General features: G+C 59.0%; 154 protein-coding genes, 10 tRNA genes and 1 pseudogene. 117 read left to right on the top strand and 48 right to left on the bottom strand.

The genetic code is table 11. From position 1 onward, the window contains the following. The first annotated feature begins 187 nt into the window (after positions 1–187). From IEQ42_RS13855 to IEQ42_RS13870, 4 genes are all read left to right on the top strand, one after another. Entirely contained in the window at positions 188–3,589 is a 3,402-nt protein-coding gene (locus tag IEQ42_RS13855; protein ID WP_210703885.1) for a non-ribosomal peptide synthetase, read from the top strand. Continuing rightward, positions 3,586–11,412: a non-ribosomal peptide synthetase gene (locus IEQ42_RS13860; RefSeq protein WP_210703886.1), complete on the top strand. Its 7,827-nt coding sequence runs from the start codon at positions 3,586–3,588 to the stop codon at positions 11,410–11,412. Before IEQ42_RS13855 ends, IEQ42_RS13860 begins: the two co-directional genes overlap by 4 nt. 13 nt (positions 11,413–11,425) lie before the next feature. Next, positions 11,426–25,084 carry a non-ribosomal peptide synthase/polyketide synthase gene (locus IEQ42_RS13865; protein WP_210703887.1) on the top strand — a complete coding sequence of 4,553 codons (13,659 nt, stop codon included), beginning with the start codon at positions 11,426–11,428 and terminating at the stop codon, positions 25,082–25,084. A gap of 74 nt (positions 25,085–25,158) precedes the next feature. After that, on the top strand, positions 25,159–26,115 hold the full coding sequence (locus tag IEQ42_RS13870; RefSeq protein WP_210703888.1) for an alpha/beta hydrolase: 957 nt from the start codon (positions 25,159–25,161) through the stop codon (positions 26,113–26,115). A 100-nt stretch (positions 26,116–26,215) separates the two neighbouring features. On the opposite strand, the gene IEQ42_RS13875 is transcribed toward IEQ42_RS13870, so the two are convergent. The 5 genes from IEQ42_RS13875 to pvdM all read right to left on the bottom strand — a co-directional run bounded on the left by IEQ42_RS13875 (position 26,216) and on the right by pvdM (position 34,148). Beyond that, a complete protein-coding gene (locus IEQ42_RS13875; protein ID WP_210703889.1) occupies positions 26,216–28,696 on the bottom strand; it encodes a TonB-dependent siderophore receptor in 2,481 nt (826 codons plus the stop codon). 115 nt (positions 28,697–28,811) lie between these two features. Next, a complete protein-coding gene (locus IEQ42_RS13880) occupies positions 28,812–30,461 on the bottom strand; it encodes a cyclic peptide export ABC transporter (RefSeq protein WP_210703890.1) in 1,650 nt (549 codons plus the stop codon). 108 nt (positions 30,462–30,569) lie between these two features. Continuing rightward, entirely contained in the window at positions 30,570–31,457 is an 888-nt protein-coding gene (gene pvdO, locus IEQ42_RS13885) for a dihydropyoverdine dehydrogenase (RefSeq protein WP_210703891.1), read from the bottom strand. A gap of 37 nt (positions 31,458–31,494) precedes the next feature. Continuing rightward, entirely contained in the window at positions 31,495–32,781 is a 1,287-nt protein-coding gene (gene pvdN, locus IEQ42_RS13890) for a pyoverdine-tailoring periplasmic protein PvdN (RefSeq protein WP_210703892.1), read from the bottom strand. Beyond that, positions 32,778–34,148, bottom strand: coding sequence for a dipeptidase (gene pvdM, locus IEQ42_RS13895; RefSeq protein WP_210703893.1), 1,371 nt, complete (start codon positions 34,146–34,148; stop codon positions 32,778–32,780). The genes pvdN and pvdM overlap by 4 nt, the downstream gene beginning before the upstream one ends. Positions 34,149–34,356: 208 nt before the next feature. On the opposite strand from pvdM, the gene pvdP reads away from it, so the two are divergent. Further along, positions 34,357–35,982, top strand: a complete 1,626-nt coding sequence (gene pvdP, locus IEQ42_RS13900) for a pyoverdine maturation tyrosinase PvdP (RefSeq protein WP_210703894.1) — start codon at positions 34,357–34,359, stop codon at positions 35,980–35,982. Positions 35,983–36,171: 189 nt separating this feature from the next. Here the strand turns inward: pvdP and IEQ42_RS13905 are convergent, their stop codons facing one another. Genes IEQ42_RS13905 through IEQ42_RS13915 form a run of 3 tightly spaced genes read right to left on the bottom strand, consistent with a single transcriptional unit; the run spans position 36,172 to position 40,711 of the window. Then, the gene (locus tag IEQ42_RS13905; protein WP_210703895.1) at positions 36,172–37,566 is read right to left on the bottom strand and encodes an efflux transporter outer membrane subunit; all 1,395 of its coding nucleotides are present in this window, start codon (positions 37,564–37,566) and stop codon (positions 36,172–36,174) included. 7 nt (positions 37,567–37,573) lie between these two features. Then, positions 37,574–39,547, bottom strand: coding sequence for a MacB family efflux pump subunit (locus IEQ42_RS13910; protein ID WP_150601406.1), 1,974 nt, complete (start codon positions 39,545–39,547; stop codon positions 37,574–37,576). After that, the gene (locus tag IEQ42_RS13915) at positions 39,548–40,711 is read right to left on the bottom strand and encodes an efflux RND transporter periplasmic adaptor subunit (RefSeq protein WP_210703896.1); all 1,164 of its coding nucleotides are present in this window, start codon (positions 40,709–40,711) and stop codon (positions 39,548–39,550) included. A 322-nt stretch (positions 40,712–41,033) separates the two neighbouring features. On the opposite strand from IEQ42_RS13915, the gene IEQ42_RS13920 reads away from it, so the two are divergent. From IEQ42_RS13920 to IEQ42_RS13960, 9 genes are all read left to right on the top strand, one after another. Further along, positions 41,034–41,516, top strand: coding sequence for a sigma-70 family RNA polymerase sigma factor (locus tag IEQ42_RS13920; protein ID WP_150601408.1), 483 nt, complete (start codon positions 41,034–41,036; stop codon positions 41,514–41,516). A 132-nt stretch (positions 41,517–41,648) separates the two neighbouring features. Beyond that, on the top strand, positions 41,649–42,983 hold the full coding sequence (locus IEQ42_RS13925; RefSeq protein ID WP_210703897.1) for a lysine N(6)-hydroxylase/L-ornithine N(5)-oxygenase family protein: 1,335 nt from the start codon (positions 41,649–41,651) through the stop codon (positions 42,981–42,983). A gap of 589 nt (positions 42,984–43,572) precedes the next feature. Further along, complete coding sequence (mgtA, locus tag IEQ42_RS13930) at positions 43,573–46,272, top strand: magnesium-translocating P-type ATPase (protein WP_210703898.1); 2,700 nt, start codon at positions 43,573–43,575, stop codon at positions 46,270–46,272. A 142-nt stretch (positions 46,273–46,414) separates the two neighbouring features. Further along, on the top strand, positions 46,415–47,131 hold the full coding sequence (locus IEQ42_RS13935; RefSeq protein ID WP_210703899.1) for an MgtC/SapB family protein: 717 nt from the start codon (positions 46,415–46,417) through the stop codon (positions 47,129–47,131). 189 nt (positions 47,132–47,320) lie between these two features. Then, positions 47,321–47,710 (top strand): hypothetical protein, encoded by a 390-nt coding sequence (locus IEQ42_RS13940; protein ID WP_210703900.1) that lies wholly within the window; start codon positions 47,321–47,323, stop codon positions 47,708–47,710. A 10-nt stretch (positions 47,711–47,720) separates the two neighbouring features. Further along, a complete protein-coding gene (locus IEQ42_RS13945) occupies positions 47,721–48,206 on the top strand; it encodes a response regulator (RefSeq protein WP_228731988.1) in 486 nt (161 codons plus the stop codon). An 86-nt stretch (positions 48,207–48,292) separates the two neighbouring features. Beyond that, positions 48,293–48,715: a chemotaxis protein CheY gene (locus tag IEQ42_RS13950; protein WP_210703901.1), complete on the top strand. Its 423-nt coding sequence runs from the start codon at positions 48,293–48,295 to the stop codon at positions 48,713–48,715. Between the two features lie 135 nt (positions 48,716–48,850). Continuing rightward, complete coding sequence (locus IEQ42_RS13955; protein WP_210703902.1) at positions 48,851–49,477, top strand: response regulator transcription factor; 627 nt, start codon at positions 48,851–48,853, stop codon at positions 49,475–49,477. 10 nt (positions 49,478–49,487) lie between these two features. After that, positions 49,488–52,706: a transporter substrate-binding domain-containing protein gene (locus IEQ42_RS13960; protein ID WP_210703903.1), complete on the top strand. Its 3,219-nt coding sequence runs from the start codon at positions 49,488–49,490 to the stop codon at positions 52,704–52,706. 17 nt (positions 52,707–52,723) lie between these two features. Here the strand turns inward: IEQ42_RS13960 and dkgB are convergent, their stop codons facing one another. Beyond that, on the bottom strand, positions 52,724–53,527 hold the full coding sequence (gene dkgB, locus IEQ42_RS13965; RefSeq protein WP_210703904.1) for a 2,5-didehydrogluconate reductase DkgB: 804 nt from the start codon (positions 53,525–53,527) through the stop codon (positions 52,724–52,726). Positions 53,528–53,894: 367 nt separating this feature from the next. Between dkgB and IEQ42_RS13970 the strand changes: the two genes are divergently transcribed. From IEQ42_RS13970 to IEQ42_RS13980, 3 genes are all read left to right on the top strand, one after another. Continuing rightward, on the top strand, positions 53,895–54,761 hold the full coding sequence (locus IEQ42_RS13970; protein ID WP_047300438.1) for a pirin family protein: 867 nt from the start codon (positions 53,895–53,897) through the stop codon (positions 54,759–54,761). A gap of 126 nt (positions 54,762–54,887) precedes the next feature. After that, positions 54,888–55,682 carry an exodeoxyribonuclease III gene (gene xth, locus IEQ42_RS13975; protein ID WP_210703905.1) on the top strand — a complete coding sequence of 265 codons (795 nt, stop codon included), beginning with the start codon at positions 54,888–54,890 and terminating at the stop codon, positions 55,680–55,682. A 100-nt stretch (positions 55,683–55,782) separates the two neighbouring features. Next, positions 55,783–56,610 carry an arylamine N-acetyltransferase family protein gene (locus IEQ42_RS13980; protein WP_210703906.1) on the top strand — a complete coding sequence of 276 codons (828 nt, stop codon included), beginning with the start codon at positions 55,783–55,785 and terminating at the stop codon, positions 56,608–56,610. A 3-nt stretch (positions 56,611–56,613) separates the two neighbouring features. Here IEQ42_RS13980 and IEQ42_RS13985 read toward each other — a convergent pair whose 3' ends face one another. Together IEQ42_RS13985 and IEQ42_RS13990 are read right to left on the bottom strand one after the other, a co-directional pair. Further along, entirely contained in the window at positions 56,614–56,949 is a 336-nt protein-coding gene (locus IEQ42_RS13985; RefSeq protein ID WP_042558586.1) for a BrnA antitoxin family protein, read from the bottom strand. A gap of 3 nt (positions 56,950–56,952) precedes the next feature. Next, complete coding sequence (locus tag IEQ42_RS13990) at positions 56,953–57,237, bottom strand: BrnT family toxin (RefSeq protein WP_210703907.1); 285 nt, start codon at positions 57,235–57,237, stop codon at positions 56,953–56,955. 255 nt (positions 57,238–57,492) lie between these two features. Here IEQ42_RS13990 and IEQ42_RS13995 point away from each other — a divergent pair, with 255 nt between their 5' ends. Next, complete coding sequence (locus IEQ42_RS13995) at positions 57,493–59,019, top strand: nucleobase:cation symporter-2 family protein (protein WP_210703908.1); 1,527 nt, start codon at positions 57,493–57,495, stop codon at positions 59,017–59,019. A 192-nt stretch (positions 59,020–59,211) separates the two neighbouring features. On the opposite strand, the gene IEQ42_RS14000 is transcribed toward IEQ42_RS13995, so the two are convergent. Continuing rightward, positions 59,212–59,287: transfer RNA gene (locus IEQ42_RS14000), tRNA-Asn, on the bottom strand. A gap of 219 nt (positions 59,288–59,506) precedes the next feature. Between IEQ42_RS14000 and IEQ42_RS14005 the strand changes: the two genes are divergently transcribed. Then, positions 59,507–59,737: a hypothetical protein gene (locus tag IEQ42_RS14005; RefSeq protein ID WP_042558588.1), complete on the top strand. Its 231-nt coding sequence runs from the start codon at positions 59,507–59,509 to the stop codon at positions 59,735–59,737. On the opposite strand, the gene IEQ42_RS14010 is transcribed toward IEQ42_RS14005, so the two are convergent. Together IEQ42_RS14010 and IEQ42_RS14015 are read right to left on the bottom strand one after the other, a co-directional pair. Then, positions 59,734–59,934, bottom strand: coding sequence for a hypothetical protein (locus IEQ42_RS14010; protein ID WP_210703909.1), 201 nt, complete (start codon positions 59,932–59,934; stop codon positions 59,734–59,736). The two genes, IEQ42_RS14005 and IEQ42_RS14010, sit on opposite strands and share 4 nt — an antisense overlap. 223 nt (positions 59,935–60,157) lie before the next feature. Further along, entirely contained in the window at positions 60,158–61,354 is a 1,197-nt protein-coding gene (locus tag IEQ42_RS14015; RefSeq protein WP_210703910.1) for an amino acid aminotransferase, read from the bottom strand. A gap of 336 nt (positions 61,355–61,690) precedes the next feature. Here IEQ42_RS14015 and uvrB point away from each other — a divergent pair, with 336 nt between their 5' ends. The 13 genes from uvrB (at position 61,691) to IEQ42_RS14080 (ending at position 73,385) form a co-directional block, all read left to right on the top strand. Next, entirely contained in the window at positions 61,691–63,706 is a 2,016-nt protein-coding gene (gene uvrB / locus IEQ42_RS14020; RefSeq protein ID WP_115147583.1) for an excinuclease ABC subunit UvrB, read from the top strand. 152 nt (positions 63,707–63,858) lie between these two features. Further along, positions 63,859–65,340, top strand: a complete 1,482-nt coding sequence (gene gltX / locus IEQ42_RS14025; RefSeq protein WP_210703911.1) for a glutamate--tRNA ligase — start codon at positions 63,859–63,861, stop codon at positions 65,338–65,340. Positions 65,341–65,588: 248 nt separating this feature from the next. Further along, positions 65,589–65,664 (top strand) — tRNA-Ala (locus IEQ42_RS14030). A gap of 79 nt (positions 65,665–65,743) precedes the next feature. Next, positions 65,744–65,819 (top strand) — tRNA-Glu (locus IEQ42_RS14035). 53 nt (positions 65,820–65,872) lie between these two features. Then, positions 65,873–65,948 (top strand) — tRNA-Ala (locus IEQ42_RS14040). 81 nt (positions 65,949–66,029) lie between these two features. Then, positions 66,030–66,105: transfer RNA gene (locus IEQ42_RS14045), tRNA-Glu, on the top strand. A gap of 181 nt (positions 66,106–66,286) precedes the next feature. Next, the gene (locus IEQ42_RS14050) at positions 66,287–66,826 is read left to right on the top strand and encodes a TetR/AcrR family transcriptional regulator (RefSeq protein WP_150594676.1); all 540 of its coding nucleotides are present in this window, start codon (positions 66,287–66,289) and stop codon (positions 66,824–66,826) included. Between the two features lie 30 nt (positions 66,827–66,856). After that, on the top strand, positions 66,857–67,690 hold the full coding sequence (locus IEQ42_RS14055; protein WP_210703912.1) for an alpha/beta fold hydrolase: 834 nt from the start codon (positions 66,857–66,859) through the stop codon (positions 67,688–67,690). Between the two features lie 47 nt (positions 67,691–67,737). Further along, a complete protein-coding gene (locus IEQ42_RS14060) occupies positions 67,738–68,181 on the top strand; it encodes an acyl-CoA thioesterase (RefSeq protein ID WP_210703913.1) in 444 nt (147 codons plus the stop codon). A 91-nt stretch (positions 68,182–68,272) separates the two neighbouring features. Further along, positions 68,273–69,232 carry a tRNA dihydrouridine synthase gene (locus IEQ42_RS14065; RefSeq protein WP_210703914.1) on the top strand — a complete coding sequence of 320 codons (960 nt, stop codon included), beginning with the start codon at positions 68,273–68,275 and terminating at the stop codon, positions 69,230–69,232. Between the two features lie 121 nt (positions 69,233–69,353). Next, positions 69,354–69,800 (top strand): Hsp20 family protein, encoded by a 447-nt coding sequence (locus IEQ42_RS14070; protein ID WP_210703915.1) that lies wholly within the window; start codon positions 69,354–69,356, stop codon positions 69,798–69,800. Between the two features lie 184 nt (positions 69,801–69,984). Beyond that, entirely contained in the window at positions 69,985–70,683 is a 699-nt protein-coding gene (locus tag IEQ42_RS14075; RefSeq protein WP_210703916.1) for a DUF1266 domain-containing protein, read from the top strand. Next, a complete protein-coding gene (locus IEQ42_RS14080) occupies positions 70,680–73,385 on the top strand; it encodes a J domain-containing protein (RefSeq protein ID WP_210703917.1) in 2,706 nt (901 codons plus the stop codon). Before IEQ42_RS14075 ends, IEQ42_RS14080 begins: the two co-directional genes overlap by 4 nt. Here the strand turns inward: IEQ42_RS14080 and IEQ42_RS14085 are convergent. From IEQ42_RS14085 to IEQ42_RS14095, 3 genes are all read right to left on the bottom strand, one after another. After that, on the bottom strand, positions 73,382–75,073 hold the full coding sequence (locus IEQ42_RS14085) for a molecular chaperone HscC (RefSeq protein ID WP_210703918.1): 1,692 nt from the start codon (positions 75,071–75,073) through the stop codon (positions 73,382–73,384). The two genes, IEQ42_RS14080 and IEQ42_RS14085, sit on opposite strands and share 4 nt — an antisense overlap. A gap of 86 nt (positions 75,074–75,159) precedes the next feature. Next, entirely contained in the window at positions 75,160–78,438 is a 3,279-nt protein-coding gene (locus IEQ42_RS14090; protein WP_210703919.1) for a sensor domain-containing protein, read from the bottom strand. A gap of 69 nt (positions 78,439–78,507) precedes the next feature. Beyond that, positions 78,508–79,398: a LysR family transcriptional regulator gene (locus IEQ42_RS14095; protein WP_047300450.1), complete on the bottom strand. Its 891-nt coding sequence runs from the start codon at positions 79,396–79,398 to the stop codon at positions 78,508–78,510. Positions 79,399–79,546: 148 nt separating this feature from the next. Here IEQ42_RS14095 and leuC point away from each other — a divergent pair, with 148 nt between their 5' ends. The 23 genes from leuC (at position 79,547) to IEQ42_RS14210 (ending at position 104,723) form a co-directional block, all read left to right on the top strand. Further along, positions 79,547–80,977: a 3-isopropylmalate dehydratase large subunit gene (gene leuC, locus IEQ42_RS14100; RefSeq protein WP_210703920.1), complete on the top strand. Its 1,431-nt coding sequence runs from the start codon at positions 79,547–79,549 to the stop codon at positions 80,975–80,977. Positions 80,978–80,979: 2 nt separating this feature from the next. Next, complete coding sequence (gene leuD / locus IEQ42_RS14105) at positions 80,980–81,624, top strand: 3-isopropylmalate dehydratase small subunit (protein WP_042558604.1); 645 nt, start codon at positions 80,980–80,982, stop codon at positions 81,622–81,624. A gap of 94 nt (positions 81,625–81,718) precedes the next feature. Beyond that, positions 81,719–82,492 (top strand): class I SAM-dependent methyltransferase, encoded by a 774-nt coding sequence (locus IEQ42_RS14110; RefSeq protein ID WP_210622429.1) that lies wholly within the window; start codon positions 81,719–81,721, stop codon positions 82,490–82,492. A 63-nt stretch (positions 82,493–82,555) separates the two neighbouring features. Further along, positions 82,556–83,638, top strand: a complete 1,083-nt coding sequence (leuB, locus tag IEQ42_RS14115) for a 3-isopropylmalate dehydrogenase (RefSeq protein WP_210703921.1) — start codon at positions 82,556–82,558, stop codon at positions 83,636–83,638. Between the two features lie 66 nt (positions 83,639–83,704). After that, a complete protein-coding gene (asd, locus tag IEQ42_RS14120; RefSeq protein WP_042558607.1) occupies positions 83,705–84,817 on the top strand; it encodes an aspartate-semialdehyde dehydrogenase in 1,113 nt (370 codons plus the stop codon). Positions 84,818–85,090: 273 nt separating this feature from the next. Beyond that, positions 85,091–86,101 (top strand): aspartate-semialdehyde dehydrogenase, encoded by a 1,011-nt coding sequence (locus IEQ42_RS14125; protein ID WP_210703922.1) that lies wholly within the window; start codon positions 85,091–85,093, stop codon positions 86,099–86,101. 209 nt (positions 86,102–86,310) lie between these two features. Further along, positions 86,311–88,968, top strand: coding sequence for a motility hub landmark protein FimV (locus tag IEQ42_RS14130; RefSeq protein ID WP_210703923.1), 2,658 nt, complete (start codon positions 86,311–86,313; stop codon positions 88,966–88,968). 275 nt (positions 88,969–89,243) lie between these two features. Next, entirely contained in the window at positions 89,244–90,068 is an 825-nt protein-coding gene (gene truA / locus IEQ42_RS14135; protein WP_042558610.1) for a tRNA pseudouridine(38-40) synthase TruA, read from the top strand. 65 nt (positions 90,069–90,133) lie between these two features. Continuing rightward, entirely contained in the window at positions 90,134–90,754 is a 621-nt protein-coding gene (locus tag IEQ42_RS14140) for a phosphoribosylanthranilate isomerase (RefSeq protein ID WP_210703924.1), read from the top strand. A 200-nt stretch (positions 90,755–90,954) separates the two neighbouring features. Then, positions 90,955–91,875: an acetyl-CoA carboxylase, carboxyltransferase subunit beta gene (accD, locus tag IEQ42_RS14145; protein ID WP_042558612.1), complete on the top strand. Its 921-nt coding sequence runs from the start codon at positions 90,955–90,957 to the stop codon at positions 91,873–91,875. Then, complete coding sequence (gene folC, locus IEQ42_RS14150) at positions 91,872–93,179, top strand: bifunctional tetrahydrofolate synthase/dihydrofolate synthase (protein WP_210703925.1); 1,308 nt, start codon at positions 91,872–91,874, stop codon at positions 93,177–93,179. Before accD ends, folC begins: the two co-directional genes overlap by 4 nt. Beyond that, positions 93,163–93,813, top strand: coding sequence for an SPOR domain-containing protein (locus tag IEQ42_RS14155; protein WP_210703926.1), 651 nt, complete (start codon positions 93,163–93,165; stop codon positions 93,811–93,813). Before folC ends, IEQ42_RS14155 begins: the two co-directional genes overlap by 17 nt. Before the next feature lie 98 nt (positions 93,814–93,911). Then, positions 93,912–94,472: a CvpA family protein gene (locus tag IEQ42_RS14160; RefSeq protein ID WP_042558615.1), complete on the top strand. Its 561-nt coding sequence runs from the start codon at positions 93,912–93,914 to the stop codon at positions 94,470–94,472. A 41-nt stretch (positions 94,473–94,513) separates the two neighbouring features. Continuing rightward, positions 94,514–96,019, top strand: a complete 1,506-nt coding sequence (gene purF, locus IEQ42_RS14165; RefSeq protein WP_042558616.1) for an amidophosphoribosyltransferase — start codon at positions 94,514–94,516, stop codon at positions 96,017–96,019. Between the two features lie 80 nt (positions 96,020–96,099). Next, a complete protein-coding gene (locus tag IEQ42_RS14170; protein WP_210703927.1) occupies positions 96,100–97,311 on the top strand; it encodes an O-succinylhomoserine sulfhydrylase in 1,212 nt (403 codons plus the stop codon). After that, positions 97,308–98,084, top strand: a complete 777-nt coding sequence (locus IEQ42_RS14175; protein ID WP_210703928.1) for an SDR family oxidoreductase — start codon at positions 97,308–97,310, stop codon at positions 98,082–98,084. The genes IEQ42_RS14170 and IEQ42_RS14175 overlap by 4 nt, the downstream gene beginning before the upstream one ends. Positions 98,085–98,267: 183 nt before the next feature. Continuing rightward, a tRNA-Val gene (locus IEQ42_RS14180) sits at positions 98,268–98,343 on the top strand. 55 nt (positions 98,344–98,398) lie between these two features. Beyond that, positions 98,399–98,475 (top strand) — tRNA-Asp (locus IEQ42_RS14185). A gap of 94 nt (positions 98,476–98,569) precedes the next feature. Further along, positions 98,570–98,646: transfer RNA gene (locus IEQ42_RS14190), tRNA-Asp, on the top strand. Positions 98,647–99,148: 502 nt separating this feature from the next. Then, positions 99,149–101,980 carry a xanthine dehydrogenase family protein molybdopterin-binding subunit gene (locus tag IEQ42_RS14195; protein ID WP_210703929.1) on the top strand — a complete coding sequence of 944 codons (2,832 nt, stop codon included), beginning with the start codon at positions 99,149–99,151 and terminating at the stop codon, positions 101,978–101,980. Further along, the gene (locus IEQ42_RS14200; RefSeq protein WP_042558620.1) at positions 101,973–102,512 is read left to right on the top strand and encodes a (2Fe-2S)-binding protein; all 540 of its coding nucleotides are present in this window, start codon (positions 101,973–101,975) and stop codon (positions 102,510–102,512) included. The genes IEQ42_RS14195 and IEQ42_RS14200 overlap by 8 nt, the downstream gene beginning before the upstream one ends. A gap of 2 nt (positions 102,513–102,514) precedes the next feature. Further along, positions 102,515–103,750 carry a c-type cytochrome gene (locus IEQ42_RS14205; protein ID WP_115147572.1) on the top strand — a complete coding sequence of 412 codons (1,236 nt, stop codon included), beginning with the start codon at positions 102,515–102,517 and terminating at the stop codon, positions 103,748–103,750. A 1-nt stretch (position 103,751) separates the two neighbouring features. Then, on the top strand, positions 103,752–104,723 hold the full coding sequence (locus IEQ42_RS14210) for an XdhC family protein (protein ID WP_210703930.1): 972 nt from the start codon (positions 103,752–103,754) through the stop codon (positions 104,721–104,723). A gap of 82 nt (positions 104,724–104,805) precedes the next feature. On the opposite strand, the gene IEQ42_RS14215 is transcribed toward IEQ42_RS14210, so the two are convergent. Beyond that, positions 104,806–106,089: an NAD(P)/FAD-dependent oxidoreductase gene (locus IEQ42_RS14215; protein WP_210703931.1), complete on the bottom strand. Its 1,284-nt coding sequence runs from the start codon at positions 106,087–106,089 to the stop codon at positions 104,806–104,808. A 182-nt stretch (positions 106,090–106,271) separates the two neighbouring features. Here IEQ42_RS14215 and IEQ42_RS14220 point away from each other — a divergent pair. Beyond that, a tRNA-Val gene (locus tag IEQ42_RS14220) sits at positions 106,272–106,348 on the top strand. A gap of 568 nt (positions 106,349–106,916) precedes the next feature. Here IEQ42_RS14220 and IEQ42_RS14225 read toward each other — a convergent pair. Next, positions 106,917–107,402 carry a hypothetical protein gene (locus IEQ42_RS14225; protein ID WP_210703932.1) on the bottom strand — a complete coding sequence of 162 codons (486 nt, stop codon included), beginning with the start codon at positions 107,400–107,402 and terminating at the stop codon, positions 106,917–106,919. Between the two features lie 341 nt (positions 107,403–107,743). Between IEQ42_RS14225 and IEQ42_RS14230 the strand changes: the two genes are divergently transcribed. Further along, positions 107,744–109,159 (top strand): P-loop ATPase, Sll1717 family, encoded by a 1,416-nt coding sequence (locus tag IEQ42_RS14230; RefSeq protein WP_210703933.1) that lies wholly within the window; start codon positions 107,744–107,746, stop codon positions 109,157–109,159. Positions 109,160–109,393: 234 nt separating this feature from the next. On the opposite strand, the gene IEQ42_RS14235 is transcribed toward IEQ42_RS14230, so the two are convergent. The 3 genes and pseudogenes from IEQ42_RS14235 to IEQ42_RS14245 all read right to left on the bottom strand — a co-directional run. Next, on the bottom strand, positions 109,394–110,713 hold the full coding sequence (locus IEQ42_RS14235) for an RES family NAD+ phosphorylase (RefSeq protein WP_210703934.1): 1,320 nt from the start codon (positions 110,711–110,713) through the stop codon (positions 109,394–109,396). Between the two features lie 470 nt (positions 110,714–111,183). After that, entirely contained in the window at positions 111,184–111,366 is a 183-nt protein-coding gene (locus IEQ42_RS14240; RefSeq protein ID WP_228731989.1) for a site-specific integrase, read from the bottom strand. A gap of 273 nt (positions 111,367–111,639) precedes the next feature. After that, positions 111,640–112,245 (bottom strand): annotated as a pseudogene (locus IEQ42_RS14245) (tyrosine-type recombinase/integrase); the annotation flags it as partial. A 657-nt stretch (positions 112,246–112,902) separates the two neighbouring features. Here IEQ42_RS14245 and IEQ42_RS14250 point away from each other — a divergent pair. Further along, positions 112,903–113,358 (top strand): DUF2214 family protein, encoded by a 456-nt coding sequence (locus IEQ42_RS14250; RefSeq protein WP_210703935.1) that lies wholly within the window; start codon positions 112,903–112,905, stop codon positions 113,356–113,358. A gap of 222 nt (positions 113,359–113,580) precedes the next feature. Here the strand turns inward: IEQ42_RS14250 and csrA are convergent, their stop codons facing one another. After that, entirely contained in the window at positions 113,581–113,775 is a 195-nt protein-coding gene (gene csrA / locus IEQ42_RS14255) for a carbon storage regulator CsrA (RefSeq protein WP_003179932.1), read from the bottom strand. A 250-nt stretch (positions 113,776–114,025) separates the two neighbouring features. Between csrA and IEQ42_RS14260 the strand changes: the two genes are divergently transcribed. Together IEQ42_RS14260 and IEQ42_RS14265 are read left to right on the top strand one after the other, a co-directional pair. After that, entirely contained in the window at positions 114,026–114,394 is a 369-nt protein-coding gene (locus IEQ42_RS14260; RefSeq protein WP_210703936.1) for an SPOR domain-containing protein, read from the top strand. Between the two features lie 85 nt (positions 114,395–114,479). After that, a complete protein-coding gene (locus IEQ42_RS14265; protein WP_210703937.1) occupies positions 114,480–115,391 on the top strand; it encodes a siderophore-interacting protein in 912 nt (303 codons plus the stop codon). 51 nt (positions 115,392–115,442) lie between these two features. Here the strand turns inward: IEQ42_RS14265 and IEQ42_RS14270 are convergent, their stop codons facing one another. From IEQ42_RS14270 to IEQ42_RS14280, 3 genes are all read right to left on the bottom strand, one after another. Then, complete coding sequence (locus IEQ42_RS14270) at positions 115,443–116,132, bottom strand: endonuclease (RefSeq protein WP_210703938.1); 690 nt, start codon at positions 116,130–116,132, stop codon at positions 115,443–115,445. Between the two features lie 4 nt (positions 116,133–116,136). Next, the gene (locus IEQ42_RS14275) at positions 116,137–116,406 is read right to left on the bottom strand and encodes a DUF1654 domain-containing protein (RefSeq protein WP_371857356.1); all 270 of its coding nucleotides are present in this window, start codon (positions 116,404–116,406) and stop codon (positions 116,137–116,139) included. Positions 116,407–116,612: 206 nt separating this feature from the next. Then, complete coding sequence (locus tag IEQ42_RS14280) at positions 116,613–117,701, bottom strand: asparaginase (RefSeq protein WP_047300467.1); 1,089 nt, start codon at positions 117,699–117,701, stop codon at positions 116,613–116,615. Positions 117,702–118,049: 348 nt separating this feature from the next. Between IEQ42_RS14280 and IEQ42_RS14285 the strand changes: the two genes are divergently transcribed. The 8 genes from IEQ42_RS14285 to IEQ42_RS14320 all read left to right on the top strand — a co-directional run bounded on the left by IEQ42_RS14285 (position 118,050) and on the right by IEQ42_RS14320 (position 125,663). Further along, on the top strand, positions 118,050–118,496 hold the full coding sequence (locus IEQ42_RS14285; RefSeq protein WP_210703940.1) for a hypothetical protein: 447 nt from the start codon (positions 118,050–118,052) through the stop codon (positions 118,494–118,496). 201 nt (positions 118,497–118,697) lie between these two features. Continuing rightward, a complete protein-coding gene (locus tag IEQ42_RS14290; RefSeq protein ID WP_042558682.1) occupies positions 118,698–119,654 on the top strand; it encodes a sugar ABC transporter substrate-binding protein in 957 nt (318 codons plus the stop codon). Positions 119,655–119,709: 55 nt separating this feature from the next. After that, on the top strand, positions 119,710–121,263 hold the full coding sequence (locus IEQ42_RS14295) for a sugar ABC transporter ATP-binding protein (protein ID WP_210703941.1): 1,554 nt from the start codon (positions 119,710–119,712) through the stop codon (positions 121,261–121,263). Then, positions 121,260–122,237 (top strand): ABC transporter permease, encoded by a 978-nt coding sequence (locus IEQ42_RS14300; RefSeq protein ID WP_042558684.1) that lies wholly within the window; start codon positions 121,260–121,262, stop codon positions 122,235–122,237. Before IEQ42_RS14295 ends, IEQ42_RS14300 begins: the two co-directional genes overlap by 4 nt. 3 nt (positions 122,238–122,240) lie before the next feature. Then, entirely contained in the window at positions 122,241–123,260 is a 1,020-nt protein-coding gene (locus IEQ42_RS14305) for a LacI family DNA-binding transcriptional regulator (RefSeq protein WP_210703942.1), read from the top strand. Positions 123,261–123,284: 24 nt separating this feature from the next. Continuing rightward, the gene (gene rbsK / locus IEQ42_RS14310) at positions 123,285–124,202 is read left to right on the top strand and encodes a ribokinase (protein ID WP_210703943.1); all 918 of its coding nucleotides are present in this window, start codon (positions 123,285–123,287) and stop codon (positions 124,200–124,202) included. After that, positions 124,199–124,603, top strand: a complete 405-nt coding sequence (rbsD, locus tag IEQ42_RS14315; RefSeq protein ID WP_210703944.1) for a D-ribose pyranase — start codon at positions 124,199–124,201, stop codon at positions 124,601–124,603. Before rbsK ends, rbsD begins: the two co-directional genes overlap by 4 nt. 31 nt (positions 124,604–124,634) lie before the next feature. Next, positions 124,635–125,663 (top strand): nucleoside hydrolase, encoded by a 1,029-nt coding sequence (locus tag IEQ42_RS14320; protein WP_150594720.1) that lies wholly within the window; start codon positions 124,635–124,637, stop codon positions 125,661–125,663. 30 nt (positions 125,664–125,693) lie between these two features. On the opposite strand, the gene IEQ42_RS14325 is transcribed toward IEQ42_RS14320, so the two are convergent. Next, positions 125,694–125,900 (bottom strand): hypothetical protein, encoded by a 207-nt coding sequence (locus tag IEQ42_RS14325; protein ID WP_210703945.1) that lies wholly within the window; start codon positions 125,898–125,900, stop codon positions 125,694–125,696. A 132-nt stretch (positions 125,901–126,032) separates the two neighbouring features. Between IEQ42_RS14325 and IEQ42_RS14330 the strand changes: the two genes are divergently transcribed. Then, entirely contained in the window at positions 126,033–126,338 is a 306-nt protein-coding gene (locus IEQ42_RS14330) for a hypothetical protein (RefSeq protein WP_042562020.1), read from the top strand. A gap of 165 nt (positions 126,339–126,503) precedes the next feature. Then, positions 126,504–126,821, top strand: coding sequence for an I78 family peptidase inhibitor (locus IEQ42_RS14335; protein ID WP_210703946.1), 318 nt, complete (start codon positions 126,504–126,506; stop codon positions 126,819–126,821). 72 nt (positions 126,822–126,893) lie between these two features. Here the strand turns inward: IEQ42_RS14335 and IEQ42_RS14340 are convergent, their stop codons facing one another. Continuing rightward, positions 126,894–127,106 carry a cold-shock protein gene (locus IEQ42_RS14340; RefSeq protein WP_003179963.1) on the bottom strand — a complete coding sequence of 71 codons (213 nt, stop codon included), beginning with the start codon at positions 127,104–127,106 and terminating at the stop codon, positions 126,894–126,896. 287 nt (positions 127,107–127,393) lie between these two features. Beyond that, positions 127,394–127,696, bottom strand: a complete 303-nt coding sequence (locus IEQ42_RS14345) for a hypothetical protein (protein WP_210703947.1) — start codon at positions 127,694–127,696, stop codon at positions 127,394–127,396. Positions 127,697–128,066: 370 nt separating this feature from the next. Here IEQ42_RS14345 and thrS point away from each other — a divergent pair, with 370 nt between their 5' ends. The 9 genes from thrS (at position 128,067) to IEQ42_RS14390 (ending at position 135,519) form a co-directional block, all read left to right on the top strand. Next, positions 128,067–129,989 (top strand): threonine--tRNA ligase, encoded by a 1,923-nt coding sequence (thrS, locus tag IEQ42_RS14350; protein WP_210703948.1) that lies wholly within the window; start codon positions 128,067–128,069, stop codon positions 129,987–129,989. Then, entirely contained in the window at positions 129,989–130,540 is a 552-nt protein-coding gene (gene infC, locus IEQ42_RS14355) for a translation initiation factor IF-3 (RefSeq protein ID WP_176469887.1), read from the top strand. Before thrS ends, infC begins: the two co-directional genes overlap by 1 nt. 59 nt (positions 130,541–130,599) lie before the next feature. Beyond that, positions 130,600–130,794 carry a 50S ribosomal protein L35 gene (gene rpmI / locus IEQ42_RS14360; protein WP_002553160.1) on the top strand — a complete coding sequence of 65 codons (195 nt, stop codon included), beginning with the start codon at positions 130,600–130,602 and terminating at the stop codon, positions 130,792–130,794. Positions 130,795–130,822: 28 nt separating this feature from the next. Next, positions 130,823–131,179, top strand: a complete 357-nt coding sequence (gene rplT / locus IEQ42_RS14365; RefSeq protein ID WP_042558693.1) for a 50S ribosomal protein L20 — start codon at positions 130,823–130,825, stop codon at positions 131,177–131,179. A gap of 109 nt (positions 131,180–131,288) precedes the next feature. Then, complete coding sequence (pheS, locus tag IEQ42_RS14370; RefSeq protein ID WP_003226365.1) at positions 131,289–132,305, top strand: phenylalanine--tRNA ligase subunit alpha; 1,017 nt, start codon at positions 131,289–131,291, stop codon at positions 132,303–132,305. Positions 132,306–132,331: 26 nt separating this feature from the next. Then, on the top strand, positions 132,332–134,710 hold the full coding sequence (gene pheT / locus IEQ42_RS14375) for a phenylalanine--tRNA ligase subunit beta (protein ID WP_210703949.1): 2,379 nt from the start codon (positions 132,332–132,334) through the stop codon (positions 134,708–134,710). A 3-nt stretch (positions 134,711–134,713) separates the two neighbouring features. Further along, on the top strand, positions 134,714–135,016 hold the full coding sequence (ihfA, locus tag IEQ42_RS14380; RefSeq protein WP_002553164.1) for an integration host factor subunit alpha: 303 nt from the start codon (positions 134,714–134,716) through the stop codon (positions 135,014–135,016). After that, on the top strand, positions 134,997–135,353 hold the full coding sequence (locus IEQ42_RS14385; RefSeq protein ID WP_003179985.1) for a MerR family transcriptional regulator: 357 nt from the start codon (positions 134,997–134,999) through the stop codon (positions 135,351–135,353). The genes ihfA and IEQ42_RS14385 overlap by 20 nt, the downstream gene beginning before the upstream one ends. Before the next feature lie 89 nt (positions 135,354–135,442). Then, positions 135,443–135,519: transfer RNA gene (locus IEQ42_RS14390), tRNA-Pro, on the top strand. A 69-nt stretch (positions 135,520–135,588) separates the two neighbouring features. Here the strand turns inward: IEQ42_RS14390 and IEQ42_RS14395 are convergent. From IEQ42_RS14395 to IEQ42_RS14400, 3 genes are read right to left on the bottom strand one after another with little or no spacing between them, the layout of a single operon-like run. Beyond that, positions 135,589–136,752 (bottom strand): tyrosine-type recombinase/integrase, encoded by a 1,164-nt coding sequence (locus tag IEQ42_RS14395; RefSeq protein ID WP_338109810.1) that lies wholly within the window; start codon positions 136,750–136,752, stop codon positions 135,589–135,591. Then, positions 136,638–137,051: a hypothetical protein gene (locus tag IEQ42_RS27555; protein WP_338109804.1), complete on the bottom strand. Its 414-nt coding sequence runs from the start codon at positions 137,049–137,051 to the stop codon at positions 136,638–136,640. The genes IEQ42_RS14395 and IEQ42_RS27555 overlap by 115 nt, the downstream gene beginning before the upstream one ends. A 44-nt stretch (positions 137,052–137,095) precedes the next feature. Beyond that, a complete protein-coding gene (locus IEQ42_RS14400) occupies positions 137,096–137,614 on the bottom strand; it encodes an HNH endonuclease (RefSeq protein WP_052743410.1) in 519 nt (172 codons plus the stop codon). A 135-nt stretch (positions 137,615–137,749) separates the two neighbouring features. Between IEQ42_RS14400 and IEQ42_RS14405 the strand changes: the two genes are divergently transcribed. Then, the gene (locus IEQ42_RS14405; protein WP_210703951.1) at positions 137,750–137,992 is read left to right on the top strand and encodes a hypothetical protein; all 243 of its coding nucleotides are present in this window, start codon (positions 137,750–137,752) and stop codon (positions 137,990–137,992) included. Positions 137,993–138,027: 35 nt separating this feature from the next. On the opposite strand, the gene IEQ42_RS14410 is transcribed toward IEQ42_RS14405, so the two are convergent. The 3 genes from IEQ42_RS14410 to IEQ42_RS14420 form a co-directional block, all read right to left on the bottom strand. Further along, positions 138,028–138,309, bottom strand: a complete 282-nt coding sequence (locus IEQ42_RS14410) for a hypothetical protein (protein WP_210703952.1) — start codon at positions 138,307–138,309, stop codon at positions 138,028–138,030. A 76-nt stretch (positions 138,310–138,385) separates the two neighbouring features. Continuing rightward, complete coding sequence (locus IEQ42_RS14415; RefSeq protein WP_210703997.1) at positions 138,386–138,967, bottom strand: hypothetical protein; 582 nt, start codon at positions 138,965–138,967, stop codon at positions 138,386–138,388. Positions 138,968–139,018: 51 nt separating this feature from the next. Next, positions 139,019–139,408 (bottom strand): hypothetical protein, encoded by a 390-nt coding sequence (locus tag IEQ42_RS14420; RefSeq protein ID WP_210703953.1) that lies wholly within the window; start codon positions 139,406–139,408, stop codon positions 139,019–139,021. Between the two features lie 101 nt (positions 139,409–139,509). On the opposite strand from IEQ42_RS14420, the gene IEQ42_RS14425 reads away from it, so the two are divergent. Continuing rightward, positions 139,510–139,707, top strand: a complete 198-nt coding sequence (locus IEQ42_RS14425; protein ID WP_210703954.1) for a hypothetical protein — start codon at positions 139,510–139,512, stop codon at positions 139,705–139,707. Here IEQ42_RS14425 and IEQ42_RS14430 read toward each other — a convergent pair. The 12 genes from IEQ42_RS14430 to IEQ42_RS14485 all read right to left on the bottom strand — a co-directional run bounded on the left by IEQ42_RS14430 (position 139,702) and on the right by IEQ42_RS14485 (position 145,088). Continuing rightward, positions 139,702–140,010: a hypothetical protein gene (locus IEQ42_RS14430; protein ID WP_210703955.1), complete on the bottom strand. Its 309-nt coding sequence runs from the start codon at positions 140,008–140,010 to the stop codon at positions 139,702–139,704. The genes IEQ42_RS14425 and IEQ42_RS14430 overlap by 6 nt on opposite strands. Positions 140,011–140,079: 69 nt before the next feature. Continuing rightward, positions 140,080–140,673 carry a hypothetical protein gene (locus tag IEQ42_RS14435; RefSeq protein ID WP_210703956.1) on the bottom strand — a complete coding sequence of 198 codons (594 nt, stop codon included), beginning with the start codon at positions 140,671–140,673 and terminating at the stop codon, positions 140,080–140,082. Positions 140,674–140,682: 9 nt separating this feature from the next. Next, positions 140,683–141,354 carry a 3'-5' exonuclease gene (locus IEQ42_RS14440; RefSeq protein ID WP_210703957.1) on the bottom strand — a complete coding sequence of 224 codons (672 nt, stop codon included), beginning with the start codon at positions 141,352–141,354 and terminating at the stop codon, positions 140,683–140,685. Positions 141,355–141,356: 2 nt separating this feature from the next. Then, positions 141,357–142,217 (bottom strand): ATP-binding protein, encoded by an 861-nt coding sequence (locus tag IEQ42_RS14445; protein ID WP_210703958.1) that lies wholly within the window; start codon positions 142,215–142,217, stop codon positions 141,357–141,359. Between the two features lie 10 nt (positions 142,218–142,227). Beyond that, positions 142,228–142,368, bottom strand: a complete 141-nt coding sequence (locus IEQ42_RS14450) for a hypothetical protein (protein ID WP_210555670.1) — start codon at positions 142,366–142,368, stop codon at positions 142,228–142,230. Further along, the gene (locus IEQ42_RS14455; protein WP_210703959.1) at positions 142,365–142,859 is read right to left on the bottom strand and encodes a hypothetical protein; all 495 of its coding nucleotides are present in this window, start codon (positions 142,857–142,859) and stop codon (positions 142,365–142,367) included. The genes IEQ42_RS14450 and IEQ42_RS14455 overlap by 4 nt, the downstream gene beginning before the upstream one ends. Before the next feature lie 157 nt (positions 142,860–143,016). Further along, positions 143,017–143,169 carry a hypothetical protein gene (locus IEQ42_RS14460; protein WP_210555625.1) on the bottom strand — a complete coding sequence of 51 codons (153 nt, stop codon included), beginning with the start codon at positions 143,167–143,169 and terminating at the stop codon, positions 143,017–143,019. Beyond that, positions 143,166–143,423: a hypothetical protein gene (locus IEQ42_RS14465; protein ID WP_210555626.1), complete on the bottom strand. Its 258-nt coding sequence runs from the start codon at positions 143,421–143,423 to the stop codon at positions 143,166–143,168. The genes IEQ42_RS14460 and IEQ42_RS14465 overlap by 4 nt, the downstream gene beginning before the upstream one ends. Before the next feature lie 21 nt (positions 143,424–143,444). After that, positions 143,445–143,777, bottom strand: a complete 333-nt coding sequence (locus IEQ42_RS14470) for a hypothetical protein (protein ID WP_228731991.1) — start codon at positions 143,775–143,777, stop codon at positions 143,445–143,447. 481 nt (positions 143,778–144,258) lie between these two features. Next, the gene (locus IEQ42_RS14475) at positions 144,259–144,588 is read right to left on the bottom strand and encodes a hypothetical protein (RefSeq protein ID WP_210703960.1); all 330 of its coding nucleotides are present in this window, start codon (positions 144,586–144,588) and stop codon (positions 144,259–144,261) included. A 30-nt stretch (positions 144,589–144,618) separates the two neighbouring features. Further along, positions 144,619–144,834, bottom strand: coding sequence for a hypothetical protein (locus IEQ42_RS14480; protein ID WP_210703961.1), 216 nt, complete (start codon positions 144,832–144,834; stop codon positions 144,619–144,621). A 62-nt stretch (positions 144,835–144,896) separates the two neighbouring features. After that, positions 144,897–145,088 (bottom strand): hypothetical protein, encoded by a 192-nt coding sequence (locus IEQ42_RS14485; RefSeq protein WP_210703962.1) that lies wholly within the window; start codon positions 145,086–145,088, stop codon positions 144,897–144,899. A gap of 130 nt (positions 145,089–145,218) precedes the next feature. On the opposite strand from IEQ42_RS14485, the gene IEQ42_RS27760 reads away from it, so the two are divergent. Further along, positions 145,219–145,413, top strand: coding sequence for an ECs_2282 family putative zinc-binding protein (locus IEQ42_RS27760; RefSeq protein ID WP_024013555.1), 195 nt, complete (start codon positions 145,219–145,221; stop codon positions 145,411–145,413). A 1,026-nt stretch (positions 145,414–146,439) separates the two neighbouring features. On the opposite strand, the gene IEQ42_RS14495 is transcribed toward IEQ42_RS27760, so the two are convergent. After that, positions 146,440–147,225 (bottom strand): LexA family transcriptional regulator, encoded by a 786-nt coding sequence (locus IEQ42_RS14495; protein WP_210703963.1) that lies wholly within the window; start codon positions 147,223–147,225, stop codon positions 146,440–146,442. A 108-nt stretch (positions 147,226–147,333) separates the two neighbouring features. On the opposite strand from IEQ42_RS14495, the gene IEQ42_RS14500 reads away from it, so the two are divergent. The 35 genes from IEQ42_RS14500 to IEQ42_RS14670 all read left to right on the top strand — a co-directional run. Next, entirely contained in the window at positions 147,334–147,528 is a 195-nt protein-coding gene (locus IEQ42_RS14500; protein ID WP_210703964.1) for a Cro/CI family transcriptional regulator, read from the top strand. A 29-nt stretch (positions 147,529–147,557) separates the two neighbouring features. After that, on the top strand, positions 147,558–147,749 hold the full coding sequence (locus IEQ42_RS14505) for a hypothetical protein (protein ID WP_058410615.1): 192 nt from the start codon (positions 147,558–147,560) through the stop codon (positions 147,747–147,749). Between the two features lie 334 nt (positions 147,750–148,083). Continuing rightward, positions 148,084–148,914, top strand: coding sequence for a phage antirepressor protein (locus IEQ42_RS14510; RefSeq protein WP_210703965.1), 831 nt, complete (start codon positions 148,084–148,086; stop codon positions 148,912–148,914). Continuing rightward, the gene (locus IEQ42_RS14515) at positions 148,911–149,231 is read left to right on the top strand and encodes a hypothetical protein (protein ID WP_210703966.1); all 321 of its coding nucleotides are present in this window, start codon (positions 148,911–148,913) and stop codon (positions 149,229–149,231) included. Before IEQ42_RS14510 ends, IEQ42_RS14515 begins: the two co-directional genes overlap by 4 nt. Continuing rightward, the gene (locus tag IEQ42_RS14520; RefSeq protein WP_210703992.1) at positions 149,231–150,007 is read left to right on the top strand and encodes a YdaU family protein; all 777 of its coding nucleotides are present in this window, start codon (positions 149,231–149,233) and stop codon (positions 150,005–150,007) included. The genes IEQ42_RS14515 and IEQ42_RS14520 overlap by 1 nt, the downstream gene beginning before the upstream one ends. Continuing rightward, positions 149,997–150,815, top strand: coding sequence for an ATP-binding protein (locus tag IEQ42_RS14525; protein ID WP_210703967.1), 819 nt, complete (start codon positions 149,997–149,999; stop codon positions 150,813–150,815). Before IEQ42_RS14520 ends, IEQ42_RS14525 begins: the two co-directional genes overlap by 11 nt. After that, the gene (locus IEQ42_RS14530; protein ID WP_210703968.1) at positions 150,815–151,054 is read left to right on the top strand and encodes a hypothetical protein; all 240 of its coding nucleotides are present in this window, start codon (positions 150,815–150,817) and stop codon (positions 151,052–151,054) included. Before IEQ42_RS14525 ends, IEQ42_RS14530 begins: the two co-directional genes overlap by 1 nt. Beyond that, positions 151,051–151,239, top strand: a complete 189-nt coding sequence (locus IEQ42_RS14535; protein WP_210703969.1) for a DUF1382 family protein — start codon at positions 151,051–151,053, stop codon at positions 151,237–151,239. The genes IEQ42_RS14530 and IEQ42_RS14535 overlap by 4 nt, the downstream gene beginning before the upstream one ends. A gap of 88 nt (positions 151,240–151,327) precedes the next feature. After that, positions 151,328–151,807, top strand: coding sequence for a hypothetical protein (locus IEQ42_RS14540; RefSeq protein WP_210703970.1), 480 nt, complete (start codon positions 151,328–151,330; stop codon positions 151,805–151,807). Further along, positions 151,804–151,971 (top strand): hypothetical protein, encoded by a 168-nt coding sequence (locus IEQ42_RS14545; RefSeq protein WP_210703971.1) that lies wholly within the window; start codon positions 151,804–151,806, stop codon positions 151,969–151,971. The genes IEQ42_RS14540 and IEQ42_RS14545 overlap by 4 nt, the downstream gene beginning before the upstream one ends. Further along, a complete protein-coding gene (locus IEQ42_RS14550) occupies positions 151,964–152,380 on the top strand; it encodes a recombination protein NinB (RefSeq protein WP_210703972.1) in 417 nt (138 codons plus the stop codon). Before IEQ42_RS14545 ends, IEQ42_RS14550 begins: the two co-directional genes overlap by 8 nt. A 106-nt stretch (positions 152,381–152,486) precedes the next feature. Then, on the top strand, positions 152,487–152,663 hold the full coding sequence (locus tag IEQ42_RS14555; protein WP_154232302.1) for a hypothetical protein: 177 nt from the start codon (positions 152,487–152,489) through the stop codon (positions 152,661–152,663). Next, on the top strand, positions 152,660–152,860 hold the full coding sequence (locus IEQ42_RS14560; RefSeq protein WP_210703973.1) for a hypothetical protein: 201 nt from the start codon (positions 152,660–152,662) through the stop codon (positions 152,858–152,860). The genes IEQ42_RS14555 and IEQ42_RS14560 overlap by 4 nt, the downstream gene beginning before the upstream one ends. Beyond that, the gene (locus tag IEQ42_RS14565) at positions 152,845–153,429 is read left to right on the top strand and encodes a recombination protein NinG (RefSeq protein ID WP_210703974.1); all 585 of its coding nucleotides are present in this window, start codon (positions 152,845–152,847) and stop codon (positions 153,427–153,429) included. The genes IEQ42_RS14560 and IEQ42_RS14565 overlap by 16 nt, the downstream gene beginning before the upstream one ends. Further along, positions 153,426–153,959: a Lar family restriction alleviation protein gene (locus tag IEQ42_RS27330; RefSeq protein WP_228731992.1), complete on the top strand. Its 534-nt coding sequence runs from the start codon at positions 153,426–153,428 to the stop codon at positions 153,957–153,959. Before IEQ42_RS14565 ends, IEQ42_RS27330 begins: the two co-directional genes overlap by 4 nt. After that, a complete protein-coding gene (locus IEQ42_RS14575; RefSeq protein WP_210703975.1) occupies positions 153,956–154,537 on the top strand; it encodes a hypothetical protein in 582 nt (193 codons plus the stop codon). Before IEQ42_RS27330 ends, IEQ42_RS14575 begins: the two co-directional genes overlap by 4 nt. Before the next feature lie 222 nt (positions 154,538–154,759). After that, entirely contained in the window at positions 154,760–155,089 is a 330-nt protein-coding gene (locus IEQ42_RS14580; protein ID WP_210703976.1) for an MFS transporter, read from the top strand. Then, positions 155,086–155,430: a hypothetical protein gene (locus IEQ42_RS14585; protein WP_210703977.1), complete on the top strand. Its 345-nt coding sequence runs from the start codon at positions 155,086–155,088 to the stop codon at positions 155,428–155,430. The genes IEQ42_RS14580 and IEQ42_RS14585 overlap by 4 nt, the downstream gene beginning before the upstream one ends. Positions 155,431–155,578: 148 nt before the next feature. Then, a complete protein-coding gene (locus IEQ42_RS14590; RefSeq protein WP_210703994.1) occupies positions 155,579–155,779 on the top strand; it encodes a hypothetical protein in 201 nt (66 codons plus the stop codon). Positions 155,780–155,843: 64 nt separating this feature from the next. Next, complete coding sequence (locus tag IEQ42_RS14595; protein ID WP_200582986.1) at positions 155,844–156,374, top strand: HGGxSTG domain-containing protein; 531 nt, start codon at positions 155,844–155,846, stop codon at positions 156,372–156,374. Continuing rightward, a complete protein-coding gene (locus IEQ42_RS14600; RefSeq protein ID WP_210703978.1) occupies positions 156,361–157,659 on the top strand; it encodes a terminase large subunit domain-containing protein in 1,299 nt (432 codons plus the stop codon). Before IEQ42_RS14595 ends, IEQ42_RS14600 begins: the two co-directional genes overlap by 14 nt. A 7-nt stretch (positions 157,660–157,666) precedes the next feature. Then, positions 157,667–159,136 (top strand): DUF4055 domain-containing protein, encoded by a 1,470-nt coding sequence (locus tag IEQ42_RS14605; RefSeq protein ID WP_210703979.1) that lies wholly within the window; start codon positions 157,667–157,669, stop codon positions 159,134–159,136. After that, positions 159,129–160,172: a minor capsid protein gene (locus IEQ42_RS14610; protein ID WP_210703980.1), complete on the top strand. Its 1,044-nt coding sequence runs from the start codon at positions 159,129–159,131 to the stop codon at positions 160,170–160,172. The genes IEQ42_RS14605 and IEQ42_RS14610 overlap by 8 nt, the downstream gene beginning before the upstream one ends. 82 nt (positions 160,173–160,254) lie before the next feature. Continuing rightward, positions 160,255–160,950 carry a hypothetical protein gene (locus IEQ42_RS14615; protein WP_210703981.1) on the top strand — a complete coding sequence of 232 codons (696 nt, stop codon included), beginning with the start codon at positions 160,255–160,257 and terminating at the stop codon, positions 160,948–160,950. Between the two features lie 14 nt (positions 160,951–160,964). After that, positions 160,965–161,987, top strand: a complete 1,023-nt coding sequence (locus IEQ42_RS14620; protein WP_210703982.1) for a coat protein — start codon at positions 160,965–160,967, stop codon at positions 161,985–161,987. Positions 161,988–162,034: 47 nt separating this feature from the next. Further along, entirely contained in the window at positions 162,035–162,241 is a 207-nt protein-coding gene (locus IEQ42_RS14625; protein ID WP_024013531.1) for a hypothetical protein, read from the top strand. 40 nt (positions 162,242–162,281) lie between these two features. Continuing rightward, entirely contained in the window at positions 162,282–162,671 is a 390-nt protein-coding gene (locus IEQ42_RS14630; RefSeq protein ID WP_210703983.1) for a protein singed, read from the top strand. A 3-nt stretch (positions 162,672–162,674) separates the two neighbouring features. Then, positions 162,675–163,031 (top strand): hypothetical protein, encoded by a 357-nt coding sequence (locus tag IEQ42_RS14635; RefSeq protein ID WP_210703984.1) that lies wholly within the window; start codon positions 162,675–162,677, stop codon positions 163,029–163,031. Continuing rightward, entirely contained in the window at positions 163,031–163,456 is a 426-nt protein-coding gene (locus IEQ42_RS14640; RefSeq protein WP_210703985.1) for an HK97 gp10 family phage protein, read from the top strand. Before IEQ42_RS14635 ends, IEQ42_RS14640 begins: the two co-directional genes overlap by 1 nt. Further along, entirely contained in the window at positions 163,453–163,848 is a 396-nt protein-coding gene (locus IEQ42_RS14645) for a phage tail terminator-like protein (protein ID WP_210703986.1), read from the top strand. The genes IEQ42_RS14640 and IEQ42_RS14645 overlap by 4 nt, the downstream gene beginning before the upstream one ends. A 64-nt stretch (positions 163,849–163,912) precedes the next feature. Beyond that, positions 163,913–165,073 carry a phage tail tube protein gene (locus IEQ42_RS14650; protein WP_210703987.1) on the top strand — a complete coding sequence of 387 codons (1,161 nt, stop codon included), beginning with the start codon at positions 163,913–163,915 and terminating at the stop codon, positions 165,071–165,073. A gap of 78 nt (positions 165,074–165,151) precedes the next feature. Then, a complete protein-coding gene (locus tag IEQ42_RS14655) occupies positions 165,152–165,637 on the top strand; it encodes a hypothetical protein (protein ID WP_210703988.1) in 486 nt (161 codons plus the stop codon). Positions 165,638–165,639: 2 nt separating this feature from the next. Continuing rightward, complete coding sequence (locus tag IEQ42_RS14660; protein ID WP_210703995.1) at positions 165,640–165,879, top strand: hypothetical protein; 240 nt, start codon at positions 165,640–165,642, stop codon at positions 165,877–165,879. A 49-nt stretch (positions 165,880–165,928) separates the two neighbouring features. Beyond that, positions 165,929–166,279, top strand: coding sequence for a hypothetical protein (locus IEQ42_RS14665; RefSeq protein WP_024013524.1), 351 nt, complete (start codon positions 165,929–165,931; stop codon positions 166,277–166,279). A gap of 84 nt (positions 166,280–166,363) precedes the next feature. After that, positions 166,364–170,168 (top strand): phage tail tape measure protein (locus IEQ42_RS14670; protein WP_210703989.1); only part of this gene is annotated, 3,805 nt, incomplete at its 3' end.

Below are 170,168 nucleotides of genomic sequence, written 5' to 3' on the forward strand. Positions count from 1 at the left end.
CGATCCGGTGGTTTGCTTGAATAAATGCCGAAGCCGTTCCTGTAGCGACTTCGGCATTTGTGCGTCTGGCGCAGGTTGCTGCCGGGCCAGTATTGCGCCGGGTTGCTAAATCATTGCGTTTGTCATTCGTTCTTGTTGATACGACCGGGCCTCCTGGTCACGCCGCCGATCAGCAAGGACCCCATGCATGAATGCCGCAGACGCACAGAAACTAGCCCGCCGTTTTATCGAATTACCGCAGGACAAACGACGTTTGTTTCTCGCCGGTATGGCTCGCGAAGGCATTGATTTTGCGCAGCTGCCCATGACGGCCTGTGAGGGAGTCGCCGAGCGCGAAGGGCTGTCTTACGCGCAGCAGCGGATGTGGTTTCTCTGGCAGCTGGACCCGCAAAGTGCCGCTTATAACCTGCCGATGGCGGTACGCCTGAACGGCGCGTTGCAGGTGCAGGCCCTGGAGCAGGCGTTCAGCCTGCTGGTGGCGCGGCACGAATGCCTGCGCACCACCTTCGGTCAGGCCGGCGAACGTGCCTTCCAGCGAGTGGCCGAGCCGCAGGCATTGCAACTATCGCTCACCGATTTGTGCCGCGTGCCCGAGGAGCAGCGCTGGCCGCTGGTGCAACAGCACATGATGGCCGAGGCCACGCAAGCGTTCGACCTGGAACACGGCCCGCTGTTGAGCCTGCGGCTGTTGCGTCTGGCCGAGCAGGAACACGTGCTGCTGCTGACCTTGCACCACATCATTGCCGACGGCTGGTCGATGAACATTCTCATCGATGAGTTCATGCGCACCTACGACGCCCTCGTTGCGGGGCGTGAGCCGTCGTTGCCGGCGCTGATTGTGCATTACCGCGATTACGCGCTGTGGCAGCGCAGCTGGCTGGAGGCGGGTGAGCGCGAGCGGCAACTGGATTACTGGCGCACACAGCTGGGCGACGAGCATCCCGTATTGGAATTGCCGACCGACCGCGCCTATCCGGCACAATCGAGTCATCAGGGCGCGCGTCTGGAAACGGTGATTGATGCCGCGCTGCGCCAAGAACTGAAAAGCCTTGCCCAGCGTCAGGGCGTGACCCTGTTCGTGGTACTGCTGGCCGCGTTCAAGACCTTGCTGCATCGCTACAGTGGCCAGACCGACATTCGCGTCGGCGGTCTGATTGCCAACCGCACCCGCAGCGAGACCGAGGGCCTGATCGGCTTCTTCGTCAACACGCAGATTCTGCGCAGCGAAGTCACCCCGCAAACCCGCTTCGCCGAGCTATTGCAGCGCCTGCGCGAGGCTGCGCTCGGCGCCCAGGTCCATCAGGAGCTACCGTTCGACGCCCTGATCGAAGCCCTGCAACCGGCGCGCAGTCAGAGCCATAATCCGCTGTTCCAGGTGATGTTCAACCACCAGCCGCTGGTGACTGACTTGCAGCACGTGCAGCTTGAGTCCGGTTTGCAGGTGGACTATCTGAGCGAAGCGCAATTGGCCGGCAGCGGTCGGCAACACGCGGCCACCAGCGACCTGATGCTCGACACCCGCGAGGAGGGCGAGCAACTGTTCGCCGCCTTCACCTACGCCACCGATATCTTCGATGCCGCGACCATCGCCGCAATGGCGGGGCATTGGCGCAACATTCTTGTGTCCGTCTGCCACGACCCGCAGCAATTCGTCGGCGACGTCGCGCTGCTGGCAGATACCGAGCGTAAACAGCTGATTCAGACCACTGCGTCGGAACCTGATTTCGCCAGCGTGCAAACCCTGTTTGAAGCGCAAGTGGTGCGCACGCCGCAGGCTGCGGCGGTGATTCTGGCGAGCGAACCGTCGCCGTCACTCACCTATGCCGAGTTGAACACCCGCAGCAACCGTATGGCGCATCAGTTGCGTGCGCGGGGTGTCGGCCCTGACGTGCTGGTCGGCGTCGCGTTAGGGCGCTCGCTGGAACTGGCGGTGGCGTTGCTGGCGGTACTCAAATCCGGCGGCGCCTATGTGCCGCTGGATCCGCAAACCCCGGCCGAACGCCTGCGCCATGTGCTGGATGACAGCGGCCTGAAACTGCTGCTGACCGACAGCTTCAGCCTCGCCAGCCTGCCGCCCCTCGACGGTGTCGATTGCCTGTGCCTGGAGCAACTGGCCGACAGTGACCACGTCGACAATCTGTCGGTGACGGTCGAAGCGCAAAACCTCGCCTACGTGATCTACACCTCCGGTTCCACCGGGCGGCCGAAAGGTGTCGCGGTCAGCCACGGTGCGCTGAGTGAGTTCATCGCCCGCGCCATCAGTTACAGCGACCTGCGCGAAGGTGACCGCGTCCTGCAATTCGCCACCAGCAGTTTCGATGGCTTCGTCGAGCAGTTTTTTCCACCACTGTGCCATGGCGCTGGCGTGGTGCTACGCGATGCACAGCTGTGGGACAGCGCGACGTTGCATCGAGTGATAGTCGACCAGGGCATCACCTTGGCCGATTTGCCGGCCGCGTACTGGTATTGGCTGGTGCAGGAATACGCCGCTAATCCACCCGCCGATTTCGGTGCGTTGCGCCAGATTCACGTCGGTGGCGAGGCCATGGCGGTGGACGGTTTGCGTCTGTGGCAACAGGCCGGTTTGGGCCATGTGCGTTTGCTCAATACCTACGGCCCGACCGAAGCCACGGTGGTCTCGACGATTCATGACTGCACGGCACTGACGGCGGACGCTGTGTCGTGGCGGGGCATTCCCATCGGCCAAGGTCTGGATGACCGTCGCCTGTACGTGCTCGATGATCATTTGAACCTGCTGCCGCAAGGCGCGGTGGGCGAGTTATACATCGGCGGCCCGGGCCTCGCCCGTGGTTATCACCGTCAGCCGATGCTCAGTGCCGAGCGCTTTATCGCCGACCCGTTCGCCGCTGGACAACGCCTGTATCGCACCGGTGACCGTGCGCGACTGCGCGCCGATGGTGCGCTGGAGTACGTCGGCCGGGTAGATCATCAAGTGAAGATTCGCGGTTTCCGCATCGAACTGGGCGAAATCGAATCGCGCCTGCAGCAGTGCTCAGGGGTTCGCGAAGCGGTGGTGCTGGCAGTGCCGCTCAGCGGTGGCCAGCAACTGGTGGCGTACGTGGTCTGCGATCAGGCCGTGCTGGAAAGCGCCGCCACTCAGTCGGCGTTCCGCCAGCAAATACGCGCCGCGCTGCAAGCCCATCTGCCGGACTACATGGTGCCGGGGCACTTGCTGTTGTTGCCGAATCTGCCGCTGACGCCAAGCGGCAAGCTCGACCGCAAGGCGTTGCCGGCGCCGGATCCGAGCCAACTGCAAGGCGACTATCGCGCACCGCAAACGGACACCGAACAGCAACTGGCGCAGATCTGGGCAGAGGTCCTGCAAGTGTCGCGGGTCGGTCTGGATGATCACTTCTTTGAGCTGGGCGGCCACTCGCTGCTGGCCGCACAAGTGATTGCGCGTATCAAAAGTCAATCGGGCGTGGTGTTGCCGCTACGCAGCCTGTTCGAAAAACCGTTGCTGGCTGATCTGGCGGCGGTGCTGGCGCACTTGTCTGACAGTGCAACGGACGACGACTGGTCCGACATGGATCAGTTCATGAATGCTTTGGAAGGAGAAGAAGTATGAGCGGCACTATGGCGGAGCGCATCGCGAAAAGGTTCGTCGGCTTGCCGCTGGAGCAGCGTCGTCTGTTTCTGGCCAAACTGCGCGAGGACGGCAAGGATTTCAGCCTGTTGCCACTGCCAGTCAGCCGTCACGAAGTCACGCCGATTCCGTTGTCGTTCGCGCAGCAGCGTTTGTTGTTTCTCTGGCAGCTGGAACCACAAAGCGCCGCGTACAACATGGCGGCCGGCCTGCGTCTGAACGGGCGTCTGGACGAAGCGGCGCTGCAACGCTCCTTCGATTTTCTGGTGGCGCGCCATGAAGTGCTGCGCACGGTGTTCCAGACCGACGGCGATCAACCGCATCAGGTAATTCTGGATCAACAACCGATTGCGCTGGAACGCATCGACCTCACGGCGCTGCCTGCTTCTGAGCGCGAGCCGGCCTTGGCGCAACAGGTGCAAACTGTCACGGCGCGGCCGTTCGATTTGCGCCACGGGCCGTTGCTTCGAGCCAGTCTGTTTGCCTTGGCTGCCGATGAGTTCGTGCTCGTGGTGAGCATGCATCACATCGTCTCCGACGGTTGGTCGATGGACGTGATGGTCAAGGAATTCGTGCAGTGCTATCAGGCGTTCAGCCTGGAGCGCGAGCCGCAATTGCCGGCACTGGCGTTGCAATACGCCGACTATGCGATCTGGCAGCGGCGCTGGCTGGAAGCCGGCGAAGGCGAGCGCCAACTCGATTACTGGCGCCAGCAGCTGGGCGAGGAGCATCCGCTACTGGAAGTGGCGCCGGACTTCGCCCGGCCACTGACACAGAGCTTCGAAGGCCAGACTCTGAGCTTTGACTTTGGTGCGGACCTGTCGCGGCAACTCAACGCGTTTGCCCGCAGTCAGGGCATCAGTCTGTTCATGCTGGTGCTGGCGGGTTTTTCGCTGTTTGTGTCGCGACACGCCGGGCAGCGCGACATTCGTGTCGGTGTGCCGAATGCCAACCGTGGACGTGCCGAAGTCGAAGGGCTGATCGGCTTCTTCGTCAACACTCAGGTGCTGCGTTGTGAGGTGGATGAGCGCGGCAGTTTCACGGATCTACTGGCGCGGGTGCGTGAAGCATCGTTCGGCGCCCAGGCGCATCAGGAGCTGCCGTTTGAGCAACTGGTGGACGAGTTGGTCGCAGAGCGAACCCTGGGCCATAACCCGCTGTTTCAGGTCAAGTTCAACCAGAACGTCGGCATGCAGAAGCAGCGTGCGATGGCCCTGCCCGGATTGAGCGTGGCGGAATATCCGCTGGACAAGGATGGCACCCACTTCGATCTGGCGCTGGACATCACCGACGACGGCACGCTGATTCACGGTCAGATGACTTATGCCAGCGACCTCTATCGCGCGCAGACTGTTGCCGGTTTCGTACCGGCCTTGCTCGGTCTGTTCAGTGAATTGCTGAAAGCGCCGCAAGCGCCGCTGCACAGCGTCGCGCTGATCTCACCTGTGGCACTACCAGCAGTTGCCGAGCCGGCACTGTCGGTGTTGCAGCACTGGGATCGTGAAGTCGCCCGCCAGCCTGAAGGGGCGGCTGCCCGCGATTTGAATCAAGTCTTGAGTTATCGGACACTGGATCAGGCGGCCAATCGCCTGGCCCATCATTTACGCGCCCAAGGCGTGCGCGACGGCCAACCGGTGGCAGTGCTGATGGAGCGTTCGCTGGATTGGCTAACCTGCGTGCTGGCGATCTTCAAGGCTGGCGCGGTGTACATGCCGCTGGACGTCAAGGCGCCGGACGCACGCTTGCAGCAGATGCTCGGCGCTGCCAACGCGCGAGTACTGTTATGCGCCGAAGGCGATGCACGTGTTTGCGGGCTGGCGGTTGACGGCTGTCAGGGCATCGCGTTTACACCGCAGCAGTGGCAGTCAATGGCGGGCACCTGTCCAGCCGTGACGTTGTGCGCTCAATCGCCGGCGTACGTCATCCACACCTCCGGTTCGACCGGACAACCCAAAGGTGTGCTGGTCAGCCACGGTGCGCTGGCCAGCTATGTGCGCGGTGTGCTGGAGCGTCTGGCGCCGGCACCGGACGCCAGCATGGCGCTCGTCTCCACCATCGCGGCGGACCTCGGTTTTACCGTGCTGTTCGGGGCGCTGTGCTCCGGGCGGCTGCTGCATGTATTGCCGGAGGAACTGGGCTTCGATCCGGATCGCTTTGCCGAGTACATGGCCGCGCATCAAGTGGGCATGCTGAAAATCGTCCCGGGCCATCTGACCGCTTTGTTGCAGGCCTCACGGGCTGCCGACGTACTGCCGGAACACGCGCTGATCGTCGGCGGTGAGGCGTGTGCGCCGGCACTGGTGGAGCGCGTGCGTCAGCTTAAACCGGGCTGCCGCGTCATCAACCACTATGGACCGAGCGAAACCACGGTGGGCGTGTTGGCCCATGAAGTCGGTGATCTGACACTGACGCGCGGCGTACCGGTCGGTAGCGCATTGGCCGGAGCTCACGTTTATGTGCTCGACGACGTACTGAACAACGTTGCCGATCAGGTAGCCGGCGAGCTGTACATCGGTGGTGACAGCGTGGCGCTGGGTTATCTGAACCAGCCGGGGCTGACCGCAGAGCGTTTCCTCCCGGATCCGTTCGGCGCGCCGGGTGCAAGGATTTACCGCAGCGGTGACCGCGTACGTCGCAATCGTCAGCAATCGATGGAATTCATCGGACGCGCCGACGATCAGGTCAAGGTGCGCGGTTATCGCGTGGAGCCGGCGGAGGTCGCGCGGGTGCTGCTCGGGCTCGAGGGTGTCGGTGAGGCGGCGGTGCTGGCGCTGCCACTGGATGACGATCCGGCACGGCTGCAACTGGTGGCGTGGTGCGTGCCGGCGGCGAGTCTGACATTGCAGGCGCAGGCGCTGCGCGAGCAACTGCAAGCGTGTTTGCCCGATTACATGGTGCCGGCGCAGATCGTCCTGCTGGAGCAACTGCCGCTGACGGCCAACGGCAAACTCGACAAACGTGCCTTACCGGTGCCGGGGGTGGTCACTCAGCATTTCGTCGCGCCGGTGGGTGAGATCGAAGAGAAGCTGGCGGCGATCTGGGCTGATGTGCTGAAGCTTGAGCGCGTCGGCAGCACCGATAACTTTTTCGAGCTGGGCGGTGATTCCATCCTCAGTCTGCAAATCATTGCTCGGGCCAAGCGCCAGGGCATCAAGTTGAGCCCCAAGCAACTGTTCGAAAAACAGACGGTCGGCCAGTTGGCTGCTGTGGCCAAACTGATCGAAGCGAAACCGGCTGCTGCCACGGCGCAAGCGGGTCGCGGGCCGCTGCCATTGCTGCCGATTCAGGCGCGCTTCTTCGAGACCGAGATTGCCCGGCGTCAGCACTGGAACCAGTCAGTGATGTTGCAGCCGACTACCACTCTTGACGCCAATCACCTGCGCACCGCGCTGACGGCGCTGGTTGAACAGCATGACGCGCTGGCGCTGAATTTCCAGGCGTCGGGCGATACGTGGCAGGTACTGCCGCAGACCCAGCGTGACCCGGAGTTGTTGTGGGTGCGCGAACTGGACAGTCTGGCGTCGTTTCCGGCCCTTGCCGATGAGGCCCAGCGGAGTCTGGATCTGCAACAGGGGCGTTTGCTGCGCGCCGTGCTGGTGAACCTGCCGGACGCCGAGCAACGTTTGTTGCTGGTCATCCATCACCTTGTGGTGGATGGCGTGTCGTGGCGCATTCTGCTGGAAGATCTGCAGCACGCTTATACCGCGCTCGCCACCGGTACCGCGATGGTCTTGCCGGGCAAAAGCACTTCGCTGCACAGCTGGGCTGAACACCTGCAGCGTTATGCGCAGTGCGAGGCGCTGGTTGCTGAGAGCGAATACTGGCGCACAACCCTGGAGGCGGGTGACGCGCAACTGCCGCAGGATTTCCCGCAAGAGCGTCAGACCCGTGGGCAAGCGGCCCGGGCCAGTTCGCGCCTGAGCCAGGCGCTGACTCACAAGCTGCTCAAAGTCGCCCCTGCTGCCTATCGCACACAAGTCAACGACCTGCTGCTGGCCGCGCTGGCGCGGGTGTTGTGCGACTGGAGTGAACAGCCTTCGGTATTGGTGCAACTTGAAGGGCACGGTCGCGAAGACTTGTTCGATGAAGTCGATCTGAGTCGCACGGTCGGTTGGTTCAGCAGCCTGTTCCCGGTACGCCTGACCCCCCAAGCGCAGCCGGGCGCATCTCTTTGCGCGATCAAGGAGCAATTGCGTGCGGTGCCGGGCAAAGGCATCGGTTACGGCGTGCTGCGCTATTTGACCCGATCCGCCGAGTTGCAGGGGCTGGCTCAGCCACGGGTGACGTTCAACTATCTGGGCCAGTTCGACGGCGCGTTCAATGCCGACGCAGGCGCCTTGTTTATTCCGTCAGGTGAAAGCACCGGGGCCAATCAGGACGCCGCGGCGCCGCTGGGCAACTGGCTGAGCATCGACGGTCAGGTCTATGGCGGTGAGCTGGAACTGACCTGGACCTTCGGTACGGGCATGTACCGTGCCGAAACCATCGAAGCCCTGGCCGAGGCCTATCGTCGTGAGCTGGAGCGTTTGATCGAGCATTGCTGCGACAGTGGTGAGGCCGGTGCAACACCGTCGGACTTCAGTCTGGCGAGCCTGACCCAGGCACAGCTGTCGGCACTGCCGATCCCGGCCCGCGACATCGTCGACCTCTACCCGTTGTCGCCGATGCAGCAGGGCATTCTGTTCCACAGCGTCAACGATCCGGACAGCCCGGCCTACACCAACCAACTGCGTGTAGATGTACGGAATCTGGACACCGAGCGTTTCCGTCAGGCCTGGCAGCAAACCGTCGACGCCCACGAAATCCTGCGCACGGCTTTCGTCTGGCCGCAAGATGCCGCCGCTGCGGTGCAAGTGGTTCGCCAGAGTGCGCAGATGCCATGGCGCTTGCAGGATTGGCGTGGTCGCGATGACCTCGGTACGGCGCTGGATCAACTGGCCAGCGACGATCTGGCCAGTGGTTTCGACCTGACCGCCGCGCCGCTGTTGCGGGTGACGCTGGTGCGCACGGACGACTCGACGCATCACTTGATCTACACCTGCCACCACATTCTCATGGACGGTTGGAGTACCTCGCAGTTGTTCGGTGAAGTGCTGCAGCGTTATGCCGGCATGACCCCGGCGGTCGGGCAGGGACGCTATCGCGACTACATTGAATGGCTCAGCCAGCGCGATCAGCAGGCCAGCCGCGAATTCTGGACGACGGCCCTGGCTGACCTTGAAGAGCCGACGCGTCTGGCCAATGCCGTGTCTGGCGGGCAGCGCAGTGCCAGTGGTTACGCCGATCACGAGCATGTGTTCAGTGAGCAACTGACGGTTGATCTGAACCGTTTCGCCCGCGAGCAGAAAGTCACCCTCAACACTCTGGTGCAAGCGGCGTGGCTGGTGCTGTTGCAGCGCTATACCGGTCAGGTCAACGTTGCGTTCGGCGCGACCGTGGCCGGGCGTCCGACCGACTTGCCGGGCGTCGAGCAGCAGATCGGTCTGTTCATCAATACCCTGCCGGTGGTGGCAGCGCCGTCCGCCGACATCGTCGTCAGCCAGTGGCTGCAACAGGTGCAGAGCCTCAATCTGGCGCTGCGCGAGCACGAACACACGCCGCTCTACGATATCCAGCGTTGGGCGGGAGCGGGTAATGGGGCGTTGTTCGACAGCATTCTGGTGTTCGAGAACTACCCGATGGCCGAAGCCCTGCAACAAGGTCCGGCCACCGGCCTGACGTTCTCGGCGATTCGCCGTCAGGAGCAGACCAACTACCCGTTGACGCTGGTAGCGGTCACCGGTCGCGAGCTGAGTCTGGGGGTCAGTTACGATCAGGCCAGTTTCGCTGCGACGACAGTCGTTGCATTGAGTGCACAGCTTGAGAGTCTGTTGGCGCAGTTCCTGGCTGATGCCACGCAACCGTTGGGAACCCTGCAATTGCTCGCAGAGCCCGAGCGTCAATACGCGATCGATTGGGGGCGGGCCGATGTCAAGGCGCTGGATTCACGCAGCGTGCTGCAACACATCGCCGCGCAAGTGCAGCGGCAACCGCAGGCGGACGCCATTGTGTTCGCCGAGCAACGGATCGATTACCAAGGACTCGATGTCCGGGCCAATCGTTTGGCGCACAAGCTGCAAACGCTGGGGGTCGGGCCAGAGGTGCGCGTGGGTGTGTGCATGCGACGCACACCGGACATGCTCGTGGCCCTGTTGGCAATTCTCAAGGCCGGTGGCGCTTATGTGCCGCTAGACCCGGATTATCCACAGGAACGTTTGCTGCACATGCTCGATGACAGCCGCGCCGCGGTGCTGCTCACCGAGCCGGTGGCGCAGGCGATGTTGCCCGCAGCGCTTAGCGCACAGGTGCTGCTGGTGGAAGAGGGCGCGCTGAGCGAATTCCCGTCCACGGCTCCGCTGGCGAAAGTGTCGGCGCAGAATCTGGCGTACGTCATCTACACCTCCGGTTCCACCGGCAAACCGAAAGGCGTGGCCATCACCCATGGCAACCTCTCGGCGCTGATTCAGTGGTCGGCCGGGGTCTATTGCGAGGAGCAGCTGCGCGGCGTGCTGGCCTCGACGTCGATCTGCTTTGACCTGTCGGTCTGGGAGATCTTCGTCACCCTCGCTTGCGGTGGTTGCCTGGTGCTGGCGGACAACGCGCTCGCGCTGGCCGATTTGCCGGCCCGCGAGCAGGTCACGTTGATCAACACAGTGCCTTCGGCAATTGCCGCATTGCAACGCGCCGGGCAGATTCCAGATTCGGTCACCACGATCAATCTGGCTGGCGAACCGCTCAAGCAAACTCTGGTGGACAGTTTGTACGCAAGCACATCGGTCAAGCAGGTCTACGACCTCTACGGGCCGTCAGAGGACACCACTTACTCGACCTTCACCCTGCGTACCGCGCAAGGGCAGGCCAACATCGGTCGGCCGCTGGAAAACACCGTGGCTTATCTGCTCGACAGCCAGTTGCAGGTGCTGCCGAACGGCGTGGCCGCCGAGCTGTATCTGGGCGGTGCCGGGATGACCCGTGGTTATCTGATGCGCGCGGCACTGACCGCCGAACGCTTTGTGCCGAACCCGTACGCCAGCAACGGCGAACGGCTGTACCGCACCGGCGACCTGGTGCGCCAGGGCAGTGATGACAACATCGAGTACATCGGCCGGGCCGACCATCAGGTGAAGATTCGCGGCTTCCGTATCGAACTCAGCGAAATCGAAGCGCGGCTGTTGGAGCAGGACGAAATCCGCGAAGCGGTGGTGCTCGCTCAGGACGGTGCCGCCGGCAAACACCTGCATGCCTACGTCGTGGCGGCGCAGGCTGTGCCGGATCAGCACGCATTGACGGAACGCTTGCGCAACGCGCTGGCCAGCCGCTTGCCGGCGCACATGGTGCCGGGACACTTGCACCTGATCGAAGCCATCCCGCTGACCCCGAACGGCAAGCTGGATCGCAAGGCCTTGATGGCGTTGGGCGACAGCCCGACACAGCAGCACTATCAGGCGCCGCAGACCGATTTGCAGTGGGAGGTGGCGACGGTCTGGCAAGAGGTGCTGGAGGTCGATCAGGTGGGCCTGGCCGACAACTTCTTCCAGCTCGGCGGGCACTCGTTGCTGGCCACGCTGGTGGTGACCCGGATCAAGGAACGTCTGGGCGACAAGGTGCCGCTCAAAGAGCTGTTCGAAACCGACACCCTCAAGGCGTTCTGTGCGCGGATCGAGGCCTTGCGCGTCGAAATGTCGCCCGTTCAGGATGAATTGGCTAAATCCCTGGAGGCCCTCAAACGTCTATCCCTCGATGATCTGGAAAAACTGATTTCTTGAGAGGGAAAAACGCGTGCAAGAGTTAATCGAGTCGGTAGGACAACTTTCGGCTAAGCAAAGAAAGGCTCTGGCGGTTCTGCTCAAGCAGAAAGGCGTCAACCTCTTTGACATTGCTCCGGTTTTCAAGCGCACGGCTGAAGAGCCGCTGTTGCTGTCCTACGCTCAGCAGCGCCAGTGGTTTCTCTGGCAGTGGGCGCCGCACAGCGCGGCCTACAACATTCCGACGGCCCTGCGTTTGCAGGGGCCGCTGGATGTGACTGCGCTGGAGCGCAGCGTCCAGGCGCTGATCGAACGACACGAAACCTTGCGCACGGTGTTCACTCAGGAAACCGGGCAACCCTTGCAAGTGGTCCTGCCCGCAGGACCCTTTGCACTGGAGATCCATCAACTGAGCGCTGCGCTGGCGAACGACCCTGAGGCTTCAATTCAGGCGTTCGTGCAGACCCAGAGCCAGAAAACTTTCGACCTGGAGCACGGCCCGCTGTTGCGCGCGGCCTTGCTGCAAGTCACCCCGCATGATCATGTACTGGTGCTGACCCTGCACCACATCGTGTCCGATGGCTGGTCGCTGCAAGTGATGATCGAAGAGCTGGTGCAGCTTTACGCTGGCTTCAATCTCGGTCACGACGCCGGTCTGCCGGCCTTGCCGATTCAATACGCCGACTACGCTTTGTGGCAGCGGCAGTGGATGGAGGCCGGTGAGCAGGAGCGGCAACTGGCGTACTGGCAGGAGAAGCTGGGCGGCGAGCAACCGGTGCTGGAACTGCCGATGGATCGTCCGCGCTCCATCGAGCAAAGCTTCGCCGGCGCCAGCCATAACCTGATTCTCGACCCGACGCTGAGCAACGCGCTCAAGGCCTTTGCGCGCAAGGAAAACGTCACGCTGTTCGTCTTGCTGCTGGCCTCGTTCCAGGCTTTGTTGCACCGTTACAGCGGGCAGCCCGACATTCGTGTCGGTGTGCCGGTGGCCAACCGTGGGCGCGTGGAAATCGAGCGTCTGATCGGCTTCTTCGTCAACACTCAGGTGCTCAAGGCCGACATCGACGGGCAACTGCCGTTTGTCGATCTGCTGCGTCAGGTCAAGCAAACCGCGCAGCAAGCGCAAGCCCATCAGGACTTGCCGTTCGAGCAACTGGTCGAAGCGCTGGAGCCGGGCCGCAGCTTGAGCCACAGTCCTTTGTTCCAGGTGATGTTCAACCACCAGGCCGAACGCCGCGCGAGCGTCGAGACGCGTCTGAACGGCCTGAGCATCGAGCCACTGGAATGGCAGAGTCAGACCGCGCAATTCGACCTGACCCTCAACACCACCGAACAGGCGCATGGCATCGAAGCCGTGCTCAAGTACGCCACCGATCTGTTCGACGCGGCAACCATCGAGCGTCTGGCGCAACACTGGACCGCACTGTTGCAGGCCATCGTCGCCGACCCGACGCAGCGCATCGGCCAGTTGTCGATGCTCGATGGCAGCCAGCAGCAACAATTGCTCGCACAGTGGAACCCGGCGTTGGTCGAGCAAACGGTCGAGCAATGCATTCACCAAACCATCGAAGCCCAGGCCGAGCGTCATCCCGATGCGGTGGCCGTAACCTGCGACGGGCAACGCCTGACCTACGCAGAACTCAATCGCCGCGCCAACCAGTGGGCGCATGTGCTGATCGAGCGTGGCGTCGGCCCGGACGTGCGCGTCGGTGTCGCCGTTGAGCGTTCGCTGGACATGATCGTCGCCATCCTCGCGGTGCTCAAGGCCGGAGGCGCCTATGTGCCGCTGGACCCGGGTTATCCGGATGATCGCCTGAGCCACATGATCGAAGACAGCGGCATCGAGCTGCTGCTGACCCAAGAGCATCTGCTGGCGCAACTGCCGGTTCCGCAGGGGCTGGCGTGCCTCGATCTGAATCAAACGCCAGAACATGGCAACGACACCAACCCGGTGTGCCTGACTACGCCGGATAATCTGGCCTACGTCATTTACACCTCAGGCTCCACCGGCAAACCGAAGGGCGCGCTGCTGCCGCACAGCAACGTCATGCGCCTGTTCAGCGCCACCGAACACTGGTTCGATTTCGGTCCACAGGACAGCTGGACACTGTTCCATTCCTACGCCTTCGATTTCTCGGTGTGGGAGATCTTCGGTGCGCTGCTCTATGGCGGCAAACTGGTGGTGGTGCCCCATGACGTCAGCCGCTCCCCGGAGGATTTCTACACCCTGCTGTGCGACGAAAATGTCACCGTCCTGAACCAGACGCCGTCGGCGTTCAAGCCGTTGATGCAGGTGGCCAGCGAGTCGACACGCGATAACGCGCTGCGTTATGTGGTGTTCGGTGGCGAGGCGCTGGAAGTGCAGAGCCTGCGTCCGTGGTTCGAGCGTTTCGGCGACTGTGCCCCCTCGCTGATCAACATGTACGGCATCACCGAAACCACCGTGCACGTGACTTACCGGCCGTTGTCGCTGGCCGACTTGCAGCATAGCCACAGCAGCCCGATCGGCGAACCGATTGTCGACCTGTCGTGGTACTTGCTCGACAACTCGCTGAACCTGGTGCCGCAAGGCTGCATCGGCGAGTTGTACATTGCCGGCGCCGGTCTGGCCCGTGGTTACCTGAATCAGGCGGGAATGACTGCTACGCGGTTCGTGCCGGATCCGTTCAATCCGCAGGCGGGAGAGCGTCTGTATCGCACCGGTGACCTCGCGCGGTTGCGCGGCGACGGTGTGATCGAATACATCGGCCGTATCGACCATCAGGTGAAGATCCGCGGCTTTCGTATCGAACTCGGGGAAATCGAAGCGCAACTGCTCAAGCACCCCGAAGTGCGCGAGGCGGTGGTGCTGGCGGTCGATGGCCTCAGCGGTCAGCAACTGGCGACCTGGATTGTCGCCAATGAGACGCTGGACGCCGAAGGGCAGGGCGCGCTGCGCGAATCGATCAAGGTTCACCTGCGCCAATCCCTGCCGGATTACATGGTTCCGGTCAGTTGGGCGTTCCTTGAACGTCTGCCGCTGACGGCCAATGGCAAACTCGATCGCAAGCAACTGCCACAGCCCGACGTCGCCCAGGTGCAGGAAGCGTACGCGGCACCGCGCAACGAACTGGAACAGCGTCTGGCCGAGATCTGGCAGGACGTGTTGAAGGTCGAGCGGGTCGGCCTCAACGACAACTTCTTTGAGCTGGGCGGCGACTCGATCATTTCGATTCAGGTGGTCAGCCGCGCCCGTCAGGCGGGCATTCGCTTCACCCCCAAGGACATCTTCCAGCACCAGACCGTTCAGCGTCTGGCCACCGTCGCGCAACAAAGCGATACGGTGCAGACCCAGCAGGGCGATGTGCTCGGCGACGCGCTGCTGACACCGATCCAGCATTACTTCTTCAACAGCGACATCCCGGCGCGGCATCACTGGAACCAGTCGATCCTGCTGACCCCGGCCACCGCGCTGCAAGCGGCACCGCTTGCGCAGGCGTTGCAGCATCTGCATCGGCACCATGACGCCCTGCGCCTGCGTTATCGCCAATCCAGCGATGGCTGGCAACAGAGCCATGCGCCTGCGGAGCAAGCGCAAGCGTTGCTGCGCACCTTTACGCTGGACGACAGCGCGGCATTGCCGGCCTTGTGCCTGGACTTGCAACGCAGCCTCGATTTGCTCGATGGCCCGCTGATTCGCGCGGCACTGGTCGATTTGCCGGACGCCAGCCAGCGCTTGCTGCTGGTGATCCATCACCTGGTGGTCGATGGTGTGTCGTGGCGGATCCTGCTGGAAGATCTGCAAACCGCGTATCAACAACTGAGCACCGAGCAAGCCGTGCGTCTGCCGGCCAAGACCAGCGCGTTCAAGGAGTGGGGCAAGCGTCTGCAGGAGCATGCCCGCAGCGCTGAACTGGAAAGCGAACTGGATTACTGGTGCGGGCAGCTGCGCGATGTGTCGGTCGAACTGCCGCTGGACAACCCGCAGGGCCAGTTGAGCAACCGTTTCGAACGCAGTGTCGATACGCGTCTGGACGCCGAACGCACCCGTCAGTTGCTGCAACAGGCGCCAGCGGTTTATCGCACCCAGGTCAACGACTTGTTGCTGACCGCGTTCGCCCGGGTCTTGTGCCAGTGGACCCACACCGACAGCGCACTGGTGCAGCTTGAGGGTCACGGTCGTGAAGACCTGTTCGACGACGTCGACCTGAGCCGCACGGTGGGTTGGTTCACCAGCATGTTCCCGGTGCGCCTGAGCCCCGAGGTCAATCTCGAAGCGTCGATCAAGGGCATCAAGGAGCAACTGCGCGCGATCCCCAATAAAGGCATCGGCTATGGCTTGCTCCGTCACTTGGGCAGCCCCGAGGCGCAAGCTTCCCTGAACCCATTGGCGCAACCGAAGGTGACGTTCAACTACCTCGGCCAGTTCGACAACAACTTCGACGCGGACGCCCTGTGGGTGCCGGCCACCGAAGACAAGGGCGCCGGCCAGGACGAAAACGCGCCGATGGCCAACTGGCTGACCATCGACGGCCGGGTCTATCAGGGTCAACTGAGCCTGACCTGGACCTACAGCAGCGATGTTTTTGAAGAGGCAACCATCAACGCGCTGGCCCGCGCGTATGAAGTGGCGCTGGGCGAGTTGATCGACCATTGCCTGAGCCACCCGAGCGGTGGTTTGACGCCGTCCGACGTGCCACTGGCGGGGTTGTCCCAAGCGCATCTGGACAGCCTGCCGATCGCTGCCCAGCGCATCGAGGATATTTATCCGCTGGCGCCAATGCAGCAGGGCATTCTGTTCCACAGCCTGTACGACGCCGATGCCAGCGCCTATGTCTATCAGATGCTGCTGGACATCGACGGCCTCGACGTGGCGCGCTTCCAGCAAGCCTGGCAGCGCGTGGTGGATCGCCATGAAGTGTTGCGCGCCGGTTTCATCTGGGGGCGCGACGGCCTCGATGCGCCGCTGCAAGTGATCAACCGGCAGTTGACCCTGGAAATGCCGGAAGTCGATGTGCGCGGTGTGACGGATCTGCCGGCCGTGCTCGAAGCGCGGGCGCAGGCCGACCGTGAGCGCGGTTTCGATCTGCAGAACCCGCCTCTGTTGCGCCTGTGCCTGCTACGTACTGCCGATGATCGTCATCGTCTGATTTTCACTTGCCACCACATCCTCATGGATGGCTGGAGCAACTCGCGGATGTTCGGCGAGGTATTGCAGGATTACGCCGGTCACCCGGTGCCGAGTGCACAGGGTCGTTACCGCGACTTCCTGGTCTGGCTGCAAGGTCAGGACAAGGCCGGCGCAGAGGATTTCTGGCGCGGGCAACTGGCTGAACTGGACGAGCCGACCCGTTTGGCCTCGGCCTGCCATGGGCGTACCGTGCCGGGGCCGGGCAAGCAAATGCATCGTCTGCATTTCGACGAAGTCTTTACTCAGCGCCTGAACAGTTTCTCCCGTCAGCAGCAAGTGACCCTCAACAGCCTGGTGCAAGCGGCGTGGTTGCTGGTGCTGCAACGCTACACCGGCCAGGCCACCGTAGCGTTTGGCGCAACGGTGTCCGGGCGCCCGGTGGATCTGCCGGGCATCGAGCAGCAACTGGGTCTTTTCATCAACACCTTGCCAGTGATCGCCAGCCCGCAGGCCACGGTCAGCGTCGGCGACTGGGTGCGCAGCGTGCAGGACAAGAACCTGTTGCTGCGTGACTTCGAGCAGACGCCGTTGCAGGACATCCAGCGTCTGGCGCAACTGAGCGGCGAAGCGCTGTTCGACACCTTGCTGGTGTTTGAAAACTATCCGGTGTCCGAAGCGCTGGAAGCCAACCCCGGTGGCCTGCGTTTCGCAGGTTTAGAGCACCGCGAGCAAACCAACTACGGTCTGACCCTGATCGCCGGGGCCAGCGACGTGTTGAATCTGGACTTCAATTACCTCACCGAACACTTTGCCGAGCGCAGCGTGCAGGGGCTGGCGGCGCATATGCAAGAAGTGCTGCGTCAGTTCCTTGAGGCGCCGCAACGGCTGTTGGGCGAGATCGGCCTGCTGTCGGTCGCTGAACGCCAGACACTGGCGCAGTGGAACGACAATCACGCCACCTATCCGGCTGAACGTCTGATCCCGCAAAGCTTCGAAGCCCGCGTGCAAATGCATCCGCACGCACAGGCCCTGAGTCACGCCGGCGTGGCCCTGAGCTACGCCGAACTCAACCAGCGCGCTAACCAGTTGGCCCGTCATCTGCAGGTGCTCGGGGTCGGCCCCGAACTCCGCGTGGGCGTGGCGATGCCGCGTTCGGCGGAGCTGGTAATCGCCTTGATGGCGGTGCTCAAGGCCGGTGGCACCTATGTGCCGCTGGACCCGGATTATCCGGCTGATCGCGTGGCCTACATGCTCGACGACAGTCAGGCGAAGGTCTTGCTGACGCAGCAGTCGCTGCTGGCGCAACTGCCGCAGACCGATGCGCAGGTGGTGCTGGTCGAGGCGGGTGGTCAGGCGTTTGCCGAGTTGTCTTCGGACAATCTGCCAGCGCAGGGCGACTCCGCCAATCTGGCGTACGTGATCTACACCTCCGGTTCCACCGGCAAACCGAAAGGCGTTGCCATCGCTCATCGCAATGTGCAGGCGCTGATTCACTGGTCCGCCGATGTCTACAGCGAAGACGATCTGCAAGGTGTACTGGCCTCGACGTCGGTGTGTTTCGACCTGTCGGTGTGGGAGATTTTCGTCACCCTCGCGCGTGGCGGTTCGATTGTCATGGCGCGTAATGCGCTAGAGCTACCGGACTTGCCGGAGCGCGATCAGGTGCGCCTGATCAACACCGTGCCGTCGGCCATTGCCGCGTTGCAACGCACCGGGCAAATTCCGCTGGGTGTGCGCATCATCAACCTGGCAGGTGAGCCGCTCAAGCAGACGCTGGTTGATACGCTCTACCGCGAGACGGCGGTAGAGCATGTCTACGATCTGTACGGCCCTTCGGAAGACACCACCTATTCGACCTGGACCCGCCGCGAAGCCGGTGGCGAGGCGAATATTGGCCGGCCGTTGGTCAACACCACGGCCTATCTGCTCGATGGGCAATTGCACGAGGCCCCGGTCGGTGTCGCCGCGGAACTGTATCTGGCCGGTGACGGCATTACTCGCGGCTATCTGTTCCGTCCGGGTCTGACCGCCGAACGCTTTGTACCCAATCCATTGTCGACCACCGGCGAGCGCATGTACCGCACTGGCGACCTGACCCGTTTCGCTGAAGATGGCCGCATCGAGTACGTCGGGCGCATCGACCATCAGGTCAAAGTGCGCGGGTTCCGTATCGAACTGGGCGAAATAGAAGCGCGGTTACTTGCCCATAACAGCGTGCGTGACGGTGTGGTGTTGGCGGTGGATGGCCACAGTGGTCAGCAACTGGTGGCGTATGTGGTGCCAAGTGATAGCGGCCTCAGTCTCAAAGAACAGGACGACTTGAGTGGAGCGCTACAGACCGCCCTCAAGGCGCATCTGCCGGACTACATGGTGCCTGCGCAGTGGTTGTTCCTTGAACAACTGCCGTTGACGCCGAATGGCAAACTCGATCGAAACGCGCTGCCGGCACCCGATGCCAGTCAGTCGCAGCGCGATTATGTGGCCCCGCGCACCGCGCTGGAACAGCAGATTGCCGGGATCTGGCAGAACATTCTGAAACTCGAACGGGTCGGCTTGACCGACAACTTCTTCACCCTGGGCGGCGATTCGATTATCTCCATTCAGGTGGTGAGCCGGGCGCGTCAGCAGGGAATCAGCTTTACACCCAAGGATCTGTTCCAGCAGCAGACCGTCCAGGGGCTGGCCACTGTCGCGCAGCTCGGCAAAGCCCTGACGCCAATCGATCAAGGCCCGGTGACAGGTGAGACACCATTGCTGCCAATTCAGCAATGGTTCTTCGAACAGCCCTTGCCGCAACGCCATCACTGGAATCAGTCGGTGCTGCTCAAACCGTTAAACCCTCTGGTGGCCGAGACGCTTGAACAGGCCTTGCACGCGCTGATCGATCATCACGACGGCCTGCGCCTGGGCTTTACACAAACGCCATGCAGCTGGTCGGCGAGCTATCGAAACGTGGAACAACAGCGCCTGTCACCGTTGTGGCAGGAAACGGTCAGCGATGCCGCCCACCTGGAACGCGTCGCCGAACAAGCCCAGCGCAGTCTGGATCTGCAACAAGGCCCGTTGTTGCGCGCGGTGTTGTTCGATTTGCCTGAGGGCGAACAGCGCTTGTTGTTGATCGTTCATCACTTGGTGGTCGACGGTGTGTCTTGGCGGATTCTGCTGGAGGACTTGCAGGGCAGCTACCGTCAGTTACTGGCCGGCGAATCGTTGGCATTGGCGGCCAAGACCACGTCCTTCAAGCATTGGGCGGAGCAATTAGAACGTCACGCCCGCAGTGAATCGCTGCTTGGGCAACTGCCTTACTGGCAGGCGCAGCGCTCGGACGGCGCGCCGCTACCGCAAGATAACCCTCAGGGCAGCCTGCAAAGCCGCCATGCCTTGACGCTTTACAGTCGCCTGAACGCAACCTTGACCCGACGACTGCTGCAACAAACCCCGGCGGCTTACCGCACACAGGTCAACGATCTGTTGCTGACGGCGCTGGCACGGGTGATCGCCCGCTGGAGCGAACAGTCGTCGGTGCTGATTCAGCTCGAAGGCCATGGTCGTGAAGATTTGTTCGACGGACTCGATCTGACCCGCACAGTCGGCTGGTTCACCAGCCTGTTCCCGGTCAAATTGACCCCGACTCAGGAGCTCGCCGGCTCGATCAAGCAAATCAAGGAGCAACTGCGCGCGATTCCGGATCGTGGCATTGGTTACGGTGTGCTGCGTTATCTGGGTGACGAGGCTTGCCAGGCATCGCTGCGGACCCTGCCGACACCGCGTATCACCTTCAACTACCTGGGGCAGTTTGACGGTAGCTTCGATAGCCAGAGCGGTGCCTTGTTTGTGCCGGTCGATGAGGTCAAGGGCGCAGAACACAGTAACGATGCGCTGCTGGGGAATTGGCTGACGCTCAATGGCCAAGTGTACGGCGGCGAGTTGAGTGTCGGCTGGTCATTCAGCACGCAGATGTTCAACGTCTCGACCATCGGACACCTGGCCGAGGAGTACGCCCGGGAGCTGGAGCTGCTGATCGAGCATTGCTGCCAATCGGACAGTCACGGCGTCACGCCTTCGGACTTCCCGCTGGCGCAGCTGGATCAGGCCCGACTGGACGCCTTGCCGATAGCCCCGTCCCGGATCGAAGACATTTATCCGCTGTCGCCGATGCAAGAGGGCATGCTGTTCCATACCTTGTCGGACAATGGTTCGAGCCTGTACGTCAATCAGATCAGTTTGCCGGTGGGCGGTCTGGATGTTGAGCGTTTTCGCAAGGCCTGGGAGGCGGTCATCGAGCGTCAGGCCATCCTGCGCACCAGCTTCCATTGGCACGATGGCTTGGCCAAACCGCTGCAAGTTGTCCAGCGTCAGGCGGCGCTCGATTTGCAGGTGCTCGACTGGCGCGATCGTGACGCCAGCGAGGCGGACATTGCCGCGCGGGCCGCCGAGGACCGTGCGCGAGGCTTCGAGCTGACCCATGCGCCACTGCAGCGAGTGTTGTTGATTCGCAGCACAGAAGATCAGTATCAGATGGTCTGGACCAGTCACCATATCCTGATGGACGGCTGGAGCAGCTCGCGGCTGTTTGGTGAGGTGATCCAGCACTACGCCAAGGGTGAAATCAGCGCTGAGAATGGTCGCTACCGCGACTTTATCGCCTGGTTGCAAGCCCAGGACCAAGCCGCCCGGGAGCTGTTCTGGAAAGCCCGGCTGGCCCCGGTTAACGAGGCGACGGCGTTGAGCCAGGCCATCCATCCACGGCATGTGTCCGATGAACCCGGCCACAACGCCATTTACTCGCGTTGGGACATGCAACAGACCGGTCGTCTGCTTCAGTTCTGTCGCGATCTGCGGATTACGCCGAACACGCTGATCCAGGGCGCATGGTTGCTGCTGTTGCAGCGCTACACCGGGAAAAACACCGTGACCTTTGGTGCCACGGTGTCCGGGCGTCCCGAGAGTTTGCCCAATGTCGGCAACATGCTGGGTCTGTTCATCAACACCTTGCCGATCATTCAGACGCTGGAACCGGATCAGCCTCTGGCAGACTGGCTGAACCGGATCCAGGCCTACAACCTGGATATACGCGACCATTCCCAGGTTCCGCTGGCAGACGTGCAACGCTGGTCCGGCCTGGGCGGGCAGGCGCTGTTCGACAGCATCATCGTGTTCGAGAACTACCCGATCGATGATCGCCTGCAAGAAGACAACGATACCGGCCTGAGCTTCGGCAAATCCATCGGACATGACGTGACGAACGTGCCGATGGACCTGGCGGTGATGCTCGGCGACGAACTGTCGATTGAATACCTGTACCTGCGCAGCCACTTCAGTGCCGAGGCGGTGGAAGGCATTCGCCTGACCCTGGAAAACACCCTTGAGGCGATGATGCGCGCGCCTTACGAACGCCTGGGTAACCTGCAGCGTCTGTCGCTTGAACAATGGCAGGCGATGCAAACCTGGAGCGCCGAACCGGCGGCGGAGCACCAATCGCAGCTGTTGCCGGAGCTGATCAGCCGACACGCACTGAGTCAGCCCGAGGCCATTGCGGTGCAATGCGCCGGGCTGAGCCTGAGCTACGGCGAGCTGGAACGACGGGCCAACCGTCTGGCCCATTGCTTGATCGAGCATGGCGCGGGGCCGGAAGTAGTGATCGGCGTGGCACTGCCGCGCTCACTGGAAATGGTCGTCAGCTTCCTCGCCGTGCTCAAAAGCGGCGCAGCGTATGTGCCGCTCGACATCGATTACCCGCCAGAGCGTCTGGCATACATGATCGAAGATTCCGGTATGGCGTTGCTGCTGACCCAGAGCAGCCTGCGGGCGACGTTGCCGGCGCCCGAGGGCCTGTTGCGCCTTGAGCTGGATCACCTCGACGAATCCCGCTATGGCGATGATGCGCCGGTGCGTCGCGTGCTGGAGCAAGGGCTGGCCTATCTGGTTTACACCTCGGGTTCCACCGGACGACCAAAAGGCGTGGCGGTTACTCAGGGACCACTGAGCATGCACTGTCAGGCCATCGCCAAACTGTATGAAATGGACAGCCGCAGTTGCGAGCTGCACTTCATGTCGTTCGCCTTCGACGGTGCTCATGAGCGCTGGTTGAGTACGCTGTACAGCGGCGGCCGGTTGGTGGTACGCGACGGTTGCCTGTGGACTCCGGAGCAGACCTATCAGGCGTTGCACGAGTACGGCGTGACCATCGCCTGCTTCCCGCCGGCTTACCTCAAGCAACTGGCCGAGTACGCCGCCGCCAGCGCAATTGCACCGCCACCGGTGCGCATCTATTGCTTCGGCGGCGATGCGGTGCCGGACCAGACTTTCGAACAGGTCAAGGCGGCGCTGCGTCCCGAGTACTTCACCAACGGCTACGGGCCGACGGAAACCGTGGTCACGCCGATGCTGTGGAAAGTGCCGGTGAGCCAACAGTGTGAAGCAGCCTATGCGCCGATCGGCCGGGCAGTGGGTGCGCGTTCGCTGTATGTGCTGGATGAAGAACTGAATCCGCTGCCGCCAGGTTTTGCCGGCGAGTTGTACATCGGTGGCTACGGGGTTGCCCGTGGTTATCATGGCCGGCCAGACCTGACCTGCGAACGCTTCGTGCCCAATCCGTTTGCCAGCGGCGAGCGGCTGTACCGCACCGGCGATCTGGTGCGTTTGCGCCAGGACGGCGTGGTCGATTACGTCGGTCGTATCGACCATCAGGTCAAAGTGCGCGGGTTCCGTATCGAGCTCGGTGAAGTCGAGGCCAGCCTGCGGCAACTGGCGCAGGTCAACGACGCGTTGGTGATCGCCCGGGACAGTGTCTCTGGCAAGCAACTGATCGGTTATGTGGTCACCGACGCCGGCCAGCAACTGGGTGAAGAACTCAAGGCCGGTCTGCGCAGCACCTTGCCGGAATACATGGTGCCGGCGCAGATCGTTTGCCTCAGTGCCTTCCCGATCACCCCCAATGGCAAGCTCGACCGCAAGGCATTGCCCGAGCCGGAATTCAAAAGCGAGGAATACGTCGCCCCGCGCAATCAGCAGGAAGAATTACTGGCGCAGATCTGGTCGCAGGTGTTGCAGGTGGAGCCGGTCGGTATCAGCGACAACTTCTTCGAACTGGGCGGCGACTCGATCCTGAGTCTGCAAGTGATTTCCCGGGTCAGGAACCACCCGACCCTGCAGATGGACCTCAAGCTGCGCGATCTGATGCGTTATCAGACCATTGCTGGCATCGTCGAGCAGGACGTGGTGAAAGCCGCCACCGCGCAACCGTCGGTGGACCTCACCCATGTGGCCAGTGAAGGGTTGTTCAATCTGCTGCCGATTCAGGAGTGGTTCTTTGCCGAACGCATGGCCGAGTCTCATCACTACAACCAGTCGTTTTTGCTGAGTGCGCGTCAGACTCTGGATCTGGATGCCCTGGAACAGGCGCTGGGCTGGATCGAAAACCATCACGACACCTTGCGCCTGCGCTTCTGTCAGGAAGGCGGGCGCTGGTTGCAGCGCTATGCCGCACCAACCGAGCGCCGCGAGACGTTGCTGTGGCGCCGTGAAGTCGAGAGCAGCGAGCAGGTCGAGGCCTTGGCGAACCTGACTCAGCGCAGCCTCAAACTCGATGATGGACCGGCTTGGCGTGTGGTGCACATCGCTTTGCCGGACGGCCAGGCGCGGCTGTTGATGGTTATCCACCATCTGGTGGTCGACACCGTGTCGTGGCGGATTTTGCTCGACGACTTGAAGGTCGCCTACGAGGCTTGCGTGATCGGCATCGAACCGCAATTGCCGATCCGTACCAGCAGCTATCGCGCATTTGCCGAAGCCCTGCAGGCGCAGGCGCCGATCATTGCCGAGCAGGAATTGGGTTACTGGCTGGAGCAATTGGATCAGCCGGGTATCGACCTGCCATGCGACAACCGTCGCGGCAAGAATCAGGTGCGTCACCAGGCTCAGGCGCGATTCAAGTTGTCCCGCGAGCACACCGGGCAATTGCTCAAACAGGCGCCGGCGGTCTATCGCACGCAGATCAACGATCTGCTGCTGTCGGCCCTGAGTCGGGCATTGTGTCGCTGGAGCGAACAGCCATCGGCGCTGATTCTGCTGGAAGGGCACGGCCGCGAGGACCTGTTCGAGAATATCGATCTGAGCCGCAGTTTGGGCTGGTTCACCAGCATGTTCCCGGTCCGGCTCACTCCCGACAGCGCGGACATCGGTGCGTCGATCATCAACGTGCAGGCGCAGTTGGCGGCCATCCCGCAGAAGGGCATCGGCTACGGCGTGTTGCGTCACTTGGCCGGCCCGCAACTGGCCCGCCAATTGGCCGACCTGCCGCAGGCACGGGTGACGTTCAACTATCTGGGGCAGTTCGACCAGAGCTTCGACGAGCAAGCCTTGCTGGTGCCGGCGCTGGAAGAAACCGGCGACAACTATAGTCTGCAGGCCAATCTGGGCAACTGGCTGGAGGTTGTCGGCCAGGTGTACGACGGTCAGTTGGCGCTGCGTTGCATCTACAGCACCCAGCGTTATCGGGCCAGCACCATGGAGTCGTTCATGCAGGATTATCAGCGCGAGCTTGAGGCGTTGATCGAGCATTGCATGGCGCGGGTGGGCTGAGAACCGGGGTTTTAATCATTGCTGGGGGCGTTGCTCAGGCGCGTCCCTTTTTTACAGACATAAGGATTTTTTCGATGTCGTTACACCCTGATCTGGAAGCGTTCCTCGACCTGGCGCAAGACGGCCAGGACGCAGGCCAGCCGGCGTTGCATCAACTGACCCCGGCAGAGGCCCGGGCGATCTTCGAACAAACCACGGCGCAATTGCGCTGGAATGCTCCTCAGGATATTGACGTGCTGGAGGTCAACACCACGGCGCGGGACGGTGCGCCGCTGGCGTTGCGTTTATATCGCCCGAGCGCAGCGACGGCACTGATGCCGGTAATGGTGTATTTCCATGGCGGTGGTTTTGTCGTGGGCAGCCTGGATTCCCATGACGGAGTCTGCCGCGAATTCTGCCGGCGTACGCCGTGCGCGGTGTTGTCGGTAGGCTATCGACTGGCGCCGGAGCACCGCTTCCCGACAGCGCTGGAGGACGGTGAAGACGCTTTGTCCTGGCTGGCGGAGCAGGCGCTGGCCTTGGGACTGGATGCCGGTCGAGTCGCGTTCGGTGGTGATAGCGCCGGCGGCACATTGGCGACGGTGCTGGCCTTGCAAGCGGTGGTTCAGCCACGGACTGTGGCCATCGTCCCCAAGGTGCAACTGCTGTGTTATCCGGTCACTGATGCCTCGCGCACTCACGATTCGCGCTTGTTGTTCAGTGAAGGGTATTTGCTGGAGAACGATACGCTGGACTGGTTTTACCAGCACTACGCCCGCAGCCCCGAAGACCTGCTGGACTGGCGCTTCTCACCGTTGCTGGCCGAAGACCTGCGCGGTGTGGCGCCGGCGATTGTGCTGCTGGCCGGGTTTGATCCGTTGCTCGATGAAGGCCAGGCCTATGTCGATAAATTGCGCGCGCAGGGGGGGAGTGTCGAACTCGAACATTGTTCGGGCCTGACCCATGACTTGCTCAGGCTGGTCTCGGTCATGCCGGAGGTGCTGAGCGTGTATGAAAGCCTGAGTCGGGCGTTGAGTCGCCATTTGGGTTGAACATTGATCGTTCCCGCGCTCTTCGTGGGAATGCAGCTTCTTACCTTGTACGCAAAAAAACGCCCCGCAATTGCGGGGCGTTTTCATTGGCGCTGCAGAATCAGAAGTCAGCCTTGACCGACATCACGAAGTTGCGCGGTTCACCGTAGAAGTTACCCCAGCCTTCGGTACCGACCGTAGCGTAATAGCGCTTGTCGAACAGGTTGTTGCCGTTCAGTGCCACGGACCAGGTGTCGTCGATGCGGTAGCCGACACGACCGTTCCAGACCGCATAGCCCGCCTGGCTGATATCGTTGCCGCTGCTCGGCGAGACACGGTAGTTGCTGCTTTGGGCGTTGACGCCTGCACCGACGGTAACGCGCTCCAGCGGACCGCTGAGGGCGTAGTCGCCCCATACGCGCAGCAGGTGGCGCGGCACGTACGAGTTGTACACCACACCGTCCAGACTGGCGTCCGCGTCTTCCAGCACCTTGGTCTGGGTGTAGGTGTAGCCGGCCAGCAATTGCAGGCGGTCAATGACTTCACCGCTGACTTCTGCTTCGAAGCCTTGGGCGCGCACTTTGCCGGAGTTCAGTGAGCAGGTGCTGTCCGGGCAGGCCGGGTCATCCTGGGCTGCGTCTTTCTGAACGGTGCGGAACAGGTTGAAGGAGCTGTTCAGGCGACCGTCGAACCATTCACCCTTGATCCCCAGTTCATAGCTCTGACCGATCAATGGCTTGAGGGTCGAACCGTTAATGGTCTTGTAGTTGCCTTGCGGGGTGAAGATATCCGCGTAGCTGGTGTAAACGGTCAGGTTGTCGTTGATGTCGAACAACAGCGCGGCGAACGGAGTGACTTGCCCGGTTTCCTTGGCCTGGGAACTGGTCGGTGTGCCTTCGCCGCGCCAGTACGAGACGGAGTCGGTTTCGGACTTGTACCAGCTGACGCGGCTGCCCAGGACGAAGGTCAGCGGATCGGCCAGTTTCAGGCGTGCCGTGGAGTAGGCGCCGTATTGCTTGATTCGCATGTCCACCGGACCTCCCCGGGTGGCGTTGGCCAGGTAGTAACTTTGATCTGGCTGGGGCAGGTGGTGGTTGGGGTTCAGCACATCCTGAGTTTGAGGCAGGAGTGCCACGGCGTAGAAATCATCCTTGTGGGAGCGGCTGGCGTTGGCGCCGACGACCAGCTCGTGCTCTTGGCCGAATGCGTCGAACTTGCCGTCCACATAAGCATCGAGGCCGTAGTCGACCTGATCGTAGTCAAAGGTGCTGCCGATCATCAGGGTATTGGTGCTGGTGGCGCCAACCGGTACCGAACCGCTCGGGAAGGCGTATTCCATGTCCTGAGTGTTTTTCGAGTAGACACCCGCAACCTTCAGCGCCCAGTTGTCGTTGAATTCGTGCTTCAGGTCGCCAAAGTAAGTGGCCCGCTTGCTCCGCTGGTTGTTCCAGGCGGTGTTCAGGCATGTGGAGCGAGAGAGCTTCAGGTCACTGCCATCGGCGTAACGCGGCAAGCCGCCCCAGCACGGCGTGGCATCGACGTCTTCATAGGCCATGCCCAGACCCAGGGTGGTGTAGTCGCTCAGGTCAAAGTCCAGCGCGCCGTAGTAGATCTGGTCCCTTCGTTCGCCCACGTCGTAGAAATACTGACGGGTCTGTTGAGTGACCACGGCGCGACCACGGATGGTGCCGGCGTCGTTCAGCGGGCCGCCAGTATCGACCTGGCCGCGATAGTTGTCCCAGGTGCCGGCAGATAACGACAGTTGCGTGTGCGGGGTGTCCTGGCCGCGTTTACGCACGAAGTTCACTCCACCTGCGGTGCCCCCGGCGCCCTTCATCATCCCGGCTGCGCCGCGCAGCACTTCGACCCGATCATAGATCGCCATATCGCTACTGAAGGCATCGGCCTGCACGTAGCTGCTGCCGATGTCCAGCGGCACGCCGTCGTACTGGTACTGGCCAGTCATGCGGAAACCGCGGGAGTAGAAATACTTGCCGCCCATTGGCGAGTCGTAAACGGTGATGCCCGGTGTCTTTTCCATCACTTGTTCGATGGTGTTGAGGTTCTGGTCATCGAGCATCTTGCGGGTCATCACCGTGACCGACTGCGGTGTTTCCTTCAGCGAATGCACACCCTTGCCGATGGTCACGCCACCCGTGGTGTAGGAGTTGCTGCCTTCGGTGGTGGCGGTCAGGTGCTGGGCGTTGACGTTGGTCGGTGCCAGCTCCATTGCATCGCCTGTGGCCGGGCCCAATACCGTGACGGTATTGCCGTCGCGCTGATAGCTGATGCCAGTGCCCTTGAGGATGGCCTTGAGCGAGTCGTCATCCTGATACCGGCCGCTGAGCGCGCTGGAACGCAGACCTTGCAGACTTTCCGGGCTGTAGATGATTTGCAGGCTGGTCTGCTGACCCAATGCCTGAAGCGCCTGAGCCAATGGCTGGGCCGGAATGTTCAGGGTCCATTCCTGGGCCTGGACATAAGGGGCGGCAGCGACAGTCAGTGCCAGACCCAGACCGGTGCTGGCCAGTCGGGAGCGTGTCGCGCCGTGCATCAGCAGGGCTCGAGTCAGAGGGCGAAGCATGAAACGGGATGCGGACATGAGGTTAAGACCTTGGCAGGTATAGTTGTTAATGGTTCTTATTCATCTCATTAAGACGAGGAAGCCGCGGCAAACCGGAAAATTATTTTTTCCAGTCTGGCCACGGCCTCTTCAATCAAGCACTTTGCAGTTCGCTTTTGACCTTGCCGGCCTCCATGCGCACTAGCTGATCGGCAACGTCGAAGTAACGGTCATCATGGGAAATCACGATGATGGTTTTGCCCAGACGTTTCAGGTCGGGTAACAGTTCGGTGTAGAAAATGCGCCGGAACGTCGGATCCTGATCCGCCGCCCATTCATCGAACACCAACACCGGACGCTCTTCGAGCCAGGCGTTGACCAGCGCCAGTCGCTTGCGTTGGCCGGTGGACAAATCGGTGGTGCTGAAGGCGCCGTCGCGCACGCTGACCTTGTGCGCAATCTCCAGACGCTCCAGGTAGCGCGTGGCGTCCTGCGGGACTTCGCGGTCGCCCTGAATCAGATCATCGAACAGGTAATAGTCGGCAAAGATGGTGGTGAAGTTCTGCCGGTAATCATCGCGGTTGAGCGCGGTGATCGGTTGATCGTTGACGCGGATTTCGCCCTCGGTCGGTGCATAGAGACCCAGCAACAGTTTGATCAACGTGGTTTTGCCACAACCGTTTTCGCCGACAATGAACACGATGTCACCCTGTTCGATGCGCAGGTTGACTGGCCCCAGACGGAACGGTTCGCTGCCTTCCACTGCAGGGAAGGCGTAGCGCACATTGTTCAGTTCCAGACTGTTGACGACGCCGGGTTTCTTGCCCTGATCCTCCAGCAACAGATGCGGTTCGGGCGAGGAAAACTGCTCGCTCAGCTCGGCGATGCGGCGGAAGGCAATTTGTGCGCGGCTGATGATCGGCAAGGTGCTGACCAGATGTTCCAGCGGCCCCTTCATGTACAGCAGCACCAGGACAAAACCGCTCATCACCGCTTTATCGCCGCTAGGCCAGAAGGATTGCAGGGCCAGCGCCATGCCGATCACCACGAAGAACAGCATCGAACCGAACGACTTGGCGATGACGAAGGTGTTGATCGATTTGATCTGGGTGTCGCAGATTTTTTCTGCGGTTTTCTGAATTCCGGCGACAAACATGCGCTGACGCCGTGGACGATGAATGCGCAGTTCCTTGGCACCCTCGGCAATCGCGTTGTAGTGCTTTTGCAGTTCATCTTCGCAATCACGGGCGGCGTAGAAACCGCGCATGCCCTTGGCCCGGGCAATCGCCTGAATGGTCGTGCCGATGGCGATGGCCACCAGCATCATCAGGAACATCGGCCACGACAGCATCGCCAGATAACCGAGGCAGCCGAGGGTGACTGTCATCGAAATCGCCAACGGCGCAAAGGCGAAGGCAAAGTCACTGATGGTGTCGACGTCGTGAGTCAATACCGGGATCAGGCGATGGCTGCGATAGCGTTCGATCTGGTCGATCGGCGCCGACAGCACTTTTTCCCCCAGTTCCTTGCGCAGCTTGGCAATGATGTGTTGGCCGACATAGTTGGTGCCGATGTCGGACAGAATCGTCGTCAGCAGCGCCAGTGCACACAGACCGGCGAAGATCATGACTACGGTGCGGGTCAGGCCGTCGTCGGAGTGCAGGGCATTGTTGATGGTCGCCAGCAGCACAGTGACACTCAGGCCGCCGATCATGCCAAGCACGATGGACGCAGAGACGATCAGGCGGAAGGGCTTGAGCAGGGCGAACAATTCGTTGATCGCCCCACGCGTAGGCTTGGTCATGGAGGATTCCTGCTTCGATGCGGAGGGAGTGCCGGTACTTAAGGAAAACGAATGGTCACGGACTTTCTTTAAACGACCGCAGGTGGGCTGCGGTCGCGTGAGGCGGGATCAGAGGTCGCGCACTACTCGAAACCCGAGCCAGTCGCCCTTGCTGGTTGGCCAGCTGCTGTTGCGGTTGCCGGAACGGGAGAAAACCGGCGCTTCGCCCCAGTCGTTACCGCGCATGACCTGGCGCTCGCAATTTTCCTGCGTCCATGGGCTACCGTCGCTCGGTACGTCGGAATAATCCTTGTGATAACAGTCGGCGGTCCATTCGTAGACGTTGCCGTGGGCGTCATAAACGCCAAACGCGTTGGCCGCGAAGGTGCCGGCCGGTGAGGTGAAGTTGTAGCCGTCGGCGGCGCCATAGGTGTTGGCGTGTTTGGAGATCTGGTAGTTGTTGCCTTCATCGAACGGGAACGGGAAGGGCCCGGTGCTGCCACCACGTGCGGCGTATTCGCGGATCGATTCGCTCTGCAGGCGATAAGCGTTGCCGGTCTTCTTCGACAGCCAGTCGATGTAGGCTTGGGCTTCAGCGACGTTCATGCACACGGCCGGATCGCGCGCCGTCTGTTTGAATTCGGGTTTGCCGGCCGTGCAGCGACGACCCGGACGATCATCGAAGTCATAAGGCTTGTTGCCGGTTTCGCGCACATACGCGTCCCATTCGCCCACCAGCACCTGGAAGCGGCTGATGGCGAACGGTTTGCTGAAGGTCACTTCGTGGCGTGGGCCTTCGTCCGGTTCGCGACCGACTTCGTCGTCCGGGGTGCCCATGATGTAACTGCCGGTCGGCAACACCACCATTTCCGGGCAGTCCTTGCAGTCTTTGAACACTTTTCCGGGTGCCGGCGGGGTGGCAGCTTGAGCGGCGCCGGGCAACAGGCCGGCGCACAGCGCAGTCAGAGCCAGGGCGGGGAGCGCCTTGAAAGTGAAGCGGGTGTGAGGCTTTTTCATGAGTCGTCTCTGTGAAGGGAAAACTGGAGTCGAGGAATCAGGCGCGCAGTTTTTTACCAAGGATGTCCATGAACCGGTCGACTTCGGTTTCGTTGTTCAGCAGCCCTGGTGACGTACGAATCACCGGACCGACATCGCGGCTGACGGCATCGCAGATCACCCGGTTGTTCATCAGGTAAGCGGCCACTTCATCACTGTCCTGGCCCTTGACCCGGAAGAAACTGAAACCGGCGGAAAACCTCGGATCGAGCGGGGTTACCAGTTCGATGTTCGACTGTTCGCGCAGGCGCTGTTTCAGGTAGCTGTTGAGCTGATGGATGCGGGCCTGCACGTCGGCCTTGCCCAGTTGCAGATGCAACTTGAAGGCTTCGTCCAGCGCCCAGCGATGTTCGAAGGCGTGGTAACCGCCCGGGGTCATTGTGGTGCCAAACGTCGTGGCTTCGGAGAACGTCGGCACGCTGGGGCTGACGTATTTCACCTCTTCGCTGCGGCTGCAGACGATGCCGGTGCCGCGTGGGCCGAACATCCATTTGTGGGTGCCGGCAATGAAAAAGTCGCAGTTCATCTGCGCGAAGCTCAGGTCATCGACACCGAATCCGTGCACACCATCGACCACGTAAATCAGCCGATCCTTGTCGTCGCGTCCGCGATTGTGCTCATCGACCAGGCGCGAGATGTCGGCGATCGGCAACTTCACTCCGCTGCCCGAATGCACCCATGTCATACCCAGCACACGAGTTTGCGGGCGGATGTTGCGGTTGATGGTGTCGAGTATCTGATCCAGCGAAATGCTTTGCGCAGTGTCGAACAGCTTGAGTTTGCGAACTTGTGTGCCGTCGCGCCGGCTACGGAATTCGAGAATGTTGCGGGTTGAGTAATGCTCGTGAACTGTGGTCAGGATCTCCTGATCCGGGCGAACATGTACGCCGCCATAAATCATCGCCAGGCCTTCGGTGGTGCTGCCGGTGAGAGCGATCTGGCTCGGTTTGGCTTGCAGGTACTTGCCGGCCCAGACCCGCACGTTTTCTTCGCGCTGCTCGGTGACGCCCAGGTCCCAGTCCATCGCCAGTCCCGGATTCAGATCCAGCGCTGCGCGATGGCGTTCGATGGCCTCGCGCACGGGGCGGGGATGTGAAGTGACCAGAAAGTTGGCGAAGTGGATAGCCTGCGGATCCTGATCGAACAACTGGCGCAATTGCGCCCATTTGTTGCCCGGCAGCGCAGGGTGAGGGGTGGCGGCGGTCGCGCAGGCAAGGCTGGAACCCAGGGGCAGGGCAGCGGCGAGTACGCCGACCTGTTTCAGGAATGTACGACGGTCAGTCATGGCTTGGCCGCATCCTGACGGGAAATCAGCGTGGGTTTTGCAGCCTTTTGCACTTGATCCCAAACGCGCAGGAAGTTGCCGCCCCACAGCTTGGCGATGTCCGCTTCGGAATAGCCACGCTGGATCAGCTCGGCGGTGACGTTGCGGATTTCGCCGACGTTTTCCCAGCCCTTGATGCCGCCGCCATCGTTGAAGTCCGAAGCGATGCCGACGTGGTCGATGCCGATCTTGCGCACGGTGTAATCGATGGCGTCGCCGAGATCCTTGAGGGTCGCTTTCGGCTCCTCTTCAAGAATGCCGTAGAGGCCGCTGGCGTACTGGCCGAGTTTCTGTTCGGACCAGGCGGTGATGATCGGATCGCCCGGCATCAGGGCCATGGCCAGGTTCGGCAGTGGCGGCAGGTCGAAGCGTGCGCGCAGGGCGTTGAGTTTGTCCTGGGTGCCTTGGGTCAGCGGTTTGAGGTACTGCGAAAAGCCGACCACCTGCACTACGCCGCCATTGTTTTTGATCAGTTGCAGCTCTTTGTCGCTGAGGTTGCGTGGAATATCCACCGCCGCTCGCGGTGCCGAGTGCGAGGCGACAATCGGCGTACGACTCAACTGCACGACTTGCTCCAGACCTTTGGTCGACATCTGCGAGACGTCGATGATCACCCCCAGATCGTTCAAGCGATGCACGGCTTGTTTGCCGATGTCCGAGAGACCGTCGAGCGCGTCGGGAGAGTCATTGAAAAAGGGCAGCGGGCGCGAAGAGTCGGCCCAGCTGTTGTTACCGATATAGCTGAAGCCGAACATGCGCATGCCGCGTCCGGCCCACAAGTCCAGTTTGCTCAGGTCGTTGCCCAGTGGATAGGCGTTGAGCATGCTGATGAAAATCGCAAATTTGCCTTCACCGTGCAGACGGCGGAAATCATCCGGGGTATAGGCGATGCCGACCTGATTGGGGAAGTCGCGCACTATCCCGGAAATGATCTTGTAGCGCACTTCCTGCTGATTGCGCGCTTCCTCGACAAAACCTTCGGTCGGGCGGTGCGGTGCATTCGGGCCGTTCCACATTTCCGGCCAGCCAAATACGGTCAGTGCCGCGCCGGACAGCCGTCCACGGTTGGCCTTGATCAGGTCGAACTGCCCCGAGCCATCCTTGTCGGCTTCGTTGCCGTGAGTGCCGAAGCTCAACGGCACGGTGATGTGGCTGTCGAAAGAGAGGATGCGATCCTGCAGTTCGGTCGCCTGCTTCATCACTTTGACCGGATAGCCGGGGTTGTCCCGAAACCAGTAATCCCAAGCCAGAAACCCTGCGCCGGCGCTGATCGCCAAGGCCAGCGGCAGGCCGATAAATAGAGCCTTTTTCGAACGCGGTTTTGTCATTGCCATCTCATTCAGGTTCGCCGTCGAGGTTCAGGCGCAGGGGCCTTTGCTATCTGGGAGGAACGAGCGGCGGAGCGGGTAATTTAGGGGCGGAAGGCGAAAAGGCGACGGCGAATGCCGGGCTCTTTCGCCGCGGCCATAAATTTCCTCGGCGAGCAAACGTTCTAGCTTGGATAAAGCCTGCTCCATGGCTGACACAGGTAGGGCAATGACGATCTCTCGACGCTGGTTCATGGCGGGCATGGCACTCACGGGCGCCGCGCTGCCTGCCGCTTTTTATGCACATCGTGAACTGACCCGTGAGGAGTTTCCGATCACCCCGGGAGAGGCCACGGTCGACCTGGCGGACACGGCCGGTCAGCAGTTGGCGGACAGTTTGCGCGGCGTGTGGGACATTCGTTTCACTGGTGCTGCCGCTGGACTGGATGGCTTGCCCAATGAAGGTCTGGAGCTGTTTCTCGACATTGCCCACCGTGGCCGCGGTTTGCGCGGTTATCTCGACACGGGGGCTAACCTGCGTTCCGAGGCGCCAGTGCGTTATCAAGTCATCGGCGATCTGGCGCCGGGTAATGGCGCCGAGATGTTCTGGCGTCTGATGCGCAGCGATGCGCCGCAAGCGCCGGTGGTGTACGAATTCAAAGTAAAACTGGACGAAGTCTGGGCCGCGTTCGGCAACGCTGGCAGCGGCACGTTTACCGGGCAAGTGCTGCGACTGGATCGCGCGCTGGGTCTACCAGAACTCGACAATCACTTCATCGCGATCAAGCGACGGTTTCCCGAAGCCCGAGAAAGAGTCGGATTGAATCCGGCGTTTCTGGCGTGGCTGGTAGCGCCCGAACATCGGCTGTTCCATCAGCTCTGGCACGCGTCGCGGGACAAGTGGCACAAACTCTCCGAAAAAAAACGTGATGCGTTACGTGGTATCGGCTGGCAACCTGGCCCACGGGACAAGGAGCGTGATGCCCGTGGGCCGCGTAAGGATCGCAACGGCTCGGGCATCGATTTTTTCTTCATGCATCGACACATGCTGGGCAAAGCCCGTTCGATGCAAGACTTGCCGTCATGGCAGGCATTCCCCATGCCGCAGCCGGAGCTGGAGCGTGACCGTCAGGGCTTCGCTCGTTACTTCGACAATCACGACGGCAACGCATTGCCGCCAACGTGGCTGACCGAAGGCGACGACGAGTACACCAAGTGGGTCAGCGACATCAAAGCGGCCGAAACCTATCACAGTAATTTTCAGGTGTGGGAGTCGCAGTACCGCGATCCGCGCTACTTGTCGAAACTCTCCCTCGGCCAGTTCGGCTCGGAAGTCGAACTGGGCCTGCACGACTGGTTGCATATGCGCTGGGCATCGGTGGCCCGCGACCCGTCCAACAACATTCCAGTGCCGATGGCGCGGGATCAGGCGGATTTCGCCGCGCGTTGGTATGCCCCGGAAAACGACTTTCTCGGCGATCCGTTTTCCTCCCATGTGAACCCGGTGTTCTGGCGTTTTCATGGCTGGATCGATGATCGGCTTGAAGACTGGTTCCGCGCCCACGAGCGTTTTCACCCGGGGGAAGTCAGTCGCCTCGAGGTCAACGGCGTGCCGTGGTTTGCGCCGGGGCGTTGGGTGGAAGTCGATGACCCCTGGCTGGGCCCCGACACCCATGGCTGCAGCAGCGTGCCCGGCCTGCAAGTCGGGCGTTCGGTGGAGATGGATCCGGAGACCATGAAACTGGCGCTGCGCATCACTTTCGGCGACGAAGACAACATGGCCGATCTGTTTCGCAAGGTGCCGCAGCGACCGTGGTACGCCAGGCATTTGAAGGTGAAAGGCCGGCAACTTTAAGCGAAAAAAAATCGCAGCCCGAAGCTGCGATTCTTTTTGCCCGTCACCCATCCGACACAACGCAATACCCCCTGTAGGAGCTGCGGCACGCTGCGATCTTTTGACTTGTTTTTCTAGATCAAAAGATCGCAGCGTGCCGCAGCTCCTACAGGTTTTTGGTTCGGTAAAAGAGAGTGTGAGTGTTCGCTGTCAGATAACTTGCCAGCCACCGCCCAACGCTTTGTACAAGGCAATGCTCGCCTGCAGTCGCGACAGGCGCAGTTGCACGTTCATGTCCTGCGCCGCATACAAGGTGCGCTGGGTTTGCAGCACCGTGAGCAAGTCTTCGGCACCCGCCTGATAACGGCTTTGCGCGATGTCGAACGCGGTTTGCGCCTGACCCAATTCTTCGCTTTGCCACTGCCGTTGCTCATCGAGGCCACGGATGGTGCTCAGGGCTTTTTCGACATCGGCGAAGCCATTGATGATCGCCCCGCGATAGGTCTCCAGCAATTCATCCTGACGGGCCTTGGCCTTGTCGCGTTCGGCGCTCAAGCGCCCGTTGTTGAAGATCGGCGCCGTCAATCCGGATGACAGGTTGTAGAACGTTGTGCGCAGCAGATCCGCCGCCAGATCGGCACCGGTGCCGAGGCTGGCGGTGAGGGTGATTTTTGGCAGCATGGCCGCGCGGGCTACGGTGACGTCAGCCTGGGCCGCCGCCAGTTTGGCTTCTGCGCTGGCGATGTCCGGACGTCGACTCAGCAGATCGCTGGGCACGCCACTGGCGATGTTTGGCCACTGCAATTGCGCGAATGCCTGCTGAGGCGAGGACAGCGCCTGCACTGGTTGACCGAGCAGGGCGGCGAGGGTGATCAGCGCTTCGCGGGCCTGTTGCTGCACCAGCGGCAATTTGCGCTGTTGCTCGGCCACCAGACTTTTTTGCTGAGCCAGTTCCAGCGCGGTGGCGCTGCCTGCGTCGAAGCGGGTTTGCACCAGGTGCAGCACGTTTTGCGCGTTGGCCAGATTGAGTTCGGCAATGCGCGCCTGCTCACGCAAGGCGAGCGCCTGGGTGTAGCTGTTGGCGACGCCGCTTTGCAAGGTCAGCTCGACCGTGGCGCGATCAAACTCACTGGCCTGCACACCGAACACGGCGCTGTCACGGGCGGCTCGTTTACCCCCCCAGAAATCGATTTCGTAACTGGCGCTCAGCTCGGCGTCGTAGTAATCCAGCGAGCGATTGTCCGGGTTGACATCCAGTTGGCTGTAGCCTTTGCCGTGCAGAAGCTTCTGCCGATTGGCATTGATTCCGGCCTTGAGTTCGGGCAGCAGCGGGGCCCCGGCAACCGTCGCGCTGGCCTGCGCCTGTCTGACGCGGGCAACGGCCGCGCCGAGGTCATGGCTGCCCAGTCGTGCCTGTTCGACCAGTTGATCGAGTTCGCGACTGCCGAACTGCGTCCACCATTGGCGATTGCTTTGCACCGCGCCGGGATGGTCTGGCGATTGCCAGGCGGGCGGTGATTGCACGCCGCTGTCAGGGCGTGGCGCAGGGCTGCTGCAGGCCGCCAGTAACAGGCTGGCGGCAAGGAATGTCAGTTGCGCTTTCATAGGTTGATCATTCACTGGTAAGGGCTGTGACCGGGTCGAGCCGGGCGGCCTTGCGGGCAGGCATGAAGCCGAAGATGACACCGGTGACCAGGGCGCAGGCGAAGGCGCCGATTACGGCCATCCATTGAAATGCGATTGCTACGCCGCTGAACGACAGAACGCCGCCGACCAGCATCGCCAGGCTGATGCCGGCAATGCCACCGACAACGGAGAGCATCACCGCTTCGGTCAAGAACTGGCGCAGGATGTCGCGCTGACGGGCGCCGGTGGCCATGCGAATGCCGATCTCGCGGGTGCGTTCACGCACGGTCATGAGCATGATGTTCATCACGCCGATGCCGCCGACCAGCAAGGAAATGGCGGCGATGGCGCCGAGCATCAGTGACAGCGTGCCCTGGGTGCGAGCCTCGGCCTGGATCATGGCGGCGTTGTTGGTCAGCTCGAAATCCTTTTTGCCGTTGTGCCGGCGCAGCATCGATTGCTCGATGGCCTGTTCGGCGTCTTTGACCTTGCGTGCGTCCCTGGCGGCGATCACCACATATTCCGGGTTGCGACTGCCGAACAGGCGCGTACTGGCCGCCGAGTACGGCACGGCGATCCGGTTGTCGCTGTCCGAGTCGCCGGAGCTTGAGCCTTTTTCCGCCAGCACGCCGAGCACCTGGAACGGAACGTTTTCAATCAGGATGTATTGACCGATCGGGTCAGCCACGTCCTTGAGCAATTTGTCGCGAACCTTGGTGCCGATCACCGCGACTGCGGCGGCGCTGTCTTCATCGGCCTGAGTGAAGTAGCTGCCCTGTACCACCGGCCAATTGAAGATGATCGGAAAATTGGTGTCGTTGCCGCCGACGTAGCTTGAGTGGTCGGCGTTGCCGAAGCGCACGCCGGCGGTCGAGCCGTTGACCGGCATGATTCGTTCCACCTGGGGCAGGGTTGCAAGTTCGGCAACGTCATCGAGGGTGATGATGCCCGGTGGCGTGCGCGGGTTGGGTGCCGCGCCGCTGAGGTAAATGATGTTGGAGCCGAACGCCCCCATTTGCGCCATCACCTGGCGTTTACTGCCTTCGCCGACCGCCAGCATCACCACCACTGACGCGACACCGATGACAATCCCCAGCAGCGTCAGCGCGGTGCGGAAACGGTTGATCCACATCACCCGCCAGGCCGCTTGCACGGCATCCAGCAGTTCGCCCCTCCAGGCGCCGGTCTCGGTGCTGCCGGCGCTCAGGCGCTGGCGCAGATCCACTGCCTGCAAGGCGCCGGAGTTGGCGGTACGGGCAGGGGCACCCGGTTGCTCGGCGGTATCGCTGATGATCAGGCCGTCACGAATTTCGATAATGCGCTTGGCACGTTGCGCCACTTCGCGATCGTGAGTGATGAGAATCACCACATGGCCCTGGCTGGCGAGCTCGTCGAGCAGGGCCATGACTTCTTTGCCGCTGTGGCTGTCGAGGGCGCCGGTAGGTTCGTCGGCGAGAATGATGTGGCCGCCGTTCATCAGTGCTCGGGCAATTGATACGCGTTGTTGTTGACCGCCGGAGAGCTGGTGCGGGCGATTGCCGGTGCGGCTGCCCAGCCCCAGGCGTTCCAGCAATGCGCTGGCCCGGGCGTGTCGTTCGGCCGCAGGCGTGCCAGCGTAGATGGCCGGCATCTCGACGTTTTCCTGTGCGGAGCCGGACGGGATCAGGTGATAACCCTGAAACACAAAGCCGAATGCCTCGCGACGCAGCCACGCCAGTTCGTCGGTGTCCAGTTGCGCAACGTCTTCACCGGCAAAGCGGTATTCGCCGCTGGTCGGGCGATCGAGGCAACCGAGGATGTTCATCAACGTCGACTTGCCGGAGCCGGAGGCGCCGACGATGGCCACGAATTCGCCGGCGTGAATCGACAGATCGATGCCGCGCAATACCTCCACCAGCGGGCTGTCGTTGCCGCCGTAGGCTTTGCGGATCTGGCGCAAGTCAATCAGGGGCGTTTGCATTCAGCCTCCGTTGCCTACAGCGGGAGCGCTGAGAATGTGATCGCCTTCGGCCAGGCCCTCGAGGACTTGTGTACGTAACCGGTCGCTGATGCCGGTGCGGACTTCGCGCGACTGGATTTCCCCGTTGGCAGCGACGATCTGCGCCAGTTGCCATTGCGGGCGCGAGCCCGGTTGCAAGGCAGTGCTCGGCACTGTCAGGGTGTTCTGCGCGTTTTGTGCGACGAAGAACACCTGAGCGGTCATGTCGGTCATGAGGGCGTTGTCTGTGTTGTCGACGTCGAGCAGTACGGTGTAGAGCACCACTCGCTCACTGCCACTGCGACCGCCGGTGGGGCTGCCGCCCTGGTTTTGCTCAAGGGGGCGCGGGGGCACCGGCAGAATCTGCCGCACCGTGCTGCTCCAGCGCCGGCTGCCACCGCTGAGGGTGGTGAAGTAGGCGGTCATACCGGGTTTGACGTGGCCGATGTCCGCTTCGGAAACTTCGGCCCACACCGTCATTGGCGACAACCGCGCGATGCGCAGGATCAGTGGCGTCTGTTGTTGCGCGTTGAGTGTCTGGCCTTCGCGCGCGCCCACAGCGACGACGGTGCCGCTCATTGGTGCAAAGATGCGCGTGTAGCCGAGTTCCGCTTCGTCGCTGCGCAGACTTGCCTGGGCCTGACGGATCTGTGCCTGAAACATGTCAATGCGTGCCTGGGTGGCGCGGACTTCGGCACGGGCGGTCTGCACGTCCTCCTCGCGGGTGGCGCCGCCGGCGGCGAGTTTCTGTTGGCGCTGGTATTTCTGCTGCGCCAGGTCGTGCTGAGCGCGCTGTTCCTGTAATTGGGCCTTGAGGTTTTCGATGGAGAAACGACCTGCGTCGAGTTTGGCTTTTTGCGTCGACGGATCGATTTCCACCAGCAGTTGGCCTTCCTTGACCGCATCACCTGCCTCGACGTGGATCTTCTGGATTTGCCCCGAGGCCTGTGCGCCGACGTCTACATAGCGTCGCGGCTGCAAAGTGCCCAGTGCTGTCACGCTGTTTTCGATATTGCTGCGGGTCACTTGTACGGTCGCCAGGGTGTCGCGTCCCGGCGGCAGGACTTGCCATGCGGCGACGGCGATCACGGGAATCAGACAGAGGGCGGCGAACAAGGCGCGTCGGGCGGGGCGGGGACGTTTCATGCAGGGTTCCGGCCAGTGGGTTCGGCCCGACGTTCAGCAGGTGCACGGAATGTTCGGGCACTTGAACGCTGTCGCAAGGCACGACAGAAACGGGGAGCTGTCATGTAAACGATGAATGTACGAGGGAATTTAAGCGCTAACACATCAGGTAACAGGTGCCCGTCCGACACTATTCGGCTGGTATGTGGAAACAAGACTTTAAATCTATATGAGAATTACTATAAATTACGCACTTAAGTTGCCACTATCTTGCTACTGCCTGTTAGTGCAGGGCGGATGGGTGAGCCCAAGGACAAAAACCGCGTCGTTGCGGCCAGGAGTCATGTTGGAAAACTACTATCGCGAGCTGGTGTGTTTCCTCAACGCCAAGCTGGGCAACCGCCAGGTTGCCGAGGATGTGGTGCATGACGCCTATCTGCGGGTGCTGGAACGCTCCAGTGACACGCCGATCGAACAACCCAGGGCGTTTCTTTATCGCACCGCGCTGAATCTGGTCATCGACGATCATCGACGCAATGCCTTGCGGCAGGTCGAATCCCTTGAAGTGCTCGACAATGAAGAGCGTTATTTCACCCCGTCTCCCCACGGCACCCTCGATCACGGTCAACGCCTGGAGATGCTCCAGCGAGCGCTGGCGGAATTGTCACCGCTGTGTCGTGACAGTTTTCTACTGCGCAAGATCGAAGGTCTGTCCCACAACGAAATTGCCGAGAGCCTCGGTATTTCCAAAGCGCTGGTGGAAAAACACATCGTCAACGCCATGAAACATTGCCGGGTGCGGATCCAACAATGGGACGCCCATTGATCCTTCCCCGTTAAATTTTTTTTCACCGTCCTCGTTCCTACTCAACAGACGACCTGCTGTCCTGCTTCGGGCCGGTCAGGTCACCCAGGCTTTAGCCCCACGGTTGAGGGGTTCATCCAGAGGACACTGGAAATGACACAGGCAATTGCATCGCCCATCGTTCACGACCTGATCGGCGTCGGTTTCGGCCCTTCGAACCTGGCATTGGCCATCGCGCTGCAAGAGCGCGGGCCGACCCAGGGTGAACTGGATGTGCTGTTCCTCGACAAACAGGCCAACTACAGCTGGCACGGCAACACTCTGTCGACCCAGAGCGAGTTGCAGATTTCCTTCCTCAAGGATCTGGTGACCCTGCGCAATCCGACCAGCCCGTACTCGTTCGTCAATTACCTCAAGTACCACGGTCGTCTGGTCGACTTCATCAACCTCGGCACCTTTTATCCGTGCCGCATGGAGTACAACGATTACCTGCGCTGGGTCGCCGGGCAGTTCACCGAGCAGAGCCGTTATGGCGAAGAAGTGCTGACCATCGAGCCGGTGCTGCATAACCACCAGGTTGAAGCGCTGCGCGTTATTTCCCGCGATAGCCAGGGGCAACAACATGTGCGGACCACCCGTTCGGTTGTGGTCAGTGCCGGTGGCACGCCGCGTATTCCCGAGGCGTTCAAGGCGCTGAAGGGCGACAACCGTGTGTTCCATCATTCGCAATACCTGTCGCAGATGGCCAGGCAGCCGTGCGTCAACAATCAGCCGATGAGCATTGCGATCATCGGTGGCGGGCAGAGCGCGGCGGAAGCGTTCATCGATCTGAACGATTCGTTCCCTTCGGTGCAGGTCGACATGATCTTGCGCGGCTCGGCCCTTAAACCTGCGGACGATAGCCCGTTCGTCAACGAAGTGTTCTCGCCGGAGTTCACTGACTTGGTGTTCCAGCAGAACAGTGCCGAGCGTGAGCGTCTGGTCAACGAGTACCACAACACCAACTACTCGGTGGTCGACATTGACCTGATCGAGCGCATCTACGGCATCTTCTATCGCCAGAAGGTTTCCGGAATTGCCCGTCATGCGTTCCGCACCCTGACCACCGTCGAGAGTGCTACCGCCACCGAACACGGCATCGAGTTGGCGGTACGCAACAACGCCACTGGCGAAGTCAGCGTGCGCCTGTACGACGCCGTGGTACTGGCCACCGGCTACGAGCGGCAGATGCACCGTAAATTGCTGGCGCCGCTGGAAGAATACCTGGGCGAGTTCGAGGTTGATCGCAACTACAAACTGATCACCGATGAGCGCTGCAAGGCTGGCATTTACATGCAGGGCTTCTGCCAGGCCAGTCATGGTTTGAGCGACACATTGTTATCGGTGCTGCCGATTCGTGCCGATGAGATTGCGGGCTCGTTGTATGAACATGGCAAGCATCGTGAGCACCGTTCGATGGCGGATTTGCTGTTGGCGACTGCCAGCTAAAATCTGCGCCGCCTGATCTGCCTTCGCGAGCAGGCTCGCTCCCACATTTGGATCTTCGATGAATACAAAAACCGTGTTCGCTGGAGATTCCCTGTGGGAGCGAGCCTGCTCGCGAAGGGGCCCTCAAGGACAGCCAAAAAGCCCTTCCTGAACCCTTCCTGAAGATCAAGCACATTCCCCGCCACACTGCCTTTCACGGGTTTACTCTCCAGACATCGAGGCGTAAGCTTCGCGCGTTTTCATCAATAGCGGAGACCCACAGTGGGTACTTGTTCGAGTGACAGTTGTCGGCCGGTCTCGGTAACCGGCAGATTCTCGGCAAGATAACGCGCATTTTTTTTGCCGTTGTCTCGCCGTAAAAGCGAGCAGCGGCATTCCGTGCATGGCCAGTCCTTGGTCATGTCTCGACGTCCTTCTCATCGACGCTGAACAGAGCGTGATGTCGACTTTAAAGTCGCCATCGCAGCCCTATCGACACGCCTGTCTTTTCTGACCGGCGCGCCATGCCTTGCCGTGCCGGTTTTTCCGGCGGACGAGGCGCGGTCGTACCTGCTTGACGGTTTCCCGGCTGACCATAGGGGCAACAGCCATGAAATTCACGCTCAAGGAATTTTTCGCAGGTTTTCTGCGTACCCGCCACATCGCCCGGCACTTCCGCCGCCTGGCGTTGCTGGAAACCATCAACGACACCACGGTCAGCCGTGAAGTCCCGCCTACTCTGGCCAACACCCTGGTCGATGCCGCGCACAGCGACAGCTCAGCATTGCTCTCTTCACTGGGCACGCACTCCGATGGGCTTACCGATTTCGAAGTCGATGCACTGCGTGCGCAATACGGCTTCAATGAAGTCGAACACGAGCAGCCTCTGCCGTGGTGGACCCACCTTTGGCACTGCTACAAAAACCCGTTCAACCTGCTGCTGACGCTGCTTGCGGTGATCTCGTGGCTGACCGAAGACCTGAAAGCGGCCGTGGTAATTTTCTCCATGGTGGTGCTGTCGACGCTGCTGCGCTTCTGGCAGGAAAGCAAATCCAACCAGGCTGCCGACGCGCTTAAAGCGATGGTCAGCAACACCGCCACAGTGATGCGACGTGATGCGCCGCGCAGCGAGTTGCCGATCAAACAATTGGTGCCGGGCGATCTGATCGTGTTGTCGGCCGGCGACATGATTCCCGCCGATTGCCGGGTGCTCAGTGCCAAAGACCTGTTTGTCAGCCAAGCGGCGATGACCGGTGAATCGATGCCGGTGGAGAAATTCCCGCGTCAGGCTGATCGCGATACACGCAATCCGCTGGAGCTGGACAACATTCTGTTCATGGGTACCAACGTCGTGTCTGGCACGGCGGTGGCGGTGATTCTCACCACAGGCAACAGCACCTATTTCGGTGCGCTGGCGCAGCGTGTCGGCGCTACCGATCGTGCGGTCACTTCGTTCCAGCAAGGGGTCAATAAAGTCAGCTGGTTGCTGATCCGCTTCATGTTCGTGATGGCGCCGCTGGTGCTGTTCCTCAATGGTTTCACCAAGGGCGACTGGTCCGAAGCACTGCTGTTTGCGCTGTCGGTTGCCGTCGGGCTGACGCCGGAAATGCTGCCGATGATCGTCACCTCGACGCTGGCCAAAGGCGCGGTATTTCTGTCACGCAAAAAAGTCATCGTCAAACGTCTCGACGCGATCCAGAACTTCGGCGCCATGGACGTGCTGTGCACCGACAAGACCGGCACGCTGACCCAGGACAAAATCTTCCTCGCACGCAACGTTGATGTCTGGGGCGAAGACTCTGACGACGTATTGGAAATGGCTTACCTGAACAGCTACTACCAGACCGGCCTGAAGAACCTGCTGGACGTGGCCGTACTGGAACATGTGGAAGTCCACTGTGAGCTGAAGGTCGGCACAGCGTTTCGCAAGGTCGATGAGATCCCGTTCGACTTCAATCGCCGGCGCATGTCGGTGGTGGTAGAAGGGCGCGGCCAGGCACATCAACTGATTTGCAAAGGCGCGGTGGAAGAAGTGCTGGCGGTGTGCAGCCGCGTGCGTCACGGCGACGTCGATGAAGCCTTGAGCGATGAATTGCTGACCCGGATTCGTCAGGTCACCGCAGCATTCAACGCTGAAGGCTTACGCGTGGTGGCAGTAGCGGCCCGCTCGATGCCTGAGGGGCGCGACACCTACAGCCTGGCTGATGAGCAGGAACTGACGCTGATCGGTTACGTCGCGTTTCTCGATCCACCGAAGGAAAGCACCGCGCCGGCGCTCAAGGCTTTGGCCGAACATGGCGTGGCGGTGAAAGTGCTGACCGGTGACAACGAGCTGGTCACCGCGAAGATCTGCCGCGAAGTCGGCCTCGCTCAGCAAGGCCTGCTGATGGGCAACGACATCGAGCGCATGAGCGACGCCGAACTGGCCGTGGCGGTGGAAAACACCAACGTTTTTGCCAGGCTGACGCCGTCGCACAAGGAGCGCATCGTGCGCATCCTCAAAGGTAACGGCCATGTAGTCGGCTTCATGGGTGATGGCATCAACGACGCACCGGCGTTGCGCACCGCCGACATCGGTATTTCCGTCGACAGCGCGGTGGACATCGCCAAGGAAGCGGCAGACATCATCCTGCTGGAAAAGAGCCTGATGGTGCTGGAGGAGGGCGTACTCGAAGGGCGTCGCACCTTCGCCAACATGCTCAAGTACATCAAGATGACCGCCAGTTCCAACTTCGGCAACGTGTTCTCGGTGCTGGTTGCCAGTGCGTTTATTCCGTTTCTGCCGATGCTGCCGATGCACCTGCTGGTGCAAAACCTGCTCTACGACATTTCGCAGATCGCCATTCCGTTCGACAACGTCGATGAGCAGATGCTGAAGAAACCGCAACGCTGGCAGCCGGGCGATGTCGGGCGCTTCATGCTGTTTTTCGGGCCGATCAGTTCGATCTTCGACATCACAACCTTCGCCTTGATGTGGTACGTGTTTGATGCCAACACCCCGGACCACCAGACGCTGTTCCAGTCCGGCTGGTTCGTGGTGGGCCTGCTGACCCAGACGCTGATCGTGCACATGATCCGTACGCCGAAGATTCCGTTCGTGCAAAGCCGTGCAGCGCTGCCGCTGCTGGTGATGACCGGGATCATCATGGCGGTCGGCATTTTCCTGTCGATGGGGCCGCTGGCGCACTACTTCAAATTGCAGGCGTTGCCGTCGATGTACTTCGTGTTCCTGCCGGTGATTCTGCTGGCGTACATGGCGCTGACTCAGGCGGTCAAAGGTTTCTACATCCGCCGGTTTGGCTGGCAGTAACAGCAGTACAACGCTGTTCCCCGTGTGGGAGCGAGCCTGCTCGCGAAGGCGTCGTGTCAGTTGCATTTATGTTGGCTGACATACCGCTTTCGCGAGCAGGCTCGCTCCCCCAGGGGATTGGTATGTTTTCAAGGACAAGACTATGCAAGCCATCAACAACCTCAACCTCACCTCGCTGCTCGACACCCTGATCAGCCTCAGCGCCGCGTTCCTTCTGGGCGGCCTGATCGGCTTCGAGCGACAGTATCGGCAACGCACCGCCGGCCTGCGGACCAATGTGCTGGTGGCGGTCGGCGCGGCGATTTTTGTCGACATGGCCAACCGTCTCGCCGGGGCCGAGGGCGCGGTGCGCGTGGTGGCCTACGTTGTCTCCGGCATCGGTTTTCTCGGTGCCGGGGTGATCATGCGCGAAGAAGGCAACGTGCGCGGCCTCAACACCGCTGCCACCCTGTGGACCTCCGCTGCGGTGGGTGCCTGCGCCGGTGCCGACCTGCTGGCTGAAGCCGTGCTGGGCACGCTGTTCATCCTCGCCGCCAATACGTTGCTGCGGCCGATCGTCAACAATATCAACCGCCAGCCACTGGACGTGGTCTCGGCCGAAGTCACCAATATCGTCTACGTGATCGCCCGACGTTCACAGCAAAAAGCTGTGCTCGCCTTACTCGAAGCCGAGCTGGAACGCAGCAACTATCCGGCCAGCGACGTCGATGTGCACGCCTTTGGCGCCGAAGAAATCGAGATCGAAGCGACGCTGGCGACCACTTCGGTGGACGGCGATGAGCTGGATGCACTGATCGCGCGGATCTCGACGTCGGCGCTGGTGGTGCAGGCATTCTGGAGTCCGAGTACGACTGAATGACGTTATTAAAGACATCCACTGCCTTTGATCAATCAAGTAAGCCACGCCGGTGATTGCGGTGTGGCTTTCTTCTTGGTTTGCCTCCAGAAAATCCCGCTCGTTTATCAGACTTGTCTTACATGTTTTGCGGCGTCCATTGATTAGAGTGTTCCGCTGATTGGAAACATTTCCTACGGCCGTCGAAAATCAATGTCCTACAAACACTGGCGAATTCTCGTTGCTGAAGAGCAACTCATCGAGCACAACCGAATCTGCAAGTCCCTCAACGAACTGGGATATCGCACGCTCATATCGGTGCGTTCGTTTCGTGAACTGCTGGGCGTGACCCATTACTCGTCCGAACCGTTCGAGCACTTTGATCTGCTGATCATCAACGTTGAGCTGATCACTGCCGCCGGGATTGATCCGGTGCGGTTTTTCCAGAGCAACTCGCAGATTCGTCACGGTGTGATTTATGACGCACGCCGTGGCCAGGCACAGGCAGAAACGATTTATGCCAACCAGCGACGCCAGTTGACGCTGATCCGTACGCCGGATCGGCAAACCCTGGCTGCACTCCTTGAACACCTCGATATTTAGGAAAAGTCCTATGAGATTTGGGATTTTTCCTAACCAGTACTACGCAGAAACGCCGGACACTTGTGCCAATTCCACCATCCTCGAGGCAACGATCATGTCCCTTCAGCCGCTTCGAATTCTGGTGCTCGAAGATCACGCGTTCCAACGCTCGGTTGCGGTCAGCATCTTGCAAAGTCTGGGGTGCCGGCAGATTTACGAAGCCAGTGACGGCGCGCAGGCACTGGCCCTGTTGAAGGACATCGGCTGCGTAGACATTGCCCTGTGCGACTTGCAAATGGAGGGTATGGACGGCCTGCAGTTCTTGCAACGCGTAGGTGCGTCCGGGCAGGTAAAGTCGGTCATCATCAGCAGCTCGTTGTCGGCCGATCTGCGCCGCGAGCTGCTGGCACTGGGGTGCACGCAAGGGCAGGGGTATTGGTACGCAAGACCGATGGCCGGAACCGATTTGCTGAACTGGCTGCAACGGCGCAGTTATCGGCAGATCTCGGGCGAATGATTTTTTTAGGAAATGTCCTACAGAACCTGCCGTTGAGGTTGCGTAGTCTTGCCGCACCCAGAAACCTGATCACCGGGAGATTGACCATGATCAATAAAGCCCTGCGTATCCTTATCGCCGATCCGCAGCATTTTCACCGGATGAAAGTCGAGCGTCTGTTTAACGGCCTCAACTACTACCGCGTTGCCCCGGTGCAGAGTATCGCCGAGCTGTTGACGCTGGTGGACTACGGCTGCGAACCGTTCGACGTGGTGGTTATCAACGCTGAACTGGCGATGGGGTCGCTGGATCTGCTGGAGTTTTTCCTCGACAACCCCCAGGTGCGTCATGCGCTGATCTACAACGAACCTTCGGCGCCGTTGCAGGTGAAATCAGGTTTCGCGCAGGAGAATGTGCAGATCAGTCATGCGGCGCTGCCCAATGAACAGGCAATCAGGCACTTGATGGCGTTGGCCGACGCACCCCAATGGAAACAAGCCGTGGTTGAGCAGCGTCGGGCATATGCATAAACATACCCTCACCGCAACTGTCAGATCTGACAGGTGATTTCCATTCCATTGCGTGCAACAGTCGCTGCGCAGCCATTGAGTCTGGATCAGCCGATCCCGGTGATCTTATTGCCAGATTTTGTAGTGGGAGTGGAAATGAAGTCAGCGCTGATCGTCGACGACCACCCAGTGGTGCGCGCCGCCATCCGAATCGTGCTGCAATCCGAGGGTTTCAAGGAGATTCACGAGGCATCCAGTGGCAACGAGGTGGTGCAAATGATCCGCGAGCACCAGCCCCGGTTGGTCGTGCTTGACTTGGGTCTGCCAGCACTCGACGGGCTGGACGTCATGGCCCGAATCAAAGCCAACGACCTTAAGTGCAAAATTCTGGTGTTCAGTACTCACGAGGCCTTGTTTTACCAGGAGCGCTGTCTGCGCGCTGGGGCGATGGCTTACGTCACCAAGACCAATCAACTGCAACAGTTGCACAAAGCCATTCAGGCAGTGATGGCGGGCTACACCTATTTTTCCGCGATGCCGGACAACGTCAGCGTGTTGAATGCTGTGCAAACCACGGAAAAACAGATGATTGATCAGCTCTCCGATCGAGAGTTGAGCATTTTCGTGCAACTGGCGCAGGGCAAGCCCAACAAGACAATTGCCGAAGACATGCACCTCAGCCATAAAACGGTCAGTACATATAAAACCCGACTGATGAAGAAGCTCGGGATGGGTACAGCGGTGCACTTGCGCGATTTCGCCAAGCGCAATCATTTGATCTGAGTAGCCGGACATGAGCCAGGGAGGGCGTGTCTGTTGGCTGTGGCTTGGCCTTGTTACCTCTTGCTGGGCGAGTGAAGCGCCGCAGGTTCTCGAGGTGTTGACTCGCTCCGGGCTCGATAATGTCCAGATCCGTCTGGACGAACAAGACCGCCAATGGTTGCGTCAGCATCCGGTGTTGCGGATGGGCATTTCAGGTCGCGATTACCCACCGTTCGAGATCACCCGCAATCAGCATGAACTGGAAGGGCTCACAGCCGATTACGCCGACCTGCTGGCGCAACTGCTGGGCCTCAGAATCGAAGTCCGGCGTTTTGCCAACCGGGAAGCGTTGATGGCGGCACTCAAAAGTGGCGATCTCGATGTACTGGGGACATCCAACAGTTTTGAGATCGCCGACCCTGCGATCGTTCTGTCCCGACCCTATGCCGAAGATCAGCCAATGCTGGTTACCCGGCTCGAAGAGTCCATGCCGATGAATCTCTCGGGCAAGCGTGTCGCCATGGCCGAGGATTACATGCGGCTGGCGACGGTGCAGGCGTTCTATCCTGAAGCGAGCGTGCAACTTTACGCCTCGGCAATGGATGCACTGGGAGCCGTGGCGTTCGGTATAAATGATGTTTATCTGGGCGATTTCATCAGTGCCAGTTACTTGATCAACACCAATTATCGAAATGACCTGCAATTGGCAGGGCCCGCGGGACTTGATGCCAACCCGTTCGGCTTTGCGCTGATGCGCAGCGATGTGCGCCTCAAACGTCTCGTCGACAAGGCGTTGGCGGCGATTCCCATGGAGCATCGGCAACGTATCGAACAACGCTGGAGCGTCGGTCTTGCCGAGATGGCTGAACAAACACGGGTGCAGCTCAGTGCCGCAGAACAGCAGTGGCTGGATCAACATCCGGTGGTGCGGGTCGGCGGTATCGAAGATTTTGCCCCGCTGAGTTTTTTTGACGCGGATGGCCGTTTCAGTGGGCTTGCGGCGCAACTGTTGAGCCTGATCAGTCAGCGCAGCGGGCTGAATTTCGAGGTCGTGCGCGGGGAGTCGCTGGATCGCCAGATCGAGCAACTTCAGGCCGGTGAGCTTGACGTGCTACCTGTGGTGACGCCCAGCAGTGAGCGTGAAAACGAACTGCGATTCACTCGGGCCTACATGAACAATCCGTTTGTGCTGGTCAGTGGGACAACCGAGGAAAGCCCACGCAATCTCGATGATTTGGTGGGTAAACGGCTGGCGATTTATCGCGGCCACCCGTTGCGCGGCTATTTGCAGGAACGGGTCGCGGCATTGCGTTTTGTCGAAGTCAAAAGCCCCGCCGAAGGCATAGCGTTGATTGCCAAGGGGCAGGTAGACGTCACCGTCAGTTCGTTGCTGGTGGCGCGATTTGTGATTGCCCGTCAGCATCGCGAGCGTCTGTGTATTGCCAGCACTATTGGCGATCAACCGGCCCGTATTGCCCTGGCCACCGCGCCACAATCTTCGATGCTTCATTCGATCCTGAACAAGGCATTGCTGAGCATCGCTCCGCAACAGATGGACGAACTGGTTGCACGATGGAGTCATGATGTGGTGCTGGAAGAGAGCTATTGGCTACGACATCGCCGCGAAATTCTGCTGGGTTTTGCAGGGGCGGCGAGCCTGCTGTTGGCGGCGCTGATCTGGATCGGTTTGCAGCGCAGACAGATCCGTCAGCGTCAGCAGTGGTTACAACAATTGCAGCAAGCCAAGGACGCCGCGGACGACGCCAATCGGGCCAAAACCACGTTTCTGGCGACTATGAGCCATGAAATTCGTACGCCAATGAATGCATTGATCGGGATGCTCGAGCTGGCGCTCAAACGCGCCGATGAGGGTGTGACCGATCGCCTGGCCATTCAGGTGGCCTCCAATGCCGGGCAACAGTTGCTGGCACTGATCGGCGACATTCTCGACATCGCGCGCATTGAAACCGGGCATTTGTCCCTGGCTCCCGAGCGGGCCAACCTGCGGGAACTGGTGGTGTCGGTGTGCCGGGTGTTTGAAGGGCTGGCGCGACAGAAGTGCCTGTTGTGGCACGTCGAGTTAGGTGAGCACAGTGACGTCGATGTATTGATTGACCCGACGCGCTTCAAACAAGTGTTGTCGAACTTGCTCAGCAACGCGATCAAGTTCACTGAAGACGGCGAGGTGAGCCTCTGGCTGAAAGTGACAGCGGTGTCGGCGCAGCGACTGGCCGTGAAAGTGGTCATCAAAGACAGCGGGATTGGCATCAGTGCGCAGGATCGGCAACGGTTGTTCAGCCCTTTCGTACAGGCGAGCAATAACGCTCAATCGGCGCGCGGTGGTTCCGGATTGGGCTTGGTGATCAGTCGCAGCCTCTGCGAAATGATGGGCGGCTGGTTGCACCTCGACAGCGAGCCGGGTCGCGGTACGCAAGTGCAAGTCAACCTCGAACTGCCGCTGCTGGCCGGCATCGCGCATGCCCCGGCAACACCGCTGACGCAGGATATGCCTGTGTGCCCACTGAGCGTTCTGGTGGTGGATGATCATCCGGTGAACCGTTTGTTGCTGTGCTGGCAGTTGAGTGAGCTGGGCCATCGGACGATTGCCGCCGAAGATGGCCATGAAGGACTGGAACGTTGGCGGACACAGCCCTTCGACGTGGTCATCACCGACTGCAACATGCCGCGGCGCAACGGCTATGAACTGGCGCGGGCCATCCGTGACGAAGAAGCCGCGAGCGGCCGCGCGCCTTGTCTGTTGATCGGGTTCACCGCCAATGCTCAAGTCGAGGAGACGGTTCGTTGCCTTGATGCCGGCATGGACGAATGCCTGTTCAAACCGATTCGCTTGCACGATTTGCAGCAGGCGTTGACGGGTGCCAGCCATAACGACAGTGGTGTCGAACCGGTCGAAGACATGGCCCTGACAGAAATCGACCTGAGCGCGCTGGAGCAGATGGCCGGCGATGATCACTCGATGATCGATCGCCTGCGTGAAGAAGTTTTGCGCAGCCTGCACCACGATCTGCAACGCCTCGACGAGTTGAACCACGAGCATGACAGCGACGGGTTGCGCGAACTGGCCCATCACATCAAGGGCGGCGCGCAGATGGTGGGGGCCGCGCGCGTGGTGGCGGCTTGCGCGGGTGTTGAACAGGCGTGTATCGAGGCCGACGCCGATACCGTGGTCATGGCGATCCATACGCTGCGCGAGGCCATGAATGGTCTCGCGCAGCGTCTTCAGGGCTGAGCATTCAATCGCGCTGATTAATCCCAGGCAGGCGCAATGCCTTTCGGGCTGGTAAGGCGATGGCCGCGATCCAGCGTGGCGATTTGCGCCATGTCGGCATCGCTCAGCGTCAGGGCAGTGGCGCCGAGATTGCTTTGCAGGTTGGCGCGTTTGGTCGATGACGGAATCACCGCATAACCCGACTGCATGGCCCAGGCCAGAGTGACTTGCGCCGGGGTGGCGTGCAGGCGTTCGGCGATCTGATGGATCAGGGGGTCTTTCAGCACTTCGCCATAGGCGAGGGTCATGTATGAGGTGATGTGGATGCCCTGACTCTGGGCGAACCCGGCTACTTTGCGGTTTTGCAGGTACGGATGCAGCTCGATCTGATGGGTCGCGATGTTGTCGGCACCGACGGCAGCAATCGCCTGTTTCATCAGGTCGATGGTGAAGTTGGAAATACCGATCTGCCGGGTCAGGCCCAAACGCTTGGCTTCCAGCAGGGCGGTCATGAACTCTTCGACGGGCACTTGATCGTCCGGTGATGGCCAGTGGATCAACGTCAGGTCGAGGTAGTCGGTCTGCAGTTTTTGCAGGCTCTCTTTGAGGCTTTCAATCAGGCGCTCTTTGGCGAAGTTGGCAATCCAGATCTTGCTGGTGATAAACAGCTCTTCACGTGGGATGCCGCTAGCGGCGATGGCCTGGCCGACGTCGGCTTCGTTCTCGTAGATCTGTGCGGTGTCGATGACCCGATAGCCGAGTTCGAGGGCAGTGCTCACTGAATCGATGACCACCTGGCCTTGCAGGCGGAACGTACCAAGGCCGAAAGCGGGAACAGACATGAAGACTCCAGGGGTTGCAGTGGGAATGGGGGGAGTATCTGCGTTTGCTTTCGTGGGAAAAACCGTTGGTAGCGCAAAGCATTGTTGATCAGAAATCATGAATCAATTCCCAGACTTGTGATGTCTGGGCTGGCCTCTTCGCGGGCAAGCTCGCTCCCACAGGGAATTGTGTTGGTGCTGAATTGTATTTACATCCCGAAAACCTTTGGGAGCTGGCTTGCCAGCGATCGCCGCGACTCGGTCTTGAGGCTGCCGAAGTACACTGTCCTCCAGATAGAACGATGAAGCTGGTTTTTGCCGTCTAGTGCAATAATCGTCATGCAATTAAGCTGAATCCATTGCATCAGCTACCCATTTGGAGCCAGCCATGAAAAACATCATCGGTATTTACACCAGCCCTCGCGGCCATTGGGTCGGCGATGGTTTTCCGGTTCGCACACTGTTTTCCTACGACAACCTTGGCCAACACATCAGCCCGTTCTTGTTGCTTGATCACGCGGGGCCTGCCGAATTCACGCCGACCACCGAGCAGCGCGGCGTGGGTCAGCATCCGCACCGTGGTTTTGAAACCGTGACGATTGTTTACGACGGTGAAGTGCAGCACCGCGACTCCACGGGCAGCGGTGGCACCATCGGCCCGGGCGACGTGCAATGGATGACCGCCGCCTCCGGAATACTCCACGAAGAGTTCCACTCGGAAAACTTCGCCAAAACCGGTGGCAAGCTGGAAATGGTTCAGCTGTGGGTCAATCTGCCCGCCAAGGACAAGATGGCCGCGCCGGGTTACCAGACAATTCTCGACCGTGACATCCCGCGCATTGCGCTCAAGGACAATGCCGGCAGCCTGCGTTTGATCGCCGGTGAGTTCGACGGCCATACAGGCCCGTCGCGCACCTTCACGCCAATTGATGTCTGGGATCTGCGCCTGAACGCTGGCAAGTTGCTGGCGCTGGATCTTCACGAAGGACGCAATACTGCGCTGGTGGTGTTGAAAGGTTCGGTGCAGATCAATGAACAAGAATCGGCGGAGCAGGGGCAACTGGTGTTGTTCGAGCGCGACGGCCGTCAACTGGCTCTCAAAGCTGCAACCGACGCCGTGGTGTTGCTGCTGAGCGGCGAGCCGATCGACGAACCGATCGTCGGCCACGGCCCGTTCGTGATGAACACCGAGCAGGAAATCCATCAGGCCTTCGCCGATTTCCAGTCCGGGCGTTTTGGCCGAATGCACGGTTAATTCCGGCCATAACATAAAACCTTGCAGGCGTGAGCCTGCCCGCGATAGTGGCGGAACGATTCAATGCAACCAGTGCGGGGGCGATCAGGTCAGATTTTTCACAACCTCTGACACGAGCCCCGGACGATGAAAAACCTGCGGATCGCCACCTTCAACGTCAACGGCCTGCGCGCGCGGCTGCCCAATCTGCTGGAGTGGCTCAAGCGCGAGCAGCCGGACATCGTTTGTCTGCAAGAACTCAAATCGCTCGACAGCGCGTTCCCCGCAACCGAACTGGAAGCGGCCGGTTACGGCGCGATCTGGCATGGTCAGGCGGCATGGAACGGTGTGGCGATCCTCGCCCGCGATGCGCAACCACTGGAGAGTCGGCGCGGCTTGCCCGGTGATCCCGAGGACAAGCACAGCCGCTATCTGGAAGCGGCGGTGCACGGCGTGTTGGTCGGTTGTCTGTACCTGCCCAACGGCAACCCGCAGCCAGGGCCGAAATTCGATTACAAACTGGCATGGTTCGAACGGCTGATCACCTATGCGAAAGACCTGCAAAGCAGTGATCACCCCGTGGTGCTGGCCGGCGACTACAACGTCGTGCCCACCGACATGGACATCTACAACACCCGCTCATGGCTGAAGGATGCGTTGCTGCAACCCGAAAGCCGCGAGTGTTATCAGCGATTGCTGGATCAGGGCTGGACCGATTCGCTGCGGCATCTGTATCCCGAAGATCGCCTCTATACTTTCTGGGATTACTTCCGCCAGCACTGGCAAAGCAACTCCGGCCTGCGCATCGATCATCTGTTACTCAATCCGGCGCTGAGCCCTTACCTGCATGAGGCCGGCGTAGATGCCTGGGTACGCAATGAACCGCACGCCAGCGACCATGCACCGACATGGATTCGCATAGGCTCACGGAAAAAACGCTAGGGGCGATTGGTGAAATCAATTGTCGAATTCAGTGCCCCATACCGTATACATGGCGACCATCAACGCAGTGACTTGCGGCCCCATGCATAAGGACTGAGCAATGAGTGAGCCACGTCTGACGAATCTGAAACGGTATCTGCAACGCCTGGGTTTCGAGGCGCCACCGCCGCCGACCCTGGAAACCCTGCGCGAGTTGCAATGGCGCCATACCGGCGCTTTCACCTTTGAAAATCTCGCAACGGTCACCGGCGCCCCGGTATTGATCGATCTTGCCTCGATTGAGCAGAAAGTCTTGCACGGTGGGCGCGGCGGTTACTGTTACGAACTCAATCATCTGTTTTTTGCCCTGTTGCTTGAATTGGGCTTCGACGTTCGTGCCATCAGCGGGCGAGTGGTCATGAATCAGCCCGAAGGCGCCTGGACCGCGCGCACCCATCGCTTGAGTCTGGTAACCCTCGACGGCGTGCGCTACGTCACCGATGTCGGCTTCGGCGGCATGGTGCCGACCGCACCGCTGATGCTGGATACCGAGGCCGAGCAAGCCACACCGCACGAACCGTATCGCATCGAAAAACAACCCGATGGCTACATGCTGCGCGCCAATGTCGGGGGCGAATGGCGGCCGATGTACCTGTTCGATCTGCAACGCCAGGAAGACATCGATTTCACCATCGGCAACTGGTACGTCTCGACGCATCCGCAATCACCGTTTGCCCATCGCCTGATGGTTGCGCGTACTGGCGATGGCTGGCGGCGCACATTGAACAATGGCAGTTTCGCGATCCACCGCATCGGCGCCGAGAGCGAGCGGCGTGATGTCATCGACGTTGATGAACTGATTGAGTTGCTGCTGCAGGAGTTCGATCTACATTTGCCTGAGCGGCCGCATGTGCGCGACACCTTGGCGCGGTTGATTGTCCCGGCCTGAGGTCTATGGCTTCGCATCCGGCTCCAATACCCGGCGAATTTCCCCTACCGCTGCCGACAGTTTCTTCTCAAGGCTCTTGAGGTCGGCGGCCGTGATGCCTTTCTTGAACTGCCCGGAATGGGCCGAGTCATCGGCTTGGCCCTTATCGCCAGCGCTATCGAGCAGCGCATGGCGCAGGGTGTTGTTGATCACCGTCTGATAACCAAACCCCTCGTTTTCCGCCACCGTGCGCGCGGCGTCTATAACGGCATCGTCGAGCATGATGGTGATGCGGGTTTTGCCCTTGGTGGACACCGCTGCGCCACGTTTGCCCTGAGAGAAGTCATATTCATCTTTCATCGGTCAAGCCTCCAGAAAATACTCGCAACGTTCGCTCGGGGTGGCGAAACGTGCAGAAATAACGCGTACGACATTCGCTTCGCGGTAACTGTACGCAACGACCAATAAACGTCCCCTGGCATCGAGGCCGAGGGTGATCCAGCGTTGTTCGTCATGGTCGTTGTCCTCAATGGTTAGTGCGCGTTCATCGTGAAAAACCGCTTCAGTCTCTGCAAGGCTGACACCCCTGTGCTTGAGTTTATTGGCTGCGTTCTTGCTTTTGTCGTACTGAATGTCGAATGGCTTCATTATGCATACTTTATATGTATAAAAAAGGGCGCGACCGCACCGTCGGTCGCCATGGACACTTCAGCCTAGTGGTAGATAGAGCAGGGGCAGGAGGGGATGTGTTGCCGGATTTGTGGGGGATGGAAGCTGCGGGATAGAAGCTTGGGTGGCTACCTATCCATTATCTGACTGATAAGTTGTATACAACTCTATGGACATTTGTCACGAGTATTGAATACAGTGTGCGCATAACAAAAACCAGGGAACCCCCCCACCATGAAAACGCCCCATGTTTCACACCAACGGCCCGAGGACGAAAACCTCGGGGTCGGCGCGAATATGGCTTACGGCCTGCAACATGTTCTGACCATGTATGGCGGTATCGTCGCGGTGCCACTGATCATCGGTCAGGCGGCCGGGCTGTCGCCCGCAGACATTGGTTTGTTGATTGCTGCTTCATTGTTTGCGGGGGGGCTGGCGACACTGCTGCAAACCCTGGGTCTACCGTTTTTTGGCTGTCAGTTGCCGCTGGTTCAGGGTGTGTCGTTTTCGGGCGTTGCGACCATGGTCGCGATCGTCAGCAGCGGCGGGGAGGGTGGCTTCCAGTCGGTGCTTGGCGCGGTGATTGCCGCGTCGCTGATCGGCTTGTTGATTACCCCGGTGTTCTCGCGCATCACCAAGTTCTTCCCGCCGCTGGTGACCGGCATTGTGATCACCACCATCGGCCTCACGCTGATGCCGGTGGCCGCGCGCTGGGCCATGGGCGGCAATAGCCAGGCGCCGGACTTCGGCAGCATGCAGAACATTGGTCTGGCGGCGGTCACGCTGGTGCTGGTGTTACTGCTGAGCAAGGTCGGCAGCTCGACCATCTCGCGCTTGTCGATCCTGTTGGCGATGGTGATCGGTACGGTGCTGGCCGTGTTCCTTGGGATGGCCGACTTCTCTGGCGTCACCACCGGCCCGATGTTCGGCTTCCCGACACCGTTCCATTTCGGCATGCCGACTTTCCACTTCGCAGCGATTCTGTCGATGTGCATCGTGGTCATGGTGACGCTTGTGGAAACCTCGGCGGACATTCTCGCGGTGGGTGAAATCATCGGCACCAAGGTCGATTCCAAACGTCTGGGCAATGGACTGCGCGCGGACATGCTGTCGAGCATGTTTGCGCCGATCTTCGGCTCGTTCACCCAGAGCGCCTTCGCCCAGAACGTTGGCCTGGTGGCGGTGACCGGGATCAAGAGTCGTTTTGTGGTCGCCACCGGTGGTCTGTTTCTGGTAGTCCTTGGCCTGCTGCCATTCATGGGCCGAGTGATCGCGGCAGTGCCGACTTCGGTACTCGGCGGCGCAGGTATTGTGTTGTTTGGCACCGTGGCCGCGAGTGGTATCCGTACGTTGTCGAAGGTTGACTACCGTAACAACGTCAATCTGATCATTGTCGCGACCTCGATTGGTTTCGGCATGATCCCGATTGCTGCGCCGAGCTTCTACGATCAATTCCCGAGCTGGTTTGCGACCATTTTCCACTCGGGTATCAGCTCGTCGGCGATCATGGCGATCCTGCTTAACCTGGCGTTCAACCACTTCACTACCGGCAACTCTGACCAGCAGTCGGTGTTTGCGGTGGCGGAGGAGCGAACTCTGCGTTATCGCGATCTGGCGGCGCTGCGTGAGGGTGATTACTTCTGCGACGGCAAACTGCATGATTGCGATGGCAAGGAAGTGCCGGTGATCGAAGTGGACGCGGATCACGACCATGGTCACGGTGCACCGAAGGTGCAGGTGAAGAGCAGCGAGCATGTTTGATCGCTGATCGAATAAAAAGGCCGATCTGTTGGAAGACAGATCGGCCTTTTCGTTTTCGTGGAGATCAAAAGATCGCAGCCTGCGGGGGAATGCATTTCAAACTGTAGGAGCTGCCGCAGGCTGCGATCTTTTGATCTTTCCGAGCGCCCACAAAAAAGCCCCTGAACCTTTCGATTCAGGGGCTTTGCTATTTGGCTCCACAACCTGGACTCGAACCAGGGACCCAGTGATTAACAGTCACTTGCTCTACCAACTGAGCTATTGCGGAATTGGTGCGTATGTTACTGATTCAAAAAGAGAAGTCAAGCGTCTGTTGTTGAATTTTGCAATTCGTCAGGACGGACGGTGGTTTACCGGCAATTGGCGGTTACCAGAATTGCCTCAGGGGTCTACCATGGCCGCCCGGAAGTGGTCACACGCGCTGCCGGCCATTCGCCGAAAAGGTACGCGCCATGAATCACACATCACTGTACATCGAGGTGCTCGCATGACCACCGCTCAAATCAGCCTGCCAAAAGGCGTCGGCCCGCACGCCGAAAAACTCTTTGATGCAATCACTCAGGCCAGCACCGCTGAAGAATTGAACCGCGCTGGCGGCAAGGCCGAGGGTTTTGTCCTCGGCCTGGAAACTGCCAAGGCCATCAAAAGCCAGATTGCCGAATCGCTGTACGTTGTCTATGACGATGCCGCCAGCCAGCGTGCGAGCGAACTGGCTTAACTGCCGAAAGTGATGGTGCCCATCATCAACCTGGCGTAAGCCGCGGTGGTCGCCAGTTGCACCAGCCACAAGACCAGGCCGCCGAGAAACACCCCGGTCGCCACTTGCAGCACCAGGCTTTTTTCGCGTTTGGCCGGGGCGCGCGGGATGAAATCATCCATTTCGTCACGGTCGGCGCGCAGGTTGTCGTTTTTCATGTTGGCTCTCGCAGAATTCTCGGGTTGACTCATATCCTGTGGGAGCGAGCCTGCTCGCGAAGGCTTTGTGTCAGTCGACAATATGTTGAATGACACAGCGCTTTCGCGAGCAAGCTCGCTCCCGCAGTTAAATCTGTGTGCAGTTTAGAGGGTGTGGACTGTTTACCGGGACAAATAAAAACGGGAAGCCAGAAGGCTTCCCGTTTTTCATCGCAATGCGAAATCAGATGACCTGAACAATCGCATCGGTTACAGCCTTGATGTTGCTCTGGTTCAGAGCCGCCACGCAGATGCGGCCGGTATCCAGGGCGTAGATGCCGAACTCGTTGCGCAGGCGATGAACCTGTTCAGTGGTCAGGCCGGAGTAGGAGAACATGCCACGCTGACGGCCGACGAAGCTGAAGTCGCGCTGCGGTGCTTTTTCTGCCAGCAGGCTGACCATTTGCTTGCGCATGCCGCGAATACGCAGACGCATTTCCGCCAGTTCGGCTTCCCACTGCGCGCGCAGTTCCGGGCTGTTCAACACGGCGGCGACGATGCTTGCACCGTGGGTCGGCGGGTTGGAGTAGTTGGTGCGGATCACGCGTTTGACTTGCGACAGCACGCGCGCGCTTTCTTCTTTCGACTCGCTGATGATCGACAGTGCACCCACGCGCTCGCCATACAGCGAGAACGACTTGGAGAACGAGCTCGAAACGAAGAAGGTCAGGCCCGATTCTGCGAACAGGCGCACAGCCGCGGCGTCTTCGTCGATGCCGTCACCGAAGCCCTGATAAGCCATGTCGAGGAACGGCACGTGACCTTTGGCCTTGACCACTTCCAGCACGTTGTTCCAGTCCGCCGGGGTCAGGTCGACACCGGTCGGGTTGTGGCAGCAGGCGTGCAGGATAACGATCGAGCCGTTTGGCAGGGCGTTGAGGTCTTCGAGCATGCCGGCACGGTTCACGTCGTGGGTGGCGGCATCGTAGTAACGGTAGTTCTGCACCGGGAAACCCGCGGTTTCGAACAGCGCGCGGTGGTTTTCCCAGCTCGGGTCGCTGATCGCCACAACAGCGTTCGGCAGCAGTTGCTTGAGGAAGTCGGCACCGATTTTCAGTGCGCCGGTCCCGCCGACGGCCTGAGTGGTGATGACGCGACCGGCGCTGATCAGCGGCGAATCATTACCGAACAGCAGCTTTTGCACGGCCTGGTCGTAGGCAGCGATGCCATCGATCGGCAGGTAACCGCGCGAAGCGTGTTGAGCGACGCGGATCGTTTCGGCTTCGATAACGGCGCGCAGAAGTGGAATTCGCCCCTCTTCGTTGCAGTAAACACCTACGCCCAGGTTGACCTTCGTGGTCCGGGTATCGGCGTTGAATGCTTCGTTGAGGCCCAGGATTGGATCGCGGGGTGCCATTTCGACAGCGGAGAACAGGCTCATTTTTGCGGCGGCTCTGAATGGAGAGTGGAGGGACGTGTCGCGCTCCAGCCGGATGCACTAGAGCGGTGCACAAACGGGGAGCTAGTATAGAGGCCATCACCGAGCAATGGCGACAGGCGATTCGGCTTTTAGGGTAAGTTTTTCCGATTATTTCTTGACCGTTAGTCGATTGAACGTGTCAGAGTTTTTACCGGATGTAGGACGTTTGCCTTGAAAGCCAAGGCAATCGCCACCACATTCAGCACAATCCAGATTTTTCTTGCGCGACATCGGTCGTTTGCGGTCGTCCCCGTGGTGTTCCGCTTTACTCGGAACCCCGCGATCCCAGAGGTGTGTATGTCCGAATTCCAGCTAGTCACCCGCTTTGAGCCTGCCGGCGATCAGCCGGAAGCCATCCGCCAGTTGGTTGAGGGCATCGAGGCTGGGTTGGCGCACCAGACGCTGCTCGGTGTGACCGGCTCGGGCAAGACCTTCAGCATCGCCAATGTCATCGCGCAAATTCAGCGCCCGACTCTGGTGCTGGCGCCGAACAAGACCTTGGCCGCGCAGCTGTACGGCGAGTTCAAGGCGTTTTTCCCGAACAACTCGGTCGAGTACTTTGTTTCCTACTACGACTACTACCAGCCCGAAGCGTATGTGCCGTCGTCCGACACCTTCATCGAGAAGGATGCGTCGATCAACGACCACATTGAACAGATGCGCCTTTCCGCGACCAAAGCGCTGCTGGAACGCAAGGACTCGATCATCGTTACCACGGTGTCGTGCATCTATGGTCTGGGTAGTCCGGAAACCTATTTGAAGATGGTGTTGCACGTCGATCGCGGCGACAAACTCGATCAGCGTGCGCTGCTGCGGCGTCTGGCCGATCTGCAATACACCCGCAATGACATGGATTTTGCCCGCGCGACCTTTCGCGTACGCGGCGATGTGATCGACATATACCCGGCGGAATCGGATCTGGAAGCCATCCGCATCGAACTGTTCGATGACGAGGTCGAGAGTATTTCCGCGTTCGATCCGCTGACCGGCGAAGTCATCCGCAAGATGCCGCGCTTCACGTTTTACCCGAAAAGCCACTACGTGACGCCGCGCGAAACCCTGCTTGGCGCCATCGAGGGCATCAAGGTCGAGTTGCAGGAACGTCTCGAATACCTGCGCAGCAACAACAAGCTGGTGGAAGCCCAGCGTCTGGAGCAGCGCACTCGTTTCGATCTGGAGATGATTCTTGAGCTGGGCTACTGCAACGGCATCGAAAACTACTCGCGTTACCTCTCGGGTCGCGACTCCGGTCAGGCGCCGCCGACCTTGTTCGACTACCTGCCAGCCGACGCCTTGCTGGTGATCGACGAATCCCACGTCAGCGTGCCGCAGGTCGGCGCGATGTATAAAGGTGACCGCTCGCGTAAAGAAACGCTGGTGGAGTACGGTTTTCGTTTGCCATCGGCGCTGGACAACCGGCCTATGCGTTTCGACGAATTCGAAGGCATCAGCCCGCAAACGATTTTCGTCTCGGCCACGCCGGGCAATTACGAGGCGGAGCACGCCGGTCGCGTTGTCGAGCAACTGGTGCGTCCGACCGGTCTTGTGGACCCGCAAATCGAAATCCGTCCGGCGTTGACTCAGGTTGATGATCTGCTTTCGGAAATCACCAAGCGCGTGGCGCTGGAAGAGCGCGTGTTGGTCACCACGCTGACCAAGCGCATGTCGGAGGATTTGACCGATTACCTCGCCGACCACGGCGTGCGTGTGCGTTATCTGCACTCGGATATCGACACCGTCGAGCGGGTTGAAATCATCCGTGACCTGCGCCTCGGCACTTTTGATGTACTGGTCGGGATCAACCTGTTGCGTGAAGGCCTGGACATGCCGGAGGTGTCGCTGGTAGCGATCCTCGATGCTGACAAGGAAGGCTTCCTGCGTTCCGAGCGCTCGCTGATCCAGACCATCGGCCGTGCGGCGCGTAATCTCAATGGCCGGGCGATTCTCTACGCCGATCGCATTACCGGTTCGATGGAACGCGCGATTGGCGAAACCGAACGTCGTCGCGACAAGCAGATCGCTTTCAACCTGGCCAATGGCATCACGCCTAAGGGTGTCTTCAAGGACGTTGCCGACATCATGGAAGGCGCCACGGTGCCCGGCTCGCGCAGCAAGAAGCGCAAGGGCATGGCCAAGGCCGCCGAAGAAAACGCCAAGTACGAGGCCGAATTGCGCTCGCCAAGCGAGATCACCAAGCGGATTCGGGCGCTGGAAGAGAAGATGTATCAGCTTGCTCGGGACCTGGAGTTTGAAGCGGCGGCGCAGATGCGTGATGAAATTGCCAAGCTGCGCGAGCGTCTTTTGGCTGTTTGATTGTGCGGTGAGCTATCCGGCCTCATCGCGGCCAACGGGCCTGACAGACACAAACCTGGCTTAAATACCCTGCCCGCTGGAGCGGGGCGGGTGTCGCCTGTTACCATTCGCCGCTTATTGATCTTTGCTTTTCATTCTTTTCGAGACATGCCATGACCACCGTCCGCACTCGCATCGCGCCATCGCCTACCGGGGATCCCCATGTAGGTACCGCTTACATCGCATTGTTCAACTACTGCTTTGCCAAGCAGCATGGCGGTGAGTTCATCCTGCGGATCGAAGACACCGATCAGTTGCGTTCGACCCGCGAGTCCGAACAGCAGATCTTCGACGCCCTGCGCTGGCTCGGCATCGAGTGGAGCGAAGGCCCGGACGTCGGCGGCCCGCACGGCCCGTATCGCCAGAGCGAGCGCGGCGATATCTACCAGAAATATTGCCAGCAACTGGTTGAGCTGGGTCACGCTTTCCCGTGCTTCTGCACAGCAGAAGAGCTGGACCAGATGCGCGCCGAGCAACAGGCGCGTGGCGAAACTCCACGTTACGACGGCCGCGCGCTGCTGCTGTCCAAGGAAGAAGTTGCTGCACGTCTGGCCGCTGGCGAACCCCACGTGATCCGCATGAAAGTGCCGAACGAAGGCGTCTGCGTAGTGCCGGACATGCTCCGTGGTGATGTCGAGATCCCGTGGGACCGCATGGACATGCAAGTGCTGATGAAGACCGACGGCCTGCCGACGTACTTCCTCGCCAACGTGGTCGACGACCACTTGATGGGCATCACCCACGTACTGCGCGGCGAAGAATGGCTGCCGTCGGCGCCAAAACTGATCCTGCTTTACGAGTACTTCGGCTGGGAACAACCAGAGCTGTGCTACATGCCGCTGCTGCGTAACCCGGACAAGAGCAAGCTGTCCAAGCGCAAGAACCCGACGTCGGTGACCTTCTACGAGCGCATGGGCTTCATGCCGGAAGCGATGCTCAACTACCTGGGCCGCATGGGCTGGTCGATGCCAGACGAGCGCGAGAAGTTCTCGCTGCAGGAAATGGTCGACAACTTCGACCTCAAGCGCGTGTCCCTCGGCGGTCCGATCTTCGACATCGAGAAACTGTCGTGGCTCAACGGCCAGTGGCTGCGTGATCTGCCGGTCGAAGAGTTCGCCAGCCGTTTGCAGACTTGGGCGCTGAACCCGGAATACATGATGAAGATCGCGCCGCATGTGCAGGGCCGTGTTGAAACCTTCAGCCAGGTCGCACCGTTGGCCGGGTTCTTCTTCGCCGGCGGCGTTAATCCGGATGCCAAGCTGTTTGAATCGAAAAAGCTCTCGGGCGATCAGGTTCGGCAGTTGATGCAGTTGATTCTGTGGAAGCTGGAAAGCCTGCGTCAGTGGGAGAAGGACAGCATCACGGCGACGATTCAGGCGGTGGTTGAGTCGCTGGAGCTGAAACTGCGTGATGCGATGCCGTTGATGTTCGCGGCAATCACCGGGCAGGCGAGTTCGGTGTCGGTGCTCGATGCGATGGAAATCCTCGGGCCGGACCTGACCCGCTTCCGTCTGCGTCAGGCGATCGACCTGCTGGGCGGCGTGTCGAAGAAAGAAAACAAAGAGTGGGAAAAACTGCTGGGCGCCATCGCCTGATCCCCTGTTGGAGCGGCCGCACGCTGCGATCTTTTGACGTTGGTTTTTTAAAACAGGATCAAAAGATCGCAGCCTTCGGCAGCTTCTGCCGTTCTGCGCAGGTTGCAAACCTCCCGAATTTACGGGGGGAGGGCGGTAAGTGATTGTTATGTCGGCAAAAAACTTTGAATTATTTTAAAAATAAGTTTGACAGCCCTCGGAAGCGCCATTAAGATTCGCCCCGTCCTCAGCGATGACATCAACGATGAGGGGCTATAGCTCAGCTGGGAGAGCGCCTGCATGGCATGCAGGAGGTCAGCGGTTCGATCCCGCTTAGCTCCACCAATTTACACTTCAAGGTCTGGCCACACCGGCCTTGAAGCGATCAACACTCAGCGTTGATCAGTTGTATAGAAGGGTTTGCGTCCCCTTCGTCTAGTGGCCTAGGACACCGCCCTTTCACGGCGGTAACAGGGGTTCGAGTCCCCTAGGGGACGCCAGTTTTACAGAAGTGATGTTGCAAGATGTCACTCCGCCGCGAGGCGAAAAATCCGGGGCTTTAGCTCAGCTGGGAGAGCGCCTGCATGGCATGCAGGAGGTCAGCGGTTCGATCCCGCTAAGCTCCACCAATTTTACAAGTTCAAGGTCTGGCCACACCGGCCTTGAATCGATCAGCTCTCAGCACTGATCAGTTGTATAGAAGGGTTTGTGTCCCCTTCGTCTAGTGGCCTAGGACACCGCCCTTTCACGGCGGTAACAGGGGTTCGAGTCCCCTAGGGGACGCCACGATTACCCGCTCTGCGGGATTTATAAGGGTCATTCAATTATTGAATGGCCCTTTTGTTTGTCTGGCGTTTGGCCAAATCTCCTTTTTCCTTACACTGTGCTTCAGACCAGCGGTCATATCCTTGACTTGCAGAATATTATTATGAGAATAATATTCTAGTCGTAATATTCGGAGGCGACGATGAACGATAAAAAAGCTCAAACCCGCGAACGCATCCTCAAGGCTGCCAGCGCCGCACTGATCCAGCGCGGCCCGGCAGACCCAAGCGTGGGCGAAGTGATGGGCGCAGCCGGCCTGACCGTCGGTGGTTTCTATGCGCACTTCGAAAGCAAGGACGCGATGATGCTCGAAGCGTTCAAGCAGTTGCTGGGCCGGCGTCGCGACCTGATTGCCGACATGGACACCGAATTGACTGGCGAAGAGCGCCGCGCGCTGGTCGCTGCGTTCTACCTGTCGCGCAAACACCGCGATTCCAGCGAATCGGCCTGTCCGATTCCTGCCTCCATTGGCGAGCTGGGTCGTTTGCCGGAGTCGTTCCGCATCGCGCTGAACGAGCACCTGGAATTGATGATTGCGCAGTTGGCGTCCAGCCCTGAGGACACCGACAAAGCCCTGGCCGATGTGGCCCTGATGGTGGGTGGTCTGGCACTCGCAAGAGCGCTCGGCCCGGGAGACTTATCCGATCGATTGCTGCGCGCCGCCAAGTCGGCGGTGCGTTGACCTGAAGGCAGCATGCCTGAGGAGAGAGCGATGAACACGTTGAAGTGGGTTCGTGGCGTAAATGGCACCTTGGGCTGGATTGCACCGCAACGGGTGGCGAGCAAAATGCGCCTGGCGTTCATGACGCCGCGCGCGTTGCCACTGCGCGATTGGGAGTTGCCGCTGCTGGCCAGCTCAGAACGGATCACTTTGCGCTTCGGCCTCTCCGCACTGCGTTGGGGGCACGGTCCGACGGTGCTGCTGATGCACGGTTGGGAAGGGCGACCCACTCAATTTGCTGCACTGATTACCGCTCTGGTCGACGCCGGTTACACGGTGGTTGCACTCGACGGCCCGGCCCATGGTCGGTCGCCGGGGCGTGAGGCCAACGTTGTGTTGTTTGCCCGCGCCATGCTTGAAGCTGCTGCCGAGCTGCCGCCCTTGCAAGCTGTTATCGGTCACTCCATGGGCGGCGCCAGTGCGATGCTCGCCGTGCAATTGGGCCTGCGCACCGAAACCCTCGTCAGCATTGCTGCCCCCGCCCGCATTCTTGGCGTGCTGCGCGGATTTGCCCGCTACGTGGGGATGCCGCCCCGAGCGCGCTCCGCATTCATTCGTCAGGTCGAGCAAGATGTCGGCATGCGCGCCGCCACCCTCGACGTCGCGCACTATCAACTGGATATGCCCGGGCTGATCGTGCATGCCGAGGACGACAATTTTGTCTCGGTCAAGGAATCGCAATTGATCCACGAATCCTGGTTCGACAGCCGCTTGTTGCGCCTCGAAAGCGGTGGTCATCAACGCGTGCTGGCCGACCCTCGGGTGATTGATGGCGTGTTATCACTGCTGACCGGTCGAAGCCTTCAGGCGCGCCAATCGGCGTGAGCATCCGTTACACTGCCCCGGTTGAATAATCTGACCGGGAGTGGGGCATGAGCTGGGATCGGGCGACGCCGTTTACCATTGATCTGCAAGTAGGCGCCGAGGACATCGACGGGCTGGGGCACGCCAACAACGCGGTGTACGTGACCTGGCTTGAACGTTGCGCCTGGCGCCATTCGCAGCGTCTGGGGCTGGATCTGGTCGAGTACCGGCGGCTGGATCGCGCAATGGCCGTGGTGCGCCACGAGATCGATTACCTGGCGGCGGCCTATGAGGGCGACGAGCTGCAATTGGCGACCTGGATCGTCGATTGGGATCAACGTCTGAAAATGACCCGGCATTTCCAGCTGATCCGCCCAAGCGACCACGCCACGCTGTTGCGCGCCCAGACCACGTTCGTCTGCATCGAACTGTCCACCGGCAAGCCCAAGCGCATGCCGGCGGAGTTCATCGAAGGCTACGGCCCGGCGGTCCAAACCCCAGAATCAGCGTAAATCCCTTCGGCAGCTCCTACAGGTGGTCGTGGGTTTAACCTGCGCAATCCAGTAAACTGCCGCACGTTTTTCCACAAGTAGTGTTTTCCCCATGCAAATTGCTCTGGCGCCCATGGAGGGGTTGGTCGACGACATCCTTCGCGACGTGCTGACCCGCGTTGGCGGCATCGACTGGTGCGTGACCGAATTTATTCGCGTCAATGACCAGTTGCTCACCCCAGCCTACTTCCACAAGTTCGGCCCGGAACTGCTCAACGGTGCCCGCACCGCGTCCGGCGTGCCGTTGCGTGTGCAGCTGTTGGGTTCTGACCCGGTGTGTCTGGCGGAAAACGCGGCGTTGGCCTGCGAACTTGGCTCCGAAGTGATCGACCTCAACTTCGGCTGCCCGGCCAAAACAGTCAATAAATCCCGTGGCGGTGCGGTGCTGCTTAAAGAGCCCGAGTTGCTCAATCAGATCGTCGAACACGTGCGTCGCGCCGTGCCTGCGCACATTCCCGTCACGGCCAAGATGCGTCTGGGCTTCGACAGCCCGGATGGCTCGCTCGTCTGTGCCACGGCACTGGCCGAAGGCGGCGCCGAGCACATCGTGGTGCACGCCCGGACCAAAATGGACGGTTACAAACCGCCCGCGCACTGGGAATGGATCCCGCGCGTGCAGGAAGTGGTCAAGGTGCCGGTGTTCGCCAACGGTGATATCTGGAGCGTCGAGGACTGGCGTCGTTGCCGCGAAATCAGTGGCGTGGAAGACATCATGCTCGGCCGTGGTCTGGTTTCGCGGCCGGATCTGGCCAGGCAAATCGCCGCTGCGCGCGCCGGTGAGGAAGTGGTCGAGATGACCTGGGCCGAGCTGCTGCCACTGATCCAGGATTTCTGGCTGCAAGCCAAAGCGCAGATGACCGTACGTCAATCGCCTGGCCGTTTGAAGCAGTGGCTGGCCATGTTGACCCGCAATTACCCTGAAGCCACCGAGCTGTTTACCGTGCTGCGCCGTGAGACGGAACCGGATCACGTCTCGCGTTTACTCGGTCTGCCGGTCGCCGAAGTGGCCTGAAAAAAATCTGCAAATACTCTCTTGAAATCAAATCAGCGGTCCCTATCTAAGGGTTACGCGATGCCGAATTCGGGTCGCGGAGATAAAAAACCTTGCTGATTGTTTTCAGGAGATTTGAACCATGAGTACTGCATTTTCCCTCGCGCCACTGTTCCGTTCCTCGGTAGGTTTCGACCGCTTCAACGACCTGTTCGAAACGGCCCTGCGCAACGAACCAGGCAGCAGCTATCCACCCTACAACGTGGAGAAACACGGTGACGATCAATACCGCATCGTCGTAGCCGCTGCCGGTTTCCAGGAAGAAGACCTGGAGCTGCAAGTCGAGAAGGGCGTGTTGACCATCAGTGGCGGCAAGCGTGACGTGAACGAGGACGTGACCTTCCTGCACCAGGGCATCGCCCAGCGTGCTTTCAAGCTGTCCTTTCGTCTGGCCGATCACATCGAGATCAAGGCTGCCGATCTGAGCAACGGTCTGCTGAGCATCGACCTGTTGCGAGTGATCCCGGAAGAGGCGAAGGCCAAACGCATCCCGATCAACGGGACGCAAAAACCGGTTCTGCAGCACTGATTCACGCGAAGACACACAATCGTCTGAACAGGCGATGAGCCGCTGAACGAAGGCCCCGATACGTCGGGGCCTTTTTTGTGCGCGCTGCAAAAGTGTTCGCAGCGTTTGCCGCTTTTGGCACGGCTCTTTACAATCCGCGCAGTTTTGCCGACCCCTTTCTCGCCGGTCGGCCTGGAGCCTTTTCATGGATGAGATTCAACAGCGTTGGCTGTGCGCCCTGTCTGCACCGATGGTGGCGCTTAATCCCCGCGCCGAATACGACGAGCCGGCGTTTTACTCCGCACCGGAATTTATCGATTTGCAATGCAGCTGGGGTATCAATGACCGGCCGCAATTGTTGAGCATGTTCCAGCGCATGACCGACACCGGTCATGCCAGACACCTCAAAGGCGCCTATCACGCGTGGCAGCGCTGTCTGCCCGGCGAATGGCGGGCGCTGCTGGAAACCCTTGAACCGCGTGAGCGCATTCTGCACGAGTTCGCCAGTCGCACTTTTGGCGAGTGCGGGCCGGGCGGCATTCTGTCCTGGGACTATGGCCGCATGGGTTTCCTGCTGCGTTGCGCGGTGCGCAACCAATGGATTGATTTGCCCGAAAGCACCTGGCTGCACGGGCGGTTGGCGGTCAGGGCGCAGTATCACTACAGCAGCTGGAAATCCTATTTCAACGGGTTTTTGGTGGGGCGCGGATTCTGGGGGAGTGAGAACGAGGGCGACGACACCTTTGCCTGCGAGCTGGATCGACAGGGCGAGAACCCCAAAAGCGTGCAAATCGCTCGTGGCCTCCAACAGAACATGCCGGTTTTTCTGGAAAACCTGCCTTGGCATCTGGACCTCGACTTGCCGCAACGTCCCGAATCGCTCAAGGAGTTCGACTGGTCATGAGTTGCTGGATCCGCTTGGGCATCGAACCCACCACCGACGAAACCCTCATTCGCAACGCCTACCGCACGCGCCTGCCGGAACATCACCCGGAGACCGATCCCGAAGGTTTTCAGGCGCTGCGCATGGCCTACGAAAAAGCGCTGCGTCTGGCACGCGAAGGCGATGAAGAAGAACCAGAAGAATTCGAGGAATACGAAGAGCCGGAACAGACAATCATCGAGGTGCCGCAGGCCTTCGTGGATTTCTGCGAGTTGCTTGACGATCCTCTACGGCGCTTCGACTTTGCAGCCTGGCAGTCGTTTATCCGAGGGCTGGATCAACTGCCTCTCGAGTCTCTCGATGACCTCAGTTGGGGCTTGTACCATCGGCTGGCTGACGCCGGGCCGCTGTCCTATCGTTGCGCGAACCTGTTGGCCGAGCGCATGGCCTGGGACCAGCAGTTGCTGGAGCTCTCGTTTGACGACGCAGAGCGTGTTGAAGCATTTCTGCAACGGATCAAGGCGGGTGATCCGTTCGATACGGATCTGATGAGCGCCTGGTCAGAAGCCGCGCAGACCGAATCCCTGTGGTACGCGCGCAGTCTCGATTTTATCTTCGCCCAGCGTCCGCTCCATGAGTTCGCCGACTTTGCCAGTCGGCACACCTGCCTGCCGTTGCCGAACGATGAAGCGTACATCAAGCGGCTTGTGACGCAGTTCACTCAGGCGGGCATGGGAGGGGCAGGGCTGCTGCAGTGTTGCGAAGAGCAGCTGGGCAAAAACCCTGAGGATGACGATTGGCTCTACCTGCTCGCCTGTCAAAGCACTCTACTGGGCCTGGACGATCAGGCGTGGCCGTGCTGGATCCGGCTCTGGCAGGAGCATCGTCATCCGACGGCCGAAAGCCACTTGATGGCAATGTGCGCAGAACGTCAGCCGGATTTTCTGCCGCTGCTGATTCAGGCATTTGATCGAGCGCAGGTTTTCAGTGACTGGTCCCGCGAGCTCGACCATGTCAGCCAGCAATATGGCAGCCCTTCACAAAGGCCGGAAACCCTGGCGCGATGGGTGGGCATTGGCAGCCTCGAACTTCAGGGTCTGGCCAAGGCCTTCGTCGACTGGCGCATGAGCGACGATGAGCTGCCGTTGCTGGCACTGTTGCTTGGCAATCATGACGACCCAAGGTTGCAGCGACTCTATCGACATGCCTGGGCACTGCATCGCGGTGACGTGCCGCTGTTACAGCAAATGCTCGACGAACCGTTGTCGATGGATGCCCTTGAGGCGTTGGTGCTGAGCGGATTCAAGCAACAGGCTGAGCAGCATGTGCGTTGGTTGACGCAAGCACCGATCCCGTTGGCGATGAGCGCCTACACCGATGCGAACGCGGTTTCGCCCCAACTGCCCGAAGCCCTGAAGGAAGGTTTTGCTCACAGCCTCTGCCGACTCTGGTTACGCAGATTGCTTCCTTACAGTCGCACCGCGCTCGAGCGCATTGCCGAAGATTTCAAACTGAACGAGGCGCACGCCACCCTCGATTTGTCAGAGCTGGCGCTGCTGCTGCAACTGAGCCAGGGCGATGTGCAGTTGCCGCCGCCGGGGGCGGCAGAGGCGCTGTGGCAATGGCACGCTCAAACGCTGTTTCTGTTGGCGTTGCTGGGGCAAACCGAGCGTTGGTTGCCATTGATCGATGCGCGATGGCTGGAGCAACTGCCCTACAACCCGGCCCATCCGCTCAGTCGGTTGCAGCCGTTGTTGCAACGCTTACTGCGTGAGCAGGGTAACTGCGAGGGCTTGCTCGGCCTGCTGCAAACGGCGGACCCGGTGCATGCGCTGCTGGCCCGGCAAATGTGCGGTGTGCAGGAAGCGCTTGCCAGCCTGCGACTGTTGAGCAACGACCGCCTGTTCGAATGCATGCGCAGCGAACTGAGTGCATTTGACGATGATCTGCTGGGACGAATGCTCCTGACGGCAGTGCTCTATCACTGCGGACTGTTTGACGCCAGACAGCGGCGCTTTCTGCTCGACAGAATTACCGAAATCGTCAATCCCCAGGATTGGTTCGATGGTTTCCGCCACAGTCTGATCAAAGGCGAGCCGGCGCGCCCACCACGCGAGGCTCTGGAAAACGAAGGCGTTAACGACATCGATGCGTTTTACCTGGCGCTCGACGTGCTCAAGGACCTGGTGCTTTACGGCAATGCCGGCGTGCCACGCCAGAAAACCCTGATGCGCCTGCAACGCGCCAAGGACGATACGCAGAACGGGCTCGGTTTACGGTTTGCCTTCAGCGCATTGCTGTCGTGGTCCGAACGCTTGTTGTTGGCCAAGGCCGACACACGTCCGGTCGCCGCCACGGCGTTCTGGCGCCTGGGCACACGGTTGGGGCGTGAGGCATTTGTCGGGCAAGTGATCGGAATCGTATTGCTGACGCCGCTGCTGGCATTGTTCAGTGGCTCAATGACTTCGGCCTTCGTTGTGTTGGCCGTAGCGCTGCTGCTGTTGCTCAGCGCCATGCTGCGGCGCCTGCACGACATGGGCCGAGGCGTCGCGACCTTTCTGGTGCTCGCGGGGCTGACGCCGGTTTTGCCTTTTCTGCCGCTGGTGCTGTTCGGTTTTCCTGGCGAGAAGCTGCCCAATCGCTACGGCGTGCCACCGGAGAGTTTCCGTGAGGATCCATTGTCCGGTGGATTGCAGGCAGCGTTGCGTCGGCTCATTGGCTAGAGGCGCAACTCATCGAGCGCGCTGTTGAGCTGTGCGCGGTGGCTGGCGATCTCTGACGATTGCTGGCCGCCGAGCACGGTGGTGAAACTGTGCAGCCATTCGGCAATGCGCTCGCGCTCCGTCCCCAGGCTCTGCATCCATGCGCGCTCCAGACGTGCCAGCAGCGTGCGGTTGGGTAGTGCATCGCGCGGGTGAACCTTGAGTGCGGCGAGCCGGTCATGACTGTTTTGTCGAGCCTGTTCATCGAGTCCGGTGGGGCTGCGGTCGATGCTGTGACTGTACCGTGCACCTGTTTCCAGCAACGTGACGTCAACTTCGAGCAAGCCATTGATGTCGTAGCTGAAACGCACATCCAGTTGCTGGATCTGCTCGGTGGGCATCAGCGTGACATCGAAAGCGTCGATAAGAATGTTGTCGCGTACCCATGGACGTTCGCCCTGATACACCGCAATGCGGATTTTTTCCTGCCGCGGATGCGTTGTGTAATAGCGCTCCACCCGAGACGTTGGAATGATGGTGTTGCGTTCGATGATGGGCGAGAAGGCGCCTTCGATACCCTTGCCGCGCATAGTCTCGATGCCCAGTGTGTAAGGGCAGACGTCCGTCAGGATCAGCTCTTCCACCGCACCGTCGCGCGCCTTGCACGCCGCTTGCGTCGCCGCGCCGAGCGCGACAAGGGTATCGGGATCCAGATGACGATAAGGCAGGCGCCCGAACAGCGTGGCGACCATTTGCTGCACCGCCGGCATTCGCGTGGCACCCCCCACCAATACCAGGCTGTCGAGATCGCGGGGCTTGAGCCGGGCATCGCGCAGGGCTTGTTCGATCGGTGCGCGCAAGCGGCCGAGCAGTGGCTCCCAGATCTTCACCGCAGCGGCTTCATCCAGCGACCATTCAAATGTCTTGTCTGCATGACGCCAACTCAAATGCTGCGTACCTTCACCGAGTTTGCACTTGAGCTGTTCCAGCGCATCACCCAGGCTGGCCATGCCCTGTGCATCGACCATTGACGGGGTCAATTGCCAGGCCTTGAGGCAGGCCTGCAACAGCGCGGCGGTGAAATCTTCGCCGCCGAGGAAGTTGTCGCCGGTGGACGCATGCACTTCGATCAGCGGCAGCGCATATTCCAGCACCGTGACATCGAAGGTGCCGCCGCCCAGATCGAAAATCAGTGTGCGTTCGAATTTCTGCTCGTGCAGCCCATAGGCCATGGCAGCAGCGGTCGGCTCGTTGATCAGGCGCGTCACGGACAAACCAGCCAGTTCGGCGGCAAACAGCGTGCGTTTGCGTTGCTCGTCACTGAAATACGCCGGTACGGAAATCACTGCTTCGGATACCGGGTGGCCGAGAAAGGCTTCGGCGTCCTGCTTGAGTGAGCCGAGCACCAGTGCCGACAATTCTTCGGGGCTGAACTGACGACTACCCAGTTCAATCTGCTTGTCGCTGCCCATGAAGCGCTTGAATGCCGCGGCGCTGCGTTCCGGATGCGAGGTCAGTCGGGCGCGCGCAGCTTTGCCGACCAGAATCGTGTCGTCCTCATCGAGGCTGATCACCGATGGGGTCAGCACGTCGCCGAGGGCGTTGGGAATCAACCGTGCCTGACCGTCCTGCCAGACGGCGATAAGACTGTTGGTGGTGCCAAGGTCGATGCCCAGCAGGGCCGGGCGTGGGAGGGTTGCATCCTGCATGATTGATCTCGAAACGGCGCAAAAAACGCGACCCTACAGGTTGCCGCCAACACTGGCAATTGTTGGCCGGGTCCAAGCTGAGCGCGTTATGTCAGCAGCTTTTTCAAGTCCTCCAGCGGTAATGGCCGACTGTGCAGATACCCTTGGTACAAATGGCAACCCAGGCCCTGCAAAAACTCAAGCTGCTCCGGGGTTTCCACGCCTTCGGCGATCACTTCGAGTTTCAGGCTGCGGGCCATGGCGACGATGGCGCGGATGATCTCCGCGTCGTTCGGGTCAGTGGTCGCATCGCGGATAAACGACTGATCGATTTTCAACGTGTCCACCGGCAAGCGCTTGAGGTAAGTCAGCGATGAATAACCGGTGCCAAAGTCGTCCATGGCGAAACTCACACCGAGCTTTTTCAGGCGGCGCATCTTGCTGATGGTGTCCTCCAGGTTCTGAATGACGATGCCTTCGGTGATCTCCAGTTTCAGCAGCGAGCACGGCAGGCCGTGGCTGACCATGCTTTGTTCGATACGCTCGACGAAGTCGTTCTGGCGGAACTGGCGCGGGCTGATGTTGACGCACAAGCTGAAATTGAGCGGGTCGACCAGTTGCAGGGCGATCAGTTGTTTGAACGCCGAGCAGGCTTCATCGAGTATCCATGTGCCGACTTCCAGAATCAGACCGCTGTCTTCCAGAACCTTGATGAACTCGGTCGGTGACTGTGCGCCGAGTTTCGGGTGGTTCCAGCGCACCAGGGCTTCGGCGCCGATGATGCGATTGTCCTGCGCGTCGATTTGCGGCTGGAAATGCACCCTGAATTCGCCGCGCGACAGCGCCAGGCGCAAGTCGGTCTCCATGCGCAGACGTTCGCTGGCCGCTTTCTGCATGGTGTTGTGATACATCTGCGTGGTGTTGCGCCCGGAATCCTTGGCTCGGTACAAGGCAATGTCCGCACGTTTGAGCAGGTCGGTCGGGGTAGAGCCGTGATCTGGGATCAGCGCCACGCCGATGCTTGGTGTGACTTGCAGGCGCTGGCCGTCGAGGAACATCGGTTCCGAGAGCAGTTCACGAAGGGTGTCGGCCAGTTCGCGTACCTGCAAGGTGACTTCATTGCGCGTGCCCTCCAGGCCACTGAGCAACACCACGAACTCATCGCCGCCCAGGCGCGCCACCGTATCCTCCATGCGCACACTGGCTTCGAGCCGCGCCGTGATGATCTTCAGCACCGTGTCACCGACCGGATGGCCGAGTGAGTCATTGATGTGCTTGAAGTGATCGAGATCGAGAAACAGCAGGGCACCGCGCAGGTTGTGGCGTTTGAGCAGGGCGATCTGCTGGCTCAGCCGATCCATCAACAACGCACGGTTGGGCAGGTTGGTCAGCGGATCGTGGTAAGCCAGATGGCGGATTTGTGCTTCAGCGTTTTTCAACAGGCTGACGTCTCGGGCCGTCAGCAGCAGGCAAGCCGTTTCATTCAGGGTGATAGGCTCCACCGAGACTTCCACCGTGAGGATTTCCCCGCGCTTGTTGCGCCCGAGCATTTCCTGGTGGTGCACGCGACCCTTGATCTGCAATTCGGCGAGCAGGGCCGAACGCTGTTTCTCCTCGGCCCAGATCCCGACCTGATACACGGTTTTACCCACCACTTCATCGGCGCGATATCCGGTGAGGCGACAGAAACCGTCGTTGACCTCCAGATAGCGCCCGGTGTCGCGCTCGGTGATGGTGATGGCGTCGGGGCTGGAGTGAAACGCCTTGGCGAACTTCTCTTCGCTGGCTTTCAGAGCCGCTTCCGAGCGTTGCTGCTGGGTGATATCGCGCAATGTGGTGACGATGCACGGTTGATCGCCAACGCTGATCTGCCGACTGGAAATCACACAGGTCAACGACTGGCCGTCCTTGTGCTGGACGATGATCGCGACATTGCTCAGGCCCTGTTCGCGGATCACCCGTTCGATGCGCTGCAGACTTTTCGCCGATGCGTCCCACAGGCCGATGTCTTCGGCGGTGCGGCCGATTACGTCGGCGGCGCTCCAGCCAAAGGTCTGAGTGAAACTGTTGTTGATTTCGATGAACTCGCCGCTGTCCTGACGGGTGACGCAGATCGGGTCGGGGCTGACCTGGAACAGCGTGGCGAACTTCTCTTCCGAGGCCACCAGGCGTTGTTCGCGTTCGACCTGATCGGTGATGTCGAGCAAAGTGCCGGCCATGCGCAACGGCGCGCCATTGTCGTCGCGATAGAGGCGGGCGCGGCTTTCCAGATAACGTGAGCTGCCGTCCGCCAATTGCACGCGATACGTCAGTTGGTAATTGCCCGCCGGGCCTTCGCGCAGGCTGCGATAGGCGTCGCGCATGCTGTCGCGCTCCTCGCCGGGCACACCTTCGAAAAACTCGTCGAACGATTCATGGAACGGTTTCGGGTCCAGTCCGTGCAATTGCGCCGCGCGCGCCGAGCCATAGAGCATGCCGCTGGGAATGTGCCAGTCCCACGTGCCGAGCTGCGCCGAGTCGAGCGCCAGGTCGAGGCGTTCCTGGCTGTCTTTCAAGGCGTGTTCCGCCGCTTTGCGCTCGGTGGTGTCGAGGAACGTGCTCAGCAGATAAGGCTGGCCTTCGAGTTCGACCTTTTGCGCACTGAGAATGCCGTCATGGATCTGCCCGTTGCTGGCGCGAAACTGCACTTCCATGCTGATCAGTTCGCCCTTGGCCTTGGTTTTTTTGACCAGTTCGCCGCGCTGCTCAGGGTGCACCCACAGGCCCAGTTCCAGGGTGGTGCGGCCAATCGCGCTTTGCACCGGCCAGCCGAACAGGCTTTCGAAATACTGGTTGGCTTCGCTGATCAAACCGTCTTCCTGGCGGGTCAGCAGCACCATGTTCGGGCACAGATGAAACAGCGTGGCGAAACGTTTCTCCGAACTGCTCAGGGCTTGTTCGCGTTGCCGCTGGTGCGTGATTTCGCGAATCACCCCAATCATTCGGGGGCGGCCGTTTTTGTCTGGCAGCAGGCTGCCGTTGATCTCCAGCCAGTGCAGGCTGCCGTCGGGCCAGCGGATGCGGTGATGCATCGCCTGTTCCAGCGGGGCGCCGGCGATTACCGCGTGGAAGGCGCGCACGGTTTTTGCCCGGTCTTCGGGTGGCAGCAAATCCAGGTATTCGAGATCTTCCGGCAGCGGCTGGCGCGGATCGAAGCCGAACAATGCCTGCGTGCCCCGTGACCAACTGATCTGACCGCGCTCGATGTCCCAATACCAGGCACCGAGCCGTGCGCCGTTCAGCGCTGCCAACAATTGCGGCGCGCTCTCCCAGCTCTGCTCGGAATGTCGCGGGTCAATCGCTTGAATGCGCGGCATCGGCGGAATTCGGTCAACAGATTTCGGCATTATCGACAGGCCTTGAGCGGGTGGTGGCATTTAGGCACAGGGGCAGCGGCTCTATAGGATTAGCACAAGTTAGCCCTGAGTCCCTGGCAGATCGATTTGTGCATCCAGCAAGGCCATAAACGCTCTTGCTGCATTCGATAGCGTCCGTTCGGTGTGCACGATATAGCCTAGCTGGCGACTGAGCTGTATGCCCGGCAATGCGATGCTTGCCACCTGTTCATCGAGCATGGTGCGCGGCAGCACGCTCCATGCCAGGCCAATGGAGACCATCATTTTGATGGTTTCCAGGTAGTTGGTGCTCATCGCGATATTCGGTGTCAGCCCTTGGGCCTCGAACAAACGTTGGACAATATGGTGTGTAAATGTGTTGCCGCCGGGGAAAACCGCCGGATGGCCGGCAATGTCCGCCAGACTGACGGCGCCATTACTGATCAATGAATGCTCCGGGGCGACCACAAAATCCAGCGGGTCATCCCACACCGGTGTGGCTTTGACCAGCGTGTGCGGCTCGGGGGCAAGGGTGATGACCGCCAGTTCCGCGCGGCCGTGGAGTATTTCTTCGTAGGCCACTTCCGAATCGAGAAACTGAATATCCAGCGCGACCTGTGGGTAGCAGCGGGTGAACTCCCTTAATAGCGGCGGCAGGCGGTGCAGGCCAATGTGATGACTGGTGGCCAATGTGAGGCGGCCGCTGACTTCGCCGGTCAGGTTGGTCAATGCGCGACGGGTGTCGTCCAGCACATTGAGAATCTGATAAGCCCGCGGCAGCAGGGCGCGGCCAGCCTCGGTCAGGCCGACTTCGCGACCCAGTCGATCGAACAGACGCACCTTGAGTTGCTGCTCCAGACCGGCAATACGCTTGCTGATGGCCGGTTGCGTCAGGTGCAGCCGTTCACCGGCGCCGGAGAAACTGCCGGTCTCGGCGATGGCGATAAAAGCGTTGAGGTTGGCCAGATCCATGGTGGTATTCCAGTTGGTTATCCAAAGCATAAAAAATATGAATTTGAGTTATTTAATCTAACCCCATAGGATCGACCTCACAAGCCAAAGGGTTATTGAATCTCTCAAATACCCAGGGCATAGAAACAAGCTGATGAGGAACCGTCTGATGGCCGGCAAAACGCTCTACGACAAGCTCTGGGATTCGCATTTGGTCAAGCAGCGCGACGATGGCTCTGCGTTGATCTACATCGATCGTCACATCATTCACGAAGTGACTTCGCCGCAAGCCTTTGAAGGTCTGCGTCTGGCCGGGCGCAAGCCTTGGCGCATCGATGCCAACATCGCGACCCCGGACCACAACGTACCGACGACCCCGGAGCGCAAGGGTGGCATCGAAGCCATCGCCGACCAGGTCTCGCGTTTGCAGGTTCAGACCCTCGATGACAACTGTGATGAATACGGCATCGTCGAGTTCAAGATGAACGACGTCCGCCAAGGCATCGTCCACGTGATCAGCCCGGAGCAGGGCGCGACCTTGCCGGGCATGACCGTGGTCTGCGGCGACTCGCACACCTCGACCCACGGCGCGTTCGGCGCTCTGGCTCACGGTATCGGCACTTCCGAGGTCGAGCACGTGCTCGCCACTCAGTGCCTGGTCGCCAAGAAAATGAAAAACATGCTGGTGTCCGTCGAAGGCCAATTGCCGTTCGGCGTGACCGCCAAGGACATCGTCCTCGCGGTGATCGGCAAGATCGGCACCGCCGGCGGTAACGGCCATGCCATCGAATTCGCCGGCAGCGCGATTCGCGATTTGTCCGTCGAAGGCCGCATGACCATCTGCAACATGTCCATCGAAGCCGGCGCCCGCGTGGGTCTGGTCGCGGCGGATCAAAAAACTGTCGATTACGTCAAGGGCCGTCCGTTCGCACCGAAAGGCGCCGAGTGGGAGATGGCCGTCGAGTCCTGGAAAGACCTGGTATCCGACGCCGATGCCAAATTCGATACCGTGGTCGAACTCGACGCCGCGCAGATCAAGCCGCAAGTCAGCTGGGGCACTTCGCCGGAAATGGTCTTGGCCGTTGATCAGAACGTGCCGGACCCGGACAAGGAAATGGATCTGGTCAAACGCGACTCGATCGTCCGCGCCCTGAAATACATGGGTTTGACCGCCAATCAGGCGATCACCGACATTCAACTCGATCGCGTATTCATCGGTTCCTGCACCAACTCGCGGATCGAAGATTTGCGCGCCGCCGCTGTCATTGCCAAGGGCCGCAAGGTGGCTTCGACCATCAAGCAAGCCATCGTCGTGCCGGGCTCGGGTCTGGTGAAGGCGCAGGCCGAGTCTGAAGGTCTGGACAAGATTTTCCTCGAAGCCGGTTTTGAATGGCGTGAACCCGGTTGCTCAATGTGTCTGGCGATGAACCCGGACCGTTTGGAGTCCGGCGAGCATTGCGCCTCGACGTCCAACCGTAACTTCGAAGGCCGTCAGGGCGCCGGTGGCCGCACCCACCTCGTCAGCCCGGCGATGGCGGCGGCTGCGGCGGTGAACGGTCGCTTTATCGACGTTCGTGAATTGATTCAAGGAGCACAGTAACGATGAAGGCATTTACCCAGCACACTGGCCTTGTCGCGCCTTTGGATCGTGCCAATGTCGACACCGACCAGATCATTCCCAAGCAGTTCTTGAAGTCGATCAAGCGCACCGGTTTCGGCCCGAACCTGTTCGATGAATGGCGTTACCTCGATGTCGGGCAACCGTATCAGGACAACTCCAAGCGCCCGTTGAACAAGGACTTCGTGCTCAACGCCGAGCGTTACCAAGGCGCCAGCGTATTGCTGGCCCGAGAGAACTTCGGTTGCGGCTCCAGTCGTGAACACGCGCCATGGGCGCTGGAAGAGTACGGTTTTCGCAGCATCATCGCGCCGAGCTACGCCGACATCTTCTTCAACAACAGCTTCAAGAACGGCTTGCTGCCGATCATCTTGAGCGACGCTGAAGTCGATGAGCTGTTCAAGCAGGTTGAAGCTGAGCCGGGCTATCAATTGCAGGTCGACCTGCAAGCACAAACCGTGACGCGTCCGGATGGCAAGGTTTACCGCTTTGAGATCGATGCGTTTCGCAAGCATTGCCTGCTCAACGGTCTGGACGATATCGGCCTGACCTTGCAAGACCACGAAGCGATTGCGACGTTTGAAGCGAAGCATCGCGTGAGCCAGCCGTGGTTGTTCCGCGACGCGTGATTGATTCGAGATTGATGTAGTCAGGGCCGGCCCCATCGCTGGCTTGCCAGCGATGAGGCCGGAACAAGCACCACAAGATTCAAGGAAAGTCCCCATGACCAGCACCGCCCAGCACAGTCAGGTTGTACAAAAGCAATTCGGTGAACAGGCCGCCGCCTACCTGAGCAGCGCCGTTCACGCGCAAGGTACCGAATTCGCACTGCTACAAGCTGAACTGGCAGGGCAGGGCGACGCCCGGTTGCTGGACCTGGGGTGTGGCGCCGGCCATGTGAGTTTTCACGTGGCGCCGCTGGTCAGGGAAGTGGTCGCCTATGACCTGTCGCAGCAGATGCTCGACGTCGTGGCGGCTGCTGCCGTCGATCGTGGCATGAGCAATATCGCCACGGTCAACGGGGCCGCCGAGCGTCTGCCGTTTGCCGATGGCGAATTCGATTTCGTGTTCAGCCGTTATTCGGCGCATCACTGGAGCGATCTCGGTGTGGCCCTGCGAGAAGTACGCCGGGTGCTGAAGCCGGGTGGTGTGGCGGCGTTCGTCGATGTGTTGTCGCCGGGCAGCCCGTTGTTCGACACTTACCTGCAAAGCGTCGAAGTGCTGCGCGACACCAGCCATGTGCGCGATTATTCTGCCGGCGAGTGGTTGCGGCAGGTCAGCGAGGCGGGTTTGCATACGCGTAGCACTGCGCGGCAACGTCTGCGTCTGGAGTACAGCAGTTGGGTCGAGCGCATGCGCACACCTGAAGTGATGCGCGCCGCGATCCGCCAGTTGCAGCAGTCGATGGGCAACGAAGTGCGCGAATATTTCGAGATCGAAGCCGATGGCTCGTTCAGTACAGATGTGATCGTACTCTGGGCTGAAAAACAGTTTTAGAACGACAAGAATTTTTCCGGGCGCGTCCGTTGATGGCGCACCGACTGAAGACACGAGGAAAGCATGAGCAAGCAGATTCTGATTCTCCCAGGCGACGGTATTGGTCCGGAAATCATGGCCGAAGCGGTCAAGGTGCTGGAATTGGCCAACGACAAGTACAGCCTGGGTTTCGAGCTGAGCCATGACGTGATCGGTGGCGCGGCCATCGACAAGCACGGCGTGCCACTGGCCGACGAAACCCTCGACCGTGCCCGCGCTGCCGATGCAGTGCTGCTTGGCGCTGTCGGTGGCCCGAAATGGGACACCATCGAGCGTGACATCCGCCCTGAGCGCGGTCTGCTGAAAATCCGTGCGCAACTGGGCCTGTTCGGCAATCTGCGTCCGGCGATCCTGTACCCGCAACTGGCCGATGCTTCGAGCCTGAAGCCGGAAATCGTTGCCGGCCTGGACATCCTGATCGTCCGCGAGCTGACCGGCGGTATCTACTTCGGCGCGCCGCGCGGCACTCGTACGCTGGAAAACGGCGAGCGTCAGGCCTATGACACCCTGCCATACAGCGAAAGCGAGATCCGCCGCATCGCCCGCGTCGGTTTCGACATGGCCATGGTGCGTGGCAAGAAGCTGTGCTCGGTGGACAAGGCCAACGTGCTGGCTTCCAGCCAACTGTGGCGTGAAGTGGTCGAGCAGGTTGCTAAAGATTATCCAGAAGTCGAACTGAGCCATATGTACGTCGACAACGCCGCCATGCAACTGGTGCGCGCACCGAAGCAGTTCGACGTGATCGTCACCGACAACCTGTTCGGCGACATCCTCTCCGACGAAGCTTCGATGCTTACCGGTTCCATCGGCATGCTGCCGTCGGCCTCGCTCGACTCCAACAACAAGGGCATGTACGAGCCTTGCCACGGTTCGGCGCCGGACATTGCCGGCAAGGGCATTGCCAACCCGTTGGCGACCATTTTGTCGGTGTCGATGATGCTGCGTTATAGCTTCAATCTGCATGACGCGGCCGATGCCATCGAGAAAGCTGTCAGCGTGGTTCTGGATCAGGGCCTGCGCACCGGTGATATCCATTCGGCCGGTTGCACCAAAGTCGGTACGCAGGAAATGGGCGACGCAGTAGTCGCCGCGCTGCGGAATCTGTAATCTCTCGGGCCCGCTGCGAAATTCAATACAAAGCAGCGGCCCACTTTTCAAGAAGGTGTAGTTGCGATGAAACGTGTAGGTCTGATCGGTTGGCGCGGTATGGTCGGTTCCGTGCTCATGCAGCGGATGCTGGAAGAGCAGGATTTCGATCTTATCGAGCCGGTGTTTTTCACCACTTCCAATGTCGGTGGCCAAGGCCCGTCCGTGGGCAAGGACATTGCTCCGCTCAAGGACGCTTACAGCATTGAAGAGCTGAAGACCCTCGACGTGATCCTGACCTGCCAGGGCGGCGACTACACCAGCGAAGTGTTCCCCAAGCTGCGCGAAGCCGGCTGGCAGGGTTACTGGATCGACGCGGCTTCCAGCCTGCGCATGAACGATGACGCGGTCATCATTCTTGATCCGGTCAACCGCAAGGTCATCGACCAGCAACTGGATGCGGGCACCAAGAACTACATCGGCGGCAACTGCACCGTCAGCCTGATGCTGATGGGCCTCGGTGGTCTGTTCGAGGCCGGGCTGGTCGAGTGGATGAGCGCCATGACGTATCAGGCGGCCTCCGGTGCCGGCGCGCAGAACATGCGTGAGCTGATCAAGCAAATGGGCGCGACCCACGCCGCTGTTGCCGAGCAACTGGCCGATCCTGCCAGCGCGATCCTCGACATCGACCGTCGTGTAGCCGATGCCATGCGCAGCGAAGCCTACCCGACCGAAAACTTCGGCGTACCGTTGGCCGGCAGCCTGATCCCATGGATCGACAAGGAACTGCCGAACGGCCAGAGCCGCGAAGAGTGGAAAGCCCAGGCCGAGACCAACAAGATTCTCGGTCGCTTCAAGAGCCCGATCCCGGTCGACGGCATCTGCGTGCGCATCGGCGCCATGCGTTGCCACAGCCAGGCGCTGACCATCAAGCTGAACAAAGACGTCCCGATCGCCGACATCGAAGGGCTGATCAGCCAGCACAACCCTTGGGTCAAACTGGTACCAAATCAGCGCGAGATCAGCATGCAGGAGCTGAGCCCGACCAAGGTCACCGGCACCCTGAATGTTCCGGTCGGTCGTCTGCGCAAGCTGAACATGGGCACCCAGTATCTGGGCGCCTTCACCGTCGGCGACCAGCTGCTGTGGGGCGCGGCCGAACCGCTGCGTCGCATGCTGCGGATTTTGCTTGAGCGTTGATCGTTTGAAGCAATGAACAACCCGCGCCTTGCGAGAGGCGCGGGTTTTTTATGCCTGAAATTTCTTGAGTGTCAGGTCTGGCCTCATCGCTGGCAAGCCAGCTCCCACAGGTTTCAGGTATGTACAAAACATCTGTGTCCCACACAGCCCCCTGTGGGAGCTGGCTTGCCAGCGATGAGGCCAGAACAGACACTGCAAATCCCCGGCAGAAATTGCCTGTGCGCCAGTCACCCGGTAAAGTGCCGCTCCCCCCGTTTCGCCAGAGGCCGCACCATGACCCAGACCCTTGATATTGCCGTGATCGGCGCCACCGGTACTGTCGGCGAAACCCTCGTACAGATTCTTGAAGAGCGTAATTTCCCGATCGGCAACCTGCACCTGCTGGCCAGCAGCGAATCCGCCGGCAGCTCGGTGCTGTTCCGTAACAAGAACGTGCGCGTGCGTGAGGTCGACGAATTCGATTTCAGCAAGGTCAAACTGGTGTTCTTCGCCGCCGGTCCAGCCATCACCCTGAGCTACGCCGCCCGCGCCCACGCCGCCGGTTGCTCGCTGATCGACCTGTCCGGCGCCTTGCCGGCCGATCAGGCGCCGCAAGTGGTGCCGGAAGCCAATGCTGATGTGCTCGCCGGTTTGAAAGCGCCATTCCAGGTCAGCAGTCCGAGCCCGTCGGCGACTGCGCTTGCCGTGGTGCTCGCGCCGTTGCTCGATCTGATCGATCTGCAATACGTCAACGTCACCGCCAATCTGGCCGTTTCCGCCCAGGGGCGTGAAGCCGTCGCCGAGCTGGCACGTCAGACCGCCGAGCTGCTGAACATGCGCCCGTTGGAGCCCAAGTTTTTTGATCGGCAGATGGCGTTCAACCTGCTGGCCCAGGTCGGCACGCCTGACGCGCAGGGCCATACGCTGCTGGAAAAACGCCTGGTGCGTGAGTTGCGTCAGGTGCTGGCACAGCCTTTATTGAAGATTTCCGCAAGTTGCGTTCAAGCCCCGGTATTTTTTGGCGATAGCCTTAGCGTGACTTTGCAGTCAGCGCAGGCCGTCGACCTGAAAAAGGTCAATGCTGCGCTGGAAGCTGCGTCGGGCATTGAACTGGTCGATGCGGGTGATTACCCGACGGCAGTCGGAGACGCGGTGGGTCAGGACGTGGTCTATGTCGGTCGTGTTCGCAGTGGTGTCGATGACCCGGCGGAACTTAATCTGTGGCTGACGTCAGATAACGTGCGCAAAGGCGCAGCACTCAATGCTGTGCAGGTTGCCGAGTTGTTGATAAAAGACCTGCTGTAAAAGATACTTGGCAACAATTTGTCGACTGATTCTAGCTGGGCGCTATGCTTGGCCGAAGCAGTTGATAACGTGTCACCCTCCGGGACTTTCCGGGGCATCAAAGAAATGATCGCGCGCGGCAGTCTGTCGTCGTCGCGCGCAATGCCTTACGGCAGCGGTATTCAACATCTTCTCGCTGGCCGAGGAACGTTCAAACAAAGGATGAGGCTATGGTTCAAGTTCGCAAACTGGTGTTAGCAATAGCGGCCGCCTCGGCGCTGTCCTCCGGTATGGCGCATGCCCTCGGGCTCGGGGAGCTGACCCTGAAGTCGACCCTGAACCAGCCGCTGGTGGCTGAAATCGAGCTGCTCGACGTCAAGGATCTCACCGCTGCCGAAGTGGTGCCGAGCCTGGCTTCGCCGGAAGACTTCGCCAAGGCCGGCGTCGACCGCCAGGCCTTCCTCAATGATCTGACGTTCACCCCCGTACTCAACGCCGGCGGCAAAAGCGTGCTGCGCGTGACCTCGAGCAAGCCACTGTCGGAACCGATGGTGAAATTCCTCGTCCAGGTGATGTGGCCAAATGGCCGCTTGTTGCGCGATTACAGCGTACTGCTGGATCCGTCGAAGTTTTCGCCGCAGACCGCTGACGCCGCCGCGCAACCGGCGCCGTCGCAAACCATCACTGCACCGACCACCGGCGCCACTCACCCGACGCAATACACCACCACCCCGCGCGACACCCTGTGGGAAATCGCGGCGAAGGCCCGTAACGGCGGTTCGGTGCAGCAGACCATGCTGGCCATTCAGGCGTTGAACCCGGATGCGTTTATCGGCGGCAACATCAACCGCCTGAAAGTCGGCCAGGTCCTGCGTCTTCCGGATTCGGTGCAAAGCACTGCGCTGCCACAGTCGGCGGCCATCGCTGAAGTCGCAGCACAAAACGAAGCCTGGCGTCAGGGTCGTCGTTATGTGGCCAAACCTGGCACCGGTCAGCAGCAACTCGATGCGACCAACCGTGGTCGCGGCAATGCGGGCGCTGCGCCTGACGCGCAAGACAACCTGAGCCTGGTTTCTGCTGAAAGCGCCAAGGCGCGCGGCAAAGGCCCTGCGGGCGACGCCAAGGCCCTGAGCGACAAGCTCGCGGTCACTCAGGAAAACCTCGACACGACCCTTCGTGACAACGAGGAACTGAAAAGCCGCATGACCGATCTGCAAAGTCAGTTGGACAAGCTGCAACGTCTGATCGAGTTGAAGAACAATCAATTGGCGAAGATGCAGGCCGAAGGGGCGGGCGCTGCTCCAGACGCTAATCCGGCGGTGCCTGCGATCACTGCCGAGTTGGCCGCCACACCGCCAGCGACACCGGCAGAAGCAGCTCCGACACCAGAGTCCGCCATTGCACCGCCGGCCGAGACGCCAGTTGAGCCAGTGGTCGAGCCGGTGGTCGAAACTACACCTGTCGCTGATGACGAAAAAACCTTCAACGAACTGCTGACCAATCCGATCTTGCTGGGTCTGGTCGGTGGCGGTGCCGTGGTCTTGCTGTTGTTGCTGTTGCTGCTGGCCCGTCGCCGCAAAGCCCAGCAGGAAGCCGAGAAGCATGTGCGCATGGCTCGCGCCCTGGCTGAGGAGCAAGAGTTCTCCGCCGAGCACGATCTGCCCGAAAGCAGCTTCGAAGGTCTGGAAACCCCGGCCGCGAGCGTCAAACTCAACACTCCGGCTCCTGCTCCGGCACCAACGCCTGCGCCAGTAGTCGCCCCGATTGTGGCGCCAATCGTCATGGCCGAGCCAATCGCTGCGCCGCTGGTTGCCCCGGCAGGCGAGCGCTCCGATGACGTCCTCGACAAGGCTCAATCGCACATCAACGCCGGTCGTCTGAATCAGGCTGCTGCGTTGCTGGAAGAGGGCATCAGCCTTGAGCCGCAGCGCAGTGATCTGCGTCTGAAGCTGATGGAAGTCTATGGTCAGCAGGGTGATCGCGATGCTTTCGTAGGCCAGGAGCGTCAGTTGGTGGCCAATGGCGACAACTTCGCCAAGGTCGAAGAGCTGAAAAGCCGTTTCCCGGCCATGGCAGTAGCGGTTGCCGGTGGTTTGGCCGCCGCCGCCATTGCAGCCGAGCTGGACGCCCAGTACGTCAAGGAATTGCTGCTGGATGAGCCCGAAACGCCTGAGCCGTCGCCAGCAACGGACGATCTGGACAGCGCGTTCGACCTGAGTCTGGACGATCTCGACAACATCACTCCGGTGGAGCCAGCGCCAGTCGTTGAGCCCGAAGCGCCTGTCGAACTGGACGAGTTCCCGTCGGACGACGATCTGAGCTTTGAATCGGTGCTGCAACAGCAGACCGACATCAAAGAGAATCTGGATGATCTGTCGGATTTCGACCTGGATCTGGACCTTGGCGCTGAGCCGGCTCCTGTTCCCGCACCGTTGGCCGATGATGACTTCCTGCTGGATCTGGATGACGGCGTGAAGGACTTGCCGCCGGTAGAGCCACCGGTCGTCGCCGATGTGCCGCAGGATGATCTGGAGCTGCCGGCCGATTTCGACCTGTCGTTGTCTGACGAGATGGACACCAACCCGGCGGGCGAGCCTGATGCATTTGCCGCCGAGCTGGATGACGTCAACGCCGAGCTGGATCGCCTGTCGCAGAGCATCGCCGAGCCGACGTTCACCGAGGCCGATGCGGCGCTGGGTGATGATTTGGGTGAAGACGATTTCGACTTCCTCGCGGGCACCGACGAAGCAGCCACCAAACTTGATCTGGCCCAGGCCTACATCGACATGGGTGACAGCGACGGCGCGCGCGACATCCTCAATGAAGTGTTGACCGAGGGTGACGAGAAGCAGCGCGGCGAAGCCAAGGACATGCTCTCGAGCCTTTAATAAATCTGCGGTAAACAAAACGGCAGCCCGGTGAGGCTGCCGTTTTTGTTTGGGGCGCAGTGTGTGTTGTTTTGGCTATTGTCATCGCTGGCAAGCCAGCTCCCACAGGTATTGTGTGCGCCGCAGAAACTGTGGGAGCTGGCTTGCCAGCGATGAGGCCCGATCAGGCGACAGAGATCTCTCTGGCATCCCCGGTCCACAGCCTTATAATGCCGGCCTTTGCAAAAACAGCAGGCTGTCCCACCTTGGCAAACATAGATAACCCGATCGCCGAAATGGCCCCCGACGGCTTTTACCGCGTTGCGCTGGGCGTTGAATACAAAGGCTCGCGCTACAGTGGCTGGCAGCGTCAGTTAACCGGAGTGGCGACGGTGCAGGAAGCGCTTGAAAAAGCCTTGTCGAAAGTCGCCAACGCGCCCGTTTCCTTGCAGTGCGCCGGGCGTACCGATGCGGGTGTGCATGCCTGCGGACAAGTGGTGCATTTCGACACGCAGGTCGACCGCTCGCTGAAGGCCTGGGTAATGGGCGCCAACATCAACCTGCCTCACGACATCAGTGTCAGTTGGGCGCGGGTGATGCCGGCGCATTTCCATGCGCGGTTCAAGGCCATCGCCCGGCGCTATCGTTATGTGATCTACAACGATCAGATTCGCCCGGCCCATCTCAATGAAGAAATCACCTGGAATCACCGCCCGCTGGACGCAGAGCGCATGGCCGAAGCCGCGCAGTATCTGATTGGCACCCACGATTTCAGTGCGTTCCGTGCCGGCCAGTGCCAGGCGAAATCGCCGATCAAGAAGATGCATCACCTGCGCGTGACCCGTCACGGCAAGATGATCGTGCTCGACATCCGCGCCAACGCATTCCTGCACCACATGGTGCGCAACATCGCCGGCGTCCTGATGACCATCGGTGCTGGCGAGCGGCCGGTCGAGTGGATGAAGGAAGTGCTGGAAAGTCGCGAGCGCCGGTCTGGCGGCGTGACAGCGCATCCTTACGGCTTGTATCTGGTGCAAGTCGAGTACCACGACGAATTTCCGCTGCCCGAGCGTTTTATCGGTCCTCATTTCCTTACGGGTTTCTCCGAACTTGACGGCTGACGCCCTCGAGCGCTTTTGTTACCATCCGGGACTTTCCCGGATTCTGCCTCGGAGTTTTTCTCGATATGTCAGCCGTTCGCAGCAAGATCTGCGGCATTACCCGCATAGAAGATGCGCTGGCCGCCGTCGAAGCCGGGGCTGATGCGATCGGATTCGTGTTTTACGCCAAAAGTCCGCGCGCAGTATCGGTGCAGCAAGCGCGGGAAATCATCAGGGCCTTGCCGCCGTTTGTGACCACCGTGGGCCTGTTCGTCAATGCCAGCCGTTGCGAGTTGGGGGAAATCCTCGATGCCGTGCCGCTGGATCTGTTGCAGTTCCATGGCGACGAAACCGCCGAAGAGTGCGAAGGCTGGCATCGTCCTTATATCAAGGCGCTGCGGGTCAAGGCCGGCGATGACATTGCCGCGGCTGTCGATGCTTACCCAAGTGCCAGTGGCGTACTGCTCGATACCTACGTCGAAGGCGTGCCCGGCGGAACCGGCGAGGCGTTCGACTGGTCATTGATTCCGCAAGGTTTGAGCAAGCCGCTGATTCTGGCGGGTGGTTTGACCCCGGAAAACGTCGCAGGCGCCGTGGCTCGGGTAAAACCCTACGCAGTCGACGTCAGTGGTGGGGTCGAGGCAAGCAAAGGCATCAAGGATCACGCAAAAGTTCAGGCGTTCATCGGCGCCGTCAGGGGCATTTAGGCCTGTGCATGATGTGACGGCTGGCACACTGCCGCCGTCCACAGCTTGGTAGAAAAGAGGCTGAGGGTTTTTGGGTTGTACGAAGGTCAGTTTTTCTGACCCGGCCATCCTTGATCATCGCCACACATGAATTTAGCTCAAGGGCATACACGGGGCTGCGAACCAGAGCGTTCGGGCCGCCGGTACTGGAGAAAGAAAGCATGAGCAACTGGTTAGTAGACAAACTGATCCCTTCGATCATGCGCTCGGAGGTCAAGAAGAGCTCGGTGCCTGAAGGTCTGTGGCACAAATGCCCATCCTGTGAGGCCGTGCTGTACCGTCCGGAGCTGGAAAAGACCTTGGACGTTTGCCCGAAGTGCAACCACCACATGCGCATCGGTGCACGTGCGCGCATCGACATCTTCCTTGATGCCGAAGGTCGCAACGAACTGGGCGCCGATCTGGAGCCGGTTGACCGTCTGAAATTCCGTGACGGCAAGAAGTACAAGGATCGCCTGACCGCTGCGCAGAAGCAGACCGGCGAAAAAGACGCGTTGATTTCCGTCAGCGGCACCCTGCTGGGCATGCCGGTAGTGGTTTCGGCGTTTGAATTCAGCTTCATGGGCGGTTCCATGGGTGCCATCGTCGGCGAGCGTTTCGTACGCGCTGCCAACTACGCGCTGGAAAACCGCTGCCCGATGATCTGCTTCGCCGCTTCCGGTGGTGCGCGCATGCAGGAAGCCCTGATCTCGCTGATGCAGATGGCCAAGACCTCGGCCGTGCTGGCGCGTCTGCGCGAAGAAGGCATTCCGTTCATCTCGGTGCTGACCGATCCGGTTTACGGTGGTGTTTCCGCCAGTCTGGCAATGCTCGGCGACGTGATTGTTGGCGAACCTAAAGCCCTGATCGGCTTCGCCGGTCCGCGCGTTATCGAACAAACCGTGCGCGAGAAACTGCCGGAAGGCTTCCAGCGCAGCGAGTTCCTGCTGGAGCACGGTGCGATCGACATGATCATCCACCGTCAGGAACTGCGTCCGCGCCTGGGCAACCTGCTGGCACAAATGACGGGTAAGCCAACGCCGACATTCGTTGCTGCGCCAATCGAGCCGATCGTCGTTCCACCGGTGCCTGCCAACATATGACCGAGCGCACCCTTGGCGAGTGGCTCGCCTACCTTGAGCAGTTGCATCCGTCGGCCATCGACATGGGTCTGGAGCGTTCGCAACAGGTAGCGTCCCGCATGGGGCTGGGCCAGCCGGCGCCTCGGGTGATCACGGTCACCGGCACCAACGGCAAGGGTTCGACCTGCGCTTTCGTGGCTTCGTTGCTGCGGGCGCAGGGCCTGAGCGTTGGTGTCTACAATTCTCCGCACCTGCTGCGTTACAACGAGCGGGTGCAGCTCAATGGCGTCGAAGCCACTGACGCACAGCTGTGCGAAGCCTTCGCTGCGGTCGAGGCCGGGCGCGGCGAAACTTCCCTGACTTACTTCGAAATGGGCACACTGGCGGCGTTCTGGCTGTTTCAGCAGGCCGGGCTCGATGCTGTGGTGCTGGAAGTCGGTCTGGGCGGGCGTCTGGATACGGTCAACGTGGTGGACGCCGATATCGCGCTGGTTACCAGCATTGGTGTCGATCATGCCGATTATCTGGGTGATACCCGCGAATCCGTAGCCTTCGAGAAGGCCGGGATCTTCCGTCAGGGCAAGCCTGCGCTGTGCGGCGACCTCAATCCTCCGCAACCGTTGCTCGACAAGGCGCGCGAACTGGCGTGCCCGTTCTCCTTGCGTGGACGCGATTTCGATCTCGGCATCACTGACCATAACTGGCAGTGGCGCGGTACCGATGCGCAGGGCCGGGTTGTCGAGCTGCATGATTTGCCGCTGCTCGATCTGCCGATGGAAAACGCCGCACTGGTGTTGCAGGCGTATCTGCTGCTCGGTTTGCCGTGGAGTGCACAGCAGATTGTGGCGGCCTTGCAGGCGACGCGTGTTGTCGGGCGTCTGGATCGCCGTTCCTTCGAGTGGAATGGCAAGCGCCTGAATCTGTTGCTGGATGTTGGCCATAACCCGCACGCGGCGGAGTATCTGGCTCGCCGTCTGGCCTCGCGGCCACCGGTCGGCAAGCGTCTGGCGGTGTTTGGTTTGTTGGCGGACAAGGATCTGGATGGTGTTGTCAGCGAGTTGAATGCTAGTGTCGAACACTGGGCAGTAGCGCCGCTGGATTCACCGCGTGCGCGCCCTGTTGCGCAATTGCAGGTGGCATTGCAGAACCTTGGCGCGTCGGTCACGTCTTACGACAGTGTTGCCGCCGCACTTGAAGGGCAGTGCGCCGTCGCAACCAGCGACGATGAGATTCTGTTGTTCGGATCATTTTATTGTGTCGCCGAGGCCCTTGAATGGTTGGCCCGGCACTCCACGGAGGAAGCGGCAAATGGCTTTGCTGGATAAAGCGTACAAACAGCGCATGGTAGGTGCTCTGGTGCTGGTGGCGCTGGCGGTGATTTTCCTGCCGATGCTGTTTTCCCGTCAGGACGAACAGCGCCAGGTGACCGTCGAGGCCCCGGCTGCCCCGCCTGCGCCTGCCATGCCGCAGGTGGAGTTGGAGCCGGTCGCCGTTCCCGAGCCGCAAACCTTGCCGCAAGAGCCCGTGCCAAGCGATGACGAAATCGCCGAGCAAGTCGCGCCTTCTGCGCCGATCGCCCCGGCACCTGTTGTGCCGGCCCAGATCGCCACGCCTGCCGCGCCGCCGCCGGTGTCCAAGCCGATTCCTGCGCCTGCCCAGCCGATCGCTTCAGCGACGACCAAGCCTGATACCACTCAGAGCCGCGTCGACGCCAATGGTCTGTCGGTGAGCTGGTCGGTGCAACTGGCCAGCCTGTCGAGCCGCGCCAGCGCCGAGAGTCTGCAGAAAACTCTGCGCAGCCAGGGCTACAACGCTTACATCCGTTCCGCCGATGGCAAGAATCGGGTGTTCGTCGGCCCGCTGATCGAGCGCGCCGAAGCCGATCGTCTGCGTGATCTTTTGAGCCGTCAGCAGAAGCTCAAGGGCTTTGTCGTGCGCTTCCAGCCCGAGCGTGGCTAGGATCTATCGATTCGATTGAAATGCACTGAAAATCGCAGCTTACCGACAGCCATGCGCTCTGCTAAAATGCGCCGCCTCATCCGTCTGTAGGCTGCACTGTGCCATTTACCTGGGTTGACTGGGCGATCGTTGCAATCATCGCCATCTCCGCATTGATCAGTTTGAGCCGCGGCTTCGTCAAAGAAGCATTATCGCTGGTGACCTGGATCATCGCAGGAGTCGTCGCCTGGATGTTCGGTGGTTCATTGTCCGAGTACCTCGCCGGATACATCGAAACCCCATCGGCTCGCGTGATCGCGGGCTGTGCCATCATGTTTGTCGCCACGCTGATCGTGGGCGCAATGATCAATTATCTTATCGGCGAGTTGGTTCGCGTCACCGGGTTGTCCGGGACCGACCGCTTTCTGGGAATGGCCTTCGGCGCGGCGCGTGGCGTGTTGCTGGTGGTCGTCGCAGTCGGGCTGTTGAGCCTGGGGCCGGTACAGCAGGACGGGTGGTGGAAAGAGTCACAGCTCGTGCCAAAATTTCTATTGGTCGCCGACTGGTCCAAGAACCTGATTCTTGGGTGGAGCAGTCAGTGGCTTGCCAGCGGAATCAGCGTACCCGCTGAAATTCCGTTCAAGGAACAGCTCTTGCCGTCGGCCAAAACGCCACAGTGAGTGTTGTTCAGTTCAGATCCATTAAGTAGGGGTTGCGTCGCATGTGTGGCATCGTCGGTATCGTCGGTAAGTCGAACGTCAATCAGGCGCTGTATGACGCGCTAACCGTGCTCCAGCACCGCGGCCAGGACGCTGCCGGTATCGTGACCAGCCATGATGGCCGGTTGTTCTTGCGCAAGGACAATGGCCTGGTGCGTGACGTGTTCCATCAGCGTCACATGCAACGCCTGGTCGGCCATATGGGTATCGGCCACGTCCGTTATCCAACCGCGGGCAGCTCGACTTCGGCCGAAGCCCAGCCGTTTTATGTCAACTCGCCTTACGGCATTACGCTGGCGCATAACGGTAACCTGACCAACGTTGAACAGTTGGCCAAAGAAATCTACGAATCCGATCTGCGTCACGTCAACACCAGTTCCGACTCGGAAGTGCTGCTCAACGTGTTCGCCCACGAGCTGGCCCAGCGCGGCAAGCTGCAACCGACCGAAGAAGACGTGTTTGCTGCCGTGACCGACGTGCACAACCGTTGCGTCGGCGGTTACGCGGTAGTGGCCATGGTGACCGGTTACGGCATCGTCGGTTTTCGTGACCCGCACGGCATCCGCCCGATCGTGTTCGGCCAGCGTCACACTGACGAAGGCGTCGAGTACATGATCGCCTCGGAAAGTGTTTCCCTGGACGTGCTCGGTTTCACCCTGATTCGCGACCTGGCGCCGGGCGAAGCGGTCTACATCACTGAAGAGGGCAAGCTGCACACCCGTCAGTGCGCGACCAGCCCGTCCCTGACCCCGTGCATCTTCGAACACGTCTATCTGGCGCGTCCGGACTCGATCATCGACGGCGTGTCGGTCTACAAGGCGCGCCTGCGCATGGGTGAGAAACTCGCCGAGAAGATCCTGCGTGAGCGTCCTGAGCACGACATCGACGTGGTCATCCCGATTCCGGACACCAGTCGCACTGCTGCGCTGGAACTGGCTAATCACTTGGGCGTGAAATTCCGCGAAGGTTTCGTCAAGAATCGTTACATCGGCCGCACCTTCATCATGCCGGGCCAGGCTGCCCGCAAGAAATCGGTACGCCAGAAGCTCAACGCCATCGAGCTGGAATTCCGCGGCAAGAACGTGATGCTGGTCGATGACTCGATCGTTCGCGGTACCACCTGCAAGCAGATCATCCAGATGGCCCGCGAAGCCGGTGCGAAAAACGTCTACTTCTGCTCGGCCGCTCCTGCGGTGCGTTTCCCGAACGTTTACGGCATCGACATGCCAAGCGCCCATGAACTGATCGCCCACAACCGTTCGACTCAGGACGTGGCTGATCTGATCGGTGCTGACTGGCTGATCTATCAGGACTTGCCTGACTTGATCGAAGCGGTCGGCGGCGGCAAGATCAAGATCGAAAACTTCGATTGCGCAGTGTTCGACGGCAAGTACGTGACCGGCGACGTCGACGAGGCTTATCTGGACAAGATCGAACAGGCACGCAACGATGCCTCGAAGGTCAAGACCCAGGCGGTCAGTGCGATCATCGATCTGTATAACAACTGAGTTTCTACCGGCCCTGAGGGGCCGGTTTTGTATCTGGCAAAAGACTTTTTATTTATCGAGAACAGGCAAGGAGTGACAGCATGAGTCAGGAATGGGATGCCGGTCGTCTGGATAGCGACCTCGAAGGCGTAGCGTTCGATACCCTGGCCGTACGTGCCGGTCAGCACCGTACGCCGGAAGGCGAACACGGTGATCCGATGTTCTTCACCTCAAGCTACGTGTTCCGCACTGCCGCCGACGCAGCAGCACGGTTTGCCGGCGAAGTGCCAGGCAACGTTTACTCGCGTTACACCAATCCGACCGTGCGCGCGTTCGAAGAGCGTATTGCTGCGCTGGAAAGCGCCGAGCAAGCTGTTGCGACGGCCACCGGCATGGCTGCGATCATGGCGGTGGTGATGAGCCTGTGCAGTGCCGGCGATCACGTGCTGGTGTCGCGCAGCGTGTTCGGTTCGACCATCAGCCTGTTCGAAAAGTACTTCAAGCGTTTCGGCATCGAAGTCGACTATGTGCCGCTGGCAGAGCTGCCGGCGTGGGATGCGGCGATCAAGCCGAACACCAAACTGCTCTTCGTCGAGTCGCCATCCAATCCGCTGGCTGAGCTGGTGGACATCGCCGTCCTGGCGCAAATTGCTCACGCCAAAGGCGCGATGCTGGTGGTCGACAACTGCTTCTGCACGCCTGCGTTGCAGCAGCCGCTGAAGCTCGGTGCGGACATCGTCGTGCACTCGGCGACCAAGTTCATCGATGGTCAGGGCCGTTGCATGGGCGGCGTGGTCGCCGGTCGCAGCGAGCAGATGAAGGAAGTCGTCGGTTTCCTGCGTACCGCCGGGCCAACGTTGAGCCCGTTCAACGCGTGGATCTTCCTCAAAGGTCTGGAAACCCTGAACCTGCGGATGAAGGCGCACTGTGCCAACGCCCAGCAACTGGCCGAATGGCTGGAGCAGCAGGACGGTATCGAGAAGGTCCATTACGCCGGTCTCAAGAGTCATCCACAGCATGAGCTTGCTCAGCGTCAGCAGAAGGGCTTTGGTGCGGTGGTGAGTTTTGAGGTCAAGGGCGGTAAAGAGGGCGCGTGGCGCTTTATCGATGCCACCCGGTTGATTTCGATCACCGCCAACCTCGGTGATAGCAAAACCACCATCACCCACCCGAGCACCACTTCCCACGGCCGTCTGGCGCCGCAGGAGCGTGAAGCAGCGGGTATTCGTGACAGCCTGATCCGCGTCGCCGTCGGTCTGGAAGACGTGGCCGACCTGCAAGCCGACCTGGCGCGCGGTCTGGCGGCGCTGTGATCGAATTGTCCACTGCGAAAGCCGGCGCCCATGGCCGCGTTGCGCTGGTCACGGGCGCCGCGCGCGGCATTGGTCTGGGCATTGCCGCGTGGCTGATCAGCGAAGGCTGGCAAGTGGTGCTGACCGATCTCGATCGTGCGCGCGGTTCGAAAGTGGCGAAGGTGCTGGGCGAGCACGCCTGGTTCATCGCCATGGACGTTGCGGATGAAGGTCAGGTGGCGCTTGGTGTGGCCGAGGTGTTGGGGCAGTTTGGTCGGCTCGATGCGCTGGTGTGCAACGCGGCGGTGGCTGATCCCCACAACATCACGCTGGAAAGCCTTGATCTGGCCTACTGGAATCGGGTGCTGGCAGTGAATCTCAGCGGGCCGATGCTACTGGCCAAGCATTGCGCGCCATATCTGCGGGCGCACAATGGCTCGATCGTCAATCTGGCGTCGACCCGTGCCGGACAATCCGAACCTGATACCGAGGCATATGCGGCGAGCAAGGGTGGGTTGTTGGCGCTCACTCACGCGTTGGCCATCAGCCTCGGGCCGGAGATTCGGGTCAACGCCGTCAGCCCGGGCTGGATTGATGCGCGGGACCCGTTTGCACGTCGTGCCGAGCCGTTGGCCGATTCCGATCACGCTCAGCATCCGGCGGGCAGGGTGGGCACGGTTGAGGATGTCGCGGCGATGGTTGCGTGGCTGCTGTCGAGGAATGCCGGGTTTGTCACCGGGCAGGAATTCGTCGTTGACGGCGGCATGACCAAGAAGATGATTTACAAGCAGTGAAGGGCAGCTTCGAGCTTCTAGCTGCCAGTCAAAGCACAACAGTGAAGTGACTGCTGTATGTGTTCTTGCTTTTGCTTGCTGCTCGACACTTGTCGCTAAAAGCGGTTTTTGAAAAAAACTTCAATCCTGCTATTGACTTAGGTTCGCTACCTGCGTAAATTTCGCGGCCTCGGAGATGCAAACGGGTGATTAGCTCAGCTGGGAGAGCGTCTGCCTTACAAGCAGAATGTCGGCGGTTCGATCCCGTCATCACCCACCACTTCCGAGTAACTTGCGAAAGCAAGAGGGTAGGCTGAAAGTGCCTGCACCGACGCGCAGCGGTAGTTCAGTCGGTTAGAATACCGGCCTGTCACGCCGGGGGTCGCGGGTTCGAGTCCCGTCCGCTGCGCCATATTTAACGAGTCAGACGTTGTCTGGTTCGCGATTGAAAAGCACCGAAGCTTTCAATCAAAACGAGTTACTTGAGCGCAAGCTCAAAGCGATACGCAGCGGTAGTTCAGTCGGTTAGAATACCGGCCTGTCACGCCGGGGGTCGCGGGTTCGAGTCCCGTCCGCTGCGCCATATCTGCTTCAAGGCCCACTGAACGCCTTGAAGCACCGAAAGAAGCCATTGGCTGATTCGGAATCGATAGCAAAGACCCTGGTCGAAAGACCGGGGTTTTTTGTGTCTGAAATTTGACCCTCCGCTTTTCTTCCTGCCTTCCACCATCCTGTGCCCGAAACAAATCCCTGTGGGAGCGAGCCTGCTCGCGAAGGCGTCAGCACATTCAAAATTTATATCCGCCGCAAGAACACTTTCGCGAGCAGGCTCGCGCCCACCTGGACATGCACAGTTATCTCTACGGGTTTGCTGCGCTGCCACGTCGCATTGATTTTTTGATTCTTTAGTCAGAATTATGTAACTGGTTGTTTGCTGCGAGCCAAGAAACCTTTAAAGTTAACCTTTCGGTCAGCTTTGCACTGTCAACACAGCTCTTTGCTCCGCCAGAAAGAGCTTCTGCAAGACTCGAGATTCCCAGTAGATAACCAGAAGGGCGGACATATAACCGCCCAGAGGATGATCCATGTCCAACCGTGAAATATCCCGGCGCTCATTCCTTCAGGGCGGGCTGGTAGCGGGCGTGAGCGTCACGCTCACGCCGCTCAGCAGTCAGGCGCTGGCTGCCTTGATGGAAAACAGCGTCACCGTGCCGTCCGAGAAGTGGCTCGGCAACAACGGTAAGGCGCGTCAGCGTAACGATGCACTGTCCAAGGTCTGCGGCAGCAAAGTGTTTGCCCGCGATATCCGATCCAGGGACATGCCGGGTTGGCCTGAGCAGCAGGGCCACGCCATGCTGCTGAAAACCATCAAGGCTGATCGCATCTATGCCGGCTACGACCTGTCGTGGCTTGGCGCAGACTTGCAACCGGATCGCATCGTTACCGCGGCTGACCTGGACAAGGACGGCATCGTCTTTCCGGAAGAGCACGCTCCGGATCCGCTGCTGCCGGAAGGCAAAGTGCCGATGTTCATCGGGCACCCGGTGGCAATCCTGATCTGGAACGATTTCGAGCGTTTCCGTCAGGCCAAGAACCAGCTCAAATTCAATGACAAGGCGATTCGTTACGGTGCTCAAGTGCCGTTCTACGAACGCGACCCCTACGGCAGCTTCCGCTATGTGCGTGTCGGTGGCCCGACCTCGGCCGATGAAGACGAATTCGCCAGCCTCAAGGATTCGATACTGTTCCCGATGCTGAAAAACCGTCGTCCGGTGTGGGATGCATCGCCCAATCTGCATGGCAACCTGACCGAGCGCGGGCTGTTCTACGCCGATCGCATGAAGAAAGAGATCGATACGCCGCCGGACAACTGGCTGGTGTTCGATGAGCGCTACAAGACTCCGTCGATCGAGCCGGCCGCCATGGAGCCGGACAACGGCAATGGCTGGTATGACCCGAAGACCAAAACCCTGCACTTCGTCGTGGCGACCCAGTGCCCGCTGGAAACGGCGACCGATACCGCGAAAATGATTGCACCTTCGCGCTTTGGCCTGGCCAACCTGAACATGCACCCGGGTTATACCGTGGGTTACGGCTCCAAAGACCACAACATCTTCGTTTACTACGCGGCCCTCGCTGCGCTGTACGGCGCCGGTGTGCCTGTGCGTCTGGCCAACGATCGTTACGAGCAGTTCCAGAGCGGTATCAAGCGTCACCCGTTCGACATCCGTTACCAATTGGCGGTGGACAAGAACGATTACAGCTTCAAGATTTTCCGCGCCGAAATGAGCGTCGACGGTGGTGGCCGGATCAACTACAGCCCGTCGGTAGCCGCAGTGGGTGCCACGGCAGCGCAGTCGATCTACTACATGCCGCAGAATGACCTGCAAGTTACCGCCTATCACTCGCGCGGTGTTGAGGCGGGTTCGATGCGCGGCTACGGCACCCTGCAAAGCATGGCGGCGACCGAAATGATGGTCGACGAAATCGCCAATCGCCTGGGTGTCGACGCGATCGACCTGCGTCGCAAAAATGCTCTGCGTTCCGGCATGAAAAATACCCAGGGTGCGATTCCGGCCGGCGCGCTGCGACTGCACGAGATTCTCGACAAGGCCTCAGTACACGAGGTCTGGAAAAACCGCGACGCGATCAAGAAACAGCGTGAAGCGGCAGACCCGGATAACTGGTATGGCGTTGGTTTTGCCATTTGCCAGAAAGACTTCGGCACCGGTTCCGAAGCACCGATGGCCAGCATCGAATTCACTGCCGACGGTCGTATTACCTTGCGACACATTGGCATTGAAATCGGCACCGGCATGTCCACATCGCAAGCTTTGGTCGTCGCCGATTTCCTCGGCAGCCCGGCACACGAAGTGAAGACTGGCGAAACCGAGTGGAAGGAAATGCAGCTGATCACCAGCGGCAACCCTTACACCATGAGCCAGGCCGAGCAGGACAACCTGCTGCGCAACCCGCGCTGGGTGGGCAAATTGGCCTCGGCGTCGTCCGCGACCAACTCCGCTTACTACTTCAGTCATGCCACCCGTGAAGCGGCGCGCGTGTTGTTCAATCACGGTCTGTGGCCGGCGGCGCTGGAGATCTGGCGTCAGGGTCCTTATGGCGGCCAGGCCAACCCTTACGTGGTGCGACGTGAAGACGCGCATTGGGTCGATGGCAAACTGACCGCCAACGGCATGCAGCCGCTGAGCTTCGAAGAGTTGGCCAAACGCGCTCACGAGCGTGGCTTGGTCACTGCGGCGACAGTTCACGGTTTCAACCGCTGGAGCTGGGCCGAGGCTGAGTACAGCATCGACGGCGTAAAAGAGCGTCTGCCACTCGATGGTCTGGCCGTGAAGTACGGCGACGGCGCACCGAAGGCCAAGCAAGCGTTGATGAGCACTGCCGGTTTCCACCTGCTGGATCGCCAGAACATCAACTACCCGGTTACCCAGCTGAACAACGCTGCCGTGACGTACTACAGCCCGGTCGCGACGCTGGTCGAGTTGAAGGTCAACAAAGGCTCGGCGGAAGTCGAAGTGCTCAATCACCATTCGTGGGTCGAGTGCGGACGTGTGCTGGTCGAAGAACTGGTCAAGGGGCAACTTGAGGGCGGTATCGCCATGGGCATCGGCCACGCATTGATGGAAGAAATGCCGCTGTACGAAGGTGGGCCGGGGGAGGGTGACTGGAACTTCAACCGTTACCGCTTGCCAATGGCGCGTCATGTTGCGGTGTGGAAACAGACGGCGGAAATTCTGCCGCCGCTGTCGCCAAGCGATCCGTCCAAAGGCATCGCCGAAGTGGTGATGATCCCGGTAGTCGGTGCCATCGGTAACGCCGTGGCGCACGCCATCGGAAAACGTGTTCGCAATCTGCCAATCACTGCTGCGCGCATCAAGGAGGCCCTCAATGGCTAACCGTCCGCTTCAACTGACCCTCAATGGTCAATCCGTCGGCCCGGTGGACATCCCTGATGACCTGCCGATGATCGACTACCTGCACGAATACAAGAATCTCACCGGCTCGCGCCTGGGCTGTGGTCAGGGTATCTGTCACGCCTGCGTCGTGATCGTCGACAACCCGGACGGCACCAGCGAAGAAGTGCGCACCTGCATCACCGGCGCGCATTACTTCGAAGGCAAGAAAGTCCGCACCATCGAAAGCCACGCCAAGCGTGACGAGGACGGTCAGGTCACTGAGCTGAACCCGATCCAGCAACGTTTCGTCGACGAATTCGCCTTCCAGTGCAGCTACTGCGCCCCTGGCTTCGTCAATGCCGCGACGGTGCTGGTGGAAAAGCTGCAACGCCAGCCGATCGTCAAAAGCCAACTGGAACAAGTCATCGAGGACAGCCTCGGTCATCACATCTGTCGTTGCACCGGGTACGTGCGTTACTACAACGCTACCCGCAACGTGCTGACCGATCTCGGCCTGGTCAAGGAGGGTTAAGCATGAAGCTTTTATTGACCCGCCTGACCCTGGCGGTCGGGCTGACTGCGCCGCTGTTGTTGGCGCACGCTGATGATCAGGTCAAGCGCGGCGAGTATCTTGCCCGCGCTGCCGACTGCGTGGCCTGCCACACAGCACCGGGTGGTGCGCCGTATGCGGGTGGCCTGCCGATCGTCTCGCCGTTCGGCACGATCTACGGCACCAACATCACGCCGAGTAAAGAGCACGGCATCGGTTTGTACAGCGATGAGGAGTTCTTCGCCGCGCTCACCGAAGGCAAGCGCCGCGACGGTGCGAATCTGTATCCGGCGATGCCGTACACCTCCTATCACCTGGTGCCGCGGGAAGATTCCGACGCGATTCATGCGTATCTGAAAACCGTCGAGCCCATCGAGCGTGCTGCACCGGTCACCAGCCTGAGCTTTCCGTTCAACGTCCGTCTGGGCCTGATGGGCTGGAACATGATGTACGGCAAAGATGTAAAGCTGGATTCGGGCGAAGGCAAAAGCCAAGCGTGGAAGCGCGGCCAATACATGGTCGACGTTCTCGGCCACTGCGGCGAATGCCATACGCCGCGCGGCCTGCCGGGCGCGATGCAGATGGACAAACGCATGACCGGCGGCATCCTCAACGGTTATCTGGCGCCGAGTCTACTGGCGACCGATCTGGCTGCTCGCGGCTGGAATCATCAGGACCTGAGCACGTTCCTCAAGCATGGTATGAGTGCGCAGGGCACGATGTTCAACGAGATGTTCCCGGTGTTCCACAACAGCACTCAGGGCCTGACCGATACCGATCTGGCTGCGATGGCCACGTTCCTGCTCGGTGATCAGCCGCCGGCAGCCAAAGCGCTGGTCGAAGTGCCAGTGGACAAACTGAGCGCGAGCGCCCAGCGTGGCCGTCAGGACTACTTGAACGTCTGCGCCGGATGTCACGCAGTCGGTGGCGAAGGCAAACCGCATATCGCGGTGGCCATGCGCGGCAACACCACGCTGCGTCTGGAAGATCCACGCAACTTGCTGCGCGTGATCGAGGATGGTATCGGCGAACAGAAGTTTTCCGGGTTCGAGCACATGCAGCCGATGCCGGGATTCGCCGACAAGCTCAGTCCTGAGCAGTTGACCGATCTTCTGAACTACCTGCGCCAAGGCTGGGGTGGTCAATCCGCTGAACTGGCAGTGAGCGAAGTGCAGAAGCTGCAAGCCGACGCTCCGACCATCGAGCACAAGGCGCACTGATATGCAGCATCTCGATCTGCAAGTGGTGCGCCGCGCGCTGGAGTGGTCGGTGGCGGGGCAGCGCATCTGGCTCTGCACCGTGCTGACTACCTACGGCTCGGCACCGCGTGCGCCGGGTTCGCTGCTGGCGGTGAATGAAGGTGGGCAGTGGATCGGGTCGCTGTCCGGCGGTTGCGTCGAGGAAGATTTTCTCGAGCGCGTCGCCGAAGGTGCGTTTCTCGATGCGGTCAATGTCGTGCGTTACGGTGAAGGCGACGATCCGCGCTCGCGGGTCAGCCTGCCCTGTGGTGGCATTCTCGATGTGCTGGTAGAGAAATTTGACGCCGACTGCGACGTCCAGGCGCATCTGCGCGAATTGGAGTCGGCGCTGCTCGGTCAGCGTCGATTGATTCGCGAGGTCGATCTGGCCAGCGGTGCGCGCAACCTGTTCGCTGATCGTGAGCAGGGTGCGCGTATCGAGCGGGAGATTGATCGGGTGCGGATCCGCATCGGTGCGGCGCAGCGTTTGTTGCTCGCCGGGTATTCCAGCGTGGCGCAGGCGTGCGCCGAGTTTGCGGTCGGCCTCGGTTTCGAAGTGATCCTCTGCGATCCGCGCGATGAAGTGCTCGAAGGCGTGGTGCTCAGTGGCGTGGAAATTCGTCGGCAACTGCCGTCGGTGTTCATTGCCGATGGCGGTTGCCATCGAGATACCGCGGTCGTGGCGCTGACCCATGACCCGCGCATCGACGATCTGGCGATGATGGAAGCGGTACGTACCGAAGCGTTCTACATCGGCGTGATGGGCTCGCTGCAGACTTCGCAGAAACGCTTCGAGCGTTTGCGTCGGATTGGCGGGCTGGGGGAGGGCGAGTTGGCACGGATACATGCACCGATCGGTCTTAACCTTGGCAGCAAGACGCCGGCGGAAATTGCGTTGGCGGTGCTGGCGGATATCTTGCGCATACGCAGTGGAATTGCTCGGGATCAGCTCTGATATTGAGTGGCAGATGTCATTGTGGCGAGAGAGCGTGCTCCCTCGCCACAGTTGCTTCTGAAGAATGACGCGGGGCGTTTGATCAGAAACCGTATTTGTCGCGCAACCCGTAATACCAGGCCCCCAGCGCTGCAAACGGCGTGCGCAGCAGTTGCCCTCCCGGGAACGGATAGTGCGGCAGATCAGCAAACGCATCGAAACGCTCCGCCTGACCACGCAATGCCTCGGCCAACACTTTGCCGGCCAGATGCGTGTACGTCACACCATGACCACTGCAACCCTGCGAGTAATAGATGTTGTCGCCCAGGCGTCCAACCTGCGGCAAGCGCGACAGGGTCAGCAGGAAGTTTCCGGTCCAGGCGTAATCAATCTTCACGTCCTTGAGCTGCGGGAACGCCTTGAGCATTTTCGGGCGGATGATCGCTTCGATGTTTGCCGGATCCCGTGCGCCATACACCACGCCGCCGCCGAAGATCAGGCGCTTGTCGCCCGTCAGGCGGTAGTAGTCGAGAAGGTAATTGCAGTCTTCGACACAGTAATCCTGTGGCAGCAGGGTTTTCGCCAGTTCATCGCCCAACGGTTCAGTAGTGATCACCTGAGTGCCGCACGGCATCGATTTGGCCGCCAGTTCCGGCACCAGATTGCCGAGGTAGGCGTTACCGGCGACGATGATGAACTTGGCCCTGACCTTGCCCTGGGGAGTATGAACCACTGGATTGGCACCGCGCTCGATACGCACGGCGGGCGATTGCTCATAGATAGCGCCGCCAAGCGATTCGACTGCTGCGGCTTCGCCTAGCGCAAGGTTTAGCGGGTGAATGTGGCCGCCACTCATGTCGAGCATGCCGCCGACGTATTGATCGCAGGCCACGACCTCACGAATACGACGTTGATCAAGCAATTCAAGCTGCGTATGGCCGAAGCGTTCCCACAGACGCTTTTGCGACTCCAGGTGGCCCATCTGCTTGGCTGACAGCGCCGCGAACACGCCGCCGTCCTTCAGATCGCACTGTATGTTGTACTTGGCGACGCGCTCGCGAATGATCCGGCTGCCTTCGAAGGCCATGTGGCCGAGCAGTTGCGCTTGCTTCGGGCCGACGGTGCGTTCGATCACATCGATGTCGCGGCTATAGCTGTTAACAATCTGACCGCCGTTGCGTCCCGATGCGCCGAAACCGACCTTGGCTGCTTCCAGCACGGTCACGCGAAAACCGCTCTCCAGCAGAAACAGGGCGGAGGACAACCCGGTATACCCGGCACCAATCACGCAGACATCCGTCTCCACATCATCCTGCAAGGCCGGACGAGCCGGTACGGCATTGGCCGACGCAGCGTAATAAGACTCTGGGTAAAGGGTGTTCGCCATCCTGCAGCCTCTGTTTAATATATTTTACGAGTGCGCCGATCCTACTCGAGTTGAAAAACCTCCGCCAGCCACTGAAAATCTCCGTTGCTGAGCGGAAATTAAATATTTTGCATATTCATAGGGTTAGGTGAAAAAAAGGTGTTGACACCCCTCCGGAATTCCGTAGAATGCCGCCTCACAGCAGGCACGTAGCTCAGTTGGTTAGAGCACCACCTTGACATGGTGGGGGTCGTTGGTTCGAGTCCAATCGCGCCTACCAAACAAAATCCGCTCTGCTGGGCGGTCTAGAAGGGCTCACCGAAAGGTGGGCCCTTTTTTGTTGTCTTGGATTTCTTCAGAACGTTCACAAAATATAGGGTTCATTCACACTGGGCAATGTGAACGCCTAAAAACCCTTTTCTGGGCTGCGATTCTTATGCATGTCGTGGGGGGGGCATTGTGTTCGATGTGGTTTGGTGAACGTGTGATGTGATAGCGGCCAGCCACAGCGGGAATACTGTGTGCCGGGGTGTGGCTGCTGGGGTCGCCTCCTATCTTTAAGTCCTTGATTATTCAAGGATTTATCAGCTTAAAAACTCGAAGTGTGACAGCGTGTAGGTACACATAGGTGGTGCACTGCGCTGGCAATCATGCCTTAACCGTTTTTAATCGCCAATCCAATACTTTACATAGGTGCGTTCGGATACTTGTGGCGCCTTGTGAAAAGCACGCAAGCCAGTATCCCTTAGGTTTATTGCGCGAATCCCCGTTGATCAAGCTCTCCAAGGCCGTACCGTTCCTGGATAGCACGTAATCACCGTGCCTACGGCTGTTACCTTCACCGGATTTCAAGCTGGGTTGCGGCGTTTTAACTCATCCGCACAAGCGAGGGCTTCTCGCAGAATGGCCGCGTTTTCAGCAAACGAATCAGGATCGTTCGTACCTTCATACAGACTGCCACCGGGCCCCGCATCTATGATGAAGCTGTCGGCATATTGGTAGAATTTCACCACAAGTTGAGCATCTTTTAGTTTCAGTGCTCCAAGCTTGGTTACGCTGTTGATGTAGATACGGCAGTAGTGCTCAGGTACTCTGACTCGAAACGTGGTGGTATCTCGCTGCTCTTCCTCTTTTTCGCGTAGTTCGTTGGCGGTTTCTTCAAGCTCCTCTACATACCGACGCGTAGTCGCTATCTCGCGTAATGCTAGAATTTCGGCAACCAACGCCACCTTTATCGCCTCGCGTTCGTGGTGTGTCCTCCATAGCCATGTTGCAACGGTTGCACAGATGGGAAGGGCGATGCCGAATAGCGTGATGATCTGTGAAACATCCATGTTATGGCTCTGCTGCTTTGATAGCCTGTATCCTATCTGGTAGGTAGGGCTTGCGTCTTCTTAAATGCTTACCTACAAACGCTTCCCAAGCTAGGGTTGGGTATGGCACATTGCTACGGCGTTACAATGTATCCATCCATGGTTGATGTATAGTTCAGTCAGTGAAAAGCCTTGAATGGTAGTACGCTCTGATCATATTTAGCTGCCTGAGTGTTCTCTTGGCGTTAAAGGCAGGGCAGGGGAAGGCGCCGGGTGGAGTAGAATCCGTAATTTATGAATAGCATTGGATGAGTCATAAAATGGCGAAAAGCGCGGTTTCAGGTATCCCCACCTTCTGAGAAGTGGCAGCTGAAGATGATGCCATTCTTGAGTATTTCGTTCAGACTGATTCTGTAAGTACAGTCGTTGACGGTAATAAGTTCCTGATTCTTGGTCGTAAGGGTTCTGGAAAAACTGCTTTGTTTCGCTATTTCAATAAAAAGCAGCCGCAAGGTAGCCTCTCGCTCGCATTGAATCTCCGGGGTTACCCTTGGGCAATGCACGCTAAGCGTGGTGATCCTGATGCCGCGACGGCTGAGCAATATGAGGCAAGCTGGAAATATGTGATTGTTACCGAGTTCGCACAAATGGTGTTGTCTAAGGTTACCGGCACCTCTGAGTGGACTAGCGAAGTTAAGAGTCTTCGTGCGTTCTTCCAAAAAAACTATGGTGGTACGAATGTAACCCTCGAAGACATTCTGCGGCCATCCTCGCTTGAGCTGTCAAAGACTTCTTTTGAGCCAACTATTCTTGGATGCAAGCTCTTATCGGTCAGCCTTGAACGAACTGGTTCTCAGTCTGGACTTTCACGCGAGCTGAACGCGTTGTCGGATGCTATATATGAAGCGGCTTCTTATGTTAGCCAGAGGGAACAGCTCGACAAGATTTTGATCCATTTCGATGAGCTTGATCAAGGGATGGTTGATTTCAATGAGCAGCGTCAGTTAATGCTCATCGGCCTTATATTGGCTTGTCGGAGTATTAATCAGCAGTCCATAAAAAGTGCCGTTAACGTTAAATCCATCGTGTATTTACGTACGGATATGTGGGAACGCTTGTCGTTTTCTGATAAGAATAAAATTACTATGACCAATCTGGCTGAGATCAAGTGGAATGAGCAGTCTCTCAAAAGCCTGCTTGATCTCCGAATCAATAAGTATATTCCTGGCGCCTCTTGGATTGATATATGTGATGATGATTTGATGCGTGGGCGACAGCCAAAGCTTACACACATTATAGCTCGGACTTTTGATCGCCCGCGTGACGTAATCAGTTTTATGAATACCTTGTTGGAAGTATCTACACCGCGGCGATCAGCTGCAGGCGAGTCTCAGCAGTTTACCAATAAAGATGTTGTGGCGGCTCGTCCTGACTATTCCAATTATCTGAAGGCTGAGCTTGATGACGAAATTAAACCCCATTGGCCAAGTTGGGATGAGGCGCTTCAAGTTATATCTGGTTTAGGAAAGCTTTCCTTCACTAAGGCTTCATTTGAAGCTGCTTATAATATAACACGCTTGGCTAAAAACTTCTCCAGCGAAGAAGCTATGGAGATACTATATGATTTCTCTGTAATTGGGACATATAGTGTGCAATCTGGATATGGGGGAAGTGAGTGGGTCTTTAGATATAAAGTGCGGAAGGCGAAGTGGGATGAGAATGCCAGCACTTTCAAACTGCACTTGGGTCTTAAAGAGCACGCTCGTGTTAATGAGTAGTGTCTCTGATTAATCAGATCGATTCGTTAACTGTCGATTGCCGTAGAGGTAGCAATCTCATTTCCATTCTCAGAAAACCACTTGGTCATCTCCTCGATAGCCGAAGCTAAGGCATATTGATTCTAGAGAACCAGCGTTAGTGCGTTTGCTGTGACTAAATTGGGTTTTGAAGCCTCTGGCATGGTTGTGCCCTTGAATTCAGCAAGACTGGTCTGTCAGGTGGCCGTGGAAATATTAATATTTGCGGAATGATACCCCATGGTCATAAGTATCATAACTGACCCCGGTGACTTCATGAATAGCTAGAGAGTCACGATCAAGTCGAAGTGCGGGAGGCAAAGCTTCGAAAGTTTGGATGAGATCCTCTTGGGGAGAAAGTGATTCATGAAGCGTGGGGCTGATCCAGGAGTCGTGCGATTCGTCATCGTACTCCCAGAGTTCAAAGTGTGATTTTCCTTTCTCGCTTTCGGCAGAAAAACAAACTAAGGAGCACTTCGCGAATAATATTACATTGCGGTCGATTGAGGCGTTCTTGTCCGTTTGACTAGACGAAAAAATAAGTCCATCAATGTTCAGTTTGGGATGAGTGGCTAAGAAGTCCGCTATTGCTTGAGTGATTAAATAGCCCTCGTCGGCGGCTTCAGGCATTATTGGCATAGTTAACTTATCTTCCAGCAATTGTAGGAATCTGTGGCGAGCCTCAAGCTCACGAGTCGCAGGATCAAACAAGCTAAGTTTTGAAGAAGGATCGATCTCCGATAGCTTCTTTAGATCAAGTAATCTAACATCTCTGGTAATGTTGAACGAACTGGTTACGACGTAACTTCCTACGGGTGGGCGGACCTCCGCAATCGCAATGTGTTTATGAGTCGCGCCATAGAAAACGGGGATTCCCTTAGCGTTCATCCTGCCCGCAGTTGCGAGTTCGCTTGGTGGCGGCCCAAGCGCCCGTTCAGGATGACTTAGCTCGCTTTGCATTTTTTTAGCGGACTGGAATACCCGCGCTCTAAATAAATTGTTGATTTGTTTGTTAGGGCCCGCAGTGATGATTGCGGAGGCGGCATTATCATCAAAAAGTGGAGAAAATATTTTTTCCAACGTTCCTGCTACAAGCGGGTTAACCAAGCGTGCTGTACTTTTCAGGCTTTTCTCCAAGCGTACCCACTCGTGGTTTAATTCAGTTGGGAGGTTCGAGTGACGAATAAAATAAGGGTCTTCTCCGAAACGATGTTCGTGTGAACTCCAATCGAACCACTCATCAGAAATGAGTTCCGCGAGTTCTGGTGTCGCGTCAGGCGAAATAAAGCTTTGGAGTATCTCTTCAAGTGTTTCGCCGTCTGGCGAGTAGTCATAAATCACTACTGCCGGGTTTTGGCTGCTGCATTCGTAGAAGTCGTCCAACATTTTTTCGAAAATAAATACAAATTCATCCAGCTCAACTGTGATTGACCTGCTGTCACAAAAATCGCATTCGCTGCCGGATACACCTGTTTCATTAATTAGCTTCTTCAGGTAGTTATCAATTACACATGAGGTACAGATTCTGGAGCTCATATAAATATATTCCTGGCGGGCCATGCCCACGGATTAAGTGCAGCATTTCTCTGGCAACATCAGATTACGCACAGACGTCGCATCTGCCTAGAGTCAAGGGCGACGCGGGGTGGTGGCGAAAATCCAATTAGTCAGAAGCAAACCCCACGGATGTCCGTTAGCAGTCGATTCGTGCCTGAGTCAGCGGCACCAATGGACAGTAACGGACATATGACTAAGCTCGCTGTTCAAGCGCGGTGCAACTCTGCTTTTTTCAATTTGTGCACTCGCATTTAGTGCAGATTTCGCATGAACCTGAGGCCGAGAATATCAGTCGGTGCTTTTGGGATGCTATATTTCCCGTAAGAATGGGGCGAGGTTAAGAGCCATTCCCGTGCCACGTCGCAGTCAGTGACTTAAATTGGGAAATATCACAGGCTCGAAAAAGCCGCCCGCAGGCGGCTGGTGTACGCGAGTGGGGCTTACAGCGCCTAGAACACAAACTCATGGTAAGTGGCGTTTACTTCAGCCTGTGTGATGCCAATGTAGGCCATCGTGACAGCCGGGCTGGAATGGTTCAGTACCTTGCAAATCTTCTCGATGGACACCCCGCCGTTGTACATCAGCCAGCCACGAGTCTTTCGCATCGAATGAGTACCAAGTTGCAGGCTCATTTCGTCGCCTACGGCCTTTGAAGGCGTTTGCTACAGCGATACGGCTTACCGCCTTGCCCTTAGCCCGATTGCTGTCCACCTCGAACAGGTAAGTGTGCGTGGGGTGTGGAGCCCTGCGGCGGCCTACGATGGTCTTAACAGAACTGTTCAGGTCAATGATGCGGGTCTTACCGGTCTTGCCTTCCTTGATCACCAGCTTGTCGCCTTGCACATCTTCGAAGGTAGGCTGAGTAGGTCACTGATACGAAGGGCAGTGTTGACCCCGAACCGCCAGATGCGTTCGTCAAGGTGCAGGCAGTCTTTTGTAAGCTTCAAGATCTCTGAGCGCCGCATAGCCGTCTCATAGGCTAGTTCGACAATCAGCTTCATGGCTGGGGATAGCTTTGCCAGAAGTCGTTCAAGCTCACCTGCACGGATTACCTTGTCGGACGACTTGTCGGGCTTGGGTAAAGCAATGTCAGTGACTGGATTATGGATGTCGATCAGTAAGCCGCGTTTGGCGAACCGGTAGAAGCGGGACATGAACGCAAGCTGCGTCCTGCAAGTGGAAGGCTTTACCTTCTTCAGCCGCATAATTTTGAAGTCGTTGATCATCTGCGGTGTGATTTCGTGGATGGGCTGAGTAAAGTACCTGCCCAGATGCTCTACGATTTTCAGTGCGTGGTCGTAGCTGCCTTTTCCCTTGAGCATGGTTTCGCAGTAGGTCATGCCCAGCGTATATATAGTGTGATGCTTTCGATCTACCGTTACGGCCTCGACCTGTCTCGCCCATGATTCTGCTTCGGCCTTCGTGCTGAAGGTTTTCGACTGGGGGGATTTGCCCTTAACCCGTACCTGAGCATTCCAGTTGCCGGATGGGAGTAAGCGGAAATTTGCCATTTTTGACGCCTCATGATGTGAATGGGCGTTCTGAGAAATCCAAGAGCAGCAGGGCTTGGAGCTTGCTCCTAGCAGACCTTGACATGGTGGGGGTCGTTGGTTCGAGTCCAATCGCGCCTACCAAACAAAATCCGCTCTGCTGGGCGGTCTAGAAGGGCTCACCGAAAGGTGGGCCCTTTTTTGTTGTCTGGGGTTTGAAACCTCTTGCAGAATCCTCGCTTCAGAACATCAATTCGGCAATCACCTCGACGTGCGCTTCCCTTCTCATCATTACCTTCTCTTTCCACATTGATTAGACGGCTTCAGAGCTGGTGCATAACGACAGCCATTCCTCCGCGTCAAATTCTCATTCCATAAAAATAGTGTGGATATTGAATGAGTTACGAGCTTTTTTAACCGACCGGTTATCGAAAAAATATTGTCGCTGAAGCGATTAATCAGTAATATCCGCTCCGCGTTCACCACCACGGTTTATGCATTTTTAATCCCAAGCTTCCATCAGCTGCTTGGGATTTTTTTTGCCTGAGATTTGGCTTTTGCAGCACGTCTCTATCGCGTTCCTCAGCTGCACGCCGGCGATGTGGTCCGGGCAAATCCCCACTTTTTGAACTACTACTGACTGGCCGATTTTCAACTCTTTTATAAAGGAGTGTGTCTGTGTTGGCTCACTGGTTTCTAGCGGCTATTCATCTAATGGCTTTTGCCTTGGGCTTTTGGGCAGTGCTGACGCGTGGAACGGCGTTCAGTCGTTTGGCGTCCGGCGCCGGGGAGGTCAGGCGCGTGTTGCTCGCCGATAATCTGTGGGGTATCTCTGCGTTGATTCTGTTGGTGACGGGCGGGATGCGTGCCTTTGGCGGGTATGAGAAAGGCACTGACTATTACCTTCATCAGCCACTGTTCCATCTGAAGATGACACTGTTCGTGCTCATTCTGCTGATAGAGCTCGCGCCGATGATCACGTTGGTCAAATGGCGCATTGCGTCAGCGCGCGGTGCGGCACTCGATACCGGGCGTGCGAAGTTGTACGCGCGAATCAGTCATGTCGAAGCGTTGTTGCTGATGCTGATGGTGGTTGCCGCCACTGGCATGGCGCGTGGAGTGACATTCGCTTAGGAGGGCGAATTCCCTGCGCTCTATCGGAATCGTCCGACAGCCAGCCTTTGGAATGGCCGGTAAGATCGAGCGGTAACAGGGGATAGGGAGAATGAATCGGAAGGGGGTTGGTGTGTCAGGCGCCGTGCCCAACAGAGTGGGGAGCGGGTGGCAATACGGCGCGTGTATCTCTAGCCAGTCATTGTGCTGGGCAAACGAACTGGCTACTGACTGCGATGCGGCTCAGGGTGTTTGTGGTTTGTCCGGAGCGGTCAGGCCAGCCTGAATGCGCTGGTAGATCTCTTCACGGTGCACCGCAACGTTCTTCGGAGCGTTGATGCCAATTCGTACTTGCTGGCCGCTAACGCCCAGGATGGTGATGGTGATGTCATCACCAATGTTTATGCTTTCACCGACTTTGCGGGTGAGTATCAGCATGGTCTTCTCCTTGATTGCTTTGTAGGGCACCTGATTCAGACAGTGCAGAGGTCGGTGGTACGTATAGATTAGTGCGAAGTCTCACAGTTTGGGTGCCTCTTTCTGACGCGCAGATGCGGCATTAATTCCCAGGGCGTAACTATACAGAGGCTGCAATCATCAATCTCGTTGTTTCGTGCCCATTTTGCGGGGCTCGCGAAGTATTTATGAATGGTAAGATCGTCGCTTTGAGATTTCCGAGGAAACCGTTGTGCGCAAATTGGTCTGGATAGTCGCGGCACTGGCATTGGCAGGATGTGGTGAAGGCAAGAGTGTAGACGCGCAAGAGCCGAAAACGGCGGTCGCGACTGCTCCTGCGGTCGCCTCTGCTCCACAGTGGGATCTCGAGGTGCGCGGCGAAACGCCTCAGGCTGTCAGTGATCTGAGCGGCTGGCTGATCGAGCATGCGTTTGTTCCGACGGTAATCAAGGACAGCAGCGGCAAAGTGCGAATTCTGATTGGCCCTTTCAACTCCAAGGCTGAGGCCGAAGCTCGGCAGGTACAGGTCGATGCGGCATTGGCAAAGGCCAAAAAACGGAATATCGAATCGGTGGTGATCGAGCATCCGATCCAGCCGTAACATTGTTTTCAGCGGAGCAACTTAAAGGGTGTCGGATGCGATTCGTCTTATACGAGTCACTTACGATTTCTTCAAGGAGCTCCGCATGGCCTCCGCCAATCCCTACAAGCTCTTCAGTGCTGTGCTGCAGCGTAAAACCCGGTTGAGCCCGCACTTGATGCGGATCACCTTTGCCGGTCCTGAAATTGCCAGCATGGCCACCTGGGCGCCCGATCAGCGGGTCAAACTCTTTTTCCCTGCCGCAGATGGTTCTCCTGCAAATCTTGCGCAGGAGGAGGGTTGGTATGCGCGTTTCCGCTCGATGTTGGCAAGTCGCCGCCCGGCGATGCGTACTTACACGATTCGTCATCTGCGAACAGAGCAAGGTGAGGTCGACATTGATTTCGTCCTGCACGGTGAGACAGGACCGGCTTCGCGTTGGGCGTTGCGAGCGCAGCCGGGCGAGTCGATGCAAATCCTTGCGCCTGACAACCGTTTCTCTGCGAAGGAAGCCGGAGGGTTCGAGTGGCGGCCGCCGCAGGCTCTCAAGCAAGTATTGCTGGTTGCTGACTCGACGGCGTTGCCGGCAGCCATGGGCATTCTTGATGAGTTGGCTGCTCTTGCCGATCCACCCCAGACGCAAGCTTTCTTCGAAGTCGACAGTGCACAAGACATGCTTTCAGTGCCTGACTGGCCGGGGCTTACAGTTCAATGGCTGATCCGTGAGCAGGCAGATGCGACAGTCGTCGGGATGTTGATGGTTGAGGCGGTGCGGCAGGCGACTTTGCCCATTCATGCTTCGTCAGCGAGTCAGGCCATCGAACTCGCTGAGGTCGATGTTGATAAAGATACTCTTTGGGAAATCGCCAATACGGCGCAAGAGGGATTTTATGGCTGGATCGCCGGCGAAAGTGCGGCTGTCATGAGCTTGCGCAAATACCTTGTCAAGGACTGCGGGATCCCTCGTGAATCGCTCAACCTGATGGGGTATTGGCGCTACAACAAGCCTGGCGGCTAGCCACAAAAAAGGCCTCGAACATAACGTTCGAGGCCTTTTTTTGTGCTGCGATCAGCCGCAGGCTTTCATGCTCACCGGTCCGACAAACTCGTTGCCGCGCCCCATCACGCACGCCACGCTCTGATTGCGCTGGCGTTCCCAGTCTTGCACCGGGTAGGTCTTGTCCCACGCCTCATATAACTGCCGATCCTGTTTCGACAGACGCAAGCCGTATTGCTTGCTCATGTAGAAATAAGTGCGGGCAATCATGCCGCGAATTGAAGGGCGGGGCATGACCTTCTTGGCCTTGAAGTCGACCTGGGTCAGGCAAGAGCCGTACTGGCCGGATTGCACCGGCAGCCAGCCATAGCTGAAATTGCTGCGATCGCCATTCACCTCGCCAATGCTCGGTACCAGGTTATGCAGGTCGGCTTCGGCCTTCTGGTAGATCGGGTCGTAGCGTGTGCAGTTCTTGCGTCCGCCTTCCTGCCAGCATTGGCGCTGATGGCCAAACTGCCAGGCGGGCACAATGTGCTCCCATTCGATACGTGACGCGCGCTTGGCATTTTTGCGCGGAACGTAACCGCAGGCTTTCAAATCAACCCGGTTGCCGGTGTATTTGCAGCCGCAATAGAACTCGGTGGACTGCGGTGCGTACAGCTTCCAGGCGACCTTCTTGGCTTCGGAAAATGTGCGAGGTGCGCCCGCCTGGGCGCCCATGGCGATGAACAGCAAGAGCAAAGCAAAACAGCGGACAATCATTGAATCAATCTTCCTTCGGCACAACCCAAAAAATCTGCACGCCGCCATCGTCGCGGTAGGCGAGGGTAACGTTGTCGTTCTCGTCGATTTCCTCGAGCAGGCGCTCCCAGTCATCCACCGGCTCGTCCGGCAGGCGGAAAATCAGTGCGGCTTTGGCTTTCTGTGCGGTGGGGGAATTGATGATTTTTTGAACGCGCATACCCATGCGTTCATAAGCGTCAGGAGCATCAGGGGAGGTGGCCACGAGGTTATCCTTATTAAGCTGTACGTGCATACAGTATTTAACTGTAAGCATTTTCGCAACTGCTTAAAATTCAAGAAAATCCTCTGACAGCGCTTTTCCGATTTTGGTGTAGGGCAAGTCGAATTTTTTGCGGGGAAGATGCACGCGTGGTCGTAGGCGACGCACCACTCGCCAATCCGGCGAGTGGTGAGTGGTGAGAAGATTGCCCTATCAAGAGTTGATCGGGCGAAGGTCAATCAGTATTCCCAGAACATCCGTTGCAGCTCTTTGCTGTCATTGGTTTTGGTCAGTGCGACCATCGCCAGGATGCGGGCTTTTTGCGGGTTCAGGTCGTGAGCGACGACCCAGTCGTACTTGTCGTCAGGTTGTTCGGCGTTGCGCAGAACGAAGCCGCCAGCGTTGACGTGGGACGAACGGATGATCTGCACGCCATCTTTGCGCAGGGCTTGCAGTGAAGGGACTACGCGCGAGGACACCGAGCCGTTACCAGTGCCAGCGTGGATGATGGCTTTGGCGCCGGATTGGGCGAGTGCCTTGTAGGCGGTATCGCTCACGTTGCCGTAGGAATAGGCGATTTCTACGTCAGGCAGGCTCTTGATGTTTTTGATGTCGAACTCGGAATCCATGGTGTGACGCTTAGCTGGCAAGCGGAACCAGTAGGATTTGCCTTCAACCACCATGCCCATTGGGCCCCAGGCACTTTTAAAGGCCTCGGTCTTGATGTTGATCGTTTTGCTCACGTCACGACCGGACTGGATTTCATCGTTCATGGTCACCAGTACGCCTTTGCCGCGAGCTTCTTTGCTGCTGGCCACCGCGACGGCGTTGTACAGGTTGAGCATGCCATCAGCGGACATGGCGGTACCCGGACGCATCGAGCCGACGACGATAATCGGCTTGTCTGTCTTCTCTACCAGGTTAAGAAAGTAAGCGGTTTCTTCCAGCGTGTCGGTGCCGTGGGTGATGACGATGCCGTCGACATCTTTGCTGTCAGCCAGTTCGGCGACGCGACGCCCCAATTGCAGCAAGTTGTCGTTAGTGATGCTTTCCGAGGCGATCTGCATGACTTGTTCGCCACGCACATTGGCCAGTTTGCTCAATTCAGGAATGCCGGCAATCAGTTGCTCGACGCCGACTTTGGCCGCCTGGTAAGTGGCGCTGTTGGCGGCGCTGGCGCCAGCCCCGGCAATAGTGCCGCCGGTGGCGAGGACCACGACGTTGGCGAGTTTGGTCTGGGTTTCGACTTCTTTTGCCTGAAGCGCAGTCGGCAGTAGCAGGAGGAGGGCCAAAGCGCCCGGGACGAAGGTGTTGAAAGCAGATTTCATTATTTTTCTCTCTAGTAGTGAGACGGTGCTGATGCAGGTTCATCTAGATGCGCCCCGAGCTGATCTGGATGCCGGGGTGCGGTGTAGGGAGCAGGATCTGTACCAGCCGTACTTTGCGTTAGAGAAATGTTTAACCTTATGATTTACATCAGTATTTTGTGATTTTAGAAAGAGCGCCTGGCATCGGGTATCCGGGTTTCCGAACAATGCGGGGCTTCATGTTCGGCTCTCCGAAAAGGACTACTGCTTCTGTCGAACGAATCGGGTTGCCGTATCTGGAATAGGTGCTAAAGAAACCTTTGCGCTGGCCGATGCGTGTTCAGGGAAACTAAAATTTAGGGAGTTCTCATGTCACTGACGATCGGTTTATCAAATCCCGCTGCTGTCACCATCGGCGGCAAAACCGCTGCGACGATCAATGCATTGAGTGAAGCGGAAGCGGACGCTTCTGCCGAGGCGCTGGGCATCGAGAAAGAAGAGAGCAATCAGGTCAGAACCGGTGGTCCCGCGCAAGAAGACAGCAAGGCTGAAAGCGGCGACAACCTGAGCATCACAGTCAAAATGCTGCTGAAGCGGATGCAGGAATTGCAGAAGCAACTCCAGGAACAGCAACAGCAATTGGCTGCGGCACAAGCTCAGAGCTATCCGACTCCGGAGGCCAAATCGCAGGCTGTCATGTCCATTCAGGGGCAGATAGCGCAAACCAGCGGCGCGATGGCGGAAGTAGCGGGCGCGCTGGTCAAGGAAATGTCCAAGAGTTCCACCAGTGGCAATCTGGTCAGTACCACCGCATAGATAGCAAAGGGGCGAGTCGAATGATTCGTCCTACGATAAATGGTGATTTCCGATTGTTGACAAATCGTGGCCAGGTTCGCATAGTTCGATCTACGCAAACGTTTGCGCGGCTTCCCCTAGGTACAGCTCCATCGGTGGAAGCACTGTAGCTTACGCCAGCGCAAACGTTGCTCAAAATAATCATAAGATCGGAGTGAACCCATGAAGCTGCCATTTGCTGGACGTCTTCTTGCTGTCGCTATGCTGGCTGCCACAGCCGCTGCATTACCCGTCTCTTCGGCGTTCGCCGAATCCCCGGAAAAACCCAAAGTCGCACTGGTCATGAAATCCCTGGCCAACGAATTCTTCCTGACCATGGAAGATGGCGCCAAAGCCTACCAAAAAGAACACTCCGCCGATTTCGACCTGATCTCCAATGGCATCAAGGACGAGACCGACACCGCAGGCCAGACGCGCATCGTCGAGCAAATGATTCTGGCCAAGGTCAATGCCCTGGTCATCGCGCCTTCTGACTCCAAGGCCATGGTGCCGGTGATCAAGAAAGCCGTCGATGCCGGTATTACCGTGATCAACATCGACAACCAGCTCGATCCGCAAATTGTCAAAAGCAAAAACATCAGCGTGCCATTCGTAGGCCCGGACAACCGCAAAGGTGCGCGTCTGGTAGGCGAATATCTGGCCAAACAGCTGAAGGCCGGTGACGAAGTGGGCATCATTGAAGGCGTGTCCACGACGACCAATGCTCAGCAGCGTACCGCTGGCTTCAAGGATGCGATGGAGGCGGCGCAGATCAAGGTGGTTTCCCTGCAGTCCGGTGACTGGGAGATCGATAAAGGCAACAAGGTTGCCGCGTCGATTCTCAGTGAGTACCCGGATGTCAAAGCGTTGCTGGCCGGTAATGACAGCATGGCCGTCGGTGCCGTTTCCGCCGTGCGTGCTGCAGGCAAGGCAGGCAAGGTGCAGGTTGTAGGCTACGACAATATCAATGCCATCAAGCCAATGCTGAAGGACGGTCGTGTACTGGCGACTGCGGATCAGTATGCCGCCAAACAAGCGGTGTTCGGTATCGAGACCGCGCTGAAAATCATCAAAGGCGAGAAGGTCGACAGCGGTACCAATGGCGTGATTGAAACACCGGTCGAACTGGTCACCAAGTAAGTCCTCTGGCGATACAACGGCGCTCGCCCGACCGGGCGAGCGCATGGAGATTTTTATGTCAGTTTCCGCTCCGAACGCTGTCCTCTCGGTCAGCGGTATCGGTAAGACCTATGCGCAACCGGTGCTCACGGGCATCGATTTGACGCTGATGCGCGGTGAAGTACTGGCGCTGACCGGCGAGAATGGCGCCGGTAAAAGCACCCTGTCGAAGATCATTGGTGGTCTGGTTACCCCGACCACTGGCCAGATGCAGTTCCAGGGCAAGGACTATCGCCCAGGCAGCCGTACCCAGGCTGAAGATCTTGGCGTGCGCATGGTCATGCAAGAACTCAATCTTTTGCCGACATTGTCGGTGGCGGAAAACCTGTTTCTCGATAACCTGCCGAGCAACGGCGGCTGGATCAGCCGCAAGCAATTACGTAAGGCAGCCATCGAAGCCATGGCGCAGGTAGGGCTCGATGCGATCGACCCGGACACCCTGGTCGGCGAATTGGGCATCGGGCATCAGCAGATGGTCGAAATCGCCCGCAACCTGATCGGCGATTGCCATGTGCTGATTCTCGACGAACCGACCGCGATGCTCACGGCGCGTGAAGTCGAAATGCTTTTCGAGCAGATCACTCGCCTACAGGCGCGCGGCGTCTCGATCATCTACATATCCCACCGCCTCGAAGAGTTGGCCCGCGTGGCGCAGCGCATTGCTGTGCTGCGTGATGGCAACCTGGTGTGCGTCGAGCCGATGGCCAATTACAACAGCGAGCAACTGGTCACGCTGATGGTCGGGCGCGAACTGGGCGAACACATCGACATGGGCCCGCGCAACATCGGTGCCCCGGCGTTGACGGTCACAGGTCTGACTCGTTCCGACAAGGTGCGCGACGTCTCGTTCGAAGTGCGTGGGGGGGAGATCTACGGGATTTCCGGTCTGATCGGAGCAGGGCGCACCGAACTGCTGCGGCTGATTTTTGGTGCCGACGTCGCTGACAGCGGCACGATTGCACTGGGCTCGCCAGCGCGAGTGGTGAGCGTACGTTCGCCGGTCGATGCCGTGCGCAATGGCATTGCGTTGATCACCGAAGATCGCAAAGGCGAAGGTTTGCTGCTGAGCCAATCGATCAGCGCCAACATTGCCTTGGGCAACATGCCGGAAATTTCCAGTGGTGGTTTCGTCAACAACGGCGACGAAATCTCACTGGCGCAACGACAGATCGACGCGATGCGCATCCGCAGCTCGAGCCCGACACAGTTGGTTTCGGAACTGTCCGGTGGTAACCAGCAAAAGGTCGTGATCGGTCGCTGGCTGGAGCGTGATTGTTCGGTGCTGCTGTTCGATGAACCGACTCGTGGCATCGACGTCGGTGCCAAGTTCGACATCTATGCCTTGCTCGGTGAGCTGACGCGCCAGGGCAAAGCGCTGGTGGTAGTGTCCAGTGACCTGCGTGAATTGATGCTGATCTGCGACCGGATCGGTGTGTTGTCGGCGGGGCGTCTGATCGAGACCTTTGAGCGCGACAGCTGGACCCAGGATGATTTGCTTGCTGCCGCGTTTGCCGGCTACCAAAAACGTGATGCGTTGCTCAACGAAGCGGCGCCTAGGGATCTCCCATGAAAACTGCATCTCCTGCCAGCAAGCGTAGTGGCAACTTTTACGGACTGGGCACCTATCTGGGGCTGGCCGGCGCACTGCTGGCGATGATTGCGCTGTTCTCGGTCTTGAGCAGCCACTTTCTGTCCTATAACACTTTCAGTACGCTGGCCAACCAGATTCCCGACCTGATGGTGCTGGCCGTCGGCATGACCTTCGTGTTGATCATTGGCGGTATTGATCTGTCGGTGGGCTCGGTGCTGGCGCTCGCAGCATCAACGGTCAGTGTGGCCATGCTCGGTTGGGGTTGGAGCGTGTTGCCGGCGGCGTTGCTCGGAATGGCGGTCGCGGCATTGGCGGGCACCGTCACGGGTTCGATTACCGTGGCCTGGCGCATTCCTTCGTTCATCGTCTCTCTCGGTGTGCTGGAAATGGCCCGTGGCCTGGCTTACCAGATGACCGGCTCGCGCACGGCTTATATTGGGGATTCGTTCGCCTGGTTGTCGAACCCGATCGCTTTCGGTATTTCACCGTCGTTTATCATTGCCTTGCTGGTGATTTTTATTGCGCAGGCGGTTCTGACGCGCACGGTGTTCGGTCGTTACCTGATCGGTATCGGTACCAACGAGGAAGCGGTGCGGCTGGCGGGGATCAATCCAAAACCCTACAAGATTCTGGTGTTCAGCCTGATGGGCTTGCTGGCCGGTGTCGCCGCGCTGTTCCAGATTTCTCGACTGGAAGCAGCGGACCCGAATGCGGGCTCCGGTCTGGAGCTGCAAGTGATTGCCGCGGTGGTGATCGGCGGCACCAGCCTGATGGGTGGGCGCGGTTCGGTCATCAGCACTTTCTTCGGCGTCCTGATCATTTCCGTACTGGCGGCCGGTCTGGCGCAGATCGGTGCCAGCGAGCCGACCAAGCGCATCATCACCGGTGCGGTGATTGTGATCGCGGTCGTGCTCGATACCTATCGCAGCCAACGCGCCAGTCGGCGGGCTTGAAACATGGCGACAATCAAGGATGTGGCGGCGCTCGCGGGGATTTCCTACACGACGGTGTCTCACGTGGTGAACAACACACGACCGGTCAGTAAGGAGGTCCGGTTGAAAGTCGAGGCGGCCATCAAGAGTCTCGATTACGTGCCGAGTGCGGTGGCGCGCTCGCTGAAGGCCAAAACCACTGCAACCATTGGCTTGCTGGTGCCCAACAGTCTCAACCCGTACTTCGCCGAGTTGGCGCGGGGCATTGAGGATTACTGCGAGCGTAATGGCTACTGTGTGATTCTCTGCAACTCCGATGACAACCCGCAAAAGCAGCGCAGCTACTTGCGTGTCTTGCTGGAAAAACGCGTCGACGGCTTGATCGTCGCGTCGGCCGGCGGTGACAGTGGTCTGGCGCAGGGGCTGACCGGGGTAAAGACGCCAATGGTGATTGTCGACCGTGGACTGGACGGCGTGGATGCCGATCTGGTGCGCATCGACCATGAGTACGGCGCTTACCTCGCCACCCGTCATCTGTTGGAGCTTGGCCACCGCGATATCGCGACCATTGGCGGCCCTGCGAGCACCAGCGTGGCGCAAATGCGTCAGGCCGGTTTTTGCCGGGCGCTGAAAGAGGCGGGCATCGCAGTGTCGCCAGCGCGCATGCTCGAGAGCGATTTCACCAGCACCGGCGGTTACAACGCAGCGACGACGCTGCTTGCGAGCGAGCCGCCGAGCGCGATTTTTGCCGGGAACGACATGATTGGCATCGGGGTGCTGCGAGCGGCGGCTGAACGCAAGGTGCGAGTGCCGAGCGAGCTGTCGGTGATCGGCTTCGACGATATCCAGATGAGCCGTTACGTGTACCCGGCCCTGACCACCGTCGGCCAGTCGATCCTGCAACTGGGCGAGATGGCGGCTGAAGTGCTGCTGCGAAGGATTGCTACCCCAGGCCTGGTCACTGATCAACGGATCGTGACCCCGAGCATTGTCTTGCGCGAATCGACTGCGCCGCTGTCCGGCGTGTTCACCGAATACCGCTGAAACCGAATTGACGAGTAGTGATGTATGCCAGCAAATGTAGTGGTAATAGGCAGCCTGAACATGGATCTGGTCACCCGTGCGCCACGGCTGCCCCGTGGCGGTGAAACGCTGATCGGACATTCCTTTGCCACCGTCTCTGGTGGCAAGGGCGCCAACCAGGCGGTGGCTGCCGCGCGCCTTGGTGCGCAAGTAGCGATGGTCGGCTGTGTAGGCAGCGATGACTATGGCGTGCAGTTGCGCGAAGCGTTGCTGGCCGAGCAGATTGACTGTCAGGCGGTCAGCGTTGTCGAGGACTCCAGTGGCGTGGCGCTGATCGTGGTCGATGACAACAGTCAGAACGCGATCGTGATTGTCGCCGGTGCCAACGGCGCCATGACGCCGGCGGTGATCGACCGCTTCGATGCCGTGTTGCAGGCCGCCGACGTTATCATCTGCCAGCTTGAGATTCCGGATGCAACCGTGGGCCATGCGCTCAAGCGTGCGCGTGTGCTGGGCAAGACCGTTATCCTCAATCCTGCCCCTGCCAGCCGTCCATTGCCGGCAGACTGGTTCGCAGCCATCGATTACCTGATTCCCAACGAAAGTGAAGCCGCTGCCTTGAGCGGGTTGCCGGTTGATTCGCTGGAAACTGCACAAAGCGCGGCAACTCACCTGATCGCGATGGGCGCAGGAAAGGTCATTATCACCCTTGGTGCTGAGGGCTCGTTGTTCGCCAACGGCAAAGGTTTCGAGCATTTTCCGGCGCCGAAAGTGAAGGCGGTCGATACCACTGCTGCGGGGGACACCTTCGTCGGTGGTTTTGCCGCTGCGCTGGCCGCCGGCAAGTCCGAGGCCGAAGCGATCCGCTACGGGCAGATTGCCGCCGCTCTGTCGGTTACTCGCGCCGGCGCGCAGCCTTCCATTCCAACCATGTCCGACGTACAGGCCTTTAAACCCGCATGAAAAAGACTCCTTTGCTGAACGTCGCGCTGTCGCGACTGATCGCATCTCTGGGCCATGGCGACATGGTGGTGATTGGTGATGCCGGCTTGCCGGTGCCGCCGGGTGTCGAGCTGATCGACCTGGCGCTTACCCATGGTGTCCCGGACTTTGTCAGCACCCTGAAAGTCGTGCTAAGCGAGATGCAGGTGGAAAGCCATGCGTTGGCCAAGGAAATCTTCGACAAGCAACCGACTGCGTTGACCGCGCTCGACGAGTTGAATGACGAAGGTGCACTGGGTCGTCGCGATCTGCTCAGTCATGAGCAATTCAAGGTTCTTAGCCGACAGGCACGGGCGATTGTTCGTACAGGCGAATGTCAGCCTTACTGCAACATCGTTCTGGTGGCTGGTGTAACGTTCTAACTTTCGATTTCACATGCACAAGGAATGCGCCATGCAACGCTACGCTCAAAAACTGCACCAACTGCTCCGGAGTCTGCTGCTTTTGTCCCTGATATCTGCAACCGGCGCTCACGCGGCGGAAAAAATCGACCTGATTATCGACACCGATCCGGGTGCCGACGACGTGGTCGCCTTGCTGTTCGCGCTGGCCTCGCCAGACGAGCTGAACATCCGCGCGCTGACCACCGTGGCCGGCAACGTTCGCCTCGACAAGACTTCGCGTAACGCACGCCTGGCTCGCGAATGGGCGGGGCGCGAGGATGTACCCGTCTACGCCGGCGCGCCGAAGCCGCTGATGCGCACGCCGATCTACGCCGAGAACATCCATGGCAAGGAAGGCCTGTCGGGTGTCACTGTGCACGAACCGAAAAAAGGTCTGGCTGAAGGCAGTGCGGTCAATTACCTGATTGATACCCTGAAACAAGCCAAACCACACAGCATTACCATCGCCATGCTTGGCCCGCAGACCAACCTTGCGCTGGCGTTGATCCAGGAGCCCGAGATTGTGCAGGGCATCAAGGAAGTGGTGATCATGGGCGGCGCGCACTTCAACGGCGGCAACATCACCCCGGTGGCGGAATTCAACCTGTTTGCCGATCCGCAAGCTGCTGAAGTGGTACTCAAGAGCGGCGTGAAGCTGACCTATCTGCCGCTGGACGTCACCCACAAGATTCTTACCAGCGATGCGCGCTTGAAGCAGATTGCTGCGCTCAACAACAACGCGAGCAAAATTGTCGGCGACATCCTCAACGAGTACATCAAAGGGGATATGGAGCATTACGGCATTCCGGGTGGCCCGGTGCATGACGCTACTGTCGTGGCTTATCTGCTCAAGCCAGAACTGTTCACCGGTCGCTCGGTAAACGTCGTGGTTGATAGTCGTGAGGGGCCGACTTTCGGTCAGACCGTCGTCGATTGGTATGACGGTCTCAAGGCTCCGAAGAATGCATTCTGGGTGGAAAATGGCGATGCTCAAGGGTTCTTCGATCTGCTGACCGAACGCCTGAAACGCCTCAAGTAATACCCCGCCCGCAGGTGCCAGCCTGCGGGTTTATTCCCCCAGAGCGTGCTCGGTCTGTTCGATCGGGTACCGTTCGAAAATCTGCTTGATGAATTGTTGGGCCGCTTCGGTGCCCAACTCTTTGACCAATAGATCGATACCAATAAGCGCCAACTCTTCAGTGGACCCCGGGCTGTAGGAGCTGTGTCCCTCTGCCCATTTGGCTTTGATGTCGGCGTCGATGCTTACACTGGTCATGATGAGGCTCGAAAAGTCGGGAAGTCTGTGTGCCGAGTTAACCATTTTGTCGGGCAGTTGGCACTGCGACTTAGGCATGAGCGCAGTGCTATGCGACACTTGGTCTTTTCCGGCGAATCCAAGGACAGTGCTGTGCAGATCGATTTGAATACCCCTGACGGCCTTACGCTTGATGCTGTGCGTCGATTGCTGGCCTCGGCCAGCGACGATGAACACACGCAGTTGCGAGTGACCAAGGGCGGTATGGCTTACATCTCTTCTGGTGTGACGGGCGGGCAGGACATCGATGGCTTGTTGTTTCGCCTGGAAACCTGGGCCAAGGGGTCGGGTTACGTTGGCAATGTCGCGGCCAGTGACGAGGTGTGGGTGATGCAGATTTTCAACGCGCTCAAGGACAACTGGCCGAATCCGCCATATGACTACATCGACGTTTACTGAGCTCGTTAATATTCAGTCACGATTGATTGATGAGTGGCCCGCGCCGCTCAGGCACACTCGGCGTTTTTCCGATTGTGTGGCCGGGTGATGGCATTTGTCATGAAACCAAACGCCGGATCGGCGGTCGCACGATCTCAGCTAACTATTTGAAAACAAGGAGGCTTCATGCCTTTGAAGTTCGCATCAATGGGTGCACTAATGGCCGTTGCCATGTTGGCCGGTTGCAGCACAACCTCCAGCGAGTCGGCAAAGGATCCTGTGGCGACCGAAGCCGGTCATAGCCGCTGTGAAGCAACGGCAGCGGAGTTCGCCATTGGCAAGAAAGCTTCGCCCGCCCTGTTGGAGCAGGCTCGTGCCAAGGCCGGTGCGCAAAACGCCCGCTTCCTCAAGCCAGACGACATGATCACTCTGGAATACCGTTCTGATCGCTTGAACCTGAATACCGACAACAGTCTCGTGGTTAATCGCGTCAACTGCGGCTGATAGCCGGCAGCTTTTGTTTCAGGCATAAAAAACCCCGTCACATGGACGGGGTTTTTTTAGTGCGCCGAGAAATTACTCTGGGCGAACCTGTGCAGCTTGCATACCCTTTTGGCCTTTCTCAGCCACGAAGGAAACGGTCTGGCCTTCTTTCAGGCTTTTGAAACCGTCGCTTTCGATAGCTTTGAAGTGTACGAACAGGTCGTCACCGCCACCTTGAGGAGTGATGAAGCCGAAGCCTTTTTCATCGTTGAACCACTTAACGGTGCCGGTTTGGCGATTAGACATGGTGTATCTCCAAGAAACATATATTTTTCAGTACTGTGCTGCTCAGGCCAACTGGGCACACCGGGATATCATAGTCGAAATGTTCGCTTTGTAACCCCCCGGACGTGCTGTTTGCCAGTCAGTCGCGTTTTCTTTACTGTCTGTTTCGGCTGAAAGCCCCGGATTTAAAGGCTTTTAGTCGAAAGTAAAGACTATAAAAAAACCTGTAAAACCTGCATAAATCGATCAGAAAAGCTCAAAACAAGAGACTTTTCGCAGGTTTCAGTCTGCTCAAAATGAATTTTTTGTCACTTTTTCGCCGGCGTGTTGGCCTTGCATTTGGCAATCTGGGCCAGTGCTTTTTGTTGCAATTCAGGCGTTGCCTTGTTGTCCATCAAAGCCTGAATGTCGCTAGCGGGATAAGACTTGATGGCATCAGCACCGCACGCGCAGTGAGATTTCGCCGCTGCAGCGCCGATCTGAGGCGTTGCGGCCTGCGAACATTGCGCCATGTATTTATCACGTTCGCCCTTTGGCCAGTCTGCGTGAGCACTTAACGGCAGCAGCAGAACAATAGGGGCGACTACCGCGAACAGGGTATTCAGACGCATGTGAGGATGCTCCTTGTGGGTCAATGTCTTGTTATCTGATGGCTGAATGGCCAATCAAGTTCAGCACTGTGGCATAAAACGGACGATTTGCCTGAGGGCAAGACTCGAGTACATCGGCGACCGTTCATCTGTGCTAGCATGCCCGACTCGGGCGTTTGCAGGCTCCGGATGACCTCTAGTCCCGGCAGCGGCAGCGTACGAAAATCCCGATTTGAATCCCAGTCACTCTGGTTCGGTTTCCGGTTGGCCGCAAGGCTCCTGCCGCTGTAAGGCAGGCGTTCGTCATTGAATGGCCTGGATCGGATCTTGTACTGGCTCATCCCAACCCACGTGACCTTTGGTAGGGGTCACCACTAGGAGAGGAGGCGCCATGCCAACTATTACTCTTCCCGACGGCAGTCAACGTTCATTCGATCACCCGGTTTCCGTAGCCGAGGTCGCCGCATCCATTGGTGCTGGTCTGGCCAAGGCCACTGTGGCCGGCAAGGTCAATGGCCAACTGGTCGACGCCAGTGACATCATCGACAGCGACTCGACACTGCAAATCATCACGCCAAAGGATGAAGATGGGCTGGAGATCATTCGCCACTCTTGCGCCCATCTGGTAGGCCATGCGGTCAAGCAGCTGTATCCGACGGCTAAAATGGTCATCGGCCCGGTTATTGACGAAGGCTTCTATTACGACATCGCCTTCGAACGTCCTTTTACTCCGGACGACATGGCTGCCATCGAGCAGCGCATGCAGCAGTTGATCGAGAAAGATTACGACGTCATCAAGAAAGTCACTCCGCGCGCTGAAGTGATCGAAGTGTTCAAGGCTCGGGGCGAAGACTACAAGCTGCGCCTGGTCGAAGACATGCCGAACGAGCAGGCCATGGGGTTGTACTATCACGAAGAATACGTCGACATGTGTCGCGGCCCTCACGTGCCGAACACACGTTTTCTGAAGTCCTTCAAACTGACCAAGCTGTCCGGCGCTTACTGGCGCGGCGATGCCAAAAACGAGCAATTGCAGCGCGTTTACGGCACTGCATGGGCTGACAAGAAGCAGTTGGCAGCCTACATCCAGCGTATCGAAGAAGCCGAAAAGCGCGATCACCGCAAGATCGGCAAGCGCCTGGGCTTGTTCCACACTCAGGAAGAGTCCCCGGGTATGGTGTTCTGGCACCCGAACGGCTGGACTCTGTACCAGGTGCTTGAGCAGTACATGCGCAAGGTGCAGCGTGACAACGGCTACCTTGAGATCAAGACGCCACAAGTCGTTGATCGCAGCCTGTGGGAGAAATCCGGGCATTGGGCCAACTACGCCGACAACATGTTCACCACTCAGTCGGAAAACCGTGACTACGCGATCAAGCCGATGAACTGCCCGTGCCACGTGCAGGTGTTCAATCAAGGCCTGAAAAGCTACCGCGAACTGCCGATGCGTCTGGCCGAATTCGGTGCTTGCCACCGTAACGAGCCATCGGGTGCGCTGCACGGCATCATGCGCGTGCGTGCGTTCACTCAGGACGACGCCCACATCTTCTGCACCGAAGAGCAGATGCAGGCCGAGTCTGCTGCGTTTATCAAGCTGACCATGGACGTTTATCGCGACTTCGGCTTCACCGATGTCGAAATGAAGCTGTCCACTCGTCCGGAAAAACGCGTTGGCTCCGATGAATTGTGGGATCGCGCAGAAGCCGCATTGGCCGCAGCCCTTGACAGTGCGGGTCTTGCGTACGATCTGCAGCCGGGTGAGGGCGCGTTCTACGGTCCGAAGATCGAGTTCTCGCTCAAAGATTGCCTTGGCCGTGTCTGGCAGTGTGGTACCCTGCAGCTCGATTTTAACCTGCCTATCCGTCTGGGAGCCGAATACGTCTCCGAAGACAACAGTCGCAAGCACCCGGTAATGTTGCACCGGGCGATCCTTGGATCCTTCGAACGATTCGTCGGAATCCTGATCGAGCACTACGAGGGTGCATTCCCTGCGTGGCTGGCTCCGACCCAGGCAGTGATCATGAACATCACTGACAAACAGGCCGATTTTGCCGCCGAGGTTGAAAAAACTCTCAACGAAAGCGGTTTTCGTGCCAAGTCTGACTTGAGAAATGAAAAGATCGGCTTTAAAATCCGTGAGCATACTTTGCTCAAGGTTCCCTATCTCTTGGTTATCGGGGATCGGGAAGTCGAGATGCAGACTGTCGCTGTGCGTACTCGTGAAGGTGCTGACCTGGGCTCGATGCCCGTCGCCCAGTTCGCTGAGTTTCTCGCGCAAGCGGTTTCCCGGCGTGGTCGCCCAGATTCGGAGTAATTACTATTAAGCGTGAAATGAGACAAGATAAACGAGCTGCACCGAAAGCCCCGATCAACGAGAATATCTCGGCACGCGAGGTTCGGTTAATTGGGGCTGAAGGTGAACAGCTTGGGATTGTGTCAATTGAAGACGCGCTTCTTAAGGCTGAAGAGGCCAAACTGGATTTGGTGGAAATTTCCGCCGATGCAGTACCCCCTGTTTGCAAACTGATGGACTACGGCAAATCGATCTTCGAGAAGAAGAAGCAGGTTGCCGCAGCCAAGAAAAACCAGAAGCAGATTCAGGTTAAAGAAATCAAGTTTCGTCCAGGGACGGAGGAAGGGGATTACCAGGTAAAACTGCGCAACCTGGTACGTTTCCTGAGTGATGGGGACAGGGCCAAGGTATCCTTGCGATTCCGCGGCCGTGAGATGGCCCACCAGGAGCTGGGGATGGAACTCCTCAAGCGAGTTGAAGGTGACTTGCTCGAGTACGGTTCTGTCGAACAGCATCCTAAGATGGAAGGACGCCAGCTGATCATGGTCATCGCCCCGAAAAAGAAGAAGTAATCAATAGGGCACGGCAGGCCTTCTGATTATGTTTATCAACTGAATGCGGAGTACCGAACATGCCAAAGATGAAAACTAAAAGTGGTGCTGCTAAGCGGTTTCTGAAAACTGCTAACGGTATCAAGCACAAGCACGCTTTCAAGAGCCACATCCTGACTAAAATGTCGACCAAGCGTAAGCGTCAACTGCGCGGTAGCAGCTTGCTGCATCCGTCGGACGTCGCAAAAGTCGAGCGCATGCTGCGCCTTCGTTAATTTTAGTCAAGAATAGAGGAAGTAACTCATGGCTCGTGTAAAGCGTGGCGTCATGGCGCGTAAGCGCCACAAGAAAATTCTGAAACTTGCTAAAGGCTACTACGGTGCACGTTCGCGCGTATTCCGTGTTGCCAAGCAAGCGGTTATCAAGGCTGGCCAATACGCCTACCGTGACCGTCGTCAGAAAAAACGTCAGTTCCGCGCTCTGTGGATCGCTCGTATCAATGCTGGTGCTCGTGTTAACGGTCTGTCCTACAGCCGTTTCATCGCTGGCCTGAAAAAAGCGTCCATCGAGATCGACCGTAAGGTTCTGGCTGATCTGGCAGTGAACGAAAAAGCGGTGTTTGCTGCGATTGTCGAGAAAGCTAAAGCCACCTTGGCTTAAGTACCCCCGACAATCACCCGGCCTCACTTTCGTGGGGCCAGGTGGTAAACGTCTTAAATAGGGGAAGAGCCTTCAAGCTCTTCCCCTATTTTGTATCTGGAGTCTGTACATGGAAAACCTGGATGCGCTGGTCTCTCAAGCACTAGAGGCTGTGCAAAGCGCTGAAGATATCAATGCCCTGGAGCAAATCCGGGTTCAATACCTTGGCAAAAAAGGTGAATTGACTCAGGTGATGAAGACCCTGGGGAATTTGCCGGCAGAAGAGCGTCCGCAAGTCGGCGCCCTGATCAACGTTGCCAAGGAACGTGTTACAGGCGTTCTCAATGCGCGCATGGCCCTGTTTGAAGAAGCCGAACTGGCTGCCAAGCTGTCTGCCGAGTCCATTGACGTGACGCTGCCGGGCCGAGGCCAGACCTCTGGTGGTCTGCATCCGGTTACCCGGACTCTGGAACGTGTTGAACAGTTCTTCACTCGCATCGGCTACGGCATTGCCGAAGGCCCTGAGGTCGAAGACGATTACCACAACTTTGAAGCGCTCAACATCCCAGGCCATCACCCGGCCCGGTCGATGCATGACACCTTTTATTTCAACGCCAACATGTTGCTGCGCACCCATACCTCGCCGGTACAGGTCCGCACCATGGAATCGAAACAGCCGCCGATCCGCATTGTCTGCCCAGGCCGTGTGTACCGCAGCGACTCCGATATCACCCACTCGCCGATGTTCCACCAGGTCGAAGGCCTGCTGGTCGATCGCGACATCAATTTTGCCGATCTCAAAGGCACTATCGAAGAATTCCTGAGGGTGTTTTTCGAGAAAGAGCTGGCCGTACGTTTCCGTCCTTCGTACTTCCCGTTCACCGAGCCATCCGCTGAAGTCGACATGGAATGCGTGATGTGCAGCGGTAAAGGCTGCCGTGTCTGCAAGCAGACTGGCTGGCTGGAAGTGATGGGCTGCGGCATGGTTCATCCGAACGTGTTGCGTATGTCCGGCATCGACCCGGAAGAGTTCTCCGGCTTTGCCTTCGGCATGGGCGTCGAGCGTCTGGCCATGCTCCGTTACGGCGTGAACGACTTGCGTCTGTTCTTCGACAACGACTTGCGGTTCCTCGCGCAATTTCGCTAGTCGTAACGAATTTTTAGGAGAGCAGGATGAAATTCAGTGAACAATGGCTGCGTGGCTGGGTTAGCCCGCAGGTAGATCGTGACGAGCTGGTTGCTCGTCTGTCGATGGCCGGTCTTGAGGTCGATAGCGTTACGCCGGCCGCCGGCGTATTCAGTGGCGTGGTCGTGGGCGAGGTGTTGAGCGCCGAGCAACACCCTGATGCCGACAAATTGCGCGTTTGCCAGGTCAGCAATGGCGCGGAAACCTTCCAGGTTGTTTGCGGCGCGCCAAACGTGCGCCCGGGCCTGAAGATTCCGTTCGCGATGATTGGTGCCGAGCTGCCGGGCGACTTCAAGATCAAGAAGGCCAAGCTGCGCGGCGTCGAGTCCAACGGCATGCTGTGCTCGCAGGCCGAATTGCAAGTCGGTGAAGGCAACGACGGCCTGATGGAACTGCCGGTTGATGCCCCGGTGGGTGAAGATTTCCGTGTGTATCTGGATCTGGAAGACGCCAGCATCGAGGTCGATCTGACCCCGAACCGTGGCGACTGCCTGTCCCTGGCTGGTCTGGCCCGTGAAGTTGGCGCGCTGTATGCCGCTCCAGTCACCCGTCCAGCGGTGCTTGACGTGCCTGCCGTGCACGACGAAGTGCGTTCGGTAGAAGTGCTGGCGCCGGCCGCATGCCCGCGTTATCTGGGGCGTGTGATCCGTAACGTCGACCTGTCCAAGCCAACGCCGCTGTGGATGGTTGAACGTCTGCGTCGCGCTGACGTGCGCAGCATCGACGCCGCCGTCGATATCACCAACTACGTGATGCTTGAGCTGGGTCAGCCGCTACACGCGTTCGATCTCGCCGAGATCAATGGTGGCATCCGCGTGCGTATGGCTGAAGAGGGCGAGAAGCTGGTGCTGCTCGATGGTCAGGAAGTCAGCCTGCGTAGCGATACGCTGGTGATCGCCGACCACACGCGTGCTCTGGCAATTGCCGGTGTGATGGGTGGCGAGCACAGCGGTGTCTCTTCGACCACTCGCGATGTATTCCTTGAATCCGCGTTCTTTGATCAGATCGCAGTCGCTGGCAAGGCTCGTTCATACGGCCTGCACACCGACGCGTCTCATCGCTACGAGCGTGGCGTCGACTGGCAGCTGGCCCGTGAAGCCATGGAGCGTGCCACTGGCCTGCTGCTGGAAATCACTGGCGGTGAAGTCGGCCCTATCATCGAGACCGTCAGCGAGCAGCACCTGCCTTCGATCGCGCCGATCACCTTGCGTGCGCAGCGCATCACCCAGATGCTCGGCATGGAAATGGATTCGGCACAGGTCGAGCGTCTGCTCAGCGCCTTGGGTCTGAACATTTCTGCTGATGGAGCAGGGCAGTGGCGCGTAGAAGTGCCAAGCCATCGCTTCGACATCAGCCTGGAAGTTGATCTGATCGAAGAGCTGGCCCGTCTGTACGGTTACAACCGTTTGCCGGTTCGTTACCCGCAAGCGCGTCTGGCGCCACAAGCCAAGGCAGAAGCGCGTAGCGATCTGCCGGAACTGCGCCGCTTGCTGGTTGCGCGTGGTTATCAGGAAGCAATCACTTACAGCTTCATCGATCCAAGGCAGTTCGAACTGTTCAACCCGGGCGTCGAGCCGCTGTTGCTGGCCAATCCGATCTCCAACGACATGGCTGCCATGCGTTCTTCGTTGTGGCCAGGTCTGGTCAAGGCCCTGCAGCACAACCTGAACCGCCAGCAAGATCGCGTGCGACTGTTCGAAAGCGGCCTGCGCTTCGTCGGTCAGCTCGAAGGTCTGAAGCAAGAGCCGATGCTGTCCGGTGTTGTCTGCGGTAGCCGTCTGCCGGAAGGCTGGGCGCAAGGTCGCGACACCATCGATTTCTTCGACGTCAAGGCTGACGTGGAAGCAGTGCTGGGCTTCGCCGGTGCACTGGATTCGTTCACTTTCGCTCCGGGCAAACACCCGGCGCTGCACCCGGGTCAAACCGCGCGCATTGAACGGGAAGGGCGTGAGGTCGGTTTCATCGGCGCCATTCACCCGGAATTGTCGAAAGCGTTGGGCCTGGACCGTCCGGTCTTTGTTTTCGAACTGGTTCTGGCTGAAGTGGCGCTCGGTAAAATGCCGAAATTCCACGAGTTGTCGCGCTTTCCTGAAGTGCGTCGTGACCTTGCACTGATCGCGCACAAAGACGTTGCAGCCTCGGCTGTACTGGACGTAATCCGTGAAAATGCAGGCGAATGGCTCACAGATCTCAGGCTGTTTGACGTATATCAGGGTAAAGGTATTGATCCTGATAGAAAAAGCCTTGCAGTTGGCTTGACCTGGCAGCATCCATCGCGCACTCTTAATGACGATGAGGTGAATTCGACGACGCAAAATATCCTCACCTCGCTCGAACAAAGGTTGAACGCCACGTTAAGGAAGTGACGTATGGGGGCTTTGACGAAAGCTGAGATGGCGGAACGTCTATATGAAGAGCTGGGCCTGAACAAGCGGGAAGCCAAGGAATTGGTGGAACTGTTTTTCGAGGAAATCAGGCACGCTCTTGAAGACAACGAGCAGGTCAAATTGTCCGGTTTCGGCAATTTCGATCTTCGGGACAAACGCCAGCGGCCTGGCCGCAACCCGAAAACGGGGGAAGAAATCCCGATCACGGCTCGCCGTGTGGTCACTTTTCGTCCAGGGCAGAAGTTGAAGGCCCGAGTTGAGGCTTATGCTGGAACCAAGTCATAACGACGAACTACCCGTCATCCCGGGCAAACGCTACTTCACCATTGGTGAAGTCAGCGAGCTGTGTGCCGTAAAGCCACACGTGCTGCGCTACTGGGAGCAGGAGTTTCCTCAGCTCAACCCCGTCAAACGCCGCGGGAACCGCCGGTATTATCAGCGCCAGGACGTGCTGATGATCCGGCAGATCCGCGCGCTCCTTTACGATCAGGGGTTCACCATCGGCGGCGCACGCTTGCGTCTGTCCGGCGATGAAGCCAAAGACGACACCACCCAATACAAGCAAATGATCCGCCAGATGATCGCCGAACTCGAAGATGTGCTGGTGGTACTCAAGAAATAAAAAGCTGCGTTTGAATACTTCCAGTTTTCAAATGCTTGCGATATATTCTTGAGCGTTCTTCGAGGTGAAGAACGAGATGCAGAACCAGTCGGGGCGTAGCGCAGTCCGGTAGCGCACTAGCATGGGGTGCTAGGGGTCGAGTGTTCGAATCACTCCGTCCCGACCATATTATTCTATGACTTAGCCCAACTCTAGCCAGTTGGGCTTTTTCATTGGTGGGGAGTTTTTCGGGACTTCATCCAATTTTCCTTTTCAAGATCGTCAGCACCGGTCCGCGTGAGTCTGTTGCTGATACCATATTCGCAGCCTCAATCAGATGCCCGAGCTCAGCGCCCGAGTAGTGACTGGTGATGCTGCCGTTCTTGTGTCCCAGCAAGGCCTTTCGGTCTTCCTGAGTGACACCAGCCGCACGTAGGCGACGGCCAAACGTGTGCTTCAAATCGTGCACCCTGATGGATGCATACCCTGGGTGAGCGGGGCGAAGGTTTTCCTCCTGCCAGAGTTTCGCCGCTCTCACCCGTGCCTTTTTCCAAGCCGAGTCATTCATGCGATGCAGTGCAGTGCCGTTGTAAGGGAAAACCCAGTCCTTGCTCAGGCCTCGCTGTTTGTCGATGATCGACTTCGCCACCGTGTTGAGCACCACCAATCGCTCGTCGCCGTTCTTTACGCCTGACCGCTCGTTTCGGCCCCCGAAGTCTGACGGAATCAGAAAAACGCTGGTACCAAGCTCCGGCACCGATATTTCCCAGTCCCACCTCAATTTGCAGACCTCCTGCTCGCGACACCCCGTGTTCACCTTGAACAGGGCCATCGTTTGCAGGTGAGCTGGCAACTCTCCGAAAAGGATCGATTGCTCCTCCCACGTCATGGGGTAGGGCTCGCGAACCTTTTTCTTCAAATCCAGCTTGGCCAGCATTGGCACCGAATCAAGCCAAGGCCTGCGCTCCTCGTCCCGCCACTTCCTTGCGCAAAGAGACAGAACCCGGATTACCCGCTCGATTGAAATGTTTATCGTGCGCGGCGCTACCGGCTTCAACTGCTTGCCGCACGGCAACACCATTCCCTTCAAACGATCCTTCACGAACGGCTCAAGCGCCTGGTCATCGATATGCGTCAATGGCAGGTCTTTTAGATAAGGGTGCAAGTGCTTTAGGTGGTGCGCCGTCAGCTTGATTGACGGTTGATCCTTGCTCTCGATCAAAAACTTCGTTGCTGCTTCTTCCCAAGTTCGGGTTCGGCGCACGCCATACACCTTTTGCTGCCGAAGCTGCTCTAGGCGATGGATCAGGTATTGCTCTGCTTCTTGCCTGTCACCAGTTCCAGTGCTTTCTCGAAGTCGCTCACCTCGGAAAACCTTGTCGATTTGCCAGATCCCACCTTTCTGGTAGAGACCGGAGATCGCTTTTCTCGCCATGGTTTGCCTCCTTTGGCTTCACCCTGGCGCTCGCTGCGTGGGTGATTGTTGTCCTGATTCGCGGCCTTTTCAACCGACTTGCTTTCGACGTAGGCGTCAGCCCACTCATCGAGCTCGATTCGGTCGAAGGCCACACCTTGTTTCCCGATCGGAAATTCTCGAACGTTTGGTCGCACTGTTTTGTTGAATTCGTCCCGGCACATGCCGAGGTAACCAGGAGCATCGCCAAACCTGATGAAGCGCGGTTGAATGCTGCTGGCCTTTGCCGCTGTGGCGTTTGCCATGTGATGCTCCATGCTGCGCGTGGCGGCAGAAGGTGGGTTAGGTTTTATGCTGCTGCTTCAAAAGTTGCTGCGTATGCGATGAGTCTTGCTCTTACCGTCTCAGCATCCGCTTGCGCCGCCTCCAGGGTTTCGTGATAGCCGCCGTAGAAGAATTTTCCCCGGCATACCATCTGTACGTGCCACCGATTCTTTCTCCCGTCCCAGTACACGCCGTGCGTACCGCTTGCGCCGCGTCCTCGGCTGTTCCTCGACCCGTATTCCCGGTTCCGGCAATTCTGGGAAGGGGTAGCCTCTCTGAGGTTTGCCCATCGGTTGTCGTCCTTGATCCGGTTGATGTGATCAACTAGAAGATCGTCTGCCGGGTGGCTGCCAGTCATGTAGAGCCACGCAAGGCGATGCGCCTGGTGCTTGACTCGATCCACGGCAATTGTGATGTAGCCGTTCTTGTCGAAGCGCCCGATTCTTCGCTTGTGGTTTGGTGGCGTGCGGGTGAAAACTCCCATATCCGGGTTGTAATGCAACTTTTCCAACAGGCGAGCGTGTGTCAGTTCTCGCGTTTTCATAGGCGAAATCGTCCTCGCCCGCCGCTCACCGGCAGGCATGTAGGGGGATGGAGTAATGGCGTTTTGCCTAGATATATGTGTTGCTTGGATGGGTGTAAAAAGGGGACTCAACCCATTCAGTTGCCAGGAGGGCGCGTGTCACACCAAATAGATGTTCCGATTGCCCACGCGTATCGGGGTCACACGATGTTTCTCAAGTTCGAATGGCGCCGTCCGAACGACGATGCACCGGTTGCCGCGACGATAATTGAGCCCGCGCCAATTGATGGGCTGGGCGAGGTTGCCGCCGAACTGACCGGGCCCTGGCCGGACTACCCAGCCGCGCTCGATGAGGCCATGGCCGCTGCTGAGCGCTGGATCGACAGCCAGTTGCCCTAATGCCGCTCACCGGCAGGCATGTAGGGGGATTGGGGTTAGGCTTGTTTGGTGCGGAGGAAGCGCCGGCACTGGCATTGCACTTCGTTGCAATGCAGCTCACCAACCCAGTCTGGGAATTGATCGCCCTCGAAACGCTCAGTGCGAGAGTGGTTGAACCCGCTGCGCTTCACATCTCTTACAAACCGCTGCAGGTCTTTCGCGTTGTCGTCGCGCTCCGGGCTATCCCATCGACTCATTACCAGAAGACCGCAATTTGTCTTTCCGTGGTCCATCCAGCCGAGACTCTTCGGGGTATGGACCTGGCTTTCTTCAGGCATGCTGGTTCCTTGCCGCTATAGCGGCTGACTTTGAAGGGGGAGGGAGTAATTTTGCGGGCGGAGTACAGATGTACTCCTACCGGGATTCAGGAGATGCCGAGGTGCCCGGTAGGGATTTCAGTATGTTGCGCACAGCCTGGTACTCACCGTTGCGGTAGCTCCCGAAGGCGTAAATGAATGGTCGACGGTGGTTGTGTCCGTCACGCGCAATGAAGTCTTTGCAGCCTTGTTCTGTAAAGCATGCCGTCACGAATACGTCGATATCCTTCATGGCGTAGCGTTCCCAGCCTGGCGAATCGCGGCCACCCTGGTGCAGGGCCTCCAGGCGACTGGCCTTTACATCGTCCGCCACGCCGTAGTCGCCGCTCTCCGTCTCAACCCAATCAATGCGGTCGTGATCGTGCGTGTCGAGCGTGACCATGCTGCGTTTCTCCATGACGGCGAACATCGGCTGATCGGTGCAGCGGTTGTCTTGCGACCTGATTAGTTCGCCTATGGCGGATAGCCGAGACAGCTGACCCTCCAGCTCATCAATCCGCTGATCCGCTACGTTCAAGCGCAGCTGCAGGGCGTCACTCTCGCGGATTGCCTGGGCATGCTTGCCGCGCCAGTGCAGCACCGCATCCAGTTCCTCTTTCGATTGGTTCAAGTTGCTCATGGGGCGTCCTATGCCGGGTAATGCCCGGGCGGTGGAGTGGGGGAGAGGAATTCAGGCGACGTGCTGAGTCATTTCCGGCGTGTAATCCACCCAGCCAACCTTTGGCGCCTTTGTCTTCTTGTTGATGACTGGGTTGCCTTCTGCGTCGGTGATTGGGCATTTCGCCCTGATGCGCAACGAGCGGCACTTGCATTGCTTCCTGGTCAAGTCAGCGAACTGCTCGGCGTACTGCGGCGCGTCGAAGGGCTGGCTGAGCTGGCGGACTTTCTCGCCGCGCATGATCTTGGCTGCCTGCTCTTCGACAGCCAGGTTCCATTCGCCCAGGCTTAGCTCCAGGGGGGGGCGTCCAGGGGTAGGGTTCGGCTTTGTCGTTGGCGTAGTCTTGCGGGCCTCGGTCAGCGCGACGCTGGCAGTCATTCCAAACACTGCAAAGGTGCTCATAGGCTATCTCCAGGCAGACGCCTGCCTCGCCGGCTGGCGTGATTCGTAGAAGTGGGGTATTTGTGTTCGGCCCGGCATGGGGCCGGATCAAGGAGAAGTAGATGGATATCGAACAAATGCGTGACGATGAATTCAAGCCGACGTGCCCGAAATGCTCGGGGATTGAATTCACGGCCGTCTACAACCGATACGTTGCGAGAACTACTCAGGCGATCAGCATGATTGTTTGTGCCGACCTGAAATGCCAGACCGTGGTTGGGGTGCTGCCTACCGCGGACGTTTTCCCAGATTACTCATAGCTCTACGCCGGTCGCGGCGAACGCTTCAAGCTGCCGCGACCACTTATCCTTAACGACGATTTTAGGTCGCGACATTTTTACGAAGCGTTCCGACTCTTCCGCAGGCGCTGCGGCGAGATTGATCATGAACGTCGACACCGTCTCCTGCCATTCCTCGAAGCCGTGGCGCTCGCCGAGGATCTGAAGTGCATCATCGAGCGCTTTCGAAACAATCAGCGATCGCTTCTCGGCGCCGATCCGATCGAGCAGCGCCTTCTCCTTGGCTCGCTTGTCCTTCTGCAATTGCGCGTTGCTCTTGGCCATGGCCTACCTCTTCAATTCCGCTGGCCGGCAAGTCCAGCCAGGTCTGTCGTTTGCGTTGCTGGATTCGAGCTATGCGACGCATGAAGTACAGCCGCGCCGCGCCTTGGGATAATCGATGCCGTGATTGGCGAGGATCCGCTCGAGTGTTTTGTTGGCGATGCCAAGACGGCCGCACACCTGCCGGCGAGTGATGCCCAGCTCAAGGAATGTCCGGATTCGCTCGGCGAACTTCGCGTCGCGGGCCTCCAAATGCTCCACCCTATCTTTGCCGGTCATGCGGCCACGAGCTGCACTCTTGAACGTCAGGTTGTGGGCCTGTGCGATGCTGTAAAGCGTGCGGCGGCTTATTCCGAGGGCCTCAACGACCTCCGTCTGCGTATGTGTCGTCGCCATTTCGCGGATAAGTTCGAGCTGCTGCATGCGCTCCTGATGGCGAATGTCCTGAGCTGACAGCGGTTGAGGCGGAGCGGGCGCCCGGCGCCGCACGAATGGCTTCGGCGCTGGAGGCATTTGAGTGCTGTAGTTGATCGGCTTGGGTTTGTAGCCGATGGGCTCTGCTTCGTCGATCTTTCCGCCAGCGGCCAGGTACTCGTCGACCTGCGCCGCCAGCTCGTTGGATTTTGGACGAAGTGCTTCGACCATGCTGAGGTGGTTGCTGATCATGATTCACCTTTAGCGAGAAAGAGCTTTTCGCATGTATGGATCAAGGTCCGTCTGATTCAGTAGCCAGCGCTTGTAGTCGCTTGGCAGATCAGCAACGGCCATGCCTTTGTGTTTGCCGAACCCGATAACCGCCGGGATTCGTGCGTCTTCCGAAATTTGCCAGAGCTCTTCCCAATCGTTTACTGGGCGACCCAGCGTCACCGACAGAGTGTCGAGAATCTTCACCAGTAGCAGACGGCAGTTCTTCACATCGTCCAAAGCAGCATGAGCATTCCGGAGCATGCCAGTCGCCTCGGATCGGTAGTGCAGGTAGATCATCGCCGACTGCGTATGACTGTCAGCGGATGGCCAGAGCTTCGAGCTCAGTGCTCGGGTGCAGATACGCTTCACATCTGGCTCACCGATCACGCGCCAGTCGTAATCGACGTTGTGACCGATCAGGTAAACCACCTCCGCTGGGAGGCTGAAGTCGGTGTGCGGCTGGCAATCGAACAGTTCCTCGTCGAGGATGTGGATCGTCGCCAAGGCGCCCAGCTCGATCGGCTTTCCCGGCCTGTAGCGCTGGAGGAAGTCCGCGGTGACCGTCAGGCTGCTGACGTCTTTCAATCGAAGCCAAGCCGCTTCAATCAGATGCGGGTCATTCAGGCCAGTGGTTTCGCTGTCGAAGATATATGCGGTCATGCTTATTGCCTTTGTTGTGAGAGATCGGATTTGCGCTTGTCTTTGGCAGCTACCACCTGCTGCACTAGGTCCTCAAAGCCGAGTGCGATCGCCTTGGCAGCGTTGAAGGCGGAGTGCAGCGAAGGCATATCTTTGGCGGATGCAATGTCGGCCAGCGCGTCGACCAACAGCTCTTTCGCCCGATCCTCAGGGCTTACACCGGAGTTCAGCCAGGCCAACAGGCGCCTGCCCGTTTCCTCACTGATCAGCTCTGGTTGCTCGAACAGCTTCGTCCGATCCTTGCTGGCCATGGCTGTGTGCCCGTCATGGGTCAGGTCCAGTACCACGGTGAATTCGTAGTCGGTGCCATCACGCTGCTCGGACTTCATGCCCAGCTTGAGGATCTTCTTGCCTTCACCCTGGACCGTCTCTGTCTTACTGCGCATGGTGCAAATGATGTGCAGCGAACTGGTCAGGATCTTGTCCGTCAGTTTCCGGTGCCTCGGCGTGGTCTCGTTCCAGGCGGCCCAGGTGTTGCCCCGGAATTTCTGGTGGGCCAGTTGCTCGTTCGCCTCAAGGCATCCACCGGAACCGGTCCACTCATGCGAGTAGCTGTCGATGATCAGTACGCTGTAGCCGGCCTGCTCGGCGTTCGTGATGGCGTCCACGTATCGTTCGGGCGAGTAGGGCGCATGCAGATTAAGAACATCGAAGTCGGCGATATCGGCATACAGTTCGGCGCTGCCGTGTTCGGTGTCGATCACCGCGATTCGGCCGCCAAGGCCCATGGCGAGCAGTAGAGCGGAATAGGTCTTGCCTGATCCGGATGGCCCGGCAAGTGCCAGCCGTAGCTTGGCCTGCTTGCGTTCGGCTTTCTTGAACATTTGAGTTTCCTCAGATTGGTTGGTTGTCCCACTGCCGCTGGATGCGGCGGGCTTCGTCTTCGTACTCTTTGCGCTGGTCGCCGGTGAATCGCTCAGGCGAGAAGGCGCCGACCGTCATCCAGTCGAGCTGGGCGGACATTGCCGGGCTCATACAGCCCTCCTGTGGCTCAAACCCATCAACTGGGCTGCCTCGGCCATGGTTTGCGGCTGGATCACTCCTAGGTTGCTGGCTACTCGCTTGAGTACCACCAGGTCATCCAGTGTCCGCGCCTTGTCGATGTATTCTGCAAGGGTGACCAGCTTCGACTTGCTGTCTGTCAGCGCCATGGCGAGGTGCACTAGGCTGAGCTGGCGAACGTCCCGGCCTACAGCTCTGCTGACCGACTCGAAAACCTGCTCCAGCTTCTTCTTGGCGTAGTTCGCCTCGACCTGTGCGCGCTTGCGGTCATCGACTGCTGCTGCAAGCCTGGTCTCCAGGTCCAGAACCAACTCAGCCGACCCTCCAAGCCGTTCAATGCGCTCGCGCTCGGCTTGGCGGTGGGCAGCATCGAGTTCTTCTCGCTCGATCTTGGCGGTTGGCGCGGCGTGGGCAATCGTCCGCAGATCTGCAGCCGATAAGAGGGATTTGCTTTCTTGAGACATAGAGCCTCCATCACAGCCACATGATGGCCGCGTTACTGGGCGTTGTTTGGGGGAGGTCAGGCCAGAAGGCTGAGGACGAGCATTACCATGATGGTGATCGTGAGTACCGGGAATGAGCCACGCCAAATTGCGAGGCGACGAGCACGCCGATAGGAACTCATGACAACCTCGCAATCAGCATGCCGCGTGGTGTTTGCTGCAGACGGATGGGCTTAGGCAGGTCGCTGACCAAGATGAAGCCCTGCGCGATCAGGGCGCTGGCTATTGCTGGGCGGCTGGTGGCGATGACCGCCGTAAGCGAGTTCTTCATGATGCCCTCCGAAGATGCGTATCGCGGCGATTGGTGTCGGAATCCTTGGCTTTGCGGTTGAGGCGAATGGACTGGATGCGGCTGATCAGCAGGTCAAACTCTTGGCGACGGATATCCCCGTTGCTCAACGCGTAGAGCGCCATTCCTTCGGCTCTCGCCATGTCAGTTTCTGCGTGATGGTTGCATGCTGGAGCCCAGTTTTTGGCAGACTCAAGCTCAATATCAAACATGTCTTTTGCGCCCTTATCGAACATGGCGACCTCCAGCGTTTGGGGTTAGGCGGAGCGGGCGGCGAGCATTGCGTCGGCGATCTTGTAAGCGGCTTTCGCGGTGTTGCTTTCGCCCCCTTCAAGTCCGAACAAGCATGGGGCGCCTGCTGTTGAGATAATTCCCTGCAGGGCCTTGGCGGCGAAGTAGTCGCGAACCGTGATCCCGAAGCAGGTGCCGTGCCCGCCGTATTCGTTTGCGCCGACAGGGAAAGCCGGCTCTTTGGCATCTACGGCTTGGCACTCAAAGCAAACGCCACCGGACTGCTCCGACTCTTCGATCAGGCTGTTGCACTTCAAGCACGACCCGAAGCGTTCCGGATCTGGTGGCTGAAAATTCATGGCTTTCTCCATTCGTTGATTGATCCAACAAAACTCGCAATGCACTCATCCGTTCCGCTGGTTGCCGTTGGGCGCGGAGGGGAGTGCATTCGGGATTGGTCGGGGGAGGGAATGCCGGTTACGTCTCCGGCGCGGGCTTTACCGCCGTGGTGCTTGTTGCTGACTTGATTACGCGCAAGCTACCCCGCGTTGGTGCAGATGACCGGAGCTGATCCCGGCATGACTGGACTCAAACCAGCCTACGTTTAACGATTTCGAGCGCGTCGATTCGCCAGCATCAAGCGGGTCTGACCGTTCTGCCGTCTCCGGCGGACTATGCTTTCGCATCCGATCCCTGAACTACATCAGGGGTGTTTTCCCGTACGTGAGCCCGTCAGCCCGGGCATTCATCTGCTTGTTGCGGTGATGCAGGCGGGCGGTTATGGGCCGCAGTTTCGTCCGCATCCGTCTGCCCACTCAGTGAATGGGCAGAGGTGATGCTTCAAGTTGCAGCAGGCGGTGTGTACTCCCGACTTACCGCCGACATCATTCCTACGCTTCCATCTGCCAGAATCGAAGTCTTACCCAGCACGTGGAATGCCTTGCCGCTGAGTGGCGAGCCTATCGGCATCGAGAGGTAAACGATTCGAGACAGCAGGTCCAAAATCATTTCTGGATCGTTGGTCGTCTCCTCGAAGAATTCCATCACTTCATTCCAGAGGTCTTCGCCAGCTTCTTCGCGGGCCTCGAACTTCTCCGGGTAGGCCGCGACGATCAGTTCAAACTGCTCCAGATCGTCCAGCTGCTTAATGGTTTTCGGCATGTAGCCCATTGTCTTGCTCCGTTGCGTTGATGGGGTGGGTTAGGCTGGGATGAAGTGATCGGCGTGGCGCATGTGTCGCTCCACCTCGATTGGCTCAATCTCCCTGATCTGATCGCCCGTCTCAATCGAGAACTTGTGAAGCGGCGTGTCATTCATTGCCGTGGTTCCGGCCTCATCTTCACTGTCAGCCTCAATAACGACCGTGCATTGAGCCATCAGCGTGACGGTGTACGTTTTCTTCGGAGCGGAATCCATCTTCTATCTCCCATCCCAGTCATTTACCTCAGAGCCCGGTATAGGGGTGAGGGGGTGTGGTGTTAGGCCGTCTGCGCAATTGCGTAAACGTCGATGTCATCCACGCCCAGCAACTTGCGAGCGTTTTCGATGGTCACCGGCACGATGATCAGGCCGTCGGCGAGGAAGTCAGCCAGCGTTTCCGGGCTGTTCTCGCCTACCGCAACACACCGCTTTCTTTTAGGGTCGATACCCGCGACTGAATCAATCTGCATCTCACTTCCTCCACTTGAATTCAACAATGCCGCCTCATCGAAGCGGCATCAGTAAATAGGTGCCCGGATATTTACCCACGCCGGGCCGTGCTAGCCTCTCCAGTCCCTACAACCGTTGAGGCAATACCGCATGAACATAGAGCTTCAGTGCAGCAAGTGCGGCTGCAAAGACTTCCAGCACCCCGACGACCTGAACGACGAGTCGACCATCACATGCAACGACTGTGGCGCATCCGCCCCCTACGGCGAGGTGAGAGAGCAGGCCATCACCAAGGCGAAGGAGTTCATCGACGGGAAACTCGGGAATCTGTTTAAGGGCAGCTAGGTCGGCTCGCATGGATTCAATTAGTGCGATTGTTTTTGTCGCATCAACATCAATGTGAAGCTGCATCTGCTTCTCCTGCTTTCCGCGTGGTCCTGAGATAGGGCCACCTGGAGAGCATCCGGGCTGCAATATGCGGCCCGGCATCTCTGTTTCTTCTCGCTACGCATATCTGGATCATTCGCCAGTTCGGTATCCCTCGATCCGCCGCAGGTTCTCCCTGCGTTTCCTTCCAGCACCCAAGTCACTCCCCAGGCGGTAGGTCAGATCAGATCGCCGGTCCCCAGTAGAGGCGTAGCGGCTTAATAGTTTGGTTTTGACAGAGCCTTTGCATCGGCCCTCCCTGTCCTTGCCGGACAGGCGGCCCCGCTGTTATTTCCGCAGCGGGATCGTCTTCTGAATTTTTAAAGAGCGTTCAGGCCCTGAGGCCCTGGCGAGTCCCTGTTGGGTGACTCGATGGAGTGAACAATACCGCCGGTATTCTACAAGGTCAATACCGCCGGTCATGTATTTTTCAATAGGCACAAAAAAGCCCGCTCAGTGGCGGGCTTAGTTACGCAGCGCATCGGTCAGGTCTTACGCACCCGATCTGTAAATCTGTCAGCAATGCTTCTCGGGCCATTCAGTCGATTAACAATTTCTGTCCATGAGTCGCGCTCACACTCGGCGCATATAGCAGCATGTCGCCTTTCAACACCTGTGGTGTTCTCGGCAATGTGTCGTATTACGAGCAGAAACCTGTGGAAATCAGATCCGTTTGTGTGGATGGGACCTATTTCGGAAGCCATCATTGACGTTGTTGCCATTCGATCAGAAAACGCAGTGCCAGGTACCCATATGCCCTGCCATGCCTCTCTGATTATAGTTGGCGGTCGCTTAGACCTGTCCCAGTGGGTATCACCATGCCTTTCGAGAACCCTAAAAGGAGTACGCAATTGCATGGTGGCGCAGAACTTGAAATGAGTTACCACGTCAGTAGCTGGCCAATCCTGTGTGCTAGCTTTGTATTCCATTACAAACCTCTTCGATTTACAGCATCCCGCCGCGCCAAACCACGCGCCCTATGATGCGAACCTCGTTTATCTCACCGTCACGCAGCGTTTCGTCGCCGTAGCGCGTCTTGTCCTGGTTGTCGCTTCGGATGATCCAGCCGTCGAAGTCCGACTTCACCAGGCGCTTAACGATCGTTCCCTTCGATTCGCTCTGCATGGCGAATACCTGACCGTCCTTCGGCTCAACCCGTGACTCATCCACCAGCAGCACGTCGCCGTCGTTGATAGTCGGCTCCATGCTGTTGCCGCTGGCGTAGATCACGTCCAGGTGCTTCTGGTTGAGGTTGTTTGCGCGCAGCCAGGCCGACTTGAACGCCATGACGCCACGGATCTCGACGTGCGGGTTGTCGTCGCCGCCACCGGTTGATCCTCGCGCAGTCAGTTGCAGTACGCCGGTGTAGCCGGGTTCATCGTTCAGATCGAAGCTACGCGGTGGCGTGCGCCCGTCAGATGGCTGTTGCGCAACTTTTCCAGGCAGCGCCTCAGACATTTTTTCAATTTGGGCGGCCAGGGTAGGGCTTATCTCGGAGACGGGGACTCCGAGGGCTCTGGCAAACACGACTGCCGCATTCACGCTCAGCGCCGTGCGGCCGTTCATGAAGTGGCTCACAGCGCCCTGGGTGACGCCATCGCCCAGATCGGCGGCGAGCTTTTCCTGCGTGAGCTTGAGCTCTCCGCGCTTAGCCTGGAATAAGGATTTGAGCCGGGCACTGTCTTGCAGCTGCCATTCGGATAACGGAAGCCGTCGGGAGTCTTTTTTCATTCGCTGATGGTATTACCCACGGTATTTACTTAACCAATATCGCCGGTATTGACTATGAACAATACCGGCGGTCATACTTGTGGTGAAATCTACGTAGAGGACGCCGCAATGCGCCGAATCACACTCACCGAATTTGCCAAAGAGCACGGCCATACCAAAGCCGCCCAAATGCTTGGCTGCACCCAGGGCGCGCTGAGCAAGGCGATCCGTGTAGGCCGCGATGTGTACGTGACCCTCGAAGACGACGGCAGCTTGTCGGCGCAAGAGCAGCGTCCGTTCCCGTCCCAGAAATCTGCCGCTTAACCCACTTCCAACCAAACAAGGAAACACAGATGTCGTACTTCGCACCCGATCACCTACACGACAAGCCGACCAAGGTTCGCCTGGATGAGGTGGCTGATGACTTGTTGACAGCGATGGCTCGCTTCCAGCGGACCCAGAAAGCCGTTCTTGCTCGGGAAATTCTTGAGCGCGGACTGAACCAGATGATGGAAGAGCTTAACGCAAAGACTGACGTGGCCTGAAGTAGCCGAGGAGGCCCTGTGCCTGAAAGAAAACCGCTGGAAATCCAGCTCGACTGGCAAGGACTCGCTGATCTGGAGCTATTAGCCAGACGCAACGGGGTAACGCCAGAAGAGATGGCCGCAACAATCATGAACCGGGCGCTGGATCGAATGACCCGGCCACCAAAGAGCCGGAGCAACGTCGCTTCCATAGGACGGAAGGGCTGATAAGCCCCTCAGGGACTCATGAGGAACTGCCAATGAAACAACCAAGCAGTAAATCGGACGCACAAAAAAGCCACCGGGCAAGGGTGGCTTCTTGTGCAGCACTTAATACAACGTTCTGGAGCGAATAATGCACCACTCAAGCCAAGCGAGCAATACCCCCGCGAATGTCGCGACACGTTTTGTTGATTCTGAAAATGTGTCGCGCATTTCAATGACCAGCCTTGAGCTGGTCGACTTTATTAACCAGCAACGAAATCTCGAAGATTCCGTTTTGGATCATGCCGACTTCATGAAGAAGGTGCCTCGGGTTCTGAAAAAAGATGCCGGAAATTTTTCCGACATCTATCTGGACTCGATGAACCGCAAGCAGAAGTGCTATCGCTTCCCGAAGCGCGAATCCTGCCTGATGGCCATGTCCTACAGCTACGAGCTTCAGGCAGCTGTGTTTGATCACATGACCGACCTTGAAGAGCGCTTATCTCAAAAGGTCAGTCTCCCGTCCTACGCCGAAGCGCTGCGTCTCTATGCCGACCAGATCGAGCAGACCGCGGTGCTACGCGTAGAGAACCATCAGCAGGCCGAGAAGATCGCCAGCCTTGAATCCATCTTCCAGGTGGGCATGACGCCAACGCAGTTCTGCAAGCGCCTGAATGGGGTCAACTGCCAGCAGGTCAACAACGCGCTGCTGGCACGGAAGTGGATCTTCAATTCGGAGCGAGACGAGAATCGCTCGGTCAAGTTCCGGGTCGGCTCGATCGCCCGCGACAAATACCTCACGGAGAAGGTGACCACCATCTCCAACGAAGGGATGGACGCCTTTTCCAAGTACACGCCGATCCTCCTGAAGGAGGGCGCCAAGCGTCTGCACGATCTCTACATGGCTCAGAAGCTCCCAATGAAAAAGACTTGGGATGGTCAGTTCTGCCACTGCAAGGCGACAGAGGAGGACTTGGCATGATCGGCCCTACCTACCAGCAGCTTATCGAGCGCGCCGCCACTACTGCGCTTGATCACTTCAAGGCGCAGAACACTAAAAAGGCCCTCAAGGCCGAACTGCGCTCGATGTACGACACCTACTTCGAAGCTCACGGCCGGCCAGCCGGGAAATTTGATCCGTACAACGACGACTTCTTGCCCGTGATGAATTTCACCGAGGCTCAATTCCAGCGTGTGCGTTCCGCCAAGAAGGCCGAGTACAACGCCCTACGTCGCCACCACACAGCGCTCCGAGCACTTGAGTCGTTCAACCCAGCCGATCTCAAGGGGGTCGCATGATGCATTACTTCAAAAGAAACATTGGCGACTACCACAAGAAGGCTGGACGGCTTTCCATGCTTGAACATGGGGCGTACACACTCCTGATTGATGCGTGCTACGACCGTGAGCGTTTCCCAACCATGGAAGACGCAATTGACTGGTGCTGGGCACGCAACAAGGAAGAAATCGACGCAGTTGAGCTTGTTTTGCGCAAGTTCTTTGAGCTTGTCGATGGCGTTTACGTCCAGGCGCGCATTCAGGATGAAATTGCCGCCTATCACGCTACTGCCTTGAAAAATAAAGAGATCGCAGAGAAGCGCGAGGAAGCCAAACGCACGAAGCGTGCACCACTCGTGCACGAAGCGTGCACGGATGGTCACCTAACCAATAACCATAAACCACTAACCATTAACCAAGAACCAATAGATCAAAAGACTTGCGCACCTGCGGTGAGCGAGGCGCCGGATCTGTTCCCGAAGTTCTGGGCGCTCTATCCACGCAAGCAGGACAAGGCCAAGGCTCTGAAGGCGTGGACGAAACTCAAGGTCACTGACGACCTGTTCAACCTGATCGCCAAAGGGCTCGCCGCGCAGGTCGTGTCCGCCGACTGGCTCAAGGACGGCGGCAAGTACGTCCCAATGCCGACCACCTGGCTCAACGGCAAGCGCTGGGAGGACGAGGTCAAGCCATCCAGCAACGTGCACCAGTTCCCGGCATCCCGTCACACCGGTTTCGACCAGCGTGATTACAAGGCGGGCCTGACTGCTCGCGGGGACGGCACCTATGACTTCTGAGCCGAAGAAAATCGATCTCGACATCAACGACATCGAGCGCCGTTTCGGTGTGATCGCCAAGCAGCCAGCCGAATGCCCGACTCACGGCAAATACGCCGCGGTCATTCGCAAGACCAGCGACATCGCGTCCGGTTGCCCGGAGTGCGCTGCAGAGGTTCAGGCGCAGCGCGATCAGGAAGAACAGCGGGCGATGTATGCCCGTATTGCCGAACAGCGCCTAGAACGCAAGCTGGGGGCCTCGCTGATTCCGAAGCGTTTCATGGGCAAGAACTTTGCCGACTTCGTTGCTGACACTGCAGCGCAGAAAGCCAATCTGGCGAAGTGCGTCGAGTACGCCGAGAAGTTCCCGCAACACCTGGAAGACGGTCGCTGCATCGTGATGACCGGCACACCGGGTACCGGGAAGACGCATCTGGCCGCCGCCATCGCTGGGCACGTCATCGTCAATCATAACGCCACAGCCGTGTACCGCACTGTCGGCGGACTGCTCCAGTTCATCAAGGGCAGCTACGGCGACCGCGCCGAATACACCGAGTCCGAGGCGTTCGCCAGTCTGGTCGAGCCCTCGCTGCTGATCATCGACGAAGTGGGCGCCACCAAGCCAACCGAGTTTGAGCTGGCCACCTTGTTCGCCGTGATCAACGGGCGGTACGAGGCTCAGCTGCCGACCATCGTGATTTCCAACATCGACGCCAAGGAGTTGGGCGCGGTGCTGGGCGATCGTTCGGTCGATCGTCTGCGCGAGGGTCGAGGCATTGGTCTGGTATTCGAAGGCGCGTCTGAGCGCAGCAAGCGGAGGGCTTCGTGATGGTCGCCAAAGTATTGCACTACGTGTCGCACGGCTGCGGCCCGCAGGAATGCGACTGCCGACCGCGGTGCTTCCAGCGTGAAGGCGACGATATCCAAACCACCAGCACTGCGGCGAACGTCACCTGCAAAAACTGCCTGAAAGGGCTGGCGGCCGACAAGAAGCAAAAGTCGCTACGTGAGCAGGCGCAAATCCGGTCCCACAAAGCATGGATGGATGAAGCAAGGGGGGTCGAATGAAACGAGCAAACCCAGCACAGCTACGCCAATCCCTCGAAGTGGCCAACACCTTCGTCAAGTACGGAATCCGCTTCGTGTGCATGCCGGTGGTGGATGAGGCAGACGGCGTGAACCTGTCAAGCCAGGCCGCCGAGCGCCTTGAGCGCATGGCATTGATGGCAGAAGCAGCGGAGCAACGGACATGAGCGCAGTCTTCCTGGCTGTAACGATTGGAACCCTCGCAGGCTTCGGCATCGGTATTTTCTGCGTCCTGATCACAATGGCGGTGACGGCATGAGCGATTACATCGAATTGAAACGTCTGGCCGAGGCGCATGCGCAAAAGGATGCGGCCAATCCGATTGAGTCGAAGCGAGTAATGCTGGTTGAGCCTACGACCGTACTGGCCCTGATCGCCGAGAACGATTCGTCCCGTAAGCACTGGCAGAACGAGTCGAATAACGTTCAGGCGCTGATGGTTGAGGTAGCCCGACTCAAGGCCGAAAACGCCGGCCTGCAGACCGGCTACGAAGCCTATGAGCAGGTAGTGCAGGGGCTCAAGGCTGAGGTTGAGGCGTTGCGTCGCGAAAGGGAAGGCAAAGTGCTCTGCGATCTTGAGCTGTTCGAAACCCTTCGCGACTCGGCCAACACGGAAGCTGACGAGCACCGGCAGTGCATGGCTACCTACCGTCCGCTGCGTCAGGCCAGTCTGGATTCTGTCGTCCATAAGTGCGACGACTTGCTCGCCGCCATGAGCAAGGGAGAGCAGTCATGACTCGCACTCAAATTGCCTTGGCCGTTTGCTCGCTCTACGCGCTGATCGGCCTGTTCGTGGGTGGAGGCTTGCGCCCAATGCTGCTTCTGGTGGTGCTCACCTGTGGCCCGCTCTTGCTGCACTACATATCAAATCGCATGAGCAAGGAGAGCCATCATGGTTGAGATAGTCATGCGTCACCGCACAGACACCAGCCGCCTCAATGGCTTCCTCGACGGCACAGATTTCAGCAAGCCGAAGAAGATCATCATCAAGGATCTCGACCGCAGCGGGGAGCAAAACAAGAAACTTCATGCCAGCTTGACCGACATCGCCAACCAGGTGGAGCACGCCGGCCGCAAGTGGGACGTGCTCATCTGGAAACGTCTGCTCACTGCTGCGTGGCTGCGCGAGGCCGGTGACCAGCCGCAGATGATCCCAGCAGTCGACGGCCACGGCTTCGACGTGATCTACGAGCGGACCTCAAAGCTGACCGTGAAGCAGTGCGCCAGTTTGCTGGAATGGATCGCGGCGTTTGGTGCTGAGCATCAGGTGCGGTGGAGCCAGAAGGATCTGTGGGAGGGGCGGTATTGAACACTTTCATGCAGGCCCTCATCAGGACCGCAAACCGCTTCACCGCCTTCATGGCTCAGGCCTATCAACAACCAGAGCTGTGCATTGAGTTTCAGGGAGGCTGGGTATGACTGATTCACCGAAAGGAAAACCCTGCCCAGATTGCGGCGAACCCATGGTCAGCATGCCAAGCCTCAACCTTCGCCAGTGCGCTACAGGCTGCAAGGAGAAGTTTGATTGGAAGCTGGACGAGGGGCAGAAGTCGCTGCTCGGCAATTCGCGGGATAAGGGGCTTCAGTCATGAACGGCTATGTCATCAAACTCGTCACCGGCACGTCCAATTCCCTGCACGTCTACCGCCCAGGTGAGGACGCTCCGGCGTTCATGGTTTCGTCTGAGGCCGAAGCCAATCGCCTGATCAAGGTTGATCGTGCCCATCCAGAGCCCCTGAACCGCTGTGTGGGATGCGTAGAGGGGGAATGCCCATGCTTGCCGGTGTGAAGGTGCGGAAGGCCAAGAAATGCCGCGTGGCTTCGTGTGGGGCCTCATTCGTCCCTGCGCGGCTGGGTCAGGCGGTGTGCAGTCCGGCATGCGCGATTTTGGATGCGCCTAGCAATCACGACAAAGCACGCAAAGCCATCGCTCAGCGGGAACGCAAAGAGATTGGTGTTCGGCGGGAGAAGCTGAAGAGCCGCGGCGAACACCTTGCAGACACCCAAAAAGCGTTTAACGCCTGGATCCGCGCACGGGATATCGGCCTGCCATGCGTTAGCTGCGGTCGCCACCACAACGGACAATGGCAAGCCGGGCACTTCAAATCGGTTGGCGGCCACCCAGCGCTTCGATACGAGCCCCTCAACGTCTGGAGGCAATGTGCCCCCTGTAACACCCACAAATCAGGCGACCTTCTGAACTATCGGGTGGAGCTGGTGCGCCGGATTGGTGAGGACAAGGTTTTGTGGTTGGAAGGGCCGCATGAGCCGAAGAAATACACGATTGATGAGCTGAAAGAATTGGCCGCGCATTACCGCGCACTGACCCGAGAGCTGAAGAAAGGAGAGGCGGCATGAATCCAATAATCGATGGGCAACTACCACCCGCGCCGATTGATGCATGGGGCGCTTTCTTCGAACACTTCGATAAGGAAATTGCCGAGGGCCGGGAGACCCAGGAGTCAGTTCGCCGGATACATGAGCGTGCTCACGACCTCGACTGGGATGCCCGACTTCGCAGAGTGGGCTCCGCTGCATCGAGCGAGCCTGACCAAATCAAGATGGCTCCATGCCCATTCTGCGAAGGCCCGCCATGCGTCATTGCGAACGACTTCGTGACTGGAGAAGTGGTGGCAATGGATCGCCCGCAGACCGAGGACTTCGACGAGGCCTATTCAGCGCACGTCTGGTGTCACGAATGCGGGGCTCAAGGGCCGTATATCAGCACCTGCTCGCTTGGCACCTTTGAGGGCATCTACGACCTGACAGTCGCTGACGTGATGCGCATCGCCGTGGAGCGCTGGAACGATCGCAACGCCAACGCACGCAACTGCTACGACGCCGGAGAGGCGGAAGGCCTGAATATGTTTCCAAGGAGTGCAGCATGAAGATCAACTCGGCACGCCAGGCATGGCATGACTGCACGTACAACCCAGCACCGGGCCAAACCTCTGATGTCGTGCAGCTGGGCGTGGTGGTGCAGGCGACTGAGCGCGGCCCGACAGCCAACCATGCCATGCACGGCGCGTTGGCCGGTCACATCCAATCGGCAATCGCCCGGCTTCACCCGCAAGTGCGCGTATTCGGAGAGTACATGTACGCCGCGAACCGGGACGACGATATCCGTGAGGCTGCGGAGGAGGTCGTCTTCGGCATGGTCGTCTCGAAGTCCAAGCGCATGACCGCGGCCAAGCGGGAGAAGCTGGAGTATGTGGTTAAGGGCGTAATGCGCCGGTATCGCTACATGCACCAGGGCGGACAGTCGTCCAACGACGATCCGTTGATCAAGCCGGAGAAGTTCAGGGCGTGGCTGTGGGCTGAGTTCGGATGCAGGCTGGAGTCATGCAACTGGGATCGGGATTGGGAGTGCTTCGTCCGGCTCGCATTCGACTGCTGCGAGGACCTGGACCGCATGGCCTTGAGCCCGATCGGTGCGGTGATTTATCAGATGAAAGAGGCCGCTTGACTTCCCGTGCGGCTGGCGGCATCATTTTGCCACATTGAGTATTTTGCCTACGGCAACTTGCTCCACTAACCCTGCTTTCGAGCGGGGTTTTTTGCGTCTGCGATTTCCCAATCCCTCGGAACCTCTGATCGCCAAGTTCAGCGAGGGCCTCATTCGCGCCTGTTTCCCTTGGCCGCTCCAATCGGCCTTTTTTATTCAGTCATGCCCCACGGAGTCGAGCGCATGGATTATTTGCACCGCCTGCTCGACAGGTTGGATCTGTTGATCGCTGGACTGTTCGGCGTGATCGTCGCCAGCTGGTGGCATAAGGACGACCTGACCGATTGGCGCGCCTGGCTGATCTTCCTCATTACCGGAGTGGCCTGCGCTCTGTACCTCACCGGCATGGTGAGCGCATACCTCGGCGTCACTGAGCCCAACATCGTCGCCGGAGTCGGCTTCCTGCTCGGCACCTTCGGCGGATCGCTGCTCGCGGCCATCAATCGGGCCATAAAAGCCGCTGACCTCTGGGCGCTCATCCGCCAGCGGTTCGGGGGAGGCAATCCACCATGAATCTTGAACTGATCAACTCCATAGCCTGCGGCCTTATCGCGCTGTGGGCGGCCTGGTGCGTACTGAGTGGGAAGGTGAGGGACGGCATCCTTGGGAAGCTGATCTATTCAGCCATCGCAATCAGCGGTTTTGTGCTGATGGTGCGCAGCCAGAACATTTTCTTCGGCCCGACCACGGCTGGCCTGACGTTTCACTTCGCTCTGGCTCTCGCCGGTGTGCGGCACATCTTCATGGTCACGTACTGGCAGCGGGTGAAGGCCTGGCTGTGCAGGACGCTGAACTGCGATCACTGCATGAGCTGCCCGAAGGCGACCGAACGTGTCGACCAAGGTGAGCAGTAACCGCGCCACGTTTTCGAATGCGCCAAATCGTGGCGCGCAATTATGAGGGTTTGCGATGAGCACCGGATTTTCCAATCCAGTCTGTAAGGGTGCATGGCAGCTTGGCACGGCTTGCGGTATCTGTGAGCGCTGCGTAGCCAACAAGCCAGTGCCGGACAACGTAACTCGCCTGCGCCACGCGCTACCGCTGAGCCAGGACATCAACGCTGCTGTAAGCGCTCTCGATAAGGCTATCGCCGAAGCCGTTGACGCTGCGAAGAGCGCCGGGCTACCCCAAGGCCTGATCGTTGGATTGCTCCACGGTCATGCACATGCACAGACACACCAGATGGTGACGAATGATCATTGAATGGCGTTCGAACGACGTTGAATGACCATTCATTCGCGAAACACCCCATGAATGAGGCTTAACCATGGCCCTATGCGGCGCAAAGAAGCGCAGCAACGGGGAACCATGCAAGCGACACGCTGTTCCGGGTTCCTCTCGCTGCAAGCTACACGGCGGGGCGGCCACTAAGGCCAACAAAGGCAACCAGCACGCCCGCAAGCACGGAATCTATTCCGACACGCTGACAGCTGATGAGCATGGCCTTTGGGAAGACATCGGCATCGGCACGCTGGATGACGATATCAAGATCGCCAAGCTGCAGTTGCGGCGCGCACTGATGGCTCAGGCAAAGGCAGAGGCCGGTGACGGGCTTGTTTTGGACGCCGAGATAATCAATAGCGGATCAAGTGAGGAGGGCGGCTACAGCAACAGTTCTTTGCAGCGCCGCCGCCAGGGCTACGAAGACATCATCAACCGCCTTCTCGGCCGCATTGGTGACCTTGAGTCGAAGCGCGCCGACATGATCAAGAAACTCGACCCTGACGACGAAGGCCCGTTGCCTCAGCGCATCGAAGTGGTGGTGACTGACGCGAGACGCCCGAATGCCGAGCCTTAACGTACCTCAAGCCCAGTTCTTGGCACTGCCCCACAAGTTCCGTGCCTTCGTGGCAGGGTTTGGCTCTGGCAAGACCTGGGTAGGCTGCTCGGCGCTGGGCAAACACTTCTGGGAGTGGCCGCGAATCAACGCTGGCTACTTCGCTCCGACCTATGCCCAGATCCGCGACATCTTCTACCCGACTATGGAAGAGGTGGCGCACGACTGGGGCCTTCGCACTGAGATAAATCAGTCGAACCATGAAGTGCATGTTTACAGTGGCCGCCAATACCGGGGCACCGTGATATGTAGGTCCATGGAGAAGCCGCAGACAATCGTCGGCTTCAAGATCGGTCACGCGCTGGTCGATGAGCTCGACGTTATGAGTTTGGTCAAGGCGCAGCAGGCCTGGCGCAAGATCATCGCCCGGATGCGCTACAACGCCCCAGGCTTGCGCAACGGAGTGGACGTAACGACGACCCCAGAGGGCTACAAGTTCGTCTACCAGCAGTTCCTCAAGCAGGTGCGCGACAAGCCTTCGCTGGGTGATATGTACGGCCTGGTGCAGGCCAGCACGTTCGACAACGAACTGAACCTGCCGCCGGACTACATCCAGTCGCTGATGGAGTCTTACCCGCCGCAGCTGATCCTGGCCTATCTCAATGGTCAGTTCGTCAACCTGACTTCCGGGTCTATCTATCACTCGTACGACCGCAAGCACAATCAGTGCTTCGACACTGTGCAGCCTGGCGAGCCCCTGTTTATCGGAATGGACTTCAACGTCGGCAAGATGGCGGCCATCACGCACGTCAAGCGAGAAGGGATGCCCCGGGCGGCTGATGAACTGGTGGATGGTTACGACACGCCGGATATGATCAGGCGCATCAAGGAGCGCTACTGGCGGTACGACGGCAAGGATTACGAGAAGACCTGCGAAATCAGGATCTACCCGGATGCCTCGGGCGGTTCGCGCAAGTCGGTGAATGCCAGCGAAACTGACATTGCCATTCTTCGGCAGGCCGGGTTCTCGGTGATCGCTCCGGCGGCAAACCCGCCAGTCAAAGACCGCATCAACTCCATGAACGCCATGTTCTGCAATGCCCAGGGCGAGCGCCGGTATTTGGTGAATCCGTTCACCTGCCCGACATACGCCGACGGCCTTGAGCAGCAGGTGTGGGCGCCCAACGGCGAGCCAGACAAGACGGCAGGCGTGGACCACGCGAACGACGCCGGTGGCTATTTCATCCACCACGACTACCCGATCATCAAGCCGATGACCCACATCCCCGTAACATTCACATTCTGAGGCCCATATGCCCAACTACAGCGCCATCAGGCAGGAGTACAGCGATGCCTTGCCCGGTTGGCAGCTGGTCAAGCGTTGCGTAGCCGGCCCGCGAGAGATCCGCAAGCACAACGAATACCTGCCGATGCCTGACCCGCTCAACCTGTCGGACGAGAATCGGGCGCGGTACGAGCAGCTGAAGAAGCGCGCCATGTTCTTGAACGTGGTGGGGCGCACGCGCACAGGCCTGCTGGGCGCCGTGTTCCGCAAGACTGCGGAGATCAGCCTGCCCACGGCTATTGAATATCTCCTGGAAAACGCCAGCGGAGACGGCTCCAGCATCGAGCAGATGTGCAAGGAAGCAACCGGCGAGTGCCTCGACACTGGGCGCGGCGGGCTGCTGGTGGACTTCCCGAAGGTCCAGCTGCCAGAAGGGCAGGTCGCGCTCACCGTGGCCCAGGCTGCTAACTCGCGCGCTTTCATCCACTTCTACTCCGCCGAGAGCATCATCAATTGGCGCGAAGACGTGATCGACGGCGTGCGTCGGCTGACGCTGGTGGTGCTTCACGAAAAGATCAATGAGGCAACGCCTGACGGCTTCGAGTTCACCGCCAAGGATCAATACCGGGCACTGATGCTGCGTGATGGTCGGTACGTGCAGAGCGTGCACAGCGCTGACGATCCCGAGGGCGAAGAGGCAGAGCCCAAGGACAAGACTGGCAAGCCATTCGCGCACATCCCGTTCCACTTCTTCGGCTCAGAGAACAACGACGCCAGCATCGACAAGTCGCCACTGGAAGACCTGGCCGAGGTGAACATCCTTCACTACGGCAACAGCGCTACGGTTGAAGAGTCGGGATTCATAGCATCGCAGCCCACGCTTTTCATCACCACTGACATTGACCCGGACAGCTTCATCAAGCTGAACCCGAACGGGATGCAGATCGGCTCGCGCAGGGGTCACAACCTCGGTAAAACCGGCTCCGCCATCTTTCTTCAGGCCGATGAAAGCCAGCTGGCCCGCGAGTTGATGAAGGACAAAGAGCAGCAGATGCTCATGATCGGCGCCCGCATCGTCCAGCAGGGCAACGGCGCTGAGACGGCTGAGGCTGTTCGAATCCGTTACAGCTCCGATAACTCGGTCCTGGGCACCATCGCTGGCAACGTGAGCGAGGCAGTGCGCCTGTCCTTGTTCGACGCCCAGCGCTTCATGGTTGGGGCCGTGGACGAGGAAGGCACGGTGTTCTGGCTCAACCAGGAGTTCTTCGACGACGTCATGGACGCCCAGGCGATACTGGCCCAGATGCAGCTCTGGCAACAGGGGATCATCGCCAAGAGCGACTTGCGCACCAACCTGCGCCAGTCCGGCGTGCTGGATTCGGATCGCACGGACGAAGAAATCGACTCTGACCGAGAGGAAGAGGCGCCGGTGGTGGGTAGCGAGCCTGTGACCGGGGAGCCTCCACCCAATCAGCCGCCCGAGGTGAACGATGAGTAGTGAAGGCTACCTGACGGACGCCACCACCCGGCACCAGGTCTACGTCCAGCGTTATGCCGGCGGAAACCTGAAGCGTGTGGCGACCTTCATCAGTAAGGCCATCAAGACGGCAAAGGATCGCGTTTCAGCAGGTCTGAGCGATTACGGCACCAGGCGCTACACATCACAGATAGAAACGCTCCAAGGCGATTTGCGGGGCATATACGACGACTTGAAGGGCCGGGCGCAGCTCGACCTGGGTGAGTTCGCGGCATACGAGGCCGAGTTCAATGCCACGATGCTGGGCAAGGTCGTGAAGCTGGTTGTGCAGCTCAACGTGCCGTCTGCCGAGATGGTGAGCGCTGCGGCACTGGCTGATCCTCTGCTGCTGGAGGCTCGCAAGGGCATTCAGCGCATCAGCATCAACGGCGCGCTCGACCAGTTCGGCACCAAGAAGGCGGCCGAGATTATCGGTGAGATCCAGATTGGCTCAAGCCTGGGCGAGACCAGCCAGCAGATTGGCCGGCGCCTCACCAGCATCCACCAGCTACACCAGGATCAGGCATCGTCGCTCGTTCGCACCATGACCAACCATGTCGCCAGCACGGCGCGCATGGAAACGCTCAAGGCCAACGACGACATCCTGCAGGGATGGCGCTGGATCTCCACGCTCGACAGCAAGACCAGCGCCATGTGTCAGGCGAGGGATCAACACATCTACGGATGGGAAGATCCTAAGCCGCCTGGACACTGGAATTGCCGATCGAGCGCGCTGCCCGTGCTGAAAGATCAGTTTGCCCGCGAGATTCCCGGATCTACCCGGCCCTCAGTCGGCCCTGACGGCGTCACGCTGGTATCCAGCAATACGAGCTATCAGGAGTGGCTTTCGCGCCAGCCTGCATCCTTTCAGCGCGATGTGCTTGGGCCGAACCGGTACGCCTTGTTCACGAAAGGCAACCTGACCCTCGACAAGTTCGTGGATTCGAATGGGAAAACGTTGACCCTGCAGCAACTGAAAGACCTGGAGCCGCGCGCCTTCGAGCGAGCAGGCATCTGACAACGAATCATCAAACAGCCGGCCGAGCGCCGGTTTTTTTATGCCTGCGGCTGAGCCAACGGCAAATCATCCGGGGGATGACATGAAATACCTGATCGACAAGGCTGCATACGACGCGCTCGAACCATCCATGCAGGCTTTCTACAAAGCCCAGGGTGAAGACTACGTGCTGACTGTTGAGGGGCTGCCTACTGGCGGTGCTGACCTCGACGGCCTGCGCAACCAAGTGCAGACGCTACTTACCGAGAAAAAGGAGGAGAAGCGCAAGCGCGATGCGGCCGAGGCAGAGCAGCGGCGCCTGCAGGAAGAGTCGCAGCGCGCCAATGGCGAGTTCGAGCAGCTCTACACCAGCGCCCAGCAGGCATTGGAGGCAGAGCGCGCCAAGAACCTGGAGATCACGACCCGGGTTGAGCGCCGCGACCTGAGCGCAGCAGCCAGCAAGATCGCCACCGGCATTGCCGACGGTGAGAACGCCGAGATCCTGGCTGAGTTCGTTGAGCGCCGCCTGAAGATCGTAGAAGGCCAGGTCAAGGTAACGGACGCATCCGGCAACCTGACCATCGCAACACTCGATGACCTGGCTAAAGAATTCCAGCAAGCGCCGCGCTACGCAGCATTGGTGCGCGGCACGCAAGCAAACGGTGGCGGGGCTACCGGGGGGAAGGGTGGCGGGGCCACCAAAACGTGGGAACAAATGACCGGTATGGAGAAAGTTGAACTCCGCCGAACCAACCCCGCCGAGCACGCGCGCATGAAAGCCGCTGCTAAGGCCGATTAAAAGGATCTTCCGCAATGCCTACCATTCTCTCGGACGTCGTGTTTCGCGACGAACTGCGCGACTACATCAGCGTCAACAGCGTCGAGCGCACCGCGTTCTTCGAGTCGGGCATCCTGACCACCAATTCGGACATGACCACTCTGCTGGCCAGCCCGTCCAACACCTTCACCATTCCGTGGTGGGTTGACCTGGATGCGTCTATCGAATCGAACTACTCGAACGACGTGTACACCGACATCGCTGTACCGCTTTCGGTCACCAGTGCCTTCATGCAGGCGCGCGCTGCGTACCTCAACGAAGGCTGGAACTGCATGAACCTGGTGAAGAACATCACCAAGCAGGATCCTTTGGAGTTCGTGGCCGGCCGCCTGATCTCCTACTGGCAGCGTGTTGCCCAGCGCCGCACCATCGCCACCGCAGTCGGCATCTACAACGACAACATCGCCTCCAACGGTGGCGACATGGTCGTGGACGCCGGGGGCATCATCGGCCCGGCTGCCGTGATTCGCGCCAAGGGCACCATGGGCGACTACAGTGGCCAGCTGGGCGGCCTGAGCGTGATCGCCATGCACTCGGCGGTGCACACCGAGCTGTCGATTCAGAACCAGATCGACTTCACCCCGATTGCGGACCAGATCCCAGAGTTCGGTCGCTTCCAGGGCATGCGTGTTGTGCTGGACGACGGCCTGCCGGTAATCGGCACCGGGCCGACTGCCAAGTACCTGTCGATCATCTTCGGCCCTGGTGCGATCGGTTACGCCGAGGCACAGCCGGAAGGCGAAGACGGCCTGGAATACGACCGTGCTCCGGATCGCGGCAACGGTGGCGGTACCGAAACTCTGTGGACTCGTCGCAACTTCGTTGTGCACCCGCTGGGCTTCTCGTTCACCAGCGCGACGATCACCGGCACCCCGACCACCACTCGCCCGATCTCGGCGAACTGGGCGGACCTGGCCCTGGCCACCAACTGGGAGCGCAAGTTCGCTCGCAAGCAGGTGCCTATGGCATTCATCACCTCGCTCGTAACTGCGGCGTAATTGCTGCCTGGCCCCTCCGGGGGCTGGGCAATTGAAGGAGACACGACATGCCCGTTCAAAAAGACAATCACATCGACCCGAACCTCAAGGCCCGGTGGGGCTTTGCCGGTACCGAGGGCAATGTCACCGTCGGCCCTCAGACCGTGGGCGAGACCGGTGGTGTTGATTCCGCGAGGACGGATTCGGACGAATCTGCGGCTCGAAACAACGGTGGCGGCGAAAAAACCGAAGCCGCGAAAGCGAAGTCCAAGTAACACCCGGGGCTCCGGCCCCACTCATTCAAGCGGAGGCCAGATGGCAACCTACATCACCGTGGCGGACGTAGACACCATCCTCGGCGCGACATGGACCACCGAGGACAAGAAGGTGCGCGCGGTCATGCAGGCCAACGCCTATCTGACCTCCCTCAAGCTGGTCGGCATCGACATGGATGCCATTCCCGAAGACGTGAAGCTGGCCGGGGCCGAACTTGCCCAGACCGCCGCGCTCGGAAAGCTGTACCAGCAGACGACAGAGGGCGTGCTGGAAGCCAAGACGGTGAAAGCCGGTTCGGTTACCACCAGCAAGACCTTTGCCTCGTTCGACTCCAGCAAGACCATTGCGCTGCCCGACGGCGTTCAGTTCGCCCTGGCCCTGCTCAACCCCTGGATGGCAAGCGCATTCAGCTTCAACGTCTACAGGTGAGCCATGGGCATTCGCGAAGAGATCCAGGCTGATCTGGCTGAGGCGTTCGACACTGACCTGGCTGATGCGGTGCTGCCTTTCACGGGCGGCATCACCATCCCGGGAGCATGGGATCCGGTTACCGAAACCGGTGGTGATCCAGTTGTCATCGCCTACAGCGGGCGCGGCGTGTTCGACGGCTTCAAGCTCGACAGGGTGGACGGCGCGAACATCCGTGCCACCGACCAACTGCTGATCGCGCTGACCAACGAAACGACCGGTATCCCGGACATCGGCCACAAGATCAACGATTACGACGTGGTTAACGTGCAGGTCGACCCGGCTCAGGCGACCTATCAAATTCAGCTGAGGAAGACGTAATGGGCAGCGGATGGAGTATTCCCCCGACAGCATTCGCTGACCTGATCGATGATGAGGTGGGCAAGCGCGTTCGGGTCATCGCCATGGCGCTGCTGAATGAAGTGGTGCTGCGCTCTCCGGTCGGTAACCCAGCGCTCTGGAAGAATCCGCCACCACCTGGCTACGTCGGCGGTAGGTTTCGCGGCAGCCACATCGTTAGCATCGGAAGTCCCGTTTACACCGTCACCAACACCGTCGACCCGGGTGGCGCAGACACGATCAATCGCGGCATGGCTGTGCTGTCTGGCCTTGAGCCCTACACGCAGGTATTCATCCAGACGAACCTGCCCTATGCCGAGCGCATCGAGCTTGGGCATTCGACCCAGGCACCGAGCGGGGTTTATGAACTTGCCTTTGTTGGCGTGTCCGAGGCCTACCGAGAATGACCTACGAGCAAATCAGGCTGGCGGTCAAGTCTCGCATGGCGACCTTTACCGGCATCGCGCAAGAACGAATAGATCACCAGAACCAGCCAGAGGTGTTTGCCACTCCAGCCGCTGGCCTCTGGTGCCGGCTGGTCATCCAGCATGCAACGGCCTTCATGGCAGGCATGGCAGACAAGCCACACACCCGAAGGCCTGGAATTATCACCATTCAGTGCTTCGCCAGGGTGCGCACCGGCACCAAGGCCATCAACGACCTGACCGATGCACTGATAGCCCACTTCGGCTACTGGTCCTCCGGCGACCTTGAGTGCATGGAGGGCAGCCAGATCATCGCTGGCGAGCTCGAAGGTTTCTATCAGATCAACGTGAACATCCGGTTCCGCGCCGGCTGACCCAGCAACACCAATCCCACCCGCCTTGAGCGGGTTTTTTTATGCCCACAGAAAGGTGGAAAAAATGAGCTCCGGCGCCAAAGTCACGAGTTATCTGATTGCCGAGGTAACACCCGGCGTAACCCCCACCGGCACATTCGACACGCTTCGACTGACCGGCAACACCCTGTCACCCACCGTCAACACCCAGGCAAGCGACGAGATCACTGATTCGCGCGTAAGCCAGGGCTCGGTGGCCACCAGCACTGACATTCAGGGCGACCTGACTGCCGAGCTTTCGTATGGCACGTTCGACAAGCTGTTCGAGGCTGCCTTCTACGGCACCTGGACCGGCAACGTCCTGACCGTCGGCGATACCCGGCACACCTTCACCGTCGCCAAGAACTACAGCGATGTGAACGTGTTCACCCTGTTTAAGGGTATGCATGTGTCGACCTTCGCCCTGGACATCCCGTCTGACGGCAAGATCACCGCCACGTTCACCATGATGGGCCTGGACTACGCGGACGGCGACAGCAACATGGTCACCGCGATCAACCCGCCGACTGCTACACCGTTCATGTCGAACATCAACGTTGGCACTCTGCTGGTTGATGGTGCCTCGCTGGAAGGCGTTGCGTGCGTATCAGCCATGTCGATCAACCTGGACAACAGCCTGCAAACTCAACGCTGCCTGGGTAACGGCAAGCTCGGCCCTGGCGCTCACATCGCCACCGAAGCGGCCATCACCGGCAGCATCACCCTGGCCTGGTCGAATCGCGCGTGGCAGCTCTGGAAAAACCAGTTCACCCGGGCACCGATTGCGGTTTCGTTCCCGATCACCGACAGCCTTGGCAACGAATACACCTTCGACTTCCCGGCGCTGGAGATCGACGGCGACCTGCCGAACGGCGGCAAGCGTGACCTGATCGAGGTGACGCTGAACTACACCGTCTCGAAGCTGGCACCAACCATCACCCGCACGCCTGCTGATGCAGTGGCATCGGTTGCTGTGGCTCCAACGACTGCAAGCGTTGTCATCGGCGCAACCCGCCAACTGACTCCGACTGTTCTGCCGTCCGGCTCGACCCAGACCGTCACCTGGTCCAGCGCAACGCCATCTGTTGCAACGGTCAGCAGCTCCGGCCTGGTCACCGCAGTATCGGCCGGCACATCCGTTATCACCGCAACCAGCACCGCCGACGGTACCAAGACGTCGACATCGACCATCACCGTTACCGCGTAACCGATCAAACCCTTTGACTGCCCCGGCGATTACGCCAGCCGGGGCAGTCCTTTTTGGCGTGGCGTAGAGGATTTACCAATGGCTCTGCAACTGAAAAAGAAATCGGAAAATAACACCGAAGCAAAGTGGTTCGATTACGACGCTGACACCAAGATTCAGCTGGTCGGCATCGACGACAAGAATTATCAAGTGGCCCTGGAGCGCGCTCGCCGCCGCCTGCGCAACAATGACGCCCGCTTCGGTGAGGGCGACGTCGGCGTAGTAGAAGGCGAAAAGAAAGAGCACGACACTCAGTGCGCATTGCTGGCGACCTTCATCCTAAAAGATTGGGAAGGCGCCCTGGACGAAGAAGGCAATCCGCTCAAATACACCCAGGAACTCGGCGCGAAAATGCTGGAAGGAGACATCGACTTCTTCATTTTCGTTATCAAGTCCGCCTCGGCCTTCGCTGGCGAGTTGAAAGAAGAGCTGGCCGAGACCATGGGAAAGCCATCGCCCGCTTCGAGTGGGAAAGGGAGTGGTCGGGCAAAACAGAAAAGCGAAGCGCCGTCTACGCCAGCCTAAAAATCGAAGTTCCTGAAGAGCCGGAGATCGACCCAATCACTGCCTACCTGCTGAACACGTTTCGCAACGTGTGCCGGGGTAGGCGGATGGTGTCGAGCATGGCGGGGGCTTTCCCCTTGCCACTGTCCGCCCGGGAGATCAGCGACTGGCTGGAGGCTCACCCGGCGCCGATGCCGCGCGATGAGGTTGACGAGGTTATGTTTGCCCTCGATTACATCGTGATGAGTGAGAAGGATGAGTAGCGACTTCCTGTAAATGATAGATTGATGTCATTTACAGGGAGTGCCACTGATGAAAATGAATGTCGCTGTTTTTGGCTTGCTGCTGGTCTGCTCTAGCGCCTTTGCTGATCCCGTGGTTGATGCTTATGACGCGCTAATGGCGGCCGGTAAGGTCGCGGCGCAGCACGGCGCAGCCTGCGAGGCGTCAGTTCAGAAAGACGACGTGTCGCCATGTCGCGCCTTCACCAAGGCAAACGATGTGTACCGGGGAAAGATCAAGGCGTTTCTTGCGACAATCGATCCGAAGACGGACAACGTGTACAACCATATCAACAAGCAGGACGTGGAAGCCTACATGGAGCAGAACAAAAGAATTGAGCGCTCTATGGATTATGTGATCGCGCATTCCGAATCGAGCTAATCAGGGGTTGCGCCGCCTAAACGCGGAAGAATTTACCAACAGACCGGGCACTTTGCCCGGTTTTTTATTGCCCGGAGAAAAGCAATGACTCAGACCTCGCGCCTGGTAATAGAGCTAGATAGCCGGGATGCCGAGCAGAAGGCTACCGATGTTCGCAAGGCGCTGGGGGCGCTTGAAGATGCCGGGCTCAGCATCAAGCCTGCAATGGACAAAGCGCGCGACGGCATGGAGTCGATGGGTAAGGGCGCCGAAAAGGCGAGTAAGTCCATCGAGGACGAGCGCGAAGAGATCGAGCAGCTGCTGAGCAGCATCGATCCGCTCACTCGCAAGATGAACGAGCTTGAGAAGCAGGAGCTGGCACTCGCCAAAGCGCGCAAGTCCGGCAAGATTGACCTCGACACGTACAACGATTATCAGGACAAGCTGAAATCAACACGCTCGGCGCTGACAGGCTTCAACAGCGACCTTAATAAAACCGGAATGTCTGCCAAGGCGACAGCCGCCGCATTGCGCGGCGTCCCTGCTCAGTTCACCGACATCGCCACGTCACTGCAGGGCGGCCAGGCGCCACTCACTGTATTCCTGCAGCAAGGCGGCCAGCTCAAGGATATGTTTGGCGGCGCGGGTCCGGCGGCCAAGGCACTGGGTGGTTATGTCCTCGGCCTGATCAGTCCGTTAACCGTGGCTGCAGCCGCGATCGGCACGCTTGGCGTGGCCTACTACCAAGGATCAAAGGAGGCCGACGCCTACCGCCTATCTATCGTCACCACGGGCAACGCAGCAGGCACAACAACCGATGCGCTGGCCAGTATGGCTGTAAGAATCGGATCCACCGTAGGCACAACGGGCGAAGCAGCCGCAGCGTTAGCGCTGCTAGCATCAAACGGGAAAATTGCCAGTGATGGTTTTGAGCAGATCGCAACGTCAGCCATAAGCTTCGAGCGGGCTACCGGAAAGGCTGTATCCGACACTGTTTCCGAGTTTGCGGCCCTTGCGGATGACCCGGTAAAAGCCGTCGCGGCGCTCAATGAAAAATACAACTTCCTCACAGCGTCTGTTTACGAACAGATCCGCGCAGCACAGGACATGGGCGAGAAGGAAGCGGCCGCATCTATCGCCCAAGAGGCCTATGCAAAGGCTCTTGATGCGCGATCTAAAACCATGCGCGACAGCCTTGGGATTGTGGAGAAGGCTTGGGGCGGAATCACCAAAGCCGCGAAAGATAGCTGGGATGCGATGCTTGGGGTCGGGCGAACTCAGTCGCTTGATGAGCAGATTGCTAATACCAAGCAGTTGTTAGCCGACCGAAAGGATAGCTTTGTCTCCAAGCTCTTCCCAGATGACCTCGGGCAAAATAGCCAATCTACGAAGTTCCTCGAGCAGCGACTGAAGTTGCTCGAGCAGCAGCGCGAAGTTCTCGTCGACCAAGGAAAGGCCGAGGGGGAAAACGCTCGAATTCAAAGGGAGGGCCTCGCCGCCTACGACGGCTTCCAAAAAAGCATCGAAGGCAATTTTTCCAAGACTCAGAAAATGAACAAGGCGCTTGAGGATGAGGAAAAGCGCATAGCAGCAGCGCGCCTGGCTGGCTACACCATCACTGCCGAGCAGGAGGCGGCGGCCTACAAGGCCATTCGCGAAAACAGCACCTACAAGGAAGCGGCGGCTAAAAAGGAGAAGGCCTACACAGAAGACGCCGGCACCAAGGCTCTCGATCAGGCCAAACAACAATACGCCGTATTGATGGAGCAGTCTTCGCTGATTGATCAGCAGGGTATCGGCACCAAAGCGCTCGGGGCTGCAGCAAAGGACCTGATCGAATGGGAGCAGCAGCTCGCAAACATCAAGACCAAGCAGACGCTCACGGCCGATCAGCAAAGCCTTCTGGCAAAAGCTGACCAGATCACAGCGGTAAAGACACAGAGTGCCGAACAGGAAAAGCTGAACGCGCTCAAAAAAGAGGAATTGGAAACCTCCGCCAAGCTACTGGCGTTCCAAGAGAACCTGACCAACCAACTAAATCTGTCGAGGGAGGGGCTATCCAACGAGTTGGCTGGCATTGGCATGGGTCAGAAAGGCAGGGAGCGCCTTCGTGAAGATTTGAAAATCCGCCAGGATTATCAAAAACAGCTGACGAAGCTGACCTATGACTACAACAAGATCGTCAATCCAACCAGCGCCGATACCGAACTGTATGACAGGGAAACCCAGAGCATTAAGGACGCTTTGGATATTCGCCTGGGCGATCAGGAGCAGTTCTACAAGGACCTCGACCGCGCCCAGGCAGACTGGTCAAACGGAGCCAACGATGCCTGGCATGACTACGTAGATGAAGCAGGCAACATTGCCGGTCAGACCTATGACCTGTTCGATAACGCATTCCACGGGATGGAAGACTCGCTGGTTGATTTCGTAACCGGTGGGAAGCTGTCGTTCAAGGATCTTGCTGACTCGATCATTGCGGACATCGCACGGATAATCATCAAGACTCAGGTGGTTACGCCGCTGCTGAACTCGCTGCTCGGTGGTGGTGCTGGGGCTGGTGGCGGGGGAGGTATTGCCTCGCTTTTCAGCGGTTCGTCGTCGAACGGTTCGGGAGGTGGCGGCCTGTTCAGTGGCCTGGCCGGTCTCGGTCAAAACCTGCTTTCAGCCTGGAACACCATCACCGGCGTTGGCTCGTCCGTGGCTTCTGGCTACGCATCGGGCGGTATCGGCGGCGCGATCTCAGGCGGTGCCAGCTACTACGGCAACATGCTGTCCAACATCGCCAGCACATTGAGTGGTGGTTTCACCAGCTTGATTGGCGGCAATATCGCTATCACGGGGGCGACCGCTGCCGGGACTGCTGCGACTACCGCCGCTTTGACTGGGGTGACTGCTGCTCAGGCCGCTGCTGCCGCTGCGACGGTGGGCGCCGAAGGGATCACGGCGGCTGCACTTCAGGGCGCTATTGCCGAGGGTGCGGCCTCTATTGGTACGAACATCGGCGTGGCCGGTGCAACCACGGCGGCGGCCTCTCAAGGTATTGCCGCGTCAATCTCGGGCGCACTCAGCAGTGCAGCAGCAATGTGGCCACTGGCAGTCATCATGGGCATGTACCAGTCCGGCAAGCTGTACGATGCCGGGGTTCGCCCAAGCATGAGCGAGATGCAGGCCACTGGCGGCGACACTGCGCTGGGCAAGGCCACCATGGCACCGATTGCCCTGCAATCCGGAATCATGGAGCTGACCGACAAAATCAACAGCAAGCTGGTGGGTGGCAAGCTGGCTGCAATCATCAGCGGATCAACCTTGCACCAGGCGGTTTGGGGTGCGGTGGGCAAGAAGCTGTTCGGCGGCGCTTGGGAAACCAAGGACGGCGGTATCTCGCTCGGCGTAGATGATGGCGAGTTCGATGCTCAGCAGTACATTTACCAGAAGAAGAAAGGCGGCCTGTTCTCCAGCAGCAAGAAGCGCACGCGCTACAGCGAGCTGGACGCCGAGACGGAAAACGCTCTCGGTGCTGCGTACAACGACAAGCTGCTTAATTCCATGGGGCTGTTTTCGGCACTCGGCGTTCAACTCAGCGAGTCGGTCTTCGACGGGCTGAACGTGGCGGCCACCAAGATCAGCACCAAAGGCAAGACAGCGGAAGCTGTCCAGGAAGAGCTGGATAAATGGTTCGCTGGTTTGGGCGACTCGGCTGTCTCGGCAATCAATACGGCGACCGGTTCGGGGTTGGAGAGTTACAACTTCGAAGCGCTGACAACCTTCGTCAACAACCTTTACAGCGTCAACGACTCTTTCGACATGCTGGGTCTGAAGCTGTACGACGTGTCGGTCAGCACGGGCTTTATGGCTGAGCAATTGATTGCCATGGCGGGCGGGCTGGAAGCCCTGAAAGCCGGAGAAA

The sequence above is a fragment of the Pseudomonas iridis genome (genome assembly GCF_017980685.1).
Taxonomy (GTDB): Bacteria; Pseudomonadota; Gammaproteobacteria; order Pseudomonadales; family Pseudomonadaceae; genus Aquipseudomonas; species Aquipseudomonas iridis.

Bases quoted from the DNA above. Each gene is read 5' to 3' on its own strand.
- IEQ42_RS14610 (WP_210703980.1), top strand. From the start codon at position 159,129: ATGAGTAGTGAAGGCTACCTGACGGACGCCACCACCCGGCACCAGGTC.
- IEQ42_RS13995 (WP_210703908.1), top strand. From the start codon at position 57,493: ATGAAAACGCCCCATGTTTCACACCAACGGCCCGAGGACGAAAACCTC.
- rpmI (WP_002553160.1), top strand. From the start codon at position 130,600: ATGCCAAAGATGAAAACTAAAAGTGGTGCTGCTAAGCGGTTTCTGAAA.
- IEQ42_RS14500 (WP_210703964.1), top strand. From the start codon at position 147,334: ATGCGCCGAATCACACTCACCGAATTTGCCAAAGAGCACGGCCATACC.
- IEQ42_RS14335 (WP_210703946.1), top strand. From the start codon at position 126,504: ATGCCTTTGAAGTTCGCATCAATGGGTGCACTAATGGCCGTTGCCATG.
- IEQ42_RS14620 (WP_210703982.1), top strand. From the start codon at position 160,965: ATGCCTACCATTCTCTCGGACGTCGTGTTTCGCGACGAACTGCGCGAC.
- purF (WP_042558616.1), top strand. From the start codon at position 94,514: ATGTGTGGCATCGTCGGTATCGTCGGTAAGTCGAACGTCAATCAGGCG.
- IEQ42_RS14485 (WP_210703962.1), bottom strand. From the start codon at position 145,088: ATGCAGATTGATTCAGTCGCGGGTATCGACCCTAAAAGAAAGCGGTGT.
- IEQ42_RS14575 (WP_210703975.1), top strand. From the start codon at position 153,956: ATGAAGATCAACTCGGCACGCCAGGCATGGCATGACTGCACGTACAAC.
- IEQ42_RS14650 (WP_210703987.1), top strand. From the start codon at position 163,913: ATGAGCTCCGGCGCCAAAGTCACGAGTTATCTGATTGCCGAGGTAACA.
- accD (WP_042558612.1), top strand. From the start codon at position 90,955: ATGAGCAACTGGTTAGTAGACAAACTGATCCCTTCGATCATGCGCTCG.
- IEQ42_RS14130 (WP_210703923.1), top strand. From the start codon at position 86,311: ATGGTTCAAGTTCGCAAACTGGTGTTAGCAATAGCGGCCGCCTCGGCG.
- IEQ42_RS13910 (WP_150601406.1), bottom strand. From the start codon at position 39,547: ATGCAAACGCCCCTGATTGACTTGCGCCAGATCCGCAAAGCCTACGGC.
- rbsK (WP_210703943.1), top strand. From the start codon at position 123,285: ATGCCAGCAAATGTAGTGGTAATAGGCAGCCTGAACATGGATCTGGTC.
- IEQ42_RS13880 (WP_210703890.1), bottom strand. From the start codon at position 30,461: ATGACCAAGCCTACGCGTGGGGCGATCAACGAATTGTTCGCCCTGCTC.
- IEQ42_RS27330 (WP_228731992.1), top strand. From the start codon at position 153,426: ATGAATCCAATAATCGATGGGCAACTACCACCCGCGCCGATTGATGCA.
- IEQ42_RS14275 (WP_371857356.1), bottom strand. From the start codon at position 116,406: ATGCACGTACAGCTTAATAAGGATAACCTCGTGGCCACCTCCCCTGAT.
- IEQ42_RS14225 (WP_210703932.1), bottom strand. From the start codon at position 107,402: ATGGATGTTTCACAGATCATCACGCTATTCGGCATCGCCCTTCCCATC.
- IEQ42_RS14325 (WP_210703945.1), bottom strand. From the start codon at position 125,900: ATGACCAGTGTAAGCATCGACGCCGACATCAAAGCCAAATGGGCAGAG.
- IEQ42_RS14200 (WP_042558620.1), top strand. From the start codon at position 101,973: ATGGCTAACCGTCCGCTTCAACTGACCCTCAATGGTCAATCCGTCGGC.
- IEQ42_RS14445 (WP_210703958.1), bottom strand. From the start codon at position 142,217: ATGTTCAAGAAAGCCGAACGCAAGCAGGCCAAGCTACGGCTGGCACTT.
- pvdN (WP_210703892.1), bottom strand. From the start codon at position 32,781: ATGACTGACCGTCGTACATTCCTGAAACAGGTCGGCGTACTCGCCGCT.
- rplT (WP_042558693.1), top strand. From the start codon at position 130,823: ATGGCTCGTGTAAAGCGTGGCGTCATGGCGCGTAAGCGCCACAAGAAA.
- IEQ42_RS13950 (WP_210703901.1), top strand. From the start codon at position 48,293: ATGATCAATAAAGCCCTGCGTATCCTTATCGCCGATCCGCAGCATTTT.
- uvrB (WP_115147583.1), top strand. From the start codon at position 61,691: ATGTCCGAATTCCAGCTAGTCACCCGCTTTGAGCCTGCCGGCGATCAG.
- folC (WP_210703925.1), top strand. From the start codon at position 91,872: ATGACCGAGCGCACCCTTGGCGAGTGGCTCGCCTACCTTGAGCAGTTG.
- IEQ42_RS14050 (WP_150594676.1), top strand. From the start codon at position 66,287: ATGAACGATAAAAAAGCTCAAACCCGCGAACGCATCCTCAAGGCTGCC.
- IEQ42_RS14505 (WP_058410615.1), top strand. From the start codon at position 147,558: ATGTCGTACTTCGCACCCGATCACCTACACGACAAGCCGACCAAGGTT.
- IEQ42_RS14205 (WP_115147572.1), top strand. From the start codon at position 102,515: ATGAAGCTTTTATTGACCCGCCTGACCCTGGCGGTCGGGCTGACTGCG.
- IEQ42_RS14515 (WP_210703966.1), top strand. From the start codon at position 148,911: ATGATCGGCCCTACCTACCAGCAGCTTATCGAGCGCGCCGCCACTACT.
- IEQ42_RS13955 (WP_210703902.1), top strand. From the start codon at position 48,851: ATGAAGTCAGCGCTGATCGTCGACGACCACCCAGTGGTGCGCGCCGCC.
- IEQ42_RS14615 (WP_210703981.1), top strand. From the start codon at position 160,255: ATGAAATACCTGATCGACAAGGCTGCATACGACGCGCTCGAACCATCC.
- IEQ42_RS14665 (WP_024013524.1), top strand. From the start codon at position 165,929: ATGAAAATGAATGTCGCTGTTTTTGGCTTGCTGCTGGTCTGCTCTAGC.
- IEQ42_RS14305 (WP_210703942.1), top strand. From the start codon at position 122,241: ATGGCGACAATCAAGGATGTGGCGGCGCTCGCGGGGATTTCCTACACG.
- csrA (WP_003179932.1), bottom strand. From the start codon at position 113,775: ATGCTGATACTCACCCGCAAAGTCGGTGAAAGCATAAACATTGGTGAT.
- IEQ42_RS14285 (WP_210703940.1), top strand. From the start codon at position 118,050: ATGTCACTGACGATCGGTTTATCAAATCCCGCTGCTGTCACCATCGGC.
- IEQ42_RS14170 (WP_210703927.1), top strand. From the start codon at position 96,100: ATGAGTCAGGAATGGGATGCCGGTCGTCTGGATAGCGACCTCGAAGGC.
- pvdP (WP_210703894.1), top strand. From the start codon at position 34,357: ATGACGATCTCTCGACGCTGGTTCATGGCGGGCATGGCACTCACGGGC.
- IEQ42_RS14070 (WP_210703915.1), top strand. From the start codon at position 69,354: ATGAGTACTGCATTTTCCCTCGCGCCACTGTTCCGTTCCTCGGTAGGT.
- mgtA (WP_210703898.1), top strand. From the start codon at position 43,573: ATGAAATTCACGCTCAAGGAATTTTTCGCAGGTTTTCTGCGTACCCGC.
- pvdM (WP_210703893.1), bottom strand. From the start codon at position 34,148: ATGACAAAACCGCGTTCGAAAAAGGCTCTATTTATCGGCCTGCCGCTG.
- IEQ42_RS13915 (WP_210703896.1), bottom strand. From the start codon at position 40,711: ATGAAACGTCCCCGCCCCGCCCGACGCGCCTTGTTCGCCGCCCTCTGT.
- IEQ42_RS14440 (WP_210703957.1), bottom strand. From the start codon at position 141,354: ATGACCGCATATATCTTCGACAGCGAAACCACTGGCCTGAATGACCCG.
- IEQ42_RS14085 (WP_210703918.1), bottom strand. From the start codon at position 75,073: ATGCAGGATGCAACCCTCCCACGCCCGGCCCTGCTGGGCATCGACCTT.
- pheS (WP_003226365.1), top strand. From the start codon at position 131,289: ATGGAAAACCTGGATGCGCTGGTCTCTCAAGCACTAGAGGCTGTGCAA.
- IEQ42_RS13935 (WP_210703899.1), top strand. From the start codon at position 46,415: ATGCAAGCCATCAACAACCTCAACCTCACCTCGCTGCTCGACACCCTG.
- IEQ42_RS27760 (WP_024013555.1), top strand. From the start codon at position 145,219: ATGAACATAGAGCTTCAGTGCAGCAAGTGCGGCTGCAAAGACTTCCAG.
- IEQ42_RS14580 (WP_210703976.1), top strand. From the start codon at position 154,760: ATGGATTATTTGCACCGCCTGCTCGACAGGTTGGATCTGTTGATCGCT.
- truA (WP_042558610.1), top strand. From the start codon at position 89,244: ATGGCCCCCGACGGCTTTTACCGCGTTGCGCTGGGCGTTGAATACAAA.
- xth (WP_210703905.1), top strand. From the start codon at position 54,888: ATGAAAAACCTGCGGATCGCCACCTTCAACGTCAACGGCCTGCGCGCG.
- IEQ42_RS14495 (WP_210703963.1), bottom strand. From the start codon at position 147,225: ATGAAAAAAGACTCCCGACGGCTTCCGTTATCCGAATGGCAGCTGCAA.
- IEQ42_RS14460 (WP_210555625.1), bottom strand. From the start codon at position 143,169: ATGAAGAACTCGCTTACGGCGGTCATCGCCACCAGCCGCCCAGCAATA.
- IEQ42_RS14425 (WP_210703954.1), top strand. From the start codon at position 139,510: ATGGATATCGAACAAATGCGTGACGATGAATTCAAGCCGACGTGCCCG.
- IEQ42_RS14625 (WP_024013531.1), top strand. From the start codon at position 162,035: ATGCCCGTTCAAAAAGACAATCACATCGACCCGAACCTCAAGGCCCGG.
- IEQ42_RS14060 (WP_210703913.1), top strand. From the start codon at position 67,738: ATGAGCTGGGATCGGGCGACGCCGTTTACCATTGATCTGCAAGTAGGC.
- IEQ42_RS14005 (WP_042558588.1), top strand. From the start codon at position 59,507: ATGACCACCGCTCAAATCAGCCTGCCAAAAGGCGTCGGCCCGCACGCC.
- IEQ42_RS14545 (WP_210703971.1), top strand. From the start codon at position 151,804: ATGACTCGCACTCAAATTGCCTTGGCCGTTTGCTCGCTCTACGCGCTG.
- IEQ42_RS14530 (WP_210703968.1), top strand. From the start codon at position 150,815: ATGGTCGCCAAAGTATTGCACTACGTGTCGCACGGCTGCGGCCCGCAG.
- IEQ42_RS14110 (WP_210622429.1), top strand. From the start codon at position 81,719: ATGACCAGCACCGCCCAGCACAGTCAGGTTGTACAAAAGCAATTCGGT.
- pheT (WP_210703949.1), top strand. From the start codon at position 132,332: ATGAAATTCAGTGAACAATGGCTGCGTGGCTGGGTTAGCCCGCAGGTA.
- IEQ42_RS14210 (WP_210703930.1), top strand. From the start codon at position 103,752: ATGCAGCATCTCGATCTGCAAGTGGTGCGCCGCGCGCTGGAGTGGTCG.
- IEQ42_RS14265 (WP_210703937.1), top strand. From the start codon at position 114,480: ATGGCCTCCGCCAATCCCTACAAGCTCTTCAGTGCTGTGCTGCAGCGT.
- IEQ42_RS14605 (WP_210703979.1), top strand. From the start codon at position 157,667: ATGCCCAACTACAGCGCCATCAGGCAGGAGTACAGCGATGCCTTGCCC.
- IEQ42_RS14480 (WP_210703961.1), bottom strand. From the start codon at position 144,834: ATGGATTCCGCTCCGAAGAAAACGTACACCGTCACGCTGATGGCTCAA.
- IEQ42_RS14640 (WP_210703985.1), top strand. From the start codon at position 163,031: ATGGGCAGCGGATGGAGTATTCCCCCGACAGCATTCGCTGACCTGATC.
- IEQ42_RS14465 (WP_210555626.1), bottom strand. From the start codon at position 143,423: ATGTTCGATAAGGGCGCAAAAGACATGTTTGATATTGAGCTTGAGTCT.
- IEQ42_RS13925 (WP_210703897.1), top strand. From the start codon at position 41,649: ATGACACAGGCAATTGCATCGCCCATCGTTCACGACCTGATCGGCGTC.
- IEQ42_RS14215 (WP_210703931.1), bottom strand. From the start codon at position 106,089: ATGGCGAACACCCTTTACCCAGAGTCTTATTACGCTGCGTCGGCCAAT.
- IEQ42_RS14435 (WP_210703956.1), bottom strand. From the start codon at position 140,673: ATGATCAGCAACCACCTCAGCATGGTCGAAGCACTTCGTCCAAAATCC.
- IEQ42_RS14565 (WP_210703974.1), top strand. From the start codon at position 152,845: ATGCTTGCCGGTGTGAAGGTGCGGAAGGCCAAGAAATGCCGCGTGGCT.
- IEQ42_RS14450 (WP_210555670.1), bottom strand. From the start codon at position 142,368: ATGAGCCCGGCAATGTCCGCCCAGCTCGACTGGATGACGGTCGGCGCC.
- IEQ42_RS14520 (WP_210703992.1), top strand. From the start codon at position 149,231: ATGCATTACTTCAAAAGAAACATTGGCGACTACCACAAGAAGGCTGGA.
- IEQ42_RS14075 (WP_210703916.1), top strand. From the start codon at position 69,985: ATGGATGAGATTCAACAGCGTTGGCTGTGCGCCCTGTCTGCACCGATG.
- leuD (WP_042558604.1), top strand. From the start codon at position 80,980: ATGAAGGCATTTACCCAGCACACTGGCCTTGTCGCGCCTTTGGATCGT.
- IEQ42_RS14420 (WP_210703953.1), bottom strand. From the start codon at position 139,408: ATGAGCACCTTTGCAGTGTTTGGAATGACTGCCAGCGTCGCGCTGACC.
- IEQ42_RS13945 (WP_228731988.1), top strand. From the start codon at position 47,721: ATGAGATTTGGGATTTTTCCTAACCAGTACTACGCAGAAACGCCGGAC.
- IEQ42_RS14300 (WP_042558684.1), top strand. From the start codon at position 121,260: ATGAAAACTGCATCTCCTGCCAGCAAGCGTAGTGGCAACTTTTACGGA.
- IEQ42_RS14550 (WP_210703972.1), top strand. From the start codon at position 151,964: ATGGTTGAGATAGTCATGCGTCACCGCACAGACACCAGCCGCCTCAAT.
- IEQ42_RS14540 (WP_210703970.1), top strand. From the start codon at position 151,328: ATGAGCGATTACATCGAATTGAAACGTCTGGCCGAGGCGCATGCGCAA.
- IEQ42_RS14400 (WP_052743410.1), bottom strand. From the start codon at position 137,614: ATGAAAACGCGAGAACTGACACACGCTCGCCTGTTGGAAAAGTTGCAT.
- IEQ42_RS13940 (WP_210703900.1), top strand. From the start codon at position 47,321: ATGTCCTACAAACACTGGCGAATTCTCGTTGCTGAAGAGCAACTCATC.
- dkgB (WP_210703904.1), bottom strand. From the start codon at position 53,527: ATGTCTGTTCCCGCTTTCGGCCTTGGTACGTTCCGCCTGCAAGGCCAG.
- IEQ42_RS14430 (WP_210703955.1), bottom strand. From the start codon at position 140,010: ATGGCCAAGAGCAACGCGCAATTGCAGAAGGACAAGCGAGCCAAGGAG.
- IEQ42_RS14280 (WP_047300467.1), bottom strand. From the start codon at position 117,701: ATGAAATCTGCTTTCAACACCTTCGTCCCGGGCGCTTTGGCCCTCCTC.
- IEQ42_RS13920 (WP_150601408.1), top strand. From the start codon at position 41,034: ATGTTGGAAAACTACTATCGCGAGCTGGTGTGTTTCCTCAACGCCAAG.
- thrS (WP_210703948.1), top strand. From the start codon at position 128,067: ATGCCAACTATTACTCTTCCCGACGGCAGTCAACGTTCATTCGATCAC.
- rbsD (WP_210703944.1), top strand. From the start codon at position 124,199: ATGAAAAAGACTCCTTTGCTGAACGTCGCGCTGTCGCGACTGATCGCA.
- IEQ42_RS14645 (WP_210703986.1), top strand. From the start codon at position 163,453: ATGACCTACGAGCAAATCAGGCTGGCGGTCAAGTCTCGCATGGCGACC.
- IEQ42_RS14240 (WP_228731989.1), bottom strand. From the start codon at position 111,366: ATGAGCCTGCAACTTGGTACTCATTCGATGCGAAAGACTCGTGGCTGG.
- IEQ42_RS14585 (WP_210703977.1), top strand. From the start codon at position 155,086: ATGAATCTTGAACTGATCAACTCCATAGCCTGCGGCCTTATCGCGCTG.
- IEQ42_RS13985 (WP_042558586.1), bottom strand. From the start codon at position 56,949: ATGAAAGATGAATATGACTTCTCTCAGGGCAAACGTGGCGCAGCGGTG.
- IEQ42_RS14155 (WP_210703926.1), top strand. From the start codon at position 93,163: ATGGCTTTGCTGGATAAAGCGTACAAACAGCGCATGGTAGGTGCTCTG.
- IEQ42_RS14235 (WP_210703934.1), bottom strand. From the start codon at position 110,713: ATGAGCTCCAGAATCTGTACCTCATGTGTAATTGATAACTACCTGAAG.
- IEQ42_RS14600 (WP_210703978.1), top strand. From the start codon at position 156,361: ATGCCGAGCCTTAACGTACCTCAAGCCCAGTTCTTGGCACTGCCCCAC.
- IEQ42_RS14090 (WP_210703919.1), bottom strand. From the start codon at position 78,438: ATGCCGAAATCTGTTGACCGAATTCCGCCGATGCCGCGCATTCAAGCG.
- IEQ42_RS14415 (WP_210703997.1), bottom strand. From the start codon at position 138,967: ATGAGCAACTTGAACCAATCGAAAGAGGAACTGGATGCGGTGCTGCAC.
- IEQ42_RS13870 (WP_210703888.1), top strand. From the start codon at position 25,159: ATGTCGTTACACCCTGATCTGGAAGCGTTCCTCGACCTGGCGCAAGAC.
- ihfA (WP_002553164.1), top strand. From the start codon at position 134,714: ATGGGGGCTTTGACGAAAGCTGAGATGGCGGAACGTCTATATGAAGAG.
- IEQ42_RS14655 (WP_210703988.1), top strand. From the start codon at position 165,152: ATGGCTCTGCAACTGAAAAAGAAATCGGAAAATAACACCGAAGCAAAG.
- IEQ42_RS14385 (WP_003179985.1), top strand. From the start codon at position 134,997: ATGCTGGAACCAAGTCATAACGACGAACTACCCGTCATCCCGGGCAAA.
- IEQ42_RS14555 (WP_154232302.1), top strand. From the start codon at position 152,487: ATGACTGATTCACCGAAAGGAAAACCCTGCCCAGATTGCGGCGAACCC.
- IEQ42_RS14525 (WP_210703967.1), top strand. From the start codon at position 149,997: ATGACTTCTGAGCCGAAGAAAATCGATCTCGACATCAACGACATCGAG.
- IEQ42_RS14345 (WP_210703947.1), bottom strand. From the start codon at position 127,696: ATGCGTCTGAATACCCTGTTCGCGGTAGTCGCCCCTATTGTTCTGCTG.
- IEQ42_RS13875 (WP_210703889.1), bottom strand. From the start codon at position 28,696: ATGTCCGCATCCCGTTTCATGCTTCGCCCTCTGACTCGAGCCCTGCTG.
- leuC (WP_210703920.1), top strand. From the start codon at position 79,547: ATGGCCGGCAAAACGCTCTACGACAAGCTCTGGGATTCGCATTTGGTC.
- IEQ42_RS14410 (WP_210703952.1), bottom strand. From the start codon at position 138,309: ATGCCTGAAGAAAGCCAGGTCCATACCCCGAAGAGTCTCGGCTGGATG.
- IEQ42_RS13855 (WP_210703885.1), top strand. From the start codon at position 188: ATGAATGCCGCAGACGCACAGAAACTAGCCCGCCGTTTTATCGAATTA.
- IEQ42_RS14320 (WP_150594720.1), top strand. From the start codon at position 124,635: ATGCAACGCTACGCTCAAAAACTGCACCAACTGCTCCGGAGTCTGCTG.
- IEQ42_RS14295 (WP_210703941.1), top strand. From the start codon at position 119,710: ATGTCAGTTTCCGCTCCGAACGCTGTCCTCTCGGTCAGCGGTATCGGT.
- IEQ42_RS14140 (WP_210703924.1), top strand. From the start codon at position 90,134: ATGTCAGCCGTTCGCAGCAAGATCTGCGGCATTACCCGCATAGAAGAT.
- IEQ42_RS14475 (WP_210703960.1), bottom strand. From the start codon at position 144,588: ATGGGCTACATGCCGAAAACCATTAAGCAGCTGGACGATCTGGAGCAG.
- IEQ42_RS14015 (WP_210703910.1), bottom strand. From the start codon at position 61,354: ATGAGCCTGTTCTCCGCTGTCGAAATGGCACCCCGCGATCCAATCCTG.
- IEQ42_RS14055 (WP_210703912.1), top strand. From the start codon at position 66,857: ATGAACACGTTGAAGTGGGTTCGTGGCGTAAATGGCACCTTGGGCTGG.
- IEQ42_RS14535 (WP_210703969.1), top strand. From the start codon at position 151,051: ATGAAACGAGCAAACCCAGCACAGCTACGCCAATCCCTCGAAGTGGCC.
- IEQ42_RS14065 (WP_210703914.1), top strand. From the start codon at position 68,273: ATGCAAATTGCTCTGGCGCCCATGGAGGGGTTGGTCGACGACATCCTT.
- IEQ42_RS14630 (WP_210703983.1), top strand. From the start codon at position 162,282: ATGGCAACCTACATCACCGTGGCGGACGTAGACACCATCCTCGGCGCG.
- IEQ42_RS13980 (WP_210703906.1), top strand. From the start codon at position 55,783: ATGAGTGAGCCACGTCTGACGAATCTGAAACGGTATCTGCAACGCCTG.
- IEQ42_RS27555 (WP_338109804.1), bottom strand. From the start codon at position 137,051: ATGGCAAACGCCACAGCGGCAAAGGCCAGCAGCATTCAACCGCGCTTC.
- leuB (WP_210703921.1), top strand. From the start codon at position 82,556: ATGAGCAAGCAGATTCTGATTCTCCCAGGCGACGGTATTGGTCCGGAA.
- IEQ42_RS13905 (WP_210703895.1), bottom strand. From the start codon at position 37,566: ATGAAAGCGCAACTGACATTCCTTGCCGCCAGCCTGTTACTGGCGGCC.
- IEQ42_RS14595 (WP_200582986.1), top strand. From the start codon at position 155,844: ATGGCCCTATGCGGCGCAAAGAAGCGCAGCAACGGGGAACCATGCAAG.
- IEQ42_RS13970 (WP_047300438.1), top strand. From the start codon at position 53,895: ATGAAAAACATCATCGGTATTTACACCAGCCCTCGCGGCCATTGGGTC.
- IEQ42_RS13990 (WP_210703907.1), bottom strand. From the start codon at position 57,237: ATGAAGCCATTCGACATTCAGTACGACAAAAGCAAGAACGCAGCCAAT.
- IEQ42_RS14635 (WP_210703984.1), top strand. From the start codon at position 162,675: ATGGGCATTCGCGAAGAGATCCAGGCTGATCTGGCTGAGGCGTTCGAC.
- IEQ42_RS14455 (WP_210703959.1), bottom strand. From the start codon at position 142,859: ATGTCTCAAGAAAGCAAATCCCTCTTATCGGCTGCAGATCTGCGGACG.
- IEQ42_RS14470 (WP_228731991.1), bottom strand. From the start codon at position 143,777: ATGAATTTTCAGCCACCAGATCCGGAACGCTTCGGGTCGTGCTTGAAG.
- IEQ42_RS14010 (WP_210703909.1), bottom strand. From the start codon at position 59,934: ATGAAAAACGACAACCTGCGCGCCGACCGTGACGAAATGGATGATTTC.
- IEQ42_RS14290 (WP_042558682.1), top strand. From the start codon at position 118,698: ATGAAGCTGCCATTTGCTGGACGTCTTCTTGCTGTCGCTATGCTGGCT.
- IEQ42_RS14510 (WP_210703965.1), top strand. From the start codon at position 148,084: ATGCACCACTCAAGCCAAGCGAGCAATACCCCCGCGAATGTCGCGACA.
- IEQ42_RS13960 (WP_210703903.1), top strand. From the start codon at position 49,488: ATGAGCCAGGGAGGGCGTGTCTGTTGGCTGTGGCTTGGCCTTGTTACC.
- IEQ42_RS14270 (WP_210703938.1), bottom strand. From the start codon at position 116,132: ATGATTGTCCGCTGTTTTGCTTTGCTCTTGCTGTTCATCGCCATGGGC.
- pvdO (WP_210703891.1), bottom strand. From the start codon at position 31,457: ATGAAAAAGCCTCACACCCGCTTCACTTTCAAGGCGCTCCCCGCCCTG.
- asd (WP_042558607.1), top strand. From the start codon at position 83,705: ATGAAACGTGTAGGTCTGATCGGTTGGCGCGGTATGGTCGGTTCCGTG.
- IEQ42_RS14560 (WP_210703973.1), top strand. From the start codon at position 152,660: ATGAACGGCTATGTCATCAAACTCGTCACCGGCACGTCCAATTCCCTG.
- IEQ42_RS14080 (WP_210703917.1), top strand. From the start codon at position 70,680: ATGAGTTGCTGGATCCGCTTGGGCATCGAACCCACCACCGACGAAACC.
- IEQ42_RS13860 (WP_210703886.1), top strand. From the start codon at position 3,586: ATGAGCGGCACTATGGCGGAGCGCATCGCGAAAAGGTTCGTCGGCTTG.
- IEQ42_RS14125 (WP_210703922.1), top strand. From the start codon at position 85,091: ATGACCCAGACCCTTGATATTGCCGTGATCGGCGCCACCGGTACTGTC.
- IEQ42_RS14195 (WP_210703929.1), top strand. From the start codon at position 99,149: ATGTCCAACCGTGAAATATCCCGGCGCTCATTCCTTCAGGGCGGGCTG.
- gltX (WP_210703911.1), top strand. From the start codon at position 63,859: ATGACCACCGTCCGCACTCGCATCGCGCCATCGCCTACCGGGGATCCC.
- IEQ42_RS14340 (WP_003179963.1), bottom strand. From the start codon at position 127,106: ATGTCTAATCGCCAAACCGGCACCGTTAAGTGGTTCAACGATGAAAAA.
- IEQ42_RS14095 (WP_047300450.1), bottom strand. From the start codon at position 79,398: ATGGATCTGGCCAACCTCAACGCTTTTATCGCCATCGCCGAGACCGGC.